200 protein-coding genes, 1 tRNA gene, 2 pseudogenes and 2 riboswitches (2 of these 205 running past the window's edge) are annotated in these 225843 nt (G+C 66.7%); of the genes and pseudogenes, 94 read left to right on the plus strand and 109 right to left on the minus strand.

The annotated features are described in order from the left end of the window. The 6 genes from ACZLIB_RS19955 to ACZLIB_RS19980 all read left to right on the plus strand — a co-directional run. A protein-coding gene (locus ACZLIB_RS19955) for an ABC transporter ATP-binding protein (RefSeq protein WP_032129038.1) crosses the window boundary here: on the plus strand, positions 1 to 85 show its final stretch. It extends 641 nt beyond the left edge of the window; the window shows 85 of its 726 coding nt (coding positions 642-726); its start codon lies off the left edge, out of view; the stop codon is at positions 83 to 85. Between the two features lie 10 nt (positions 86 to 95). Continuing rightward, a complete protein-coding gene (locus tag ACZLIB_RS19960) occupies positions 96 to 1394 on the plus strand; it encodes an ABC transporter permease (RefSeq protein WP_121504340.1) in 1299 nt (432 codons plus the stop codon). A 20-nt stretch (positions 1395 to 1414) separates the two neighbouring features. Further along, positions 1415 to 2632 (plus strand): ABC transporter permease, encoded by a 1218-nt coding sequence (locus tag ACZLIB_RS19965; RefSeq protein ID WP_049399196.1) that lies wholly within the window; start codon positions 1415 to 1417, stop codon positions 2630 to 2632. A gap of 16 nt (positions 2633 to 2648) precedes the next feature. Next, complete coding sequence (locus ACZLIB_RS19970; protein WP_182267888.1) at positions 2649 to 3026, plus strand: PDZ domain-containing protein; 378 nt, start codon at positions 2649 to 2651, stop codon at positions 3024 to 3026. Positions 3027 to 3149: 123 nt separating this feature from the next. Continuing rightward, positions 3150 to 4496 (plus strand): sigma-54-dependent transcriptional regulator, encoded by a 1347-nt coding sequence (locus tag ACZLIB_RS19975; protein WP_478468517.1) that lies wholly within the window; start codon positions 3150 to 3152, stop codon positions 4494 to 4496. Continuing rightward, the gene (locus tag ACZLIB_RS19980) at positions 4493 to 5845 is read left to right on the plus strand and encodes a sensor histidine kinase (protein WP_478468519.1); all 1353 of its coding nucleotides are present in this window, start codon (positions 4493 to 4495) and stop codon (positions 5843 to 5845) included. Before ACZLIB_RS19975 ends, ACZLIB_RS19980 begins: the two co-directional genes overlap by 4 nt. 47 nt (positions 5846 to 5892) lie before the next feature. Here ACZLIB_RS19980 and ACZLIB_RS19985 read toward each other — a convergent pair whose 3' ends face one another. Together ACZLIB_RS19985 and glmU are read right to left on the minus strand one after the other, a co-directional pair. Then, a complete protein-coding gene (locus ACZLIB_RS19985) occupies positions 5893 to 6426 on the minus strand; it encodes a GNAT family N-acetyltransferase (RefSeq protein ID WP_478468520.1) in 534 nt (177 codons plus the stop codon). Next, positions 6395 to 7762, minus strand: coding sequence for a bifunctional UDP-N-acetylglucosamine diphosphorylase/glucosamine-1-phosphate N-acetyltransferase GlmU (gene glmU / locus ACZLIB_RS19990; RefSeq protein ID WP_478468521.1), 1368 nt, complete (start codon positions 7760 to 7762; stop codon positions 6395 to 6397). Before glmU ends, ACZLIB_RS19985 begins: the two co-directional genes overlap by 32 nt. A gap of 83 nt (positions 7763 to 7845) precedes the next feature. Between glmU and ACZLIB_RS19995 the strand changes: the two genes are divergently transcribed. Beyond that, positions 7846 to 8229, plus strand: a complete 384-nt coding sequence (locus ACZLIB_RS19995) for a GtrA family protein (protein WP_478468523.1) — start codon at positions 7846 to 7848, stop codon at positions 8227 to 8229. Between the two features lie 5 nt (positions 8230 to 8234). Here ACZLIB_RS19995 and ACZLIB_RS20000 read toward each other — a convergent pair whose 3' ends face one another. From ACZLIB_RS20000 to ACZLIB_RS20045, 10 genes are all read right to left on the minus strand, one after another. Next, on the minus strand, positions 8235 to 10376 hold the full coding sequence (locus tag ACZLIB_RS20000) for a hypothetical protein (RefSeq protein WP_478468524.1): 2142 nt from the start codon (positions 10374 to 10376) through the stop codon (positions 8235 to 8237). 177 nt (positions 10377 to 10553) lie between these two features. After that, the gene (locus tag ACZLIB_RS20005; RefSeq protein ID WP_005419509.1) at positions 10554 to 10976 is read right to left on the minus strand and encodes a F0F1 ATP synthase subunit epsilon; all 423 of its coding nucleotides are present in this window, start codon (positions 10974 to 10976) and stop codon (positions 10554 to 10556) included. A gap of 113 nt (positions 10977 to 11089) precedes the next feature. Next, the gene (atpD, locus tag ACZLIB_RS20010) at positions 11090 to 12496 is read right to left on the minus strand and encodes a F0F1 ATP synthase subunit beta (protein WP_005411128.1); all 1407 of its coding nucleotides are present in this window, start codon (positions 12494 to 12496) and stop codon (positions 11090 to 11092) included. Positions 12497 to 12533: 37 nt separating this feature from the next. Further along, the gene (gene atpG / locus ACZLIB_RS20015; protein WP_478468526.1) at positions 12534 to 13397 is read right to left on the minus strand and encodes a F0F1 ATP synthase subunit gamma; all 864 of its coding nucleotides are present in this window, start codon (positions 13395 to 13397) and stop codon (positions 12534 to 12536) included. A gap of 97 nt (positions 13398 to 13494) precedes the next feature. After that, on the minus strand, positions 13495 to 15042 hold the full coding sequence (atpA, locus tag ACZLIB_RS20020; RefSeq protein ID WP_005411130.1) for a F0F1 ATP synthase subunit alpha: 1548 nt from the start codon (positions 15040 to 15042) through the stop codon (positions 13495 to 13497). Positions 15043 to 15086: 44 nt separating this feature from the next. Beyond that, positions 15087 to 15614 carry a F0F1 ATP synthase subunit delta gene (locus ACZLIB_RS20025; protein ID WP_005411131.1) on the minus strand — a complete coding sequence of 176 codons (528 nt, stop codon included), beginning with the start codon at positions 15612 to 15614 and terminating at the stop codon, positions 15087 to 15089. A 2-nt stretch (positions 15615 to 15616) separates the two neighbouring features. Beyond that, positions 15617 to 16087 (minus strand): F0F1 ATP synthase subunit B, encoded by a 471-nt coding sequence (locus ACZLIB_RS20030; protein WP_005419512.1) that lies wholly within the window; start codon positions 16085 to 16087, stop codon positions 15617 to 15619. Between the two features lie 106 nt (positions 16088 to 16193). Beyond that, a complete protein-coding gene (atpE, locus tag ACZLIB_RS20035) occupies positions 16194 to 16499 on the minus strand; it encodes a F0F1 ATP synthase subunit C (protein WP_005411133.1) in 306 nt (101 codons plus the stop codon). 73 nt (positions 16500 to 16572) lie between these two features. Continuing rightward, a complete protein-coding gene (gene atpB, locus ACZLIB_RS20040; protein WP_005411134.1) occupies positions 16573 to 17373 on the minus strand; it encodes a F0F1 ATP synthase subunit A in 801 nt (266 codons plus the stop codon). A 31-nt stretch (positions 17374 to 17404) separates the two neighbouring features. Further along, on the minus strand, positions 17405 to 17770 hold the full coding sequence (locus ACZLIB_RS20045; protein WP_006394654.1) for a hypothetical protein: 366 nt from the start codon (positions 17768 to 17770) through the stop codon (positions 17405 to 17407). A gap of 458 nt (positions 17771 to 18228) precedes the next feature. On the opposite strand from ACZLIB_RS20045, the gene ACZLIB_RS20050 reads away from it, so the two are divergent. Then, positions 18229 to 19047 (plus strand): hypothetical protein, encoded by an 819-nt coding sequence (locus ACZLIB_RS20050; protein ID WP_010481314.1) that lies wholly within the window; start codon positions 18229 to 18231, stop codon positions 19045 to 19047. A gap of 432 nt (positions 19048 to 19479) precedes the next feature. Here the strand turns inward: ACZLIB_RS20050 and lpdA are convergent, their stop codons facing one another. From lpdA to ACZLIB_RS20065, 3 genes are all read right to left on the minus strand, one after another. Beyond that, positions 19480 to 21288 (minus strand): dihydrolipoyl dehydrogenase, encoded by a 1809-nt coding sequence (gene lpdA, locus ACZLIB_RS20055; RefSeq protein ID WP_478445074.1) that lies wholly within the window; start codon positions 21286 to 21288, stop codon positions 19480 to 19482. 107 nt (positions 21289 to 21395) lie between these two features. After that, on the minus strand, positions 21396 to 23108 hold the full coding sequence (aceF, locus tag ACZLIB_RS20060; protein ID WP_071229582.1) for a dihydrolipoyllysine-residue acetyltransferase: 1713 nt from the start codon (positions 23106 to 23108) through the stop codon (positions 21396 to 21398). A 167-nt stretch (positions 23109 to 23275) separates the two neighbouring features. Further along, complete coding sequence (locus tag ACZLIB_RS20065; protein WP_049399259.1) at positions 23276 to 23791, minus strand: DNA-deoxyinosine glycosylase; 516 nt, start codon at positions 23789 to 23791, stop codon at positions 23276 to 23278. Positions 23792 to 23977: 186 nt separating this feature from the next. Between ACZLIB_RS20065 and ACZLIB_RS20070 the strand changes: the two genes are divergently transcribed. The 3 genes from ACZLIB_RS20070 (at position 23978) to glpK (ending at position 27885) form a co-directional block, all read left to right on the plus strand. After that, positions 23978 to 24613: an OmpW/AlkL family protein gene (locus ACZLIB_RS20070; protein ID WP_032129052.1), complete on the plus strand. Its 636-nt coding sequence runs from the start codon at positions 23978 to 23980 to the stop codon at positions 24611 to 24613. 214 nt (positions 24614 to 24827) lie between these two features. Continuing rightward, positions 24828 to 26306: a glycerol-3-phosphate dehydrogenase gene (glpD, locus tag ACZLIB_RS20075; protein WP_478468528.1), complete on the plus strand. Its 1479-nt coding sequence runs from the start codon at positions 24828 to 24830 to the stop codon at positions 26304 to 26306. A gap of 79 nt (positions 26307 to 26385) precedes the next feature. Beyond that, positions 26386 to 27885, plus strand: coding sequence for a glycerol kinase GlpK (gene glpK, locus ACZLIB_RS20080; protein WP_478468530.1), 1500 nt, complete (start codon positions 26386 to 26388; stop codon positions 27883 to 27885). A 95-nt stretch (positions 27886 to 27980) separates the two neighbouring features. Here the strand turns inward: glpK and ACZLIB_RS20085 are convergent, their stop codons facing one another. Continuing rightward, positions 27981 to 28775, minus strand: a complete 795-nt coding sequence (locus ACZLIB_RS20085) for a MetQ/NlpA family ABC transporter substrate-binding protein (RefSeq protein WP_049399178.1) — start codon at positions 28773 to 28775, stop codon at positions 27981 to 27983. Between the two features lie 26 nt (positions 28776 to 28801). Beyond that, positions 28802 to 29773: a helix-turn-helix transcriptional regulator gene (locus ACZLIB_RS20090; RefSeq protein WP_010481302.1), complete on the minus strand. Its 972-nt coding sequence runs from the start codon at positions 29771 to 29773 to the stop codon at positions 28802 to 28804. An 81-nt stretch (positions 29774 to 29854) separates the two neighbouring features. Here ACZLIB_RS20090 and ACZLIB_RS20095 point away from each other — a divergent pair, with 81 nt between their 5' ends. Further along, complete coding sequence (locus ACZLIB_RS20095; RefSeq protein ID WP_049399177.1) at positions 29855 to 30457, plus strand: LolA family protein; 603 nt, start codon at positions 29855 to 29857, stop codon at positions 30455 to 30457. A 107-nt stretch (positions 30458 to 30564) separates the two neighbouring features. Next, positions 30565 to 31341, plus strand: a complete 777-nt coding sequence (locus ACZLIB_RS20100) for a DUF481 domain-containing protein (RefSeq protein WP_010481298.1) — start codon at positions 30565 to 30567, stop codon at positions 31339 to 31341. Positions 31342 to 31477: 136 nt separating this feature from the next. Here the strand turns inward: ACZLIB_RS20100 and hemC are convergent, their stop codons facing one another. From hemC to mdoH, 5 genes are all read right to left on the minus strand, one after another. Further along, a complete protein-coding gene (hemC, locus tag ACZLIB_RS20105) occupies positions 31478 to 32389 on the minus strand; it encodes a hydroxymethylbilane synthase (RefSeq protein WP_478468532.1) in 912 nt (303 codons plus the stop codon). 585 nt (positions 32390 to 32974) lie between these two features. Next, positions 32975 to 33706 carry a LytR/AlgR family response regulator transcription factor gene (locus ACZLIB_RS20110; RefSeq protein ID WP_010481294.1) on the minus strand — a complete coding sequence of 244 codons (732 nt, stop codon included), beginning with the start codon at positions 33704 to 33706 and terminating at the stop codon, positions 32975 to 32977. Between the two features lie 10 nt (positions 33707 to 33716). After that, positions 33717 to 34760: a sensor histidine kinase gene (locus ACZLIB_RS20115; protein WP_177179491.1), complete on the minus strand. Its 1044-nt coding sequence runs from the start codon at positions 34758 to 34760 to the stop codon at positions 33717 to 33719. 3 nt (positions 34761 to 34763) lie between these two features. Then, on the minus strand, positions 34764 to 35423 hold the full coding sequence (locus ACZLIB_RS20120; protein WP_080291776.1) for an alpha/beta hydrolase: 660 nt from the start codon (positions 35421 to 35423) through the stop codon (positions 34764 to 34766). Positions 35424 to 35473: 50 nt separating this feature from the next. Then, positions 35474 to 37399 (minus strand): glucans biosynthesis glucosyltransferase MdoH, encoded by a 1926-nt coding sequence (mdoH, locus tag ACZLIB_RS20125; protein ID WP_032128590.1) that lies wholly within the window; start codon positions 37397 to 37399, stop codon positions 35474 to 35476. Positions 37400 to 37892: 493 nt separating this feature from the next. On the opposite strand from mdoH, the gene ACZLIB_RS20130 reads away from it, so the two are divergent. Further along, positions 37893 to 39938 carry a TonB-dependent receptor domain-containing protein gene (locus tag ACZLIB_RS20130; protein WP_164080612.1) on the plus strand — a complete coding sequence of 682 codons (2046 nt, stop codon included), beginning with the start codon at positions 37893 to 37895 and terminating at the stop codon, positions 39936 to 39938. A 60-nt stretch (positions 39939 to 39998) separates the two neighbouring features. Here ACZLIB_RS20130 and ACZLIB_RS20135 read toward each other — a convergent pair whose 3' ends face one another. Next, a complete protein-coding gene (locus ACZLIB_RS20135; protein ID WP_165929944.1) occupies positions 39999 to 40169 on the minus strand; it encodes a hypothetical protein in 171 nt (56 codons plus the stop codon). 217 nt (positions 40170 to 40386) lie between these two features. Here ACZLIB_RS20135 and ACZLIB_RS20140 point away from each other — a divergent pair, with 217 nt between their 5' ends. Further along, positions 40387 to 40773: a DUF2628 domain-containing protein gene (locus ACZLIB_RS20140; RefSeq protein WP_049423770.1), complete on the plus strand. Its 387-nt coding sequence runs from the start codon at positions 40387 to 40389 to the stop codon at positions 40771 to 40773. A 95-nt stretch (positions 40774 to 40868) separates the two neighbouring features. Here the strand turns inward: ACZLIB_RS20140 and ACZLIB_RS20145 are convergent, their stop codons facing one another. The 3 genes from ACZLIB_RS20145 to ACZLIB_RS20155 form a co-directional block, all read right to left on the minus strand. Then, positions 40869 to 43400 carry a methyl-accepting chemotaxis protein gene (locus tag ACZLIB_RS20145; RefSeq protein WP_049401073.1) on the minus strand — a complete coding sequence of 844 codons (2532 nt, stop codon included), beginning with the start codon at positions 43398 to 43400 and terminating at the stop codon, positions 40869 to 40871. Positions 43401 to 43610: 210 nt separating this feature from the next. Beyond that, positions 43611 to 44504: an NAD-dependent epimerase/dehydratase family protein gene (locus ACZLIB_RS20150; protein WP_478468533.1), complete on the minus strand. Its 894-nt coding sequence runs from the start codon at positions 44502 to 44504 to the stop codon at positions 43611 to 43613. Between the two features lie 98 nt (positions 44505 to 44602). Further along, positions 44603 to 45514, minus strand: a complete 912-nt coding sequence (locus ACZLIB_RS20155; protein ID WP_478468534.1) for a S41 family peptidase — start codon at positions 45512 to 45514, stop codon at positions 44603 to 44605. 50 nt (positions 45515 to 45564) lie between these two features. Here ACZLIB_RS20155 and ACZLIB_RS20160 point away from each other — a divergent pair, with 50 nt between their 5' ends. Further along, a complete protein-coding gene (locus ACZLIB_RS20160; protein WP_478468536.1) occupies positions 45565 to 46029 on the plus strand; it encodes a MarR family winged helix-turn-helix transcriptional regulator in 465 nt (154 codons plus the stop codon). A gap of 5 nt (positions 46030 to 46034) precedes the next feature. On the opposite strand, the gene ACZLIB_RS20165 is transcribed toward ACZLIB_RS20160, so the two are convergent. Beyond that, positions 46035 to 47519 carry a DUF4434 domain-containing protein gene (locus tag ACZLIB_RS20165; RefSeq protein WP_478468538.1) on the minus strand — a complete coding sequence of 495 codons (1485 nt, stop codon included), beginning with the start codon at positions 47517 to 47519 and terminating at the stop codon, positions 46035 to 46037. 207 nt (positions 47520 to 47726) lie between these two features. Here ACZLIB_RS20165 and ACZLIB_RS20170 point away from each other — a divergent pair, with 207 nt between their 5' ends. From ACZLIB_RS20170 to ACZLIB_RS20180, 3 genes are all read left to right on the plus strand, one after another. Next, positions 47727 to 48983, plus strand: a complete 1257-nt coding sequence (locus ACZLIB_RS20170; RefSeq protein WP_049401069.1) for a M24 family metallopeptidase — start codon at positions 47727 to 47729, stop codon at positions 48981 to 48983. After that, positions 48976 to 49650, plus strand: a complete 675-nt coding sequence (locus ACZLIB_RS20175; protein WP_049401068.1) for a CerR family C-terminal domain-containing protein — start codon at positions 48976 to 48978, stop codon at positions 49648 to 49650. Before ACZLIB_RS20170 ends, ACZLIB_RS20175 begins: the two co-directional genes overlap by 8 nt. 135 nt (positions 49651 to 49785) lie before the next feature. Next, entirely contained in the window at positions 49786 to 50091 is a 306-nt protein-coding gene (locus ACZLIB_RS20180; RefSeq protein ID WP_032128582.1) for a KGG domain-containing protein, read from the plus strand. A 10-nt stretch (positions 50092 to 50101) separates the two neighbouring features. Here the strand turns inward: ACZLIB_RS20180 and ACZLIB_RS20185 are convergent, their stop codons facing one another. Beyond that, positions 50102 to 51574 (minus strand): MFS transporter, encoded by a 1473-nt coding sequence (locus tag ACZLIB_RS20185; RefSeq protein WP_478468539.1) that lies wholly within the window; start codon positions 51572 to 51574, stop codon positions 50102 to 50104. Between the two features lie 126 nt (positions 51575 to 51700). On the opposite strand from ACZLIB_RS20185, the gene ACZLIB_RS20190 reads away from it, so the two are divergent. Beyond that, positions 51701 to 52321: a TetR/AcrR family transcriptional regulator gene (locus ACZLIB_RS20190; protein WP_478468540.1), complete on the plus strand. Its 621-nt coding sequence runs from the start codon at positions 51701 to 51703 to the stop codon at positions 52319 to 52321. Between the two features lie 15 nt (positions 52322 to 52336). Here the strand turns inward: ACZLIB_RS20190 and ACZLIB_RS20195 are convergent, their stop codons facing one another. After that, the gene (locus tag ACZLIB_RS20195) at positions 52337 to 52687 is read right to left on the minus strand and encodes a VOC family protein (RefSeq protein ID WP_478468542.1); all 351 of its coding nucleotides are present in this window, start codon (positions 52685 to 52687) and stop codon (positions 52337 to 52339) included. A 124-nt stretch (positions 52688 to 52811) separates the two neighbouring features. After that, on the minus strand, positions 52812 to 53012 hold the full coding sequence (locus tag ACZLIB_RS20200) for a hypothetical protein (protein WP_080291777.1): 201 nt from the start codon (positions 53010 to 53012) through the stop codon (positions 52812 to 52814). Positions 53013 to 53200: 188 nt separating this feature from the next. Between ACZLIB_RS20200 and ACZLIB_RS20205 the strand changes: the two genes are divergently transcribed. Further along, positions 53201 to 56596 carry an autotransporter domain-containing protein gene (locus tag ACZLIB_RS20205; protein ID WP_478468543.1) on the plus strand — a complete coding sequence of 1132 codons (3396 nt, stop codon included), beginning with the start codon at positions 53201 to 53203 and terminating at the stop codon, positions 56594 to 56596. A gap of 68 nt (positions 56597 to 56664) precedes the next feature. On the opposite strand, the gene cml is transcribed toward ACZLIB_RS20205, so the two are convergent. Then, complete coding sequence (cml, locus tag ACZLIB_RS20210) at positions 56665 to 57852, minus strand: CmlA/FloR family chloramphenicol efflux MFS transporter (protein WP_478468545.1); 1188 nt, start codon at positions 57850 to 57852, stop codon at positions 56665 to 56667. A gap of 198 nt (positions 57853 to 58050) precedes the next feature. Further along, complete coding sequence (locus ACZLIB_RS20215) at positions 58051 to 58956, minus strand: LysR family transcriptional regulator (protein ID WP_478468547.1); 906 nt, start codon at positions 58954 to 58956, stop codon at positions 58051 to 58053. A 107-nt stretch (positions 58957 to 59063) separates the two neighbouring features. On the opposite strand from ACZLIB_RS20215, the gene ACZLIB_RS20220 reads away from it, so the two are divergent. From ACZLIB_RS20220 to ACZLIB_RS20230, 3 genes are read left to right on the plus strand one after another with little or no spacing between them, the layout of a single operon-like run. Beyond that, positions 59064 to 60599: an MFS transporter gene (locus ACZLIB_RS20220; protein WP_478464501.1), complete on the plus strand. Its 1536-nt coding sequence runs from the start codon at positions 59064 to 59066 to the stop codon at positions 60597 to 60599. Beyond that, the gene (locus ACZLIB_RS20225) at positions 60590 to 61018 is read left to right on the plus strand and encodes a hypothetical protein (protein ID WP_478468548.1); all 429 of its coding nucleotides are present in this window, start codon (positions 60590 to 60592) and stop codon (positions 61016 to 61018) included. Before ACZLIB_RS20220 ends, ACZLIB_RS20225 begins: the two co-directional genes overlap by 10 nt. Positions 61019 to 61041: 23 nt before the next feature. After that, complete coding sequence (locus ACZLIB_RS20230; protein ID WP_478468550.1) at positions 61042 to 62739, plus strand: peptidoglycan D,D-transpeptidase FtsI family protein; 1698 nt, start codon at positions 61042 to 61044, stop codon at positions 62737 to 62739. An 84-nt stretch (positions 62740 to 62823) separates the two neighbouring features. Here the strand turns inward: ACZLIB_RS20230 and ACZLIB_RS20235 are convergent, their stop codons facing one another. Continuing rightward, entirely contained in the window at positions 62824 to 63276 is a 453-nt protein-coding gene (locus ACZLIB_RS20235; RefSeq protein WP_478468551.1) for a PA2169 family four-helix-bundle protein, read from the minus strand. Positions 63277 to 63830: 554 nt separating this feature from the next. Between ACZLIB_RS20235 and ACZLIB_RS20240 the strand changes: the two genes are divergently transcribed. Both ACZLIB_RS20240 and ACZLIB_RS20245 read left to right on the plus strand, forming a co-directional pair. Continuing rightward, positions 63831 to 66665 (plus strand): TonB-dependent receptor, encoded by a 2835-nt coding sequence (locus ACZLIB_RS20240; protein WP_478468553.1) that lies wholly within the window; start codon positions 63831 to 63833, stop codon positions 66663 to 66665. Positions 66666 to 66923: 258 nt separating this feature from the next. Next, complete coding sequence (locus ACZLIB_RS20245; protein WP_458073897.1) at positions 66924 to 67952, plus strand: IclR family transcriptional regulator; 1029 nt, start codon at positions 66924 to 66926, stop codon at positions 67950 to 67952. An 8-nt stretch (positions 67953 to 67960) separates the two neighbouring features. On the opposite strand, the gene ACZLIB_RS20250 is transcribed toward ACZLIB_RS20245, so the two are convergent. Further along, positions 67961 to 68854, minus strand: coding sequence for a DMT family transporter (locus tag ACZLIB_RS20250; RefSeq protein WP_478468554.1), 894 nt, complete (start codon positions 68852 to 68854; stop codon positions 67961 to 67963). Positions 68855 to 68919: 65 nt separating this feature from the next. Between ACZLIB_RS20250 and ACZLIB_RS20255 the strand changes: the two genes are divergently transcribed. Then, a complete protein-coding gene (locus ACZLIB_RS20255) occupies positions 68920 to 69723 on the plus strand; it encodes an AraC family transcriptional regulator (protein ID WP_049401083.1) in 804 nt (267 codons plus the stop codon). Positions 69724 to 69730: 7 nt separating this feature from the next. On the opposite strand, the gene ACZLIB_RS20260 is transcribed toward ACZLIB_RS20255, so the two are convergent. After that, entirely contained in the window at positions 69731 to 70147 is a 417-nt protein-coding gene (locus tag ACZLIB_RS20260) for a hypothetical protein (protein WP_049423734.1), read from the minus strand. A 127-nt stretch (positions 70148 to 70274) separates the two neighbouring features. Here ACZLIB_RS20260 and ACZLIB_RS20265 point away from each other — a divergent pair, with 127 nt between their 5' ends. Beyond that, positions 70275 to 70916: a glutathione S-transferase family protein gene (locus ACZLIB_RS20265; RefSeq protein WP_414576877.1), complete on the plus strand. Its 642-nt coding sequence runs from the start codon at positions 70275 to 70277 to the stop codon at positions 70914 to 70916. 21 nt (positions 70917 to 70937) lie between these two features. On the opposite strand, the gene ACZLIB_RS20270 is transcribed toward ACZLIB_RS20265, so the two are convergent. Continuing rightward, positions 70938 to 71345 (minus strand): hypothetical protein, encoded by a 408-nt coding sequence (locus ACZLIB_RS20270; RefSeq protein WP_180844716.1) that lies wholly within the window; start codon positions 71343 to 71345, stop codon positions 70938 to 70940. A 49-nt stretch (positions 71346 to 71394) separates the two neighbouring features. Further along, complete coding sequence (locus ACZLIB_RS20275; protein WP_012512202.1) at positions 71395 to 71814, minus strand: H-NS histone family protein; 420 nt, start codon at positions 71812 to 71814, stop codon at positions 71395 to 71397. A gap of 118 nt (positions 71815 to 71932) precedes the next feature. On the opposite strand from ACZLIB_RS20275, the gene ACZLIB_RS20280 reads away from it, so the two are divergent. Beyond that, complete coding sequence (locus tag ACZLIB_RS20280; protein WP_032128569.1) at positions 71933 to 72325, plus strand: DoxX family protein; 393 nt, start codon at positions 71933 to 71935, stop codon at positions 72323 to 72325. A gap of 24 nt (positions 72326 to 72349) precedes the next feature. Here ACZLIB_RS20280 and ACZLIB_RS20285 read toward each other — a convergent pair whose 3' ends face one another. The 3 genes from ACZLIB_RS20285 to ACZLIB_RS20295 all read right to left on the minus strand — a co-directional run bounded on the left by ACZLIB_RS20285 (position 72350) and on the right by ACZLIB_RS20295 (position 75769). Beyond that, positions 72350 to 73036, minus strand: coding sequence for a hypothetical protein (locus tag ACZLIB_RS20285; protein ID WP_478468555.1), 687 nt, complete (start codon positions 73034 to 73036; stop codon positions 72350 to 72352). A gap of 60 nt (positions 73037 to 73096) precedes the next feature. Beyond that, a complete protein-coding gene (locus ACZLIB_RS20290) occupies positions 73097 to 73744 on the minus strand; it encodes a hypothetical protein (protein WP_125892317.1) in 648 nt (215 codons plus the stop codon). A gap of 210 nt (positions 73745 to 73954) precedes the next feature. Beyond that, positions 73955 to 75769, minus strand: a complete 1815-nt coding sequence (locus tag ACZLIB_RS20295; protein ID WP_107433268.1) for an ATP-dependent nuclease — start codon at positions 75767 to 75769, stop codon at positions 73955 to 73957. Between the two features lie 182 nt (positions 75770 to 75951). Here ACZLIB_RS20295 and ACZLIB_RS20300 point away from each other — a divergent pair, with 182 nt between their 5' ends. After that, positions 75952 to 76311 carry a site-specific integrase gene (locus ACZLIB_RS20300; RefSeq protein ID WP_107433267.1) on the plus strand — a complete coding sequence of 120 codons (360 nt, stop codon included), beginning with the start codon at positions 75952 to 75954 and terminating at the stop codon, positions 76309 to 76311. A gap of 71 nt (positions 76312 to 76382) precedes the next feature. On the opposite strand, the gene ACZLIB_RS20305 is transcribed toward ACZLIB_RS20300, so the two are convergent. The 3 genes from ACZLIB_RS20305 to ACZLIB_RS20315 form a co-directional block, all read right to left on the minus strand. After that, positions 76383 to 76458 (minus strand) — tRNA-Ile (locus tag ACZLIB_RS20305). A gap of 10 nt (positions 76459 to 76468) precedes the next feature. Continuing rightward, positions 76469 to 77632, minus strand: a complete 1164-nt coding sequence (locus ACZLIB_RS20310; RefSeq protein ID WP_478468556.1) for a tyrosine-type recombinase/integrase — start codon at positions 77630 to 77632, stop codon at positions 76469 to 76471. After that, complete coding sequence (locus ACZLIB_RS20315) at positions 77632 to 77946, minus strand: Arc family DNA-binding protein (protein WP_346602841.1); 315 nt, start codon at positions 77944 to 77946, stop codon at positions 77632 to 77634. The genes ACZLIB_RS20310 and ACZLIB_RS20315 overlap by 1 nt, the downstream gene beginning before the upstream one ends. 98 nt (positions 77947 to 78044) lie before the next feature. Here ACZLIB_RS20315 and ACZLIB_RS20320 point away from each other — a divergent pair, with 98 nt between their 5' ends. The 8 genes from ACZLIB_RS20320 to ACZLIB_RS20355 all read left to right on the plus strand — a co-directional run bounded on the left by ACZLIB_RS20320 (position 78045) and on the right by ACZLIB_RS20355 (position 86122). Next, positions 78045 to 78272: a helix-turn-helix transcriptional regulator gene (locus ACZLIB_RS20320; protein WP_346602840.1), complete on the plus strand. Its 228-nt coding sequence runs from the start codon at positions 78045 to 78047 to the stop codon at positions 78270 to 78272. 76 nt (positions 78273 to 78348) lie between these two features. Further along, positions 78349 to 78708: a S24 family peptidase gene (locus ACZLIB_RS20325; RefSeq protein WP_478468559.1), complete on the plus strand. Its 360-nt coding sequence runs from the start codon at positions 78349 to 78351 to the stop codon at positions 78706 to 78708. Next, positions 78705 to 78920: a hypothetical protein gene (locus tag ACZLIB_RS20330; protein WP_478468560.1), complete on the plus strand. Its 216-nt coding sequence runs from the start codon at positions 78705 to 78707 to the stop codon at positions 78918 to 78920. The genes ACZLIB_RS20325 and ACZLIB_RS20330 overlap by 4 nt, the downstream gene beginning before the upstream one ends. Continuing rightward, positions 78917 to 79207: a hypothetical protein gene (locus ACZLIB_RS20335; protein WP_478468561.1), complete on the plus strand. Its 291-nt coding sequence runs from the start codon at positions 78917 to 78919 to the stop codon at positions 79205 to 79207. Before ACZLIB_RS20330 ends, ACZLIB_RS20335 begins: the two co-directional genes overlap by 4 nt. Next, positions 79204 to 79506 carry a hypothetical protein gene (locus tag ACZLIB_RS20340; protein ID WP_478468562.1) on the plus strand — a complete coding sequence of 101 codons (303 nt, stop codon included), beginning with the start codon at positions 79204 to 79206 and terminating at the stop codon, positions 79504 to 79506. Before ACZLIB_RS20335 ends, ACZLIB_RS20340 begins: the two co-directional genes overlap by 4 nt. Next, positions 79499 to 80002 carry a hypothetical protein gene (locus tag ACZLIB_RS20345; protein ID WP_478468563.1) on the plus strand — a complete coding sequence of 168 codons (504 nt, stop codon included), beginning with the start codon at positions 79499 to 79501 and terminating at the stop codon, positions 80000 to 80002. The genes ACZLIB_RS20340 and ACZLIB_RS20345 overlap by 8 nt, the downstream gene beginning before the upstream one ends. Before the next feature lie 748 nt (positions 80003 to 80750). Then, on the plus strand, positions 80751 to 82214 hold the full coding sequence (locus ACZLIB_RS20350) for a phage major capsid protein (RefSeq protein ID WP_478468564.1): 1464 nt from the start codon (positions 80751 to 80753) through the stop codon (positions 82212 to 82214). 191 nt (positions 82215 to 82405) lie between these two features. Further along, positions 82406 to 86122 (plus strand): phage tail protein, encoded by a 3717-nt coding sequence (locus ACZLIB_RS20355; protein ID WP_478468565.1) that lies wholly within the window; start codon positions 82406 to 82408, stop codon positions 86120 to 86122. A 377-nt stretch (positions 86123 to 86499) separates the two neighbouring features. Here the strand turns inward: ACZLIB_RS20355 and yjjJ are convergent, their stop codons facing one another. From yjjJ to dtd, 3 genes are all read right to left on the minus strand, one after another. Further along, positions 86500 to 87900, minus strand: coding sequence for a type II toxin-antitoxin system HipA family toxin YjjJ (gene yjjJ / locus ACZLIB_RS20360; RefSeq protein ID WP_478468566.1), 1401 nt, complete (start codon positions 87898 to 87900; stop codon positions 86500 to 86502). A 259-nt stretch (positions 87901 to 88159) separates the two neighbouring features. Then, positions 88160 to 90013, minus strand: coding sequence for an RNA polymerase sigma factor RpoD (gene rpoD, locus ACZLIB_RS20365; protein WP_014038623.1), 1854 nt, complete (start codon positions 90011 to 90013; stop codon positions 88160 to 88162). Between the two features lie 90 nt (positions 90014 to 90103). Next, a complete protein-coding gene (gene dtd, locus ACZLIB_RS20370) occupies positions 90104 to 90544 on the minus strand; it encodes a D-aminoacyl-tRNA deacylase (protein ID WP_049401012.1) in 441 nt (146 codons plus the stop codon). 60 nt (positions 90545 to 90604) lie between these two features. Between dtd and ACZLIB_RS20375 the strand changes: the two genes are divergently transcribed. The 4 genes from ACZLIB_RS20375 to ACZLIB_RS20390 all read left to right on the plus strand — a co-directional run bounded on the left by ACZLIB_RS20375 (position 90605) and on the right by ACZLIB_RS20390 (position 94860). After that, entirely contained in the window at positions 90605 to 91525 is a 921-nt protein-coding gene (locus tag ACZLIB_RS20375; RefSeq protein ID WP_032128563.1) for a lauroyl acyltransferase, read from the plus strand. 87 nt (positions 91526 to 91612) lie between these two features. Continuing rightward, a complete protein-coding gene (ribA, locus tag ACZLIB_RS20380) occupies positions 91613 to 92749 on the plus strand; it encodes a GTP cyclohydrolase II RibA (protein ID WP_478468567.1) in 1137 nt (378 codons plus the stop codon). A 75-nt stretch (positions 92750 to 92824) separates the two neighbouring features. After that, entirely contained in the window at positions 92825 to 93325 is a 501-nt protein-coding gene (locus ACZLIB_RS20385; protein WP_478468568.1) for a PH domain-containing protein, read from the plus strand. Continuing rightward, positions 93322 to 94860: a PH domain-containing protein gene (locus ACZLIB_RS20390; RefSeq protein WP_478468569.1), complete on the plus strand. Its 1539-nt coding sequence runs from the start codon at positions 93322 to 93324 to the stop codon at positions 94858 to 94860. Before ACZLIB_RS20385 ends, ACZLIB_RS20390 begins: the two co-directional genes overlap by 4 nt. Before the next feature lie 97 nt (positions 94861 to 94957). On the opposite strand, the gene ACZLIB_RS20395 is transcribed toward ACZLIB_RS20390, so the two are convergent. Next, entirely contained in the window at positions 94958 to 96016 is a 1059-nt protein-coding gene (locus ACZLIB_RS20395; RefSeq protein ID WP_049461970.1) for a CDP-glycerol glycerophosphotransferase family protein, read from the minus strand. On the opposite strand from ACZLIB_RS20395, the gene ACZLIB_RS20400 reads away from it, so the two are divergent. After that, on the plus strand, positions 96015 to 96833 hold the full coding sequence (locus tag ACZLIB_RS20400) for a glycosyltransferase family 2 protein (protein ID WP_478468570.1): 819 nt from the start codon (positions 96015 to 96017) through the stop codon (positions 96831 to 96833). The two genes, ACZLIB_RS20395 and ACZLIB_RS20400, sit on opposite strands and share 2 nt — an antisense overlap. A 43-nt stretch (positions 96834 to 96876) precedes the next feature. Further along, entirely contained in the window at positions 96877 to 97998 is a 1122-nt protein-coding gene (locus ACZLIB_RS20405; protein WP_478468571.1) for a glycosyltransferase family 4 protein, read from the plus strand. An 18-nt stretch (positions 97999 to 98016) separates the two neighbouring features. On the opposite strand, the gene ACZLIB_RS20410 is transcribed toward ACZLIB_RS20405, so the two are convergent. The 4 genes from ACZLIB_RS20410 to def form a co-directional block, all read right to left on the minus strand. Further along, positions 98017 to 99738 carry an ArnT family glycosyltransferase gene (locus ACZLIB_RS20410; protein ID WP_478468572.1) on the minus strand — a complete coding sequence of 574 codons (1722 nt, stop codon included), beginning with the start codon at positions 99736 to 99738 and terminating at the stop codon, positions 98017 to 98019. A gap of 23 nt (positions 99739 to 99761) precedes the next feature. Continuing rightward, positions 99762 to 101093, minus strand: coding sequence for a 16S rRNA (cytosine(967)-C(5))-methyltransferase RsmB (rsmB, locus tag ACZLIB_RS20415; RefSeq protein ID WP_010481181.1), 1332 nt, complete (start codon positions 101091 to 101093; stop codon positions 99762 to 99764). A 3-nt stretch (positions 101094 to 101096) separates the two neighbouring features. Then, positions 101097 to 102020, minus strand: coding sequence for a methionyl-tRNA formyltransferase (gene fmt, locus ACZLIB_RS20420; RefSeq protein WP_032128555.1), 924 nt, complete (start codon positions 102018 to 102020; stop codon positions 101097 to 101099). Between the two features lie 120 nt (positions 102021 to 102140). Continuing rightward, a complete protein-coding gene (gene def / locus ACZLIB_RS20425) occupies positions 102141 to 102653 on the minus strand; it encodes a peptide deformylase (RefSeq protein WP_008267110.1) in 513 nt (170 codons plus the stop codon). Positions 102654 to 102779: 126 nt separating this feature from the next. On the opposite strand from def, the gene ACZLIB_RS20430 reads away from it, so the two are divergent. The 9 genes from ACZLIB_RS20430 to ACZLIB_RS20470 all read left to right on the plus strand — a co-directional run bounded on the left by ACZLIB_RS20430 (position 102780) and on the right by ACZLIB_RS20470 (position 112380). Beyond that, positions 102780 to 103913, plus strand: a complete 1134-nt coding sequence (locus ACZLIB_RS20430; protein WP_032128553.1) for a LysM peptidoglycan-binding domain-containing protein — start codon at positions 102780 to 102782, stop codon at positions 103911 to 103913. Between the two features lie 130 nt (positions 103914 to 104043). Continuing rightward, positions 104044 to 105171: a DNA-processing protein DprA gene (gene dprA / locus ACZLIB_RS20435; RefSeq protein WP_478468573.1), complete on the plus strand. Its 1128-nt coding sequence runs from the start codon at positions 104044 to 104046 to the stop codon at positions 105169 to 105171. A 43-nt stretch (positions 105172 to 105214) separates the two neighbouring features. Beyond that, positions 105215 to 105688, plus strand: a complete 474-nt coding sequence (locus ACZLIB_RS20440) for a DUF494 family protein (protein ID WP_005411195.1) — start codon at positions 105215 to 105217, stop codon at positions 105686 to 105688. 39 nt (positions 105689 to 105727) lie between these two features. Further along, positions 105728 to 106486 (plus strand): pilin, encoded by a 759-nt coding sequence (locus ACZLIB_RS20445; RefSeq protein ID WP_182266763.1) that lies wholly within the window; start codon positions 105728 to 105730, stop codon positions 106484 to 106486. Positions 106487 to 106535: 49 nt separating this feature from the next. Continuing rightward, positions 106536 to 107468 carry an RDD family protein gene (locus ACZLIB_RS20450; protein WP_132810846.1) on the plus strand — a complete coding sequence of 311 codons (933 nt, stop codon included), beginning with the start codon at positions 106536 to 106538 and terminating at the stop codon, positions 107466 to 107468. Positions 107469 to 107660: 192 nt separating this feature from the next. Beyond that, positions 107661 to 110147: a DNA topoisomerase I gene (locus ACZLIB_RS20455; protein ID WP_478468576.1), complete on the plus strand. Its 2487-nt coding sequence runs from the start codon at positions 107661 to 107663 to the stop codon at positions 110145 to 110147. Positions 110148 to 110286: 139 nt separating this feature from the next. Beyond that, on the plus strand, positions 110287 to 110877 hold the full coding sequence (gene tsaC / locus ACZLIB_RS20460; protein WP_019338925.1) for an L-threonylcarbamoyladenylate synthase type 1 TsaC: 591 nt from the start codon (positions 110287 to 110289) through the stop codon (positions 110875 to 110877). 43 nt (positions 110878 to 110920) lie between these two features. Next, the gene (locus tag ACZLIB_RS20465; RefSeq protein ID WP_478468577.1) at positions 110921 to 111598 is read left to right on the plus strand and encodes a DUF4124 domain-containing protein; all 678 of its coding nucleotides are present in this window, start codon (positions 110921 to 110923) and stop codon (positions 111596 to 111598) included. A 35-nt stretch (positions 111599 to 111633) separates the two neighbouring features. Beyond that, positions 111634 to 112380: a hypothetical protein gene (locus tag ACZLIB_RS20470; RefSeq protein ID WP_478468578.1), complete on the plus strand. Its 747-nt coding sequence runs from the start codon at positions 111634 to 111636 to the stop codon at positions 112378 to 112380. Positions 112381 to 112473: 93 nt separating this feature from the next. On the opposite strand, the gene ACZLIB_RS20475 is transcribed toward ACZLIB_RS20470, so the two are convergent. Then, positions 112474 to 113250, minus strand: a complete 777-nt coding sequence (locus ACZLIB_RS20475; RefSeq protein WP_010481164.1) for an SDR family oxidoreductase — start codon at positions 113248 to 113250, stop codon at positions 112474 to 112476. 111 nt (positions 113251 to 113361) lie between these two features. Here ACZLIB_RS20475 and ACZLIB_RS20480 point away from each other — a divergent pair, with 111 nt between their 5' ends. After that, entirely contained in the window at positions 113362 to 113574 is a 213-nt protein-coding gene (locus tag ACZLIB_RS20480; RefSeq protein ID WP_478468580.1) for a hypothetical protein, read from the plus strand. 73 nt (positions 113575 to 113647) lie between these two features. On the opposite strand, the gene sppA is transcribed toward ACZLIB_RS20480, so the two are convergent. The 4 genes from sppA to ACZLIB_RS20500 all read right to left on the minus strand — a co-directional run bounded on the left by sppA (position 113648) and on the right by ACZLIB_RS20500 (position 118865). Next, positions 113648 to 115570, minus strand: a complete 1923-nt coding sequence (gene sppA, locus ACZLIB_RS20485) for a signal peptide peptidase SppA (RefSeq protein WP_049400998.1) — start codon at positions 115568 to 115570, stop codon at positions 113648 to 113650. A gap of 115 nt (positions 115571 to 115685) precedes the next feature. Beyond that, a complete protein-coding gene (locus ACZLIB_RS20490; RefSeq protein WP_032129679.1) occupies positions 115686 to 117050 on the minus strand; it encodes an MATE family efflux transporter in 1365 nt (454 codons plus the stop codon). Between the two features lie 239 nt (positions 117051 to 117289). Then, positions 117290 to 117868: a DUF3106 domain-containing protein gene (locus ACZLIB_RS20495; RefSeq protein ID WP_049423404.1), complete on the minus strand. Its 579-nt coding sequence runs from the start codon at positions 117866 to 117868 to the stop codon at positions 117290 to 117292. After that, complete coding sequence (locus ACZLIB_RS20500; protein WP_032129681.1) at positions 117861 to 118865, minus strand: hypothetical protein; 1005 nt, start codon at positions 118863 to 118865, stop codon at positions 117861 to 117863. The genes ACZLIB_RS20495 and ACZLIB_RS20500 overlap by 8 nt, the downstream gene beginning before the upstream one ends. 412 nt (positions 118866 to 119277) lie before the next feature. On the opposite strand from ACZLIB_RS20500, the gene ACZLIB_RS20505 reads away from it, so the two are divergent. Next, positions 119278 to 121455 carry a primosomal protein N' gene (locus ACZLIB_RS20505; RefSeq protein WP_189720105.1) on the plus strand — a complete coding sequence of 726 codons (2178 nt, stop codon included), beginning with the start codon at positions 119278 to 119280 and terminating at the stop codon, positions 121453 to 121455. 194 nt (positions 121456 to 121649) lie between these two features. Here the strand turns inward: ACZLIB_RS20505 and ACZLIB_RS20510 are convergent, their stop codons facing one another. Then, the gene (locus ACZLIB_RS20510; protein WP_049461958.1) at positions 121650 to 122270 is read right to left on the minus strand and encodes a glutathione S-transferase family protein; all 621 of its coding nucleotides are present in this window, start codon (positions 122268 to 122270) and stop codon (positions 121650 to 121652) included. 144 nt (positions 122271 to 122414) lie between these two features. Continuing rightward, positions 122415 to 123194, minus strand: a complete 780-nt coding sequence (locus ACZLIB_RS20515) for an NYN domain-containing protein (protein WP_010481148.1) — start codon at positions 123192 to 123194, stop codon at positions 122415 to 122417. 123 nt (positions 123195 to 123317) lie between these two features. Between ACZLIB_RS20515 and ACZLIB_RS20520 the strand changes: the two genes are divergently transcribed. Beyond that, positions 123318 to 124598: an NAD(P)/FAD-dependent oxidoreductase gene (locus ACZLIB_RS20520; protein ID WP_478468581.1), complete on the plus strand. Its 1281-nt coding sequence runs from the start codon at positions 123318 to 123320 to the stop codon at positions 124596 to 124598. Positions 124599 to 124815: 217 nt separating this feature from the next. Here ACZLIB_RS20520 and ACZLIB_RS20525 read toward each other — a convergent pair whose 3' ends face one another. The 3 genes from ACZLIB_RS20525 to ACZLIB_RS20535 all read right to left on the minus strand — a co-directional run bounded on the left by ACZLIB_RS20525 (position 124816) and on the right by ACZLIB_RS20535 (position 126069). Then, positions 124816 to 125247: a nuclear transport factor 2 family protein gene (locus ACZLIB_RS20525; protein WP_164080716.1), complete on the minus strand. Its 432-nt coding sequence runs from the start codon at positions 125245 to 125247 to the stop codon at positions 124816 to 124818. 68 nt (positions 125248 to 125315) lie between these two features. Next, a complete protein-coding gene (locus ACZLIB_RS20530) occupies positions 125316 to 125729 on the minus strand; it encodes a hypothetical protein (protein ID WP_049400991.1) in 414 nt (137 codons plus the stop codon). A 73-nt stretch (positions 125730 to 125802) separates the two neighbouring features. Next, complete coding sequence (locus ACZLIB_RS20535) at positions 125803 to 126069, minus strand: GIY-YIG nuclease family protein (RefSeq protein ID WP_049452937.1); 267 nt, start codon at positions 126067 to 126069, stop codon at positions 125803 to 125805. 40 nt (positions 126070 to 126109) lie between these two features. Then, positions 126110 to 126199, plus strand: a riboswitch (glycine riboswitch). Positions 126200 to 126212: 13 nt separating this feature from the next. After that, a riboswitch (glycine riboswitch) is annotated at positions 126213 to 126316 on the plus strand. An 84-nt stretch (positions 126317 to 126400) separates the two neighbouring features. Between ACZLIB_RS20535 and ACZLIB_RS20540 the strand changes: the two genes are divergently transcribed. The 4 genes from ACZLIB_RS20540 (at position 126401) to ACZLIB_RS20555 (ending at position 134606) form a co-directional block, all read left to right on the plus strand. Further along, positions 126401 to 127018, plus strand: coding sequence for a trimeric intracellular cation channel family protein (locus ACZLIB_RS20540; protein ID WP_005411215.1), 618 nt, complete (start codon positions 126401 to 126403; stop codon positions 127016 to 127018). Positions 127019 to 127303: 285 nt separating this feature from the next. After that, positions 127304 to 128470 carry an MdtA/MuxA family multidrug efflux RND transporter periplasmic adaptor subunit gene (locus ACZLIB_RS20545; protein WP_012512239.1) on the plus strand — a complete coding sequence of 389 codons (1167 nt, stop codon included), beginning with the start codon at positions 127304 to 127306 and terminating at the stop codon, positions 128468 to 128470. Continuing rightward, entirely contained in the window at positions 128467 to 131544 is a 3078-nt protein-coding gene (locus ACZLIB_RS20550; RefSeq protein ID WP_478468582.1) for a multidrug efflux RND transporter permease subunit, read from the plus strand. The genes ACZLIB_RS20545 and ACZLIB_RS20550 overlap by 4 nt, the downstream gene beginning before the upstream one ends. Further along, complete coding sequence (locus ACZLIB_RS20555; protein ID WP_478468584.1) at positions 131541 to 134606, plus strand: efflux RND transporter permease subunit; 3066 nt, start codon at positions 131541 to 131543, stop codon at positions 134604 to 134606. The genes ACZLIB_RS20550 and ACZLIB_RS20555 overlap by 4 nt, the downstream gene beginning before the upstream one ends. A gap of 105 nt (positions 134607 to 134711) precedes the next feature. Here the strand turns inward: ACZLIB_RS20555 and ACZLIB_RS20560 are convergent, their stop codons facing one another. The 9 genes from ACZLIB_RS20560 to ACZLIB_RS20600 all read right to left on the minus strand — a co-directional run bounded on the left by ACZLIB_RS20560 (position 134712) and on the right by ACZLIB_RS20600 (position 140968). Beyond that, positions 134712 to 135560, minus strand: a complete 849-nt coding sequence (locus ACZLIB_RS20560) for a hypothetical protein (RefSeq protein ID WP_478468585.1) — start codon at positions 135558 to 135560, stop codon at positions 134712 to 134714. 13 nt (positions 135561 to 135573) lie between these two features. Further along, complete coding sequence (locus tag ACZLIB_RS20565; protein ID WP_422352955.1) at positions 135574 to 135729, minus strand: hypothetical protein; 156 nt, start codon at positions 135727 to 135729, stop codon at positions 135574 to 135576. 126 nt (positions 135730 to 135855) lie between these two features. Next, complete coding sequence (locus tag ACZLIB_RS20570) at positions 135856 to 136929, minus strand: 3-deoxy-7-phosphoheptulonate synthase (RefSeq protein WP_478468586.1); 1074 nt, start codon at positions 136927 to 136929, stop codon at positions 135856 to 135858. A gap of 295 nt (positions 136930 to 137224) precedes the next feature. After that, entirely contained in the window at positions 137225 to 137482 is a 258-nt protein-coding gene (locus ACZLIB_RS20575; RefSeq protein ID WP_478468587.1) for a hypothetical protein, read from the minus strand. A 112-nt stretch (positions 137483 to 137594) separates the two neighbouring features. Further along, on the minus strand, positions 137595 to 137933 hold the full coding sequence (locus ACZLIB_RS20580; RefSeq protein ID WP_478468589.1) for a DUF6616 family protein: 339 nt from the start codon (positions 137931 to 137933) through the stop codon (positions 137595 to 137597). Between the two features lie 64 nt (positions 137934 to 137997). Continuing rightward, positions 137998 to 138738 (minus strand): DNA alkylation repair protein, encoded by a 741-nt coding sequence (locus ACZLIB_RS20585; RefSeq protein WP_478468592.1) that lies wholly within the window; start codon positions 138736 to 138738, stop codon positions 137998 to 138000. Beyond that, positions 138735 to 139235, minus strand: a complete 501-nt coding sequence (locus tag ACZLIB_RS20590) for a MarR family winged helix-turn-helix transcriptional regulator (protein ID WP_478468593.1) — start codon at positions 139233 to 139235, stop codon at positions 138735 to 138737. The genes ACZLIB_RS20585 and ACZLIB_RS20590 overlap by 4 nt, the downstream gene beginning before the upstream one ends. A 55-nt stretch (positions 139236 to 139290) precedes the next feature. Beyond that, on the minus strand, positions 139291 to 140319 hold the full coding sequence (locus ACZLIB_RS20595) for an LLM class oxidoreductase (protein WP_478468594.1): 1029 nt from the start codon (positions 140317 to 140319) through the stop codon (positions 139291 to 139293). Positions 140320 to 140332: 13 nt separating this feature from the next. After that, a complete protein-coding gene (locus ACZLIB_RS20600) occupies positions 140333 to 140968 on the minus strand; it encodes a glutathione S-transferase family protein (protein ID WP_423174162.1) in 636 nt (211 codons plus the stop codon). Between the two features lie 245 nt (positions 140969 to 141213). Here ACZLIB_RS20600 and ACZLIB_RS20605 point away from each other — a divergent pair, with 245 nt between their 5' ends. Next, on the plus strand, positions 141214 to 142137 hold the full coding sequence (locus tag ACZLIB_RS20605) for a LysR substrate-binding domain-containing protein (protein ID WP_478468596.1): 924 nt from the start codon (positions 141214 to 141216) through the stop codon (positions 142135 to 142137). A gap of 88 nt (positions 142138 to 142225) precedes the next feature. On the opposite strand, the gene groL is transcribed toward ACZLIB_RS20605, so the two are convergent. Beyond that, positions 142226 to 143875 carry a chaperonin GroEL gene (gene groL / locus ACZLIB_RS20610; protein ID WP_014038666.1) on the minus strand — a complete coding sequence of 550 codons (1650 nt, stop codon included), beginning with the start codon at positions 143873 to 143875 and terminating at the stop codon, positions 142226 to 142228. 81 nt (positions 143876 to 143956) lie between these two features. Further along, entirely contained in the window at positions 143957 to 144244 is a 288-nt protein-coding gene (locus tag ACZLIB_RS20615) for a co-chaperone GroES (protein ID WP_006396661.1), read from the minus strand. A 357-nt stretch (positions 144245 to 144601) separates the two neighbouring features. Here ACZLIB_RS20615 and ACZLIB_RS20620 point away from each other — a divergent pair, with 357 nt between their 5' ends. The 5 genes and pseudogenes from ACZLIB_RS20620 (at position 144602) to ACZLIB_RS20640 (ending at position 152908) form a co-directional block, all read left to right on the plus strand. After that, positions 144602 to 146392: an endonuclease gene (locus tag ACZLIB_RS20620; RefSeq protein WP_478468597.1), complete on the plus strand. Its 1791-nt coding sequence runs from the start codon at positions 144602 to 144604 to the stop codon at positions 146390 to 146392. Between the two features lie 68 nt (positions 146393 to 146460). Then, positions 146461 to 146799, plus strand: coding sequence for a divalent-cation tolerance protein CutA (gene cutA, locus ACZLIB_RS20625; RefSeq protein ID WP_010481118.1), 339 nt, complete (start codon positions 146461 to 146463; stop codon positions 146797 to 146799). Continuing rightward, a pseudogene (locus tag ACZLIB_RS20630) lies at positions 146796 to 149179 on the plus strand (protein-disulfide reductase DsbD family protein). Before cutA ends, ACZLIB_RS20630 begins: the two are co-directional and overlap by 4 nt. Beyond that, positions 149176 to 149739: a TlpA family protein disulfide reductase gene (locus tag ACZLIB_RS20635; protein WP_107433205.1), complete on the plus strand. Its 564-nt coding sequence runs from the start codon at positions 149176 to 149178 to the stop codon at positions 149737 to 149739. The pseudogene ACZLIB_RS20630 and the gene ACZLIB_RS20635 overlap by 4 nt, the downstream one beginning before the upstream one ends. Before the next feature lie 646 nt (positions 149740 to 150385). Next, the gene (locus ACZLIB_RS20640; protein WP_182266783.1) at positions 150386 to 152908 is read left to right on the plus strand and encodes a PepSY domain-containing protein; all 2523 of its coding nucleotides are present in this window, start codon (positions 150386 to 150388) and stop codon (positions 152906 to 152908) included. Between the two features lie 78 nt (positions 152909 to 152986). Here the strand turns inward: ACZLIB_RS20640 and ACZLIB_RS20645 are convergent, their stop codons facing one another. Next, positions 152987 to 155524 carry a methyl-accepting chemotaxis protein gene (locus ACZLIB_RS20645; protein ID WP_478468599.1) on the minus strand — a complete coding sequence of 846 codons (2538 nt, stop codon included), beginning with the start codon at positions 155522 to 155524 and terminating at the stop codon, positions 152987 to 152989. A gap of 202 nt (positions 155525 to 155726) precedes the next feature. On the opposite strand from ACZLIB_RS20645, the gene ACZLIB_RS20650 reads away from it, so the two are divergent. Further along, positions 155727 to 156566 (plus strand): arylamine N-acetyltransferase family protein, encoded by an 840-nt coding sequence (locus ACZLIB_RS20650; RefSeq protein ID WP_132810871.1) that lies wholly within the window; start codon positions 155727 to 155729, stop codon positions 156564 to 156566. A 91-nt stretch (positions 156567 to 156657) separates the two neighbouring features. Here the strand turns inward: ACZLIB_RS20650 and ACZLIB_RS20655 are convergent, their stop codons facing one another. The 3 genes from ACZLIB_RS20655 to ACZLIB_RS20665 are packed head-to-tail and all read right to left on the minus strand — an operon-like array spanning position 156658 to position 158787. Beyond that, positions 156658 to 157029 (minus strand): VOC family protein, encoded by a 372-nt coding sequence (locus ACZLIB_RS20655; RefSeq protein WP_032129576.1) that lies wholly within the window; start codon positions 157027 to 157029, stop codon positions 156658 to 156660. A 22-nt stretch (positions 157030 to 157051) separates the two neighbouring features. Continuing rightward, entirely contained in the window at positions 157052 to 157690 is a 639-nt protein-coding gene (locus ACZLIB_RS20660) for a response regulator transcription factor (RefSeq protein ID WP_032129575.1), read from the minus strand. Then, the gene (locus ACZLIB_RS20665; RefSeq protein WP_049463270.1) at positions 157687 to 158787 is read right to left on the minus strand and encodes a sensor histidine kinase; all 1101 of its coding nucleotides are present in this window, start codon (positions 158785 to 158787) and stop codon (positions 157687 to 157689) included. Before ACZLIB_RS20665 ends, ACZLIB_RS20660 begins: the two co-directional genes overlap by 4 nt. A 156-nt stretch (positions 158788 to 158943) precedes the next feature. Between ACZLIB_RS20665 and ACZLIB_RS20670 the strand changes: the two genes are divergently transcribed. From ACZLIB_RS20670 to ACZLIB_RS20680, 3 genes are all read left to right on the plus strand, one after another. After that, positions 158944 to 159372 (plus strand): DUF2141 domain-containing protein, encoded by a 429-nt coding sequence (locus ACZLIB_RS20670; protein ID WP_478468600.1) that lies wholly within the window; start codon positions 158944 to 158946, stop codon positions 159370 to 159372. Between the two features lie 26 nt (positions 159373 to 159398). Next, complete coding sequence (locus ACZLIB_RS20675) at positions 159399 to 160922, plus strand: carotenoid oxygenase family protein (RefSeq protein ID WP_478468602.1); 1524 nt, start codon at positions 159399 to 159401, stop codon at positions 160920 to 160922. A 62-nt stretch (positions 160923 to 160984) separates the two neighbouring features. Next, positions 160985 to 161701 carry an ABC transporter substrate-binding protein gene (locus ACZLIB_RS20680; protein ID WP_049401734.1) on the plus strand — a complete coding sequence of 239 codons (717 nt, stop codon included), beginning with the start codon at positions 160985 to 160987 and terminating at the stop codon, positions 161699 to 161701. 77 nt (positions 161702 to 161778) lie between these two features. Here ACZLIB_RS20680 and ACZLIB_RS20685 read toward each other — a convergent pair whose 3' ends face one another. Further along, positions 161779 to 162678, minus strand: a complete 900-nt coding sequence (locus tag ACZLIB_RS20685; RefSeq protein WP_049463274.1) for a LysR substrate-binding domain-containing protein — start codon at positions 162676 to 162678, stop codon at positions 161779 to 161781. Positions 162679 to 162777: 99 nt separating this feature from the next. On the opposite strand from ACZLIB_RS20685, the gene ACZLIB_RS20690 reads away from it, so the two are divergent. Beyond that, a complete protein-coding gene (locus tag ACZLIB_RS20690; RefSeq protein WP_049423457.1) occupies positions 162778 to 162963 on the plus strand; it encodes a hypothetical protein in 186 nt (61 codons plus the stop codon). On the opposite strand, the gene ACZLIB_RS20695 is transcribed toward ACZLIB_RS20690, so the two are convergent. Beyond that, entirely contained in the window at positions 162960 to 164507 is a 1548-nt protein-coding gene (locus ACZLIB_RS20695) for an alkaline phosphatase (protein WP_478468603.1), read from the minus strand. The genes ACZLIB_RS20690 and ACZLIB_RS20695 overlap by 4 nt on opposite strands. A 120-nt stretch (positions 164508 to 164627) precedes the next feature. Between ACZLIB_RS20695 and ACZLIB_RS20700 the strand changes: the two genes are divergently transcribed. Then, positions 164628 to 165422 carry a D-alanyl-D-alanine carboxypeptidase family protein gene (locus ACZLIB_RS20700; RefSeq protein ID WP_478468604.1) on the plus strand — a complete coding sequence of 265 codons (795 nt, stop codon included), beginning with the start codon at positions 164628 to 164630 and terminating at the stop codon, positions 165420 to 165422. A 5-nt stretch (positions 165423 to 165427) separates the two neighbouring features. On the opposite strand, the gene ACZLIB_RS20705 is transcribed toward ACZLIB_RS20700, so the two are convergent. Further along, on the minus strand, positions 165428 to 166021 hold the full coding sequence (locus ACZLIB_RS20705) for a TetR/AcrR family transcriptional regulator (protein ID WP_049401738.1): 594 nt from the start codon (positions 166019 to 166021) through the stop codon (positions 165428 to 165430). Between the two features lie 16 nt (positions 166022 to 166037). Further along, positions 166038 to 166634: an NAD(P)H-dependent oxidoreductase gene (locus ACZLIB_RS20710; protein ID WP_049401739.1), complete on the minus strand. Its 597-nt coding sequence runs from the start codon at positions 166632 to 166634 to the stop codon at positions 166038 to 166040. 126 nt (positions 166635 to 166760) lie between these two features. Between ACZLIB_RS20710 and ACZLIB_RS20715 the strand changes: the two genes are divergently transcribed. After that, on the plus strand, positions 166761 to 167294 hold the full coding sequence (locus tag ACZLIB_RS20715) for a hypothetical protein (RefSeq protein WP_049401740.1): 534 nt from the start codon (positions 166761 to 166763) through the stop codon (positions 167292 to 167294). Between the two features lie 73 nt (positions 167295 to 167367). Here ACZLIB_RS20715 and ACZLIB_RS20720 read toward each other — a convergent pair whose 3' ends face one another. Further along, positions 167368 to 168195, minus strand: coding sequence for an isocitrate lyase/PEP mutase family protein (locus tag ACZLIB_RS20720; protein WP_478468607.1), 828 nt, complete (start codon positions 168193 to 168195; stop codon positions 167368 to 167370). Between the two features lie 165 nt (positions 168196 to 168360). Between ACZLIB_RS20720 and ACZLIB_RS20725 the strand changes: the two genes are divergently transcribed. The 5 genes from ACZLIB_RS20725 to accC all read left to right on the plus strand — a co-directional run bounded on the left by ACZLIB_RS20725 (position 168361) and on the right by accC (position 172222). After that, entirely contained in the window at positions 168361 to 169089 is a 729-nt protein-coding gene (locus tag ACZLIB_RS20725; protein WP_049401742.1) for a DOPA 4,5-dioxygenase family protein, read from the plus strand. Between the two features lie 350 nt (positions 169090 to 169439). Continuing rightward, entirely contained in the window at positions 169440 to 169889 is a 450-nt protein-coding gene (gene aroQ / locus ACZLIB_RS20730) for a type II 3-dehydroquinate dehydratase (RefSeq protein ID WP_049423471.1), read from the plus strand. Beyond that, entirely contained in the window at positions 169886 to 170311 is a 426-nt protein-coding gene (locus ACZLIB_RS20735; RefSeq protein WP_080355197.1) for a lysozyme inhibitor LprI family protein, read from the plus strand. The genes aroQ and ACZLIB_RS20735 overlap by 4 nt, the downstream gene beginning before the upstream one ends. Before the next feature lie 53 nt (positions 170312 to 170364). Beyond that, the gene (gene accB, locus ACZLIB_RS20740) at positions 170365 to 170844 is read left to right on the plus strand and encodes an acetyl-CoA carboxylase biotin carboxyl carrier protein (RefSeq protein WP_478468609.1); all 480 of its coding nucleotides are present in this window, start codon (positions 170365 to 170367) and stop codon (positions 170842 to 170844) included. Between the two features lie 10 nt (positions 170845 to 170854). Next, positions 170855 to 172222 (plus strand): acetyl-CoA carboxylase biotin carboxylase subunit, encoded by a 1368-nt coding sequence (gene accC / locus ACZLIB_RS20745; RefSeq protein ID WP_032129559.1) that lies wholly within the window; start codon positions 170855 to 170857, stop codon positions 172220 to 172222. 129 nt (positions 172223 to 172351) lie between these two features. Here the strand turns inward: accC and ACZLIB_RS20750 are convergent, their stop codons facing one another. Both ACZLIB_RS20750 and ACZLIB_RS20755 read right to left on the minus strand, forming a co-directional pair. Beyond that, positions 172352 to 172726, minus strand: coding sequence for a hypothetical protein (locus tag ACZLIB_RS20750; protein WP_010481078.1), 375 nt, complete (start codon positions 172724 to 172726; stop codon positions 172352 to 172354). Beyond that, positions 172723 to 173689: pseudogene (locus ACZLIB_RS20755) on the minus strand (hypothetical protein). The gene ACZLIB_RS20750 and the pseudogene ACZLIB_RS20755 overlap by 4 nt, the downstream one beginning before the upstream one ends. 163 nt (positions 173690 to 173852) lie before the next feature. Here ACZLIB_RS20755 and prmA point away from each other — a divergent pair. From prmA to fis, 3 genes are all read left to right on the plus strand, one after another. Further along, positions 173853 to 174773 carry a 50S ribosomal protein L11 methyltransferase gene (gene prmA / locus ACZLIB_RS20760; protein WP_049463300.1) on the plus strand — a complete coding sequence of 307 codons (921 nt, stop codon included), beginning with the start codon at positions 173853 to 173855 and terminating at the stop codon, positions 174771 to 174773. A 42-nt stretch (positions 174774 to 174815) separates the two neighbouring features. Beyond that, a complete protein-coding gene (locus ACZLIB_RS20765) occupies positions 174816 to 175586 on the plus strand; it encodes a DUF3426 domain-containing protein (protein WP_132810882.1) in 771 nt (256 codons plus the stop codon). 114 nt (positions 175587 to 175700) lie between these two features. After that, a complete protein-coding gene (gene fis / locus ACZLIB_RS20770) occupies positions 175701 to 175976 on the plus strand; it encodes a DNA-binding transcriptional regulator Fis (RefSeq protein ID WP_005419706.1) in 276 nt (91 codons plus the stop codon). A 160-nt stretch (positions 175977 to 176136) separates the two neighbouring features. Here fis and ACZLIB_RS20775 read toward each other — a convergent pair whose 3' ends face one another. From ACZLIB_RS20775 to ACZLIB_RS20800, 6 genes are read right to left on the minus strand one after another with little or no spacing between them, the layout of a single operon-like run. Beyond that, entirely contained in the window at positions 176137 to 177132 is a 996-nt protein-coding gene (locus tag ACZLIB_RS20775) for a phosphatidate cytidylyltransferase (RefSeq protein WP_032129555.1), read from the minus strand. Beyond that, positions 177129 to 177758 carry a lysophospholipid acyltransferase family protein gene (locus tag ACZLIB_RS20780; RefSeq protein ID WP_005411260.1) on the minus strand — a complete coding sequence of 210 codons (630 nt, stop codon included), beginning with the start codon at positions 177756 to 177758 and terminating at the stop codon, positions 177129 to 177131. Before ACZLIB_RS20780 ends, ACZLIB_RS20775 begins: the two co-directional genes overlap by 4 nt. 13 nt (positions 177759 to 177771) lie before the next feature. Then, complete coding sequence (locus tag ACZLIB_RS20785; protein WP_032129553.1) at positions 177772 to 178209, minus strand: hypothetical protein; 438 nt, start codon at positions 178207 to 178209, stop codon at positions 177772 to 177774. Then, positions 178206 to 179510 (minus strand): phosphatase PAP2/dual specificity phosphatase family protein, encoded by a 1305-nt coding sequence (locus ACZLIB_RS20790; protein WP_329913810.1) that lies wholly within the window; start codon positions 179508 to 179510, stop codon positions 178206 to 178208. The genes ACZLIB_RS20785 and ACZLIB_RS20790 overlap by 4 nt, the downstream gene beginning before the upstream one ends. Positions 179511 to 179533: 23 nt before the next feature. Next, positions 179534 to 181285 carry a bifunctional alpha/beta hydrolase/class I SAM-dependent methyltransferase gene (locus tag ACZLIB_RS20795; RefSeq protein ID WP_049401747.1) on the minus strand — a complete coding sequence of 584 codons (1752 nt, stop codon included), beginning with the start codon at positions 181283 to 181285 and terminating at the stop codon, positions 179534 to 179536. A 34-nt stretch (positions 181286 to 181319) separates the two neighbouring features. After that, positions 181320 to 181937: a CDP-alcohol phosphatidyltransferase family protein gene (locus tag ACZLIB_RS20800; RefSeq protein ID WP_049401748.1), complete on the minus strand. Its 618-nt coding sequence runs from the start codon at positions 181935 to 181937 to the stop codon at positions 181320 to 181322. 223 nt (positions 181938 to 182160) lie between these two features. Here ACZLIB_RS20800 and purH point away from each other — a divergent pair, with 223 nt between their 5' ends. From purH to purD, 3 genes are read left to right on the plus strand one after another with little or no spacing between them, the layout of a single operon-like run. Beyond that, positions 182161 to 183744: a bifunctional phosphoribosylaminoimidazolecarboxamide formyltransferase/IMP cyclohydrolase gene (gene purH / locus ACZLIB_RS20805; RefSeq protein ID WP_478468612.1), complete on the plus strand. Its 1584-nt coding sequence runs from the start codon at positions 182161 to 182163 to the stop codon at positions 183742 to 183744. Positions 183745 to 183760: 16 nt separating this feature from the next. Continuing rightward, positions 183761 to 184630, plus strand: coding sequence for a hypothetical protein (locus tag ACZLIB_RS20810; RefSeq protein WP_180847465.1), 870 nt, complete (start codon positions 183761 to 183763; stop codon positions 184628 to 184630). Between the two features lie 58 nt (positions 184631 to 184688). Beyond that, positions 184689 to 185972, plus strand: a complete 1284-nt coding sequence (purD, locus tag ACZLIB_RS20815; RefSeq protein ID WP_110713938.1) for a phosphoribosylamine--glycine ligase — start codon at positions 184689 to 184691, stop codon at positions 185970 to 185972. Positions 185973 to 186095: 123 nt separating this feature from the next. On the opposite strand, the gene ACZLIB_RS20820 is transcribed toward purD, so the two are convergent. The 9 genes from ACZLIB_RS20820 to rhlB form a co-directional block, all read right to left on the minus strand. Next, positions 186096 to 186428 carry a helix-turn-helix domain-containing protein gene (locus ACZLIB_RS20820; RefSeq protein WP_014038700.1) on the minus strand — a complete coding sequence of 111 codons (333 nt, stop codon included), beginning with the start codon at positions 186426 to 186428 and terminating at the stop codon, positions 186096 to 186098. Beyond that, entirely contained in the window at positions 186412 to 186756 is a 345-nt protein-coding gene (locus ACZLIB_RS20825) for a type II toxin-antitoxin system RelE/ParE family toxin (protein WP_239496504.1), read from the minus strand. The genes ACZLIB_RS20820 and ACZLIB_RS20825 overlap by 17 nt, the downstream gene beginning before the upstream one ends. 215 nt (positions 186757 to 186971) lie before the next feature. Further along, a complete protein-coding gene (gene rpoH, locus ACZLIB_RS20830; protein WP_006473441.1) occupies positions 186972 to 187847 on the minus strand; it encodes an RNA polymerase sigma factor RpoH in 876 nt (291 codons plus the stop codon). 278 nt (positions 187848 to 188125) lie between these two features. After that, positions 188126 to 188839, minus strand: coding sequence for a uracil-DNA glycosylase (ung, locus tag ACZLIB_RS20835; RefSeq protein WP_110713940.1), 714 nt, complete (start codon positions 188837 to 188839; stop codon positions 188126 to 188128). After that, positions 188836 to 189678: a response regulator gene (locus ACZLIB_RS20840; protein ID WP_005411271.1), complete on the minus strand. Its 843-nt coding sequence runs from the start codon at positions 189676 to 189678 to the stop codon at positions 188836 to 188838. Before ACZLIB_RS20840 ends, ung begins: the two co-directional genes overlap by 4 nt. A 7-nt stretch (positions 189679 to 189685) precedes the next feature. Further along, positions 189686 to 190633, minus strand: coding sequence for a permease-like cell division protein FtsX (ftsX, locus tag ACZLIB_RS20845; RefSeq protein ID WP_153854667.1), 948 nt, complete (start codon positions 190631 to 190633; stop codon positions 189686 to 189688). Between the two features lie 3 nt (positions 190634 to 190636). Continuing rightward, entirely contained in the window at positions 190637 to 191323 is a 687-nt protein-coding gene (gene ftsE / locus ACZLIB_RS20850; protein WP_049424090.1) for a cell division ATP-binding protein FtsE, read from the minus strand. A 99-nt stretch (positions 191324 to 191422) separates the two neighbouring features. Further along, entirely contained in the window at positions 191423 to 192166 is a 744-nt protein-coding gene (locus ACZLIB_RS20855; RefSeq protein ID WP_110713942.1) for a class I SAM-dependent methyltransferase, read from the minus strand. A 208-nt stretch (positions 192167 to 192374) separates the two neighbouring features. Next, entirely contained in the window at positions 192375 to 194084 is a 1710-nt protein-coding gene (gene rhlB / locus ACZLIB_RS20860; RefSeq protein ID WP_164160925.1) for an ATP-dependent RNA helicase RhlB, read from the minus strand. 511 nt (positions 194085 to 194595) lie between these two features. On the opposite strand from rhlB, the gene trxA reads away from it, so the two are divergent. The 3 genes from trxA (at position 194596) to ACZLIB_RS20875 (ending at position 198691) form a co-directional block, all read left to right on the plus strand. Then, the gene (gene trxA, locus ACZLIB_RS20865; RefSeq protein WP_088027548.1) at positions 194596 to 194925 is read left to right on the plus strand and encodes a thioredoxin TrxA; all 330 of its coding nucleotides are present in this window, start codon (positions 194596 to 194598) and stop codon (positions 194923 to 194925) included. Between the two features lie 229 nt (positions 194926 to 195154). Continuing rightward, positions 195155 to 196906: a transcription termination factor Rho gene (rho, locus tag ACZLIB_RS20870; protein ID WP_094001169.1), complete on the plus strand. Its 1752-nt coding sequence runs from the start codon at positions 195155 to 195157 to the stop codon at positions 196904 to 196906. A 210-nt stretch (positions 196907 to 197116) separates the two neighbouring features. Then, positions 197117 to 198691 (plus strand): sensor domain-containing diguanylate cyclase, encoded by a 1575-nt coding sequence (locus tag ACZLIB_RS20875; protein ID WP_110713944.1) that lies wholly within the window; start codon positions 197117 to 197119, stop codon positions 198689 to 198691. Positions 198692 to 198725: 34 nt separating this feature from the next. Here the strand turns inward: ACZLIB_RS20875 and ACZLIB_RS20880 are convergent, their stop codons facing one another. From ACZLIB_RS20880 to ACZLIB_RS20930, 11 genes are all read right to left on the minus strand, one after another. Beyond that, positions 198726 to 199616: an energy transducer TonB gene (locus ACZLIB_RS20880; protein WP_153854670.1), complete on the minus strand. Its 891-nt coding sequence runs from the start codon at positions 199614 to 199616 to the stop codon at positions 198726 to 198728. 61 nt (positions 199617 to 199677) lie between these two features. After that, complete coding sequence (gene aceK / locus ACZLIB_RS20885; protein ID WP_478468615.1) at positions 199678 to 201408, minus strand: bifunctional isocitrate dehydrogenase kinase/phosphatase; 1731 nt, start codon at positions 201406 to 201408, stop codon at positions 199678 to 199680. Between the two features lie 146 nt (positions 201409 to 201554). Further along, a complete protein-coding gene (locus tag ACZLIB_RS20890; RefSeq protein ID WP_180847468.1) occupies positions 201555 to 201914 on the minus strand; it encodes a hypothetical protein in 360 nt (119 codons plus the stop codon). Positions 201915 to 201967: 53 nt separating this feature from the next. Then, a complete protein-coding gene (locus ACZLIB_RS20895) occupies positions 201968 to 202384 on the minus strand; it encodes a roadblock/LC7 domain-containing protein (protein WP_164160929.1) in 417 nt (138 codons plus the stop codon). Next, positions 202377 to 202925, minus strand: coding sequence for a GTP-binding protein (locus ACZLIB_RS20900; protein ID WP_110713949.1), 549 nt, complete (start codon positions 202923 to 202925; stop codon positions 202377 to 202379). Before ACZLIB_RS20900 ends, ACZLIB_RS20895 begins: the two co-directional genes overlap by 8 nt. Further along, on the minus strand, positions 202918 to 203889 hold the full coding sequence (locus ACZLIB_RS20905) for a hypothetical protein (protein ID WP_180854034.1): 972 nt from the start codon (positions 203887 to 203889) through the stop codon (positions 202918 to 202920). Before ACZLIB_RS20905 ends, ACZLIB_RS20900 begins: the two co-directional genes overlap by 8 nt. A gap of 304 nt (positions 203890 to 204193) precedes the next feature. Continuing rightward, positions 204194 to 206416, minus strand: coding sequence for an NADP-dependent isocitrate dehydrogenase (locus tag ACZLIB_RS20910; RefSeq protein WP_478468618.1), 2223 nt, complete (start codon positions 206414 to 206416; stop codon positions 204194 to 204196). A 363-nt stretch (positions 206417 to 206779) separates the two neighbouring features. Beyond that, the gene (locus ACZLIB_RS20915) at positions 206780 to 207289 is read right to left on the minus strand and encodes a hypothetical protein (RefSeq protein ID WP_197610989.1); all 510 of its coding nucleotides are present in this window, start codon (positions 207287 to 207289) and stop codon (positions 206780 to 206782) included. A 45-nt stretch (positions 207290 to 207334) separates the two neighbouring features. Beyond that, a complete protein-coding gene (locus ACZLIB_RS20920; protein WP_049401651.1) occupies positions 207335 to 207628 on the minus strand; it encodes a LysM peptidoglycan-binding domain-containing protein in 294 nt (97 codons plus the stop codon). 219 nt (positions 207629 to 207847) lie between these two features. Continuing rightward, a complete protein-coding gene (queF, locus tag ACZLIB_RS20925) occupies positions 207848 to 208666 on the minus strand; it encodes an NADPH-dependent 7-cyano-7-deazaguanine reductase QueF (protein ID WP_478468619.1) in 819 nt (272 codons plus the stop codon). 382 nt (positions 208667 to 209048) lie between these two features. Continuing rightward, a complete protein-coding gene (locus tag ACZLIB_RS20930; protein WP_071229371.1) occupies positions 209049 to 210368 on the minus strand; it encodes a M20 family metallopeptidase in 1320 nt (439 codons plus the stop codon). A 186-nt stretch (positions 210369 to 210554) separates the two neighbouring features. Between ACZLIB_RS20930 and ACZLIB_RS20935 the strand changes: the two genes are divergently transcribed. The 7 genes from ACZLIB_RS20935 to ACZLIB_RS20965 form a co-directional block, all read left to right on the plus strand. Beyond that, positions 210555 to 211796: an efflux RND transporter periplasmic adaptor subunit gene (locus ACZLIB_RS20935; RefSeq protein ID WP_032127184.1), complete on the plus strand. Its 1242-nt coding sequence runs from the start codon at positions 210555 to 210557 to the stop codon at positions 211794 to 211796. A gap of 74 nt (positions 211797 to 211870) precedes the next feature. Further along, complete coding sequence (locus ACZLIB_RS20940) at positions 211871 to 215104, plus strand: efflux RND transporter permease subunit (protein WP_478468621.1); 3234 nt, start codon at positions 211871 to 211873, stop codon at positions 215102 to 215104. Positions 215105 to 215135: 31 nt separating this feature from the next. Continuing rightward, the gene (locus tag ACZLIB_RS20945) at positions 215136 to 218258 is read left to right on the plus strand and encodes an efflux RND transporter permease subunit (protein ID WP_478468623.1); all 3123 of its coding nucleotides are present in this window, start codon (positions 215136 to 215138) and stop codon (positions 218256 to 218258) included. Positions 218259 to 218595: 337 nt separating this feature from the next. Further along, the gene (locus ACZLIB_RS20950; protein ID WP_164162725.1) at positions 218596 to 220653 is read left to right on the plus strand and encodes a TonB-dependent siderophore receptor; all 2058 of its coding nucleotides are present in this window, start codon (positions 218596 to 218598) and stop codon (positions 220651 to 220653) included. Between the two features lie 129 nt (positions 220654 to 220782). Further along, complete coding sequence (gene yccS / locus ACZLIB_RS20955; RefSeq protein ID WP_478468625.1) at positions 220783 to 222960, plus strand: YccS family putative transporter; 2178 nt, start codon at positions 220783 to 220785, stop codon at positions 222958 to 222960. A 141-nt stretch (positions 222961 to 223101) separates the two neighbouring features. Continuing rightward, positions 223102 to 223896: an SDR family NAD(P)-dependent oxidoreductase gene (locus tag ACZLIB_RS20960; protein ID WP_153854680.1), complete on the plus strand. Its 795-nt coding sequence runs from the start codon at positions 223102 to 223104 to the stop codon at positions 223894 to 223896. A gap of 139 nt (positions 223897 to 224035) precedes the next feature. Beyond that, positions 224036 to 225843, plus strand: partial view of an MFS transporter gene (locus tag ACZLIB_RS20965; RefSeq protein WP_478468626.1) — the 5' portion only. The gene runs 82 nt beyond the window's last position; the window shows 1808 of its 1890 coding nt (coding positions 1-1808); the start codon lies at positions 224036 to 224038; its stop codon lies off the right edge, out of view.

Genomic DNA, 225843 nt, shown 5'->3' on the forward strand with positions numbered 1-225843 from the left:
CATCGTCGATGGTCAGGTGACCGACCTGGTGCGCGAGCCGGTGCTGGCCACCCCGCCGCGCCACATCGTCGCCGTCAACGAGTGAGGGCCCGACCATGTTCGCCTACTACGCCCGATTGGCGGTGCGCAGCTTCCGCCGCAACAAGGTACTGACCGCGCTGATGGTGATCGCTATCGCGCTCGGCATCGGCGCCTCGATGACCACGCTGACGGTGTTCCATGTGCTGTCCGGTGACCCGATCCCCGGCAAGAGTGACCGCCTGTTCTATGTGCAGCTTGATGCCGCGACCGGCGCCTATGTCGCTGGCGAGGAACCGGAAACCCAGCTGACCCGCTTCGACGGTGAAGCCCTGCTGCGCGAGGCCAAGGGCGAGCGCCAGGCACTGATGAGCGGCGGCGGCGGCACCATCGAACCGGACAACAGCACTCTCAAGCCCTTCAGCATCGACACCCGCTGGACCTCGGCCGACTTCTTCCCGATGTTCGAGGTGCCCATGCAGTACGGCCGCCCCTGGACGCGCGAGGACGATGAAGGCCGTGCACGCGTGGTGGTCATCTCCAAGGCGCTCAATGACAAGCTGTACCAGGGCGCCAACAGCGTGGGCCGCGACCTGCGCATGGAAGGGCAGAGCTACCGCATTGTCGGCGTGATGAAGGAATGGAGCCCGGAGCCGCACTTCTACGACCTGACCACGGGCAGCTACGGCAAGAACGAGGACCTGCTGCTGCCGATCTCCACCTCCTTCGACCTGAAGCTGGGCAACAACGGCAACATGAACTGCTTCGGCGAGAATCCCGACGGCAACAGCTACTCGCTCAACGCACCGTGCGCGTGGCTGCAGTACTGGGTGGAGATGGACCCGGCCAAGGCCGCCGACTACCGCCGCTACCTGGAGAACTATTCGACCCAGCAGCGCGAGGCCGGCCGCTTCAAGCATCCGCCGAACGTGCGCCTGCGCACCGTGATGGAATGGCTGGACTTCAATGGCGCGGTCCCCAGCGATGTGCGCCTGCAGCTGTGGCTGGCGCTGGGCTTCCTGGGTGTCTGCCTGGTCAACACGGTGGGCCTGCTGCTGGCCAAGTTCCTGCGCCGCAGTGGAGAGATCGGCGTGCGCCGCGCCCTCGGTGCCAGCCGTGGCCAGATCTTCCTGCAGTGCCTGGTGGAAGCCGGTGCGGTCGGCGTTGTCGGTGGCGTGCTGGGTATCGGTCTGGCCCTGCTTGGCCTGTTCGCGGTGCGCCAGCAACCGGTGGAATACGCAAAGCTGGCCCACCTGGACGGCAACATGCTGCTGCTCGCGCTGGGCCTGACCCTGCTCGCCAGTCTTGCCGCCGGGTTCCTGCCCGCCTGGCGCGCCATGCAGGTCACCCCGGCCATCCAGCTCAAGTCGCAGTAAGCACCCGAACGAGGACTCCCATGGACATCCGCCCCATCCTCAGCACGCTGCGCCGGCACAAGACCGCCGCTGCCCTGATCGTGCTGGAAGTCGCACTGACCTGCGCCATCGTCTGCAACGCGCTGTTCCTGGTCAGCCAGCGCGTGGAGAAGATCAGCATGCCCAGCGGCATCGCCGAGAGCGAACTGGTCATGCTGCGCGTCAGCGGCATCGGCAAGCAGACCGACGCCATGGCCCGCACCCGCGAGGACCTGGCATCGCTGCGCGCGATTCCCGGTGTCAGCAACGTCACCATCATCAACCAGGTCCCCTTCCGCAACGGCTCCTCCAGCAGCAGCATTTCGCGTGTGATCGACCAGGAACGGCCGACCACCAACGCCTCGATGTACACCCTGTCCGAGAACGGGCTGGCCACGATGGGCATCAACCTGATCGCAGGCCGCGATTTCCTGCCCGACGAGTACCAGAACTTCGAAGACGCCAGCAAGGGCGGCGCAAAGGAGAACGCGATCCCGGTCATCCTCACCCAGGCCACCGCCGCCAAGATGGAACCCAATGGCAGTGCGCTGGGCAAGACCTACTACATGGGCAAGCAGCCGCTGCATGTGGTCGGCATCGTCGACACGCTCAGCACGCCCAACGGCTGGAATGACAACTGGACCAACTCGATGCTGCTGCCCATGCGGCGCACCTTCGACGAAGGTGGCACGTATGTGCTGCGCACTTCGCCGGAACGCCGCAAGGAAGTACTCGATGCCGGTGCCGCCGCGCTGGAACGCAACGACCCCAACCGGCTGATGCGCGACAAGCTGACCTATGAAGACCAGCGCAAGGACTTCTTCAAGAACGACCGCGCGATGGTCGGCCTGCTGATCACCGTCAGCATCTCGCTGCTGGTGGTCACCGCGCTGGGCATCATCGGCCTGGCCAGCTTCTGGGTGCAGCAGCGCAGCAAGCAGATCGGCATCCGCCGTGCGCTGGGCGCGACCCGCGGGCAGATCCTGCGCTACTTCCAGACCGAGAACTTCCTGCTGGCCACGCTGGGCATCGTGCTGGGCATGCTGGCGGCCTACGCCATCAACCTGGCGCTGATGAACCTGTACGAGCTGCCGCGCATGCCGCTGTACTACCTGCCGCTGGGTGCACTGCTGCTGTGGGTGCTGGGCCAGATCGCCGTGTTCGGGCCGGCGCGGCGTGCGGCAGCGGTGCCGCCTGCGGTCGCCACGCGGGGCGCGTGAGATGCGTGCCCGCGCGATGTGCCTGATGCTGCTCCTGCCATTGCCGGCGCTGGCCGGCGGTGGCAGTGCGCAGACACTGGAGTGGCGCCAGGATGCCGCGCGGTTGTCATTGCGCTCAACGGAGGGCCAGGTGCGCGTGGAGGCCGCCAGCCCGGAAATGCGCTTCGGCGTGCGCAGTGGCGATCGCATCCTGCGCGTGGACGACACGGCGGTGCGCCGGGTCGAACACCTTGCCGAGGCCCTGCGTCATTCCAACGCAGCCACCGCCTATCTGTTGCTGCGCCGCGACAAGCGCGAACTGACGGTGGCGGTCGACGCCGCAGCCTGGCGCCAGGCGCTGGAGGTGCCGCCGCCACCTGCGCCGCCACGGCCCCCGGCGCCTCCCCGGCGCTGAGCGAGGGCCGCTCCTGCACAGCCACGGGTTTGGCTATGCTTGATGGGTGGCGCCGGGCTCTCCCGGTGCGTGGACACGAACGGCTCCAACGGCGCCGCCCATCCCTTTCTGCAGAACCGCTTGATGCCTGCGATCCTGATCATCGACGACAACGCCAGCGTGGGTACCGCGCTGGACGTGCTGTTCTCCCTGCACGACATCGACACCCTGCAGGCGCAGAGCCCGTCCGAAGGGCTGGCCCTGCTGGCGTCGCAGCCGGTCGACCTGGTGATCCAGGACATGAACTTCAGCGAGGACACCACCTCCGGCGAAGAAGGCGAGGCCCTGTTCGCGCAGATCCGCGCGCGCCATCCCGATCTGCCGGTGATCCTGCTGACGGCCTGGACCCACCTCAGCAGCGCGGTGGATCTGGTCAAGGCCGGTGCGGCCGACTACCTGGCCAAGCCCTGGGACGACCGCAAGCTGATGACCACGGTCAACAACCTGCTGGAACTGTCCGAGGCGCGCCGCGAACTGGACCGGCGCCGCAGCCGTGAACTGCGCCAGCGCAATGCGCTGGAAGAGAAGTATGACCTGTGCGGCGCGGTCTTCGCCGACCCTGCCAGCGAGCGCGTCATCGCACTCGCCTGCCAGGTCGCACGCTCGGAACTGCCGGTACTGATCACCGGCGCGAACGGTGCCGGCAAGGAGAAGATCGCACAGATCATCCAGGCCAATTCCCTGGTGGCCAAGGGTCCATTTGTGGCGGTCAACTGTGGCGCGCTGCCTTCGGAACTGATCGAGGCCGAACTGTTCGGTGCCGAGGCCGGTGCGTATACCGGCGCCAACAAGGCGCGCGAAGGCAAGTTCGAGGCCGCCGATGGTGGCACCCTGTTCCTGGATGAGATCGGCAACCTGTCGCTGGGCGGGCAGATGAAGCTGCTGCGTGTGCTGGAAACCGGCCGCTTCGAGCGCCTGGGCTCCAACCGCGAACGCCAGGTCAAGGTCCGCGTGGTCAGCGCGACCAATGCCGACCTGCCGGCGATGATCCGCGACGGTACCTTCCGCGAAGACCTCTATTACCGCCTCAACACGGTGGAACTGGTGCTGCCGCCGCTGGCCGATCGCCCGGGCGACATCGTGCCGCTGGCCGAGCGCTTCCTGACAGCTGGCAAGCCCCTGTCCAGCGCCGCCACCGCCGCCCTGCAGCGGCACCCATGGCCAGGCAACGTGCGCGAACTGCGCAACGTGATCCAGCGCGCCGAACTGCTGGCCACCGGCAACCGCATTGAAGTGGCCGATCTCAATCTGCCGCGCGCAGCCGCAGCACCGCGCCCGGCCCCCAGTGCGGGCAATGACCCCGACCGCGCGCGCATCGAAGAGGTACTGGCGCGCAACCATGGCGTCATCGCCCAGGCCGCCGCCGAACTCGGCCTGAGCCGCCAGGCGCTGTACCGGCGCATGGACCGCCACGGTATCCCGCGCGAATGAAACGGCGCTCGTTCACTTTCCGCCTGTTCCTGCGCCTGCTGCCGGTGCTGGCGCTGGCCGCCGCGTTGCCGTGGCTGCTGGCCTACTGGATGGACCATGGCTGGGTGGTGACCACGGTGTCGGCGTTGATCCTGCTGTCGCTGATGTGGTGGACCCTGCGTCGCGCTACCGCCCCGGTGCGGTCACTGATGCGGGCCCTGGCGGGCACCACCAGCAGCTATCGCGACGGCGAATACAACTTCGGCGTGCACTGGCCCGGCAATGACGAGCTCGGCGACCTGGTGCAGGCACACCGCGAACTGGGCGATGTGCTGCGTGCACAGCGGCAGGGCCTGGTGCAACGCGAACTTCTGCTGGACACGATGGTGCAGAACACGCCGGTGGCGATGCTGCTGATCGCCTCGGGCGGTGATGGCATCGCCCGCGTGGTGTTCTCCAATCTGGCTGCGCGCAAGCTGCTGCATGGCGGCTGGAAGCTGGAAGGCCAGCGCCTGGAGGACGTGCTGGAACAGGTGCCGGTGGAGCTGCGCGATGCCATCGCCCGCGGTGGCGACAGCCTGTTCGCGGTGCATGCCGAGGACGAGGACGGCGATGAGGACGACGAGCAGGTGTACCACCTCTCGCGCCGCGCCTTCCAGCTCAATGGTCGTCCGCACGACCTGCTGCTGGTGCGCCTGCTGACCGCCGAGCTGCGCCGCCAGGAAGTACAGACCTGGAAGAAGGTGATCCGGGTGATCAGCCACGAGCTCAACAACTCGCTGGCACCGATTGCCTCGCTGGCCCACTCCGGCGGTGTACTGGTGCAGCGTGAGCGCTTTGACCGGCTGCCGGAGATCTTCACCACCATCGAGGATCGTGCACGCCACCTGGAAGGCTTCATCCGCGGCTATGCGCGCTTTGCCAAGCTGCCGCAACCGCAGTTGCAGACCGTGCACTGGGCCCCCTTCCTGTCCAGCCTGCGCCAGCAGATCCCGTTCGGCATGGAACGTGAGCCGGACGAGGAACTGAGCAGCCGCATCGACATCGCCCAGTTCGGGCAGGCACTGCTGAACCTGTTGAAGAACGCGCACGAAGCCTGCGCCGAAGCAGAACCGCCCAACGATGACGTACAGGTGCAACTCACGCGGCTGCCGCAGTGGCTGCGCCTGGACGTACTGGATCGCGGCAAGGGCATGAACGAGCAGGTGCTGCAGAATGCGCTGATGCCGTTCTATTCGACCAAGCGCAATGGCACCGGGCTGGGCTTGGCCTTGACCCGCGAGATCGTGGAAGCGCATGGCGGCCGGGTATCACTGCAGAATCGCGGCGATGGCGGGTTGTGCGTGTCGATCCTGTTGCCGGTGGGTTGAGCGGGTAGGTCCACGCCATGCGCGGATGTGCCGACCAAGGTCGGCACCTACCAAACCTGCCGCATCGCCACCCGCAGGTGCATCGGGAACCCGAGCGCAGCCTCTTCGGCCATCACCGCGCGCAGGCCATCGTTCCACTGCGCCTCGGGCACTACGTCGAATCCTTCGCTGGCATAGAAGGCCGCATTCCACGGCACATCGGACAGCGTGGTCAGCACCGCGGCCGCGTAGCCTCCCGCCCCCGCCTGCGCCAAGGCATGGCGCAGCAAAGCGCGGCCGTGGCCACGCCGCGCGTGTGCGGGATCCACGTCCATCTGCAGCACATGGAATTCACCGCAGAGTTCGCCGGCCAGCAGGTAACCCGCGATACCACCGTCAGCCGCATCCACCACCCATAACTGGCCACGTTGAAGGCCATCCTGCAGCGTCGGCAGGTCCAGACCATGCCCGGCAAACACCGGGTAGGCCTGGTGACCCTTCAGCAGTTCACCGGCACGTTGTTCAATTGCCGGCAGCATGCCGAGTTCGTCGGCATGCGGGACGCGTGGCTCAGGACTTCTTGAGCGGGCGCTTCCAGCCATCGATGGTTTCCTGTCGTGCACGTGCCAGTGTCAGCTTGCCATCCGGGGCGTCGCGGGTGATGACCGAACCGGCGGCAATCGTCGCACTGTCGCCAATGGTCACCGGTGCTACCAGCGAACTGTTGGAACCGATGAAGGCGTTGTCGCCGATGGTGGTGGTCGACTTGTTCACGCCGTCGTAGTTGCAGGTGATGGTGCCGGCACCGATGTTTACCCTGCTGCCGATCACCGCATCGCCCAGGTAGGTCAGGTGGTTGGCCTTGCTGCCAACACCGAGGGTGACCTTCTTGGTCTCGACGAAGTTGCCCACGTGCACGCCGTCGGCGAGCACGGTCCCCGGACGCAGCCGCGCGAACGGTCCCACCAGAGCAGCGCCTTCGGTGACCACGCCTTCAAGATCACAATGCGCGCGCACTTCGGTGCCCGGGCCAAGATTGACGTCCTTCAGCCGGTTGAAGGGGCCCACGGTGACGCCGTCGCCGAGCACGATGTGGCCTTCCAGAACGACATCGACATCGATCAGCACATCGCTGCCCACGGTGACGGTGCCACGGATATCCAGTCGTGCCGGGTCACGCACGCGCGCGCCCTGCGCGCACAGGGCCCGTACCGCGCGGCGCTGCCAGGCACGCTCCAGCTGCGAAAGCTGCCAGGGATCGTTTGCCCCTTCGGCTTCCTGCGCGTCGGCCACCAGTGCCATTTCGGCCGGGGTGTACTCGTGCGCGGCAAAGGCGAACACGTCGGTCAGGTAGTACTCGCCCTGCGCGTTGCTGTTGGACAACTGCGACAGCCAGCGCCGCAGCGCGGTCGACTCGGCGGCAATGATGCCGGTGTTGATCGTGCGCACACGCAGCTGGTCATCGGTAGCGTCCTTCTGCTCGACAATAGAGCCCACCTTGCCTTCGGCATCGCGCAGCACGCGCCCGTAACCGGTCGGGTCATCGACATCGGCGACCAGCACCGCCAGGCGACCCGGCTGCGCCAGCAGGTCGCGCAGGGTCTGCGCGCGGATCAGCGGCACGTCGCCGTACAGCACCAGCACCTGCGCGGCGTCGGGCACCTGCGGCATCGCCTGGGCCACCGCATGGCCGGTGCCCAGCTGCCGTGCCTGTTCAGCCCATTGCAGATCGGGCTGGTCGGCGAAGTGCTGGCGCACCGCTTCACCACCATGGCCATAAACCACATGGATCGCCGCCGGTTCCAGTTCGCGGGCGGCCGCGATCACGTGTGCCAGCATCGGCTGGCCGGCGATCGGCTGCAGCACCTTCGGCAGCACCGACTTCATGCGCTTGCCCGCGCCAGCGGCGAGGATGATGACGTGCAGGGGTTGGGTCATGGAAACGGCAGTCCGTGGTTCGTTGCCGATGATTCTAGAGCGTGGGCCGTTAACATGTGCATCCCACCTCCTTCACCGCACTGATGGGCCTCGTCCGCCAGGGAAGCACCTATCTCATCATCGGGCTCGTGCAGCTGCTGCTCGACTGGCTGGTGTTCGTCACCGCGACCGCGCTGGGCCTGCCGGTGGTGCCTGCCAACATTGCCGGTCGCCTGGCCGGGATGCTGCTGGGCTTCTGGCTCAACGGCCGTTACACCTTTGCCAACGAAGGTGATGCGCGCCTTGGCTGGCGTCGATTTTCACGCTTTCTGGGAATCTGGGCCGCACTTACCGCCGCCAGCACGGTGCTGGTCGCTTTGACCAGCCGCCACCTTGGATTGGATTGGGCCTGGCTGGCCAAGCCGCTGATCGAAGGTGGGATCGCCATGATCTCCTTCCTGCTGCTGCGCCATGTGGTCTTCCGCTGAGACCTTCAGCCTGCTCCACCCGCGGCGAATCGCTTCGGCAGCCCATCCCGCCACAGCTGCAGCGGGCTGTACCCAAGTTCCACACGATGCCGCCCCGCGGGCACACACACCGCGTGGAAGAGCCCGTTGGCACGCATCAGCGGCAACGACGCTCCGCCATCCAGCCAGCCCTGCCAGCCCTGGGCGGTCACCTCATTGATCACCAGCCACGCCGGATGCTCGGCGTCCACGTCAAGGGCGATCCTTCCGGGCTGATAGGCCTGCGAGAGCACCTTCAGCCGGCCCGCCTCACGTTCAGGGCAGTCCGTCTGCTGCCCGGTGGGCAGCCAGACCGCCTGGCTGAAGTCCGTCTGGTTGAACTCAGCGGCCGGTGGCAGGCGTTCACTGTGCCGCTGCACCCGTTGCGGGTTGAGCGTGCGCGGCAGCACACTTCCGCGTAGCGCCAGCTGCACGTCGCTGCCTTGGTCATCGGACCCTGCAAACGGCTCCGGTGACAGCAGCCAGCGGACACCCAGCAGGTCGTACACGGGGGCGTCCATGTCGGGAGCCCAAGGGGTCGTCGCCTTCTGCTGGAAAGCAGCCACGGGCTCCGTCGGCATGCCGACCATGTCCTGGTAATCACTGGACAGCAGCGGGTTGTAGCCATTGGCCAGTGGAATCGCATGCACAGCCGCGCCATTGGTCAGCACGCCGATGCCGAAGACGATGGCGCGCTCGGGCAGGCCAGTGCGCCGTTCGGCGGCGAGCAGCGTATAGGCGCGCTGCGTGGCGCCATTGCGCTCGGCCGTCATTACCGGCGGACGGGCCCCCGATGTATTGAAGCGTGTTCCCACGTTGAACAGCAGCATGTCGAACACGACCAGTGCGATCAGCCAGCGCACCGGAGCCGGATGCCGGCGCAGCAGCTGCACCGCGGCAGTGCCGATGCCGGCACTGGCTGCCAGCCACGCAAAGGCTTCCAGATGCCCGTGGCTCGCGGCCAGCCAGGAGGCAACGCACACCAGGACAACGACTACCACCAACGACACCCGGTGCGGGCGCAGTGCGCGCTTTTCCAACGCAACCTGCAACGCCTGTGCACCCAGCCACGCCGCTGCCGGTACCGCAAGGAACAGCGCGTCAGAGGGCCGTCGGAACAGATCAAGACCCGGCAATCCGCTGAAGAGCCATGCGAACAGCGGAGTGACGTCACCCAGCGCGACCAGTGTCGTCAACAGCAGTACACCGAGCGCCAGACAGGTGGCCCGTCGCTGCCTGTGCACAACGCTGCCGCCCCAGGCCAGCCAGAGCGCCAGTGGCACCGCGCCGAAATAGAGGTAGTCCGTGGTGATATCGCCGAAGGACCAGCTCGTCCCACGCACCTGCGAGAACACATTTCCTGAAAGCAGTGTCACCAGTCCCTGCCAGTGCATCGCACCGGCCAGCGCCATCTCCAGGGTCATGCCATCACGATTGGTGTCACCCAGCCAGGCCAACGTGGAAAGCCACTGGGGGGCGCTCACGGCGGCGGCGATCAGGGCGACCGCGGACAGCTGCAATGCGAGGCGGAAGCGCTTGCCTGTTGCCGACAGCACTGCGCCTGCGGCGTACACGGCACACGCCAGGATGATGAAATAGGTCACCTGGGTCAGCTGCAGCGCGCACAGGCCGCCTGCAAGTCCCGCCAGCAGCACGTCACGCGCGCGGCCCCGGTTCCGAACAGTCGACAGGCCCAACCAGATCCAGGGAAGCAGGCTGTAGCTGACGATCATCGGCGTGTGCTGCAGGCGGGAGGCTGCCACCGCACCGAACATCAGCACCATCGCAAAGAACCACTGTGCAGGTGCAGAAAGACCGAATGAACGCGCCAGGCGCAGCGCGCCGAAGCCACCCGCCAGCACATGCAGCAGCACCACCACGGTGAACAGATGCAACGACGCCGGCGCCAGCAGCATCGGCAGGACCATGGTCGGTTGCAGCGTCATCATCTGCGGATCGGCGATCTGCGGATAGCCACCGAACAGGTAGGGATTCCACCAAGGGGCCTGCAGGTTCCGAAGCTGCTCGGCACTGAAACTGACCGCCGGGAAGAACTGCTGCACGGCGTCGTACGGAATGACCTTGGTACCGATCAGCCACGGCAGGCACAGCAGCAGCCAGCTTGCCACCCACAGCGTTTCAGGCCGAGCCCATCGGGAACGGGCTGCATCCGTGGCGCCGATGCTCGGGGCCGATGCGTACTGCATTCCGTGCATGCCTCCCTTCTCCTCAACGAAAATCGCCGGCACTGAGCCGGCGATCTTCCATCACTACCGGCATCGCTGCCGATGGTTCCCGAGCACGTGTCAGTGCTTGAGGTTCTTGCGCAGGCGCTCCAGCGCCTGCAGCTGGACGACGGCTTCGGCCAGCTTCTGCTGGGCTTCAGCCACTTCCATCGCTTCGCCGCGGTTGGCCAGGATGCGCTCGGCTTCTTCCTTGGCCTTGCGGACCGAGGCTTCGTCGATGTCCTGCGCGCGGATCGCGGTGTCGGCCAGCACGGTCACCACCTGCGGCTGCACTTCCAGGATGCCGCCGGAAATGGCGAAATCCAGCTGCTCGCCGTTCGGCGTGGTCACCACCACCTTGCCCGGCTTCAGGCGGGTGATCAGCGGCGCGTGCTTGGGCGCGATGCCCAGTTCGCCCAGCTCACCGGTGGCCACGACCAGGGTCGCTTCGCCACGGAAGATTTCCTGCTCGGCGCTGACGATGTCGCAACGGATCGTGCTCATGCAAATCTCTTCGCTGTTCGCGGCGGCGCAATGCCACCGTGGGAGTCCACCGGCGCGGGCGGTTGCCCGGCGCCGGCGTCAGGTCGGGCAGGATCGCTCCCGCCCGTCCCGGATCAGGCCTTCTCGGCCATCTTCTTGGCCTTCTCGACCGCTTCTTCGATGCCGCCGACCATGTAGAACGCCTGCTCCGGCAGGTGGTCGTACTCGCCATCGACGATGGCCTTGAAGCCACGGATGGTGTCCTTCAGCGGCACGTACTTGCCCGGCGAACCGGTGAACACTTCGGCCACGTGGAACGGCTGGCTGAAGAAGCGCTCGATCTTACGGGCGCGCGACACGGCCTGCTTGTCCTCTTCGGACAGTTCGTCCATGCCCAGGATCGCGATGATGTCCTTCAGTTCCTTGTACTTCTGCAGGGTCTGCTGGACGCGCTGGGCGGTGTCGTAGTGCTCGTGGCCGATGACCAGCGGGTCCATCTGGCGGCTGGTGGAGTCCAGCGGATCGACGGCCGGATAGATACCCAGCGAGGCGATCGAACGCGACAGGGTAACGGTCGAGTCCAGGTGGGCGAAGGTGGTCGCCGGCGACGGGTCGGTCAGGTCGTCCGCGGGAACGTAGACGGCCTGGATCGAGGTGATCGAACCGTTCTTGGTCGAGGTGATGCGTTCCTGCAGGACGCCCATTTCCTCGGCCAGGGTCGGCTGGTAACCCACGGCGGACGGCATGCGGCCCAGCAGTGCCGACACTTCGGTACCGGCCAGGGTGTAGCGGTAGATGTTGTCGACGAACAGCAGGACGTCCTTACCCTTGCCGTTTTCGTCCTTCTCGTCGCGGAAGTACTCGGCCATGGTCAGGCCGGTCAGGGCGACGCGCAGACGGTTGCCCGGCGGCTCGTTCATCTGGCCGTACACCATCGCCACCTTGTCAAGGACGTTGGAGTCCTTCATTTCGTGGTAGAAGTCGTTGCCCTCACGGGTACGCTCACCCACGCCGGCGAACACGGACAGACCGCTGTGCGCCTTGGCGATGTTGTTGATCAGCTCCATCATGTTGACGGTCTTGCCGACGCCGGCGCCGCCGAACAGGCCGACCTTGCCGCCCTTGGCGAACGGGCACATCAGGTCGATGACCTTGATGCCGGTTTCCAGCAGTTCGGTGGCCGGGGACTGGTCTTCGTACGACGGGGCCGCACGGTGGATTTCCCAGCTGTCGCTGGCGGCCACCGGGCCGGCTTCGTCGATCGGACGGCCGAGCACGTCCATGATGCGGCCCAGGGTGCCAGCGCCGACCGGCACCGAGATGCCACGGCCGGTGTTGACGGCAACCAGGTTGCGCTTCAGGCCGTCGGTGGAACCGAGGGCGATGGTACGCACCACGCCGTCGCCCAGCTGCTGCTGGACTTCGAGGGTGATCTCGGTGTTTTCCACCTTCAGTGCGTCGTACACCTTCGGCACCGATTCACGCGGGAATTCGACGTCGACGACCGCGCCGATGATCTGAACGATCTTGCCCTGACTCATTGCTGCATCCTCTAATGTGTGCTTTGAACGAACGCGGTCAGACTGCTGCCGCGCCGCCGACGATTTCGGAGATTTCCTGGGTGATCGCTGCCTGGCGCGCCTTGTTGTAGACGAGCTGCAGGGTGCCGATCAGCTTGTTGGCGTTGTCGCTCGCCGCCTTCATCGCAACCATGCGTGCCGCATGCTCGGAGGCGACGTTTTCCAGCAGTGCCTGGTACACCAGCGACTCGATGTAACGCGTCATCACGTGCTCGAGCACGGTCGCGGCATCGGGTTCGTACAGGTAGTCCCAGTCGTGGTGAGCGACCTGCTTCTCAGCCGGCGGCAGCGGCAGCAGCTGATCGAAGCTGGCCTTCTGCGTCATGGTGTTCACGAAGCGGTTGTAGACCAGGTACACGCGGTCGACCTTGCCTTCGGTGAAGGCGTCGAGCATGACCTTGATCACACCGATCAGCGATTCCAGCTTCGGCACGTCGCCGATGTGAGTCACGCTGCCGACCATGTTGACCTTCACGCGGCGGAAGAAGGTCGATGCCTTCTGGCCGATGGTCACCAGGTCCACTTCCGCACCCTTGTCCTGCCATGCCTTGGCTTCGCCCAGCATCCTGCGGAACAGGTTGTTGTTCAGGCCGCCGGCCAGGCCGCGATCGGAGGAGATCACGATGAAGCCGACCCGCTTGACCTGCTCGCGCTCGACCAGGAACGGATGCTGGTAGTCGGTGCTGGCCTGGGCCAGGTGACCGATCACCTGCTTCATCGCCTGCGCGTACGGACGCGAGGTCTTCATCCGATCCTGCGCCTTGCGGATCTTGGAGGCCGAGACCATTTCCAGGGCGCGCGTCACCTTGCGGGTGTTCTGCACGCTCTTGATCTTGGTTTTGATTTCGCGTCCGCTTGCCATCTCTTGTTTCCCGTGGCGCGGGGCTGCTGCCCCGCGTTGTTCAACCGTTTGTCATCTGGTCCAGCGGAGCCGGAGGCTCCGCTCTACAGGACCGCGATTACCAGCTGCCGGTGGTCTTGAACTCGGCGATGCCCTTCTTGAAGGCACCTTCGATGTCGTTGTCCCAACCGCCGGTGGCGTTGACCTTGCTGACCAGCTCGCCCTGGGTGTTGGCGAAGTGGGCGTGCAGGCCTTCTTCGAACGCCAGCAGCTTGTTGACCGGCACGTCGTCGAGGTAACCCTCGTTGACGGCGTAGATCGACAGCGCCTGGTTGGCGATCGACATCGGCGCGTACTGCTTCTGCTTCATCAGTTCGGTGACGCGCTGGCCACGCTCCAGCTGCTTGCGGGTGGCTTCGTCCAGGTCCGAGGCGAACTGCGCGAACGCAGCCAGCTCGCGGTACTGGGCCAGCGAGATACGGATGCCGCCGGACAGCTTCTTGATGATCTTGGTCTGGGCCGAGCCACCGACGCGCGACACCGAGATACCGGCGTTCACGGCCGGGCGGATGCCGGCGTTGAACAGGTCGGTTTCCAGGAAGATCTGGCCGTCGGTGATCGAGATCACGTTGGTCGGAACGAAGGCGGACACGTCGCCGGCCTGGGTTTCGATGATCGGCAGCGCGGTCAGCGAACCGGTCTTGCCGGTGACCTTGCCTTCGGTGAACTTCTCGACGTATTCCTCGGACACGCGGGCAGCGCGCTCGAGCAGACGGGAGTGTAGGTAGAACACGTCACCCGGGTAGGCTTCACGGCCCGGCGGGCGCTTCAGCAGCAGCGAGATCTGGCGGTAGGCGACGGCCTGCTTGGACAGATCGTCGTACACGATCAGCGCGTCTTCGCCGCGGTCCATGAAGTACTCACCCATGGTGCAGCCCGAGTAGGCGCTGATGTACTGCATGGCAGCCGATTCGGAAGCAGTCGCGGCCACCACGATGGTGTGGGCCAGCGCGCCGTTCTCTTCCAGCTTGCGCACGATGTTGGCGATGGTCGAAGCCTTCTGGCCGATCGCAACGTACACGCACTTGATGCCGGTGCCCTTCTGGTTGATCACGGCATCGATCGCCATCGCGGTCTTGCCGGTCTGGCGGTCACCGATGATCAGCTCGCGCTGGCCACGGCCGATCGGGATCATCGAGTCGACCGACTTGTAGCCGGTCTGCACCGGCTGGTCGACCGACTTGCGCCAGATCACGCCCGGCGCAACACGCTCCACCGGAGCGGTCAGGTCGGTGCCCAGCGGGCCCTTGCCGTCGATCGGCTCGCCCAGCGCGTTCACCACGCGGCCCAGCAGTTCCGGACCGACCGGCACTTCCAGGATGCGGCCGGTGGTCTTGGCGACGTCGCCTTCGCGCAGGTGCTCGTAGTCACCCAGCACCACGGCGCCGACCGAGTCGCGCTCCAGGTTCAGGGCGAGGGCGAAGGTGTTGTTCGGCAGTTCGATCATTTCGCCCTGCATCACGTCGGCCAGACCGAAGATGCGCACGATGCCGTCGGACACGCTGGTCACGGTGCCTTCGTTGCGCGATTCCGCGGCCAGCTTGACCTTCTCGATGCGGTTCTTGATCAGTTCGCTGATTTCGGAGGGGTTGAGCGTGGTTGCCATCGTCAAGTCCTAGTGCCGGCAGCGGGGCCGGACGTTAAATGAATTCAGTTAGCGAGCGCGGTCTGCAGACGGGCCAGCTTGCCCTTCAGCGAACCATCGATGACCACGTCGCCGGCGTCGATCACGGCGCCGCCGATCAGCGAGGCATCGACCGCGGTGGTCACGTCGACCTCGCGGTTGAAGCGCTTGCGCAGCGCGACCTTGATCGCGTCCAGCTCACCGGCCGACAGTTCGGCGGCCGAAGTGACGGTGGCCTTGACCACGTGCTCGGCTTCGGCGCGCAGGGCGTCGAACATGCCGGAAATCTCCGGCAGCAGCGGCAGACGATGCGATTCGGCCAGGATGGCCAGGAAGCGCGAGTAGGTCTCGCCGTGGGACACCGGCGCCAGCAGGGCGACGGCGTCGTCACGACCCAGCTCCGGGTTGGCGAGCAGGGCCGCCACGCGCGGGTCGGCGGCGACGTGGGCGGAGAACGCCAGGGCGTCCGACCACGGCGCGAACGCGCCTTCGTCGCGCGCGGTCGCGAACGCGGCGCGGGCGTACGGGCGGGCAAGCGTGAGGGCCTGGCTCATCCTTAGATCTCCGAGGCCAGCTCGTCGAGCAGCGCCTTGTGGGCGTTGGCGTCGATTTCGCGCTTGAGCAGCTTTTCGGCACCGGTCACGGCCAGCGCGGACACCTGCTTGCGCAGATCTTCACGGGCACGGTTGGCGGCGGCGTCGATTTCAGCCTGGGCCAGTTCCTTCTGACGGGTGGCTTCGGTGATCGCTTCGTTACGGGCAGCATCAACGATCTGGTTGGCACGTGCGTGGGCCTGATCGATGATCTCGTTGGCCTTGGTACGTGCTTCCTTCAGCGCTTCGTTGACCTTCTCCTGCGCCTGGGCCAGATCTTTCTGGCTGCGGTCGGCAGCAGCGAGGCCTTCAGCAATCTTCTGCTGGCGCTCTTCGATCGCGTTCATCAGCGGCGGCCAGATCTTGGTCGCGATGATCCAGATCAGACCAGCGAAGGCCAGCGCCTGCGCAAGAAGGGTGAAATTGATATTCATGGTTAGCTCGATCGCTGGTTTCGGGGTGGACGCGCCGCCGTAGCGGCGCATCCGGCCTTCATCCGAAACCGGGTGCATCAGCACCCGGTCGTCTCAAACCGCTGTATCAGCCGGCCAGAGCCTTGGTGACGGCGCCAGCGAAGGCAGCCGACAGCGGGTTGGCGAAGGCCAGCAGCAGGCCGACGGCGACCGAGATGATGAACGCGGCGTCGATCAGGCCGGCGGTGATGAACATGCGGACCTGCAGGACCGGGATCAGTTCCGGCTGGCGGGCGGCCGACTCCAGGAACTTACCAGCCATGATGGCCAGACCCAGACCGGCGCCCAGCGCGGCCAGGCCGATCATGATGCCGACGGCAAGGGCGGTGGAGCTCTGAATCTGCGCGAAGTTGGTCAGGACGGCGAAGTACATGGTTATCTCCAGGAACTTAAGTTGCTAAGGGTGATGAAACGGATGAAGGTTGAAACGCTTTGAAGCTTGAAACTCAGTGAGCGTCTTCCGACAGGCTCAGGTACACGATCGACAGCATCATGAAGATGAAGGCCTGCAGCGGGATCACCAGCAGGTGGAACAGCATCCAGCCGAGGCCGAACACACCACCGGCAATGGCACCGAAGAAACCGGCACCACCCAGCACCCAGATCAGCAGGAACACGATTTCGCCGCCGAACATGTTGCCGAACAGTCGCATCGCCAGCGAGATCGGCTTGCTCAGCCACTCGACGATGTTGAGGATCAGGTTGAACGGCATCATCCACTTGCCGAACGGCGCCGTCAGGAATTCCTTGATGAAGCCGCCCAGGCCCTTGGACTTGAGCGCGAAGAACAGCATCAGGAAGAACACGCTGATGGCCATGCCCAGGGTGGCATTGACGTCAGCGGTCGGCACCGGCTTCCAGTAGTGCACGCCCGCCCATTCCAGCGGCTTGGCGATGAAATCGGCCGGAATCATCTTCAGCAGATTCATCAGCAGAATCCAGAAGAAGATGGTGATGGCGATCGGCGTGACCAGCTTGCTCTTGCCGTGGTAGGTGTCCTTGGCCTGGCGGTCGACGAACTCCAGGCAGATTTCAACGAAGGCCTGCCACTTGCCCGGCACGCCGGCGGTGGCCTTGCGGGTGCCCAGCCAGAACGCGACAACGATCACCAGGCCCATCAGGACCGCGGTGAGGAAGGTATCGACGTGGATATGCCAGAACATACCCTCACCCTTGCCGACCGGCGCGGTCAGGTTGTGCAGGTGATGCTGGATGTAGCTGGTAGGGGTTAGAGCCTCGCCCGCCATGTGTCCGGAACCTTCAGTTAATTGAATTCTGTCAACGCCTGGCCATCGCCAGGACCTGGAACATCAAGCCGACGGCGATACCGGCCAACAGCGCCAATGCAGGCAGCTTGAAGACCAGGAACCCCACCAGCAGGACGCCGAAAACCACCACCCACTTGGCCACGATCGCAATGATCAGGCGAGCCATCGCCGATCCTGCGGCCAGTGCCCCACCGCCCAGTGCCATCCGTGCCGCCACCCAGCCACCGGCCGAAATGGCCACACCGGACGCCAGCGCGCCGAGGGCATATTTCGGACCTACCAGCAGGAAGGCCAGGGCCAGGACAGCCACTGCGGCCAGCGGGTAGACCGCGGCGCGCAGCATCAGTCGCCGACCCGCATCAACGGAGTTCAGCACAGGACGTCCCGCGTGGTTGCAAGTGGAGGGCTGAGGCGACTACAGCAGGGGGCCTCATCGAGCCGCCAAATTATAGCAATGGGACAATTTGCGAGACAACCGCTCCCTGTTCATCCCGGGAGGCCGCAAGTTGCGGTAACGGTTACATTTTTGCGTGCCACCCAGGGGACAATGACGTCCGTATGATGTTGCAGCGCAGTATTGAACTTTGGTCGCAGGCCGCGGAACTTTCGCCGAATGCGCCGGTCCGATCTTTCGACCTGCCTGCAGCAACCTCGTCGACGCTCCGCCCCGCAGGTCCCACGATGGCCCCGAAGCCCGGCTCCGGGGCCATCTTTTTGCATCGTCGCGACAGTGCTGAACCGTGCACACTTCGTGGACCATACGTTCACGGATGGTGGACGGGCCTGTCCGGCACAGTGGCCTTCATTCTGATGAACCACTGCAAGGACTCTTCGATGCGCCCCGTACCCACCCTGCTCGCCCTCTCCCTGCTCGCCGCTGGTGCTTCGTTCGCCACTGCCGCCCACGCCGCTGAAGGCGACGACCGCTTCGCCCTGCGCCTGGGTGCGATGAACATCGACTCGGACAACACCCTTCGCGGCAAGACCAACGTCGCCGGCCAGGACATCGGCTTCTCCGAGGACTTCAAGCTGGGTGGCAAGGAGTGGGAACCGCGCATCGACGGCATGTTCCGCATCAGCAACCGCCAGCGCCTGCTGTTCAACTACTTCAAGTACGACAAGGACCGCCGCGAGACCCTTGGCCAGGACATCTCCTTCGGAGACGTCAACGTGCCATCCGGCAGCTTCGTCAAGGGCGAACTGAAGTACCAGGTCGCCAGCCTGGTCTATGACTACTCGGTGGTGGACACCGATACCTTCGACCTCGGCCTGCAGCTGGGTGCCGAGTACGCCAAGGTCAGCACCAAGGCCTACGCCGATCTGGGCACCGTCTACGAAGGCCAGTTCCTCAATGAGAAGACGGACGGCGTGGCGCCGGTGGTCGGTGCGCGCCTGAGCTTCACCCCGTCGGAAAAGTGGATGATCACGCTGCAGGGCCAGTATCTCAACACGCGCTGGGGCAGCTTCGATGACTACAAGGGCGACCTGAGCCGCGCCAACGCCATCGTGGATTACCGCTTCACGAAGAACTTCGGTGTGTTCGCTGGCTACGACTGGTTCAAGCTCGACGCGGACAAGAAGGGCAGCGACGGCACCATCGGCCTGAAGCAGGAATTCAAGGGCCCGGTGGCCGGCGTCAGCTTCGTGTTCTGATCCCCCGCCCCTTCCACGGCACTCTCTCTCCTGGCGCGGCCTCCGGAACATCGGGGCCGCGCTTTTTCTTTGCATCGTCGAGCAGAGAAGCAGGTTGGTCGAGCGCTGGGGGAAGAGGGGCTTGCGTGCGAATGTCCCCCGGCACCAGCCTGCGGCCGTCACCTCCTCCTTTACTTCGCACGCAAGCCCCTCTTCCCCCGCGTGTCAGGCATCCAGGCGGGCCAAGCTGTGGCTCTCGACTATCCGCAAGCCGAGCCGCTGCGCGGGTGGCAGGCGTTTGGACAAAGTAAAGGAGGAGGCGACCGCCGCAGGCGGACGACGGGGGACGCCTGCCACCCGCGCAGCGGCCCCACCGCTCGCAAAAATCCGGAGCGGAGAAACAAAAAACCCCAGCAGATGCCGGGGCTTCTCGTTCGCGAAGGCGCGGGCGCCTTACTTCTTCTTCGGCATGTACAGATCGGTGATCGTGCCGTCGTAGATTTCCGAGGCCATCGCCACCGATTCGCTCAGCGTCGGGTGGGCATGGATGGTGTGGCCGATGTCTTCCGCCTCCGCACCCATCTCGATGGCCAGGCCGATCTCGGCCAGCAGGTCACCGGCGTGCACGCCGACGATCGCACCACCGATGATGCGGTGGGTCTCTTCGTCGAAGATCAGCTTGGTGAAGCCCTCGGTGCGGCCGATGCCGATCGCACGGCCACTGGCGGCCCACGGGAACTTGGCCACGCCGACCTTCAGGCCCTTGGCCTTGGCTTCGGTCTCGGTCACGCCGACCCAGGCGATTTCCGGGTTGGTGTAGGCCACCGACGGAATCACGCGGGCGACCCATTCCTTCTTGTGGCCGGCAGCCACTTCGGCGGCCAGCTTGCCCTCATGCGTGGCCTTGTGGGCCAGCATCGGGTTGCCGACGATGTCGCCGATGGCAAAGATGTGCGGCACATTGGTGCGCATCTGGCGGTCGACCGGGATGAAGCCACGGTCGGTGACCTGCACGCCGGCCTTCTCGGCATCGATCTTCTTGCCGTTCGGCGAGCGGCCAACAGCCACCAGCACGCGGTCGAAGGTGCCCTGCGCCAGCGCAGGCGCCTGGCCTTCCTCGGCGGCGTCGAAGGTCACGGTGATGCCCTTGGCATCGGCGGTGACGCCCGAGGCCTTGGTCTTCAGGTGGACTTCGATGCCCTGCTTCTTCAGGCGGTCGGCCAGCGGCTTGACCAGGTCCTTGTCGGCGCCCGGCATCAGCTGGTCCATGAACTCGACCACGGTGACCTTGCTGCCCAGCGCGCTGTACACGGTGGCCATTTCCAGGCCGATGATGCCGCCACCGACAACCAGCAGCGAGCCCGGCACTTCGGCCAGCTCCAGCGCGTCGGTGGAATCCATCACGCGCTTGTCGTCCCACGGGAAGTTCGGCAGCTTCACCGCCTGCGAACCGGCAGCGATGATGCACTTCTGGAAGCGCAGCAGCTGGGTGCTGCCGTCAGCGGCAGTGATTTCCAGCTCGTTGGCCGAAACGAATTTGCCAACGCCCTGCACGCTGCGGACCTTGCGCTGCTTGGCCATGCCGGCCAGGCCCTTGGTCAGCTGGTTGACGACCTTTTCCTTGTACTCGCGCAGCTTGTCCAGGGTAATGGTCGGCTTGCCGAACTCGACGCCGAAATCACCGGCGTGGGCCACTTCGTCGATGACCGCTGCAGCGTGCAGCAGCGCCTTGGACGGAATACAGCCCACGTTGAGGCAGACGCCGCCGAGGCTGGCGTAGCGCTCGACCAGCACCGTATCCAGGCCGACGTCGGCGGCGCGGAAAGCGGCGGTGTAGCCGCCCGGGCCGGAGCCCAGCACGACCATTTCGCATTCGATGTCGGCCGGCTTGCCGCTGGACAGCGCCGGCTTCGGCGCCGCCGGCTCAGCCGGGGCGCGGTGCGACGGGGTCACCGGCGGCTTGCTGGCCGGGGCGGCCGCAGCTGCGGCCGGCGCGGCGGCCTTGGCCGGGGCTTCGGCGGCACCTTCGGCATCCAGCACCACGACCACGGCGCCTTCGGACAGGGTGTCGCCCAGCTTGACCTTGATTTCCTTGACCACGCCGGCAGCCGAGGACGGCACTTCCAGGGTGGCCTTGTCCGATTCCAGGGTCACCAGACCCTGATCCTTCTTCACCGTGTCGCCGACGGCGACCAACACTTCGATCACCGGCACATCGCTGTAATCGCCGATGTCGGGAACCTTGACTTCAATCGTGGCCATGGTGGGTTTTCCTCGTGCCCGCGCGGCGGTGCCGGCGGGCTGTCACTGCATCTGTTCACGCGGCCGCGCCTGGGGCGGCGGCCGCACGGTGGGGGCGAAGCGGTGCCTTACAGCAGCACGCGGCGCATGTCGGCCAGTACCTGCGACAGGTACGTGGTGAAGCGTGCGGCCAGAGCGCCATCGATGACGCGGTGGTCGTAGCTCAGCGACAGCGGCAGCATCAGCTTCGGTGCGAATTCCTTGCCGTTCCAGACCGGCTGGATGGACGACTTGGAGACGCCGAGGATGGCCACTTCCGGTGCATTGACGATCGGGGTGAACGCGGTGCCGCCGATGCCGCCCAGCGAGCTGATCGAGAAACAGCCGCCACTCATGTCGGCCGGGCCGAGCTTGCCGTCGCGCGCCTTCTTGGCCAGTTCGCCGGTTTCCTGCGCGATCTGCACCACGCCCTTCTTGTCCACGTCGCGGATGACCGGCACGACCAGGCCGTTCGGCGTGTCGGCGGCAAAGCCGATGTGGAAGTACTTCTTCAGGGTCAGGTTTTCACCGCTGGCATCGAGCGAGGCGTTGAACTCCGGGAACTTCTTCAGCGCCGCGGCGCTGGCCTTGATCAGGAAGGCGAGCATGGTCAGCTTGATGCCGGCCTTCTCGTTTTCCTTGTTCAGCGCCACGCGCAGGCCTTCCAGGTCGGTAATGTCGGCCTGTTCGAACTGGGTGACGTGCGGGATCATCGCCCAGTTGCGGGCCAGGTTCGCACCCGAGATCTTCTTGATGCGCGACAGCGGCTGGACTTCGGTCTCGCCGAACTTGCTGAAGTCGACCTTCGGCCACGGCAGCAGGTTCAGGCCACCACCGGCAGCAACAGCAGCACCGCCGGCAGCCGGCACGCCACCGCTGAGTGCGGCCTTGACGAACTTCTGCACGTCACCCTTGGTGATGCGGCCACCCTTCTCGGTGCCGTTGATCTGCAGCAGGTCCACGCCCAGTTCGCGGGCGAACACACGCACCGCCGGGGTGGCATACGGCACCTTGGCCGGCAGCACGCCATCGGCGTTGAACTGCACCGGCGGGCTGGACGGGGTACCGGCCGAGGCGACCTCGCGGGCCGCCAGCTTGTCCGGCTGCGCCGGCACAGCGACCGGCTCGACCTTGGTGGCGGTCTCGGCGGCAGCCGGAGCGGCAGCAGCGGCTGCCTTGGTCGGCGCCGGCGCGGCAGCGCCCTCGGCCTCGATGATGGCGACCACATTGCCCTGCGACAGAGTGTCGCCGACCTTGACCTTCAGTTCCTTGACCACGCCAGCCACCGACGACGGCACTTCCATGGTGGCCTTGTCGCTTTCCAGCGTGACCAGGCCCTGGTCCTTCTTGACCGTGTCGCCGACGGCGACCAGCACTTCGATGACCGGAATGCCGGAATAGTCGCCGATATCCGGCACCAGCGCTTCAACCGCACCACCGCTGGCAGCCGGAGCGGCCGGCGCAGCTGCGGCCGGGGCCGGCGCGCTCTGGGTGGCGGCAGCCGGGGCAGCGGCCTTGGCCGGTGCCGGGGCGGCAGCGGCCGGCTTGGCCGCCTCGCCTTCAGCCACTTCGATCAGGGCCACGACCTTGCCCTCGGACAGGGTGTCACCGACCTTGACCTTGATCTCCTTGACCACGCCGGCGACGGCCGACGGCACTTCCATGGTCGCCTTGTCGCTTTCCAGCGTCACCAGGCCCTGGTCCTTCTTGACCGTGTCGCCGACGGCGACAAGCACCTCGATTACCGGGATATCGCTGTAGTCACCGATATCGGGGACAAGTGCTTCCTTGATTTCGGCCATGGGGATAACTCCGGCAATCTGGTGTAGGGAAACGTCTATTGTGCGGCCAGCGGGGGCCAGCGCCAACCGTTACAGGTGTTTTCAGTACTCACGCAGCCGGGACACGCTGTTGCTCATGGGTTGCGGCCGCGACCAGTCGGTAGCGTATTGTCCGGACGATGTCCGCTTCATGTCGCCAGTGCGTCGGCTACCGGCTGCCAGGCCTGGCGCAGCCGCGGCAGTGACCAGGCCGCGTTGGCCGGGCTGGTGGACGGCAGCGCCAGCAGCCTTGGCGGCGCCTCCAGGCCGGGCAGCACCCAACGCTGGAATGCCTTCAGCGATGCCGCACCGTTGCAGCCGATCAGCTCCAGCTCAGGAAGCGAAGCGATCAATGCCGGCAGCGCATTGGGTACTTCCGTGCCACGCACGATGTCGGCATCCAGGCTGCCACGCCGCTCGCACTGACCGATCACATCCCACAGACCCACACCGGCTGCCTGCAGTGCGCGCAGCCGTTGCGGGTACGCCAGGGCCACATCGAAGCCACAGATATCGGCCAGCACAGGCCAGAAGCGATTGCGCGGATGCGCGTAGTAGCGCTGCTCCTGCAATGACGCAACGCCGGGCATCGAACCCAGCAGCAGCACCCTGCACTCCATGTTCACCTGCGCTTGCAGGCCGATGCACACCGTTGCTGCGCTCACATCTTCTCCAACTGCATGAATGTCGCCGAAGGCCGAAAAGCCCATGAAAACAGGCTTTTCGCTCCAGTCGCTGAACAAGGGAAACTATTTTTTAACGTGCGTCGGATTCGATTCATGTTGGGGCGACTACGGTGTGCTCGCCCCGCAACCGGGGGCCCAAAACAAGAAACATTAGGAGATACCCCCATGCGCTCCATCCGTATCCTGAGTCTCGCCCTGCTGACCTCCGCCGCCTTCGCGCCGGCCGCTTTCGCCCAGGACAGCAGCAGCACCGACACCGCTTCGGGCAAGCATTTTGCCGTTGTTGGCGGCATCTCGCTGCTGGAACCGAAGAACGACCCGATCACCGGCGTCAAGAAGACCGATGGTGGCCCGGCGCCGACCGTCAGCTTCAGCTACTACATCAACGACAACTGGGCCGTTGAACTGTGGGGCGCTGCCGACAAGTTCGACAACAAGTTCAAGGGCCCGAACAACGCCCGCCTGGGCTCGGTCGAGCAGCAGCCGATCGCGCTGAGCGGCCAGTACCACTTCGGCCAGGCTGACAACGTGTTCCGTCCGTTCGTGGGCGTGGGCTACTACCAGTCGAGCTTCAGCAACGAGAAGCTGGGCAACGGCGCTGACACCGACATCCGCTTCAAGGATGCCAAGGGCGTGATCGGCACCGTCGGCGTGGACATGAACATCAACTCCACCTGGTTCGCCCGTGCTGACGCCCGCTACATGCGCGCCCGCCCGGACGTGAAGGTTGGCGGCGAGAAGATCGGCGAAGCCAAGATGGATCCGTGGACCGTCGGCTTCGGCATCGGCGCCCGCTTCTGATCCAGGCTGCACCTGCTTCACTGATGCAACGCGACGGGCCCTTCGGGGCCCGTCGTCGTTTCCGTCACCCGCGTTCTGTAGAGTCGAGCTTGCTCGACTGCCTTTCGTAGAGTCGAGCCATGCTCGACTGCCTTTCGTAGAGTCGAGCTTGCTCGACTTTTGCAAGAGCAGTCGACTGACAGTCGACTCTACACACACAGGATGCGGAGGCGCGATGCACGACGTCGACCTGCTGGTGATCGGTGGCGGTATCAACGGTGCCGGCATCGCCCGTGATGCCAGCGGCCGCGGCCTGCGCGTGCTGTTGTGCGAGCAGCACGACCTCGCTGCGCATACCTCCAGCGCCAGCAGCAAGCTGATCCACGGTGGCCTGCGCTACCTGGAACAGCGCGAGTTCGGTCTGGTACGCAAGGCCTTGGGCGAACGCGAGGTGGTACGCCGGCAGGCACCCTATCTGGTCCGCCCGCTGCGTTTCGTGCTGCCGTGGGAACCGCACCTGCGCCCACGCTGGATGCTGCGCGTGGGACTGTGGCTGTACGACCACCTGGGCCCACGCAGCCCGGCATTTCCCGCCTCGCGCGCCCTGGACCTTCAGCATGATCCGCTCGGCCCCTGGCTCTCCCCGGATCTGCGGCAGGCCTTCAGCTACGCCGACGCGCAGGTCGATGACGCGCGTCTGGTACTGCTCAATGCCCTGGATGCTGCCTGGCGTGGCGCACAGGTACATGTGCGCAGCCGCTGCATCGAACTGCGCCCTGTGCAGGGCCGTTGGCAGGCCGTACTGGAATCCGCCGATGGCCAGCAGCATGTGACCGCGCGCGCCGTCGCCAATGCGGCTGGCCCATGGGCCGGTGGCCTGCTGGAGCAGATGGAGGCCCGCAGCGGCGGCCCCGCGCTGCGGCTGGTACAGGGCAGCCACATCGTGCTGCGCCGCCCCTGGCCCGATGACAGTGCCTGCCTGCTGCAGCAGCCCGATGGCCGCGTGGTGTTCCTGCTGCCGTTCACCCACGATCATCTGCTGATTGGCACCACCGACACCGACTACCGCGGTGACCCGGCGCGCTGCAGCGTGCTGCCTTCCGAGGTGAGCTACCTGTGCGCGGCCGCCAACCGCTATCTGCGTGAGCCGATCACTCCGGAAGACGTGGTCTGGCAGTTCGCCGGTGTACGTCCCCTGCTGGCCGACCCGGACCCGCGTGCGGCAACGCTGAGCCGCGACTACCGCCTTCAGCTGCAGTCCAACCCGGCGCCGGCGCTGCATGTGCTGGGCGGCAAGCTGACCACCTACCGCGTGCTGGCCGAGGAAGCGCTGAACCTGCTGCGCCCTGCCCTGCCACAGATGGGACCGGCCTGGACGGCAGGCGGAGACCCGCTGCCGGGCAGCGACTGGGGTGACGCCACACAGGCGCGCTCCCGCCTGCAGGCGCTGGCACCGTGGTTGCCCGTGGAGATCGCACGGCGTTGGGCCGAAGCCTACGGCAGCCGCAGCGCCGCCCTTCTGCAGGGTGCACGGGGCATGGACGATCTTGGAGAGGACTTCGGCGGCGGCCTGCATGCGCGGGAAGTGGCTTTCCTGCGCGACCACGAATGGGCCTGGGACGCCGAGGACGTGCTGTGGCGGCGAAGCAAGCTGGGGTTGCGGCTGGATGCTGCGCAGGTGGCGCGGCTGCAGGCGTGGATCGATAGACGGTAGAGTCGAGCTTGCTCGACTGGCATGAAAAGCAGTCGAGCAGGCTCGACTCTACCAACACCATCGCTACCGGAGACGCTGCATGACGCCCCGCTACGTGCTGGCCATCGACCAGGGCACCACCAGTTCGCGCGCGATCCTGTTCGACCGCACCGGCGACATCGTCGGCAGCGCGCAGCGCGAATTCGCGCAGATCTTCCCGCAGCCGGGTTGGGTCGAGCATGACCCGCGCGAGATTCTCACCAGCGTCTATGCCACGCTGACCGAACTGCTCAGCCGCGGGCAGATCGACCCGCGCCACATCGCCGCACTGGGCATCACCAACCAGCGCGAAACCACCGTGGTCTGGGACCGTGCCACCGGACAGCCGATCCACAACGCCATCGTCTGGCAGTCGCGGCAGAGCCACGCCATCTGCGAGCGGCTGAAGTCCGAAGGGCATGAGGCGCTGATCCGCGAGCGCACCGGCCTGCTGATCGATGCCTATTTCTCCGCCACCAAGGTGCGCTGGATCCTCGACCACGTCGAGGGCGCGCAGCAGCGTGCCGAGCGCGGCGAGCTGCTGTTCGGCACCATCGACAGCTGGCTGGTCTGGAACCTCAGTGGTGGCCAGGCGCATGTGACCGACTACAGCAACGCGGCGCGCACGCTGCTGTTCAACATCCACACGCTGGACTGGGATGACGACCTGCTGGCGCTGCTGGGCATCCCGCGCGCGATGCTGCCGCAGGTGCGCGATTCCAGCGCGGTGTACGCACACACCCGGCCGCAGTTCTTCTTCGATCACCCGATCCCGATCGCCGGCATCGCCGGTGACCAGCAGGCGGCGCTGTTCGGCCAGGCCTGCTTCCAGCCGGGCATGGTCAAGAACACCTATGGCACCGGCTGCTTCATGCTGATGCACACCGGCGCGCAGGCGGTGCGTTCGCGCAATGGACTGCTGACCACCATCGCCTGGGGCCTGGACGGGCGCGTGGAATATGCGCTGGAAGGCTCGATCTTCATTGCCGGCTCGGTGGTGCAGTGGCTGCGCGATGGGTTGCGCATGATCGAACGCGCCAGCGACAGCCAGGCGCTGGCCGCGCAGGTGCCCGACAGCGGCGGTGCTTACCTGGTACCAGCATTTGTCGGCCTCGGTGCGCCCTATTGGCGAAGTGATGTGCGCGGCGCGATGTTCGGCCTGACCCGTGGCACCCGCAAAGCGCACTTCGTGCGTGCCGCGCTGGAGGCGATGGCCTACCAGACCCGCGACGTGCTCGATGCGATGCAGTCCGATGCCGGTATCGCGCTGACCGAGCTGCGCGCCGATGGCGGTGCGATCGGCAACGACTTCCTGGCCGGATTCCAGGCCGACATCCTTGGGGTACCACTGCTGCGGCCGCGGCTGACCGAGACCACCGCACTGGGCGCGGCCTACCTGGCCGGGCTGGCGGTGGGGTTCTGGTCCAGCCGCGAACAGATCGCCGCGCAATGGGGCCTGGACCGGCGCTTCGAGCCACAGATGGAGGTGGCGCGGCGCGAGAAGCTGTATGCTGGATGGCAGCAGGCCGTGGCGGCCACCCTCGCCTTCCACGTCGACTGACGGTAGTGCCGGCCGCTGGCCGGCAACCCCATGATCCTTGGCGGCGTCTGCAGATTGCCGGCCAGCGGCCGGCACTACCACATGGCCAGCGGCCGTCAGAACGCCGGCAGCACCGCGCCCTTGTACTTGGTCTCGATGAAGGCCTTTACCTGCGGGCTGGTCAGGGCCTTGGCCAGCTTCTGCACGCGGGCGTCGTCCTTGTTGTCCGGGCGCGCGACCAGGAAGTTCACGTACGGCGAGTCCTTGCTCTCGATCGCCAGTGCATCCTTGGTCGGGTTGAGGCCCGCGTCCAGTGCGTAGTTGGTGTTGATCAGGGCCAGGTCGACCTGGTCCAGCACGCGCGGCAGCATCGCCGAGTCCAGCTCGCGGAACTTCAGGTTCTTCGGATTGGCGCTGATGTCACGCTGGGTCGACAGCGCGTTGGTCGGATCCTTCAGCTCGATCACACCGGCCTTGTGCAGCAGGATCAGCGCGCGGCTGTTGTTGCTCGGGTCGTTCGGGATCACCACGTCGGCACCTTCGCGCAGCTCGGCCAGTGACTTGATCTTGCGCGAATACGCACCGAACGGCTCGATGTGCACGCCGATCACCTTCACCAGATCGGTCTTGCGATCGCGGTTGTAGGCATCCAGATACGGCTCGGTCTGGAAGTAGTTGGCGTCCACCTGCTTCTGCACCAGCTGGTCGTTGGGCTGCACGTAGTCGTTGAACACGCGCACGTCCAGGTCCACGCCTTCCTGCTTGAGGATGGGCTTGACCACTTCAAGGATCTCGGCATGCGGCACGGCCGTGGCGGCCACCACCAGCTTCTGCGAGGGCTCGCCGGACTTGCCGCAGGCGGTCAGGGCCAGCGCAGCGGCGAGCAGGGGCAGCAACAGGGTCTTCTTCATGGGCGGAAGGGTTCTCGGGGGGAGTGTCAGGAGTTGTCGTAGTTGCTCAGGGCGAGCTCAAGCAGCGCCTTGGCCTGCTCGCGCAGCATCACCGGTTCGACGATCTCGGCATCCGAGCCGTAGTGCAGCACGTCCATCAGCAGCTCGCGCGAGACGCTGTACGGCACCTTCAGTTCATAGCGGCCATCGGCCAGGAAGCGGCCCTGCTGCTTGGAATGCCAGTGCTCGTCGGCCACCCAGCGCGCGGCCTTGGCGCTGAACAGGATGGTCGCCCAGCCCTTCGGCGCACCGGAGAAGATGCCGTAGCTGGCCCCGAGCTGCTCGTCCAGCTCGCTGTCGGCCACGTCGCGGGCGGTGCTGTCGATCACCCGCGCCTTGTGGATGCGATCCACGGCAAAGCTGCGCAGCGCCTCGCGGTCATGGTCCCAGGCATCCAGGTACCAGTTGTCGCGATAGTGGGTCAGGCGCTGCGGCGAAACGGTGCGCTTGGTCGGCTCGTCGGTGGAACGGGCGCGGTACTCGAACGCCAGCTGGCGGCGCTCCAGCACCGCCGAAGCCACGCTGCGGAAGCTGCCTTCATCGAACTTGCGGCCACGGTGCGGAATCACCCGCACCCGGTCCACCGGCCAGCTGGAAACGCCAGCCTGGGCCGCCAGCAGGCTCTCGATGCGCTGCTGCAGCGGTGCCAGCACCGAGGACAGCACGCCGCCTCCGGTCCGCGCCAGCAGGTGCTGCGAGGCCAGCAGGGCATGCAGCTCCTCCGAGCTCAGCCACAGGCCGGGCAGCTCGAAGCGGTCGCTCTCGTCGGCCTGGTAACGGAAGCCGGCTTCGCCGTCGCCCTCGATCGGTGCCATCAGCGCATCGCGCAGGAAGGCCAGATCGCGGTAGACGGTGGCACGGGAGCAACCGAGCTTGTCCTGCAGGGTCGCCACCGTCACCGGATAGCGTGCGGACTTGAGCAGACGATGCAGGGCGGTGATGCGTTCGTATCGGTCCATACCCCCGATTATGTCCGAGTCGCGGGTCTTGTGTGGGACGTTTGGGCTATCGTGGTCGCCCCCACCCCTCTGGAACACCCGATGCGCCGGTTGCCTGCCCTGTCCCTGCTGGCCTGCCTGCTGCTGGCCGCCTGTGATCGCGCGCCCGCCCCGGCCAGCACCGAAGCGCCCGTGCCTGCGGCGGATCCGGCGCAGGCGGTGCTGGGCGCCAGCCAGCGCTTCTCGGCCCTGCGCAGCTTCCACGCCGAACTGGAGGTGCTGGGCGCGCCGCAGCCGGTGCGCAGCGCCATGGACTTCGTCGCCCCCGACCGCTTCCGGGTGCAGACCCCGGCCGGTCCGCAGACGATCATCGGCGACACCATGTTCCTGCAGGCCGACGACGCGATCCGGCAGGTGCCGACCCCGCCGGGCCTGCTCGAGCAATGGCGCAACCCGCTGCCGGCCGATGCCCTGCCCGCCGATCTGCAGGCCGAAGACCTGGGCAGCCAGTCGCTGGACGGGGTCGAGACGCGTCACTACCGCCTGCGCGGTGCGCAGCCCGGCGAACGCCTGGAGTACTGGGTGGACGCGCAGGGCCTGCCGCGGCAGATCGTACGCAGCGGCAGCAGCAATGGCCGCAGCTTCCAGCTGCGCCTGCGCTATTCGCGCTTCAACGACCCGGCATTGCGCGTCGATCTGCCCTGAATAGGCGATCGCGGCAACGTCTGCTGAAGAAACCGTTTGGATCGATTCGGACCGCCATCACGCTTCCAGTATCATCACCGGCTGTCAACCGCTTCGGAGAAGCCCCGATGTCCCTGCGCGTGTCCCTGCTGATCCCCCTGCTGCTGTGCGCACCGCTCGCGTATGCGCAGGATGCCTCCGAACTGGCGGCGATGTCCTCGCCGTGGAGCGGCAGTGGCGGCGAGCTCGGTTTCGCTTCGGCACGCGGCAACAGCAGCACCGAGAGCTTCAACGGCCGCCTGCGCCTGCGCTACACCGATGGTGACTGGGTGCACAGCATGGACCTGGCTGGCCTGCGCTCCAGCTCCAAGGTGATCGAGACCCGCGACGACGGCTCCACCAGCCGCCGCAACAACACCACCGCCAACCGTTATACCGGCAGTGCCGGCAGCGCGCTGCAGCTGGGCGAGCACCGCCAGCTGACGGCCACGGTGCGTACCGAGCGCGATGACTTCGCCACCTACGACCGCCAGAGCTCGTTCGGTCTGGGTTACGGCACCCGCCTGTGGAACACCGAGCGTTTCTCGTTCGACGCGCAGATCGGCCCCGGTGTGCGCCGCACCCACAGCACCGAGGACGACCGCACCCGCACCGGCATGATCGGCCGCGGCCTGTTCGACATGAAGTACTCGCTGACCGACAACACCGACCTGGTCAACACCCTGCTGGTCGAGTCGGGTTCCTACAACACCTTCGGCCAGAACGACTTCGGTGTTTCGGTGAGCATGAACGAACATCTGGCGCTGAAGGCCGGCTGGCAGGCGCGTTACAACAGTGACGTGGCCGAGGACAAGCGCAAGACCGATACGCTGACCACGATGAACGTGGTCTACAAATTCAAATAAGAAACGGGCGCCAAAGGCGCCCGTTCTTCTTTCTGTAGAGTCGAGCCATGCTCGACTGCTGTTGGCCGGCCCATCGCGCAGGCCCGCCTCTGCGAAAAGAGCAGTCGAGCATGGCTCGACTCTACAGATGCATGGTTCAGACGTTCAGCAGTTCGCCGGCACCGGCATCCAGCAGCATCTTCGCCACGCGCTGGCCCAGTGCTTCCGGGTCACTGGCCGGGCCGATCGCCTCGGCGCGCACCGCACGGCCATCACTGGCACTGCCGACCAGGCCCTGCAGGTGCAGGTCGGTCCCCTGCCACTGCGCGATCGCCGCCACCGGCACGTGGCAGCTGCCATGCAACGCACGGTTCATCGCTCGCTCGGCTTCCACGCAGGCACGGGTTTCCCCGTCATCCAAGCCCGCGAACAGCGCCATCAGGCGCGCATTGCCACCGTCGCACTCCACCGCCACCGCGCCCTGCGCCGGGGCCGGCAGCCATTGCGGCGGTTGCAGGCGCGCGACGATGCGCGCGCCCAGGCCCAGACGCTCCAGGCCGGCCACGGCCAGCACGATGGCGTCGTAGCCACCGTTGTCGAGCTTGGCCAGGCGGGTGTTGACGTTGCCGCGCAGGTCCAGCAGTTCCAGGTCCGGGCGCAGCGCGCGCAGCTGGGCCTGGCGGCGCAGCGACGAGGTGCCAACCCGCGCACCGATCGGCAGCGCATCCAGCGAGGCGTACAGGTTGGAGACGAAACCATCGGCCGGATCGTGGCGGGTCAGCATCGCCGGCAGCGCGAAGGGTTCATCCAGTTCCATCGGCACATCCTTCAGCGAATGCACGGCGCAGTCGGCCTCGCCACGCAGCATGGCCAGCTCCAGTTCCTTCAGGAACAGGCCCTTGCCACCGATGGCGGCCAGCGAGCGGTCCAGCACCTCGTCACCGCGGGTGCTCATCGGCACCAGTTGCACATGCAGGCCGGGGTGGGCCTGGCGCAGGCGATCGGCGACGTGTTCGCTCTGCCAGAGGGCGAGCGGGCTCTTGCGGGTGGCGATGCGGACGGTTTCCATCCGGTCATTATCGCGCCTTCGGCGCGGATACGGCCAACGGCGGAGCCCCTCGTGGCTGGTGGAGGGGTCATGAAAGCAACAGCCGCGCGTGGCCGGGCGGGGTGGGCCACGCAGGGGACGCTGCAAGTACGTCCATGTAAGCTCGGTCGCCGCATCCATGCGGCTCACGCCCCTGCGCAGCCCACCCCGCCCGACCTCTGAAAGTTTCCGTGCGCGCCAGCCACGGAAGATCAAAAAAAGGAAAAAGCAGAAGCAAAGGCAACAGCCGATTGCTTCCAGGGTCAGATCCCTTTTCCGCAGGAAAAGGGATCTGACCCTTCTTCCCCCACCCGATAACAACAATGCCTTTGCCGTCCGTCACCGGGAAATTCGCGAGGGTGAGGCGGGAAGGGCGGGCGGGACCGTTGGCGTCATGGATGGCGCCATCGAGCCCCCATGGATGGGTTTACGGCGTGTCCCGCCCGCCCTTCCCGCCTCACCCAACACGCAACAACACAGAGCCGACAATCTGCTGTTGCTGTTGCTGTTGCTGTTGCTTCAGACGTTGCTCGTAAGCAGTCGCGGCCGCAGGCCGCGCGGGACCACTCACAGATGCCGCAATTCCTGCTTCAGCGTCGCCACGCAGCGGCGGCTGACTTCCAGCGGTTGCTTGCCATGGCGCAACATCGCCTGCACCTGCCCACCCGTGCCACGACGCAGCTCCACCAGCTCATGGCGTGCCACCAGGCAGTTGCGATGGATGCGGATGAAGCGGCTGGCGAACTCTTCTTCCAGCGACTTCAGCGACTCTTCGATCAGGTCTTCTCCGCGCGCGTGGTGCACCACCACGTACTTCTCTTCCGCCTGCAGGTAATGGATGTCGTCCAGCGGAATCAAGCGCAGGCTGCCGCGCAGGCGCGCGCACAGCATGCTGCGCGCCTGTTGCCCGCGGTGGTCCTGTGGCTGACCATCGCGGCCGGCCAGGAACGTGCGCGCGCGCGCGATGGCCGCGGCCAGACGCTCGGCACGTACCGGCTTCATCAGGTAATCAATCGCGGCCGCCTCGAACGCCGACAGCGCATGCGCATCGTAAGCGGTGCAGAACACCACCGCCGGCCGCGGCTCGAAGCTGGCCAGGTGGCGGGCGGCTTCCAGGCCATCCAGCCCGGGCATGGCGATATCCAGCAGGACCAGGTCCGGCTGCAGCTCCGCGCACGCGTGCAGGGCCTGCTCGCCGTTGCCGGCCTCGGCCACCACATCCACGCCGTCCTGCGCAGCCAACAGGCTGCGCAGGCGCTCACGCGCCAGCGGTTCGTCATCGGCGATGACTACCCTCACGATCGCTCCCTCACTGGATCGGCACTGTCACCTGGCAGGCATAGTAGCCCTCGCTCCAGCCAGCCGTCATCCGCGCGGCGCTGCCGAAGCGCCAGGCCAGCCGATGGCCGATGCTGTGCTGGGCATGGCCGGCACCGCGCGCCAGGGCCAGCCCGGGGGCCTGCGGGTCGGGCGCCGGATTGCGCACGCAGATCTGCAGTTCATTACCCTCGCGCATCAGCTGCAGCTCGATGGTGCCACCCTCGGGCAGCCGCGAGATGCCATGCAGCACGGCGTTCTCCACCAGCGGCTGCAGTACCAGGCGAGGCAGGGGAAGATCCCAGGGCAGCGGTTCGTCGCGCTGCCAGCGCACCTGCAGGCGCTCGCCCAGGCGCAGTGATTCGATCGACAGGTAGCGCTCGGCCAGCTCGCATTCGTCACGCAGGGTGGAATCACCCTCGCCCGCCCCCAGCGCGGCACGGAACAGATCGGACAGGTCCAGCACCGCACGCTCGGCCACGACCGGGTCGCGATGCAGCAGGCTGGCGATCAGGTTCATGCTGTTGAACAGGAAATGCGGGCGGATCCGCGCCTGCAGGGCATCGGCCTGTGCGCGTGCGTTGGCCTGTACCTGCGCGGCCCAGCGATCACTCACATAGAAGTAGCGCAGGGCCAAGGCAGTGATCAGCGCCGTCGTCGCCGCGCTGCCCAGCGTGAAGCGCCAGAAGCTGATGCCGCGGGCGAAGCTGTCGCCAAGCACCGCGTACAGGGCATGCACGATGCCCGCGCAGACCACCGCGATCAGCGTCGCCAGTGCGATGGCCGAGACCGCCCCCAGAACCTGTGGCAACCTCGACAACGCGTTCCGCAGCAGGCACAGGCTGGCCGTTACGGCCAGCGCCAGCCACAACGCGAAACCACTGGCCGACAGCAGTTCGCCCACAGTCCAATGGCGGCTGCCATCCGGAGCCAGGGCCAGCACCACCACCACCAGTTCGGCCAGGCCGAGCATCGCCGCCAGCCGCGGCAGGCGGCACAGTTCCGGCATCCAGGGCGGGGCGCTGGCCGGCGGCATGGGTCAGGCAGCGCCCAGGCGTTCCTGCAACCAGTCACCCAGCGCCTGGATCTCTTCGGCGCAGACCTGGTGGGCCATCGGGTAACTGTGCCATTCCACCTCCAGGCCCAGCGCCTGCAGTGCCTGCGCACTGTGTGCGGCCACCGCCTGCGGAATCACCGGATCGCTGCTGCCATGGGCCATGAACACCGGCACCTGCACGGCGCCTTCAGCGCGCTTTGCGCCGTCGGCTTCGGGCAGGTAGGTGGACAGCGCGATCAGGCCGGCCAGCGGCGCAGTGCGTGACAGCGCGGCGGTCAGGATGATCGCGCCCCCCTGCGAGAAACCGGCCAGGAAGATCTTCTCCGGCGCGATGCCACGCTCGATCTCGCGCGCGATCAGCGCATCCAGCTGCACCACCGATTCCTGCACGCCCACCATGTCGGCGCGCGATCGGAAATCCATGCCGACGATGTCGTACCAGCCGCGCATCGGCACGCCGTTGTTGATCGTGATCGGCCGCACCGGTGCATGCGGGAACACGAAGCGCAGCGCCGGCCAATGCGGACGCACCAGCTCCGGCACGATCGGCGCGAAGTCGTGGCCATCGGCACCGAGGCCGTGCAGCCAGATCACCGACCACTGCGGCGAGGCGCCGGTCTCCTGTTCCACCGTTTGCAGCATGATGCGGCTCCTTCAAGTTCGAGCCGCATTATGCCGCTGCCGCGGGACGATCAGTACAGCGGCGGTTGTTCGGCCGCTTCCCGGCGCAGCTGCGCGGCGCGTACCAGCACCGGCGGCGGGATGTTCTCCTCGGGGATATCAAGCAGGCCAAGACGGTGCAGGAAGGCGCCGGGGCCACGCGAAGACGTCAGTGCCACCACCGGTACCGCCAGCACCATGCCGATCACCACCGGCGCCATCCACGCGGCCAGCGATGGCGACACCGCCCAGGCCAGCATGCCCATGAAGGCGCCGAACACCCCCAGCCCACCGTAGCCACGGATCAGCGCCAGCCACGAAATGCCACCATCGTCACGCTGCTGCGCGTCCCAGCCCGAATCGCGGCCGGACAGCACTTCGGCCACGCCGCGCGACTGCACGTACATCACCACCGGCGCCATCAGCGCGGCCAATACGGTTTCCACCAGCATCGAGACGAACGCGCGCAGGGCACCGCCACACCCGCGGCGGTCGACCGGGTCCAGCAGCATCGCCAGGTAACCCAGCACCTTGGGCAGCAGCAGCACCGCCATGGTCGCCGCGAACAGGCGCACCACCTGTTCCTCGTCCTGGGCCCGCCAGTACACGCTGGGCGACAGGTGCAGCAGGGCGTTGAAATCGATGCCTTCCTGGAACAGCGGGATGGCGATGCCGATCAGCATCAGCATCGCCCACATCGGCGCGGTGAAGTAATGACCGATGCCGATCAGCATGTGCATGCGGCTGATCCAGTGCAGGCCACGGCTGCCGACCACCTTGCCGTGCTGCAGGTTGCCCTGGCACCAGCGGCGGTCGCGCACCAGCAGGTCGGTCAGGGTCGGCGGACCTTCTTCATAGCTGCCGCCCAGGTACGGCACCATGTGCGCGGCCCAGCCGCCACGACGCATCAGCGCCGCTTCGACGAAGTCATGGCTGAGCACGTGGCCACCGAACGGCTTGCGCCCCGGCAGCGCCGGCAGCCCGGCCTGATCGGCGAAGGCGCGGGTGCGGATGATGGCGTTGTGGCCCCAGTAATTGCTCTCGGCACCGTGCCACCAGGCCACGCCACGGGCGATCACCGGACCGTACACACGGCCGCCGAACTGCTGCATGCGCGCGAACAGGGTGCGCCCGCCGATCACCGACGGCAGGGTCTGGATCAGGCCGACGTCGGCGTTGTGCTCCATGCCCGCGACCAGGCGCACGATGCTGTCGCCGGTCATCAGGCTGTCGGCGTCGAGGATCAGCATCTGCGGGTAGGCACCGCCGAAGCGGCGGACCCAGTCGGCGATGTTGCCGGCCTTGCGCCCGCTGTTGTCGCCACGGCGGCGGTAGAACAGCCGCGCCTGGCCATCGGGCACGCGCTCGCGCAGTTCGGCGAACACCTGCTCCTCGGCCCGTGCGATGTCTTCGCGCCGGGTATCACTGAGCACGAAAAAGTCGAACCGGTCGAGCTGGCCGGTGGCGGCCACCGACTCGTAGATCGCCTGCAGGCCGGCCAGCAGCCGGCGCGGATCTTCGTTGTAGGTCGGCATCAGCAGCGCGGTGCGGCTGTGCACTGTCGGCAGTGGCTTGTCCGGGTCGATGCCGAGGCGATACCCCCGGTCGAACACGGCAGTCAGGAAGCCGGCCACGGCGCTGGCGAAAGACAGCGCGATCCAGGCGAACAGGCCGACAAACAGCACCAGCAGGCAGGCCTCGAGCACGCTGATGCCATTGGCCGACAGCACCCGCCACATCATCCGGGTAGCGATGGCGGTCATCGCCAGCGTGCCGCCGAAGATATAGAACCGGCGCAGGCCGATCAGCCGCGGCGAGGTGCGGTGGCGGCGAACCTTCAGTTGGCCTTCGCGCAGGGTCTGCTCGGGCATCTGCAACGGCGATTCGGCCGGCAGCAGTGTCCAGCCGGCATCAAGCCGGGACGTATCTGCTTCCGCATGGATGGTCTGCACCTCCATTGCCGCCTACTCCGCGCAGTCGGCACGGCCGGCCATCCCGGCCGGGCTGCATGCACCAAGGTTCCCGGCGCGCTTTCCCGGCGCCCGCACTTGTCCTGGCTGCGTCGGCGTCACGCCACGCAGTCGCTGTCTGTCACTACCGGAACCCACACGATCTCCAACGGGGCGGAATCGAAAATGCGGCTCAGTCTAGGGCGCCGGATGTAAGCCGAGTGCGAAGGTCTACGCCGGGATTTATCCCCATTCAGCAAACAGCAGGCGAGTGCCGGGGCAGGGGAACGGATGTCACTTGGTCGCCCCAGGTACTGGATCGTAACAAACGCGAACGGTTATCATTTCATTAACCAGGCAGGTCACCGTCTTCCGCACGGCCGAGACCCACCCAGCTGCGCCGGTTCCAACCCAGCGCCCAACGACCCATGGAAGGGGGCTGCCTGCTGTCTGCGTGCGCCTGCTGCTTCCACCGGGTCCCCCTCCTCCGATGGAAGCCGTCATGTCCCTGTCGTTCCGTACCCCTTCCGCGCGCCTGCCGCGCACCCGCCTGGCCTGCGCTCTGGCCACCGCCTGCCTGCTGGCCCTGCCCGGCCTGGCCGCCGCAGAGGCCAGCGCCGATGCCTCCACCAAGGATCTGGATACCGTGGTGGTCACCGCCTCGGGCAACCAGCAATGGATCAAGGATGCACCGGCCAGCATCAGCGTGATCAGCCGCGAGGACATCGAGCGCCAGCCGGTGCACGACCTGGCCACCCTGCTCAGCCGCGTGCCGGGCGTGACCGGTGGCCTCAGCGCGGTCGGCGAGCAGTCCAAGATCAAGCTGCGTGGCATGCCGTCCAATTACACGCTGGTGCTGGTGGACGGCAAGCGCATGGGCAGCTCGGCCTCGACCAACTACCGTCCCGACCTCGGCCGCCAGGATCTGAACTGGATCTCGCCCGACCAGATCGAACGGATCGAGGTGGTGCGCGGACCAATGTCGTCGCTGTACGGCTCCGACGCCATGGGCGGCGTGATCAACATCATCACCAAGCGCATCGGTGATGACTGGAACGGCAGCGCCACCCACAGCTATACCCGCCCGGGTGATGGCAAGCGCGGTGATACCCAGCAGATCGGTGCGACGTTCTCCGGCCCGCTCGGCGAGCGCTTCGGCCTGCGCATCGGTGCCAACAGCATGCGCCGCGACTCGGACCGCTCCAACGGTGGTGTCTATGGCAATGCCTACGCCGGCGAGAAGGACCGCAATGTCGACGCGCTGCTGCAGTGGAAGCTCAGCGATGCGCAGGAACTGTCGCTGGAAGCCGGCCACGGCGTGCAGCAGGCCTTCATCGACGCGTCGCTGGAAAAGCAGGACGAAGGCGCCTGGGGTGCCAGCGAACTCAAGCGCAGCTCGCTGGCACTCAACCACGATGGCAAGTGGAGCTTCGGCAACTCGAAGCTCAGCGCGTACTGGACCGAGTACAAGAACGACATCGGTGCCACCGGCCGCTCCGAGGCCACCGATACCATCATCGAAGGCAGCCTGACCACGCCGTTCACCCTGGGCGTTGAACACCAGTTCGCCGTCGGTGGCCAGTGGAAGCGCCAGGAACTGACCAATACCGATACCATCGGCCGCGCGCCGATCGACTATGCCGGCAATGCCGTCAGCGGCTCCAACCTGGAAGTGGATACCTGGGCACTGTTCGTTGAGGACGAACTGAAGCTGCACCGCACGTTGGCGCTGACCCTGGGCGCACGCCTGGACCACCATGAGAAGTTCGGCAGCCACGTCAGCCCGCGTGCGTACCTGGTCTGGCACCCGGCCGAACAGTGGACGATCCGCGGTGGCGTCTCCAAGGGCTTCCGCGCGCCCAGCCTGACCGAGAATTCGCCCAGCGCGGCCACCCAGTCCGGCGGCCGCGGCTGCACCTCGCTGATCCCGCTGGGCTATACCCGCGGTGGCTGCTACATGGCCGGCAACCCGGACCTGGACCCGGAAACCAGCACCAACCGCGAGATCGGCATCAGCTTCGACAATGACCTGTTCGATGCCGGCCTGACCTACTTCCATACCGACTTCAAGAACAAGATCGAGTACGCGCCCCTGGGCAAGTTCAACGGCATCTGGTGGACGCGCATGAGCAACGTGCAGCGCGCGCGCACCAGTGGCATGGAAGGCAACTTCAATGTCCGCTTCGGCGAGCAGTGGCGCTGGCGCACCTCGGCCACCTGGATGAAGGAAGCCAAGAACCTGACCACCGGCAGGAATCTGATCGATACGCCGGAGTTTTCCGGCTATTCGTCGCTGGACTGGACGCCCAACACGGTGTTTTCCAGCAGCCTGTCGGCGCAGTACACCGGCAAGCAGACCGGTACCGCAACGACCTTCCTCAAGGCCTACACCCTGTATGACCTGACCGCTGCCTGGAACGTCAACGAGGTACTGACCCTGCGCGGCGGCGTCAGCAACCTGGCCGACAAGAAGCTGTATGCGGAAGGCTCCACCGACTACTTCGTGGCCGGGCGCAGCTACTTCATGAGCATGACCGCGCGGTTCTGACCGGCGGCGCGCGCCGCGATCGCGCTGGCAGCACGCCAGCGCGATCGGCGGTGTTGCGGATTACTCGCTTTCCAGCGCGGCCGCGGCCGCGTTCTGCGTAGCGGCCGTGCGTGCACGGTCCATCGCTACCGCCAGTTGCTGGCGTGCGAGCAGTTGTTGTGCCTGCACCACTTCAGGTGTCGGCAGGAGCACCGGTCCCGGTGCGTTTTCCGGTATAGCAGGTGTGGTCATGCAACCTCCATGGACATCCCGCCGCCGCCCGGGTTCAGCTGGGGCGGCAGCGGAACTGCGCACCCTATCCTAAAAACAAGGCGGATGGGTGACGGTGCGGCGCCCCGCCGCAGGCCTGCACATGCCGGGCGCGTCACATTTTTGACGGTTGAGGGTAGTTTCCTGAACCGTCGGCCCCGTATCATGTAACCGTTTTCCTACAAGGACGTAATCGTCAATGAACACCGTCGACCTCTCCCGCTTCAGCCCGAAGTGGCAGTTCCGCTTCAATTTCTTCCAGCAGCACGGCGCTCCGAAGGAGCCGCGCTTCAAGGAAGCCTGGAAGGCGCTGTCCTTCGGCGACCGCCTCAAGATCAACATCAACTTCTTCGCCTTCTTCTTCGGCTTCATCTACCTGTTCATTCTGGGCATGTGGCGCAAGGCGCTGGTGGTGATCGGCATCGGCCTCGTGCTGGGCATCGTGTCCCTGTTCCTGCCGGACATCATCGCGCGCCCGCTGTTCATCGCCATGAACTTCCTGGTTGCCGCCAGCACCAACTACAGCTACTACCTGGAGCAGGTGAAGGGCAAAGCCAGCTGGAATCCCTTCGAAGGCATGTTCTGACGCGATGCTGCCGCCGCACTCCGGCCTGGCATAGCATCAAGCAGAAATGAAGACGCCCGGCCTTGGCCGGGCGTCTTCATGTGCGCGCAACAGGATCAGGCCGCGCGGCGGACCGTAGCCACCGGCTCGGCCTGCAGGCGGAAGCGCGAGACCGCCACCGCCAGCTGCTCGGCCTGTTCTTCCATCGCACGCGCGGCGGCACTGGCCTCTTCCACCAGTGCGGCGTTCTGCTGGGTGGTCTCGTCCATCTGCACCACGGTCTGGTTGACCTGCTCGATGCCCGCCGACTGCTCGCGCGAGGCTGCCGAGATCTCGGCCATGATCTCGTTCACTCGGCCGACCTGGCCGACGATTTCCTGCATGGTGCGGCCCGCGCCGTGCACCAGCTGCGCACCGGCACCGACCTGCGCCACCGAGGCGTCGATCAGCTCCTTGATCTCCTTGGCCGCGCCTGCCGAGCGCTGGGCCAGCGCACGCACTTCGCTGGCGACCACGGCGAATCCGCGGCCCTGTTCGCCGGCACGCGCCGCTTCCACCGCCGCGTTCAACGCCAGGATGTTGGTCTGGAACGCGATGCCATCGATTACCGAAATGATCTCGGCAATGCGCTGCGAGGAGGCCTCGATCTGTTCCATGGTCTGCACCACCTGGCTGACCACCTGCCCGCCTTCGCTGGCCACGCCCGCTGCGGAGCCGGCCAGGGTGTTGGCCTGCAGCGCGTGGTCGGCATTCTGGCGCACCGTGGAGGTCAGCTCTTCCATCGAGGCCGCGGTCTCTTCCAGGTTCGCCGCCTGCTGCTCGGTGCGGCGCGACAGGTCACTGTTGCCGGCGGCAATCTCACCCGCCGCCAGGCGGATGCTGGCCGCCGACTGCTGGATCTGGCCAACGATCTGGGTCAGCTGCTGCACGGTGCTGTTGGCATCGTCGCGCATCACCGCGAACACGCCGTGGAAGTCGCCCTGCATGCGCGCGCTGAGGTCGCCTGCGGCAATCGCGCGCAGCAGCGTCGACAGCTCGGCCAGGTTGTGGTCGCTGACCTGCATCATGGTGTTGAGGGTTTCCACCATGCGGCGGAAGTCGTGGTCGAAACGCAGCGTGTCGCCGCGCACCGCAAAATCGCCGGCGGCGGCGGCAGCGGCCAGCTGCTGGATCTGATCGTTGATCGCCGCCAGGTTGCTCTTGGTAGTGGCCATTGCAGCGGTGAACACCGCCTTCTCGCCCGGCAGCGCTTCCATGTCCACGCTCAGGTCACCCACCGCATAGCGCTGCATCACGTCGACCAGGCGCTGGGTGACGGCGTTGCTGGAGGCCACCAGCTGGTTGCTGTCAGCCACCATCCGGCCGTACTCACCCGGGAACGCCGAGGCGTCCATGCGGTAGCTGATTTCACCGGCGTCATGGCGACGCGCCATTTCCGCCTGCGCCGCCATCACCGACTGCAGCTGCCCCCGCATGCCCTGCATCGCGTCCAGCAGGCGGCCCACTTCGTCGTTGCTGCGTGCCGGCAGGGTGCTGTCCAGCTTGCCCGCGGCGACGTCGCCGGCCACGCGCACGGCTTCGGCCAGTGGGCGGATCGCCAACCGGCGCAGCAGCACATAGACACCGGCACTCAGCGTCAGCGCGGCCACCACACCAACCAGCAGGGTCAGCCACAGCAGCTGGCGCGCCTCGGCCACGATCACCGCGTGCGGCATCACCACACCCAGTGCAAAGCGCTGCGGCGCATCGCCCACACGCAGCGGCACGTATACGCGCACGTTGCCGGCGGCATCCGGAGTGAAGGCTTCGAACCGGCGGTCGGCGGCGATGTCTGCCAGCATGCTGCGGGTCAATGCGTCGCCACGTGGCTTGCCGATTTCGGCGGCATTGGCCGAGGCCAGCACCACGCCATTGGGCGAGAGCAGTTCGACGCGCCCGGCGCCCATCGGCTTCAGCGTGGCCAGGTGCTTCTGCAGGGCAGCCAGCGAGAAGTCCACAGTGAATACACCGAGGAACCGGCCGTTTTCGATGATCGGCGTGCTCAGCGTGCTCATCAGCACCTGCTGGCCACCGATGTCGTAGGCGTAGGGCTCGCTTACCTTCGCCAGCTTGTCGCGGCTGGGCACCATGTACCAGTCACCGGAGCCACTGGCCGTCTCGGTGTAGTCGGTCATCGTCGACTGCTGCGGCCTGCCGTCGTGCCAGGCCCAGTAGCTCATGTAACGACCGGTGGCATCGTGCGCTTCGGTGTTGACGAACTCGGCATCCTTGCCATCGAAGGCGTCGGCCTCCCACATGGTGCTCTTGCCCAGCCACTCGGGGTGGGTGCGCAGCTGCTCGCCCAGCACGGCAGCCAGGCTGGCACGGTCCGGAACATCGCCGCGCGCGCGCTGGGCGAGCACGGCCTCGACCATGGCGTCGTTGCTGGCAAAGGCGGTGCCCAGATCGGCCGCGACCTGGCGGGCTTCGGCGGTGGCTTCGCTGGCCATGGTCTGGCGCGAGGCGTCGATCAGGCTGGCGCTGGCCTGGCGGTAGATCAGGAACGCAGTCAGGCCGAAGCACAGCAGCGCGATCGCAGCGGTGCCCAGCATCAGCTTGTGGGCGATGCTGCCCGGGCGGCGGGCAGCGGCGGAACGGGGAGAAGGCATGGAAGGGTCCGCAAGGCAGTTCAGGACGACCGGCACCGCGAGGGCACCGCGCAGGTGCGCGATCCGTCGCGCAGGCCACCGGCCGCCGGGACACGCCCGGCGCTGGAAGCGCACCGGGTTAGCGGCCGCCTGCGAACGAGGTTGAGGCGGTCCATCTGCACATTCCTGAACCTGCTCAGGGTCGGGTCAGGAACCCGCCCCGCTGCCGCCCTATTCGGCCACGCGGTCCTTGATCCATTCCGCCCGCGGCAGCACCTCGATACTGCCAACCGCGTACTGCTGCAGCACGTCGTCCGGGCCGAAGCGCGGCTGCCAGCCCAATGTGCGGCGCATCAGTGCACTGTCGTAGACGCGGTCAATGCTCAGCGGCAGCGGCCAGCCACGGCGCTCGAACTCGGCCAGCAACTGCGGGGCGCGGCGGGCCAGCACCCTGCGCGGCTGGGTCGCCAGTTCCAGGCAATCCTCGCGCAGGAACGGCGTCGGTGCGCAGGCAACGTAGCGTGCGAAGGCAGCGCCCTCATCGTGCAGCAGCGCGGCATGTGCGCTGGCCACGTCGCGCGCGTCGATGCCGCGGTGCAGGCGGAACATCGCCATCCGCTCCGGTGGCTCGGGGAAACAGCGGGCCATGCGCAGCACGCGCACGCTGAAGCCCGGCGCCGCAGCGGCTTCAGCCAACGCCTCGGCCTGCAGCTTGCTGCGATGGTAGATGGTGCGTGGCAGCGGCTCGGTATCTTCATCGATCCAGCGGCAACCGCCCGCCACCACCGCATGGCCATACAGCGCCGTGGTGCTGGTCAGCACGAAGCGGCGTGCACCGGCCTCGCGGGCAGCCTGCAACAGGTGTGCGGTCGCCTCCACATTGATCTGCTGGAATACCGCATCCGGCACCAGGCCGACATGGGGTGCGTGCAGGGCGGCGGTATGGATCACCGCGTCGACGCCCTGCACTGCCCGCATCACGGCCTGACGATCGGTGACATCGGCAATGATGCGGGTGGTGGCGAATGGGCTGCGATCCAGCCCCACCACTTCGTGGGCCGCCGCCAGCGCGCCGAAGATCGCACGCCCGATCCGCCCGGAACTGCCGGTCAACAGAATCTTCATTGAGTCCATTCACTCGAAGCGCCCGGGAACTACCGGGATGCATCGATTCTAGGCACGCTGCATGTCGTCTGCGATAGGGCGTGGTTGCAATTGTGCGTTCATTCTGGCGATACCGATCGGGCCAGCAGCTGGCGGGCGACGAACAGCGGATCGTCACCGCCTGCTGCATCAGGCGTGACGCCGGTGCGTTCCCAGTTGGTTCCGGTACGGAGGTTGATCGGCTGCCGGTCGGGAATGCTGATCTGATAGCCATCCGGCAGCAGCACAGGATCATCGAACATATGTGCCGCGCCGCCACTTCGACTACCAACGACACGTGCCCGCCCCTGCGCCTGCAGCGAGTACGCGACGAATTCGGCGGCCGACCCGGTGCGGCGGTCGATCAGCACCACCAGCGGCTTCAGGTACAGCCCCAGGCTCGCCGGTGGCAACGGTACCGGACTGCGCTGGCCACGGCGTTGCAGTGACTGCACCTGGGTGATCTCCGCCGCCAGCAGGGTCCGCACCAGCAGGTCCGCACTGCCGTCATCGCCACCACCGTTCTGGCGCAGGTCCAGCACCAGGCCGTCGGTGTCGGCCAGCAGGGTGAAGGCCGCGGCCAGCTTCGGCCGGGCCAGATCGAGCGGATAGAAGGTGCTCAGGCGCAGGTAACCGATGTTGCCTTCCAGCACCCGCACCTCGCGCACGCCCGCACCATTGCTGCGCGCATCCGCGCGCCAGGCCATCAGCCAGTCATCCTGGCCGGCGCGGGCATCCACCCGCTCGACATGGAAGTGGCCATCGAACACGTCCAGATCCTGGTTCAAGCGTGCGCTGAACGCCTTGGGGTCCGCGCAGCTGTCCACATAGCGCTGCTGGGTGGACCAGCCGCGCACGGCCTCGGCAATGTGCGCGCCTTCGGCCACGTCCAGGTACTGCGCCTGTATCGCCGTGGCCGCCGCCTGCAGCACCGCGTCCTGGGCCGGGCAGGACGCCGCCAGCAGCGCGCCCAGGATCCACGAAACCGCCATGACCGCACCCCATGTTGATGATATGTAAGTGCTTATATATCATCGCCACCATGGATCTCCAACATGCCACCCTGGGAACACTGCTGCGGGCCCTGCTCGACCAGCTGGACCCGGCGGTCGAGCAGGCCTACCGCGACCTGAAACTGGACTACCGGCCGCGCTACACCCCGGTGCTGCGCACGCTGATGGCGCAGGGACCCTGCCGCATCAAGGATCTCGCACTGGCCTGCGGGCTCAGCCATTCGGCGCTCAGCCAGACGGTTTCAGCAATGGTGCGCGACGGCTGGCTGCACGCTGCGGTCGGTGAAGACAGCCGCGAGCGCATCCTGCAGCTGAGCCCGCGCGCGCTGCAGGCGTTGCCGGCGCTGCAGGCGCAGTGGCAGGCCACGGTACGCGCGGCGCGCAGCCTCGATGCCGATCTTGGACAGTCATTGGAGCAGGTGCTGCGCGACGCACTGCAGGCACTTGAACAGCGGCCGTTCGCGCAGCGACTGCGCGGCACGCCCCAACGCTGAGGCGCTTACTGCTCGGCCGCCATCTCGATTTCGCTGAGGAACGTCCAGCTGCCATTGGCCAACCGCAGCTCCAGCGTGCGGCACTGCGCGGCCAGCGGCGCGGCGTTGCCCAGCACGTATTCCTCTTCGGTCGAACCGCTCAGTCCGGCCTGGGTGAATGGCGCCGACAGCACACCGATCTTCACCGCAGCGGCGCCCGGCTCGGCACACATCACCTCCACAGCTGTCGGCGTGACGATGCCCCACGCCGGGCGGGTCATCGTATGCAGGCCGATCCAGTCCACCCGCCGGCGCTGGCCCAGGTCGATGGTGATGCTGGCGTTGCCATGCACGCCTACCCAGCCTGCATCCATCGGGTTGCGCGGATCCCCCACCCGACGATCGAACAGCTCGTGGCCACTGCTGTCCGGATAGTTCGCATCCGGTGCCACGCTGTAGCTGTACGTGGTCTGCACCGGATCGACGAGGTAGGACGCGCCGAGCCCATACAGCCCGCGATAGGTGTTCATCAACCGCGGAGATTCGGCATAGCCCTGGCCGGGGCCGACCACCTCGGACATGTGGTACTGGTTGAGCCAGGCAACGCGCTTGCCGGCCGAACGCGCGCTCCACAACTGCTGGTTGATGCGCTGCACCGACGCGGAGCGATAGGCACCGGACAATCCGTTGCCGGTTTCCAGGAACAAGGGACTGCCATGGTTGAACAGTTCGATGTCGGCCCACAGGCCGCTGGCCCCCAGCGCCGCCGACAGCGCCTCGTAATACGCCTCGGTGGAATGACCCGGGCGATCCCACTGGAACAGGCGTGCATGCGAGGCGGCGCCGATGCCGTCCTGCCAGATCTGCACATCCACGCCGGTGGCCGTACGGAACTGTGCAGCAGCCCGGCCCACGCTGGCCGGATCCACGCTGGATGACGCCAGGTAGGGGGCCACCATCACCGGCCGCGCGGGTGTACTGCCTTTGAGCGCCGTCACGATCGCACGGTAGAACGGCGCGCGATCAGCCGGCACCTGTGCTGGCTCGTCGGTGATGTACCAGCCAGCGAACGCCGGATGCGATCCGTACTGTTGGCCCAGCTGGGCCAGCGACTGCGCCGCATCCTGTGCCACGGCCGTTGCGTTCTGCCCCTGCCAGAAGGTGGCGCACTGCCCCGAGCTGTAGGTGGTGCCGCCCACGACCTTCATGCCGCGCGCGGCCGCCGCATCGAGCACGGTGCCGAGCTTGCCGGGAAAGCCGGCAATCCATTCGAAATCCTGCACGCCGCTGGCGCAGCCGACGCCGGCACGGGTGGCACGCACCTGACCGAGGATGATCGTGTCGTTGCCCAGGTCCTGCAGTTCATCCAGGAACAGCGGCAACTGCGCAGCCGGCAGTTGTTCGTCGCTGCCCGAGTAGCCAACGTGGACGAAGCTGCCGGACAACAGGGGGCTGGCTGCATGGACCGGAGCGGTACAGGCCAGCACTGCGATCAATCCAATCCTGTTCATGTTCTACGTCCCTGTCGTGGCCAGGCGAGTGGCGTTGTTGCGCATCCTATCAACAGCAACGGTGGCCCCATCAAGATCATCGACAACGCTGCGCAATCGCCGACTTCAGCTGCCCCCGCAGCAGCGCACGTGCAATGCCGATTCAAGCGGTTGATTCATTCAACTGCGTGATCGAGCCTGCGCGCTCCTTCCCCTGGAATACTCCTCATGCGCACGCCGCCCGCACCGCTCAGCCTGATGGAACGCGACCGCCGCTGGGCCCTGGCCCGCGACCTAATGGCCAGTGAACGCCTCGATGCCCTGGTTGTGCATGGCGACAGGGAAGCCGCCGCACCGGCCGGGTTCTCGCCGGACTGCTACTTCACCAATGACCGGCCCGGCTCGATCGTGGTGTTCGTCGGCGACCAGCCGCCACGGGTGTTCACCTTTGCCTCGCTGATGATTGCCGACCACCTGCAGGCCTGCCTGCGCGGCGACCTGCAGTGGATCGCACCCGAACAGCTGTGGGTTGGAAAATCCGGTCTGGAGGTTGGCCGCTGGCTGCAGCAATGTGGCCTGCACACGGCACGTATCGGCGTGCTGGGGCTGGAGCCCTATCCACCGTTCTACTTCGACGGCGCGATGCCCGCGCGCACCCTGCAGGGCATGCAGGCGGCGGTGCCGAACGCGGAATTCGTACCGGTATATCGTGCGTTCTTCCAGCGCGCCTCGGTAAAGAGCCAGGAGGAACTGGCGCTGATTGCGCATGCCGCCTGGATCGGTGAATCCATGAGCGAGGCGCTGCGTGCCACTGCTCGCCCCGGTGTTTCGGAAGCCGAACTGGTTGCCGCAGTGACCGCCGCCTGTTTCTCGCTGGGGGGCTATACCGCCGAGGTGTTGCTCGGCTCGGGTCCCGAGTATGTGGGCTGGGGACCACCCGCCTGGCAGTATCGTGCGCAGCCGCCGCGCATTCTGCGCGATGGTGACCTGGTGCTGTCGGAGATCTTCGCACTGTACGGGCTGATGGAAACCCAGCATCAGGCCGCGGTTGCCATTGGCGAGGTGCACGACGACATCCATCGCGCCGCTGCCGTCGCCCGCAGCAGCTACGAAGCAGGCCTGTCCGCACTGCGCGTGGGCAATACCTTCGGCGATGTCGTCGACGCGATGGAAGCGCCCCTGCTGGAGGCGGGCGGCTGGCACGTGCATCCGTTGGTCCACAGCCTCAACCCCTATGGACCGATTGGCTTCGGCCGTGCACCGGGCATCGAAGCGCTGCCGGAGGCCGCGCGCTATGCGCACATCGCGCCGCTGCCGACTGTCGGGCGCGAACTGCCCCTGCAGGCCGGCATGTGCTTCGCCTTCGAACCGAACTGTGCATTCGGCCGGCACATGGCCAACATCGGCGGTACGGTCATCGTCGGCGCGGACGCGGGTACCGCGCTCAATGAAAACTCGACACGGCTGATGCTGGCCGATGCCTGAGTTCATCGCCCATCTGCAGACACCGGCACGGCGGCGCGCGGCCGAGACGCGCAGCGGGCAGACCCGAGCCCGACTGCTGCACGCAGGGCTGCAGCTGTTCAGCGCGTTCGGCGTGGAGGGTGTGCGTACCCGCCAGCTGGTGGACATGGCCGGCTGCAGCCAGTCAGCCATTCCCTATCACTTCGGTGGCAAGCAGGAACTGTATGCCGCCGTGCTGCAGCGCTGCGCTCAAGCCATTGCCGAGCGATTGCCGCTGCCGGCAACGCCACCCAACGGCGCGCGGCAGGCCGCGCAGCAGCTGCAGCAGTTGATGCGGGCATTCGTCCATGCCTTGCTTTCGGCGCCGGATGCGGGTCCACGCACGCTGCTGTTGGCGCGCGAACAGATCCAACCGACGGCGGCGTTCGCCAGTGCCCACCGTACGCTGTTCGAACCCCTGCACTCCACGTTGGCCGCGTGCGTAGCGTGCCTGCGCGGCAGCGAACCATCCAGCGCCGAGACGGTGCTGCGTACCCACGCCCTGCTCGGCCAAGCGATCGTCTTCGCCGTCTCCCACGGAGCTCTGCAGGCGCGACTGAACCAGGGAGCTCCCTTGGCAGACGTAGAGACGATCGGGTCGGTGGTCAGTGGCATGGCACTGGCGGCAGCGAAGGCAGCGCCCGCCTGAACGGCTGCCTGATCAGCCCCGTGCGCAGGGCGCGTGAAAACCAGGGCCAAGATGGCGACCTGGACTTAGCGTGCGATGGCCAAGCATGGATGCCGTCGTCTACGAAGGCGACGCCCATACCGCAGGAGATTTCACATGACTGAGCAGAACCCGCGCAGCTCCAACCGGGGTTTCGCATCAATGGACCAGGAAAAGCAGCGCGCGATCGCGGCCAAGGGCGGGCGCGCCGCACATGCCTCCGGCAACGCGCATGAATTCAGTCCGGCCGAGGCACGTGTCGCAGGCCGCAAGGGCGGCGAGGCGATCAGCCGCAACCGCCAGCACATGGCCGAGATCGGTCGTGAAGGTGGACACGCTCGCCACGCCAATGCGCGCCAGCAGCAACAACAGCCTCAGGAGATCGAACGCACGGCAGCGGGTCCGCAACGCCAGCAGGGCTGAATGCAGCGCGTCAGGCCGGTGCGCGCTGCCGATACAGCCCGAGCGCCGCAAGCAGGGCCAGCGCACCGGCCACAGCCATCGCCCATCCGAAACCACTGGCCATCGCACTGCGATACCACGTCAGCATCTGCGGCGTGGCGTGCATCGAGCCCGGTTGCAGGATCAGTTCGCGCGCCTGTGCCGCCAGCTCCCGCTGCCCGGCCGCCTGCGCGGACGCGGCGAACTGCTGCACGGCGCGCTGGCCCATCAGGCTGCCCAGCAGCGCGATGCCCAGGCTCATGCCTGCCTGACGTAACGCGTTCATCGTGGCTGAGGCAATACCCGCGCGCTCGACCGGCGCGCTGGCCATGACCGCCATGCCGGTCGCCGGCACTGCCAGCCCCATTCCAATGCCAAGCAGCACCAGCACAGCACTGGAACAAGCGTGCGAAGTAGCCGGTTTGAACGTGGCCATCGCGCACAGCGCCGCCCCGGCCAGGGCATAGCCCAACACCAGCGCGGCGTGCAGCCCGAGGTGGGCGACCAGACGACCGAACAACAGCGAGACGGCACCCATCAACAGGAACTGCGGGGCCAACTGGGAACCTGCCAGCGCAGCGTTGTGCCCCTGCGCCTGCTGGAAGAAGAGCGACAGGAAGAACAGGCTGGCATAGGCAGTGAAGCCCAGGACGAACGAGGCCAGGTTGAACATGCCGAAGCGGCGGTCGGCAAACAGGTCCAGCGGCAGCAATGGGCGTGCCACCCGGCGTTCGACGATGCCGAACAGGATCAACCCGGCAGCTGCCACGCCCAGCGCCAGCAGCGTCACCGGGGCAAGCAGGCCATGCGCGCCGATCGCGATCAGGCCATAGCTCAGCGCACCCAGCGCGACGATGCTGAGCAGCTGCCCGGCAGGGTCCAGCGCAGCGTGCTGCGGATGCCGCCGCTCCAGAATTCCCCAGGCGCCCAGCGCCAGCGCGAGCAGGCCCAGCGGCAGGTTGATCAGGAAGATGCTGGGCCATCCGACGCGCTGTACCAGCACGCCGCCCAGAAGCGGGCCAAGCACCAGGGCCAGCGCACTGAACGCCGACCAGCCACCGATCGCACGTGCACGTTGGCGCGCGTCGGGAAACGCGTGGCTGAGGATCGGCATTGCGGCGGGAATCAACAAAGCGCCCGCGATGCCCTGCACTGCACGCCCGGCTACCAGGGTCGCAAGATTGCCGGCACAGGCGCACAGCAGCGACCCCAGCGTGAAGGTGGCGACGCTGAGCAGCCACATCCGCCGATGACCGTAACGGTCCCCAAGCGGCCCCGCCGACAGCATCAACGCCGAAAGCGCGATTGCATACGCATTGATCACCCACTGCAGGCCGGCCATGTCGGTATTCAACGCCTGCTGCAGGGTCGGCAGGGCGACGTTGACGATGCTGATGTCCAGCGAGGCGAGGAATGTGCCGAGGTAGGCCGCCAGCACCAGGGCCGGCCGCTGGAAACGTCGCATGTACGGTTCCCGGGGGAAGGATGTGTGCGCATCCTAGCCACTGACTGACCGTCGGTCAATGACTGACGGTCAGTCGGTGCCACAGGCCAGCTAGAATGGCTCCCGTCGCACCCGGATCCCTCCCACATGCAGACCCCAGCTGTCGCCAGGCCTCGCACCAAACCTGCGGAAACCCGCCAGGAAGAACTGATGGACGCCGCGCAGGCGCTGTTCCTGTCAAAGGGAGTGGATGCCACCACCATCAGCGACATCGTCGCCGCAGCGGACGTTGCCAAGGGCACCTTCTATACCTATTTCGCCTCGCGCACCGAGATTCTGCAGGCGCTGGCGCAGCGCTATACCCAGCGTTTCATGGAAGACGTCGACCACGCCGTGCAGCGCTACCCGCCCAGCGATGGCGTGGCACGCCTGCGCGCCTGGATCCGCGCCAACATCGAGCTCTACGTGCGCACCCATGCGCTGCACGATGTGGTGTACGCCAACCATCATCACCACCAGCGTGGCAACGCCGAACGCAATGCGATCCAGCAGCAACTGCTGGGCATCCTCGAAGCAGGCAATGCCGCAGCTCTGTGGCAGCTTCCAGCGCCCAAAGTCACCGCCTCGTTGATCTATGCCGGCGTGCACGGCGCCACCGACGACCTGATCGCCACACCCGCACAGAATGCCGATGCCTTCATCGCCGCCGTGGTGGATGATTGCCTGCGCATGGTCGGCGTGCCACCGACCAGTGCCAAACGGCGCTGACAGACTTTCTGCCGCTCAGGTGTGGGCGAGGATGTTCAACAACCGCCCGAACGGGTCACGGACGAAGAAGCGGCGCACGCCCCAGGGCTCATCGGCCGGGCCATATTCCAGCGGGATGCCGGCCACGCGCATGCGCTCCAGTACCTGTTGCAGATTGTCGACTTCTATCGACAGATCCGGCACCGCCGTGCCGGATCCCCCTTCAGTGGCAAAGCTGACCTGCGCCAGCGCGCTGCCCTCGCCGCCATGGGTGACGATCCAGCCGTGGTCCATCACCACCGGCATGCCCAGCAGCTCGCCATAGAACGCTGCGGCACGCGCAGGGTCAGGCGTGGCGATGTTGGCGACGACACGTTTGACGGCCATGTGCGGCGGCTCCGATGCGATTCCCCATCCTCGCTGCTGCGTGCATGGCCTGCAAGCGGGCGGCGCTGAAACAGAAGAGCCCCGTCAGGGACGGGGCTCGTCATCAATCCTGCATTGCCACTGCTTACACAGCGCCGCAGCGATCCATGATGCAACGATCGTATTCGTACTGGCATTCCATCGCATCAACGCCACCGGACAGACACGCCTGGTAAGCCTTCCAACAGGGAAGATCGCATGGCGGAATCGGCCCAGCCACAGCAACCGAACCGCTGCAGGCCAAGGCGAACACCGCACCCGCGATCATTTTCCTGAAAGTACGCATCGACATCACTCCTTGATAAGCCTGGTGAGCCCAGGCCGGGCCACGGTAGCGAGGCCTCCGGGAGATGGAGTGAACGCCAGCGTCACGCCCAATTAACGTGTTCATAAAATTCCTGCCACATAGCTGGGGGGTATCGCCGTGCCTTGGCGTTAACGGTTTTGTAGTCCGTCATCCAAGGAAGTTGTCCGATGAATCACCCGCTGCACGGCCGTTCGTCCCACTCCCGTTCCCCGCTGCACAGCCGCCTGGCGCTGGCAGTCGCCAGTTCGCTGCTGCTGGCAAGTGCGCTGCCCGCCATGGCCAACGAATCACTCGACACCTGGCAGCAACAGCGCCAGTTGCAGGCCGCCTGGGCGCAACCGGCCATGTCGGCGATCCCTTCTGCCCCGCCTCAGTTGCCGGTTGCAGCAGCCACGGCGGTTGCCAGCACCACGACGATTCCCGGCAATGCGGGTGACCCGTCCAGTTGGCGCACGGACGAATTCAATGCCGACTGGGGTCTGGGTGCAATGAATGCCCAATTTGCGTACGCGCGGGGGCTGACCGCCACTGGCGTCCGGCTGGGGGTGTTCGACAGCGGCACCGGCTTGGATCACCCGGAATTCGCCGGCAAGAATCATCGCAGCATCACTATTGCTGATCTGTTGAGCGATGGCAGCCGGTGTACGAACAGGACTGCATTGACGGGTCCGGATGCATGCTTCTCCAGTGCTGGCGATGAGGTGCAGGTTCAGCGGTATACGCTTGATCCCAAGATGCCCAAGTTCATTGCCGATCTGATTCTGCGCGACCCGCAGATCAGCGAGCTCCTGCGAAACGCATCCTATGAGGATCATGGCACCCATGTGGGTGGCACCATCGCTGCAAATCGGGATGGCGCAGGCATGCATGGCGTGGGATTCGGTGCAGATCTGACCGTCGCCAGATTGTTCTTTAACAGCGTCACCGAGATCTATCTCAAAGGACTCGGTCTTGATACGCGGGTTAAGTCCACAGGGCCAGAGAATTCGGCGCTTGTCGATCTATACGATCAGATGAATACCCAGGGCGTGCGTGCGATCAATCACAGCTGGGGATTGGCTGAAGAGCCCAAGTCAGCAGCTGAATTTGATAGCCGATACAGCGATCCCGAATGGCTTGAGAGACTCTCCATCTTCGCGGATGGCGCACGCGCCAGGGGCATGATTCAGGTCTGGGCAGCCGGCAACACTGATGTGGAAATTCCCACGCCTGAGGAAAGTCCGATTGCCGGCATATATGCAACCTTGCCGCGAGCCCTTCCCGACATCGAGCGGTACTGGCTCAGCGTGGTCAACGTCCAGGAGGACTTGACGCTGAGCAATCGATCAAACAAATGTGGCCTGAGTGCCAACTGGTGCATTGCGGCGCCTGGGACAGACATCAACTCAACTACCTACGACCCCTCTGCCCCGCCAACGGCAGATATTCGCACCGATGCGAATGGCAACATCTCGCTTGACGTAACTCAGCGCGTGCCGACGCACGGCTATGGAGAGAAGAGCGGAACGTCCATGGCGGCCCCGCACATTACCGGTGCTCTCGGGCTGCTTTTTGAGCGCTTCCCCTATCTCGATAGCGCCCAGGTCCGCGACGTGCTGCTGACCACCGCGCGTGATATCGGCGCACCAGGCATCGATGAGATCTATGGCTGGGGCCTGATGGACCTGCGTAAGGCCATCGAAGGCTACGGCTCGCTGCGCGTGGACACCAACGTGGTGATGAACCAGAAGGCCGGTGGCCTGAAGGTGTGGGAAGGCGATGCCTGGGATGACTGGACCAACGACATCGGCGGCCCCGGCAAGCTGACCAAGTCCGGCATCGGCTGGCTGCGCCTGAGTGGTGGCAACACCTTCAACGGCGCAGTGCTGCAGGACGGCACGCTGGAATTGAACGGCACCAACACACTCACGTCAGCGGTCGAAGTCCAGGGTGGCCAGTTCCTGCTCAACGGCTCGCTGGTCTCCACCGCCCTGAACACCACTGGAGGCGTGAGCACGGTCAGCAGCAGCGGCCTGCTGAAGGACAGCAACCTGACGGTCAACGGTGGCGTGGTGTCCTTCAACGGCACGCAGACCGGCGGCACCACCACGGTCGGTGCCAACGGCCTGCTGAAGGGCATCGGCACGCTGGGCAACACCCGTGTGGACGGCATCATCGCGCCCGGCAATTCGATCGGCACGCTGACCATCAACGGCAACTACGTGCAGGGCGCAACCGGCGTCTATGCCGCCGAACTTGCCCCGGGCGGCCGCAGTGACCAGTTGCACGTAACCGGCACCGCCACTCTCGGCGGCACCCTGGTCGCACTGCCGGAGCCGGGTACCTACTACCTCGGCGAGCAGTTCAATTTCATCCGCGCCGACGGCGGTGTCAGCGGCCAGTTCGCGAAAACCGACTTCAGCGCGTTCTCGCCGTTCCTGCAGTTCAGCCTGGCCTACGGCGCCAATGGCACCCGCATCGACGTGACCCGGGGTGCCTCGCTCGCCAGCGCCGCCACCACGCCGAACCAGCGTGCGGCCGCGGCGGTGGCCGATGGACTGGCGATCAACCAGGGCCTGCCCAAGCCGCTGACCCAACTGTTCCCGCAACAGGTGGGTGGCGTGCTCGATGGCCTCAGCGGCGAGCTGCATCCGGCCACGGCGCTGGCCCTGGTCGAGGGCAGCCGCTATGTGCGCGATGCCGCACTGTCACGTCGTGCCGGTGCCACCGCACCCGGTGCCGATGCGGGTGATGCCACCGGCGCCTGGGTGCAGGCACTGGGCGGCAACAGCAAGCTGGATGGCAACAGCAACACCGCGCGCACCGACGCCAACAGCAACGGCCTGCTGGTCGGCATCGACCGCGAGTTCGGTGGCTGGCAGATCGGCGTGCTGGCCGGTACAGGCCGCACCGACGTGAAGCAGCAGGAGCGTCGTGCCAAGTCGAAGATCGACAACACGCACTTCGGCGCCTATGCCAGCCACACCTGGGGCGGCTTCGGCCTGCGTGGTGGCGTGGCATGGAGCCGCAACGAAGTGAAGAGCACGCGTGATGTTGCCTTCGCCGGCTTCAGCGACAGCCTCAGCGCGCGCTACAACGCACGTACGCGCCAGGCCTTCATCGAAGCGGGCTACCGCTTCGGCAATGCGGAAGGCGGGCTGGAGCCGTACCTGCAGGTCGCCCGCGTGGAAGTGGACCTGAAGCAGGTCAACGAGCGTGGCGGCGCGGCCGCACTGCACGGCAAGGTGGACGACACCGGCACCACCATCGCCACCGCTGGCCTGCGCTTCGACAAGGGCCTGAAGGCATCGTTCCAGCAGGACAGCTGGCTGCACCTGCGCGGTGGCGTGGGCTATCGCCGCGCCTTCGGTGACCGCAGCCAGGTGGCCAACCTGGCCTTCGCCAACAGCAGCACCACCTTTGCAGTCGAGGGCGCACCGATTGCCGACAACGCCGTCGTGGCCGAGCTGGGCCTGGCGGCGTGGCTGACCCCGCGGCAGCAGCTGGAGCTGGGCTACAGCGGCCAGTTCGGCAGTGAAAGCCGCGACCATGGCGCCACCGCACGCTGGTCTGTGCGCTTCTAAACACGTGCTCTCTTGACGGGTTGGGGCGGCCTTGCGGCCGCCCCCCTTTTTTTGCCCGCCACCCAGCGTTATGCGCGATGCCGCAGCGCGGCGGCACCTGCCAGGCTGGCAAGTGGCAACAGCAACCCATAGGCCACCAGCGGCCACACGGTATCGCCGGGCAGCACGAGGGTAACCAGCGTGCCGATGCCTGCCACGATCAGGCTCTGCACGGCGTAGTACAGGGCCACCGCCGTACCTGACGCATCGGCGAAATCACGCAGCGCGCCGCTTGCAGCCACCGAAACCACCATCACCAGCCCCACCGCGATGCCCCACATGGGCAGCACCACTCCGACGAACGAGGGAGGCCACGCTGCGGCCAACGCCATCAGCAGTACCCCGGCCACCATCACCCACAGGCCACGCAGGAAGGTACCGCGCACGTTCCAGCGGGCAATGCACACGTTCGCCATCCGCGCCGTGACGATCATCACCAGCGCCACCGTGGCGAAGGCCAGGCTGAACGACAGCGGCGAGTACTGCGTGCGCCCGACCAGCAGCCGGGGCGCGACCGAGAAGAACACGAAGAACGTGCCCATGCCCGCACTGAAGCCCAGCGTGTAGACCCAGAACGCGCCGCTGCCGAGGATGCGTCGTAGCGCGGGTCGCGACGCGTCCCGGCACTGCGGGCGGGTTTCCTGCCAATGCCGTACCGCGCGCATGCCGGCGATCATGCCCAGTACGCCAAGCAGAACGAAGATCGCGCGCCAGCCGAAGGCGCCTGCCAGCAGGGCGCCGAGGATCGGTCCCAGCGCCGGCACGAAGGCCAGCATCGAGGCAAACAGCCCGTACAGCGACGCGCCTTCGGCTGTATCAGCATACACATCACGCACCGTGGCAAAGGTCGCCACCAGTGCCGCCGACGCTCCCACCGCCTGCACGGCTCGCCAGGCCAGGAATGCTGCGCCGCTGCTGGACATGGCGAGCGCGAACGACGAAAGCGCGAACAGCGACGCCCCCAGCAACAGGACCGGCCGCCGCCCGATGCGGTCGGACAACGGGCCGAACAGCAACTGGCCGAGGCCAAGTACCAGCAGGTAGATGCTCAAGGTGAGCTGCACCAGCGTCGGTGATGTCTGCAATGCCTGCGGCATCACCGGCACCACAGGAAGATAGATGTCCATGGCCAGCGAGGCCAGGAGGTCGAACGGCGCCATCAGCACAATGGCCGATGGCAGCGGGTGGGCCCAACGCGGGGCTTGTCGATTGAACATGGGGAGTCTCCGCCCAGAGTGAATCCGGCGGTGATCCATCCAATTCGCGTGCATCGCAGGGATGATCACCGCAACAACGTCTGCATCGTTGTTGCGGCTCAGCGAACTGTCTGCGGACCGTTCCCGTTGTTCATGGTGTCCATCGAATGCGACTGCAGGTGGCACCAGTGTAGCAATCGTCCACCTGCCGCGCGGCGCTCAGGCCAGGGGCAACATGTCGATGCGCCTGCACGGTGTCTCCTTCACCTGCTCGATCAGCCGCCGCACCACTGGCGAAGTCTCTGCCCGCCGGTACTGCACAGCGATGGTCGAGACGATGGTGGGGCCCGCCAGTGGCAGATAGATCATTCCGGGCAGCACCAGCGTGCGTTGCAGTACCGATGGCACGATCGCCACCGAACCAACGCCGACCGACACCTCGGCCAACACCGCCGCAAGATGCCCGGGCTGGGAACGGATACGCGGAATGAAACCGCCGCGGCGCCCGACTTCCATTGCGCCCACCGGCTGCTCCGGCATGACGAAACCCTCCCGGGCCAATGACGCCGGCTGCACCGGCGCCCGGGCCTGCGCCAGCGGATGGGTTTCCGGCAGGGCCACGCAGAACTGGTCTTCGACCAGGGTGTGTTCGCCGAAACTGTCGGGCACATCCATCGGAGGCCGGCAGAACACCACATCCACCCGTCCTTCCTGCAGGAGCTGCGGGAGCTCGCCCATCGGCCATTCGCTCACCTGCAGTTCCACGCCCGGGTAGCGGCTGCGAAACCGGCTGAGCTGATCCTGCAATGCTCCGGCATACAGCGCCGAGCCGACGTAGCCGATCTCGATCTTGCCGATCTCACCTCGCCCGGCGCGCCGGCCCAGGGTTTCGGCCTGTTCGAACCGGCGCAGCACATCGCGGGCTTCCGCCAGGAACACCTCGCCTGCCGAGGTCAGCAGCACCTCGCGCCGGCCGCGGTCGAACAGGCGCGTGCCGAGCCGACGCTCGATGTCCTGGATCTGCACGCTCAGCGTGGGAGTGGCAATTCCCAGGCGCAGGGCCGCACGACCGAAGTGCAGCTCCTCGGCCAGGGTGACGAAGTACTCCAGGTGACGGCGTTCCATGGGCGGCATTTCGTTAGGTTCAAGCTAACGTAACCAGAAAACACCGAGAATGAAACAAACACCGATCATTGATGGAATGGCCGTCCTCCCCTTCCTGCGAGTGACCGGTGCCGCCCTCTCCTCCCCCTTCGCCTGCACGGCACACGCTGCCTGACGCGGTCCTGCTGGTGGCCTCGCTGGGCTGCACGATGACCGTGCTGGAGACCAATGCCGTCGCGGTCGCATTGCCCAGCATCGCACGTGACCTGCACGCCGGATTCGCGGATATCGAGTGGGTGATCAGTGCCTACATCCTGTCCTTCACCTCACTGCTGCTGCCCGCCGGTGCGGTCGCCGACCGCTACGGCCGCCGCCGGGTGCTGCTGATCGGCATCAGCCTGTTCGCCCTCACCTCCCTGCTCTGCGCACTGGCGCCCGGTGCTGCCCTGCTCTACCTGGCGCGGGCTCTGCAGGGCATTGGTGCAGCCTTTCTGCTGGCACCCTCGCTGTCGATCATCGGCCACACGTACCACGAGGGGGCCGCCAAGGACACTGCATGGGCGTTCTGGGGCACAGCCATGGGCGTGATGATGGTGCTCTCACCGCTGATCGGCGGCGTGCTGTCCGCACTCTGGGGCTGGCGCGCGGTGTTCGTCGCGATCCTGCCGTTCCTGGGCCTGCTCGGCTACGGCACGCTGCGCTGGATACCCGAGTCGTCAGACAGCGTGGTCCGCCCGCTCGATCCGCCCGGCATCATCACGTTCAGCGCTGCCATCTTCGGCATCGTGTTCTTCCTGGTGGAAGGACTGGCAGAAGGATGGACATCGGCCCCGGCGCTGATTGGGCTGGGCCTGGCCATCATCATGGCTGTTGCCTTCGTCATCGTTGAACGGGCACGGTCACATCCCATGGTCGATCTCGGGCTGCTGGCCAGTCCGCGTTTCGTCGGCGCACTCATTGCCATGGTCGGCTATTCGGTCAGCGCACAGGTGATGGCATCGATGCTGCCGCAGTACCTGCAGAACGGCATCGGCCTGAGCGTACTGGCTGCCGGTGCTGGCATGCTTCCGTTCGCTGCGGCGATGCTGCTGTTTCCCAGCGTGGGCCGGCGGCTCGGTCGCCATCTGACCAGTCCGGCGGTGCTGGCGATCGGGCTGTCGGTCACCGCCGCGGGCAATGCCGTGGCCGGACTGGCCGCGTGGCAGCACCTGCCGTGGCTGGCACTCGTCGCAATGGTGGTGATCGGTGCCGGCGGCGGCATCCTCAATGGCGAGACATCCAAAGCCATCATCGGCGCGGCGCCGCGCGAGCGCGCCGGCATGGCCTCCGGCATCAGCGCGACCACGCGCTTTGTCGGCATCCTGCTCGGATTCACCGTACTGTCCAGTGCCTTGAGCCTGGGCATCCGCAGCGCACTGTCCGCGGCGGTTCCCGCGCGCAACGTACTGCCCATGGCCGATGCGATCGCTACCGGCACCTTCGCCGATGCGCGCACCGCCGCCTTCGCACAGGCGATCTACAGCCATGGATTTGCCAGTGCACTGTGGACGTCGGCCATCGCCGCGCTGCTGGCCAGCCTTGCGGTGTTGCTGCTGGGCCGTAGCCGGTCTGCGGCAGAAGCACCATCCCTCCTGCAACGCCCGGAGCCGCGCGCATGCGACTGAACCTCCCGCTGATCCTGTTTCTGTTCGCCATGCCGGTAGCCACCACAGGGGCGGCATCGTCCAGTTCTCCCATCGAACCACCTCGTGCAGCGCTGCTCAGCCAGATCGACCAGGGCATGGCGAACGCCGTGGCATGGGAGTACGCGTTCAACGCCATCGCCTCCTGTGATGTCGCACGGATCGACCGCACCCTGCGCAACCAGCACGACAACCATCCCGTGCAGGTCCAGCCGCTGCTGGATGCCGGCTACACCGCAACCTATCGCACGGCCGAACCCTATCCGGTCCTGCAGGACCGGCTGGCCACGCTGCGCGATGCGGAGATCGCCTGCATGGCTGTTGCCGATGGCCGCAGCCACGCCAATGTCATCGACCGTGCTTCCGCACTGCTGGCCTACATCGCCGGGCAACCGCTGTAACCATTGTCTCGATGCCCCATCGCATGCGCACCCCCACCATGGCGCCACGCCGCGCGCGTGCCCATGACTTCCGACGCCGCTACCGCCTGACCTGCGCCGCACTGGCCGTGCTGGCGGGCCTGCTGCTGGCGCGGGCCGCTGACGTCCAGATCATCCATCACCACTTCTACCGGCACCAGGCCGAAGCACGGATGCTCCGCCACCATCCGCTGCGCGCGCATCGCGGAACGCTGTACGACCGCCACGGCATCGTCATTGCCGGATCGGCTCCTGTGGCATCCCTGTGGATCGATCCGCGCGCCTTCTTCGACGCATCAGGTTCAGTCGAGCAGCTGGCCTCGGTACTGGAGGCCGATGCGACGGTGCTGACCAGACTGCTGGCGCGCAACCGGCAACGACGCTTCGTCTATCTGCCTGGCTTCCGTCGCGGCGATCCAGCCCGCCTTGAAGCACTGCAGGCCAGGGCCCCCATAGGCGTCCACCTGCAGCAGGAGTTCAAACGCTTCTATCCACAGTCGGAGTTGTTCGCGCAGACCGTCGGCGTCACCGATATCGAAGGCCGTGGGCTTGAAGGCCTTGAGCGCCTGTTCGACGCGCGCCTGAGCGGACAGGCCGGCTACCGTGACGTCATCATCGATCGCAAGGGCCGCCCGGTCGAACTGCGCGACCGTGGCTGTCCGGCGCGTCCCGGCGAGGACATCGTGCTATCGCTGGACAGCCGTATGCAGCACATCCTGCAGGCAGGACTCGGACCGGCAGTACAGCGCTACGGCGCGGCTGCCGCCAGCATCGTGGTGCTGGAAGTCGGTACCGGCCAGATCCTGGCGATGGCCAACTGGCCCACCTACAACAGCAATGCGCCCGGTACCGGCGCCGCCGATGCACGCCGCAACCGTGCGGTGACCGATGTGTTCGAGCCCGGCAGCACGGTGAAACCGTTCACCGTGGCTGCAGCGCTCGAGGCCGGCGTGATCACGTCTGCCAGCACGTTCGACACCCACCCAGGCTGGATCCGCAATGGGCGCTTCACCACCCGTGACTATCGGGATCTGGGCGTACTGGATACCAGCGACGTCCTGAAGAAAAGCTCAAACGTGGGCATATCGTTGATTTCGCACCGCCTGAGCCGCGAGCAGCTGCACGCGATGTTTGCCGCACTGGGCGCAGGGCATGTCTCGGGCAGCGGATTTCCCGGCGAGCGCAACGGTGTACTGGCCGCTCCTGCTGCATGGAGCGGCACCAGCAAGCAGACCCTGGCTTATGGGTACGGGCTGTCGATGACCACGCTGCAGCTGGCCAATGCCTACGCGACGCTGGCCAACCATGGCCTGCGCGTGCAACCGACCTTCGAGCATGGTCGCGCAACAGCGGTGAGCCGTGCCATGCCTGCAAACGTGGCCGACCAGGTGATGGACATGATTGCCACCACCACCGAACCCGGCGGCACCGCGACGCGGGCCCGCATCAGCGGCTATGCCATCGCCGGAAAGACCGGAACCGCGCGCAAGGCGGCTGCCGGTGGATACGCGCGCCACTACATGTCCCTGTTTGCGGGGGTCATACCAGCGCGACATCCACGCTATGCGGTCGCCGTGGTAGTGGACGATCCCGATGCACGCCGCGGAGGCTACGGTGGTGGAGCAGTCGCAGCTCCCATCTTCAGCGAGCTGATGGGGCGCGTTCTGCACCTGCAGGACATCGCGCCCGATGCGCCACGCTGAGTCCTGCACGCCGCCTCCAGGTTGGCCGGGGCAGCCACGCTGCCCCGACCGTGGCGGCCCCGGGGAGAAGGCCGCCGATGATCGTCAGGCCGCCTTCATGGCGTGCTTGCGAGCACGCATCACGTTATGGCACTCCTGCACTTCAGGCAGAAGCTGAGTGACTTCCTGGCGCACGGCCGGCGGCAGTTCGTTGTCCTTCAGCACGTCCTTGAACCCGCCAAGCAGCCGGTCTTCGGACTCTTCCAGCTCGGCCACGTAACCATAGTTGGTGTCGCCGAATGCAGCGCGGACCTTGCCATAGAACTGCTGCATCGAACCGACCACGGTGCCGTGCTCGGCCGGCTTGCCACCGCTGGCAGCAACGGAGCCACTCAGTGCGGCGACGATGCGGCCCTTGACGCCGGCAATACGAGTGAACAGGGCCGACAGTTCGGCATCCTTCACCTTGGTCGCAGCTTCCTCGTAGAACGACTTTCCGTCGCGGGCGATCTCGATCAGGTCGTTGAGGCGGTGTTCGATGGTGGACTGGGTGCTCATGGAATCGCTCCTGTGTGCTCGATGGTCTATGGAGAATGACAGCGCGAGTGCGTTGCCTTCGGGACCACTGTGGAGGTTTGAATGTGCCGATTGGGTGAGTACGAATTGATGCATGCATCACCACCCTCAACGCGCCCTGACTCCTTCATCCCGTCGCATTTCCGCGTTCACGGTACCTGAGCAGAACGCCGACGATTCACCATGGCGCGATGACGATGATCAGCGTCACCAACAGTGCGATGGCAAGCACCAGCAACAGCACATGCCACTGCTTCCACGTGGGTCTTGGTTTGCCGGGGGTATTCATCGGATGTCTCCTGGAGTCTGTCATCAGCCCGCAGCCAGACTGAAGCAGAGCACCCTTGGTGCGCGTCGCGGTTTCGTGCATGGCCTGTGCATGAACGCTGTATCCGGCGCGCGACGATAACGCGTCCATAACGTAATCGAGTTGTAAACGGAGTGTTAGGTTCCTTCCGATTCCGCACAGCGGGATTTCAGATCGGTTTCCACGCAGCGATGCGGAAACCCATTCAACTGGATTTGGAGAGAGCCAAATGCACTACAAGTACACCCTGCTTTCCCTGGCAGTGGGCACGGCCTTGGCCGCTGCCTGGTCACCGGCCGCGCATGCGCAGGATGACAGCGATAAAACACCGAAGAACCTCGATCGCATCCAGGTTACCGGTTCGGCCATCCGCAGCGTGGATATCGAAACGCAGCAGCCGATCATCGCCATCACCCGCGCGATGATCGAGCAGCAGGGCTTCACCACCATCGCCGACCTGCTGCAGAACCTGACCTCCACCGGCGCGCCGACCATTTCGCGTGCGCGCGCGTTGGCGTCCGGCGAGAACGTTGGTGGCTACTACGTCAACATCCGCAATCTGGGTGCCACGCGCACCCTGGTTCTGGTCAACGGCAAGCGGCTCGGCGCCACCACCAGCGGCCTGCAGGATCTCAGCCAGATTCCGATGAGCGCGGTGGAACGCATCGACGTGCTGAAGGACGGCGCCTCCTCGCTGTACGGCTCGGATGCAATCGCTGGCGTGGTCAACATCATCACCCGCAAGAACTACGAAGGCCTGGAAGTGTCCATGCAGCACGGGCAGTTCAGCCAGGGCGATGGCAAGGACAGCACGTTCTCGCTGGTCACCGGCGCACGCGGCGAGCGCGGCGGTTACACCCTTGCGCTGGAATACCAGAAGTCCGATCCAGTGTTTGCCCGCGACCGCGAGTTCTCCCGGTACGGCGGCGCCGGCCCCAACTACCCGGGCGCGGACTGGAGCAACATCAGCCAGAACGGTTCGTGGTGCGACCCGGCGCTCTACAAGTGCAATACCGGTGATGCCGTATTCAAGACCCTCAATCGTGGCGGCGATCCGAAGAACCCGAACGACTACCACCCGATCACGCCGGCCGAGTTCGCCAACGGCAACGACCAGATGCACCTGCAGACCGGCATCGAGCGCCGCTCGCTGTTCCTGAGCACGGACTACGCCCTGACCGACCAGATCAAGTTCACTGCCGACATCGGCTACAACGAGCGCACCACCGACCAGCAGATCGCGGGCTACCCGTACCAGTCGACCAAGTTCGGCACGCCCCTGGACGCGGCCAGCGTATTCAACCCGCTCGACCACGGCATCGCGTTCAATCGCCGCCTGTGGGAAGTGCCGCGCACGACCGAAAGCAAGCTGAAGTCGCTGCGGGTTGCACCCAGTCTGTCCGGCTACTTCGAGCTGGGGACCAAGACGTACGACTGGGAAGTCGGCGCGTTGTTCAACCGCAATGAAGTTACAAAAACAGGCCGTGGCGACATGAGCCTGATCGCTTCCCGGCAGGCATTGGGGCCCTCCTACCTCGATGCCAACGGTGTGGCCCGGTGTGGCACGGCGGCATCGCCGGTCTCGGGTTGCCTGGCCTGGAATCCTTTGCTGCCGTTCGGGGTCGCGGGGGCTGGCTCTCTCTCCGATCCCGAACTGCAGCGCTTCTTGTTCCCGACGTTCAACGATACCGGCATCACCAAGACCCGCAGCTACTTCGCCAACATCTCCGGCCCGGTGATCGAACTGCCTGCCGGTGACCTGTCCGTCGCCCTGGGGTATCAGTACCGCAAGGAAGAAGGCCGCTTCGTGCCCGATGCCTTCGCCCAGTCGCGCCAGAGCACTGCACTGGGCGCATCCACCACCGCCGGTGACTACAGCCTCAACGAGTTCTTCGCCGAAGTGAACGTGCCGATCCTGCGCGACCTGCCGTTCGCCAAGGAACTGACCGTGAACCTGGCTACGCGCTACTCCGACTACAGCAACTTCGGCAGCACCACCAACTCCAAGGCGAGCTTCGCCTGGCGTCCGATCGAAGAGCTCATGATCCGTGGCACCTTCGCCGAAGGCTTCCGCGCACCGAGCATCTCCGATCTGTATGGCGGCCTGGGCACCAGCTTCGAAACCTATGTCGACCCGTGCGGCATCGGCGCCACCAACAGCGTCAACGGCAATGCCGCCTGCAACGCCGCCGGCGTCCCGCTGGGCTACCAGCAGCTGAACCAGAGCCTGAAGCCCTGCGCCAGCTATCCGTGCGCCACGCCTGACGAGTTCACCACCGGCTCCGATCCGAAGCTGCGCCCGGAAGAGTCCAAGAGCAAGACCGTGGGCGTTGTCTGGAGCCCGCGCTGGGTGGACGGGCTGGACATCAACCTCGACTGGTACAGCTACAAGATCACCAACATGATCATCCAGGACAGCGTCGACCGCATCCTGCGTGACTGCTACGTGCTCGGCAACGCGTCGCGTTGTGGCAGCGTCAAGCGCGCTGGCGATGGCCACATCACCAGCATGTTCTACGGTCTGGCCAATCTGGGCTCGATGGAAACCGAAGGCTGGGACCTGGGTATCCGCTACCGTCTGCCCGAGTTCTCGTTCGGCCGCTTCACCATCGACCTGCAGAACAGCTATGTCTCCAAGTACGACGAGGAGAACCAGAACTCGGCCGGCGATACGATCATGATGGGCCGGATCGGCCAGCCGGGCATTTCCCGCCTGCGCTCGAACCTGGGTGTGAACTGGCAGCTCGGCAACTTCAGCACGCAGTACACCGTGCGCTACTACTCCGGCATGGTTGAAAGCTGCGTACCAAACCGTCCGTGCACCCTGCCCGACCGCTACGCCTACGGTGAGCCGGATGCCCTGCGCAAGGTCGGTTCCAATGCCTTCCACGATATCCAGGTCAGCTACAAGCTGCCGTGGGACGGCACCGTGGCGCTGGGTTCGAACAACGTGTTCAACCACCAGGGCCCGATCATGTTCTCCAAGCCGTCCAGCTCCTTCCCCTATTACGGCGGCTTCGATATCGGCCGCACCGTGTACGTGAAGTACTCGCAGCGCTTCTGACGGGCAGGTCCGTGCTCGTGGCCGGCGGAAGGGGAGTCCGCCGGCCACGATGCACACCGCCTCCACCCAATCTCCATCGTTTTTCGACGGAATCTCCAAGGTTCCCGGCAACACTTGATGTCATGACGGCTAAGGAGCAGGACCGCATGGATCGCCACGCGCCCCGACACTGCACACCCGTCTCCAGGTTCACCACTGAATGTGACGGTGTGGCCGGGTTCCGATCTTCCGGACATGCCGCCGCAAGGGAAGTACGAGATGACGACGGCAGTTCGCACCGGCCTGACCGACCTGGTCGCTGACGCGCAGCGGTACCTGCGCAGGATTCTCCCCGGGCTCGCCTCGGCAGTGCATCCACTTGCTTCATTGCATGCCATTCCCCACGCGATGGCATCGCGCTACCACCTCGCCGGGCTGATGCTGTACGGGGAAACCCCCGCCATGCTCGCCGTGGCCCGCGAGCCGGGCGAATCCAGCACCCGTGTGATCCAGGATGTGCGCTGCCTGCGCTCTGCAGCGAATGCACTGGTGCTGTACGTCTCGCCCTATCTCACGCCGACCCAGCGCCGCTTCCTGGTCGAGAACCACATCGACTTCGTGGTCCCGCACACCCAGTTGTTCGCGCCGAGCCTGGCCATTGAGTTCCGCGACGACCCCGATCATGAGAAGAAAGCCATCTCGCTGCTGCCTTCGGCGCAGGCCGTACTGATCCACGTGCTGCTGAGTGGCCAGACGCGCTGGTGGTCACCGCGCGAGATCAGCGCCGCCGCCGGCTACACCTCGATGACGGCGTCGCGCCTGTCTGCCGAACTGGTCGGTCGCGGCCTGGTCGAGCGCTCCACCGGTGGCCGCGAGCGCTTCCTGAAGCTGGCCGGCAACCGCGACGAGGTCTGGGCCAGGGCACAGCCGTTCCTGCGTTCCCCCATCCTGAAGGAAGTGGATGTCTGCTGGGGCCCGACCGCCGAGGCACTCCGCGATGCGGGGCATCCGGCGCCGATGGCAGGCCTCGATGCGCTTGCTGAAACGTCACCGCCCCCGATCGGTGGCACCCGCGCACTGCACATCGATGCGTGGCGGTTGCTGGGCGCACTTCCCATGCCCGGCCCGGACTGCCTTCAGAGCGCACGGCTGCAGATCTGGGCCTATCCGCCGGCATTCACCAGTATTGGCGATGTGGTTGACCCGCTTTCGCTGTATCTCAGCCTGCAGGGCAAACGCGGCCATGATGCAGACGCGCTGCAACAGCGGGTGGAACAGGCGCTGAGTGGAGACACGTATCCCGCATGACCGAAGCCCTATGCGGGCTGCTCGCTCGGCACTGCGGCGGCGCGCCTGGCGCTGTACTCAGCGAACACCACGCCGGACACCGCCAGCAGGCCACCACCCAGTACCCAGCCACTGAGCGATTCTCCCAGCAGCAGTACAGCCAGCGCGGCGGTCACGATCGGCACCAGGTTGAAGAAGCTAGAGACGCGCGCAGCGCCCAGGCGTGACAGTCCGGTCATCCAGGTCAGCGGCGCCAGGATCGAAGCGCACACGGCGGCGAAGCCGATGCAGCCGACCGCCGTGAGGTTGTTCACCCCGGTGCCGACCAGCAGCTGTACCGGCAACAGGATCAGCGATGCAGCGGTGGCCTGCAGGAACAGCGACTCCAGCACCGACAGCGGAATTTTCCAGCGCTGCATCAGCACGTTGTAGGCGGCGAACGCCAATGCACCGATCAGCATGATCGCGTCGCCGCGGTTCAGGCCCTGCGCTGCCAACCGCGCCAGGTCGCCCTGCGAGACCACCGCCACCACGCCGACGGTGGAGATCACCGCGCCAAGAATGGAAGTGCCTCGCACCGGATGGCCCATGAACACGCGCGACAGCGCCAGCGCGATCAACGGAATCAGCGCCTGGATCACCCCCATGTTGGTGGCCGAGGTGAAGTGCGCCGCATAGTAGGCCAGGCACTGGTACATCACCCCACCCAGGCAGCCCAGTACCAGGAAGCGCCCGAGATTGGCGCGCACGGTCGGCAGGTTTTCGCGCAGACGTGGCAGCGCCAACGGCAGCAGGACCACCGCCGCGACCAGCCAGCGGAAGAAGCCGATGTCGATGGGACCGACCGAGCCCGAAGCAAGCTTGGTAACGATGGTGTTCGCGCCCCACAGCAGGCAGGCGAGGATCGGGAAAAGATAGTTCACGGAACGCGGGTGTACGTGGGGGATTGCCCAGCGTACGCTTGGCGCATATCGAGGACATCCCGAAAATGCGCCACACCGACCCCGGCTTGCGGCAACCGATGGAGCCAATCCCCACCTTCCGCCAGCTGCCCGGTCCGATCTACTTCCGGCAGGGTGCGATGGAGCCCACGGACTGGGGCACGCACAGCCATCCGTGGGGCCAGTTCAACTTCGTCGCGCAGGGTGTGATGGAGATGAAGATCGACGGCGAATGGATGGTGTCCCCGCCGCACTACGCGATCTGGATTCCACCGGGAATGGCCCACTACTCGCGCAACCGCTCGCAGCTGGCCTACCGCTCGGCCTATCTGTCGCCGGCCTTGTCACGCCGCTTGCCTGATCGCTGCCGTGCACTGGAAGTCAGCCCGCTGCTGCGCGAGCTGCTGCACGAACTGGCACGGCAGGGCGTGACCGATCCGCAGACCCCGGCCCAGCGGCGCATGGCCGCCGTGGTGATCGACCAGATCGTCAATGCGGCCGTACTGCCCAGCTTCCTGCCGATCGCCAGCAGCGATGCACTGAAGCAGGTGATGGCGTACATGGAGAAACACCTGTCGGTGGCCGAATCGGTTGCCGAAATCGCGCAGCGGCACCATATGAGCGTGCGCAAGCTGGAGCGCATGGCACGCAGCGAGCTGGGCATGTCGCTCGGCGACTGGCGTGGACGGGTGAAGTTCGTGCGCGCCACCGAGGCGCTGTGCACCCGCCGGCCGATCAGCCGGATCGCCGAGGAGCTGGGCTATTCCGGCGTCAGCGCCTTCGCTGAGATGTTCAAGCGGCACGCGCAGTGCACGCCGGATCAGTACCGGAAGCTGCATCGGGCGGGGTGAGGGCAGCCTAGAGAGCGATCAGCAGGTCCGCAAGCAGCCTCGGCAGGAACAAGGCGGCCAGAACGCAGGCGAACAGGATGAGAATGACCTTTGCCGTCAATGGGCGACGGCGGGGATTGCTGAAATAGAGGTGCAGATCGCGCAGTTCATCTTCCAGCCCCCTCCGCACGCCTGCGTTCTGTGTACCGGGTTCGAGCAGCTGTCGCTCAAGCGCCTTCAGGCGCTTCATCAGCTCACGCGGCGGTGTAGCCCGCAGGATCAGCTGATTGAGCTCCTGAAGCCGGCGCGCCTGCGGCATCAGCGCTGCCACGAGATCATCCGGCGGAAGCTGTGAGACCCATCGCTGGGCGTCCGCATCCATCTCAGCCTGCAGCACATCGCGTTGCTGCTGCAGTTCGGCCAGGGAAGTGCGGCGCTGCCACATGAGGAGGCACAGGAGTGGTGGGTGGGGGGCAGTGTATCGCCCGCCGTCCCGGGAAGGGTGTCGATTTCCCGCCCCGTCGTTCGTCGGAACAGGAAAGGCAGGCCCTTCGACCTGCAGGAGTGCCACGATGTGCCCGATCCTCACCGCCTTCGCCACTTCCCCGGACCGCGGCCAGGGCCTGGCCCGTGACATGCGCGTGCGCTGGGCGCTGGAGGAGCTGGGCGTGCCCTATGACGTGCAGCTGCTCGGCTTTGCCGAGCTGAAGCAGCCCGCGCACCTGGCCCGCAACCCCTTCGGGCAGATCCCCACCTGGCAGGACGGCGGCCAGGTCCTGTTCGAATCCGGCGCGATCGTGCTGCACCTGGCCGAGCAGCATGCCGGCCTGCTTCCTGCTGATCCAGATGCACGCATGCGCGCGATCATGTGGGTGTTCGCTGCATTGAATACGGTGGAGCCGCCCATCGTCGAGCGCTCGATGGCCTGGGTGCTGGAGCACGAGCAGCCCTGGTATGCGCAGCGTCTGCCAATGCTCGATGAGCGCGTGCGTATGCGGCTGGCGCAGCTGTCCGCCTGGTTGGGATCGGCGTTGTGGCTGGAGGGCGAGTTCAGCGCCGGCGACCTGATGATGGTTTCGGTGCTGCTGCGCCTGAAGAGCAGCGGCCTCCTCGATGAGTACCCGCAGGTGGTGGCCTATGTGGGCCGTGCAACGCAGCGCCCCGCCTACCAGCGTGCGTTTGCTGCGCAGCTGGCGGTGTTCCAGAACGCCTGACGCTACGCCCGTGGGCAGGCTTCAGTGCAGACTACGCCGACATGCGGCCTGCACCAGCATCAGCTGCGCCACCAGGATCAGCATCGCGCAACCTGACAGCAGCCACGGGTCGATATACCACTGCGCGTTGAAGCTGAAATCTCCGGCGGAAATGCGCTTCCAGCCGTTGAAGTGCTGCATCGCCGCGACCACGAACGCGAAGCCGCCTGCGGTGTACGACAACCAGGGCACGATGAGGCCGCCCGGTCGTGCGAACAGCATCAGCACGCCCAGCACGCCGATGACCGTGCGCTGTACGCGGCAGTACGGGCAGACATAGGCCATCCCGCTCCATTCCACCGCCCAGGCCAGCAGGCTGACCAGCACCGCCGCGCCTGCCGCGATGTAGAGGGCTCTGGATGAGATCGTCATGCTGCCATCGTGCGCCATCCCGTGTTCCTTCGTTCAAAGACCCAGGCAGGGTAGCAGCGCGGCAGGTTCAATCCTTCTTGAAAACCGTGCGCTTGCCGATCGGGCTGCTCTTGCGCGCCGTCGGCCGGGCCAGGCCGGGAATCAGGAAGTCGGTCACCTTGTGGCCCTTCTGCACCTTGGACGCCAGCCAGCGCGGCATGCGCCCGCGGCCGGACCAGGTCAGGCGTTTGTACTCCGGGTCACGGTACTTGGCAGCCACTTTCCCGGTTCTGCGCCGTGCCGGTTTCCGGCGCGGTGCGGCCTCTTCGTTCGCCTCTCCGCCGAACAACTCTTCGAGGGTATACCCCGCTTCTGCTGCTGCGGCCTTCAACATCCGCCGTACCGCACTGGCCGGACGGCGGCTGGATATCAGCTGTTTCCGCTGTTCAGCGGCAACCACCAAGGCGCCCAGCTCCCGAAGGCTGAGCGATTCAATATCAATCGTCATGGGAGAAAGGTCTCCTGCGGACGGCCAGCTGTCAAGGCGCCTTGCCCTTGGCGTAGACACGGGCTTCACTGCCCGTGGGCTCCGATCGCCTTCGCCGGCCATCTCCGAGGACACCGACGTGAGCCACTCATCCCATTCGCTCGCTTACCTGCTTGCACGCATCCTGCTGATGGCGCTGTTCCTCATCTCCGGCCTGGGCAAGCTCGGTGATCTCAGCGGCACCCAGGGCTACATGGAAGCGATGGGCGTGCCCGGCATCCTGCTCTGGCCCACCATCGCCTTCGAGATCGGCAGCGGACTGTGCATCCTGTTCGGCTTCCAGACCCGGCTGGTGTCGATCGTGCTGGTGGGTTTCAGCCTGGTCACCGCTTTCATCTTCCATCACAACTTCGCCGACCAGACCCAACAGATCATGTTCCTGAAGAACCTGGGGCTGGCCGGTGGCTTCCTGCTGCTGGCCTGCACCGGGGCCGGGCGGTACAGCATTGATGGCAGGGGGCGGCGCGGGTAAGCGCCGATCGGCGACCCGCACGTGCTAGCGCCGAAGCTCAGCCTCCGGCGCCAATGTGTGGATCACCTTGCCCTGCGCATCGAGGAACTCGATCGCACCGTAGCCTTCCGCAGTGACAGTCAGGCGCAGTCGCGTGCGGTCTGCCTTGTCGTTCAAGGCAATGGCCGGCGTGCCGTCAGGCCCGACCATCAGACCGATGCGGGTCGGTGCTTGCACCCCAGGAATCAGCTTGTTGCCCAATGCAGGCTCACGGATCAGTTTCGGCGCCTGGTTGATCGAAAAACTCACCGCACCATCGGGTGATACCCGCCAGCCGATCGCATCCATCGCCGGATGGTCCAGCGCAAGCACCGCCATGCCGCCGTCGACATCGGCGGTGCCGAAGCCACCGCGTTCGCTGCCTTGGTCGTCGTACAGCACCATGCCGGCCACATTGAAGGCGCGCTTGTACTGCAGGCCATCGATGATCGGTGCCGGTGTCTTTCCGGACAGCGTCATGCGGATCACCCCCGTGTCATCGACGATATCGATGCGCCGTGCGGTGATGCGCTCGTGGTCCGGTGTTGCTACGCGCGTCTGCGGTGCCTTGTCGACGATCAGGCGTTGCAGGGTGTCAACCGACGGGCGCTTGGGTGAGTCGGACGGCTCGGCAGCGGCAGGCAGTGCCGCAAGGGTAGTCAGGGCGACGAACATACGGGCACTGCGCTTCATGCGGGCTCCTTGTCGTACGGATCGGCGGAAGCCGCATCATGCCACCCTTGCAGCGCCCTCTCATGAGGGAGGCGGAGTTTCCGGCAGCTGGAGCCCCTGTGCCAGGGCGAATGCACGTGACGCGCGCCAGTACGCCTCAGGCGGCCTCTGCAGTTCGGGCCGGCTCCAGTAGTCATTGATGTGCAGTACGCTCATCACGTCGACCCATGCAGCGCGCGCATCGTGGACGCACATGCGCCAGCGATGATGCGGCGGAAAGTACGCGTAGTACTCAAGCGCCTGCCGCTGTGCCTGCTCTTCGTCAATCCCTGCCTGATGGATCAACGTCCACGCATGCATATGGCGCGCGTGCGCAAGCGCACCGAGATACTCATCCTCATCCAGCAAGGGAATCGGCTCGCCGCGCGCCAGGCACAGCGCGTCCGATTCGGTGTCGTACTCCAGCGACGGCTGCAACAGTTCCGGGTTCTGGTGCCAGTACCCTTCGCCCAGCACATGCAGCATCGCCCAATGCCAGGGCTCGTCGTGGAAGAGCAGTTCGTGCTCGTATTCGTGGCCGGCGGCCTGGTCCGGATAGCGTTCGCGTGCCTGTTCGATTGCCAGCGCTTCGGGAATCTGGCCGTAGCGCACCAGGCACCAGGCGAACAGATGCCGGCTGTCTTCGATTTCAGTGGTGAAGTCTTCCACCGGGGGGCGGGTGTCGGGCATGTTCGATCCTTGCGTGTGGATCAGATGTTGCCTTGAAGGCAGTGCGCGGGGAAGAAGAGAGCAGCTGTTCCCGCAGGCATAAGTTGTCCGCGCGCAGCAATCATAAAGTGTCCGCAGAACTGCGGCCTCAAGGCGTTCTCCCCCTAAATGGCTCGGTCGAGCACTCCAGACGATACTTGAGGTCGACCGAGCCTACGCGCCCACCGCCAATCAGCCTTCTACAACCTCATCAGCTACAGGCTCGAACTCGGCAACAGCCGCCGATAACGCAGCTTCATCGTCCCACTCCAAAACGCCGGCCGGACAGTCATCCGAGCTCCTGACAAGGAACTCCAGCAGATCAAACACTCTTTTCCGGGCAAGTGCATCCTCTCGAACTCTCAGCCAGGATGCGTAAGGCTTCTCTCCGGATACGAGTTCACCAAACATTGCTACCTCGAATGTGTGCAGAGAGGCAACAAGACGAACATCGGACGGAGAGTTCTTTACCTCTTCGAGAATTTTCCCGTTGGCTACCCATGCACTGTTTGCGACCAGCTGGCCTTTCCTATTCTTTGCTCTCTGCAAATCAGCATCGTGAAGCACGGAATAGGAACACTTGAACTGATTCAAGATCTTACAGAGCGCAACAATGGTGTACTTCCCGCGCGCCCGCACGATGTGCACATCGTGGAATTTCGCCGGATCATCGGCGATAACCTCCCGAAATGCCGCGTACTCAGTATCCCCCTCCACGATCACCGTCCGACCACCGAAGAAGAACTCGGCAACATAGGGGTCATACATATTCAGGAGCTTCAGCCGCTCCTTGTCTTCATCGCCTAGCCTGGCCCGATCAGGACGGAAGATTGTTGTGCCTGAGACGGTTCCGGCCTGAGATCGCTCTACTCTTACAATGGAAGTATTGTTACGCGAGAGATCGATGAAAGCGGGTGAGTGAGTAGTCACCATCACCTGCCATGTTTTTCCGCCGGGAAGCGAGTAGAGCACGTTGCAAGCATCACGCACTGCGGCAGGGTGCAGGCACAGCTCCGGCTCATCCAGTAGCAGCACATGGGGCCTTTCCGTTCCTTTCGCTCCCGCTTTGTGGTCCGCGATGATCCTGAGCGCGTTCCACATAAGTGTTCGCCTGGCTCCACTGCCCTGTCGCTCCAGATCCGATTGGTGCCCATCTGCGGGCCCCATTCTGAGAACTGGCGGGGCCTTGAAGAAGGATATGCTCCTGCTTAGATCGTCCTCTGGACGAGCATCCAACGTAATACTGTAGCCTGGAAAGACATCGGCCATCGCCCTCACCAGTTCTAGACGCACCTCGTTGATCGCCTCCATGGCCTCGGTTGCGACTGCCTTTTGGAGTTCCGCGACTCCTGCAAGGAGCTTTGCGTAAGCACCTTCCTTGCCCTCTTCTTCGATAAGCGCCTTGACCCGCTGCTTCGTCGCCTCCTCCAGAAGGGAAATGATGCTATCGGCTTGCTTCTTGGGATCGTCGAAGGCTTCAATCCGATGCATCTCGGGCCTATTGGACTGAGCAACGGATGCGGTTCCCCAAGGGCCATGGTTAGCATCCCAAGCGTTGAGCTCGACGTTGAAGCCCCTTTTCTTAGGCTTACCAGGGCAACTCCAAGTCCAACGCTCCCTTACATGTCGATCTCCATTGGGTCGAACATCAATCCATTTATCAGCTGGCGGCTTACTATCAGCGAAGAGGACGGTCTCTAGCTCGATACTCGGCATGTCCTCGTCTTTCAACTCTGCACCCGTGACGTAGCCTCCAGGAAAATCCTCTGCCAGCAGGTCCCCCTTCGCGCCCGACTCCATCACAAGCTGGTACGCGCGAAGGATGGAGCTCTTCCCGGTGTTGTTCGCACCTACCAGGACAACAATGTCGTCTAGCTCGATTTCAACAGCCTGCCTGCCTATTGCCCGAAAATTCTTAATTACTAGCTTGTGCATTCGAGCCCGCGGTGCTGCCTGATCCTCGGCCACAAGCTTTTTCTCTGCGACCTTCTTTTTTACAGTTGCCATTGCGCCCCCTGTTTTTCCAACCGCCATATTGCGGTCGCACCAATACTCGCCTCGATAGATGCATCCTGTCTGTCAGATTACCCCTATACGGATAGCTTACCGACGCCCACCGCCTGAACCATGGCGTACATGGTGAACGGCGGAAGGGATCGCGCGCATCAGTCACGGAATGGAACGAGGAGATGATCGAGGCATGGGAGGCGCTGGTCACTCGACGTAACGCGATCTGGAACCGCAAGGGTCGCAACGTCCCTGTGCCCATCAGGGCGGAGCAGCGCGTCCTCTTGGTGGAACAGACAGGCAACCCCATCGCCCGGTCTTCAATGTCCAGTGCCTGGCAACGCTTCATTCGCATGGCAATGAGCGAGGGAGTGATTGAGGAAGACGAGCGGTTCTCGATGCACGGTCTCAAGCACCGGGGCATTACCGACACCGAGGGCAACCGTGGCGACAAGCAGGACGCGGCCGGGCACAAATCACCGACCACGACGGGCCGCTACGATCACGATATGCCAATCGTGAAACCACCGCGCAAGCGCTGAATTTTCCCGACAATTTTCCCGGCGGCACAAAAAAGGCACTTGGGCAGCAGCCTAAGTGCCTGATTTTTTTATGGTGGGCCCACCAGGATTCGAACCTGGAACCAAGGGATTATGAGTCCCCTGCTCTAACCGTTGAGCTATAGGCCCTGTAAGGGTTTCAGGCGGTTTTGCGCGGTCGCCGTTGTAATTTCGGTGTAATCGCGTCGCCGGAAAGCTGTTTCTGTAGGGCCGCCATAGCGTCCTGCATCGAAGCCGCGTGAGTGTACCTTTCGGCCATAGCTCTTGTCTTCCAGCCGCCCATTGCTTGGATGGTCGCCGCATCGAGCCCAGCATGCGCAGCGTTGGTCGCGGCGGTGTGCCGCATCGTGTGCGGGGTCACATGCTTGGCGATGCCCGCGCGCTGCACGCACCGACCGAATACGGCGTTCATCTGATAGGCCCGGCCACTGCCCGCGCGCTGTGATGGGAATAGGTAAGCCTCAGCCTCCATTCCTTTGATGACCTTGCCAAGGTACTGCGCCAGCACTTGCGGCATGGGCTGCTCGCGCCGGCCAGCCTTGTCCTTGCCGATCCACAGAATCCTGCGCTGCACGTCCACGTCGCCAGCCCGCAGGTTGAGCGCTGCGCTGTGCCGCAGGCCGGTGTAGAGCGTCACCATCACAAACCGATGCGCCAATGGCGACACGTCTTCCTGGGCGGCCAGCAGCAGCCGTTGCGACTCTTCCGGCGTCAGGTACACCAGCTTTCCCTGCGGCTCGCGCTGGCGGGCCAGCAGCGGCGCAGCGTTAAGGATCTTCCGGCGCCGCATGGTGTTGAGCATGTGCAGCAGCGCAGAGCGCTCACGGTTGATCGTGCCCGGGCTGGCGCCCTCGCCCTTCCGGGTGGCCACGTAGGCGAGCCAGTCATCGTCGGTCAGCCTGGCAACCGGCCGGCGCCCGAGGTGCGGCTTGATGTGATCACGGAACCGCCGCTCCTTGGAGTCAATGTCCTTGCCGTCATGCCGGCGCAGATAGTCCAGGTAGTCGTCAGCGGCCTGCGCGACGGTCTGCGAGGCGTTGCCCTTGCTGCCCTGCACGCCATGGGACGCGCTGCGCTTGGCGGCCTTGAGCGCTGCCACCACGTCCTCAGCCTGCGTGCGGGTATAGCCCTCTGACTCCAAGCCCACCACTTGGTGATGCCGACGCCTGGCCACCATCACGTTGACCGACCATCGCCCATCGCCGTTCGCGGTGCGGGTGTAGGTGATCCCGTGTTCGCTGATCGACTGGCCGGGCTTCAGCGCGCGCTGTGCCGACCTGGTGAGCTTCAGGAAGGCGGCCACTACTTCCTCTTGTGCGAATCAAGCAGTTCCTGCGCCTCTGCGAGACGAAGTTCCAAGGACGTGCGCAGCTGTTCCAGCGTCGCTATCCCCTCTTCGACCCTCGCCATATTTCGATTCAACAACTCCGCGCCTTCATCGATATGGCGCGAATTCCTCGCCAGCGCACTGTTCGCCTCGTCCATCTTGAAGCTTTGCGAGAGGCGGAACACCACCTCGCCAGATAGCGAGCGCCCAGAAGCCGCAGCAGCTTCTAGCAGGAGGTCTTTTAGCTCGGCAGGTAGCCGGATGTTTGTTTGAACGTCTTCACGGGCCATGACCAAATCTAGCATGTAGCAAGGTGCTTGCACAGGCTAGCAGGGGGTGCTACAAATGGCATGTAGCACATCGCTACATTCACATAGCAAGGATCGAAATGAAGCAACCCGATCACAACTCCCCGCCGGAGGAACGGCTCAAGGGACCGGACGCCGCGCAGTACTTGGGGATCAGCACCAGCTCACTGGAGAAGATGCGCATGCAGGGGAAAGGGCCGCGCTACCTGAAGCTTGGCGCGCGCTGCTTCTACCGCAGAACCGACCTGGACGCGTATTTGGAGGCCGCAGTTGTGGAGACGGCGGACAGCCGTGCGCTGCCCCGCTGAAAGAGAAACGGCCCACCCGGTTGCCGCCGGAGTGAGCCGTGAAAGCCATCGGACCCTTGCGAGGAACGACTTGACCATGAGCCACATCGTACACCAACCATCCCTGCCCGCAATCGGGCAAATACCCGACGCGCATTCAGACTTTTCCGACACCGCGCGCTGGGCCACCGTCGCGCTGACGGACAGCCAGAACGCTCCCAACTACCTGCCCGGCGACGTGCTGGTGATCGACCTGGAAGTGACGGAATACCGTTACGACGCCATGTATGCCGTGGAGATCGACGGCGAGGCGCTGATTCGCTTCGTGCAGCACCGCCCGGGCGGCCTGTACGTCTACGCGCTGTCGGGCATCTACGAGGGGCACACGATCCCCCGCGCTGCGCTGCGGGTGCTGGGCCTCGTCACCTATGCCAACAAGCTGCGGAGGGTCGGATGAGCGCGATCATCATTCCCTTCCCGAATCGCAGCAGGCCAGAGGGTTGGCCAGATGGCGAGCTCGGACTGGCATTGGACGGCCTGGCCGACCTGCTGCTGACCATCGGCAACCGCAGTCCAGGACCCCGGGTGACCTTGGCGAAGGCGCGCGAAGCGGCATTGACCGCCTACCGCGAACACGTAGCCATCCAGAAGCGGAGCACATGCCCATGAGCCGGCGGCCAGTAGTGGAACCCATCGCCTGCGACTGCTGCGGCAAGCCGCTGCTACCAGTGTTCGGCACGTTCCATCGTGTGGAGCGGGAGTTCGGCTGGGCCTCCCTGCCCTACGTGCTGTGCGGCGCCTGCGCCCTGCAGCACCGGGGTAACCCTGCCGAGGCCCGTGTGCATGAGTGGATCCAACGCCGCGCAGATCGTGCCGGCGCTGATTGGGGCCGCAGTGTCGGCCAGCTGTTGCAGAGCGCCGCCCGCGTAGTGGCCGCACGGGAGCGCATGCGATGAATCGTGACTTCTACGTTCAGCTGACGCAGGAAGAGCTGCGATCAACCAGCTTCCGATCATTGGAGCCAGTTGCGTGTGCGCTACTGATCCAGCTGCGCGCGCTGGAAGCCCGCACAGGGAGCGCCCTGGTATCCCTCAGCGTTCGAGAGGCCCGCAAGCACCTGAACGTCTCGCAGCGCCCCGTGGAGAGGGCATTCAAGGCATTGGAGGCGCATGGGTGGATTGAAGCGGCGGCGGCAGCACCTGGGCGTCGTCGTCATTTTCTGCTCAAGAGCCCGGCCAAGGCGCCCCATGGCTAGGCGCAAGAAGGAAAACCGTTGGGAGGATATCGACGGGGGGATGGCCTTCGTCATCCCCTACACGCTGCTTCGGCATCCGAACTACACGCGGCTCAGTCCCTACGCGCACAAGCTGGTGCAGGACCTTGCACGTCAGTACACCGGCTTCAACAACGGATACCTGTGCGCGTCATGGGCGTTGATGCAGGACGCGCATTGGAACTCCGAGAACACCGTCAGGAAGGCAGCGGCGGAGCTTGAGCACTATCGGATCATCGAACGCACCAAGCAGGGCGGCCGGAACGCGGCGACGCTCTACGCATTCACCTGGCGCCGCATCGACTGGAAGAAGGACAGGCCGCTCGACGTGTCGGCCACCGCAAAGCCTTCCGATAGCTGGAAGCACGAGCGCCCTGACTACGTCCGCAGTGCAGGCAAGCGCAAGGGAGCGCGCGCTGGAAAAACGGAATTAGTGCAGCGCCCCGTGCTGCAACGTGAAGAAGCTGAGGCGGTATGAAAAACGCAAACAGTACAGCGCCCCGTGCTGCACCCTACAGCGCCCCGTGCTGTAGTCGCGGACCACGTACAGCGCCCAGTGCGGCAAGAATCCATGACTACAGCGCCCCGTGCTGTAGTCAGGCCCACTTTGAGGCTGTTCGTACAGCGCCCCGTGCTGTCCTTATAAGTATTACCAGGCGGAGCCCGTTTTCTTTTGTTCCGCTCCACCGCTTTGGCGTTGTTGCTCCCGGCTCTTGCTGCACGTCTTTTCAGGGCCTCAGGCCCGAACGGCGCGAACTGCACGGGGCGCACCCCATGCGCCCGCTGCACCCCATGCGCCCGCTGCACCCCATGCGCCCGCTGCACCCCATGCACCAGGTTCACCACCAGCCATACGGTGATCGACATGGACCGTAGGGGGAGGCGGAAAGTTGAAGCGTCTGCCAGCCCGACACGCGCGCCCCCCTTTCTTCGCGCTTCCGCAGAATTTGAATTTCGGTGCGAGGTCTGTGGTGGACCGCTCCGCGACCAGGCGACCGGCCGACCACGGCGCTACTGCTCCGATGCGTGCAGACAGAAGGCGCATCGAATTCGGCGCGCGCTGAATTCCGCGTAACGAAACAGGCATCGCCAAGCAACAACAGCGATAAACTGAGCGCGTCCAAGACAGACTGCCCCACGGGCAAACCTGACACTGGGCCGACACTGCGGCAGAGGCAACGCCAAAGCGCGCTCTGAGACCACTTCACCATGGTCCGGGCGCGCTTGTGCGTTTCTGGACCCCAAATAGGGACTATCCAATGCCTCACCACAACGATTACCAGCAGATGCGAGACCGGCACGCAAACCGCAAGGCCGAGGTCTTGGCCAAGGCGGAGCTGGGCAAGCTCGGCGTCAAAATTGACGAGCCAAGTACAGACAAGCCGCTGAACCAGATCCCGCGCGCTGAGGCCCTGGCCTATCGAAGCAGCCTACGCCGCGCATCCAATGCATTGTCGGCACACATTCGCGAGAAAGATGGGAACCTCAACGACGCCACCGCTGATGCGATGGAATACATCCACAATGCCATCAACATGGTCAGCGCTGCCTTGGACCATCAAGAACAGATGGACCTGACGGCTGCAAACGCGATGGGCACCATGACCGACGGCGAGCGCCTGCGCGACACCGAAGGCCGCCAGATCGGCACGCTGCTCACCGCGTCAGACCTGCAGAACCAGGCAACCATCGCGCGGCGCCTGAATGCGATGCGCCCGGACGGCGGCGGCTTCAACAATGGCGATGACCAGGTGAGCCTGTCGGACTTCATCCGGGGCGTCGCCAACATGCGCACCAGCGACGGCGTGCGCGCTGCGCTCAGCGAGGGCACGAACACCGCAGGCGGCTACACCGTGCCGACCGTGCTGATGCCGGGCATCCTCAACGCCCTGGTGCCCGCCTCGTCCGTTCTCAGCGCAGGCGCCAACGTGGCCGTGCTGGATACCTCGGCCAGCTCCTTCAGCATCGCGGCAGTGGACACCATCCCCACCCCAGCCTGGCGCCAGGAGCACGGCCAGGTGGCTGAGAGCGAGCCGGCGTTCCGCGCGGTCAAGGTCACCCCGCGCAGCCTGGCGTTCCGCTTCAAGATCTCTCGCGAGTTGCTGGCCGATTCGCTGGGCGGCCTGGACGCTGCGCTCCGCACGGCCATTGCCCAAGCGTTCGCCAAGGAGATCGACCGCGCATCCCTGATGGGCAGCGGCAGCGAGCCGGAGATCCGCGGCCTGCGCAACATCCCGGGTATCAACAAGCTGCCGATGGGCACCAACGGCGCGCCGATCACCGACTGGCGCCAGTTCATCCGCGCCCGTCGCCTCATCACCGAGGCCAACGCCCCGGTGCCGGACGTGGCGATCCTGTCGCCGCGCGAGGACGAAACCATGAGCCTGCTGGTGGACACCACTGGCCAGCCGCTGCGTCGGCCGGAAGCCCTGAGCAACTGGAAGTTCCTCACCACCAGCCAGATCCCGACCAACGAGGATGTGGGCACGGCCACCAACGCGGCCGCCATCTACGTGGGCGGTTTCCAGATGTTCACCATCTACATGCGCGAGTCCGTGTCGATCCAGCTGCTGAAGGAGCTGTATGCCGAGACTGGCGAGGTTGGTTTCATCTGCCACACCCGTCTGGACGTGGCATCGGCCTACCCCAAGGCGTTCACCGTCATCGAAGGCGTGACGGACACCGAGTAAAGGGCGGGGCCAGCCGGCGGTGCCCCTGACAACACCGGCAGCCTGGGCGGCGCCAGCGCGGGCAGCGTCCTCAGCGTCGTGACCAGGCAACGGGAGGGGGGAGGTCGAAACTTGAAGGGCCTCCCCCCTCGACACGCGCGCCCCCTTTTCTTCGCGCTTCCACAGAATTCAAATTTCAGGCCGGGATACCCATGAGCCTCTATACCCTCACCGTCGACCTGCTGATGAAGACGGGTTCGTTTGAAACGGGCATGACCAAGGCCGAGCGGCTGGCCAGCCAGAAAGCCACGCAGATCCACGCCTCCATGACTCGCGTCGCTACCGTGGCGGGCGCGGCGCTTGGCACCGCTGCCGCTGCTGCTGGCACGGCTGTGTTCACCTGGACCAAGCAGGTTGGGCAGTTGGCAGTGGAGTACGACCGGCTGGGCAAGCTCTCCGGCACCACGTCGCAGGAGTTCCAGCGCATGGCCGCAGGTGCCCGCACGGTAGGTATCAGCCAGGAGAAGCTGGCCGATATTTTCAAGGACGTGCAGGAGAAAATCGGCGACTACGCCCAAACGGGCGGCGGGGAGATGAAAGACTTCTTCGACAACATCGCCAAGGGCAGCGGCCTCACCGTCGAGAGCTTCCGCAAGCTGTCTGGCCCCGACGCCCTGGGCCTGTACTTCAAGAGCCTGGAGAAGGCGAACCTCTCGCAGTCGGAGCTGACCAGCTACATGGAGGCCATCGCCAGTGATTCGGCGATGCTGATCCCACTGCTGCGCAACAACAGCGCCGAGTTCAACCGCATGGGCAACGCTGCGGAGGCCGCAGGTAGCATCATCGACACGCAGCTGACCCAGGCAATGCTGGGCATGCGTGATGTGACGAACCGTGCGGAGCTGTCCCTGCAAGGCATGAAGGTGCAGGTTGTGGCCGGCATCCTGCCGGCCCTGCAGGACTTCACCGATCAGCTCGACGCCGTGGCAGTCAACGGCAACTTCGCCAAGGAAGCGGCCGACGCTCTCTCCGGTGCCATCCGGGGCGTCACCGACGCGGTGCGGGACGGCGGCGCCGTCGTGGACTTCTTCGACCGCATCCGGGGCGGCTTGGTGGGCGTGGAGAAGCAAGGCCATGCAGCGTTCAAGCTGGCGACCGGTCAATACGCGTTCGGCGGTGGCGGCTGGGAGGGCTTCAAGAACGAGTACGCACAAGGCACTGCCTATGCCGACAACGGCTGGAAGGCGATGCAGCCCAAGACCGCCAAGCGGCCCAGCGTCACTGTGCTGGAAGGATCGGAGCGCATGCCCGAATGGGCGTTGTTGCCAGCCATGCCGGATGCCTACGAGCCACCCAAGCCGCCAGGCAAGGGGAACGCGGCGAAGACCGGGAACGCGGCGTACGACCGCCAGGCGGAGCTGTTGCGACGCTATACCGCCGAGGCGGACCTGGCCGCCGCCACGATGGCCGGCCCGCTGGCCGAGGCCGAGCAGAAGCACAAGCAACGCCTGGCCGAATTGAACAAGGAGCTGGCCGCCGGCAACATCACGCGCGCTGCCTTCAACACGCTGGAGAAGGAATCAGCGGCGCAGCTGGCCACCACCACCGCCGAGCTGGACAAGCGCAAGCGGGCGCCGCAGGCGCTGCTGGACACCATGAGCGGCGAGTTGGACATGATGCGCCTCATCGGGCCGGCACGGGAGCGCGCACGCCGTGAGATGCAGAACCAGCGCGACATGCAGGAGGCCATCAACGAGGCGAACGCGGCCGGCGCGGGTATCACCGCCGACCTCAGCGCCTCACTCATGGCACAGGCGCGCGCTGCGGCACAGGCCAGCATCGACGCGGACAAGTACGCAGCCAGCCTTCAGCAGTGGGCCGACGTGGGCACTTACCTGGTCAGCGACACGGCCGACGCTATGGCCAACTTCGTCGCGGGCGGCCTGCGCGATTGGTCGGGCATGTGGGACGACATGAAGGACATTGCCCGGCAGGGGCTGCGCGACATAGCGCGCCAGCTGCTGGAGCAAAAGCTGGTGCTCCCGATTCAGACCCGCATCATGGACGGCATCAATGGGCTCGGCGGCGGCAACGGGTTGAGCCTCAACAGCATCCTGGGGATCTTCGCCGGCAATGGCACTGCCGCAGGCGGCCAGAACGCCGCCAACATCGCCAGCCTGCTATCGAAGGGTCAGAGCGCTATCGGGTTCACCCCCGGCGCCGCAGCCGCGGCGGGTGGCTTCGGCCCGAACACCATGATGGGCTTCGGCAACAACGTGGCTGCACTGACGGGAGGTGGCACGGCCGCTGCCAGTGGGGCCGGTGCCGCAGGAGCGGCTACCGGTGCGCTCGGCGCCGTGGCCGCGTTTGCTCCCTACGCTGCCTTGATCGCGATGGGGATGCAGATGGCCGGCAGCGCGTACAAGGAGGGCTTCGGACTGGAGAACCAGGACAAGTTCGACCTATTGAAGCGCGGCCACTTCGCATCCGGTGGACTGCTGACGCCGGTCATGCTCGACAGCATGTCGCTGGACGTGATCGGGCGCGCGCTGGGCATGAACCGAAAGACGGCGGCGATCTTCTCCGGCAGCTCGCTGATGGGCAAGGCGTTCGGGCGCAGTGCGCCCAAGATCACCGGTCAGGGCATCACGGGCGATTACGGCTTCGGTGGACTGGACGGCCAGAGCTACGCGGACGTGAAGCAAAAGGGCGGCTGGTTCCGCTCTGACAAGAAGTGGACCCAGTATGGCGCGCTGGATCCGGGCATCGATCGCACGTTCGACATGGCGGCTCGGCAGATCCGTGGCGCAACCACTGACCTGGCCAAGCAGCTGGGCGTGGACCTGAGCAAGCAGCTGGCCGGGGTCAAGGTAAGCCTGGGCAAACTGTCGTTGTCGGCGGATTCGGCCGAGGCCCAGCAGCAGCTGGAGTCCTACCTCGCCGGCATGCAGGATCGGCTCTACACGGAGGCCGTGCGGGCGGCGGGCTTCGGTGGGCAGTTGGATGGCTACTTCGACTCGGCGGACGTGTTCGCGGCGCTGGGAGCATCCATCGAACTGGCGGTGGGCAACGCCGACGAGCTGGGCCGGGCACTCAACGGCCTGGAGATCGACAAGGTGAACAAGGCGGTGGACTATTTCCAGGACTTGGCCGGCGTTGCCGGTACGGACCTGGCCACGCAGATCAGCAAGGTGTCGGGCCTGCTGGGCAACTACTCCACCCTGATGGCCGACGTGTCGACGCAGCTGCTCACTGGGGACCTGACCGCCTACCAGCAGCAGGCACTGAGCATCGAGCGCACCTACCGGCAACAGGTGAAGTCGGCCAACGACTACGCCAAGGCGCTGGGCCTGTCGGGCGCGCGCGCTGAGGACCTGGCCAAGATCGAGGCACTGCGCGCCAGCAACATGGGAAAGCTGCAAGCGCAGATCGACAAGGACAAGAAAGCCATTAGCTACGGGCTATCCGTCAGCGACCTGTCGCCGCTGACCGATCAGGAGAAGCTGCAGAAGACCATGCAGGAGCTGGAGCGGGCGGTGGCGGGCGGCGACAGTAGCGCAGCGCAGGCGGCCGCACAGGCGGCGCTGGGCTTCGGTCGGAACCTCTACGCCAGCGGGCAGGACTACAACGGCCTCTACGGCCAGGTGACCGGCCTGATCGACGGCATGAAGGTGGGCGACCTCGACAAGGGTGGCGTGGGCATGGGCGAGCTGGCCGACACCATCGAGGCGCTGCCGGACAACTTCGCGCGCGCTGTGTTCGACCTGGTGGTGGACAACAAGGCACAGGCCGCGACCACGGCGGCGGTGCAGCAGAGCAATGCTCTACTCGCGCAGGTGGTGGATCGGTTGGACCGGTTGGAGGCCGTCACGACGCAGGGGGTACGCGCATCCGGCAGTAGCGCACTGCGGGCATCGCTCAATCGGTAAATCACCGGGAAGTCGGCGAATTGCCTGCAAACCTCAAAAATGAGGTTTGCAGGCAGCACGGTTGGCCGGTGTAATTCCGGTGTAACTGTGACGGAAAATCGGGCGTATTCGGTGCAATCGGCCGAAACATGGATGCACAAAAAACGCAGGAAATATGCTGATTTCTGAGGGGAAATGAGAAATTCGGCGACCCCGCGAAACGGGATGGGGATGGATTATGAGTCCCCTGCTCTAACCGTTGAGCTATAGGCCCTGCGCAGCTTTACAGTGTAGTGGAGCCTGCGCTCAACCGGCTACCCGCCGGCGCCAAGACACACTGAAAAACCCTCAGCCATCGCTGCGCAACGCCACGCGCCCAGGCTTGCGCAACAGCTGGCTCACCCAAACCGCGCGCTCATCTCCCGCACCCGCTCGGCGTTCGCCCCCGCCAACGACCGCATTGCCGGCGACTGGATCCGCCCGTCAACAGCCACGCACTGCCAGAATGCTTCAGCCACCGGTGCCGCCCAGCGCAGATGCTGCAGATCACCACTGCCCAGCGGTGCGACCGGCGACAGCGGCTCGTCCGCGCGCAACACGCCCAGCTTTGACGGCGCCAGCGACATCGGCAGCATGTCGTAGACCGGCGCCAGCGGCAGCGGGCCGCGATCAATGAAGTGGAAGGCGATGTTGCCGTGGTGCATGTCGCTGTTGCCGATCAGCCGCCCGAACGCATGGCGTCGGCCCATCGCCTGCACGGTGTCGGCCGTCAGCCAGCCTTGATCACGCAGTTCGGCGCCTGCAACCGGCCACGCTGGGGTGACCTCGCCGGTGAACGCAGACGATAGCGACAGCAGCGAGACCAGGCCTCGCCGCCCCAGCAGATCGGGCGTGCGGTCGAAGCGCTCGATTTCCAGAAAGGTGTGCGTGGGCGACTGCAGCAGTTCGCTGGACGCCGCGGCTTGTCCGGACTCGCGCAGGGCCTCAAGCGCCAGATGTTCGCAGACCAGCAGATCGCTCCAGCGCTGGGCGGCGGCGCCTTCATCGGGCTGCGCGAACTTGACCAGGACCGAGCGGCGCCTGCCGTAGGCCTCTACGGTGGCGGTGAACTTGGGTTGCTCGCCACCCGGCGAGCAGCCCACGTCCTCTCCGTCCAGCGCAGCACGCGCACGCTCGCGATACTGTGCAAGACGATCGTCGGCCGCAACCCGATCGATCGGCACCTGCAACGTCTCCATCACCGCCTCCACGGCGGCGGTACCGAGCAGCAGATCGCCCGCTTCAGTCCCGCCAGCGGTTACCAGGGCCATCAACACATCGTCCGGTTGCCAGCTCTTGAGGTCCTTCGGCAGGCCGAGCGCCTGCGCACGGCCATGGGCGAAGCTGCGACCAAGAAATCCCTGCGGTCGCAGGTCATCCAGGTACCACGGCAAGTCAGGAAAGAAGGCGGCAACGTCACCTTCGGGCGCGCGTCGCAGGTTCGGGCAGTCAGGCCCGGCATCGACGTGGAAGCCGCCTCCTACCAGCGCAATTACCCGCCCCAGCTCCTCCAGCGTCGCATCTTCGCGCAGCCGGTACAGCGGCCATTCGCTGCCGGCCCAGGTGGGCCGCCGCAGTGCATAGGCGGTTGCCCGGGTGCTGCCCATGCGCACCACCTGCGGGCCACTGGCGGCCACCAGCCGGCTGAGCGCCATCCGGTCCACCCCCAGACGCTCGGCCAGCGCCGCGGCAGGTAGCGGCTGGCCGGGGGCCAGCTGAGCGATCAGATCCAGTACCTGTGGGCGTTGAGCGCGTGGCATGTGCATTACGTAATACGAAATTTGTTACGTAATTAGCATCAAAAAAGCGGGACTGCAAGCGCGGTCGTGCACCTATGAGTTTGAAAATAATGGACATATTCACGAAGAGCCAGCTTCGACGCGAGCCTTCCGTTACATTACTTGTTACGTAATCCATAAGCCTCAGCCAAGCATAGGCTCGGCTTTACAGGGATATGGTGGGCAAAGAAAAACCCCGCCGAAGCGGGGTTTCTCTCAACGCTTCAACAGCCGCTGGAAATCAATCGATATCCAGGAAGCTGCGCAGCTGCTCCGAGCGGCTCGGGTGACGCAGCTTGCGCAGGGCCTTCGCTTCGATCTGGCGGATGCGCTCGCGGGTCACGTCGAACTGCTTGCCGACTTCCTCAAGGGTGTGGTCGGTGTTCATGTCGATGCCGAAGCGCATGCGCAGCACCTTGGCTTCCCTCGGGGTGAGGCCGGCCAGCACGTCGCGCACGGTTTCAGACAGGTTGATGTTGGTGGTGTTCTCGATCGGGGACTCCACGTTGGTGTCCTCGATGAAGTCGCCCAGATGGGAATCCTCGTCGTCGCCGATCGGGGTTTCCATCGAGATCGGCTCCTTGGCGATCTTCATCACCTTGCGGATCTTGTCTTCCGGCATGTCCATTTCCTTGGCCAGCTCCTCCGGCGTAGCCTCGCGGCCGTACTGCTGGAGCATCTGGCGGGAAATGCGGTTCAACTTGTTGATCGTCTCGATCATGTGCACCGGAATACGGATGGTGCGCGCCTGGTCGGCGATCGAGCGGGTGATCGCCTGGCGGATCCACCAGGTGGCGTAGGTCGAGAACTTGTAACCGCGGCGGTACTCGAACTTGTCCACGGCCTTCATCAGGCCGATGTTGCCTTCCTGGATCAGGTCGAGGAACTGCAGGCCGCGGTTGGTGTACTTCTTGGCGATCGAGATCACCAGGCGCAGGTTGGCCTCGACCATTTCCTTCTTGGCCTTGCGCGCCTTGGCTTCACCGTAGGCCATGGCACGGCTGATTTCCTTCAGCTCTTCCAGGTCCAACTGGGTCAGCTTCTCGATGTCGATCGTCGCCTGCTGTTCGGCGATGATCTGGTCCTTCACTTCGCGCAGGGCCGACGACCACTTCTGCTTGCGCTTCAGCGCATCTTCCACCCATTCCAGATTGGTCTGGTTGCCTTCCCAGGAACGGATGAAGTCCTTGCGCGGCATGCGGGCGGTGACGGTGGCCAGGTTCAGCACGCGGCGCTCATGGGCCTTGATCGACGCCATGGTGTCGCGCAGCTGCTTGGTCAGCACATCGGTCAGCGGCAGCGGCAGCTTCAGGGTGACGAACACCGCCGACATCTCTTCGCGCAGGCGCGGCAGGTTCTTCTTGTCGCCCTTGGTCGCCGCCTTCTTGAAGGCATTGAAGGCATCGCTCAGCGCCTGCATGCGCGCAGCGACTTCCTCCGGATCCGGACCGGTCGGTGCGGCTTCTTCCTCGCCACCCTCGACATCATCGTCCTCGTCCTCGTCGCCTTCGGCGTCGGCATCGCTGCTGTCATCGGCAGCAGCCGCCGGCGGCGCCGGCTCTTCGTCGGCCAGGTCGTTGAAGCCGACGATCACTTCGGCCAGGCGCTTCTTGCCTTCCTTGTGGGCTTCGTAGTCGGTCAGCAGCGACTCGACCGAGACCGGGAACTGGCCCAGGGCGGCCTGGACCTGCGAAAGGCCTTCCTCGATGCGCTTGGCAATGGCGATTTCGCCTTCGCGGGTCAGCAGCTCGACGGTGCCCATTTCGCGCATGTACATGCGCACCGGGTCGGTGGTACGGCCACCTTCGGTGTCGAGCGCGCTCAGCGCGGCGGCAGCTTCTTCGGCCGCGGTGTCATCGACTTCGCGGTTACCGGTGTTGCCATCGTTGAGAAGCAGGGTTTCCACATCCGGCGCAACTTCATGGACATCGATGCCCATGCCGTTGATCATGCCGATGATGTCTTCGATCTGTTCCGGGTCGACCATGTCGTCCGGCAGATGGTCATTGACTTCGGCGTAGGTCAGGTAGCCCTGTTCCAGGCCCTTGCTGATCAGTTGCTTGATTTCGGATTGGGCAGGACGTTCGTTGGCCATGTAGTGCTCGCGCCACCGGCTAGGGAGAAATAGGGAACGTAGCATTATACCAGCCCGGGACCCCGCCTGCCGGGCGGTGGTCCCGCAGGCTCAGGGCCTGAGAAGGAAGGTCACGGGACCGTCATTGACCAGGCTGACGACCATATGGGCACCAAATCGGCCCGTTTCCACCCCTGGCGCGTGATTTTCACGACAGATCTCGACAAATCGATTGAACCCGCGTTCAGCCTCGTCCGGCGGTGCGGCGCTGGTGAAGCTGGGCCGCATGCCCGAACGGGTATCGGCCGCCAGGGTGAACTGGCTGACCAGCAGCAGGCCGCCGCCGGTGTCGCGCAGCGACCGGTTCATCTTCCCGGCCTCGTCGGCGAACACCCGGTAACCCAGCAGGCGCTCGGCCATGCGCCGCAGCTGGGCCTCGGTATCGCCCGGTTCCATGCCCACCAGCGCCAGCAGGCCCGGACCAATCTGGCCGACCGCTTCGTCATCGACGTGGACGGCAGCCTGGCTGACACGCTGGATAAGGACGAGCATCGTGGGCTCCAATGAACGGGGCCGGCCACGATAGCAGCGCCCTTGGCTAAACTGGCGCAGATGAATCCGCAACGCAAAGCCCGGCTGGTCTACCGCGCCACCACCCTGTTCGCCCGCCTGCCCTGGCCGCTGCTGCGGGGAATCGCCCGTGCCCTGTCCTGGACCTGGATCAGTCTCAACGCCCGTGAGAGCCGCGTCACCCGACGCAACCTGGAGCTGGCCTACCCGGACCTGGACCGCGCCACGCGCGACCGCCTGCACCGGGAGCTGCTGCGCTCCACCGCCCTGCAGGCCATCGAGACCCTGCGCCTGTGGAGCCAGGCGCCGGCGGACAACCTGCGCCTGCATCTGAAGCAGCGCCACGGCGAGGCCCTGTACGACGCGGCCCTGGCCAGCGGCAAGGGCGTGATCGTGGCCGCGCCGCACTTCGGCAACTGGGAGCTGCTGAACCAGTGGCTGGCCTCGCGCGGGCAGATCGCCATCGTCTACAAGCCGCCGGAGGACGAAGCCAGCGATGCCTTCCTGCAGCTGGTGCGGGGCGGCCAGAACGTACAGCAGGTGCGCGCCGAAGGCCCGGCCGTGCGCCAGCTGTTCAAGGTGCTCAAGGACGGCGGTGCCACCGGCATCCTGCCCGACCAGCAGCCCAAGGCAGGCGACGGCGTGTTCGTGCCGTTCTTCGGCGTGCAGGCGCTGACCATGACCCTGGTCAACCGGCTGGCCGAGCGCACCGGCGCCACCGTGTTGTATGGCTGGTGCGAGCGCATCGGCCCGGACATGGAATTCGCCCTGCACATCGAACCGACCGACCCCGCCGTGGCCGACCCGGATCCGCAGGTGGCCGCCACCGCGCTCAATGCCGGCATCGAGCGCATTGCCCGCCGCGATCCGGCGCAGTACCAGTGGACCTACAAGCGCTATACGCTGCGGCCACCGGGCAGCGGCGAGGAAGACCCGTACGCGACCGAAGAGCATCCGCACTGACGGCCGCCGCACCCAGGCCCATCCGGCCCCTGCGACCGGCGGCCGCACCACGTTGAATACGACGCCGGCGCCCCCATAGAGACTGCGATGTCCGACTCCCCCGGTCCTGCCATGTCTGCTGCTTCTTCCCTGTTCGGCGATCCGGCCGCGATCCGCTGCGAGCGCGCGGTGGCCGAACTGCGTGCCGGTCGCCCGGTGCTTCTCCACGATGGCCAGGGCCAGCGCCTGGCGGTGATCGCGCTGGACAGCGCCACGGCCAGCAGCTTCGCTGCCTTCGCCAATGCCGCCCGCGAGCGGCACTACCTGTTCCTGACCGCCACCCGCGCCCGTGTGCTTGGCGTGGAGGCCCCGCAAGGTGCGCGCCTGCCGCTGGCCGGTGTTGCCTTCGATGCCCTGCCCTCGCTGGGCTACCTGCGTGAACCGGGCCCGATGCCGGACGGCTGGAGCGCCGGTGACGCCTTCGATGCAGGCGCGGTGGAACTGGCCCGCCTCGGCCTGTTGCTGCCGGCGATGGTGGCGGTGCGCCTGGACGCCGAAGACCGCACCTTCGATGGCGCGGCCGAGGTTGCGCTGTGCGACCTGGCCGAGGGCGCAGCACATGCCGCGCATGACTACGAACTGGTGGCGCGTTCGCCGGTACCGCTGCGCGATATCGGCATGACCACGTTCGCGGTGTTCCGTGGTGGCGTCGCCCAGCGTGACCAGGTCGCGATCATCGTCGGCGAACCGGATCTGTCGGCGGTGGTACCGGTACGCGTGCACTCCTCGTGCCTGACCGGCGACCTGTTCGGTTCGCTCAAGTGCGACTGCGGCGACCAGCTGCGGCGCGGCCTGCGCAAGCTGAAGGAACTGGGCGGCGGCGTGCTGCTGTACCTGGACCAGGAAGGCCGCGGTACCGGCATCGCGGCCAAGATGCGCGCCTATGGCTACCAGCATGACGGCCTGGACACCATCGATGCCGATGCACAGCTCGGCTTCGGCGCCGACGAACGGCGCTACGGCAGCGCGGTGGCGATGCTGCGCGGCCTGGGCATTTCGCGCGTGGCCCTGCTCAGCAACAACCCGACCAAGGCGCAGCGCCTGCGCAACGCTGGCATCGAGGTGCTGGACTGCATTCCGGTCACCGGCGAGATCACCGCCGAGAACGAGCACTACCTGCGCACCAAGGCTGATCGTGCCGGCCACATGCTGGATGTGGACGCGCTGATCCAGGCTGCCCAGTAACGCAGCCGACCTGCTACCGTCTGCGCGGTGCGGCCACGGCCGCCACCCCCCGCCCTGCCACCTGACGGAGCCCGCGTGACCGACGTTCCCCTTACTGCTCCGACCACCGATGCCTGGCAGTCGCTGCCGCGCCGCGCCGCGCGGCTGGCCGCACTGGAAGGTGCCTTCGGCGGCCTGTTTGTGCCGGGCCTGCCGCTGGCCGCAGCCGCGTGGTTCTTCGACCTGCCCGGCGCCCTGTGGACGGCCGCCCTTGGGCTGCTGATCGGCATCGTCTTCGGCGCCTGGCTCGGCCGCCGGCGCCTGGTCCGCACCCGCTGGCGGCTGGATGCCCAAGGGCTGGGCCTGCGCCGCGACCTGATGTGGCAGCTGGAAACGCGCATCCCCATTTCGCGCGTGCAGCACCTGGACCTGCGCCGCGGCCCGCTGGAACGCCGTGCCGGCCTGGCCACGCTGATCGTGCACACCGCCGGCACCCGCATGAGCGCGGTGACCGTCAGCGGCCTGGACGAGGCGGATGCCGAGCGCTTGCGCGATACCCTGTCCCACCAGCTCGACCAGGACGCCGACGCCCTGTGAGCCTGCCACCGCCTCTGCCTGCAGCACTGCCCGCCGGTGGCGAGGACCACCGCCTGCATCCGTGGTCGTGGTTGTTCGTACTGTTGATGCAGTTGCGCCATTACTTCCTGCCGCTGGTCGCACTGCTGGTGTTCGGCCAGCGCGGCGACCGCGACCCGATGTGGGCGCAGATGATTCCGCTGACGGCAATTGCCGCACTGGTACTGGTGTCGGTGCTGCAGTACCTCAGCTACCGCTACCGTATCGGCAGTGATGCGATCACCGTGCGCAGCGGTCTGCTCGCGCGCAACCGGCGCGAGATTCCGTTCGCGCGCATCCACAACGTGGAGGTGCGACAGAACCCGCTGCACCGTCTGTTTGGTGTGGCCGAGCTGCGCCTGGAATCGGCCGGTGGCGTGCGCCCGGAAGCGGAGATGCGGGTGCTGAAGCTGGACCAGGCGCTGGCGCTGGAACGACTGGTGCGCCAGCGTGGACAGGCACCGCTGGCCGCTGACATTGTCGCCGCCCCCTCGCTCACCGAGACCGACGCTGAACAGGTACTGCTGCGCCTGTCGAGCTGGGACGTGGTACGCATGGGCCTGCTCTCCAACCGCGGCTGGGCGCTGGCGATCGCCGCGTTCGGCGTGCTGTTCCAGACCGTGCCACGGCCGGTGATGGACGATGCCCTCCAGCGCGGTGGACGCGAAGCCTTTGGCTACGCCAGCCATCTGCACCCCGGCGTGACCGGTGCGTTTCTGCTGCTGGCTGCCGCGCTGCTGCTGGGCTGGCTTGCGCTGCGCGTGCTGTCGGTGGTGCTGACGCTGCTGCGCTACCACGGCTTCACCCTCAGCGAGCAGGACCGACGCCTGACCGTATCGGCCGGTCTGCTCAGCCGCACCCGCAGCAGCGTGGCGCGCCGGCGCATCCAGGCCTGGACGCTGCGCGAAGGTACTTTGCAGCGCTGGTTCGGGCTGCGTCAGCTGCGCATCGACAGTGCCGCCGGTGGCCCCGCGCGCGATGAGGACCGCGCCCTGCGCGAACTCGCGCCGCTGGCGTCCAGTACACGTTGTGAGCAGCTGGTGCAGCACCTGCTGCCGCAGCTGCAGTGGCCTCCGCTGCAATGGCAGTCCATTCCGCAGCGCGGCTGGTGGCGGCTGTGCCTGGGCGCACTGGTGCTGGTGCCGCTGCTGGCTGCGGCCGCGTACTGGCGCTGGGGCCCATGGGGCCTGCTGGTGCTGGCGTGGCTACCGGTGGCGCTGCTGGTCGCGCACCGGCAGATGGCACGCATGGGCTGGTACCTGGACGAACACTATGTGGCGGTGCGCGGCGGCTGGTGGAAGCGCTGGTGGCGCTGGGCCGAGCTGGACAAGGTGCAGGGCCTGCGCCTGCAACGCTCGCCGCTGGACAAACTGCTGGGCACCAGCAGCCTGCAGCTGGATACCGCCGGCGCGCATGGTGATGTGGCGCTGACGCTGCATCATCTGCCGCAGGCACAGGCCCAACAGGTGATGGATCAACTGGCCGCGGCGCTGGCGCGGCGCAAGCTGCGCTGGTAAGCACTACAGGTCGTGCCGATCGCCGGCCGGCAACTGCCGCCATTCCCGAGGTTGCCGGCCAGCGGCCGGCACTACCGCGAGCGGGGTCAGCGAGGCATCAGCGCTGCGACGGGCCCCAATACCCCAGGTCCTTGCGGATCTGCAGATCGCGCACCCAGCTACCGAATGGCTTGCGCCGCAACGCACCCATTTCACCGGACAGGAAATCCTCGGTGGCCGCGATCACCCGTTCACTGGAGCGGCCATCGCGGTAAGGGTGGATGGCATCGGCGTAGCGCACGATTTCCGCCTGCAGCGCGGCGTCCGGGTGCAGCGCGCGCTGCAGCATCGCCTGCAGCTGCGCAGGATCATCGAAGTCGATCATGTGCGGCTTCGGCACGCGGTTGCGGAAGGTCACCACTGGCTTGTGCTGCACGATGAACTCCGAAACGATCGATGAGGTGTCCGACACCAGCACATCGGCGGCACGCTGCGCGGCCATCACCTGCTCCGGCTCGATGAAGCGGGCATTGGCACCGGCCAGCGCGCGGTAGCGTTCGAACAGTTCCGGTGGGCACTTCGGGTGCAGGGTCAGCAGCCAGTAGTGGTCACCGGCGGCGATATCAGCGGCGATCTGCGCATGCAGGTGCGGGGCCGCGCTGAGCCGCTCGGTGAAGGTGGAACCGAACAGGATCACCGGGCGGTCACCGGCCGGTGCGCGCAGCGCGGAACTCTCGCCTCCGTCATCGCGGAACAGCGGGTCCAGCTTCGGCCAGCCAGTCTCGGCCACGGCGAAGTGGCCCTGCAGGCTGGCGATCTCGCGGAACGGTGCGGTCGTGGCCGGCCCCTGCGTGCAGTACAGGTCGAACATGCCGCGCACCCGGAAGTGGCCGCGCGCACTGTCCCGCTTCTCCACGTTGAAGCCATGGAACAGCTGCACCTTGGCCCCCGAAAGGAAGGTCGGCACCCAGTTGGCCGCGCTGAACACCGCCCGCGGACGCATTGCCAGGGCCTGCTTCAGGCCCACGTTGGGCACCCCCGGCAGGCTGCTGCCGGCCGCGCCGTCCTCGAACCAGGCCGCCACCTCCTGCCCGGACGCGTGCAAGGCCTGCGCCAACGGGGCGAGAATAGGCAGCGCATAGCGCTCCGTCGCAAACAACAGGTACCCGGCCATCATGTCCTCCACGACCGCTCCCATCGAACGGCCTCGCATCTCGGCGTGCATTATCGCGTTCAACGAGGCCGGGCGCATCGGCGACTGCCTGGCCTCGCTGGCCTTCTGCGATGAGATCGTGGTGGTGGACTCGCAGTCCACCGATGCCACCGTAGCCATCGCCGAGTCCGCCGGTGCCCGCGTGCTGCAGCGCCGGTTCGATGGCTTCCGCAGCCAGAAGGCGTTCTGCGTCGAGCAGGCCAGCCACGACTGGGTGCTGTGCCTGGACGCCGACGAGCGCATCAGCCCCGAACTGCGCACGGCCATCGAGCAGGCCCGCGACGGTGGCTTCGGCGGCCAGGCCGGCTACCGCTTCGCCCGCCTCTCGGAGTACTTCGGGAAGTTCCTGCGCCATGGCAATGCCTACCCGGACCGGGTGATGCGCCTGTTCGACCGCCGCCTCGGCGGCTGGCGCGGCAAACGCGAGATCCACGAGGCGGCCAGTGTCGACGGCAGTGTGGGCACCCTGCGCGGCGACCTGATCCACTATCCGTACCGGTCATTGCAGCAGCAGCTGGCCAAGACCGAGAAGTACGCGCGGATGATGGCCGAGCACGAGTTCGCACGCGGCAAGCGGGCCACGCTGGGCAAGCTGGTGCTGGCGCCGGCCTGGCGGTTCTGGCGCGGCTTCCTGTTCCGTGGCGGCTTCCGCGACGGCTGGCACGGCCTGGTCTACGCCTACGTCCGCGCCAACTACGTGCGGCAGAAGACCATCATGCTGTGGATGCTGGGCAATGGACAGGCGGTGGCCGACCCGGCACCTTCCGCGGACCAGCCTTGACCACGCTGTGTCACACTGCGCGGGCGTTGCCTGAAGACCCCCCATGAAAATCCTGTACACCAACTTCCACTACGGCGACGGTGGCGGCCACACCACGTACATCGTCTCGCTGGCGCGTGCGCTGCACGGCCAGCACACGCTCCACGTCGCCGCGCCGGCCGACAGCCGCCTGCTGCGGACCATGGCCGATGAAGGCATTGCCCGCACACTGCCGATTGCGTTCGGCAGCGGCCTGCCAACGCTGCCCCGGCAGCTGGCCGAACAGCGCGCGCTGCGCAGGCTGGTCCACGATGAAGGCATCAACCTGATCCATGTCAACGGTGCACGCGACCACCGCTTCGTGATGCAGGGGCTGCTGGGCATGCGCCGCCCGCCGATCGTGCTGACCAAGCACAACAGCAAACCCACCAATACCTTTGGCAATGCGCTGCGCGCACGCTGGGCCACCGATCGGCTGATCGCGGTCTCGGCCGACACCAAGCGCCTGCTGGAACAGGGCCCGTACCGTCGCTGCCCGATCGACGTCGTCCGCAACGGCGTGGACCTCGAGCGTTACTCGCCACAGCCGGCCGGCACCGGTTGCGCGCTGCGCCAGCAATGGACGCAGGATCCACAGGCGCTGGTGCTGGTCAGCAACGCCGGCACCGACGATTACAAAGGCTGGATCGACCTGGCCAAGGCCATCGCGCGGCTACCCGATGCGGTGCGTCCGCACGTGCACATGGCCGTGGCCGGCCACCTGCCCAGCGCGCAGCAGCGCGAACAGGTGCAGGCGCTGGGCGAGGTGGCCGCGCAGGTGCACTTCACCGGCCTGCTGGCCGATACCCGCGTCCTGATCGCGGCCGGCGATGCTGGTTTCGTACTGTCCCATGACGTCGAGACGATCTCCTTCGCCTGCCGCGAGATGATGGCCAGCGCCAAGCCGATGCTGGTCAGCGACTACGCAGGCCTGCCGGAGAACATCGAACAAGGCGTCGATGGCTGGGTGGTTGCCACACGCGACATCGACGCCATCGCCGCCCAGGTACAGGCGCTGTACGCACAGCGCGATGCGCTGCCGGAACAGGGCCGCGCAGCACGCCGCCATGCACAGCGGGAGTTCGGCCTGCAGACATTCGCCGACGCCACGCTGGCCAGCTACCACGCCGCCCTGGCCAGCACCTGAGCCACGCTCCGCGAACGCTCAATCGGTGATGCCGGGCCCCTGCAGGCGGCGCTCGTGCTCGAGTTCCGCCACTGACGGCCGGCAGTCGCCGGCGACCGCATCGGCAGGCACCAGCCACCAGCGGCGACGATTGGAAATGCCCGCCATCTCGGCCCGCGCACGATCGATGCAGGCCTGCATCGCATCCTCGTTCACCAGCAGCCAGCGTTGCTGCGGAACCAGCCGCTGCCAGCGCACGGCCGCCTGCAGCTGTTGATGCCAACGTGCTTCGAATCCAAAGGTGGCCGCCGGGCGATCGGCCATCAGCAGGTTCTGCTCTTTCCATGCCACCAGTCCCAGCTCGGCCTGCGGGCCGATGCGTGCACTCACTTCACGCATCAGGCCACGGGCCGAGCTGGAGTCGTTCAACACCGGATAACCGACCAGGCTGTACAGCACCCAGACTCCTGCCAGGGTAGAGACCAGGGCAACGTGCCGACGCTGGCGCCCGCACACCCACAGGCTCAACGCCGACCAGACCGCCATCGCCAGCGCCGCCCAGGCCAGCGCATCGGTGGCACCAGGAAGCAACCCGCGGCCATGGGTAAGGCGCACTTCGAAATCCGGGTCACCCAGCAGCGCCAGCGCACCGACCAGCCCCAGCGCCAGTGCCAGCAACGCGGTGAATGCGCCCAGCAGGCGCTGCACATCGCGTCGCCTCAGCAGCCCGGGCAGCAACGGCGCCAACGCCAGGCAGAACATCGGCAATGCCGGCAGGATGTAGACGTCGCGCTTGCCGTGCGGAAGGGAGAAGAACAGCACGACCAGCAGCCACCAGGCCAACGGCAGCAGGTAGCGCGCATCGCGCCGGCGCAGCCGCCGGAACCAGGCCGGAAGCGCCCAGGGCAGCAGCAGGAACGCGGGAATCCACATCGACGGCATGATCGCCAGGAAGTACCACCACGGCTGGTGATGGTCCCAGGACTGCGTATAGCGCCGCGCGGTCTGCCGGAACAGGATGTCGTCCATGTAGGCGCGGTACGGTTCCGAACCGGTGGCGAAGCCTGCCAGCAGCATCGGCGCCAGCCACAACGACACCGCCAGCAGGAAGGCCAACGGTGCCAGCCAGAAACGCAGGTCGCGCACGTGCAGGTGTACCCGCGGCCAGTGCAGCACGGATGCGACTGCCGCCGGCGCGATCATCATCAGCGCCAGCACGCCTACGCCCTTGGTGATCACACCGATGCCGGCAAAGAACCAGCCCAGCCACCACCAGCGCCAGGCCGGACCCAGCAGCAGATGGCGCAGCAGGCCGTAGTTGGCCAGGGTGATGAACAGCACCACCAGCGGATCGATCTGCGCCTTCTTCGCCTGGAAGGTGAAGTGCAGCGCGAACAGCAGTGCCCAGCCCGCGTACAGCCCCACCTGCCGCGTCCACAGGCGGCGGCCGAGATCGACCACGCACCACAGCGTGCCCAGCGCGGCCAGCAGCGAGGGCAGCAGGAACGCCACCCGCCAGTGGCCGACCAGGCTGTACATCGCCGCCTGCAACCACATCAGCATCGGCGGCTTGTCCGAATAGAGCTCGGGGCCGCGATGCGGGAACAACCAGTAGCCACTGTCGACCATCTGCTTGGCCACCAGCGCGAAACGTGGCTCGTCCGAGGGCCACGGATCACGGAGGCCCAGGCCGGCCCCCAGCACCAGCAGGGCCATCACCACCAACAACCACGTCTGGCGCGACGCGTGGGTTTTCAGCATGGGACTCGAAACGGCAGCGGGGGTCAGGCTGCTTTTAACAGACGCGCGTAGAAGAAACCGTCAGCATCGTTTTCACCCGGCAGCCGCTGGCGCGCCACCCCTTCGCAATCCACGCCGAATGCATCGCCCAGCGGCTGCGCCACGGCATCCGGATGCCACTTCAGGAATGCGCGCACCTGATCGATGTTCTCGGCGCGCAGGATCGAACAGGTGGCATACAACAGCACGCCGCCCGGGCGCAGCATCGACCAGCAGGCTTCCAGCAGGCGCGCCTGCACGCCGACCAGTGCATCGATGTCTTCGGCGCGACGGTGGAACATCACATCCGGCTGGCGGCGGATCACGCCGGTCGCCGAGCACGGCGCATCAAGCAGGATCGCGTCGAACGGCACGCCATCCCACCAGGCGCCCGGATCACTGGCATCTGCCGCCAGGGTCTGCGCATGCTCGCCCACGCCGGTACGGGTGTAGGTATCGCGTGCACGGGCCAGGCGGCGCGCGTCGATATCCAGCGCCAGCAGGCGCAGGCTGGGGTCGCGCTCGAGCAGGTGCGCCGACTTGCCGCCGGGGGCCGCACAAGCGTCCAGCACGCGGGCACCTGCCACCGGGGCCAGCGCATCGGCGGCACACTGCGCCGACAGGTCCTGCACCGAGATCGCGCCCTCGGCGAAGCCGGGCAGCTGATTCACGGCAACCGGAGAGGCCAGGCGCAACGCGTCGGCACTGAGCGGACTGGCTTCTGCGGCAATGCCGGCTTCGGCCAGCGCGGCCAGTGCCTTGTCACGACCGCCCTGCTGGCGGTTGGCGCGCAGCCACAGGGGCGCCGGTTGCAGGCTGGCACTGAAGATCGCGTCGGCCTGTGCCGGCCAATCGCGTTCCACCGCATCGGCCAGCCATTCCGGGAAGGCATCGCGCGCTGGCTGCTCCGGGAAACCTTCGCGCTGCGCGCGGCGCAGGATCGCATTGACCAGGCCCGCCTGGCGCTCACGGCCCAGTGCACGCGCGGCATCGACGGTGGCCGACAGCGCCGCGTGCGCCGGCAGCTCCAGCACGTCCAGCTGGGCGAACCCGACCATCAGCAGCGTGCGCAGATCGGCATCACGCGCCGACAGCGGCTTCTGCATCCACGACTGCAGCGCCGCGTCATAGGTGCTGCGGCGGCGCAGGACGGCGAAACACAGGGCTTCCAGCAGCGCGCGGTCGCGGCTGTCGGCCAGCTTCGGCAGCGCCCAGGCCAGTTCGGCCTTCAGCGAACGGCCACGGGTGAACACCTGTGCCAGCACACGTGCGGCCAGCATGCGCGTGGCCGCGCCCGGCGCCGCCTTGGCGACGGAGAAATCGTTCTGCTTCGACACCGCTTATGCCCCCACGCGCAGATCGCGGCGGGCGTTGAGGTAGTCGGCCGCAGTAATCGCCTTGCCACCTTCCCGCTGCAGCACACGCAGGCGCAGTGCGCCCTGGCCACAGGCGATGTCGATGCCATCGCGGCTGGCCGCCAGCACCGTGCCCGGCGCCTGGCCGTGGGCCTCATCCAGCGCCACCGCGCCATGGATGCGCACCCGCTCGCCAGCCAGCGTCGCCTCGGCGATCGGCCACGGATTGAAGGCGCGCACGGTGCGTGCCAGCGCCCCTGCATCCAGCGCCCAGTCCAGACGGGCCTCGGCCTTGTCCAGCTTGTGCGCATAGGTCACGCCCTGCTCCGGCTGCGGCCGCGCGATCGGCTTGATGCCGGCCCGCAGCAGGCCCAGGCCGTCGGACAGCACCTGCGCGCCCAGTTCCGCCAGCTTGTCATGCAGCTGGCCACCGGTATCGGTGGCCGCGATCGGCAGCTCCTGGTGCAGCAGCACCGGGCCGGTATCCAGGCCGGCCTCCATCTGCATCAGGCAGACGCCGGTCTTTGCATCGCCGGCCTGGATCGCGCGCTGGATCGGCGCGGCACCGCGCCAGCGCGGCAGCAGCGAGGCATGCACGTTCCAGCAACCGTGGGTCGGAATGGCCAGCACCGCCTTGGGCAGGATCAGGCCATAGGCCACCACCACCATCAGGTCCGGCTGCAGGTCGCGCAGCTGCTGCTGGGCGGCTTCATCCTTCAGCGATTCGGGCTGGTAGACCGGAATGCCACGGGCCACGGCTTCAAGCTTGACCGGCGACGGCGCCAGGCCACGGCCACGGCCGGCCGGACGATCAGGCTGGGTGTAGACGGCCACGACCTCATGGTGGCGCGCCGCCGCGCGCAGCGACGACACCGCGAATTCCGGCGTACCGGCAAAGACAATCCTCATGGCTACCCCACTTGCAGGATGGATTCGTGCAGGAAAGAAAACGGCGCCGTCGGCCGGCGCCGTACAGCCCGCGCGCGTCGCGCAGGCACGGGCCACCCGAAGGGCGGCCCGGATTGGCGATCACGCCACGTGCTTGCGCTGCTTGGCCAGCTTCTTGCGCACCATCTCGCGCTTGAGCGGCGACAGATAGTCGATGAACAGCTTGCCGTCCAGGTGATCCATCTCGTGCTGGATGCAGGTGGCCAGCACTTCGCCGGCTTCCAGCTGCTGTTCCTGGCCGTTGCGGTCCAGGTACTTCACGGTGATGGTATCGGCGCGGGTCACGTCGGCGAAGATGCCCGGAACCGACAGGCAGCCCTCCTGATACACCCGGCCTCCGTCCTTGGCGACGATTTCCGGGTTGATGAACACATGCGGTTCATTCTTTTCTTCGCTGACGTCGATGACCATGAAGCGCTTGTGCACGTCCACCTGGGTGGCGGCCAGGCCGATGCCCGGGGCGTCGTACATGGTCAGGAACATGTTGTCGATCAGTTCCTGGAAGGCCGGCGTGGTGACTTCGGCGGCTTCGATCAACGCAGCCTTGGTACGCAGGCGCGGATCGGGGAACTCGAGAATGGGGAGAAGGGCCATGGCTGTTTCCGGATAGGGGGCCGGCACGCCGGCATACGTCGCAGATTCTAGCTCCAACGCTTGCCTTGCGCCCCGGTTTCTGGACTATAGTGCGCGGACCTGTTGGGGAATCAGGGCTTCACACCTATGTTGCTTCGTTTTCGTACGGTCGTCGCCGCGGCGATGCTGACCGTGGCTGCCTATGCTACCGCCGTGGAAGTGAATGGCGGGCACCCGGACACCTATGTGGTCCGAAAAGGGGATACGTTGTGGGATATCGCCGCACGTTTCCTGCAGAAGCCGTGGCTGTGGCCGGAGATCTGGCAGGCCAATCCGCAGATCGCCAATCCGCACCTGATCTATCCCGGTGACGTGCTCAGCCTGGCCTATCTGGACCGGGTGACCGTCGCTGCCAAGCCCGGCCCGCGCCAGGAAGCCCCGATCGATGCCATTCCGCTGGCCCAGGTCGAGCCGTTCCTGAAGCAGCTGAGCGTGGTCGACAGCATCGAGCAGCTACCCTACGTGGCCGGCCTGGAAGAAGAACGCCTGCGCGTCACCAGCGGCAGTGCGGTCTACGTGCGCCTGGCCGACGCCCAGCTGGGCCAGCGCTGGGCCGTGGTCCGCCCGACCGTGCGCTACGCCCAGCCCAAGCCGACCGAGGACCTGACCGCCAACGGCGACGTCACCCCCGGCAGCGGCAACCTGTGGCGGGCCTACAACGCCCCCAACCACCGCCGCGGCATACTCGGCTATGAGCTGGCCCAGGTCGCCACCGGCACCATCACCCATGTCGCCGGCGGCAAGGTCGAGGCGTCCACCCTGGTGCTGGACAAGAACGAAGGCGGCCGCGAGGTGCGTGCCGGCGACCGCCTGGTCCCGGTCGAGGCCAAGCCGTACGACCTGCAGTTCGTCCCCCATGTCCCGGCCGCCGGTGTCGAGGGCGTCGATGTGCGCGTGCTGGCCGTCACCGACATGTTCACCGCCGCTGGCCCGCGCGATGTGATCGCGATTTCCGCAGGTCGCGCCCAGGGCGTGGACAACGGCACCGTGTTCTCGCTGTGGCGCCCGGGCCGCCACGTGGCGCACCGCATGAAGTATCCCACCTCGTCGCGCATGGACGATTCGCTCAGCACCGGCGCCGGCCGGGTTTCGCTGCCGGACGAATACGCCGCGCACGCCATGGTGTTCCGTACCTTCGACAACGTCAGCTACGCGCTGGTGATGCAGGGCGTGAAGCCGGTACGTGTGGGGTTCAACGCACTGCACCCGGACGCGAAGTAACCAGTCCCGGGGTGCCCGGCCACTGCAGGTAGTGCCGGCCGCTGGCCGGCAGGCACCTCCGGCAAAACCTGACAGCCACATGCGAAGGCGCCCTAGGGCGCCTTTGTTGTATGCGCTCGATAGTGGGGGGATGACCAACCAAGCTGACGAGGCGCTGCTGCGCCTGTTGATGGCAGGCGGCGCGCTGGCGCCACGGCGGGCCCTGCTGCAGGCCGCAGGCAGCGCGGAGATTGCGATCGCGCAGGGCGCCGCGAACTGGCGCGCGCACGGCTGCACGCCCGAGCAGTGCGCCGCGCTGGAACGCCCGGACACCCGGGCCTGGGCCGCGGCACGGCGCTGGCTGCAAGACGACAACCAGCACCTGCTGGCCTTCACCGATCCGGCATTCCCCCCGCCCCTGCTGGATGTCCCCAACCCACCCCTGGCGCTGTTCATCGCCGGCGACCCCAGCCTGGCCTGGCGCCCGTCGGTGGCGCTGGTCGGCAGCCGCTCGCCGACGCCGGGCGGACGCGCCCTGGCCGCCCGGTTTGCCGGCTGCTTCGTCGAAGCCGGGCTGGCGGTGACCAGCGGCCTGGCGGCAGGCATCGATGCCGCCGCCCACCAGGCCACGCTGGACGCCGGGGGCTGCACCGTGGCGGTGATCGGCACCGGCCCGGACCGGGCCTACCCGGACAGCCACGCCCGGCTGCAGGCCCGCATCGCCGCCGAAGGCGCGGTGCTCAGCGAGTACCTGCCGGGCATACCGGCACGCCCCGGTCACTTTCCAGCCCGCAACCGCCTGGTGGCCGGGCTGGCGCTGGCGACGGTGGTGGTCGAGGCCGCCCAGCGCTCCGGCGCATTGATCACCGCACGCCTGGCCGTCGAGGCCGGCCGCGAGGTCTGTGCCCTGCCCGGTTCGGTACTCAACCCACGCGCCGCGGGCTGCCACCGGTTGATCCGCGAGGGTGCCGCACTGGTCGAGCACCCGGAGGAGGTCCTTGAACTGCTGGCGCCCGCCCTTCGCCAGCAGCTGCCGGGCTTGCAATCACGGCTCGCCACCCCCACTGAACAGGCACCGCCGGTACTCCTGCCGGCGCGCTGGGCCGACGACCCTGACTACCAGTGCTTGTGGCGGGCCCTGGACCACAACCCAAGCGGTATGGATTCACTGATCACGCGCTGTGGATTGACGGCGCCCCAGGTGTCCTCCATGCTGCTGGCCATGGAACTGGCGGGAATCGTGGTGTGCGTACACGGCCGCTACTGTCGAACTCCCTAGTTTCTTCACCTCCACAGCGTCGCGCGACGCAGGCCGAGGGGCAATGAAAGAGAGCATCCTGGACGTACTGCTGTACCTGTTTGAACACTATTTCAGCGAAGATGCGGACCTGATCCGTGACCGCGATTCGCTCCAGAACGGCCTGATCCAGGCCGGTTTCAGCCCAACCGAGATCAACAAGGCATTCGACTGGCTCGATGCCCTGGCCGCGCAGCGGCCGAGCGTGGCCCAGGCACGGGTCGATGGCCCCGTGCGCGTCTACCACGGCCCCGAGCTGGACAAGCTGGACGTGGAATGCCGTGGTTTCCTGCTGTACCTGGAACAGCACGGCATCCTCGACGCCGACCAGCGCGAGCTGGTGCTGGATCGGGCCATGGCCCTGGACCAGGACGAACTGGACCTGGACGACCTGAAGTGGGTCGTGCTGATGGTGCTGTTCAACCAGCCCGGCTCCGAGGCGGCGTACGCCTGGATGGAGACGCAGATGTTCATGGACGAGCCAGAACCCCTGCACTGACCGTACACTTGGGGGCATAGCGCATTCAGGAGCGTCCCCGTGAGCGAGTGGTTCCATGCAGAAGGCAACCGGCAGCAGGGTCCGCTGCCGGCGGAACAGTTGGTCGAGTTGTTCCGCAACAACCAGATCTCCCTGGACACCCTGGTCTGGCGCGACGGCCTGCCGCAATGGCAGCCGTTGCGCACCGTGGTCGACGAACTCGGCCTGATCGTGCCGGCGCTGGACGCTGCCGCACCGCCCGTGGAACCCGAGCCCGAACCGGAACCGGTGGCACCGCCTCCGCCGCAGCCGCCGGTACTGCCGCCGTCCACGCCCTACACCACCAGTGCATCGGCCACCGCCCTGCCGGCGCCGAAGAAGAAGCTGTCCGGCTGCGCCCTGACCGCCATCATCGGCGGCGGCCTGCTGCTGGTGCTGGTCCCGATCGTGGCCATCCTGGCTGCCATCGCGCTGCCCGCCTACAACGACTACACCGTGCGCGCCAAGGTCGCCGGCGCAGTGACCGCGCTGCAGCCGTTGAAGGACCAGGTGCAGCATTTCGCCGATGACGAAGGCCGTTGCCCCGGTGCCAACGACGCCGGCTTCCCGGCCCCGGGTGACTTCGCCCATGCAGGGCTGTCGGCGGTGAACATCGGTCGCTTCAACAATGGCCACTGCGGCATCGAAGCCACCCTGGCGTTGCCCGGCAAGAGCCTCGATGGCGACCTGCTGTGGCTGGAATACGATCGCGACAGCGGCCGCTGGGAATGCAGTGGCGAAAGCAACGACAAGTACCTGCCGCCGACGTGCCGCGGCTGAGCCACGCGCACGCCAGCACCTCCAAGGATGATTCAACAGGGAACATGCAATGACTGAGTGGTACTACGCCGAAGGACAGCAACGCCAGGGCCCGCTGCCGGTCCAGGAGATCCGCCAGCGCTTCCAGCGCGGCCAGCTGAACCTGGACACCCTGGTCTGGCGCGAAGGCATGGCGCAGTGGGCTGCGCTGCGCCAGGTGGTCGACGAACTGGGACTGCAGACACTGGCCGACGCCAGCACGGCCACCGGCAGTGGCGGCTTCGACCTGCGTGGCGACTATGCCGCCATCGACAACGGTACGGCGCCACTGCCTGGCACCGGCGCGCTCAGCAGTTCGCCCTACAGCGCCCCTGCGGCGCTCGGCGGCGGCGGCCATGCCCAGCCGGTGATGGGCGGCGAAGTGGTCTACGCGGGCTTCTGGAAGCGCGTGGCGGCCTACATGATCGACTACTTCGTGCTGGCCATCCCCGGCGGCATCATCGGCGCCATCCTCGGTGTGGTGCTTGGTGCCAGCATGGGTGCGGTGGGCAGCGGCGAATCGGCCATCGAAATCGTGGCCCAGCTGGCCAGTGCCCTGATCAACCTGGCCATCGGCATGGCGTACTACACCTGGTTCCATGCCTCGCAGGGCGGTGCCACGCTGGGCAAGATGGCGGTCGGCATCAAGGTCGTGCGCAGCAATGGCGAGCGCCTGACCAAGGCCCGCGCATTTGGTCGCTACTGGGCCGCGGTGCTCAGCACCTTCACCCTCGGCATCGGTTTCCTGATGGCCGCCTTCACCGAGCGCAAGCAGGGCCTGCACGACATGATCTGCGACACCCTGGTGGTCGACCGCTGGGCCTACACCGACCAGCCGCAGCTGCAGCGCCGGGAGCTGGGCACGGTGACCGTGCTGGTGCTCGTACTGACCGGCCTGCTGTCGCTGGTGGGCCTGGCGCTCATGGTGTTCGCGGTTGGCTTCATCGCCAAGATGGCCTCATGAACGCCATCCTCACGCCTGGCTGCTTGACATGGGCTGGCCGGGCGTGATTCCTCTAATAAGGTGAAACCTGAACGCCCGGCACATTACCGGGCGTTCAGTTTATGGATTTGCCCGTGGCCGCTTCACTAATGCGGCCGTTTGCTCCACCCTAGCGGCCCCTCTCCCCCGGTCCGCCCACAGACCTTTCCTGACATGCCCAAGCACCTGCTCATCGTCGAATCGCCGGCCAAGGCCAAGACGATCAACAAATACCTCGGCAAGGACTACACGGTCCTGGCCTCGTATGGGCACGTGCGCGACCTGATCCCGAAGGAAGGCGCAGTCGACCCGGACAACGGGTTCGCCATGCACTACGACGTGATCGACAAGAACGAAAAGCATGTCGATGCGATCGCCAAGGCCGCCAAGGGCGCCGACGACATCCTGCTGGCGACCGACCCGGATCGCGAGGGTGAAGCGATCAGCTGGCACATCGCCGAGATCCTGAAGGAACGCGGGCTGGTCAAGGACAAGCCGATGCAGCGCGTGGTGTTCACCGAGATCACCCCGCGCGCCATCAAGGAAGCGATCAGCCAGCCGCGCGCGATCGCCAGCGACCTGGTTGACGCCCAGCAGGCGCGCCGCGCGCTGGATTACCTGGTCGGTTTCAACCTGTCGCCGGTGCTGTGGCGCAAGGTCCAGCGCGGCCTGTCCGCCGGCCGCGTGCAGAGCCCGGCGCTGCGCATGATCGTCGAGCGCGAGGAAGAGATCGAAGCCTTCATCGCCCGCGAATACTGGTCGATCGCCGCCGAGTGCGCGCACCCGTCGCAGCACTTCAACGCCAAGCTGATCAAGCTGGACGGGCAGAAGTTCGAACAGTTCACCATCACCGACGGCGACACCGCCGAGGCCGCCCGCCTGCGCATCCAGCAGGCCGCGCAGGGCTCGCTGCATGTCACCGATGTGGCCAGCAAGGAGCGCAAGCGCCGCCCGGCGCCGCCGTTCACCACCTCCACCCTGCAGCAGGAAGCCTCGCGCAAGCTCGGCTTCACCACCCGCAAGACCATGCAGGTGGCGCAGAAGCTGTATGAAGGCGTGGCGATCGGTGACGAAGGCACCGTCGGCCTGATCTCGTACATGCGTACCGACTCGGTGAACCTGTCGCAGGACGCGCTGGCCGAGATCCGCGACGTGATCGCCCGCGACTACGGCATCGCCTCGCTGCCGGACCAGCCGAACACCTACCAGACCAAGTCGAAGAACGCCCAGGAAGCGCACGAAGCGGTGCGCCCGACCTCGGCGCTGCGCACGCCTGCGCAGGTGGCGCGCTACCTGACCGATGACGAGCGCAAGCTGTACGAGCTGATCTGGAAGCGTGCGGTGGCCTGCCAGATGATTCCGGCCACCCTCAACACCGTCAGCGTCGATCTGTCCGCCGGCAGCGAACATGTGTTCCGCGCCAGCGGCACCACCGTGGTGGTGCCCGGCTTCCTGGCCGTGTACGAAGAAGGCAAGGACAACAAGAGCGCCGAGGACGAGGACGAAGGCCGCAAGCTGCCGGCGATGAAGCCCGGCGACCGCGTGCCGCTGGAACGCATCCAGGCCGAACAGCATTTCACCCAGCCGCCGCCGCGCTACACCGAAGCGGCGCTGGTGAAGGCGCTGGAAGAGTACGGCATCGGCCGTCCCTCGACCTACGCCTCGATCATCCAGACCCTGCTGTTCCGCAAGTACGTGGAAATGGAAGGCCGCAGCTTCCGCCCATCCGATGTGGGCCGTGCGGTGTCCAAGTTCCTGTCCAGCCATTTCACCCGGTACGTGGACTACGACTTCACCGCCAAGCTGGAAGACGAGCTCGACGCCGTCTCGCGTGGCGAAGAAGAGTGGATCCCGCTGATGGCCCGCTTCTGGGAGCCGTTCAAGGAGCTGGTGGAAGACAAGAAGGAATCGGTCGACCGTGCCGAGGCCAGTGGCGCGCGCGAGCTCGGCACCGACCCGAAGACCGGCAAGCCGGTCAGCGTGCGCCTGGGCCGCTTCGGGCCCTATGCGGCCATCGGCAGCACCGCCGAGGACGCCGAGGAGAAGCCGAAGTTCGCCTCGCTGCGCCCCGGCCAGTCGATGCACACCATCTCCCTGGAAGACGCGCTGGAACTGTTCCTGATGCCGCGCGCGCTGGGTGAGGACAAGGGCGAGCCGGTCAGCGTCGGCATCGGCCGTTTCGGCCCGTTCGCCAAGCGCGGCAGCACCTATGCCTCGCTGAAGAAGGAAGACGACCCGTACACCATCGACCTGGCCCGTGCCGTGTTCCTGGTCGAAGAGAAGGAAGAGATCGCGCGCAACCGGATCATCAAGGAGTTCGAGGGCAGCGACATCCAGGTGCTGAACGGCCGTTTCGGCCCGTATATCAGCGACGGCAAGATGAACGGCAAGATCCCCAAGGATCGCGAGCCGGCCGCGCTGACCCTGGCCGAAGTGCAGCAGCTGATGGAAGAAACCGGCAAGCCGGTGCGCAAGGGCTTCGGCGCCAAGAAGGCTGCCGCGAAGAAGGCCCCGGCAAAGAAGGCCGCGGTGAAGAAGGAAGCGGCGCCGAAGAAGGCCGCTGCAAAGAAAGCGCCTGCCAAGAAGGCCCCGGCAAAGAAAGCGGTGAAGAAGGCTGCTGCGAAGAAAGCCCCGGCGAAGAAGGCCGCTGCAAAGAAGTAGATCCACGCCATGCGTGGATGAGGGGGCGGACCAACGGTTCGCACCCACCATCAGCAGTCTGTACCTACCGCTGATGCCGGCCAGCGGCCGGCACTACCGGGTGCCAGGGTCCACCCCTTCTGCACGCGGCAGGGGGATAATGAAGGCCCACGCCGGGCCGGTCGCCGCCATGAAAGAACTCACCCTGGACTCTGCTGTCGCCACGCTCCGCGCGGGCGGCGTGATCGCCTACCCGACCGAAGCGGTCTGGGGCCTGGGCTGTGATCCCTCGCACGAAGCTGCGGTGCACATGGTGCTGCGGCTGAAGCAGCGCCCGATCGAGAAAGGCATGATCCTGGTCGCGGCCGAACTGGCGCAGCTGGAAGGCTGGGTGCGGCTGCAGGCGCTGCCCGACGCCCGCCAGCGCGCGGTGCTGGCCAGCTGGCCCGGTGCCAACACCTGGATCCTGCCTGCCGGCCCGCGCGCGCAGCCCTGGGTCACCGGCGAACACAGCGGTATCGCGGTGCGCATCAGCGCGCACCCGCTGGTGGCCGAACTCTGCCGCGCCTGGGGCGGCCCGCTGGTCTCCACCAGCGCCAATCTGGCCGGCGAACCACCGGCACGCAGCCGCGAAGAACTGGACCCGCGCCTGCTGCGCCTGCTCGACGGCATCCTCGATGGGCAGACCGGCGGCCTGGCCCAGCCCACCCCGATCCGCGACGCGCTCAGCGGCAACGTGCTGCGCTCCTGAGCCGGCGATTGCGCTGCTGCGGACAATCACGCACCCTGCCGCCATGACCCTGCTGCGCACCACCTTGAGCCTGTGCCTGCTGCTGCCGTGGACGGCACCCGCGGCCGAGGACGTGCGTGTCTACCGCTGCGTTGCCAGCAACGGTGCCGTCGCCCTGCAGGACAGGCCGTGCAACAGCGGCCGCCAGCAGGTGCGCGACCTGCAGCGCCCGCGCGATCCCGCTCCACGGGTGGTGCGCAGTGATGCCACGCCTCCGCCGCCCAGCGAACCCCCGGTCATCCGCGAGCGCGAAGTCCGCCACGTCTACATCCAGCCGCCGCAGCCGATGTACGAGTGCGTGAGCGAGGACGGACGGCGCTATACCAGCGACAACAACGAAGGCAATCCGCGCTGGGTGCCGCTGTGGACCAGTGTCTGGCTGCCGCACGGCCATCGTGGTCCAGCCTATCCCGGACCACGCCCGGCCATCGGCACGCCGATCGGCGACGGCACGGGTTATCGCCGCCCCTCGATCGGCATGGACGTGCAGGTGCCGGCCGGCAGCGTGCTGGTCCGCGACAGCTGCCATGCGTTGCCACCACAGGAAGTCTGCGCACGGCTGAGTGACCGCCGCTGGGAGCTGGATCGCCGTTACAACAGCGCGCTGCAGAGTGAACGCACCGCCATCAGCAACGAACAGCGCGGTATCGATGCGCGCCTGTCGCGCGATTGCGAACGCTGAGCGCAGCACGCCGTCGCAGCCTGTACGCTGTGCGCATGAACCGAGTGATCTGGCTGCTCCTGGTGCTGCTGCCCGGAAGCGCGTTGGCCGAAGAGGGCGTGATCTACCGCTGTACCTCCAGCAGCAGTGACGTCCCTACCCTGCAGCGCACGCCGTGCGCCACCGGCAGCAAGCAGCAGGTGCTGCGCATCCCCGACCCGGCCAACTCGCAGGCGGCCGCCGCTGCGCCTGTAGTCGCCGAACCTGCATCCGCGCCCGTTGAAACACCCGCGCCGGTGCCGGCCGGACCGGCTGTTGCCCCTGCGGCCCCAGCAAAACCACGACGCGCGGACGAAGGACGCACGATCATGGAAGCAGGCATGGTCGAACACGCAGGAGACGACCAGATCCTCGACAGCGCGACGCTGCGCCGCGATGCCCAGGCCCGCGCCGCGGCAGGTGACGGTCCACCGAAGCCGCCGCTTCCTCCGATCTTCCAGTGCACCGACAGCCAGGGCGGCGGCTACCTGTACGAGTACGAAGCCGCGCCCGGCCGCTGCGAGCTGATGACGGTACAGGGCCTTGGCGGAGTGACGCCGGTGAATGCCGCCAGCTGTGAAGTGGTGCGCGACCACTGCGAAGCGCTTCCCGAAGCGCAGCGCTGCGGTGGTTGGCAGCAGCGCTTCCGCGATACCCGCGGCCGTGAGCGCTTCGCCGCGCCGGAGAACCGCGATACCGCGCGCGGTGAACGCGAGCGGCTGCAGGGTGTGCTGGAGGCCAGCAACTGCCCGGTACCGGGGTGACAGCCACCGGTAGTGCCGGCCGCTGGCCGGCAACCACAGGATCTGCAGATGATTGCAGTTGCCGGCCAGCGGCCAGCACTACCTGCTGAAAGATCAGAACCCGTAGCGCAGGAAACCGCCGTCCACCGCGATGCACTCGCCGGTCACATAGCTGGCCGCCGGCAGGCACAGGAAGCCCACGGCTGCGGCCACTTCCTCCGGCTCGCCGATACGACGCATCGGCGTGCGGTTGATCACTTCCTCGTAGTAGTCCGGGTCCGCCAACGGACCGGACGTGCGCCGCGTGCGGATGTACCACGGCGCCACCGCGTTGACCCGGATGCCATCCTCGGCCCACTCGACGGCCAGGTTGCGGGTCATCTGATGCATCGCCGCCTTGGTCATGCCGTAGACCACGCCGCTGCGCACATGGGTCAGGCCGGACACGCTGCCAACGTTGACGATGGATGACGACGCGTGGCGTGCCAGCAACGGATGTGCATAGCGCGACAGCTCGAAGGCCGAGAACAGGTTGGTCTCGAAGATCTTCCGCCATTCGTCCTCGGAATACTCCGTGGCCGCCTTGGTGACATTGCCGCCGGCGTTGTTGACCAGGATGTGCAGGCCATCACTATGATCCTCCACCCAGTCCAGGATCTGGCGGCGGTCCTCGTCGTCTGAGACATCGGCGGCCAGCGCATGCACCTGCATCTGTGGATACACGTCCAGCAGTTCGTCGCGCGCGGTCTCCAGCATGTCGATATCACGGCCGACGATCATCAGATCGGCGCCGAAGCCAGCCAGTTCATGCGCGATGGCCAGGCCGATGCCGGCGCTGGCGCCGGTGATCAGGGCGGTCTGGCCGTCCAGGCGCCACCGTTGCTGGGTCATGTGTTCTCCCGGGCCGCGCCCGCTGTGTTTCGATGCGGCAAGGATACGCGCTCACGGCCGCCCCCTGCCGAGGATGCGACACTGCCCGCACGCCCATCACGGAGTGCCGCCATGCGCATCCTGATCCTGCCCACGTCCCTGCTGGCCACCGCGCTGCTGGCGGGCTGTCAGCGCCCACCGGCGCCGAACCCGGAAAAGCCACCGGTGCCCCGGGCGATGTCGCGCGCAATCAACGAACCGCTGGACCGCGCCAAGGGCGTGCAGAAGACCGTGGACGATGCCGCCGCGCGTGAGCGCAAGGCCGAGGCCGACGCGACGCAGTAACCCCGCAGACGAAAACGCCCGGCCGAGGCCGGGCGCTTCCAGTAGATCCACGCCGTGCGTGGATGGCTTCCGATCAGAACCCGCAGAAGCAGTACGCCAGCGCCTTCACCGGCGTGCCGTTGCCCTTCTCGCGGGCCGCGTTCTCGACAAAGCGCAGCTGCGTATCCACTTCGGGCATCGTGCGCGCCAGCACCATCCGCGCCATGCCCGAGTCGGACAGCATCCAGGCACCTGCACGGCTGCCGGCGAAACCGCTGACGAACTGCGCAAACGGCGTTGCCGCCTTCTCGATGTAACGCACGCGGTAGGCGTCAGCCTTGCCCAGCTTGGCGCGGCTGGCGGCATCGGCCACCGCATCCTTCAGGCCACCGAAGGCATCGACCAGGCCACGTTCCTTGGCCTGCGCACCGCTCCACACGCGTCCACGGGCCACTTCGTCGACGGCCTCGACCGGCTTCTTGCGGGCGTCGGCGACGCGGCCGGTGAAGTCGGCGTAACCCTTGTTGATCACCGACTGGATGACCTGGCCCACGGCCGGATCCATCGGGCGGGTGACATCGAACGCACCGGCGAAACGGGTGGTGCCGACACCGTCGGTGTGCACGCCGATCTTGTCCAGCGCGCGGCTGAAGTTCGGCACCATGCCGAAGATGCCGATCGAACCGGTGATGGTCGACGGATCGGCATAGATGCGATCGGCATTCATGCTGATCCAGTAGCCACCGGAGGCGGCCAGGTCGCCCATCGACACCACCACCGGCTTGCCGGCGGCCTGCAGGGCCACCACTTCGCGGCGGATCTGCTCGGAGGCGAACACTTCACCACCCGGCGAATCCACGCGCAGCACCACGGCCTTCACGTTCTCGTCGTCACGCGCGGCACGCAGCAGCGCCGAGGTCGATTCGCCACCGATGCGGCCGGCCGGCAGGTCGCCACCGCTGATTTCGCCGGCAGCCACCACCACCGCCACCTGCGGACGGCTGTCGACCGGGTTGCGGCGCGCATCGAGCTGGCCCAGGTAGGAGCCGAAGTCGATGTTGCGGAAACCACCGTCGGCATCGTCGTCAGCCACGCCGCGCTCGATCATCAGATCCTCGAATTCCTCGCGGGTCTTCAGCGACGTCACCAGCTTCTGCTGCAGGGCGAACTTGGCCAGGTCACCACCGGCAGCGGCGATGCCTTCCGGCAGCGTGTCGATGCCGGCGGCCAGCTGTGCCGGATCCAGGCGGCGGGCCTTGGCGATGTCGCCCAGGTAGCGCTGCCACACGTCGTTCATCCAGAACAGGTCGGCTTCCTTGGAGGCCGGCGAAGCGGCGTCGAGCACGTAGGGTTCGGCGGCGGACTTGTACTCGCCCACCTTGAACAGGTGCACGTCCACACCCAGCTTGTCCTGCAGGCCGGTGCGGAAGTACTGGCGATAGCGGCCCAGGCCCTCGAGCACCACCGACCCCATCGGGTCCAGGTAGACCTCGTCGGCCTGTGCGGCCAGCAGGTACTGCGACTGGCCCATGCTCTCGCTGTAGGCCACCAGCTGCTTGCCGGACGCACGCAGGTCCTGCAGAGCCGCGGCCACTTCACGCAGCGAAGCGAAGCCCGACGGCTGCAGCTTGTCCAGCTCCAGCACCACGCGCTCGATCTTCTTGTCTTCCTTGGCCGACTCGATCACCCGCAGCAGGTCGCGCAGCTGGATCTCTTCGGCACCGTTGTCGCCCACCGCCTTGGCCAGCGCGCGGCTGACCGGGTCAGCGCTGAACTGCTCGACCAGGCGGCCTTCCGGCGCGATCACCAGGGTGGTGCGGTCCTGCAGCGATTTGCTGGCACCGGCGCCCATGCCGGCGGCGATGACGAACATCACCAGCAGCAGGAACAGCAGGCCGAAGAACACCAGGTTGAGGATCAACCGGCGGGTGAAGTTCATGACGTCCCACAGCCCGATGAAGAAACTGGCGACGGGGTTGCGACGCGCCGGGGGCAGCGGGGGCACGGGTTGATTCATGGAACGCTCCGGATGGCTTCTTGCCGTGGTGCCAGCATAGCCGGTGCCGTGTGATGCGGCATCGGACACAAGTCAGGGGATCGCCCGCCATGGGTCGGCAGGGCGGGCGGGACGATCAGGACAACATCGATTGGCCGATGCGCAGGCTGCTGCGACGCAGGCGCCAGCCCATCAGGATGGCGGCGGCGGTCAGGCCGACGATCAGGCCGATCCACATGCCCTGCGGGCCCATGCCCAGGCCCAGGCCGAGCCCGGCGCCGAGCGGCATGCCCAGGCCCCAGTACGCGAACATGGCGATGAACATCGGCACGCGGGTGTCCTTCAGCCCGCGCAGCGCGCCCGCCGACAGCACCTGGATGCCATCCGGGAACTGGAAGGTGGCCGCGTACAGCAGCAGGGTGGAGGCCAGGCCGGCCACCGCCAGGTCGTTGGTGTAGACACCGACGATGGCGTCATGGCCGAACAGCAGCACCGCTGCCGACAACGTCTGCGTACCCATGATGATCGCGTAGCCGGCCCAGGCCGCGCGCCGCACGCCGAAGCCATCGCCACGACCGACCGCATGGCCGACGCGCACGGTGGTGGCCTCGGCCACGCCCATCGGGATCATGAAGCACAGCTGGGCGACGTTGATCGCGATCTGGTGCGCGGCCGCTTCATTGGCACCAAGGCGGCCGATCAGCAGCGCGGTGACGATGAACAGGCCGCCCTCCATCAGCACGGTGATGCCGATCGGCAGGCCGGTGCGCAGCAGGTCCCAGATCGCCTTCCAGCGCGGTCCTTCGAAGTGCGAGAACAGCTGCAGGTGGGCAAAGCGCTTGGTGAACCACAGGTAGGTGGCGAAGGCGATCGCCTGCAGCCACATCATCACCGCCGAGGCGATGCCCAGGCCCTCGGCGCCCATTTCCGGGAAGCCGAGCTTGCCGTTGGCCAGCACGTAGCCCATCGGTGCCAGCACCAGCAGGCCACCGAAGCCGAGCAGCATGGTCGGCAGCGTCCAGTGCATGCCCTCGCTGAGATAGCGCATGCAGAAGTACAGGGTCAGCGCAGGTCCGCCCCAGCGCACCGCATGCAGGAACGCGGTGGCCCCCGGCACGATGTCCGGTGCGATGCCGAACGCAGGCAGCAGCGGCGGCACCACGGTGAGGAAGGTGAACATGATCAGGCCCAGGCCCAGCGCCAGCCACAGTGCCTGGCGGAACAGCGGGCCGATCTCGCGCTCGCGGCCGGCGCCATGCAGCTGCGACACCGAGGCGGTGAGCGAGATCAGGGTGCCGATCGGGATCAGCATCGGCAGCCACAGCAGGGCGGTGCCGATGGTCACCGCGGCCAGGGTCGCCGTGGCGTGGTGGCCGGCAATGACGTTGTCGACGAAGGAGATCAGACCGGTGGACACATGCCCGAGCACAAGCGGCAGGGCGAGCAGACCGGTAGCGCCGACTTCCTTGCTGAAGCGCGGCGTGGAGGTTGCAGTAGACATAAGGTGCTTGACGCGAACTACGGTTGCGCGCGAAGGGCACAGGCACCGGGTTGCGGGCCGCCATCTTACGCGTGCAGCGCGCGCATTCCCATGACATGGCGTGAATGCTGGGTTCCGGCAGGCCCCGGCATCACGCGTTGCGATCACGTTACGAACAGAAAAAGGGGACGGAGGGGATTAAGTCGTTTCAAGCCCGACTGTGCCGAATACGACTTAATCCCCTCCGTCCCCTTTTCTTTCTACTGCCCGGCCTGGCGCTTGAGCCAGGTATCGCGCTCGGCCGGCGGCACCGCGAGGAACGCGCCGCGGACCTTGTCGCGCTCCTGCGGTGGCGTGCGCTGTGCCACCAGGGTCAGTTGGGCCAGCTGCGCCGGGCTGAGCTGGCGCAGCACGGCCAGCGCGGCCTCGCGCTGTTCCGGCGGCACGAAGCCGAACAGGCCGTGCAGCTTGGGGAACTCCAGGCCCAGCTGCGGGCCCAGCCGCCAGCCTTCGCGGAAGGCCTGGTCCTGCGCCTGGAACTGCTGGCGCAGGCGCTGCTGCTGGTCGGCCGGCAACGCATTGAATCGCGCAGCGGCCTGACGGATCCGCTCACGCTCGCCCTCCGGCAATGCCCGCCATGCGGCGTAGTCGGCGCGGCGCTGGCGCTGCTGCTGGGCATCGAGCTGGGCGAACGCAGCGGGCGTCGTACCTGTGGTGGCCGGGGCCGCCGGTGAACTGCCCGGCACTGGCGGCGGCAGCGGCACGTTCAAGGTCTGCGGCGCGGCGGACAGCGACAACGGCAGGGCCAGCAGCAGGCTGGCGAATACGGTCTTATTCATCGGCAGCAGCGGTTTCCAGCGTGGCGCTGGCCGGCTCCGGCCGGCTCGGCTTGGATTGCGACTCGTCCACCGGCAGCGGGCCGCCCGCGGCGGTCCATGCATACAGATCGGCATCGGCCACCAGCGGATAGTCGCGGTCGGCCAGCATCGTGGCGTCGTCCGTCGCCTGCGCAGGGGTCGCGTCCGGCGTGGCATTGACCTTGCTCGGCGGCAGTGCTTCCACCGTGACGGGACCCGCCTCACCAACCACGCCTTCCGGCAGCGGTGCGTCGCTGCCGAACGAATGTCCCTGCCAATGGCGCCAGCCCAGCGCGGCGGCCAGCAGTACCACCACGGTTATCAGCAGGATCAACGGACCGCGCCAGCGCGGCTTGGCATTGGCGCGGCGGCGCTTGCCAGTGGCTGCAGCCCGCTCGTCGCGCTGCGGGGTGCGCCAGCTGGAGGTCGGCGCTTCACTGCTGTTCGTCGGTGCGGCCGGCTGTTGCAGCTGCTGCAGGCGTTTGACGGGCAGATCGCGGATGCGCAGCTGCACCTGTTCGGCCAGCTGGCGCCAGGCCGAGGCGTCGGGCTGGCCGTGCGCGTCACGCGGGCAGGCATCGGCCAGCAACTGCTGGTAGCCGGCTTCGTCCTGGTCGAGCACGCGCGTGGCGATACCTTCATCCAGGCTGCCGCCCACCCGCAGCAACAGCGCCAGGCGCGGCAACGGTCCCATCTGGCCCAAGGCGGCAAGCGGCGGCTCCCACTGGCCGCCCACCGGCTCACGCAGCGCTTGGCGCTGGCCCAGCAGGGTCCAGAAGCGGGTTGGCCACTGCGCCATCGGCAGGTCACTGGCGACCGCCGCAAACGCGCGCATCACCGCCACCAGGGTCTGTTCGGCCCGGGCAGCATCGCCGCACTGCAGTTCAGCCACCACCAGGGCGCGGCGTTCAACACCTCGCAGGAACGCCGACAGCGCGCCGGCCGCGGTCGAGGAAACAGGGGCGGGCACAGCCGTCATCGATCACTCCAAAGGTCTGCCCGCATGATAGCGGCAGGCCATCGGCGCCCGTAGGACTTGCGCCCACAGGCACTTCGTGCTGCAGGTTGTGCACAGCACCACGCTGCCTGCGCAGGAAACTGTGGCATCCAGCTGAATTCACTCTGTTTCAGCATTGCTTCACACTTAAATCATTGATTTTGATGGATTTTAAAGTATGGCGATTTTTTGACCAACCCGAGCGTGAGGCCGTCGCCATCGGCCTCCTGCGCGCCCGCCGACCGGTAACGCACAGCGTTATCCACAGAACATGTGGATAAGACTGAATCTCCAATGGACACCGATATTTAGGTGACATTTATGATTCAACGGGCCCCGCCCCGCCGCCGCCCACTCCGCCATTCGCGCGCGCATGGCCCGGTACACTGGCCCGATGCTTTCACCGATTCCGACCCTGCAGGTCGCCCTGCCCGTCCCCCTGCCCCGCCTGTTCGACTACCTGTCGCCGGAGGGCGTGGCCCCCACGGTTGCGGTCGGCTGCCGCCTGAAGGTGCCGTTCGGCAACCGTGAGCTGGTCGGTGTGGTGGTGGGACACGGCCAGACCGACGACGGCCAGGGACTCCGCCAGGCGTTGGCCTGGTGCGACCCGCAGCCGCTGCTGCAGGGTGAGCTGTGGCAGAGCCTGCAGTGGCTGGCGCGCTACACCCACGCGCCGTTGGGCGAAGTACTCAGCACCGCCCTGCCCGGCCCGCTGCGCCACGGCGAGGCCCTGCCCGACACCCATCACTGGGGCTGGCAACTGACACCCGAAGGCCATGCCCAGCGCGGGAAGCTGCGCGCCGGCAGCCGCCCGCGGCAGCTGGCCGAACTGCTGGCCGAGGCCGTGGTGGATGAAGACGTACTGGGCGAACGCATGGAGGACTGGCGCACCGCCGCACGCAGTCTGGCCAAGCGTGCACTGGCCGAGCGCGTGGCGATGACGGTGGCACCGCAGCATGCGCAGCCGCTGCCCGGGCCCACGCTCAACCCGGACCAGGCCGAGGCCGTGACTGCGATCAACGCCGCCGACGGCTTCCAGCCTTTCCTGCTGGATGGCGTGACCGGCAGCGGCAAGACCGAGGTCTACCTGCAGGCGATCATCCATTGCCTGGCACAGGGCAGGCAGGCGCTGGTGCTGGTGCCGGAAATCGGCCTGACTCCGCAGACCCTGGCACGCTTCCGCGGCCGCCTCGGCATCGCCGTGCATGCGCTGCATTCGGGCTTGAACGATAATGAGCGCGCTCGCGTCTGGGCAGCCGCCTCACGTGGTGAAGCACGCGTCATTGTCGGCACCCGCTCGGCAGTGTTCACGCCGCTGCCGCAGGCCGGTCTGCTGATCATCGACGAGGAACATGACGGCAGCTACAAGCAGCAGGACGGCATCCGCTACCACGCGCGCGATTTCGCCCTGGTGCGGGCCAAGGCCCTGGGCATCCCGGTGCTGCTGGGCAGTGCCACGCCCTCGCTGGAAACCCTGCACAACGCCTATGCCGGGCGCTACACCCACCTGCGCCTGAAGCAGCGTGCCGGCGATGCACGACCACCGCGCGTGCGCATCCTTGATGTGCGCAAACGGCCATTGCACGATGGCCTCTCGGCCGATGTTCTGGCCGGCATCGGCGAGCACCTGCAGCGTGGCCAGCAGGTGCTGGTGTTCAAGAACCGCCGTGGCTATGCGCCGGTGCTGCTGTGCCACGACTGCGGCTGGACCGCACCGTGCAACCGCTGCGATGCACCGATGACCGTGCATGGTGGCGGCCGCCGGCTGCAGTGCCACCACTGCGGTGCGCGGCAACCGGCGCCGCTGGCATGCCCGGCCTGCGGCAGCCTGGCGCTGCAGCCGCAGGGCATCGGCACCGAACGCCTGGAAGAGCACCTCACCGCCGCCTTCGCCGATTTTCCGGTGGTGCGCATCGACCGCGGCACCACCTCACGACGCGACGCACTGGAACAGCAGCTGGCGAGGCTGGGCGACCAACCCGGCATCCTGGTCGGCACGCAGATCCTGGCCAAGGGCCACGACCTGCCGAAGCTGACACTGGTGGTGGTGGTGGGCATCGACGAAGGGCTGTTCTCGGCCGACTTCCGTGCCAGTGAAAAACTGGCACAGCAGCTGATCCAGGTCGCTGGCCGCGCCGGCCGTGCACGCGATCCCGGCGAGGTCTGGCTGCAGACCCATCACCCCGGGCATCCGCTGCTGGAAACCCTGGTGAGCGGTGGCTACCACCCGTTCGCGCAGGCCGAGTTGAACCAGCGCCAGGCCGCCGGATTCCCGCCGTTCGCGCATCTGGCACTGATGCGCGCCGAGGCACAGCAGGTCGAGCATGCCAATGCGTTCCTGCTGGCGGCGCGGCAGTTGCTGGGCGAACAGAACGTGGTCGAGGCCTATGGGCCCATGCCGGCGCCGATGCCGCGGCGTGCCGGTTACCAGCGCACGCAGCTGTTGCTGTCCGCGCTTCAGCGGCCACCGCTGCATGGCGTGCTGGCCCAACTGGTGCCGCAGCTGTATGCGCTGCCGGAGGCACGCAAGGTGCGCTGGTCCCTGGATGTGGATCCGACGGATCTGTATTGAGGGCGCTGCCCAATGCTGCGTAGCGTCGAGCTTGCTCGACTGCCGTGCGCCAGAAACAGTCAAGCAAGCTCGACTCTACCGTCGGTCCGTATGGACCCGACGGATCTGTATTGAGGCAGACGAACGCTAGCGCCGGGCCATGCCCGGCGGTCCTCCGCATACCACGCTCGCCGGGCATGGCCCGGCGCTACCCCTCAGGTCAGCGGCGACATCACGCCGCGCTGGTAGGCCGGGCGTTCGCGCAGGCGGGCGTACCAGTCGGCCAGGTGCGGCAGGTCCGGGCGCTGGATGGGCAGTTCGAACCAGGCATAGATCAGCGAGCCCAGCGGGATGTCACCCATCGCGAACGTCTCGCCCGACAGCCACGGCTGTCTGGCCAACGTGGCATCGGCCATCGCCAGGTAGTCACCGGCACGCACGATGGCGGCATTGATGCGCGCTTCGTCGCGGTCAGCTGGGGCGGTGCGCATGATGCCCCAGATCAGGTCGGTGTACAGCGGCGCCATGCGCGAGGTGCTCCAGTCCATCCACTTCTCGGCCTGGGCGCGTTCCATCGGGTCTTCGGCGTACAGCGTGCCCAGCGCGTAGCGCGCACTCAGATAGCGCACGATGGCATTCGATTCCCACAGCGGCAGGCCATGGTCTTCGATCACCGGCACCAGGCTGTTGGGATTCATCGCCAGGTACTCCGGCGTCTGCGTGCCGCCGTGGCTGCCACCGACTTCGATGGATTCATACGGCAGGCCGATCTCCTCGGCGCACCACAGCACCTTGCGGACGTTGCTGGAATTGCGGCGGCCCCAGATCTTCAACATGCGGGTTTTTCCTTGCTGGCAATGCGAGCGGCAACGATACGCCTGATCGGAGTGGGTGTGTGGGTGGCGGATGTGGAATCGGGCATCTGCGCGCTGCCGGCCAGCGGCCGGCACTACCGGTTCCTTTCCGGCCAGCGGCCGGCACTACCGGTTTTTCTTCGGCAGCGCGCGCACGTAGGAGGACTTGCCGTCCTTCTTCAGCTCGAACAGCCCGATCGCTGCCAGCAGGTCACTGAGCTTGCCGTAACCGTAGTTGCGCGGGTCGAACGAGGCCTGGTTGCCGATCTGGCTGCCGACCGGGCCAAGGTGCGACCAGCCATCCTCGCCCTCGGCCGAGGACACCGCACGGCGCAGCATCTTCACCAGCCGCGTATCGCTGCGCATTTCCGCACCGCTCTTGCGTGGCCGGGCATCGTCGTTGGCAACAGGCTCGTTCGATGCCTGTTCGCTGGACGCCTGTTCGGTATCCGGCACGCTGGCATGGGTCTGGCCCAGCGCTTCCAGATAGGTGAACTTCGAGCACGCGTTGACGAACGGCTCCGGGGTTTTCTTCTCGCCGAAGCCATACACCTTCACGCCATCGGTCAGCAGGCGCATCACCATCGGGGTGAAATCGGCATCGCTGGACACGATGGCGAAGCCATCGAGATTGCGCGCGTACAGCAGGTCCATGGCATCGATCACCATCGCCATGTCCGAGGCATTCTTGCCCTTGCTGTAGGCGAACTGCTGGATCGGGCGGATCGCATATTCGTGCAGCACGGCCTCCCAACCCTTCAACCGCGGGCTCTTCCAGTTGCCATAGGCGCGGCGCACGTTGGCCACGCCGTAGCGGGCGACTTCGGCCAGGACCTCGTCGATCTTCGAGGCCGGCGCGTTGTCGGCGTCGATCAACAGGGCGATGCGCTTTTCCGGTTCGCTCATGGGCTCCTCACGGGCGGTTGCCTGAACCCGAGTATCGCCGATCCATGCGGGCGCTGACGTGACAGGGCGCCATCGTGCGAAGATGCCAGGCGCTTCCCCCAATGCCCCCACTGGAGTGAGTCGATGAGTCGCGAGCGCGTTCCCCACCTGGTTGTTGTCGGCGGCGGTTTTGCCGGTCTCTGGGCCACCCGTGCCCTGGCCCGCGAGCGCATACGCATCACCCTGGTCGACCGCCGCAACCACCATCTGTTCCAGCCACTGCTGTACCAGGTGGCCACCGCCGGCCTGTCCGCGCCGGACATCGCCGCGCCGCTGCGCCACATCCTCGGCCACCAGCGCAATGTGGAAGTCCGCCTGGGCGAAGTGGTGACCATCGACAAGCAGGCCCGGCAGATCCGCATGGCCGATGGCAGCACGCTGGACTACGACAGCCTGCTGCTGGCTACCGGCGCCACCCACGCCTACTTCGGCAACGACCAATGGGCCGATGATGCGCCCGGGCTGAAGACGCTGGACGATGCCATCGCACTGCGCCGCAAGCTGCTGCTGGCGTTCGAGCGCGCCGAGGCCGAACCGGACCCCGCGAAGAAGGCGGCGTGGCTGAGCTTCGCCGTGGTCGGCGGTGGACCTACCGGTGTTGAGCTGGCCGGCACCCTGGCAGAAATCGCGCGGCATACGCTGCGCAACGAGTTCCGCCACATCGATCCTGCCAGCGCCAAGGTGCGGCTGGTCGAGGCCGGCCCACGCGTGTTGTCTTCGTTCCCGGAAGTGCTTTCGCTGAAGGCGCGCCGTCAGCTGGAAAAGCTGGGCGTGGAAGTGCTGACCGGCACCCCGGTGAGCGACATCGACAGCCAGGGCTTCAAGCTCGGTGATCAGTTCGTGCCGGCCCGCACTGTGGTGTGGGCCGCCGGTGTGGCCGCTTCACCGCTGGCGCGCACCCTGGATGTGCCGCTGGATCGCGCCGGCCGCGTGCAGGTGCAGCCGGACCTGACCCTGCCCGACCACCCCGAGCTGTTCGTGGCCGGCGATCTGGCCGCACTGAATCAAGCCAATGGCAAGCCGGTGCCCGGCGTCGCGCCCGCCGCCAAGCAGATGGGCAAGTACGTGGCCGAAGTGATCCGCGCGCGCCTGGACGACAAGCCGGCACCAGGTCCCTTCAAGTACGCCGACTTCGGCAACCTGGCCACCATCGGCCGCATGGCCGCGATCGTGCACCTGGGCAGGCTGCAACTCTCGGGCGTCCTCGCCTGGTGGTTCTGGCTGGCCGCACACGTGTTCTTCCTGATCGGCTTCCGCAACCGCATCGTGGTGCTGCTGAACTGGGCCGTGGCGTACTGGAGCTACCAGCGCAGCGCGCGCATCATCTTCGGTGATGACCAGGAAGACCGGCGACCAGGGCGCTAGGGCCGAAGACGGACACGGGTTCTCTGCCTGGGAGTAGATCCACGCCATGCGTGGATGAATGTCTGTGCAGGCCGCATGGAGCTCAGCCACGCATGGCGTGGCTCTACTGCCTCATCAGGCCGCCGGGCACTCGCCGTTTCGACCAAACCCGGCAGAGGTCTTCCTTTCTCGCAGTACCGGCAATTGAAAGCCAAGCTCTACCTGCGGCGCCCATCGCTCACTGCGCCTTTGGTTTCGGGTACCACAGCGCGTTGACGATGACCCAGCGCTGGTCGAAGCGGCCCATGTGGAAGTAGTCGACGAACCACGGGGTTTCCAGCCGCACCGAGGCCGCGTTGCCGGTCACGTCCAGCACCGTGCAGCGGCGGTTCCATTGATCCTTCGGGGTCTTCAACGCGCCCTGCTTCGTCAGTGAGACCAGCTCTTCCTTCGACATGCGGCGCAGGCCCAGTCGCTCGTCGGGTGTCTCGCCGAGCACCGCGCGCTTGGCCAGGTCCGGGTGCAGGGAGCGGGCGACGCGCTGCGGGTCGGCCTCCAGCTGGCCGTCGACGTAATCGTGGCAGGTGGCTTCGATGGCCGCGATGGTGGCCGGGTCGGCGGCAGGGCTCGTTGCTGCGGAAAGAGCGAACAGCAGGGCAATCGTGGACATCCGGGTCTCCGGCTCTGGGCGCGGGGCGATCATCGCATGGGCAAGCCGCATCCACGCATGGCGTGGATCTACTGCATCAGGCCCATTTCGTCGACGCTCAGCTGCATGTACAGGAACGCGGCCGCTTCGTCGGTCATCGGCTGGCCCTGCGGGAAACTGTCGAGCCAGGCGGAGATGCGCGCATGCCGATGCTTCAGCGCATCAGCTATCGCGCGCTTTTCCGCGTCGGTGGCATGTTCCTGCATCTCATCGCGCAGCAGGTCATCGCCGATGCCCCATTTTTCGGCCAGCGGGATCAGGTCGACCAGATCGGGCGGCACCTGGTCGCGGCGCAGGTGGATGGGCTCGGGCGTGTCCGGGCCGCGCTGTGCGGCCAGTTCGGCGGCGCTGCCGATCTGCCCGTGCTGCAGCGGTGGCGGAGTCTGGGCGCAGGCCGACAGGGGGATACAGAACGTCAACATCAGCATCCAGCAGGATTTCATCGGACCGCTTCCTGTGTCGATGGATGTGGCGATGATGGCATGGCCCAGCACACCATCCACGCATGGCGTGGATCTACAGGACCGGGGCCTGCAGCCAGGCCAGCTTGCGTTCGCGCGGCTGCTGCTTGAGCTGCCACTCGGCCCGCGAGGCGGCGGCCCGGTCCGGGTACTCGCGCACGGCCAGCACGCGCAGTGGCGGCCGTGCCCGGGTGTAGCGCGCGCCCTTGCCGGCCTGGTGGGCGGCGAAACGCGCCTCCACATCGGTGCTGATGCCGGCGTAGTAGCTGCCATCGCGGCATTCGAGCAGGTACAGGAACCACGGGCGGAGGGACGGGGCCATGCCCGGATTATGCCGTGCTGCACTGCAGCGGATATACTGGCGCCCGAATGCAGGAGAGAGGCGCCGCGCTGGCGCCCGCCGAAGGCGCAGGCTCCCATGATCGCTCAGGCCGGTGGGCTGGAATCCCACCAACCATGCATTCGACTCGCCGAGCTGGAGAGAGGTCACCGGGCACGCCCGGGACGATCCGCCGAAGGGGCACGCGGCCAACGCCGCTGAACTCTCAGGCAAAAGGACAGCGGGAGCGGCACCGGTCATCGTCATCCCGTCATTGCGCAGGCAGTGGCGGTAGTCGCGCATGGCCGGCCCCACCGCGCCCGGAGCCTGTCCCATGCTGCTGTCCATCATCTACCTGATCGCCATTTCCGCCGAAGCCATGACCGGCGCGCTGTCCGCCGGCCGTCGCCGCATGGACCTGTTCGGGGTGGTCATGATCGCCTGCGTCACCGCCCTCGGGGGCGGTTCGCTGCGCGACATCCTGCTCGGCCACTACCCGCTGGGCTGGGTGAAGCATCCCGAGTACCTGGGCTTCACCGTGTGCGCGGCGCTGATCGCCACCTGGGTGGCGCGCTGGATGCACCACTTCCGCCGCACCTTCCTGGTGCTCGATGGCCTGGGCCTGATCGCCTTCACCCTGATCGGCTGCTCGATCGCGCGCGAGGCCGGCCATGCCATGCCGATCGTGCTGATCGCCGGCATGCTGACCGGCGCCTTCGGCGGCGTGCTGCGCGACATTCTCTGCAACGAGGTGCCGCTGATCTTCCAGAAGGAGCTGTACGCGATCATCGCGCTGCTGACCGGCGCGGCCTACCTGTTGCTGCTGCACTGGGGCGTGGCCGACGCCACCGCGATCCTGTGCTGCCTCGGCGGCGGCTTCGCGCTGCGCCTGCTGGCGATCCACTACCGCTGGGAAATGCCGAAGTTCGTCTATCACGACGAAGTGCATTGATTGTTTGACGGTAGTGCCGGCCGCTGGCCGGCAACACGGCACGCGCCCGCAGATTCCGGCAGGTTGCCGGCCAGCGGCCGGCACTACCGAATGCGTTGCATGACCATGGTCATGCGGCATTGACCGGGGTGATTGGCTACCATTGTCACCCCGTCGCTGCCGCGACGGCATCCAGCCACGCCGCGCCCGCGGCCCCGCCAGACAACTCCCTCCCCGCTGCCCGTGGTGCCGTGAACGCGCCGACGGGCCCGCATGTCCCTGCGCGCGCAGGGCGCAGGATGCCCCATGTCTGTCGCCGAAAATTCCCGCTTCCGTCGTGCCCGCCTGTTGTGGGCGGTGCTGGCCATCGCCCTCGTCGCCGTTCTGGCGTGGTGGCTGTGGCCCCGGAACGGCGCCGGCAGCAGCGACGATGCGCCGGGCAAGACGGTGCCGGTACGCGTGGCACGCGCCAGCGCCGAGCCGCTGGTGCTGCGCCTGAAGGCGGTCGGTACGGTCACCCCGCTGCACAGCGTGGTGGTACGCAGCCGCGTGGATGGCGAACTGCTGCGGCTGCATTTCCAGGAAGGCCAGCAGGTGAAGGCCGGCGATCTGCTGGCGCAGATCGACCCGCGCCCGTATGAAGTGAAGCTGGCACAGGCTCAGGGTACCCAGCAGCAGAATCTGGCCGAGCTGGAAAACGCCGAGCGCCAGCTGCAGCGCTACCGCGAACTGCAGAAGCAGAACTACGTGTCCGGGCAGGAACTGAGCGACCAGCAGAGCAAGGTGCGCCAGCTGCAGGGCCGCCGCCTCAGCGATCAGGCGTCTGTTGATGAAGCGCGCCTGCAGCTGCAGTACACCCGCATCACCGCGCCGGTCAGTGGCCGCGTCGGGCTGCGCCGGTTGGACGTGGGCAACCTGGTGCGCGCCAGCGATGCCGAAGGCCTGGTGACGCTGGCGCAGACCGCGCCGATCAGCGTGCTGTTCACCGTGCCCGAACCCGAGCTGCCTGCGCTGCTCGATGCCGTGCAGGCGCAACCGGCACTGGCGGTGGAAACCTGGGACCGCGAAGAACGCCGGCAGCTGGCCCGCGGCTCGCTGTCCAGCGTCGACAACCGCATCGATACCACCACCGGCACGTTGAAACTGCGTGCGCACTTCGACAACCACGATCTGGCGCTGTTCCCCAACCAGTTCGTCAACGTCCGCCTGCAGCTGGGCGAGCAGCCCGCGCTGCTGATTCCCGATGCCGCCGTGCAGTTCGGCAGCCAGGGCAACTACGTGCATATCGTCGACAAGGACAGCAAGGCACAACGCCGCACCGTGGTGCTCGGTCCAGCCGATGATGGACGCGTGGCCGTGCGCTCCGGGCTGGCCGCAGGGGACAAGGTGGTGATTGAAGGCATCGACGGGCTGGAAGACGGCACGGCGGTGGAGATCATCACCGAGGAGGCCGCGACCAAGGCCGGCGCATGAACCTCTCGCGCCCGTTCATCCTGCGCCCGGTCGCAACGACTCTCCTGATGGTGGCGCTGCTGCTGTCCGGCGTGCTGGCCTATCGCCTGCTGCCGGTGGCCGCGCTGCCGCAGGTCGATTACCCGATCATCCAGATCACCACGCTGTATCCGGGGGCCAGCCCCGAACTGACCACACGCACCATCACCGCACCGCTGGAGCGCCAACTCGGGCAGATTCCCGGCCTGAAACAACTGTCGTCGACCAGTTCCGGTGGCGCCTCGGTCATTACCCTGCAGTTCGGGCTGGAGGTGTCGCTGGGTGTGGCCGAGCAGGACGTGCAGGCCGCCATCAACGCGGCGGGCAGCTTCCTGCCCGGGGACCTGCCTGTGCCGCCGGTGTACCGCAAGGTCAACCCGGCCGACACCCCCATCCTGACCTTGGCGGTGACCTCGCAAGGCCTGTCGCTGCCGCAGGTGCACGATCTGGTGGATACGCGCATCGCCCAGCGCCTGGCGCAGTTGCCCGGCGTCGGCCTGGTCAGCCTGGCCGGTGGCCAGCGCCCGGCGGTGCGCATCCAGGTCAATCCAGCGGCGCTGGCCGCCAACAACCTGGGCATGGACCACATCCGCACCGCCATCGCCGCCGCCAACGTCAACCTGCCCAAGGGCAGTTTCGATGGCCCGATCCGCGCGGTGATGCTCGATGCCAACGATCAGATGCGCAGCGTGGATGAGTACCGTGCCCTGATACTGGCCTGGCGCGACGGCGCGCCGCTGCGGCTGGGCGATGTAGCCACCATTACCGATGGCGCCGAGAACCGGCAGCTGGCCGCCTGGAGCGGTACCACGCCGGCAGTGCTGGTGAACATCCAGCGCCAGCCCGGCGCCAACGTGATCGCCGTGGTCGAGCAGGTGCGTACGCTGCTGCCGCAGCTGCAGGCCACGCTGCCCGCCGGCGTGCAGATGAATGTACTGAGCGACCGCACCGAATCGATCCGCGCGTCGGTGCGCGGCGTGCAGAAAGAACTGGTACTGGCCATCGGCCTGGTGGTGCTGGTCACCTGGGTGTTCCTGCGCAATCTGCCGGCCACGCTCATTCCCAGCGTCGCGGTGCCGCTGTCGCTCATCGGCACCTTCGCGGTGATGCTGCTGGCCGGCTATTCGCTCAACAACCTCACCCTGATGGCGCTGACCATCGCCACCGGCTTCGTGGTGGACGATGCCATCGTGATGCTGGAGAACATCGCCCGCCATCTGGAGGAAGGCGAAAGCCCCCGCGATGCAGCGCTGAAAGGCGCAGCCGAGATCGGCTTCACCCTGGTGTCGCTGACTGTTTCGCTGATCGCGGTGCTGATCCCGCTGCTGTTCATGGCCGACCTGGTGGGTGCACTGTTCCATGAGTTCGCAGTGACACTGGCTGTAGCCATCGGCATTTCGCTGGTGGTCTCGCTGACGCTGACGCCGATGCTGTGCGCACGGTTCCTGAAGCCGCACGCGAAGACTGCACATGCGCCCGATGTCTTCGACCGCGTCATCAGCCTCTACGACCGCCAGCTGCGCTGGGTGCTGCAGCGCCAGCCGCTGATGTTGCTGGCCACCGTTGCCACCCTCGCACTGACCGTGGCGCTGTACTTCGCCGTGCCCAAGGGTTTCTTCCCGGTGCAGGATGCCGGCCTGGTGCAGGGCATCAGCGAAGCGCCGCAGGCGATCTCGTTCCAGGCCATGCGCGAGCGCCAGCAGGCGCTGGCGGCGGCCATCGAAGCCGACGAGGCGGTGGCCAGCGTCTCGTCCTACATCGGCGTGGACGGCAACAATGCCACGCTCAATACCGGCCGCCTGCTGATCGAGCTGAAACCGCACGGCGACCGCGATGGCGCCGCCGTGGTGATGGCGCGCCTGCAACAGCGCGTGTCGAAGATCCCCGGCATCACCCTGTACCTGCAGCCGGTACAGGAGCTGGGCATCGAAGACCGCATCAGCCGCACCCAGTACCAGTTCACCCTGACCACGCCGGATCTTGAAACACTGGAACGCTGGACCCCGAAGCTGCTGCAGGCGCTACGCCAGCAACCTGCACTGCGCGATGTCGCCAGCGATCTGCAGATGCAGGGCCGGCAGGCGCGCGTGGCGATCGACCGCGATGCGGCGGCGCGCCTGGGCGTGAGCGTGGAAGCAGTAGCCGATGCGCTGTACGACGCCTATGGGCAGCGCCAGATTTCGACCATCTTCACCCAGGCCAGCCAGTACCGGGTGGTGCTGGAGGCCGATCCTTCACGACAGCCCGGGCCGGAGGCGATCACGGGCCTGCGTGTGCGCAGCAGCAGTGGGCAGACCGTGCCGCTGGGTGCGGTGGCACGCGTGGATCTGGGCCCGACCGCTCTGCTGCGCAACCATGTCGGCCAGTTCCCGGCGGCCACGCTGTCGTTCAACCTTGCCCCGGGCGCATCACTGGGCGAAGCGGTGGAGGCTGTGCACGCCGCGCGCGCACAGGTGAACCTGCCGCAGAGCATCGAACTTCGCCTGCAGGGTGCCGCAGCGGCCTTCAGCAGCTCGCTGTCGTCCACACTGTGGCTGATCCTGGCCGCGGTGGTGGTGATGTACATCGTGCTGGGCGTGCTCTACGAGAGCTTCATCCACCCCATCACCATCCTCTCCACCCTGCCCTCGGCCACCGTCGGTGCGTTGGCGGTACTGTGGGTAAGCGGACGCAGCCTGGACCTGATCGCGGTGATCGGCATCGTGCTGCTGATCGGCCTGGTGAAGAAGAACGCGATCATGATGATCGACTTCGCGCTGGACGCGCAGCGCACACGCGGCATGTCACCGCGCGAGGCGATCCATCAGGCCGCGCTGCTGCGCTTCCGGCCGATCCTGATGACCACGCTGGCCGCGCTGTTCGGCGCAATCCCGCTGATGCTGGCCAGTGGTTCCGGCGCAGAGCTGCGGCAGCCACTGGGCTGGGTGATGGTGGGGGGGCTGCTGGTCAGCCAGGTACTGACCCTGTTCACCACGCCGGTGATCTACCTGGCCTTTGATCGCCTGCAGCGTGGCCGTGCGACGTCCCCGGTGGCCGTTGACGAGGCGCGCGCGTGACCCCCAGCGCGCGCCTGGCGCAGGCCTGCGTGCAGCGCCCGGTAGCGACGATCCTGCTGGCGGTGGCGCTGGTGCTGGCCGGCCTGCTGGCATTGCGCCTGTTGCCGGTGGCGCCGCTGCCACAGGTCGATTACCCGGCCATTGAAGTCAGTGCCAGCCTGCCCGGCGCCTCGCCCGAGTCGATGGCAGCCACCGTCGCCACGCCGCTGGAGCGCGCACTGGGCAGCCTGCCCGGCATCTCACGCATCGACTCGGCCAGCACCCAGGGCCAGACCCAGATCGAACTGAAGTTCGTACTCGGCCGCGACATCGATGAGGCAGCGCGTGAAGTGCAGGCCGCCATCAATCTTGCACGCGGGCAGTTGCCCAGTGGCATGCCCGGCATGCCGCAGTACCGCAAGGTCAATCCCTCACAGGCACCGATCCTGGCGCTGGCACTGACCTCGGACACGCGTTCGCCAGGCCAGCTGTATGACCTGGCCTCCACCGTGCTGGCGCAGAAGCTGTCGCAGGTACCGGGCGTGGGCGAAGTGCAGGTGGGCGGCAGCGCCTTGCCCGCCGTGCGTGTATCGCTGGACCCGAATGCACTGAACCATGCAGGCCTGGCGCTGGAGGACGTGGCCCAGGCCATCGGCCGCGCCAACGCCATGCGCCCGCTGGGTGCCGTGGGCGATGACCGCCAGCAGTGGCAGCTGGAAGCGCCGCTGCAGCTGCGCCAGGCCGCGCAGTACCGCGAACTGGCATTGAAGGTCAGCGACGACCGCACGCTGCGGCTGGGCGATGTCGCCGCCGTTGCCGATGGCGTGGAAGACCGTTACGCCAGCGGCTTCCACAACGAACGCCCCGCCGTGCTGCTGATCGTCAGCCGCCAACCCGGCGCCAACATCATCGCCACCGTTGATGCCATCCAGGCGCAGCTACCGCAACTGCATGCGCTGTTGCCCTCCAGCGTGGACATGCGGCTGGTGATGGACCGCTCGCCGGTGATCCGCGCCACCCTGCACGAAGCAGAGCTCACGCTGGTGCTGGCGATCGTGCTGGTGGTGCTGGTGGTGCTCGGCTTCCTCGGCCACTGGCGTGCAGCGTTGGTGCCCAGCGTGGCCATTCCGGTGGTGCTGTTCGGCACGCTGGCGCTGATCGCGCTGATGGGCTTCTCGCTCAATACACTTTCATTGATGGCGCTGATCGTCGCCGCCGTGCTGGTGGTGGACGATGCCATCGTGGTGCTGGAGAACATCGCCCGCCATCGCGAACTGGGCGCCGACCGCTGGCAGGCGGCAGTACGGGGTGCATCGGAAGTCGGTGCCACGCTGCTGTCGATGAACGTTGCACTGGCCGTGGTGTTCGTCTCCATCCTGTTCCTGGACGACTTCGTCGAACGCCTGTTCCGCGAATTCTCGTTGACCCTGGTGGCGGCCATGACGGTCTCCGTGCTGGTCGCGCTGAGCCTGGTGCCGATGCTGTGTGCACGATTGTTCGTGGATGCCGCGCAGCAACCCTCGCGCTGGCAGCGCGGCAGCAATGCACTGTTCGAGCGCGTGCGCGGCGCCTACCTGCGCACGCTACAGGCCAGCCTGCGCCGGCTGCGCTGGCCGTTGCTGGCTTTCGTTGCAGTCATCGCGCTCAACACGTGGCTGTTCCAGCAGGTGCCCAAGGGCATCGTTCCCAAGCAGGACACCGCGCAGCTGCGCGGCTTCGCGCGCGGCGATGACGGCCTGTCCTTCCAGGCCATGCAACCGAAGATCGATGCGTACAGGAAGCTGTTGCTGTCCGATCCGGCCATCGAGGACATCATCGGCTACATCGGTGGCAGCAACGGGGTCAACAACGCCTTCATCATGATCAAGATGAAGCCGCTGGCCGAGCGCAAGGTGTCCAGCCAGCAGGTGATCGACCGCCTGCGCGCGCGGCTGCCCAAGCTGCCCGGCGGCAATCTCTATCTGTGGGTGGACCAGGACATCCGCCTGGAGGGCGCCGGCAGCAGCGGCAAGTACGAGTTCCAGCTGCTTTCAGCCGATACAGCGCCCCTGCGCGAATGGGCACCGAAGGTGGCTGCCGCCCTGCGTGGCCTGCCCGAACTGGTGGACGTGGAAGCACAGGGTGAAGCGGGCATGCGCCAGGTCGTGCTGGATATCGACCGCGAAGCAGCCGCGCGCCACGGCGTGGACCTGCGCACCGTCGCCAACATGCTCAACAACTCCTTCAGCCAGCGCCAGGTCGCCACGCTGTACGACAGCCTCAACCAGTACCGCGTGGTGATGGAGCTGGACCCGAAGCACACCCAGGACCCGGGCACGCTGTCACGCCTGCAGGTGATCGATGGCAACGGCCAGCGCATTCCGCTGTCGAGCATCGCCAGCTGGCGCTATGGCATGGCACCGGACCGGGTGTACCACAGCGAGCAGTTCGCCTCGATCTGGATCGAGTTCGCGCTGGCACCGGGCGTAGGATTGGAACAGGCCACACAGGCGATCGATGGTGCGATGTCGAAACTGATGCTGCCACGTTCGGTCCAGGGAAAACTGTCCGGCGAAGCCGGCGGCCTGGATCAGCTGCGCGCGCGCCAGCTATGGCTGGTGCTGGGCGCCACACTGGCGGTCTACCTGGTGCTGGGCATCCTCTACGAGAGCTTCCTGCAGCCGCTGGTGATCCTGTCCACCCTGCCTTCGGCCGGTGTCGGCGCGCTGCTGGCGCTGTGGCTGTTCGGCAACGAACTGAACCTGATCGCCCTGCTCGGCCTGTTCCTGCTGGTGGGCGTGGTGATGAAGAACACCATCCTGCTGGTGGATTTCGCACTGGCCGGCGAGCGGCGCGGGCTGAGCGCGCAGGATTCAGTGATGGAAGCCGCACGGTTGCGCCTGCGGCCGATCCTGATGACCTCGCTGGCAGCGCTGCTGGGCACGCTGCCGCTGATGCTGGCCAATGGCGAAGGCTGGGAGCTGCGGCAACCGCTGGGCATTGCGATTGTCGGCGGCTTGCTGGTCAGCCAGTGGCTGACGCTGTACACGACCCCGGCGATGTATCTGGCGTTGGCGAGGTTGCGCGCGAAGAAGGCCATGTAGCCCGGCGATGTATCTGGCGTTGGCGAGGTTGCGCGCGAAGAAGGCCATGTAGCGTCGAGCCATGCTCGACTCCACAGAAGATCGATATCCACGCATAGCGTGGTTCTAGAGCTTGGACTTCATAGGGCTGCCCCCTGCGCGTATCCGCTCTGGATAATCAACTGAAGGATACAGCTCGGGTTCGCCCCCCAAATCGCCGTCGGAATCGTCGACTTCCAGCAACGCAGGATCGATCCATTCGCAGAGGTAGTCGCTATCAGATCGCCTTTCGAAGCCCGGGCAGTTCACTTCACCTTCCACTTCAATGCAGTTGTGAGTGCTGCCGACGCAGCTCGCAGTCAGGCGCCCCGCCACCTGTGTGTAGGTGCCGGTCTCGAGGAAGGTCTGAACAGTCATGTTGCCACCTACGGACAGAATCCCATCATTGAGTGAGCACGCGTACAGATGATCGCCTTCGAGCTCATCACGCACGAACACCCAACCACCACAGTCGAGATTCCGGGCCCTGAGGCTCCCCAGTACGATCACGCAGAGCGTCTCGCTCAAGTCGTTCAGTATCAGCGTGCCGTCTACGATCAGGTCACCATCGACAATCACGCAGTCGGTCTCGCAGTTGGATCTCCAGTCGCCACCTAGCGTCGTCGCAGGCACTACTTTGAATGAAGGCTCGTAGTCATCGGGCGCGGGCTCGGGAGATGCCGCGATCACCGCCCGGGCCTTCAGCGCGGGCCGCAGCAGCCCCTGGTCCCCTTCGCTGCTGTGGATCCTGATTCTTTCATCAAGATCCGCCAGCAGGCGCGCTTTCTTGAGGGACGGCTCAAACCAGTCTTCGATGACAGATACGGCATCTTCTGCGATTCGCCCGCCTTTCAAGCTCACGAGCGCCTTGGCAGCTTCACCAGAGATCGACCGACAAGCGGAATCCAGAAAGTTGTCATCCGGGAAAACATGCATCGGCGGGGTCCAGTCAGGCGAGGAACCCCATCCTCGGCCGAAGTTGCAGGAGGACTCCATACAACTCTTCCGAAATCCTGTCGTCTGGCTCGCCGATATCCACGCATGGCGTGGATCTACCGGAGAGCCGCATCACCACCCCGGCGATGTACCTGGCGCTGTCGCTCATGCGCAGCGCCAGGCGCATCGCCGGTGCAGATGGGCCGGTCTCCAACTCCGACCGGCCCTGATCGCGGCCGCACCCCCGCAGGCGCTGGCCGCCATCCACACACGTGCCGCACTCAGGCGGCTTCCATCAAGCTGCTTCGGACACCTTCACGTCGCGACGGGCGCGCACGGCCGCAGCCAGTCGCTCCAGCACCGTCACGGTGGTGTCCCAGTCGATGCAGCCATCGGTGATGCTCTGCCCGTAGATCAGCGGCTGGCCTTCCACCAGTTCCTGGCGGCCACCGACCAGATGGCTCTCGATCATCACGCCAACGATGCGCTGTTCGCCGTCTTCCAGCTGAACGGCGATGTCCTCGATCACCTTCGGCTGGTTCTCCGGGTTCTTCAGGCTGTTGGCATGGCTGGCGTCGATCATCAGACGCGTCGGCAACTTGGCCTTGGCCAGCACCTGGCAGGCCTCGGCAACACTGCCTGCGTCGTAGTTCGGCTGCTTGCCGCCGCGCAGGATCACATGGCAGTCCGGGTTGCCGGTGGTCGACACGATGGCGGTGCCACCCTGCTTGGTGACCGACAGGAAGTGATGCGGGTTGGATGCCGCACCCACGGCATCGGCCGCAATCTTCACGTTGCCATCGGTGCCGTTCTTGAAGCCGACCGGGCACGACAGCCCCGAGGCGAGTTCGCGATGCACCTGGCTTTCGGTGGTGCGTGCGCCGATCGCGCCCCATGCCACCAGGTCGGCGATGTACTGCGGCGAGATCACGTCGAGGAATTCGACACCGGCCGGCAGGCCGAGTTTGTTGATGTCGCGCAGCAGGCCGCGGGCGATGCGCAGGCCCTTGTCGATCCTGAAGCTGCCGTCCAGGTCCGGGTCGTTGATCAGGCCCTTCCAGCCCACCGTGGTGCGCGGCTTCTCGAAGTACACGCGCATGACGATTTCAAGTTCTCCGGCCAGCGCGTCACGCAGCGGCTTCAGGCGCTGGGCGTACTCAATGGCGGCCTTCGGGTCGTGGATCGAGCACGGGCCAACCACCACCGCCAGGCGGTCGTCACGGCCATGCAGGATCTGGTGCAGGGCCGCGCGCGAGGCGCTGACGGTGTCGGAGGCTTCATCGTCACAGGGCAGCATCGCCAGCAGCTGGGCAGGCGGTGTCAGCGGTTCGATGGTGCGGATACGCAGGTCGTCGGTGTGCGGGGGCATTGCAGGAGATCTCCGGAACGTTGGGGGTCCCCAGCGTGGCGGCATGAAAAAAGCCGCCAGGTTCGCTGGCGGCTTTCGGGAATGCGTCTGAAGCTTTCTTCAGGGTGAGCGCAGTCCTTCCTCCGCCAGTGGCTTCGGAAAGTAATACCAGTAAAAGCTGGTGGGGGCTGCGTTCATGGGATCTATTGATAGCACAGCTTTTGCGCAGTGCAAAATGTTTCATCCGCAACTGGGGACGCGGTTCAGCGAGGTGCGCACCAGCCATGCCTACGCGGCGGCAGCCACGCGAAGTTGCTCATTTGCCATGCACTTCCACATCCAGCAGCAGGCCCTCATGGATGTCGGCCCAGCGATCCAGCACGCGGTCCAGCTCCTGCCTGGCTTCGTCCAGCTGCTCGGTGTTGAGCAGGGAACGCGCGGTGTAGAGGTCGGAAACCAACCGCCGCAGGGCCGATTCCGGGATGGCCACCGACGGCCCCTCCAGGCCCGGCAACTGCAACGCCGGGCTGTCGCCAAGAGGGCCGAACAGCGTGACCTGGAGCGTGCTCTGCATGATCGACTTCCCTGCGGATGGACATGGGCAATGCACTGTTTACCGTGTCTGGGTGACAGGCGCATGTGCCATCCATGCCGTGCGCTGCGCTATGCGAGCGCTCTTCGCGCCGCTACAACGCAGCCAGATCAGCCAGATGCTGGGCCATGTCGTCCACCGCGCCTACCGCATGGGTGGTGGTGAAGTAGTCGTGCCAGCCGGTGGCGGCGATGCCGGCCACCAGCGCATCGACCTCCTCGCGGCTTGCACAGCGCCAGACCGCATAGAACTGCTCATCGCTGCCGTGCGGTACGTCCGTGGCAATGCGGCCCATCGCCAGCGGCGTGATGCGGGCTGGATCGAACTGCTGCATGCCGGCGCCAATACGGGCGAAGAAGGCATTCCGCTGCTCGGGCGGGAGTGCGGTCCAGGCAGGTGTGGCGGTGTAGAGCTCGATGAAGGTGTGCGACATGGTGGTTCTTCCTTGAGGTTTACGAGGTTTACGAGGTTGCGGGGTTGCCGGCCAGCGGCCGGCACTACCGGAACGAGCGCAGTGCGCGTTTGTGGATGTAGGCGTTGGCGTCGCTGTGGCGCTCGTGCTGCCAACGCGTGCACAGCTCGCGCAGCCACTGCGGCTGAGTCTTGCCGGCGTCATTGAGCCAGTTGCCGACCGAGTCCTGCACGTAGCGTTCCGGGTCGTCAGCCAGTGCTTCCAACATGGGTAACGCAAGTTCCGGATGCTGCTTGAACAGTGCGATATGCGTGGCCCAGACACCGCGTGGGCGCAGCGCTTCACAGGCAAAGCGGCGCAGGCACGGCGATGTTTCCTGTGTCCAGGGTTGCAGGTACTCAAGCGCCTGCATCGGCGCGGCAACGATGTCCGTGCGTAGCGCCAGCCACGCCCATTCGCGCACACCGAAGTGTGGGTCATCGGCCAGCGTGCGCATCTGCTGCAGCTTCTCTGCCAACGTTGCGCGGGCATCGCTGCCGACCAGATAGCAGGCCCAGCCACGCACGGTATCGGAGCTGTGATCCTGCCAGAACTCAGGCGCACCCTGCCCCGCCTCACGCAGCAGTTGCGCGGCCAAGACCATGCGCAGCGTGATGCCCTTGCCTGAGGCATCCCGCATGCGTTGCAGCGCTTCCGGTGCAAGCTCAGGCGCCACCACCTGCAGCAACGCGGCGAAATCCACTGCCAGGCATTCGGCCAGATGGGTGGTGGCAACGCGACCGGTGTTGAGTTCATGCAGACGTTGCGCCGCAATCGCCGGGCTCATGCTGCAGACTCTCGTCCAGCATCGGTATGCTGCCAGACCTTGTGCAGCAACCGCGACAGCTGCTGCTGTTCATCGGTATCCAGACCATTGAACAGGCCACCGATCCACTGTGTGTGCTGGTCAAACAGTGTCTCGGCCAAGCGTTTTCCCCGTGCGGTCAATACGATCTGCAGGCGACGGCCATCCTCAGCATCGCTGCGACGCTGCAGCAGTTCTTCGCGCTGCAGGCCATCGAGCAGGCCGCTGATGGTGGCGCGGGTGACGCCTGCGCGTTCGGCCAGCTCGTGGGGCGACAACGTGCCACCGGCCCCATGCAGCAGGAACAGCACGATGAAGCGACCCTCACTGAGCCCGTGTGGCGCCAGCCGGGTGGCGCAATCGTGGTCGATGCACGACGACAACGAGAGCAGCTGGAAGCACAGGCGCAGCTGCGCGACGTTGGCGTGGCCGCGTCGCTGCGCCTCATCCATCAGGGCATGGTGCTTGGCTTCGATCATCTCGTGATGAGCATATGATTAGGCGCCTAATCATATGCCATCTCCTTGGGCGTGGCTACCAGTCCATCACCTTCGCCGCCGGCCCGGGATGCGACGGGAACAATGGCAGTACCTCCTCGGCCAGCTCCTGCAGCACCTCGCCGGCAGGCCGCTCGGCGAACTGGATCCCCAGTGCGGCATGGTTGACGCCGGCCCGCTGCCAGGCCTGCAGCAGATCGATCAGGCCCTTGCGGCCGGTGCGCAGGGTGAAGCCACCCCGCAGCGGCATGCGTGGATGATCCGGATCGTCCACCAGGTCGATCCATTCGTTGGTCATGTGCGGACGGAAGCCGCCGTCCGGAATCAGCGCGCGCCAGGCGCCGATCTTCGCGGCCAGCCGCTGCGGACCAGCGTTGTCATGGGTGGCCTCTGGGTAGGTCAGCCACCCATCGGCATGCTGGCCGATCCATTCCAGTGGCTGGCGCGCGCCACCGGTGACAACCAGCGGAACGCGGCCACTGACCGTGGGCGGCAGCAACTGCACGCCCTGCCCGGCACCGGCATGTGTCATCCGCCCATCCGTGCCCGGCTGCAGCCAACGGCGCATCTCGTTCATTGCGGTGGCGAAACGCTCTCCGCGCGCCGCGTGCTCCAGTCCATAGGCCGGGAACTCCAGCGGTCGATCACCGGACGCCACACCCATCACCAGCCGCCCACCGGACAGCTGATCGAGCGACGCCGCGGCCTTGGCCAGATCGATCGGATGGCGCAGTGGCAGCACCACGCTGCCGGTGGCCAGGGCCACGCGCTGCGTGCGCGCTGCCAGCCACGCAAGGTAGGTGAATGGATCGAACAGCTGGCCTGCATCACCGAACAGCGGATCGAACAGCGGCACGTCGCGCACCCATACCGCGGCAAAGTTGTGGCGGTCGATCTCCTCCACCAGCCGCGCCTGGCCCTGCAGCACGGCCATGTCGCCCTGGTAGAAGCGCAGCGGCAGGTAGATGCCCAGCGTCAGCGCATCGGCGCGGAACATGCGCTGGTAGCCCGGGTGCGCGGCAAAGACCGGCGCCGACGCGCCCGGCATCGCAATGGAATCATTCATCAGCATGGCCTCCTTACGGACCGGTGGCCGGCTCGGGCAGCTGCACGCCGCGCTGTACCGCAGGGCGTGCTGCAACCCGCGCGTACCACGCATCCAGATGGCGATGCCGCGACAAATCGATGCCGATGATGCGGGCGATGTGCAGCCAGCCGAAGTGGGCGATGTCGGCAATCGAGTAGTGATCGCCAGCCAACCACTCGCGTCCCTGCAGGCGCTGGTCGAGTACGCCGAACAGCTCGTCGCTCAGGCGGCGGTAGCGTTCGATTGCCGCGGAATCGGGCTGTTGTGCGAAGTGCTCGAAATGCACGCGCTGGCCGAGGATCGGGCCGACGCTGGCGGCATGGAACATCAGCCAGGTCAGCGTCTCCCAGCGTGCAGCCGGTTCGGAAGGCAGCAACGCATTGCCCTGTTCGGCCAGGTACATCAGGATCGCCGCCGATTCGAAGACAACGATGCCGCGCGCGCGATCTTCCAGCACGGGAATGCGGCCATGCGGGTTGAGCCGCAGGAAGTCGGGATGGCGATGTTCGCCATCGGCGATGTGGACGTGGTGAAGGCGATAGGGAAGACCCAGTTCTTCCAGTGCGATGGTGGCCTTGAAGCCATTGGGAGAACTGTCGGAGTACAGGTGCAGCGAAGGTTCGTTCATGGGAATCCTGGACGCAGGGAGCGACGGCATGCACCGGCCGTTGAAGGTGGCCGGGCGATGCGGGAACGGGCGCTGCAGCAGCCGTGCAGGCAGTCTAGGAAGGGCCTGAGTAGCGGGGAAACGATGTCTTCTGCACGGGGAGTTGAGCGGGGCTCAACGTGCGCGACGCGCGCGCGACAGCCTGCAGTGCGGTCGATATGCTGTCGCAGCGCGGCGCGTGCCGACGCGGTTACAGGAGAGTTGAGATGGGTGCGGTGCTGCCGCTGCTGGGCCTGCGGGCCTTCGTTGAAACTGGCCGACATGGCAGCCTGACCGCCGCCGCCGATGCGATGGGGGTGACACCTGGTGCAATCAGCCAGCAGCTTCGACAGCTGCAGGAGCGGCTGGGCGTGAGCCTGTTCGACCGCACCCGGCATGGCGTGGTGCTCAGTGCAGCCGGCGCGCGTGTGTATCCGGAGCTGCTGCAGGCCTTCGACCAGATCGCACAGAGCCTGCAGACACTCGAACGCTGGGAAACGCGGTGCACGCTACGCATCAGCGCGGCACCGAGCTTCGCCGCACAGTGGTTGGCGCCGCGACTGGGCGGGTTCAGTGCGTTGCATCCGCAGGTGGACGTTCAGCTGGACTCGAGCGCGGCGTTGGTCGACCTGCGCCGCGACGGCGTGGACATCGCGATCCGTCATGGACTGGGCCGCTACCCTGGCCTGCATGCCGAGCATCTTCTGGCGCCGGTACTGCTGCCGGTTGCCAGCCCTGCGCTGCTGGCCAGCGCGCCTGCCGTGGGTACAGTGCAGGATTGCCTGCAGCTGCCGCTGCTGCAGGACGCCGACCGCAGCGACTGGCGGCTGTGGTTCCAGGCACTGGATCTGCCCGGCGATGAACGACTGGAGCGCGGCCCTGCGTTCGATGACGACCTGTTGCTGATCCGCGCGGCGGTGGCCGGGCAAGGCATCGCCCTGGTGCGCGACATCCACGCGGCCGAAGAACTCGCCAATGGCCGGCTGCAGGTGGTGATCGACCAGCCCTGGCCACAGGCCTTCGCCTACTACGCGGTGACGCGTGCGGACGGCGAGGCCAACGCGGCGATACCTGCTTTCATGACCTGGTTGCATGCAGCACTGATGACGCCGCAGGCAGCAGGCACACACACCCTGCAGGACGCAGGATGAGCCGCTCGGAAAGCGATGCCGTTGCGGCCGGCCACAAAAAAACCCCGCCTTGCGGCGGGGTTTTTCATTGCGGGGCGAACGTGGGGACTTAGAAGTCCATGCCGCCCATGCCACCCATGCCGCCCATGCCACCGGCGCCACCCATGGCCGGCTCGTCCTTCTTCGGAGCTTCGGCAACCATGGCTTCGGTGGTGATCATCAGGCCAGCGATCGAGGCCGCGTTCTGCAGCGCCGAACGGGTCACCTTGGTCGGGTCCAGGATGCCGAACTGCAGCATGTCGCCGAACTCGCCGGTGGCGGCGTTGTAGCCGAAGCTGCCGGTGCCTTCCTTGACCTTGTTGATGATGACCGACGGTTCTTCACCGGCGTTGGCCACGATTTCGCGCAGCGGGGCTTCCATCGCGCGCAGGGCGATCTGGATGCCGTGGTTCTGGTCTTCGTTGGCACCCTTCAGGCCGGCCAGTGCGGTGACCGCACGGACCAGGGCCACGCCGCCGCCCGGGACCACGCCTTCTTCAACGGCTGCACGGGTAGCGTGCAGGGCGTCGTCGACGCGATCCTTCTTTTCCTTCATTTCGATTTCGGTCGAAGCACCGACCTTGATCACGGCAACGCCACCGGCCAGCTTGGCCACGCGTTCCTGCAGCTTCTCGCGGTCGTAATCCGAGGAGGTGTCCTGGATCTGGGTCTTGATCTGGCCGACGCGTGCGTCGACGGCAGCCTTGTCACCCACGCCATCGATGATGGTGGTGTTTTCCTTGGAGACCTGCACCTTCTTGGCGCGGCCCAGGTCCTTGATGGTGGCCTTTTCCAGCGACAGGCCCACTTCTTCGGAGATCACGGTGCCACCGGTCAGCACGGCCATGTCTTCCAGCATCGCCTTGCGACGGTCGCCGAAGCCCGGCGCCTTGACGGCCACGACCTTGACGATGCCACGGATGGTGTTGACCACCAGGGTCGCCAGCGCTTCGCCTTCAACTTCTTCGGCAACGATCAGCAGCGGCTTGCCGGCCTTGGCGACGCCTTCCAGCACCGGCAGCAGGTCACGGACGTTGGAGATCTTCTTGTCGTGCAGCAGGATGAACGGGTCATCCAGGTCAGCGGTCTGCGACTGCTGGTTGTTGATGAAGTACGGGGACAGGTAGCCGCGGTCGAACTGCATGCCCTTGACCACGTCCAGCTCGTTGTCCAGGCCCGAGCCTTCTTCAACGGTGATCACGCCTTCCTTGCCGACTTCCTTCATCGCGTCAGCGATGATCTGGCCGATCGACTCGTCCGAGTTGGCCGAGATGGTACCGACCTGGGCAATCGCCTTGTCGTCGGCGGTCGGCTTGGAGATGGTCTTCAGCTCGGCAACGGCGGCCACGACGGCCTTGTCGATACCACGCTTGAGGTCCATCGGGTTCATGCCGGCGGCCACGGCCTTGGCGCCTTCGCGGATCAGGGCCTGGGCCAGCACGGTGGCGGTGGTGGTGCCGTCGCCAGCGTCGTCGTTGGTGCGGGAAGCAACTTCCTTCACCATCTGCGCACCCATGTTCTCGAACTTGTCAGCCAGTTCGATTTCCTTGGCGACGGAGACGCCGTCCTTGGTGATGGTCGGTGCGCCGAAGCTCTTTTCCAGCACGACGTTGCGGCCCTTCGGGCCCAGGGTGGCCTTGACGGCATTGGCGAGAACGTTGACGCCGCGCACCATGCGCGAACGGGCGTCTTCACCGAAACGAATATCCTTGGCAGCCATTGCAATTACCTCATTGGTAGCGCCGGACGATGCCCGGCGGCTGGGATTTGGGAATCAGGTTGAAACAGGTCGCGCCGAGGCTCAGCCGATGACGGCGAGCACGTCGTCTTCGCGCAGGACCTTGTACTCGACGCCTTCGCTCTTGTACGAGCTGCCGGCGTACTGGCCGTAGATGACCTTGTCGCCGACCTTCAGCGACGGCGCGCGCACGCTGCCGTTGTCCAGCGGCTTGCCCGGGCCGACGGCCACGACTTCACCCTTGGTGGACTTTTCCTTGGCCGAATCCGGAATGACGATGCCACCGGCGGAGATTTCGTCGGCTTCGATCGGCTTGACCACAACGCGGTCGTGCAGCGGCTTGATGCTCATGAGAGACCTCTTAAGTTATTGATTGGTCTGAAAAAGTCTGGCGATGTTAGCACTCACCCCAGGTGACTGCCAGCATTGCTCGCGAAAAAGCCCGATGAATCGGGAGCAGGACAGAGATGGAGCTGGCCCCGGACCTTTCAAGGCCGCTCGCGGAAAAAATTTCACTGCCCCGGGCCCACTCGATCTGCGCCCATGTGAAGGCCTGGATGCCGGTGCAACGCGGCAACCCTGTCTCTGGAATCCTCGACTTTTGGTGACTCGCGTCGCACTGTCAGATATCTGACGTTCATTTACGACAAAGTGTCACTGGATCGGCCTTAGGCTCGGCCGCGCATTCCCAATCACAAGGAGTAGTCGATGCGATTGCTGTCCCCGCTTGCCGCCGCCTGCCTGCTGGCGCTGGCCGCCGCGCCGGCCCAGGCCGAGGTCTTCATCAACGAACTGCACTACGACGACAGCACCGCCGCCGGTGACGTCGGCGAAGCCATCGAAGTGGTCGCTACCGCGGGCGAGGACCTGTCCGGCTACCGCCTCTATCTCTACAACGGCAGCAATCCTTCAGCCGCCACGGTCTACGCCAACAATCCGGTCCCGGCCGGCACCGCCGCGGGTTGCGGCAGCGCCACCCTGGCCGTGGTCAGCTACCCGACCAACGGCCTGCAGAACGGTCCGAACGACGGCATCGCCCTGGTCGATGCCAGCGGCAAGGTGGTCCAGTTCCTCAGCTACGAGGGCGCCATCACCGCCTCCGGTGGCCCTGCCGCCGGCATGACCAGCCAGAACATTCCGGTGGCCGAGACCAACAGCACGGCTCCGGGCACCTCGCTTCAGCTTACCGGCAGCGGCAGCCAGTACGCCCACTTCACCTGGGCCGAATCGGCCAAGCAGACGTTTGGCAGCTGCAACAACGGCCAGACCTTCAGCGGGGGTGGCACCCCGGGCCCGAACACGCCGCCGTCGGTCTCCACCACCACCCCGGCGCAGGGCAGCAGCACCTTCCCGGCCGCCGCCGACCTGGAAGTGGTGTTCAGCGAGACGGTGAACCTGGCCAGCGGCGCCTTCGCCCTGAGCTGCGGCACTTCCGGCAGCGTGCCGCTGACCTACCCGGCCAGCGGCCGCAGCGTGAAGCTGTCCACCAACACCGCGCTGGTGGCCGGTGAAGCCTGCCGCTTCGACATCCGCGCCGCGCGCATCTCCGACCTGCAGGGGGCGCACCCCGCCGCCGACAGCCGCATCGCCTTCACCGTGGCCAGCACCGGCGGCAATCCGGACCCGGGCAACCCGGGCGTGCCGGCCGGTTACTACTCCAAGGTCAATACCAGCAGCCCCAGCCAGCTGCGCTGCTCGCTGCACGCCACCATCAAGGGCCACACCGCCTACCCGTACAGCGGCTCGGGCACCAGCACCTGGACCATCCTGGAAATCGCCGACGAGGATCCGAACAACAGCGGCAGGATCCTGGATGCGTACCGCAACCGCAGCTACGCCAAGGTGACCGACCGCGCCGGCAGCGGCGGCGGCCTGAAGTACAACCGCGAGCACACCTGGCCGAACTCGCTGGGCTTTGCCAGCACCACCGGCGACAAGGGCCTGCCGTACGCGCCGTACACCGACACCCACATGCTGTACCTGACCGACGCGCAGTGGAACGCCGACCGTGGCAACAAGCCGTTCGGCAAATGCGACGCCAACTGCGGCGAACGCGCCACCGAGGCCAACAACGGCCAGGGCGGCGGCAGCGGCGGCTACCCGGGCAACTCCAACTGGGTGCGCACGCCGGACGGCAACACCGGCACCTTCGAGGTGTGGGGCAAGCGCAAGGGCGACATGGCGCGTGCGGTGATGTACATGGCGATCCGCTACGAGGGCGGCAAGGATGCGGCCACCGGCCAGTCCGAGCCGGACCTGGAGCTGACCGACGACCGCAGCAGGATCGTCAAGACCAGCAGTTCGCCGGCCTACATGGGCCTGCTCTCGACGCTGATCGACTGGCACCTGTCCGATCCGCCGGATGAAGCCGAGCGTGCCCGCAACGACGTGATCTACAGCTTCCAGGGCAACCGCAACCCGTTCATCGACCACCCCGAGTGGGCGACCCCGGGCCTGTTCACCTCGGCCAAGCCGGCCTCCTGCCAGCTGGCCAACTGACCGCGCAACGCAGCGGTCCACTGCCGCCGCCGGGCCCTGACCCGGCGGCGGCCCTATACTCGACGGTCATGTCGACCGTCGATCCCGTCCTGCTGCTGTTGACCACCTGCCCGGACCGGGCCAGTGCCGAGCGCATCGCGCACGCGCTGGTCGGCGAGCGCCTGGCCGCGTGCGTGACCCGCCTCGATGGCGCGCAGTCGACCTACCGCTGGCAGGGCGAGGTGACCACCGACGCCGAGCTGCAGCTGCTGGTGAAAACCACCGCGAGCCGCGTCGATGACGCGATTGCCCGGATCGTCGAACTGCATCCGTATGAACTCCCGGAGTGCATTGCGGTCGAAACCCGGGCCGGCCTGCCGGCGTATCTGGACTGGATCCGGGCACAGACCCGGGAGGACACTGATTGAAGACTCTGTTTGCGCGTGGCGCCGCCTTGTGCGCCCTGTTGTGGCTCTCGCTGCCGGCGTTCGCCCTGGATGAGAAAGACCTGCTGCCGGTGGACCAGGCGTTCGCACTGACCGCGACCGCCGCCGAGCGTGGCCAGGTGCAACTGCAGTTCAAGATCGCGCCGGGCTACTACCTGTATCGCCACCGCACCAGCGTCAAGGCCGACCCGGCCTTCAATGCCGGCGCGCTGCAGATGCCCAAGGGCGACAAGCACCACGACGATTTCTTCGGCGAAGTCGAAACCTATCGCGAACGCCTGCAGGCCACCCTGCCCGGCACGCCGACCGACGCCGCCGGCACCATCAGCCTGGAAGTGCGTTACCAGGGCTGCGCCGATGCCGGTGTCTGCTACCCGCCGCAGAAGCGCGTGGTGCAGGTCACGCTGCCGGGCGCCGGTGCGGCGGCCGCGGTGCCTGCCGCGCGTGCCGGTGCGGCAAGCCCGTGTTCAACAACCCGCTGGCCGGTGCCGGCAACAGCGGTGGCCTGCGCCTGCCGGGCGCGGCCAGCAACAGCCAGGCGCTGCCGCTGCCGTCGGAGCAGGCGTTCGGCTTCGACGCCATCGCCAGCGACGGCAATACCCTGCTGCTGCGCTTCAGCCCGGCACCGGGCTACTACCTGTATCGCGACCGCACTTCGGTGAAGCTGGACGGCAGCACCGGGGTGCTGGCCGACAAGCTGCGCTGGCCTGCCGCACAGTCGCATCGCGACGAACACTTCGGCGATGTCTCGGTGTACTTCAACCAGGTGGAAGTGCCGCTGCCGCTGCGCCGCTCCATCGCCGATGCGGTCGACAGCACTCTGGTGGTGACCTTCCAGGGTTGCCAGACCGATGGCATCTGCTACCCGCCGATGACCCGCCGGGTGAAGCTGTCCATTCCGGCCGGCAAGGTCAGCAGCAGTGCCGACCAGGCGCCACCGCGCAATGAGGTGATCAGCCCGCTGCCCGCTGCCAACGGCGCACCACGCGAAGCCGCCAACGGCGCACCGCTGCGCCTGCTGCCAACCGTGCCCAATACGGATGCAACGACCCCTGCTGCAGGTGACGGCACCGCCAGCCGTGAGTTCGCCGCCGATGCACAGGGTGACAACGCGCTGCGCACGCGACCGCCGGTGACCACGCCGAATCCGGACCGTTCGTTCGTATGGGTCCTGCTGCTGGCGCTGGCCGGTGGCCTGGTACTGAACCTGATGCCCTGCGTGCTGCCGATCCTGTCGCTGAAGGTCCTGAGCCTGGCGCAGAGCGGCGAAAGCCCGCAGCGCGCGCGCAGCCATGCCCTCTGGTACACGCTGGGCGTCTTGGTCGCGTTCGCAGTGATCGGTGCGTTGATGGTTGGCCTGCGCGCGATCGGCAACGCCGTCGGCATCGGCTTCCAGCTGCAGCACCCGGGCGTGGTGGCGGCGCTGGCCTACATCATGTTCGCGGTGGGCCTGAGCCTGTCCGGCGTGTTCACACTGGGCGGCGGCATCGGCAACCTCGGCCAGTCGCTGGCCAGCCGCAGTGGCCCGGCCGGTGATTTCTTCACCGGTGCGCTGGCCTGCGTGGTCGGCAGTGCCTGCGTCGGCCCGTTCATGGGCGGCGCGATTGCCTACGCGTTCATTGCCCCGCCGCTGAAGGCGATGACCGTGTTCCTGTTCCTCGGCCTGGGCCTGGCCCTGCCGTTCCTGCTGATCGGCTTCGTGCCGGCGCTGGCGCGCCGCCTGCCCAAGCCGGGCCCGTGGATGGAAACGCTCAAGCACGTGCTGGCCTTCCCGATGTATGCCACCGTGCTGTGGCTGCTGTGGGTGCTGGGCAAGCAGCGCGGCGTGGACGGCATGGCGCTGGTGCTGGGTGGCCTGCTGCTGCTGGCCTTCGGTCTGTGGCTGTTTGAACGCAACCGCTGGACCGGCTCGCGCGCCGTCACCCTGCTCGGCGTGCTGCTGGCGATCGGTGCACTGGTTCCGGCCTGGGGCGTGACCCAGCTGGCAGCGCCGGCGCGTGCCGCACAGGCGGCCACTGACAACGTGGTCGAATACTCGCCGCAGCTGCTGGATCGCCTGCGCGCCGACAACCGCGTGGTGTTCGTGAACATGACCGCCGACTGGTGCGTGAGCTGCAAGGCCAACGAGCGCGCGGTGCTGTCGCGGCCGGAGTTCAAGGAACTGCTCAAGCGCACCAACGCGGTGTACATGCGCGGTGACTACACCAACGTCGATCCGCAGATCACCACGTTCCTGGAAGAGCACAAGGCCGTGGGCGTGCCGCTGTACGTGGTGTACGGCCCCGGCGCACCGCCGACCGTGCTGCCGACCCTGCTGACCCAGGCGGTGGTCGAGGAAGCGCTGCTGCGCACCGCACGATGAAATGGCAACGGCCAGCGCTGCTGTGGACAGCGGTGCTGGCCGCCGGCCTCGGCCTGTGGGCCGGGCATCGATTGGCTCCCGCGCCGGCTGCGCCTGAGGCCATGCCAGCGGCGCCTGCGGTGGCGGCGGTGGCACCCGCCCTGCAGGTCGGCGACAGCCTGCCCGCGCTGTCGCTGCCCGATCTTGAAGGCCGACCGCTGGACCTGCGCCAGCACGCTACCGGCCGCCCGCTGTTGATCAATGTCTGGGCCAGCTGGTGCGCGCCCTGCGTTGAAGAAATGCCTGAACTGGCGCGCTTTGCCCACACCCAGGGCGACAACGGTGTGCAGGTTCTTGGCCTGGCGCTGGATACGCCGGAAGACGTGCGCGGTTTCCTGCAGCGGGTACCGGTGGATTACCCGATCGTGATCGAGACACCCGGGCCACGCGATGCCAGCGTGCAGCTGGGCAATACGCAGGGCCTGCTGCCCTACAGCGTGCTGTTCGATGCACAGGGCCGGCTGGTGAAGGCGAAGCTGGGGCCGTTCGCCCACGGCGAGATCGACAGCTGGGTGAAGTGAGGGTGTTTTTTGCAGGGCTTGCAGCCCTGCACCCTGCTCAATGCAACGCAACGGCAACGGCAACAGCCAAAGCGGGCATTCCGTGGGTTGGCGGGACGGTATCGGAGTGCGGGGACGCTGCAAGTACATCCCTGTAAGCTTGGCAGCCGCATCCATGCGGCTGACACCCCGCACTCCGACACCGCCCCACCTCTGACAGATCTTCGCGGCTGTTGGTAGGTGTCGACCTTGGTCGACACATCTGTCAGATATCGAATGAAATTCCGGGGTCAGATCCGTTTTCCTGCGGAAAACGGATCTGACCCCAAAAGTATTTCCGACAGATCGCAGGAAACTGTCGAAGGCGGGGTGGGTCCGGTTGAGGGGGCGTGAGCGCCATGGATGGCGCGACCGAGGCTACATGGACGTATTCACGCCGTCCCCCGCAACCGGACCCACCCCGCCTCCTCACAGGAAACCCGCTGTTGCTTCGGCTGTTGCTTCTGAGGTTGCCGGCCAGCGGCCGGCACTACCACGGGTGCCGGGCGCAGCCCGGCCGATATCCCCTGCTTGACCGCAGCCGGGGCGCCACGGAGAATTCCGCGACTAATTCTCATTTGCTGTTGCGCAGGATGCGGGCGGCAGCCTTCCAGGCCCTCCTCCTTCGATGTTCAAGAACGTCCTGTTCCAACTGCACTGGCTGCTGGGCATCACCGCCGGTGCCGTGCTGGCCGTGATGGGCCTCAGCGGCGCCGTGCTGTCTTTCGAGGATGAACTGCTGCGGGCGGCCAATCCCGGCTTCGCCGAGATCGCCGAGCACCATGCCGACGGCCAGCTTCCGCTTGAACTCAGCGAACTGGTGCCGCTGCTGCAGGCCGGCAGTGATCGCCCCCTGCAACGCCTGCGCGTGGATGCCACCGGGCAACGGCCCTCGGTGGCGCGCTTCGCCGGCGGCAAGGAACACTGGGTCTACTTCGATCCGTACACCGGCGAGCGCTTCAGCGCCCTGCGCGGGCAGGCGTTCTTCGATTTCGTCGAGGATCTGCATCGCCACCTCGCCGCCGGCGAGCGCGGCAAATGGATCACCGGCAGTTGTGCCATCGCACTGCTGTTCTTCACCCTGTCCGGGCTCTACCTGCGCTGGCCGCGGCGCTGGTGGCACTGGCGCAGCTGGCTGGCGGTGGAATGGAAACGCAGCGGCCGTGGCTTCCTGTGGAGCCTGCACTCGGTGGTCGGCACCTGGGTGCTGCTGATCTACCTGATGAGTGCGCTGACCGGCCTGTGGTGGTCGTTCGACTGGTATCGCAGTGCCGCCAACACCCTGCTGGGCGTCGCACCGGCCGCCAAGCACAAGGTCGCCACCGACGCCGCCCTGAACCTGGAACGCATCGAAGCCACGCTGTACGCACTGCCCGGCGTGCGCACCGGCTACATCGACCTGCGCCTGCCGGAGAAGCCGGGGCAGGCACTGAACGTGCGGGTGATGGCCGGTGATCCGTCGCAGCGCGGCGGCCAGCATGACCGCGCGCATGATCTGCTGCAGCTGGACCCAGGCACGGGGGCCACGCTCGATGCCCGCCCCTATGCGCGCCAGGGCGCCGGCGCGCAGCTGGCCACCAGCGTGTTCGCGCTGCACTCGGGCAGCTACTTCGGCGTGCCCGGGCGCGTGGTGGTGATGCTCAGCAGCCTGGGCATGAGCCTGTTCTTCATCACCGGCTGGATGCTCTACCTGGACCGCCGCCGCAGCCAGCGCGCCGCGCGTGACCTGCGCCAGTCGCTGCCAGCAACGCCTGCCGATGGCGGTGGTACGCCGTGGCTGGTGGTGCATGCCAGCCAGAGTGGACTGGGAGAACAACTGGCATGGCGCGCCGCCGCGCAGCTGCAGGCGTCCGGTCATGCGGTGCAGGTGCTGCCACTGGCCCGCGTCGATGCCGCGCAGCTGGCACGCACCGCGCAGGTGCTGTGGGTACTGAGCACCTTCGGCGACGGCGAGCCACCGGATGCGGCGCGAGGCGCTGCACGACGGCTGATGGCACAGACACTCGACCTGTCAGGCCTGCAGTTTGGACTGCTGGCGCTGGGTGACCGACAGTACCCGCACTACTGCGGCTTCGGTCGCCAGGTTGATGGCTGGCTGCTCGGCAACGGCGCGCGCCCGTTGTTCGACCGCATCGAAGTCGATGCCGCCTCGGTAGCGGCCTTGCGCCAATGGCAGCTGCAGCTGGGCGCGCTGACCGGCATCGTCACCGATGACAGCGTGCTGCCGGCGGCCACGCAGATGCATGAGTGGCGGCTGCTCGGCCGCGACCGGCTCAATCCGGGCAGCATCGGTGGTGCCATCTGGCGCATCCGTCTTGCGCCACCGGCCGCCGTGCAGTGGCAGGCGGGCGACATCCTGCATATCGCGCCCCGGCACAACGCACGGCACGCCAGCGCCGTGTTGAAGGCACAGGGGTTGGATCCGCTGCAGCCGCTGCTGGTGGACGGCCACCCACGCACCCTGCTGGCGCTGGCCAGTGAACGCGAGCTGCCCGAGGCCGACGCCGCGCTGGCGGTGCAGGATGCCTGCCTGTGGCTGTCCGGATTGCCAACGCTGCCCGGACGCGAATACTCCATCGCCTCCTCCACGAGTGATGAAGTGGTGGAACTGGTGGTGCGCCTGGTGCATGACCTGTCGGGTCGAGCCGGGCTGGGCTCGGGCTGGCTGGCGCTGCATGCCCCGGTCGGTGCCAGCATCGTGGCCCGTGTGCATCGCAACCCCGGTTTCCATCGCATTGGCGGTGTGCCGATGGTGCTGATCGGCAATGGCACCGGCATCGCGGGTCTGCGCAGCTTGTTGCGCGAAGCTGCCCATGCAGGCGAGCACGGGCACTGGCTGCTGTTCGGTGAGCGCCAGCGCGCGCACGACTTCCTGTTCGCCGACGAGATCGAAGCGTGGCAGGCCGATGGCCATCTCGCGCGGGTGGACCTAGCGTTCTCGCGCGATGGCGAAGGTGGTTACGTGCAGGAGTGCCTGCATGCCGCCACCGATGCGCTGCGCGAATGGATGCAGCGTGGCGCGGTGATTCATGTCTGCGGCTCGCTGCAGGGCATGGCCGAAGGCGTGGACCAGGTGCTGCGCGCTGCGCTGGGCGATGAGGTTGTGGAAATGCTGCTGGAGACCGGGCGCTACCGGCGCGACGTGTACTGAGCCACAAGGGTAGTGCCGGCCGCTGGCCGGCAGGATCATCGACGGTGCCGGCCAGCGGCCGGCACTACCGGAGCGGGATCAGGCCGCAGCGCGCGCCTGTGGCATCGACTGCAGACGGAACGCGCCCACGGCTTCTGCCAGGGCATGCACCTGCGCCTGCATCTGCGCGGTCGAGGCCCCCGCCTCTTCCACCAGACTGGCGTTGCGCTGGGTACTGGCCTCCATCTGCACGATGGTCTGGTTCACCTGGGCGATGCCGGCATGCTGGTCCTGCGACGCGCTGCGGATCCCGGCCAGCAGATCCGCCAGCTGCTGCACGCTGCCGACAATCTCGCCCATCGTGGTGCCGGCCTGTTCGGCCTGCTGGTTGCCCTGGCCCACACGCGCCACCGAATCCTCGATCAATCCCTTGATCTGCTTGGCCGCCTCCGCGCTGCGCTGAGCCAGCAGGCGCACTTCGGCAGCCACGACGGCGAAGCTGCGGCCCTGCTCTCCGGCGCGCGCCGCTTCCACCGCCGCGTTGAGCGCGAGGATGTTGGTCTGGAAGGCGATGCCATCAATCAGCTGGGTGATGTCACCGATCCGCCGTGAGGCTTCGCTGATGCCATGCATGGTTGCCACCACCTGGCCGACCGCCTCGCCGCCGCGCTGGGCCACTGCCGCCGCGCCCTTGACCAGCGCATCCGCACGGCCCGCGGCATCGGCATTGCGGCCAACAGTGTCGGTCAACTCGTGCATCGACGCTGCCGTCTCTTCCAGGTTGGCCGCCTGCTGTTCGGTACGCTGCGACAGATCATGGTGACCGGCGACGATCTCACCAACACCGGTATCGAGGCTGGACGTGGCCTGCTGGATGCGGGTGACGATGCGGCCCAGTTGCGCGACGGTGGCGTTGGCATCGTCGCGCATGCGCGCGAACACGCCCTGCAGTTCACCTTCCATGCGCACGCTGAGGTCACCGCGGGCCAGCGCGGCCAGAAGCGCCTGCAGATCGCCAAGATTGGTCTCGAAGGTGGTCAACAGACGATTGATGCTGGTCGACAACGTACGCACAAAGCCCTGCTTCCCCTCCAGCGCGATGCGACCGTGCAGGTCACCGTGCGCGGCCGCGTCGACCAGGGCTGCCACTTCGGTTTCCAGCAGGGTTTCCAGCGCGCGACTGCGCCATTCCACCGCCACGCCGAGGAAATGCCCCTCGTCGACAATGGGATTGACGACCAGCTGATAGCGCACACCGGAATGGCCGATCTCGCGTTCTTCGCGTTGTCGCACGCCAGCCAGGCTGGCCAGCGCCGGATGCAGGCGTACCGCATCGCTCCCCACCAGCTCATCGCCCTGACGTTCCAGCTGCTCCAGCAGCGCCGGATTGGCATACGCCACCAGGCCTTCGGCATCGACCACCATCAGCCCGGTCTGCGCACTGTCCAGCGCCTGGCGCACACGGGTGTTGCCGCGCGCCACAGCACGTTCGGTCTCGATGCGCGCGCGCAGGCGCTGCTGCATGTCGACCAGGCGTCGGGCCAGCTGGCCGATCTCATCGTTGGCGTTGTAGACGCGCAGGGTGGTGTCGAGGCGGTCGTCGGCGATGTCGCTGGCGAAACGCAGGGTGTCCTGGATCGGCTGGCGCACCGCACGCAGCACCAGCACCAGGCTGGTGATCAGCACACCGGCCACCAGCAGCAGGGTCAATGCGAACAGCACGCTCATCGTGCGCGCGCCGACCTGCTGGCGCGCCTGCGCCCTGGCCAGCGCTGCCACCTGCACCTGCTGGAAAGCGGCAAGCGCCGGCGCTACGCCCGCGGCGGTATCCAGCAGCGACTGCGCTTCCACATCCAGGCCGACGCGGGCCGCGGTATACCCCAGCAGGGCGCCTTGATAGCCCTCCATCCCGGTGCGCAGAGCGTCCTGCGCATCCGCGGGCAGGCCCGCCAGCGCGAGGTCGAACGGCAGCTTTTCCTCGCTGGCGCGGTCGGCGTGGGTGGAATCACCGTCGAGCAGCAGCAGGGCCTCCTGCCTTCGCATCTTCTGCAGGGACAGCGCCAGCGACGGCCGCTGCAGCGCATCCACCTGCGCCTGCAGGGTTTCGGCGGCCTGCTGCAGCTGTGCAGCGAGGCCGGCCTCACCGCGGCCCATCTCGTCGACCCGTTCGAACAGGGCGGCCACACCCTGCGAGAACGCGTCGGCCGATTCGGTCAGCACCTGCAGCGCCATGCGCCGGCCGGCGTCCATCGGCATCGCGCGAAGCGCCTGCAGGTCAGCCTGCAGGGCCTTCTGTGTTGCCAGCAACTGGCTGCGGTCAGCATCATCGAAACTGCGTGCATACTGGGTCTGCAGGCGGCGCGCTTCGGCCACCCGCGTGGACAGGCTGGCAGCCAGATCGCTGCCGCGCTGGTAGCTGGCCTGGCTGCGCGCGGCCAGGGCGTTGGCATGGCCAGTCCAGGCGTAGACAGCGGCGATCGCCACCAGCCCCAGGCCACAGACCCACAGGGTCGCCTTGAGCTTGTTGGCCACGCTGAGCCGGTGTGGTTGCAGCCACAGCAGCAGGCCGGGGGACGCCGAGCGCAACGTGGCAAGACGCGTGCGCAGGGACCGGAGGTGGGGGACAACGGCCGACATGACAGACTCCAGGCGGAAGGACGCACCTGTATCGGCCGGATTCAGGGCAACTTTAGGCCCTTCTTCGTCTGCGTCCCCCGTCACTGGCGGACGCGGTCTTTGTACCGGGTGCAGGCGACGGGGGCATGACACGGCCGCCGTGCTTGACCTCAACCCCGGTTGGGGGAGCACAGTGGACCTCCCTTCCCCGCCCGGTGCCCCCATGACGACGCTCGATGTCCCCCGCTACCTGCAGCGCCTGCAGCTGGATGCGCCGCCACCACGGACCCTGGCCGGCCTGACCCTGCTGCAGCAGCGCCACAACGCACTGCTGCCCTTCGAAACCCTCAGCTGCCTGCTGCGCGATGCGGTGCCGATCGACCTGGACAGCGTGCAGCGCAAGCTGCTTGACGAGCGCCGCGGTGGCTACTGCTTCGAGCTCAATGGTGGGTTGCTGGCGCTGCTGCAGGCCTTGGGCTTCGATGCCCAGCCGTTGAGCGCGCGCGTACTGCTGGCCGCCCAGGACGGCGAACTGACCGCGCGCACCCATCTGCTGCTGCGCGTGCACGTGGACGGCGATGACTGGCTGGTGGATGCCGGTTTTGGCAGCCTGACCCCGACCGTACCGCTGCGCCTGCATGACCCGCAGCCGCAGGCCACCCCGCACGAACGCTATCTGTTGCAGCGGTTGGAAGACGGCGGTGATTTCATGCTGTCGGCCGAATCCAGCGACGGCTGGCGGGTGATGTACCGCTTCGATCTGCAGGCGCCGGCGCCGATCGACAACGTGGTGGGCAACTGGTACGTATGTACCCATCCCGATTCCAGTTTCCCCGGCCAGTTGCGCGCGTCGCTGACCGGGCCGGACTGGCGCCGCACCATCGGCAGCGGCAACTACACCGAGTACCGCCCCGGACAGGCACCGGACAAGCGCCCGCTGCATGATGTGGGTGATGTGCGCGACGTGCTGGAGCAGCGCTTCGGCATCCAGCTTCCGGACGACCCGCGGCTGGATCCCGCGATCAACGACTGGCTGCAGCGCTCACGCGCCGCGACGCTGTAGAGTCGAGCTTGCTCGACTGATGCATCTACGGCGACGTCAAAATCAGTCGAGCAAGCTCGACTCTACAGATGCGCGCACCGCAGCGTTGACGTTACGGCGCTGTGCGCGCCTGCAATGCGATACGGTTGCCTTCGCTGTCGCGGATCTCGGCCACGCGCCAATCGCCGGCATCGGCCGGGCCGAAGCGCAGCTCGGCTCCGGCCTGCAGCGCACGGTCGAGGCTGGCATCCAGGTCACCGACGCCGATGTAGATGCGCGCGCCCTGCTCGGAAGGCAGATAGTCCGCGCCGTGCACCAGCGCAATGCTGGCACCGGCGGCCTCATCGGAAAACGGTAGATAGGCCATCCGGCAGTCGTGCAGCACGATAGGTTCGTCCACCGCAACCTGCAGCCATCGCTGGTAGAACGTGATGGCCCGGTCCAGGTCACTGGCCGGGATTTCCACATGCAGGATCGGGTTCACTGACATTCCTTGCCACGTCCACTCAGATGATGCGCAGGGTAATCGCCTTCAGCACTGCACGGGTGCGATCGCGGGTGCCCAGCTTGTCGAGTATGGCGGACACGTAGTTCTTCACCGTGCCCTCGGCCAGGAACAGGCTGCGCGCGATCTCCTTGTTGCTGTAGCCCCCGGCCAGCAGGCGCAGGATTGCCACTTCACGTTCGCCGAAGGTATCGGTGGGCGGCGCTTCATCGTGGAAGCGGTAACGCGCGCGCACCGGATCGGTACTGACCGGCAGCAGCAGGGTCTCGCCAGCGGCAACGCGTTCGATGGCCTCGCGCAGGTCGGCCGGCGCGGCATCCTTGAGCAGGAAGCCCTGTGCGCCGGCCTCGCTGGCGCGCAGCAGCAGATCACTTTCATCGAAGGTGGTCAGCAGCAGCCACGGCGTGGCATCGCCGCGCGCGCGCAGCTGGCGCAGTGCCTCGATCCCATCCAGCCCTGGCATGCGGATGTCACTGAGCACCACGTCCACGCGCTGCGTATCCAGCGCATCCAGCAGGGCCTGGCCATCCTCGGCCTCCAGCACCACGTCCACCCCCAGGCCCTGCAGCAGCGCACGCAGGCCTGCACGCACCAATGCCTGGTCGTCGGCCAGCGCTACGCGGATTGCGGCCGGGCTCATGCCGGCAACCGCGCGGTCAGATGCATGCCGCCCTGCGCGGTTCGGGCCAACTCCAGCCGCCCCTGTACGGCCGCCAGGCGCTCGCGCATGCCGGCGATGCCATTGCCCTCGCGGATGCGTTCGGCGCGCTGGCCATCATCGCGGATATCGATACGCAACTGGGATTCCTCTTCACTGATCGTCAACCACACGGTGTCTGCATTGCCGTGCCGGGCGGCATTGGTCAGGGCCTCCTGTACCAGCCGCAGCACGGTCTCGGCCATCAACGGGTCAGCCACGCGCACCCCGTCGCCGATCTGCAGCTGCAGCTTCGGTCGTGGGAAGGGTGCGGCCAGCGCATGCAGCGCGGTGGCCAGATCGAGGCCGCGATCATCGCGCATCGACTGCACCACCTGGCGGATGTCGGCCAGCAACTCGCCGGACAACTGTTCGGCCAGCACCAGCCCTTCGCGACCGGCCAGCGCAGGGTCAGCGGCCAGGGCGCGCAGGTTGAGCCGCATCGCGGTGAGCTTGTGCCCGGCCACATCGTGCAGCTCGCGCGCAAGGCGAAGGCGCTCGGCATCGCGTGCGCTGTCGGCCAGCAGCGCGCGGGTGGCCAGCAGGTCGGCATTGACCCGTGCCAGATCATCGCGGGCCAGCGCCGTGCTGCGGGCATAGTGCGCGGTCAGCGCGGCGAAGGCCTGGAAACCGCCATACAGCAGCACCACCAGCAGCGGCTGGCTGAAGCCGCTGTGGCGCAGCACGGCATACACCGCCAGGTTGGCCAGCAGCGCAACGCCCAGCACGAAGCGCGGCGGCCAGTGTTCGGCCAGCTGTGCAACCAGCACCACCAGCAGCACCGGGGCGGTACCGGTACGCGGCTGCAGCGCAACCAGCACAACCGCCAGCAGCGCCTGCAACACCGCAGCAGCGGCGCGCACGCGGGATGGCATCGACGCCCAGCCGTGCACCACGAACAGCAGCAGGAACACAGCAAGCAACAGCAGGCTCAGCCCGGCGCCACTGCGCTGCACTGCGAACGACAGGCCGACCACCAGCACGGTGATCAGGCCGGCAAGGCTGAGCGGACGCAACAGATGGCGGAACAGGCTGGGCATGGCCAGATGCTGACGGCCGCGCACGCCGGCGGCAATGGGTCCGGCGCAGAAAGTGACTTCTGGCACGTCGAATCGATGACCACTGGCCCTGAACCCGGTGCAGCGCCCCACGCAGACTGGCTCCACACCGCCACACACACTTCCGGAGCCACTGCCATGATCCGCACCGCCCTGCTCAGCACTGCCTTGACTGCCCTGGCCCTGGCCCTGGCCGGCAGTGCCCACGCCGCCGACCTGGCCGTGACCGTGCACGACGTCCGCGCGCAGACCGGCACCCTGCGCGTTGCGCTGGTCGACAACGCCGCCGCCTGGGACGGCAAGGCCAAGCCCGTGCAGGCCCAGCAGGCGGCGCCCAGCGGCGACAGTGCCCACTTCACGTTCAAGGGCGTGCCGGCCGGCAGCTATGCCGTGCTGCTCACCCACGACGAGAACGACAACGGCAAGCTCGACACCAACCTGGTCGGGATGCCGGTGGAAGGCTACGGCTTCAGCAACAACCCGCAGGTGATGCGCAAGCCGACCTTCGACGAGGCGCGCGTCGACGTGCCGGCCGCTGGCACCGCCATCGACATCACCCTGCGCTGATACCCGCATCCAGACCCGAGGCCACCATGGACCGTCGCCGCTTCCTTCGTACCCTGCTCAGCAGCAGTGCCTGCCTGGCCCTGGGCGCCACCGCGCTGCGCAGCGCTCCCGCCTTCGCCGGCGACCCGGCGCGGTTCGCGCAGAGCATGCAGGAACACCCGTGGCTGCTTGGCTGGCGCAGCGTCGGCAGCGAAAGCCTCGGCCCGGCCACCGTGCAGTTGCAGGGAAAGCTGCCGTCAGGCCTGGCCGGTACGCTGTACCGCAACGGCCCGGCGTGGACCGAGCGCGATGGCTTCCGCTATGACCACTGGTTCGACGGCGACGGCATGGTGCATGGCTGGCGCTTCAATGGTGATGGCAGCCTGACCCATCACGGGCGCATGGTCGCCACGCCGAAATTCACCCGTGAACAGAAGGCCGGCCGCTTCCAGTATCCGGCTGCCGGCACCAGCGTTCCCGGTGCGCTGGCAGTTCGAAACAACGACGATGCCAACGTGGCGAACACTTCGGTAACCATGATCAATGGCCGCCTGTTCGCGCTGTGCGAGTCCGGTTCGGCGTTCGAAGTAGATCCCGATTCGCTGCAGACACTGGGTCCGGTGACCTGGCGTCCGGACCTCGCTGCACTGCCGTTCTCGGCGCACCCGCTGCGCGACCGCGACGGCAGCCTCTGGAACTTCGGCTCGATCAGCCTGATGGGGGGCCATGGCCTGCTGGTCTGGCACATCGGTGCGAACGGCCAGCTGCGCAGCGCCAATGTGATCGAAACACCCGAGCATGGCTACCTGCATGCCTTCGCGATGACCGACCAGCACCTGGTGTTCGTGATGATGCCGTTCGATTTCACCGGCGCAGGCGGCAGCTTCTTCGAGCGCATGCAGTTCGCACCGCAGCGTCCCGTACGCATCGCGGTGGTCGCCAAGGATGCGCCGGACAAGGCGCAGTGGTTCGAAGCCCCGTTCGCGGCGATCTACCACTTCGGCGACGCGTTCACCCGCGATGGCGGCATCGTGCTGCGCGCAGTGCGCCACGACGACATCAATGAGGCGCGCTCGCCGATGAAGGAAGCGATGGCCGGTGATGGCGCACACGCTGCCAACAGTGGCGCCAGCCTGGTCGAGCTGCATCTGGACCTGCGTCGTGGCCAGGCCCGCTGGCAGATGTTGGGCATCAGCGCAGTGGAGTTCCCGTTGTTCGACCCGCGCTCGGCGAACACACGTGGCGCACGGCTGTATGCGCCGACCATCGACGGCACGGCCAATGCGCCGTACTTCAACGCCGTGGCCGCGTTCGACATCGAGCACGGGCACCGCCAGCTGTGGAACTATGGCCCGGACATCATGGCCGAAGAGCATGTGTTCGTACCGCGCCCGGGCAGCCGCAACGCCGATGATGGCTGGCTGATCGGCACCCTGCTTGACCCGGTGAACAAGCGCAGCGGCCTGGCGGTGCTCGATGCCCGCCACCTGGACGACGGTCCGCTGGCACAGGCCTGGCTGCCCTATGCGGTACCACTGGGCTTCCACGGCACCTTCGCCGCGCGCGGCTGATTCCACGCCACGCGGACGCCGTTGTTGGCATGCTGGGTCTCCCCTGCCCCGTGAAGTCCCGCATGTCCCTGGCCGACCACCGAAGTACGCTGGCACCGCACGGTTTCCTGCGCGTGGCGATCAACCTGGGCAACCCGGTGCTGGCACAGGGCGATGCGCGCTCACCGCGCGGCCCCTCACTGGAACTGGCTACCGCATTGGCGCAACGGATGGGGGTGCAGGCTCGCTTCACCTGCCACGATGCCGCAGCCTCGGTGGTCGAGGCAGCAGGCGAAGACGGCTGGGATCTGGCCTTCCTGGCCATCGATCCGGCACGTGCCGACCGCATTGCCTTCAGTGCCCCGTACCTGGAGATCGAAGGTACCTATCTGGTGCGCGCGGACAGCCCTGCGCAGCAGGTAGCCGACCTGGATCGCGAGGGGCTGCGCATCGCGGTGGGGCGTGGCGCGGCCTATGACCTGTTCCTCAGTCGCGAACTGCGCCATGCCACGATCGAGCGGGCGGAGACCTCGGCGGCGGCCATCACCCTGTTCGATCAGCAGCGCCTGGATGCCGCCGCCGGTGTACGCCAGCCGCTGGAAGCATGGGCGCAGGCGCATCCCGGCCACCGTGTGCTGGCCGACCGCTTCACCGCGATCCAGCAGGCAGTGGCGGCGCCGGCCTCACGCCCGGCCGATGCATTGCGGGCGTTGTTCGAGGAAGTGGAGGCGATCAAGGCCGGCCCGTTGCTTGAGGAAGCGTTCGCGCGTGCCGGGCAGGCGGTCACGCTGGTGCGATGACTGTAGAGTCGAGCACCAGCAGTCGAGCATGGCTCGACGCTACAGATCCAGATGCAATGGTCGAGCATGGCTCGACGCTATAGATGTGCGTCTGCCATGTGCCGCACGTGCTCGGCGGCCTGCGCGTGCAGCCAGTCGCGGAACGCAAGGAAACCGCGATGGCTGGCCGAGCGCTGCGGGTACACCAGCCAATGCGGCCAGTCGGTCTTCAGGCGCTGGCTGGACAGTGCGACCAGCTGGCCCGAATCCAGCAGCAGCCGCGCCCGCGTCACCCGCCCGAGCGCTACGCCCACGCCATCCAGAGCGGCGCGATGGTGCGCCTCCGAATCATCCAGCACCGCCACGAAACGCGACGGCGGGCTCTGCCCGCTCAACGCGAACCAGGCGCCCCACGCGCCGTCCGGATCACCGAGCAGCGGCCACCGGGTCAACGGCACACGGTCAATGCCGCCCATGCGTTCGATCAGCGCCGGGCTCGCCATCGGCACCAGCCACTCGTCGAACAGCGGTTCCACCACCAGGCCCGGCCATTGCCCGCTGCCCAGACGCAGCGCGGCGTCGAACTGGCGCTGCCGCTCGAAATCAATCAGGCGTTCACTCGACTGCAGGTTGATCTCGATCTGTGGATGCTCGGCCACGAAGTGACCCAGGCGCGGCACCAGCCAGGCCGACGCCATCGACGGCACCGCGCTGATCGTCAGCACGTGCTCGGCACGTGCGGCATAGGGCTGGAAGGCTTCGTTGATCGCATCCAGATGCGGTCCGACCTGGTCGAGCAGGCGCTGCCCCTCAAGGGTGAGGGTGACACCGCGCGGCTGGCGGATCAGCAGCGGCTGCCCGAGCCGTTCTTCCAGCTGCCGCATCTGATGGCTGAGCGCACTGACGGTCACATTCATCGACGCGGCGGCACGCGACAGGTTGCCGAGCCGGGCAGCAGCCACGAAGCCCTGCAGGGCATGGAGCGGAGGGCGGGACATCAGGCTTGAATTCCTCTCAAGGCATGCTTGCGGAAATGTCGCTTTTTTGCCCGTCCATGCTGCCCGTATCGTGCAATCCACTCAAGTGGAGGCACGCTCATGAACATCTTCAGCGGCTTGTTGTTCCTGCACGGCCACGTGGCCAGTGCCGAGCTGGCACGCCAGCTGGCCAGCCCGTCGCCGACGCCGCCGCCCAGCACCGCCCCCGGTAGTGCCGGCCGCTGGCCGGCAACCTCGCCGACCGGGAAACCTGCAGCTGCCAGCCAGCGGCCGGCACACCCCTAACGCTGCAGCGCTTCCTGCACCGCCGCAGCCACATCGGTGTTGTCGATGTAGCTGCCGTCGTTCCAGCGCACATGCTGGCGGTAACCGGCATCGACGCCCCGCACGCGCTGGCCCAGCAGTTCCGCGCCCGCACCCTTGGCCCACAACGGCACCAGTGCATTGGAATGGTTGCCGGTGGGACGGAAGCTGATCCCGGGCATGCGTCCACGGCCGTTGTTGCGCACCGGCTCGAAGGCGACGTTCTGTGCATCCGGGCCCATCGGCATGCTGTTGTCGTGGTCGGTGGTGACGATCAGCAGGTTGCGCTCCCAGCCACCGTTGCGTTCGATCCACTCGATCACTGCTGTCACCGCGTCGTTGAACTCCACGGTTTCCTCGATCAGCCGGCCGTACTGCGGCTGGTCGCTGCACTGGCCGTAGTGCCATTCAGTGCCGCAGGCACTGGTATGGGCGGCCCAGTCGGTGGCGCCACCTTCCACCATCAGGAACAGGCCGTTGGACGAACGCTGCTGCAGGAATTGCAGCGCGCCACGGGTCATGGTCGCAAGTTCCGGCACGCTGTCGATCTTCCTCACACCGGAAGGCGTGGCCGCATCCTTGCCCAGCACCTGCAGCTGGCGCGCCTGCTGCAGCGTGTTGGCCACGCGCGGCACGCCGATCAGCGGCCGGTCGGCCGGCAACCGTCCCTGCGCCAGCGCGGCGAACGCTTCCTTGCTGCGGATCAGGCGCCACGGCCCCGACGGATTGCCGCCGATGGTGCTGCCCGCTTCCAGCTGCTGCCAATCCTGCTGCGACACCCATTCCCACGGGTTCGCACAGCCCTCGGCCTTGGCCGTGCCGGCACTCTCGTCACAGGCGCGACCATCAACGCTGTAGCCAGGGCCTCCGGTGCCCATCACCAGATCCATATGCCCCTGCGCCAGCATCTGATGGGCGATGGCGTGATAGTTGTTGCGCGATTCGTTCTGCGCCGCGAACGCGGCCGGCGTGGCATGCGCGAACGGTACCGAAGTCACCACGCCGGTGGCCATGCCCAGCCGCTTGGCGCGCAGCGTATTGAACTCGATCGGCTGGCCATCGTTGTTGAAGTTGATGGCGTTGTTATAGGTCTTGATGCCCGAGGACAACGCGGTACCCGCCGCCGCACTGTCGGTAGCCACCGCAGCCAGGTACTGGTAGCCCGCAAACGGCAGGTCCTGCGCAGGAACCGGTGTGTCATCCCAGGCCTTGCCCGCGTCGTAACCCAAGGTCTGTGCGTTGTCGCGGGTCGGCTGGCTGCTGGCATTCAACGGGAAGGTGGTTACCGCCAGGCGCTGCGGGAAATCCGCATACGGGGCCCCTTCGCGGCCGCCGTATTGCCAGTAGGCGGCGGCGTCCCAGGTGCCCCAACCGGCGCCGTCGTTGATCATCACGATCACGTTGTGCGGGCGCGCTGGGCCGGAAGCAACAGCCTCGGCGCGCAGATTGGGCTGGCAGCCGCCAAGTGCGGCCAGCGCGAGCAGCAACGAAGAATGAAGCCAGCGGCGTGGAATGCGTGCAGTCATCGGGTGTCCCGTCGGGCCATCGGCGGCCCACAATTACGATACGTTATATCGTTTCAATATTGCAGCTTCGTGCAGCCACGGCACACTATCCTGCAGGGCCCCACTGCCATCCTCGTTTCCATGCCGTCTCCTGCTCCTGCGCGTGCACCGCTGTCCTCCATCACCCTCGATGCGGCAACGTTCGCGGTGATTCAGCAGCACAACGCGGACATCGCCAGGCAACCGGCCTCGCTGACCAAGCTGATGACCGCCTATGCGGCGTACGAATGCGTCGAAGAGAACGGAGGCGCGTGGGACGAAGCGGTCACCATCGCCGCCGGGGATGTGCACGCGGTGGCCGATGATGAAACGCGCATGGGCCTGGTGCCCGGTGAAACAGTCACCCTCGCGCGCCTGCTGGAAGGACTGATGATCGTCTCCGGCAATGACGCGGCGCTGGCCATCGCGCGCCATCTGGACGGATCACAGCCTGCGTTCCTGGAGCGCATGAACCGGCACGCACGCCAGCTCGGCCTGCGCAGCAGCTGGTTCGCCAGCGTGTCCGGCATCACCACCCCGCACCATGCGTCCAGCGCGCGCGACATGGCGGTGCTGGCCGCCTGCCTGTTGAACGATCATCCGCAGATCCTGGCGATCACCGCGCAGCGCGTGTTCGCGCACGGCAGCTTCAGCCGCAGCAACCAGAACGCCCTGCTTGGCGATGACGGCGTGGATGGCTTGAAGACCGGCTACACCCAGGCCGCAGGCTTCTGCCTGGCCGCCACCGCCTGCCGGGCAGTGCCCGGGCGGGATCAGCCGGTGCGCCTGATCACCGTGGTGCTGGGTTCTGAAAGCCGCGACGCACGCGATGCCCTTGTGCGCGAGCGGCTGGCCGCCGGGTTCGCGGCGCTGGCCGACAGCACCGCCGACGCCTGAGCGGCTCAGCGCCGCTTGACCGTTGCCACGATCAGCCGCTGCAGCTCGGCTTCGGCTGCGGCCTTGTCCAGCGCGCCTGCTGCCACGGCTTCGGACAGGGCTTCGGCCGCACCGAGAATCGCCCAGCGCCCGGCCAGTGGCACCGTGCCGTCGGCAGCAAACGGGCCCAGCCAGGTATCGCAGTTGTCGATGAAATCCTGCTGGTAGCGCCGCCGCACCTCGTGCAGTTCCGGCGCGCCCACCAGCGCGGCGAGGATGCCCTGCACTTCACTGCCCTGGCTGAGGATGCAGTCGATGTAGCCGGAGGCGATGGCCGCCGCACGATCGGCCAACTGCGCCCGTGCGCGGCCGATGCGCTCGTTGAAGACCACCGTCTGGCGACCGTCGTAGTCATCGTAGAGCGCGGCCAGCAGGCCGTTGCGGGTCACGAAGTGATCGTAGGCCACCGGCTTGGTCACGCCCGCGGCCTCGGCCAGCCGACCCAGGGTCAACGCGTCGGTGCCTTCTTCGCCAACCAGCGCCCAGGCCACGTCCAGCAACTGGCGGGCGCGTTGCTCGCGGGTCAATCGGCGGCGCGTGGGAGCGGCGTTGGCAGGCATCGGCGGAACACGGCGATCAGTGCATCGGAGTTCCGATTTTACGGCCGATCGCCAGCGCGGTCTGCAGATGCGTTTCGGCCGCACCGGTATCGGCATCCAGCAGCAGTTCTGACGTCAGCACGCGCGCGCCGCAGTAGTCGAAGATGCCCATGTCGATCTGCGTCTTCATCGCCGCGCCGTAGCCACGACGTTCGACCATGTCCGCGCCGGCTCCACCGATGCCGACCAGGTGCACGCGCAACCGCTGCAGCTTCTTCTGCACCTTGCCGTCTGCACCGTCCTGGTAGGCCCAGCCCTGGGTGAACACGCGATCGATCCAGCCCTTCAGCAGCGCGGGGAACGACCACCAGTACAGCGGGTAGACCAGTACCAGCGTGTCGGCAGCATCCAGCCGCGCCTGCTCGGCGGCGACGTCGGCTGGAGGTGCGCCGGTGCCACGGAACAGCGCCTGGTCGTGCGTGTTGAAGCGCGGATCGAAGCCTTCGGCCATCAGATCGGCATGGGTCACGGTATTGGCGGCATCCGTTGCGGTGATGGCTTCGCCGATGCGTCTGGCGATGGCATGGGTCAACGCGGCGGATTCAGGATGGGCGGTAACGATGAGGGTGTGCATGGGGGATGTCCGGAATTCACTACCTACCAATAGTAGGTAATGTCGCCCGGGACACCAGCGCCATGCGTGGGACGCTGTTTCCGCATCCGCCGTATAGTGCGGCGGTTCCCGCTGAGATACCCGACGATGCACCGATACCTGCTCGCCCTTCTGCTGGCCCTGCCGATGGCAATGGCCGTTGCGCCAGCGCTGGCCGGTGAGCTCAGTCCGGAAGACTCGGCCGCATTGCGCCAGGACGTGCAGGCGATGATGGGCGCATTCGCCCGCGGCGATGCCGAGTTGATCATCGCCCGAACCCATCCCAGCCTGAAGCGCCTGGCCGGGGGCGATGAGGCCTATGCGCGTATGACTCGCGACACCCTGAAAGAGCTGCGCAAGGCCGGGGTCACCATCATCAGCGACGAGGCCGGCGTGCCGGGCCACACCTATGCAGCCGGTGATGAGGAAGTCTGCTTCGTGCCACGCCAGTCGCTGCTGCGCGTGCGCGAGGCGCCGATGCGCAGCACCTCGTTCATGCTCGCCGTGCGCCGCGTCGGCACAGCCCAATGGAGTTTCATTGACGGTGCTGCGTTGCTGGACAATCCCGCGCTGCTTCGGCAACTGCTGCCAGCGTTGGAGCCTGGGGTGACGCTGCCCAAGGGTGGGATGGAAGCGCTGTAATCGCAGGCGCATCCATCCACGCATGGCGTGGATCTACTATCCCTGCTGGTCTGGGACTGCACCGGGATTTCGCTCAACGGAACAGCGCGTTCAACGCGGCCCCGGAAGCCGCCTGCTGCAGGCCGTCGAAGCGTCCGGCCTGCACGATCGGCTGTGTCGCCTGCATCAGTCCGCCCCATGCAGCACGGGCCAATGCGCCGCCCAGGCTGACGCGGCGGACGCCGAGTGCAGCAATGTCCTGCAGGCTCAGCGGTGTCGGCCCACCGACCAGCAGGTTCACCGGCTTCGACCCTACGGCGGCAATCACCGCGCTGATCTGCTCGCGCGTGCTGATGCCCGGTGCATACAGCACGTCTGCACCGGCCTCGGCATAGGCGCGCAGGCGTTGCAGGGTGTCCGCCAGATCCGGCACGCCGACGAAGAAGTTCTCGGCACGGCCAACCAGCAGCACGTCGCCGCCCGCGCGGTCGATGGCTGCACGGGCAGCGCGCAGACGCTCCACCGCCTGATCGATCGGACGCAGCGGTGCATCGGCGACGCCGCTGGCATCCTCGATCGACAACGCCGCGATGCCGGTGTCGATCGCCGCGGCCACCGCCTCCTGCACCTTCTGCGGCGTATCACCGAAGCCATCGCCGAAATCGGCGTTCAACGGCAGCGGCGTCGCTGCCGCCATCAGGCGCAGATGCTCCAGCGTGGCCTGCAGCGAAACCGCTCCGTCCGGCCGCCCTTCGCTCCAGGCACAGCCGGCACTGGTCGTGGCCAGTGCCTGGAAGCCCTGCCGCTGCAGGTAGCGCGCACTGCCCACGTCCCATGGATTGGGCAGTACGAAGCACCCTGCTGAATGCAGCTGGCGGAAGGCCGCGCGCTTGCGTTGGGTATCGGCATCGGGCGAGGTCATGGCGGGCTCCGGGGCGGCAGACCTGCACCCTAGCCCGCCCTGCAGCCGGGCTCAACGACGACGGCGCAAACCTGCATGAGCTGATGCCACCTGCTTATTGGACGCTGTGGATGCAGGTGCCCGAGCGTGCTTGCCTGCCCACACGATGCCGCCACGGAGCCCTTCATGCACCCGGACCCGCTGACCTTGATCGACGCCGGCGACGATGACGCCCACTGGGCCGACCTGCTTTCTCCCACACGCCGCCGCCTGATCGCATCGGCCGGTCTGGCCGCCGGCGGCCTGGCCAGTGCGTCGACCGCCGCCGCAGCCCCGCGCGGCGAAAGCACGGTGAACACCACCGAACCCGGGCGCCCAGGCTTCCGTGCCATCGTCCCGCCGCCGGTGAAGGGCAGCAGCCCCTGGGGCCAGGTCACCGCCAGCGAACCGACCCCGCGCCCGGCCAGCGTGCGTCCCGGGGAGGCCACCCTGCCCGCGACCCCACGTGCCTACACCGACATCAAGAGCTATCACGCGCACATCTACTTCGACGAGGACAGCTTCGAGAAAGCTGCGCTGCTGCGGCGCTGGGCGGCCGAGCGCTTCCCGGTGGAGCTGGGCAACTGGAACCTGGAACCACGCGGACCGCACGTCACCCCGTCGTTCTATTTCGGCTTCACCAACGACCTGCTGCCGGTGCTGGTGCCCTGGCTGCAGCTCAACAGCCTGGGCCTGACCATCCTGATCCACCCCAATACCGGTGATGGCCGCGCCGACCATCTGTATTACGCGTTGTGGGTGAACCGCGCGCAGCCGGTGAACGCCTACAACTGGCCGGCACCGAAGCCGGGGGAACGGGAGCCCTTGGAGGAGGTGTTCCCGAACGTGGTGCCGACGGTGCCGCTGGAGACGTGAGCGGGTGCGTGGCGGCGGCGGTGGGTGGCGTGCAGCGCACCATGGGCTGCCCCTCGGTGGGTGCGTAGCCTGCTGCGCACCGAACTTCCTTCATCCACGCATGGCGTGGATCTACCGCATCACAGCCCGTTGCGGCATCGGTCATCGCCCGGCCTGCCGCCATCGTCGGCCTACGTGCACGCATCCCCCAGCTGCACGGCGTTCAGCGCGCCTTGATCCAGCGCCCGCCATACGGCCGCAAGCCCTCCGGGGAATTTCAAACAATCGATTGAAACGCTGCAAACTTCGCCGAACTGGACAGCATCCGCCGGTTCCGCCAGACTGCCGCCCTTTCCCGTCTTCCGGATCCCATGGCGAAGCTGCTGGTCCTGCACGGCCCCAACCTCAACCTGCTCGGCACCCGCGAGCCGGAGGTCTACGGCCACACCACGCTGGCCGACATCGACCAGGCGCTGGCCGCCCAGGCCTCGGCTGCCGGGCACGCGGTGGAGAGCCTGCAGTCCAATGCCGAGCACGTGCTGGTGGACCGCGTGCAGGCCGCACGCGACGACGGAACCGCTTTCATCCTGATCAACCCCGCCGCCTTCACCCACACCTCGGTCGCCCTGCGCGATGCGCTGGCGGCGGTGGCGGTGCCGTTCATCGAGATCCACCTGTCCAACCCGCATACCCGCGAACCGTTCCGCCAGCACAGCTACTTCAGTGACAAGGCCGTGGGCGTGGTCTGCGGTTTCGGCGCCGACAGCTACCGCTACGCGATGGACGCGGCGCTGCTGCGCGTGCAGGCGGCCCGCGCGTGAAGATGCTCCCAAGAGTGCTTGCCTGCATCGTGCTGTGGGCCGGCGTGTGCGGCGCCAGCATCGCCGCCGAGCGCGCGGCCGCTGGCATTGACTGCGCGCAGGCGACCGGCGGCTACGAGCGCGACATGTGCGATTCCGATCGCCTGGATGACGCCGACAGCGCATTGAACGCCGTTTATGTCCAGGCGCGCGGCGAACTGAAGGCGCAGGCCGCCGATGGCAGCTGCAGCCGATGCGCAGCGGCCGAACAGCAGCTGGTGAAGGCCCAGCGCATCTGGATAACCCTGCGCGATGCAGACTGCGAGGCAGTCTACGCCTTCAATGCAGACGGCACCTCGCGCAACCCTGCGAAGATGCAGTGCCTGATCACCCAGACGCGCGACCGTACGCGGCAGCTGCGCGAGTTCTACGAACTGCTTTGACCCGAGCGCGATGCGCTTCCCACCACACTGACATCAAGAGCAAAGAGGCCACCATGGATCTCCGCAAAATCAAGAAGCTGATCGACCTGCTGGAAGAGTCGAACCTGGCTGAAATCGAAATCAAGGAAGGCGAAGAGTCGGTGCGCCTGTCGCGCGCCCCGGTGGCCGGCTATGCCGCCCCGGTCGCCGCCCCGGTGTACGCCGCTCCGGCCGCTCCGGCGCCGCAGGCGATGCCGATGCAGTCGCCGACCGAAGCCTCCACCGGTGGCACCGCCAAGCCGGGCCCGGCGCTGCCGGAAGGCCACGTGCTGCGCTCGCCGATGGTCGGCACCTTCTACGCGTCGTCCGCCCCGGACAAGCCGTCGTTCGTCAGCGTTGGCCAGCAGGTCAAGGAAGGCGAGACCCTGGCCATCATCGAAGCGATGAAGATGTTCAACCCGATCGAAGCCGACAAGTCCGGCACCATCGTCGCCATCCTCGGCGAGAACGGCCAGCCGGTCGAATTCGACCAGCCGCTGTTCGTGATCGGCTGAGGGGCACGCCATGCTCGACAAAGTCGTCATCGCCAACCGAGGGGAAATCGCGCTGCGCATCCTGCGCGCGTGCCACACCCTCGGCATCCGCACGGTGGCCGTGCATTCCACGGTCGACCGCAACCTCAAGCACGTGGCCATGGCCGACGAGTCGGTCTGCATCGGTCCGGCGCCGTCGCCGCAGAGCTACCTCAACATCCCGGCACTGATCGCCGCGGCGGAAGTCACCGACGCCCAGGCCATCCACCCGGGCTACGGCTTCCTGTCGGAGAACGCCGACTTCGCCGAGCGCGTGGAAGAGTCCGGTTTCATCTTCATCGGCCCCAAGGCCGACACCATCCGCATGATGGGTGACAAGGTCGAAGCCATCCGCGCGATGAAGTCCGCCGGCGTGCCGTGCGTGCCCGGCTCGGGCGGCCCGCTGGGCGAAGACATCGTCGCCAACACCAAGATCGCCCGTGAGATCGGCTACCCGGTCATCATCAAGGCGGCCGGTGGTGGCGGTGGCCGCGGCATGCGCGTAGTGCACGCCGAAGCCTCGCTGAAGACCTCGATCGAAACCACCAAGAGCGAGGCCAAGGCCGCGTTCGGCAATGGCGAGGTCTACATGGAGAAGTTCCTGGAGAACCCGCGCCACGTGGAAATCCAGGTACTGGCCGACGGCCAGGGCAACGCCATCCACCTGGGCGAGCGTGACTGCTCGATGCAGCGCCGCCACCAGAAGGTGGTGGAAGAAGCGCCGGCACCGGGCATCACTGCCGAGCAGCGCGAGCAGATCGGCAAGGTCTGCACCGAAGCCTGCGTACGCATCGGCTACCGTGGTGCCGGCACGTTCGAGTTCCTGTACGAGGACGGCCGCTTCTACTTCATCGAAATGAACACCCGCATCCAGGTGGAACATCCGGTCACCGAAATGGTCACCGGCATCGACCTGGTGGCCGAGCAGCTGAAGATCGCCGCCGGCCAGAAGCTGTCGATCAAGCAGAGCGACGTGGTGCTGACCGGCCATGCCATCGAGTGCCGCATCAACGCCGAAGATGCTGAAACCTTCGTGCCGAGCCCGGGCACCATCACCGGCTTCCATCCGCCGGGCGGCCCCGGCGTGCGCGTGGACACCCACATCTACAGTGGCTACCGCGTGCCGTCGAACTACGACTCGATGATCGGCAAGCTGATCGTGCACGGCCCGGACCGCGAAACCGCCATTGCCCGCATGCGCGTGGCACTGAGCGAAATGGTGGTCGATGGCATCAAGACCAACGTCGCCCTGCAGCAGCGGATCATGCGCGACAAGGGCTTCCAGGCCGGTGGCCAGAACATCCACTACCTGGAAAAGCGCCTGGCCGAACGCAAGAACAAGCCGATCGCGCTGACCTGATCGGCGCCACGTGCTGGACACGAAAAGGGCGGGGATATCCCCGCCCTTTTCTGTTGCTGCAGCGCCGAGCCCATGCTCGGCTTGCCGGAAAGCTCAGCCGAGCGTGGGCTCGGCGCTACAGCAGGCGCATCAGCGCTTGTCGGCAGCTTCGGCCGGAATCTGCGAGTTCGCCAGCGGACGCACGCCATTGGGCGACGTCGGGTCGACGATCACCATGGTCTCGGTCGAACCATCCGGCCACACCACCTGGAAGGTGCTGCCCGCCGGCAGCGACGCGAACGGCATGCCGCTCTGCGCGCGATAGACCGCGGCCACCTGGCTGGCACCGGCACGGCGCACGTCTTCCTGCGCCTTCACCGTGGTCAGTTCCACCTTCGACAGATGCCGGTAGCGATCTTCATAGGTATCGATCATCAACAGGCCGACCGCGCCGGCCGAGTAGGCCACGAACAGGGCCACCCAGAACCAGAACTTGGCCCCGTGCAGGAATCGGCGGTAGTTCATTGCTCGTTCCTCTTTCCAACCAATCGCTTGATCCATTCCTTCATCTTCCCAGCGCCCTGCCGCGATACCGCAGCGTCATACACGAAATCCCGGAAATCCTGCGTACCATCCTGCGAACAGATCCCTCCGTTCGCACAAAAACTGTTGACCAGCACACTGTCTGCCCCACACGGTAGACCGAGTTCGCAGGCCGCAAGCCGCCATGCGAGTTCACTGAGCTGCTCGCCCGCCACCAGGCCGTTGAGCGCGCGGTCACCCGAGGCGCGCACGCCCATGCCCGGTGCGATCGCCATGAAGGCCTCCGGGTCGCGCGAGGTGCGCACCCGTTCAACCAGGTCACGGCGGTACTCGGGGCTGTCCTGCAGCGGTTCGCCCTCGGCGAACAACGCAGCCTCAGCAGCCAGATTGCCTTGTGCGGCCGCCTTGCGACGTTCGGACAGCACCAAGGCCGTGCCCAGCTTGTCGCCCGGCACGAAACCACCACAACGCTGCGCGACGCGTTCGCGCGCCTGCACCATCGCCGGTGCGGCGGTCAGGCCCAGCCCGGCCAGCACGTTGTTGTCCAAGCGGTAGCCACCCGGATCGACCGCGTACTGCGCGCAGTAGTCATAGACACGGCTGAGCATCCAGCGCGCCTCGTGGTTGCCTTCGTCCGCCTGGGCACGCAACCGCTGAGCATAGGCATACAGGTCGGTGGCGTCTTCGATATCGGCGCGGAGATCCAGGGGGCAGCCCGGACGGCAACGCGTTGCCACGCTCGAAGGGTGCCAGGCGGCGCGCGAGCGCCTCCGGCATCACCGGCAGCGGCGCCGCACTGTCAGCGGCCGCGACCGCACCTGCCAGATCCGCCGACGCTACCGAAGACGTCGCAGCATGGCCGCTGGCCCGATAACCGGCCACGCCCAGCACGGCCACAGCCGGCAGTACGAGCAACCAGGTTTTCAGGGTCGGAGCGAAGGCCATCGGCGGCGGTAGGCGATGCGGCGCATAGGAAAGCACGAAGTTTAGCAAGGCCCGACGGGCCTGTCTGAACGGGCTTCGTTCATCTCCGAGCGGCATCTCAGGCAATACGGAGACGCCCCGATGGTCTAGCATGGCCCCCTTTCCCGCGATTGCCCCCACCACCATGCCGTTCCTGGAACTGACCCTGCGCTGCACCGAAGCCACCCAGCCCCGCTATGAAAATGCACTGGAGGACGTTGGTGCACTGGCCGTGACCCTGCTCGATGCCGAGGCCGATACCAGCAACGAACAGGCCATTCTCGAACCGGGCGTGGGCGAGACCCCGCTGTGGGACACGCTGGTGCTGAGCGCGCTGTTCCCCGCCGACAGCAACGCGCTGTTGCTGCTGGCCGCACTGGAATCCTTCGATCCGGAGCTGGACTGGAGCAGCGGCAGCTTCCGCGCGGTCGAGGATGAAGACTGGGAACGTGCCTGGCTCGACCAGTTCCAGCCGATGGACTTCGGCAGCCGTACCTGGATCGTGCCGTGGAACCATGAACTGCCCGATGCCGCACAGGCCGCCGATGCCGCCGTGGTGCGGTTGGACCCGGGCCTGGCGTTCGGTTCGGGCACCCACCCGACCACCGCACTGTGCCTGCGCTGGCTGGACCAGTTGGCGGTCGATGGCCTGCTGCAGGGCCAGCGCGTACTCGACTTCGGTTGCGGCTCGGGCATCCTCGCACTGGCCGCGCTGAAGCTGGGCGCCGCCGAAGCCATCGGCGTGGACAACGATCCGCAGGCCCTGGTCGCCACCGCCGACAATGCCGAGCGCAACGGCGAACAGGCCCGCATGCATGTGTACCTGCCGCAGGACGAACCGGTCGCGACCTATCCGATCGTGGTCGCCAACATCCTCGCCTCGGCGCTGGATGCGCTGGCCGAACTGCTGGCTGCGCGCGTTGCTGCCGGTGGCCGCATCGCCCTGTCCGGCATCCTGCATGGCCAGGAAGGCGAACTGCTGCAGCGCTATGCAGCATGGTTCGACGATCTGCAGGCCACCCAGGATGGCGACTGGATGCGCATCACCGGCGTGCGCCGCGCCTGATCGTGGTTGAATGACCGCTGGATCCGAGCCCGCGCCCTGAGCATGTCCGAGCCGAACCCACCGCGCCGTCCCCTGGCCACCTTCCTGCGCACGACGCCGGAGGGTGAGCCTGCGCCTGCGACCGATGCGCGCATGCAGGACGAAGCCGGGCACGCAACGCCCGTGGAGCAGATGCAGGCCGAGCCCATCGACCTGGCACGCCCACCGGCGACAGAGATGCGACACGACGATGACGTTGTCATCGTTGATGAGGCAGCGGCCATCGAGCCGGCGCCGGTCGCGGTGCAGGCAACGGCGGTCGCCAGTGATGCCCCCAGCTTCCTCGGCAGCGCGCGCACGCGCACGCTGCCAACACCCCGCTGGCACTGGCTGCTGGTCGCCGGGCTGGCATTGCTGCTGGTACTGCAGAGCGTGCTGGCCGACCGCGCGCGGCTGGCCGCCGACGCCGGCAACCGCGCATGGCTGGGCACGCTGTGCGGCGTGCTGCGCTGCAGCCTGCCTGCCTGGCACGAGCCCACTGCGTTCACCATGACCAGCCGCGAGATCCGCCCCCTGCCGGGCCAGGCCGGTGTGCTGCAGGTGCAGGCCAGCATCCGCAATGATGCGCGCTGGGCACAGGCGTGGCCGGACCTGCGGTTGTCATTGTCCGATGCCGATGGCCGGGTGATCGGCAGCGGCGTGTTCACGCCCGCGCAGTACCTGGGCGAGAACCCCGGTGCAGCCCTGCTGGAACCGGGCCAGAGCGCGCGCGTCGCCTTCCGGTTGCAGGAGCCCGCTGCGTCCACCGTCGCATTCACCTTCGACTTCCTCTGACCGGGGAGAGGCGACCAGCCGTGGCAGGCCGGGCACGCTCGCGCTAGACTGGCCGCCACCACCTCGTCCGGCCGCGCGCTCCGCGCGCACGGGCCAACCGAATCGGGAACCCCCTTGAACGCTGTCCTTTCTCGTCCTGACAACAGTCGTGGCGCTCCCCGGCCACCGCTGCGTGAACACGTCGCCCAGTCCGTGCGCCGCTACCTGCGTGACCTTGATGGCTGCGATGCGGACGATGTCTACGAGATCGTGCTGCGCGAGATGGAGATTCCGCTGTTCGTGGAAGTGCTCAACCACTGCGAAGGCAACCAGAGCCGCGCCGCCGCGATGCTGGGCATCCACCGTGCCACCCTGCGCAAGAAGCTGAAGGAATACGGCATCAGCGCGTAAGCGCCGATACCCCCTTTGTAGAGTCGAGCCATGCTCGACTGCTTCTGCGCCAGGCAAACCGTGAACGGCAGTCGAGCATGGCTCGACTCTACAGAAGCCGGTCGCCCGTCGCCGCGGCTCCAGTAGATCCACGCCATGCGTGGATGAAGCCCCCGCGGAATCAACCGCCGCCGCCCGCCTTCCAGTAATACCGCACCACATGGAAGAACACCGGCGCGGCGAAGCACACCGAATCCAGTCGGTCGAGCATGCCGCCATGGCCCTCGATCATGTGGCCCCAGTCCTTGATGCCACGATCACGCTTGATCGCCGACATCACCAGGCCGCCCCAGAACCCCATCAGGTTGATCAGCAGCGACAGGCCGAACGCCTGCAGCGGCGTGAACGGGGTGATCCACCACAGCGCCGCCCCCAGCGCGCTGGCACTCAGCACACCGCCCACGAAGCCCTCCACCGTCTTCGACGGCGACAGCTTCGGCGCAATCAGATGCCTGCCCAGCAACTTGCCCCAGATGTACTGCAGCACGTCCGAAGACTGCACCACGATCACCAGGAAGGCGAACAGCAGCACGTTGCGCGACGGGTCATGGCCGGGCACGTGCAGGTTCAGCAGCAGCGGCACATGCGAGATGCAGAACACGCAGATCATCAACCCCCACTGTACCTTCGCGGTCCGCTCCAGGTAGTGCGTGGTGTCACCGCCAATGGTCGACAGGATCGGCAGGAACAGGAACGCATAGACCGGAATCAACAGCGTGTACATGCCGTACCAGTCGATCCAGACCAGGTAGTACTGCCACGGCAGCACGATGTAGAACGCGGCCAGCAGCGCGTAGTAGTCGCCCGAGCGGGTCGGCGCCAGGGTGATGAACTCGCGCAGTGCGAACAGCGAGATGATCGCGAACAGCACGATCACCCCGGCACGACCGAAGAACAGCGCCAGCCCGACCACGATCGCCATCACCCACCACGCGCGGATGCGCGAGACCAGGTTGGCGATCACCGCGCTGGGCTGCCCACGCTGGCGCCAGCGCAATGTCTCGGCCACCAGCGTGGCCAGCACCAGCACGGCACCCACGCCAGCAAACAGCAGGCCGGTCTGCTGGCCGACACTCTGCGTGGCCAGGTCGCCGGACACATCGATCAGGAAGCTCATGCCCTGCCCCCGTTCGGCGCCAGGTCCAGCAGCGCCTGCCGGCTGCGGGCCAGGAAGGCGGCCTTGTCCTCGTCGGCCTGCAGGCGCAGCGGCGTACCGAAGGTGGCCGTGCACAGCAGCGGCAGCGGCAGGAACCGGCCCTTGGGCATCACCCGCTTCAGGTTGTCGATCCACACCGGTACGAATTCCAGCTCCGGGCGTTGCCGTGCCAGGTGATAGATGCCGCTCTTGAACGGCAGCAGCGGCTCATCGCCCACGTTGCGGGTACCTTCCGGAAACAGAATCAGCGAGCAGTCTTCGTCCACCGCATCACGCAGGGCCTGCAGTGGATCCTGCTGGCGATGGCCGGCCTCGCGCTCGACCAGCACGCCGTTGAACACCGCATCGATCAGGTAGCGGCGCAGGCCATCGCGCTGCCAGTATTCGGCCGCGGCCACCGGGCGCACCTGGCGCCGCAGTGCCGGTGGCATCGACGACCAGATCAGCACGAAGTCACCATGGCTGGCGTGGTTGCCGTAATACACGCGCCGCTCGCTGGACGGCGCACAGCCGATCCACAGCGCGCGGGCGCCGGTCACTACATGGATCGCGCCACTGCAGGCGCGCGCAATCAATTCAGCGAACATCGGTCCCTCCCGTTCACGTCTGCGGCCACAACACGGCCAGCACCAGCAGTGCGAACTGCACTGCGGTCAGCAGGTACTGGCGCAGCAGCAGGCGACGCATGCCGGCCCAGCGCGCATCCCAGCCGCGCAGCGGCGCGTCGGGCTGCATGCGGCGCAGGCCACTGGCGTGCAGCAGCTGGTCGGTGCGGCGCGCGGCGGCGTCACCCTCCAGGCCTTCATCGCGCAGCAGCTGCAGCAGGCTGGCATCCAGCGCCACCCGCCACGCGTGGTAGATCTGTGCGATGCCCGCGGCAACACTGAGCAGCAACACGCCGGCGGCAATCATCGCCAGGCCAGGTTCGGTGCCGAGCAGCAGCAGCGCCACCAGCAGCAGGCCCAGCGACAGGCCCGCCGGCCAACGGCCCTGCCGCAGCAGCAGCTGCATGGTCGCCAGATCGGGAACCGTACTCACGTGCGTACTCCCGCTGCAGCAGTGATGGCATGCAGATGCGCCGCGCCCAGCACGACGCCCGGACGTGCCGTGCGCACGATCGCCACCGCGGCATCGGTATCGGTGGCACGACCACTGCGCAACAGCCAGGCCGCCACACTGGCAGCACTGCGCGAATAGCCCAGCGCGCAGCACACCAGCAACGGTCCATGCGCACGCAGCCGCTCGATGACCTCGGCCGCCTCGCGCAACTGGTGCGGCGTGGGCACCACCAGGTCCAGCATCGGCACGCTGGCATACGCCGCGCCCGGTGCACGACAGGACAGTTCGGCACAGGCATCGACCACGCCGACCAAGGGTGCCGGCAATGCAGCGCAGGGAACACGCCCCAGCCATACACCGTCCATCACCGGCACCGGCTGCGGCGCGCGGCGCGTCCACAGCCGCGAATTGATCCAGGCCGCACCCAGGTACGGCGCCAGCAACCAGCGTGCCGCCATGGTCAGGCGACCATCGGCACGCTTCTGGAACACCGCCGTACCGAGCCCCGCATACGCCAACGCCACCAGCAGCAGCGATACCACCGGCCACAGCAGCCACAACGCCGCGCCACGCAGAAGCACCACCGGCACCAGCAATGCAGCGGCCCCCAGCAGGTACAGCGCTGCCAGGCGCCAACGTCTGGCGTCACGCGCGGTGCGCCAGGCACGCAAGGGTGGCGTGCCCTGCTCCGGCCACAGCCAGACACACAGCCAACCGGCCAGCAGGCCGGTCGGGATATCGATGAAATGATGCTGGAATGTGGTCAGCACCGAGACGCCGATCAGCAGCGCCCACACATGCAGTACCCAACGCCACACCCCATGCAGGTACTGCGCGAATTTCACCCACAGCACGATCAGCAACACGATGTGCAGTGATGGCGCCTGGTTGAACGGCTTGTCGAAGCCCAGCAGCACATCGAACAACCAACCGAACACACCGCCGATCTCCGGCCGCTCGAAACTGAAGCGCAGTGGCCACAGCAGGAAGCAGGTCACCGCGATCAACTGTGCACTGAACAACCGCAACGCATGCCGGTCCAGCTCCAACCGTTGCCGGCACAGGAAGAAGGAAACCGCATAGAACAGATCGATCGACCAGTACGGCACGATCGTCCACGGTACGAACGGAATCTGCGTTTCCCATCCGAACGCCATCACCGGCAGTTCGGCATGGCGGCCGGCCATCCAGTTGGCGAAGCCGTAGCTGGCGAAGAAGAACGGACCCAGCAGGGCCAGCCACAGCAGGGCGCGCCGCCAGGGGCGCCCTTCCGCGGCCAGCGGGGATTCGGCGAGCGTCGCCATCACGCGGTCCGGCGCGCCAGCGACACCGTGAAGATGCCGAAGTCGTCGATACGCTGCGCCACCTTCTCGAACCCGGCCAGGCGCACCAGCTCGTCCATTTCCTGCTGGGTACGGCGGCGCATCACCCACGCGGCGCCGCCACGGTGGCTGGTCAGTGCGCGTGCGATGAACTCCAGCTGCGGGTGCCACGGCTGGCCGGTATAGGCCAGGTAGCCGCCCGCCGGCACCGTCGCAGCAATGCCCTGCAGCGAGCGCAGCACCGCATCGTTGTCGGGGAACAGTTCGTACAGGCCCGATACCACGGCCAGCGTCGGTGCTGGATCGACCTTGGCCAGCTGTGCCGGGTCGAACGCATCACCCTGCTCGAAGCGCGCGATGTCGGCCGCCCCCAGGCGCTCGATCAAGGCCTGACCCTGGGTGACGTTCAGATCACTGAAGTCGCGCAGCACGATGCGCTCGGCGCGCTGTTCGCCCTGGCCCAGCGCTTCCAGCACGTAGCGGCCATGGCCGGCGGCCACGTCCAGCACGCGCACCGGCGTGCCCTGCCCGCGCAGGCGCTGGGCAGCGTCGCGCAGCAGTTCCTGCAGGTGCTGGCCGCGAATGCGGATGCCGCGCCAGCCGATCGCATCCAGATAGTTGCGATCGACCATGCGCCCCAACGGGCCCTTGCCGCGCGCCTCATCGCGATAGATGTAGTCGAGCGTGCTGCCCGAATCGAATCCGGTCTGCAGGCCCAGCGCGATGCCTTCGGACAACGTTCCGCCGAAGCGCAGGCCGCCACGTACCACGCGCCAGCGCAGGTCGGCCAGGCTGTTGCGTTCCGGTGGCCAGGCCAGGATCTCCGATTCTTCGAAAGTCGGCCCATGGCGGTGCGCATCGCGCCGCGACAGTTCGCGCAGCGGCTCGGCGAAACGTGCCTGGATGAAACTGCGGATACGCGCCAGCGCCGGCGCCCGATCGCGCTCGCCCAGCGTGTCGTGGAAGAAGCCCGGCAGATGCACGCGCTCCTTGATCGGGCTGGACAGGCGCTCGTAGAAGCGGTCCTGCGGGCCACGGTGCACCACGAAATCCGAGCCGGACACCAGCAGCTGCACCGGCACGCTGATCGCCTGCGCATCGGCAACGATGCGGTCAGCCGCTTCGTACAGGCCCAGCAACACGCGCACCGAGATCGGCCGGGTGATCAGCGGATCGGTGCGGTAGCTTTCCACCCGCGCCGGATCGTGGGTCAGCCACTGCGGCTTGACGTAGCTGTTGACGAAGAAATTGCCGCGCAGCTTCTGCATCAAGGCCAGGCCCGGGCGTGCGAACGGCACGTACAGCTTCACCTTGAACGCCGGCGAAGCCATCACCAGCGCGCGCAGGCGCGGCGCGTAGTCGTGCACCCAGGTGGCGGCGACCACCGCCCCCACGCTCTGTGCGATCACCACGATGTCTTCCACCGCGATGCCATGCTCGGCGCCGATGTGGGCGATGAAGCTGTCCAGATCACGCACCAGCGCCGGGAAGCCCGGGGCATCGCCACGTGCGCCGGGCGAACGGCCATTACCGCGTGCATCCCAGGCGAAGAAGGCGGTGTCGGGCAGGTCCAGCTCATCGACCAGGTGGGTGACCCGGCCAGAATGTTCATGGCCGCGATGCAGCAGCACGACAGCCTTGGTGGCTGGGGTCGCGGTGGTGCTCGCCCAGTACCGGTAGAACAGCGGTACCTGGTCGAAGCTGTGGAATTCCCGTTCCTGCGCCTGACGCATGCAATCTCCTGATTGTCTTTTTGTATCTGCTTGATTAATTCGGCGAAACCGCCGCTTCCCGCAGTCCGCGACGGACGCGATTGATCATCGTCAGCACGCACAGCACCGCCATGGCCGCGGCCACGCCAGTGACAGTCATCGCAGCCCCCCAGCCGAACGCCAGCAGCAGGCCCAGCACGCCGATGACGAACGCGCGGTCGCTCTTGCCCATCGGGCCGTCATAGCGGCGGTTGGCACCGACCATCAGCCCCAGCACGCCGGCGTACTCGCTCAGGGCCGCCGTCCAGGCCAGCAGCCACAGCGCTTCCGGGCGCACGCCCGGCACGCTGAGCAGGCTCAGGTACAGCGCCGCGTCGGCGATCACATCGCACAGCTCGTTCAGATAGGCGCCCAGCCTCGACTGCTGGCCGAACTCGCGGGCCAGCATGCCGTCCACCGCGTTGAGTGCCATGCGCAGCAGCATCCACAGCGGCAGCAGCAGGTACAGCAGGGGCTGGGCCGGCGCGCAGCACCACACGGCGGCAGCCACCAGCAGCGAGACCACGGCGGCGGCCACGGTCACCGTATTGGCGGTGATCCCCATGCGGTACAGACCGCGTACGGCTGGACGCAACAGGTCCTGGAAACGTCCTTTCAATGCATAGATCGACATGATCCGTACCCGCTGATCCTTGGCAGTGCGGGCACAGCCTACCCCATCGTCGGCAGATTCCGACAACCCGGCTCCGGTCCACAGCCCAGCCCCCGGACCGGTCCGGATCGATGTGCCCGACCCGGCCTTACGTCGATTGCCATGGCAAATTGCCCCTTCCAGCGCCCGCCACCGGCCCCCACCGCCTACAATATCGGCCCCGCTCCGCTGCCGATTCTGTCCCATGACTGCTGATCTGTTGCCCGTCCGCCGGGCCCTCCTCTCCGTTTCCGACAAGACCGGCCTGGCCGAGCTGGCCACCGCGCTGGCTGCACGCGGCGTGGAGCTGCTGTCCACCGGCGGCACCGCCAAGGCCATTCGCGACATGGGCCTGGCCGTGAAGGACGTGGCCGACGTCACCGGCTTCCCGGAAATGATGGATGGCCGGGTCAAGACCCTGCACCCGATGGTGCACGGCGGCCTGCTGGGCCGTTCGGGCCTGGATGATGCGGTGATGGCCGAGCACGGCATCGGCGCCATCGACCTGCTGGTGCTGAACCTGTACCCGTTCGAGTCGGTCACCGCCAAGGCCGATTGCACCCTGGCCGACGCGGTCGAGAACATCGACATCGGCGGCCCGGCCATGCTGCGCTCGGCGGCCAAGAACTTCGCCCGCGTGGCGGTGTCCACCGATCCGTCGCAGTACGCCGAGCTGCTGGCCTCGCTGGACGCCAACGACGGCCAGCTGTCGGCCGCCACCCGCTTCGCGTTCTCGGTGGCCGCGTTCAACCGCGTCGCCCAGTACGATGCCGCGATCAGCAACTACCTGTCGGCGGTCACCGCCACCGACGCCGCCGTACCGGCACGTGCCGAGTACCCGGCGCAGATGAACTCCACCTTCGTGAAGGTGATGGACCTGCGCTACGGCGAGAACCCGCACCAGAGCGGCGCGTTCTACCGCGACCTGTACCCGGTGCCGGGCACGCTGGCGACCTTCCAGCAGCTGCAGGGCAAGGAACTGAGCTACAACAACCTGGCCGATGCCGACGCGGCGTGGGAATGCGTGCGCCAGTTCGATGCACCGGCCTGCGTCATCGTCAAGCACGCCAACCCGTGCGGCGTGGCCGTCGGTGCCGGCAACGGCGACGCCTACGAGCTGGCCTACGCCACCGACCCGACCAGCGCCTTCGGCGGCATCATCGCCTTCAACAAGCCGCTGGACGCCGCCACTGCCAAGGTGATCCTGGACCGCCAGTTCGTGGAAGTGCTGATTGCCCCGGACTACGAGCCGGCCGCGCTGGAATACGCACAGAAGAAAGCCAACGTGCGCGTGCTGCGCATCCCGCACGGCGATGGCCTGAACAACTTCGACAGCAAGCGCGTCGGCTCGGGTCTGCTGCTGCAGTCCTCGGACAACCGCGGCATGACCCGCGACGAACTGAAGGTGGTCAGCAAGCTGGCGCCGACCGACAAGCAGTTCACCGACCTGCTGTTCGCCTGGAAGGTGGCCAAGTTCGTAAAGTCCAACGCGATCGTCTATGCCAAGGACAACCGCACCATCGGTGTCGGTGCCGGCCAGATGAGCCGCGTTTACTCGGCCCGCATCGCCGGCATCAAGGCCGCCGACGCGAACCTGGTGGTCGAAGGTTCGGTGATGGCCTCCGATGCGTTCTTCCCGTTCCGCGACGGCATCGATGCCGCTGCCGCCGCCGGCATCAAGGCGGTCATCCAGCCGGGCGGTTCGATGCGCGATGCCGAAGTGATCGCCGCCGCCGACGAACATGGCGTGGCCATGGTGTTCACCGGCGTGCGCCACTTCCGCCATTGATCCTGGAGCGACACGGATGTCCACAGTTTCAATGAAATCGCTGGCCGCCCTCGCCCTCGCGGGTGCGGCCATGCTGGCGGGCTGCAAGCCTGCCGGCGAGCCCAGCGTGGCGCCGAAGGTGGATGCGCCTGCAGTGACCCCCGCCTCACCGGCGCAGCATGTCAGCCGCACCGCACGACTGCAGGCTTTCCTGGTCCAGCGCTACGGCAGCAACGCCAAGCTCTCCGCTGAATGGCGCGGCAGCTGGACCGACGATGGCGACACCCATGCGGTGGACTGGCAGGTCTGCGCGGAACAACCGGTGGTGAGCGGAGACAGCTGGCAGCAGTTGTTGGCCGTGTGCGGTGCGCTGGTCGATGGCGCGCACATCGACCCGGGAACGATCGAGTTCTTCGTGCTGCGCCCCAAGGGCGATGGCTTCGAGGTGACCAGCGAACTGACCGGCGAGCGCTTCGGTAGCGGCGGCCAGCCCGGCACCGCCAGCATCATCCGCGCCGGCAGTGACTTCTATGGTTTCCGCGTCGAGGACGGCTGGTTCGGGCAGGGTTTCTCGCTGCTCTCGCAGTCGCTGATCCTGCCGGGCCCGAACGGCCTGGTGGCCAGTGGCAGCGTGCGCAGCCATATCGACAATGACGCCCAGTACGAGTGCGACGCCAGCACCGACCCCGACACGGCCAACGACTGCCGCACCCGCCGTTTCAGCATCGATTTCGCACTGCGTTTCGACGACAGCGACCGCAGCGCGCGGGTCTGGCCGCTGCTGATCGAAGAAACCGGAACCACCTGTGGCGGCAAGCAGGTCCGGCAGCAGCACCGCTTCACCCTGGACCCGAAGACCTGGGCCTATTCCTTCCCCGAATCGCTGCGACGCGAAGGCTGCGAGTGAAGCACGCGCGCCGCCGGGGATATCGATCTTCCCTTCCCACGCAATCTGGAATCTCGTGATGAACGTACTTGTCATCGGCTCTGGCGGCCGCGAACACGCCCTGGCATGGAAGCTGGCCCAGTCCTCCCGTGTCACCGAAGTGATCGTGGCGCCCGGCAACGCCGGCACCGCCAGCGAAGACAAGTGCCGCAACGTGGCGGTCAAGGTTACCGATATCGACGGCCTGCTGGCGCTGGCACAGGCCGAAGGCGTGGCGCTGACCGTGGTCGGCCCGGAAGTACCGCTGGTGGCCGGCGTGGTCGACCGCTTCCGCGCCGCCGGCCTGCGCATCTTCGGGCCGACCGCCGCTGCCGCGCAGCTGGAAGGCAGCAAGGCCTACGCCAAGGACTTCCTGGCCCGCCACAACATCCCCACCGCGTTCTACGCCGTGCACACCGACGTGGACGCCGCCCTGGCCTACATCCGCGAGAAGGGCGCACCGATCGTGGTCAAGGCCGATGGCCTGGCCGCCGGCAAGGGCGTGATCGTCGCAATGACCCTGGCCGAAGCCGAAGACGCGGTGCGTGACATGCTCTCCGGCAACGCGTTCGGCGATGCCGGTGCACGTGTGGTGATCGAGGAATTCCTCGACGGCGAGGAAGCCAGCTTCATTTCGATGGTGGACGGCGTGCATGCGCTGCCGATGGCCACCTCGCAGGACCACAAGCGCGTCGGCGACGGCGATACCGGCCCCAACACCGGCGGCATGGGCGCCTATTCGCCGGCCCCGGTGGTGACGCCGGAGGTGCATGCCCGCGTGATGCGCGAGGTGGTGAACCCGACCGTGCAGGGCATGATCGCCGACGGCATCCCGTTCACCGGCTTCCTCTACGCCGGCCTGATGATCGATGCCAGCGGCGCGCCGAAGGTGATCGAATTCAACGTGCGCTTCGGCGATCCGGAAACCCAGCCAGTGATGCTGCGGCTGCAGTCAGACCTGGTGGAGCTGGTGGAAGCCGCCATCGACGGCCGCCTGGACCAGGTGGAAGCGCACTGGGATGCACGCCCGTCGCTGGGCGTGGTGCTGGCCGCCAGGCCGTACCCGGAATCGCCGATCACCGGCGACGTGATTTCCGGCCTGGACGACGTGCCGGCCAGTGCCAAGGTGTTCCATGCCGGCACCACGCTGGACGCACAGGGCCAGGTGGTCAGTGCCGGCGGCCGCGTGCTGTGCGTGGCGGCGCTGGGCGACAGCGTGCGCGACGCGCAGGCCAATGCCTATGCCGGCGTGGCCAAGGTCAGCTGGGCCAACGAATTCCACCGCAACGACATCGGCTGGCGCGCGATCGCACGCGAAGGCTGAGGCCCACGCGATAGCAGAGCAGCCACGCATGGCGTGGCTCTACTGGAATCAGCAGTAGATCCACGCCGTGCGTGGATTGAACACCTCGGAAAAGCAAAGGCCCGGCAGAACCGGGCCTTTGCTTTACAGGACTGCTTCGAGTCCCTTCCGATCAATCAGGTTCAGCAACTTCAGTGATGGTCCGCTGGGCTTCTTCTCGCCCTGTTCCCAGCTGCGTACGGTGGAAACGCTGGTATTGAGAACTCCAGCAAAGACCGGCTGACTGAGCTGTAATGACGCACGCAGGGCACGGATCTGGGCACTGCTGTATTCAGGGACCGGCTCAAGGCAAAGCGCTTCGTAGCTGCTCAACCGACGCTTATCGATGAAGCCATGTGCGTGCAGACTCACAGCCGCATCATGCACCGCCTCAAGAAGCGCACTTTTCGCGCGCCGTCGCTCAGGGGTCTTCGTCATGGCTGATCTCCTGTAGATCCCCGTACTGCACGGCACGATTCAGCTGCGCCGTACTCATTTTCAAGAACTCCGATGCGTACAGCTGCAGCGCATCGCGTTCCGCATTCGTGATTGCAGCACGTTCATTCTTCTCGTAGCCGAAAAGGAAGAACCAATGCCCGCCTCGCTGTGTGGCGACGATGGTTCGGACGCTCCCACGCTTTCCTCGCCCCGGCAAGGCAACGCGCTTCTTGAAGATTCCGCCGCCAAGATCAGCATCCACCAGACCCCCTTCCATTTCACGTACCGACCGGTACAGCGCAGCGTCGGACAGGGTGGTCCTGCGCATGCTGCGATTGAAACTTCGTGTGCGGAAGACGCGTGGCATGATCATACCGTGCCACTGCGTGGTACGGCGTGAACATCAGCATCCAGCACATGATCCGGTCGGCGCAATCACCGCTTTGGCGTCAGACTAGAGCCACGCCATGCGTGGATGAGAACGCCACCAAAAAGAAAAAGCCCGGCATTGCCGGGCCCTTCTTCAATCCAGCGCCACCCCGCTTACGCGGTGAACAGCGCCTTCATCTTCTTCAGCGCATTCGCTTCAACCTGGCGGATGCGCTCGGCCGACACGCCGTATTCGTCAGCCAGTTCCTGCAGCGTCACCTTGCTGTCCGCATCCAGCCAGCGACGGCGGATGATGTCGCGCGAGCGGGCGTCCAGCTCGGCCAGGCCTTCGCGCAGCAGCTGCATCTGGTTGTCTTCGCTGTCAGCACGTTCGTAGGCCATCGACGGGTCTTCGTCGTTGGCGACCAGGAACGCGGCCGGCGACGGCGGCGCGTGCTCGTTGTCCTCATCGGTCGGCGCATCGAAACCGATATCGCGACCTGACAGGCGCGACTCCATTTCCATGACCTCGCGCTCGGACACGTTCAGGTCCTTGGCCACCGCGCTCACTTCAGCCGCGTTCATCCAGCCCAGGCGCGTCTTCGACTTGCGCAGGTTGAAGAACAGCTTGCGCTGCGCCTTGGTGGTGGCGACCTTCACGATGCGCCAGTTCTTCAGGATGAACTCGTGCATCTCGGCACGGATCCAGTGCACGGCGAAGGAGACCAGGCGCACGCCCATGTCCGGGTCGAAGCGCTTGACCGCCTTCATCAGGCCGATGTTGCCTTCCTGGATCAGGTCACCCAGGGCAAGGCCGTAGCCGTTGTAACCGCGGGCCACGTGCACCACGAAGCGCAGGTGCGAATGCACCAGCTCGCGGGCGGCGTCCAGATCGTTGCCGTCGCGGAAGCGACGGGCCAGGTCCTGTTCGTCATCGACCGACAGCACCGGAATCTGGTGCACGGCACCGATGTAGGCGTCCAGCGAACCGAGCGCACTGGGAATCGGGAGATTGTTTGCCACAAGGGCAGTAGAGGTGTTCTGGCTCATAGGCACCCATCTTAGCAGTCCGGCATTTGGACTGCTAAAGGAGGAAAAAGTTCCAGCATCCCATTGATGCAACACTGGTCCCAAACAGAGCCCTACCGTAGCGCGATTTGATGACAGTGGCGAGCACGCTTTTCGGGATTCACAATCCCTTGGAATTCAAGCAATTACCTACTGGAAACCGGCCGATTCCGGTCAAGCGGAGCTGAACGGGCCTTCCGCAGGACCCATTCAGGCCCGGAAACGTTGCTCGGCGTTCAGCCCCGATCACCCGCCGGCGGTCAGAGCGCCGAGCGTGGCGGCAGCGACCAGTCGATCGGGGCCTGGCTGCGGCGCTGCAGGTACTCGTTGGCCATCGAGAAATGCCGGCAGCCGAGGAAGCCACGATGGGCCGACAGCGGCGACGGATGCGGCGACTTCAGCACGCGATGGCGGCGGGTATCAATGACCTTGCCCTTCTGCTGCGCATACGCGCCCCAGAGCATGAACACCAGGCCTTCGCGTTCGCGGTTGAGCACATCCACCACGTGGTCGGTGAAGCCTTCCCAGCCCCGGCCCTGGTGCGCACCGGCCTTGCCCTCCTCCACCGTCAGCACCGCATTGAGCAGCAGCACGCCCCGCTGCGCCCACGGGATCAGGCAGCCGTGGTCCGGACGCGGGATACCGAGATCGCTCTCGATCTCCTTGTAGATATTCAGCAGCGACGGCGGCACCGGCACGCCCGGCGCCACCGAGAAGCTCAGGCCATGCGCCTGGCCGCGGCCGTGGTACGGGTCCTGGCCGAGGATCACCACCTTCACCTGCTCGAACGGCGTGGCATCGAACGCAGCGAAGATCTGCGGCCCAGGCGGGAACACCGCCGCGCCACTGGCCTTGCGCTGGCGCAGGAAGCTGGACAGCTCGCGCATCTGCGGCTGCAACAGGTAATCGCCGACATGCTGCTTCCAGCTCGGTTCCAGCTGGATCGTCGGGGTGTCGGCTGCTTCATCCATCATCGAATCAGGGGTCCATCGTTCAATCGGGCCAGCCGCAGCTGGAACAGCACCTTGGTGACCAGCAGCCGTTCTTCGATCGGCTTCAGCACCAGGTCGTTGGCACCGGACTGCAGCAGCCCGGTCTGGTTGTGCGGATTGCCGTCGCCAGTCATCACCAGCACCGGCAGGCGGCGCTTGCCGTAGCCGAAGTCCACGCGCACCCGCTGCACCACGTCGCGGCCGCTCAGTTCGCCCTTCAGGGTAACGTCGGTCAGCACCAGGTCGATGCGGTGGCGGCTGCGGCCCAGCGACTCGGCGGTGAGCAGGGTGAACGCTTCTTCGGCGCTGACCACGTGCAGCACGTTCAACTGCTGGCGTTCCAGCATGCGCTTGGTGGCCTCGGCGACCACGCGACTGTCCTCGATATAGAGGATGGTGGCGCCGGGAATGGTCTGCGGCTGCACATAGCCGCGGATGAAGGTCGCCAGTGCCTCGTGGCCCAGCGCCTTGTCGAAATAGTCGGTGACGTACTCGGTGAAGCGGCGCTGCTCCAGGTGCTGCTGGGCATCGCCGGAGACCACGATCACCGGCACATAGGCCTGGCCTGCGGCTTCGCGGACCATCCGCGCCAGCGCCAGGCCGTCGCCATCACGCAGGGTCAGCGAGGTGGTCACCAGATCCACCGGCCCCTGTGCCAGCGCCTGCTGTGCGTCCTCGATGCTGTCGCAGCCGATCACCTCCACGCCCGGCAGGTCACGCTGCAGGACGTCGGCGATCAGCTTGCGCACCAGCTTTGACCCATCGACCACCATCACCCGCGTCGCGGGCCCTTCAAGGTGCTTCAGCGCTTGCGGTTGCATGCCGGTCTCAGGTGTCGGTCGGGCGGGTCTGGCGAAGGAAATGGCCGGTCACCAGCCATGCGCCCAGCCAGCCCAGCAGCAGTGTGCCGAGCAGGACCAGGCTGCCATGCAGCAGGTCCAGGCCGTGCAGCACGAACGGGCTGCCGTAGCTGCGGGAGAGTTCGGCCAGCGGCACGCGCAGCGCGGCACCGGCGCCGCCGATCAGGGCCAGCGCCACCGCGCCGGCACCCAGGCCGTACCACGCGCCCAGGTACAGGAACGGGCGGCGGATGAAGCCATCGCTGGCCCCCAGCAGCTGCAGCACGCCGATTTCCTCGCGACGGGCCTGGATGTCCAGACGCACGGTGTTGCCGACCACCAGCGCGGCGCCCACGCCGAGCAGCACCGACAGCACCTGCACCAGCCGCGCACCGAACGCCAGCCAGGCATCCAGGCGCTGGCGCCACAGTGCATCGTGTTGCACCAGGTCGGCCTCGGGCAGGCTTTCCAGCGCGCGCGCCAGGCGCGCGTCGTCCTTGCCCTGGCCGGGGGTGATCACCAGCAGCGAGGGCAGTGGATTGTCGTTGAGTGCGTCGATCGCCTCACCGAGGCCGGCATCGCGCAGTTCCTGCAGGCCCTGCTCGGGCGTGCGCACGTTCACTTCGGCCACGTCGTCGCGGTCGCGCAGCTGGCCCGCCAGGCGCAGCGCGCCGGGACCATCGACGTTGCCCTTCAGGAACACGTTGATGTCGCGCGACTGCTGCACGCTGCCGGCGAACTGCTTGAGGTTGTCCAGCGCGATCGACAAGCCCAGCGGCAGGGCCAGTGCCAGCGCCATGACCATCACCGTCAGCAGGGTCGCCCATGGCTTGCGGCAGGCGCGGCCCAGGCTGAACACCACGCTGTGCACGTGGTGCTGGAACCAGACGCCCACGCGCGACGGGGCGGCGGCTTCGCTGTTTTCGTTCTTCGCCATCGGTTACTCCGCCAGGTCCTGCGGCGAGATGTCATCCACCAGCCGGCCGTGGTCGAGGATCAGCACGCGCTTGCGCATGCGGCGCAGCAGCGGCAGGTCGTGGCTGACCACCAGCACGCTGGTGCCGCGCGAGGGCAGCTCGGCGAACAGGGCCATGATCTCTGCCGCCAGGGTCGGGTCGAGGTTGCCGGTTGGTTCATCGGCCACCAGCAGCTTGGGCTCGCCGACGATCGCGCGGGCGATGCCGACGCGCTGCTGCTCGCCGGCCGACAGCTGCGAGGGCAGCGCCTTCTCGCGGTGGCCCAGGCCCATCCGTTCCAGCACCGAGCGCACGCGCTTGCTGATGTCGCCACGGCGGGTGCCGCGCAGGATCAGCGGCAGCGCCACGTTCTCGGCGATCGAGCGGTCCATCAGCAGGCGATGGTCCTGGTAGACCGCCCCCACTGCGCGCCGATGGCGCGGCACATCGCCGCCACGCACCTTCAGCAGGTTGCGCTCGTCGAACACCACCGCGCCGCGGCTGGGCCGCTCGTCCAGGTGGATCAACTTGAGCAGGGTGCTCTTGCCCGCACCGGAATGGCCGGTGACGAACAGCATCTCGCCCGGCGCGACCTCGAAGCTGACATCGGTCAGTGCCTCGTGGCCACCGGCGTACTGTTTGCTGACATTATCGAAGCGCAGGACACTCATGCCCCGATTATGCAGGAGCGGCGCCACCGATCGGTAGCGCCGGGCGCTGCCCGGCGGAATCTTCGATCTGCCGCTGCGCCCGCCGGACCTGCCAGGGCGCTACCCTTCCCTGCGGGCGTGCAGGACCACCAGCGCGTTGTTGTCGCGGTATTCATCCCAGAAGCCGGGAGGCCGGTCCTTGCATTCCGCCGCTGTCGGCACCGGCGCCTGCCACTGCAGCCCGGGCAGCCCGGCGCGGGCGGCCGCCTGCTCGTGCTGGTCCGCGCGCCATTGATGGTCGGTGACGCGGGCCACGGCCGCATCGGCGAACGCGACCTCGACCAGGTGATGATCATCCAGCGCCTGCTGCCGGACGATACGCGCGCCGTAACGCGAAAAGTCGCCCTTGGCCAACCGGAAGGCAGGATGGGTGACGATGCCCAGCAGCCGTCCGCCCGGTTTGAGGACGCTGGCTGCTGCCCGGTACATGCGCTCCAGTTCCTGCAGCGTATCGGCGTGGTTGAACAGCCAGACCGCCACGGCAACATCGAAGCGGGCCGGCATGTCCAGGCGGGTCGCGTCGCCGTGCAGGAACTGCATGGCGTCACCGCCCTGCGCGGAAAGCCGGCGCGCCTGTTCGATCATCGCGGCGGACAGATCGACGCCGAGGGCGCTACGGGCCCCGTGCAGCAGGAGGTGGCGGCCGAAATCACCGGAACCGCAGGCCAGATCGATGACATCCCGCCCCTGCAGTGGACCGGCCAGCTCCAGCAGTGTCCGGCGTTCCAGCGGACGGGATGCAGAGGCCGCCACATGCTGCGCGTAATGCAGATCGAATGCGTCGTAACAGGGTACGGATGCCATCGCGTGACGCCTCCGGATGCGGGAGGCATCAGCTTGGATGGAAGCCGGCGGGCGCGGCCAGAGTCAGATGCGACAAGGTTGCGTGGCCGGCGCCTGCGCGGCATGCCGGTCCCGGCCAGCGGCCGGCACTACCATGCCTCGTGAGGCTGTAGAGCCGAGCATGGGCTCGGCTCGGTGCGGACCAAGGTCCGCACCCACCCGCGGTGGCTTAGTTGCCCGACAGCATCCGGCGGATCTTGCGGCCGATGCGGGTCAGGAACGAATCACCGGTATCGGCCGCGGTGCGCACCGGCTTGGCCACCACCTGCACCGGGGTGACCGGGCTGACGCCATTGCCGGCCGTGGCCTGCACGCCTTCGGCACCTTCGACCGGACGGCCGTGGCGACGACGACGACGCTTGCGCGGCTTGCGCTCGCCATCCACCGCACCTTCGGCACGCGGCGGACGCGGCGGGCGCGGAGCCTGGGCGACAGCGGCTTCAGCACCTTCCACCGGAGCGGCCGCAGCCTGCTCGCCTTCCACGCGCGGCTTGCGCGGGCCACGCGAACGGCGCTCGCCGCTGCGCTCACCGTCGCGACGCTCACCGCGGCCACCGCTGGAGCGGCCACCACTGCGGCCACCGCCACGACGCTCTTCCTCGGCGGCGCGGGCTTCGCGCGCTTCCCGGAAGATCTGGCCAACGCTCTCGTTCTCTTCGCCGTCCTCGCCTGCGGCCGGGGCCGGGCGTTCCGGGCGCGGCAGCGCGGTCAGCAGCTCCTTGGTGACCGGCTCGGACGGAATCTTCTGCTCGATGTAGGCCTCGATGTCCGGCAGGCTCATCGCATAGCGTTCGCAGGCAAAGCTGATCGCATCGCCTTCCTCGCCCAGGCGGGCGGTACGGCCGATGCGGTGCACGTAGTCTTCGGCGTCGAACGGCAGGTCGTAGTTGTAGACGTACTTGATGCCGTCGATGTGCAGGCCGCGCGCGGCCACGTCGGTGGCCACCAGGATTTCCAGCTGGCCCTTCTGGAAGCGGTTGAGCAGGCTCTCACGCTTCTTCTGCGGCACGTCGCCGGACAGCACGCCGACGCGGTAGCCGGCCTTTTCCAGCGAACGGGCGACGCGCTCGACGAACACCTTGGTGTTGACGAACACCATGGTGCGGGCGCCTTCGCTGCGCGACAGCAGGCCCAGCAGCAGCGGGATCTTCTCTTCGTCGGCCGGGAAGTACAGCTTCTGGCGCACGCGTGCGGCAGTGACCGTCTCGGCTTCGACCACCAGCTTCTGCGGCTCGTTCATGTGCTCGTAGGCCAGCTCCAGCACGCGGTGGCTGAGGGTGGCGCTGAACAGCAGGGTCTGGCGGGTGGTGCGCTCCGGCATGCGGCGCAGCAGGAAGCGGATGTCCTTGATGAAGCCGAGGTCGAACATGCGGTCGGCTTCGTCCAGCACGCAGATCTCGCAGGCATGCAGCGAAACCACCTTGTGCTGCTTCACGTAATCGATCAGGCGGCCCGGGGTGGCGATGATCACGTCCACGCCCTGCTGCAGGATCTCGCGCTGCTTGTCGTAGTCGACACCGCCATAGACCAGCGCGAAGCGCAGGCCCAGGTCGGAACCGAACTTCACCGCGTCCTTGTGGATCTGGATGGCCAGTTCGCGGGTCGGGGCGAGGATCAGCGCGCGCGGGTCTTCCGGCTTGCGGTCGGCCAGCGCCGGCTTGCTCAGCAGGCGGTTCACGACCGCGACCAGGAAGGCCAGGGTCTTGCCGGTGCCGGTCTGGGCCTGGCCGGCAACATCACCGCCGGCCAGCGCGACCGGCAGGGTCAGCGCCTGGATCGGGGTGCAGCGGGTGAATCCGGCTCCTTCAAGGCCGGCCTGCAGGGCCGGATGCAGCTCGAAGGAGGAGAAGGTCAAATCGGTCAGCGGTTTGTCGCTCATGAGTCCGTCTTGGTATGGCCGCCGGCCCGTAAGGCGGCTGGCACTTCATCGTCTAGGGGCACCGTCGCAAACTGCGGCCCCTGCGGCGGGTTGGCAGGCTGGGACCACCGGGTCCGCGCGCCGCACAATGCCCCAGTTTAACGCACTCGGGCGGGCAAACCGGAATGAGCCGTCTCAAAGATACGAGAGACGCTCGACCTTCACCCAGCAACACCGGACTTGAACGGTCCTTCCAGAGGCGCTGGTGTCGCCCGCTGCCAGCCCCATGTACAGGAAGACAGTGAAATCCGACACATACCGGCCATCGAAGCGATCACGATACGCTGGGTTCCAGCCGGCGCCTGTCCGTGCCCTGCGATAGGGGTACACTGCCGGCCGTGAGCGTCCAGGCATCCCGCCGAACGCACCGCGGCAGTGCGCCGCGAGGCAACGACGAGGGTCGCGCCACCGGGCATGGCCCAGTTCACCCACCTCCGGCATGACCGGGTGCAATCCAAGACGAGAAACCAAGATGAGCGACAAGGTTGTACATGTCGGCGACGCCGACTTTGATAGCGCAGTGCTGAATTCCAAGGAACCGGTGCTGGTCGATTTCTGGGCCGAGTGGTGTGGCCCGTGCAAGATGATCGCCCCGGCGCTGGACGAGCTGGCCGATGCCTACCAGGGCCGCGCCAAGATCGCCAAGGTCAACGTCGACCACAACCGTGCGCTGGCCGCCAAGTACCACGTGCGTTCGATTCCGTACCTGGTCGTGTTCAAGGATGGCGAGAAGGTCGCCGAGCAGATCGGTGCGGTGGGCAAGGCCCAGCTGGCCGGCCTGCTGGACAAGGCCCTGGCCTGATCCCGCTGCTCCCCGGCAGCCGTCGACCGCGGCTGCCGGTGGGGCGCCCCGCGCCCGTGATGAATGCTGTTCCCGGTGACCCTTGCATGGCGCCGCGGGCCGATGATAGTGTCGGCATATCCGGCCGCGTTCGCGTGCCGCACCCTCTGGACGCAGTTTCTTCCAGACCCATTCCCAACGTTCGCCGCCCCAGCCGGGCGCTCGCACCTTCAAGCGAGGAATAACGCTCTTGTCCGATAACACTTCCGAAACCGGCAGCGCCGATGCGCCCGCCGAAAAGCGCGTGCGCAAGCCCCGCGTGAGCAAGGCCGCCGCTCCGGCAGCCGCCGAAACCAGCGCCGCTCCGGCGCAGCCGACCCTGCCGCTGGCCGCCGCGCCCGAAGCGCCGGCACCGGCCGCCGCCGCCCCCGCACCGAGCGCGCCCGCCGCCGAGGCCCCTGCCAGCAGTGGCGGCGGCGAAGGTGGTGAGGGTCGCGAATCCGGCCAGCCGCGCCAGCAGAACCACCAGGGGGGCGGCCAGAACCAGGGCCAGAACCCGTACAACCAGAACGGCCAGCAGGGCCAGGGGCAAGGTCAGGGCAATCGCCGCGACCGCTTCCGCAACCGCCGCGACCGTGACCGCAACAATCGCTTCCGCGACGATGGCCTGCCCAACGACGGCGGCGAGCAGCAGCCGTTCGTGCCGCGCCCGCACGCCAACGTGCCCGAGGGCTTCCCGGTCTACTCGCTGAGCGACCTCAAGCGGATGCCGGCGCAGAAGCTGCTGGAAATCGCCGAGCAGCTGCAGATCTCCGAAGGCGTGGCACGCGCCCGCAAGCAGGATGTGATCTTCGCCCTGCTGAAGGTACTGACCCGCCACGGTGACGGCGTCGCCGCCGACGGCGTGCTGGAAATCCTGCCGGACGGCTTCGGCTTCCTGCGCGCGGCCGAAGCCAGCTACCTGGCCGGCCCGGACGATACCTACATCTCGCCCAGCCAGATCCGCCGCTTCAACCTGCGCACCGGCGACCATATCTCCGGCCGCATCCGCTTCCCGAAGGACGGCGAGCGCTACTTCGCGCTGAACATCGTCGACACCATCAACGGCGAGCCGATCGAAGCGTCGAAGAACAAGGTGCTGTTCGAGAACCTGACCGCCCTGTTCCCGCGCCGCCGCTTCACCCTGGAGCGCGGCAACGGTTCGTCGGAAGACATCACCGGCCGCATCCTCGACCTGATGGCGCCGCAGGGCAAGGGCCAGCGCTCGCTCATCGTGTCGCAGCCGAAGGCCGGCAAGACGATGATGATGCAGCAGGTCGCCACCGCCATCACCACCAACCACCCGGACGTGCACCTGATCGTGCTGCTGATCGACGAGCGCCCGGAAGAAGTGACCGAAATGCAGCGCACCGTGCGCGGCGAGGTCATCAGCTCGACCTTCGACGAACCGGCCGCGCGCCACGTGCAGGTGGCCGAAATGGTCATCGAGCGCGCCAAGCGCCTGGTCGAGCACAAGAAGGACGTGGTCATCCTGCTCGACTCGATCACCCGCCTGGCCCGTGCCTACAACAACGTGGTGCCGAGCTCGGGCAAGGTGCTGACCGGTGGTGTGGACGCCAACGCCCTGCATCGCCCGAAGCGCTTCTTCGGTGCCGCGCGCAACGTGGAAGAAGGCGGCAGCCTGACCATCATCGCCACCGCACTGGTCGACACCGGTTCGAAGATGGACGAGGTGATCTACGAAGAGTTCAAGGGCACCGGCAACAGCGAAGTGCACCTGAGCCGCCGCATCGCTGAAAAGCGTGTGTTCCCGGCCATCGACATCAACCGTTCCGGCACCCGCCGCGAAGACCTGCTGATCGAACCGGAACTGCTGCAGAAGATCTGGATCCTGCGCAAGCTGCTGCATCCGATGGATGAAATGGCCGCGATGGAGTTCCTGCTGGACAAGATGAAGAACACCAAGTCCAACGACGAGTTCTTCGGTTCGATGAAGCGCTGAGCCCCGGCGCTGCATCGGAAGAAACCTGCCGCTCGCTGCGGCAGGTTTTTTTTTGCCTGCAGGGCGACGCACTTCACTTCGCTGGCGCCCGCTTTTGGCGATAATCCGCGCGATACCCTGCCCGGCCCCCGTGGGCCCGGCCACCGATTCCCGCTGTCGCCCCTTCCGGAGAACCGGTCGGGTCCAGCCTCCTGCCGGATCCGTCGACGCATGCGAACGCTGTCCCCCCGCCTCAACCTGGGCAAGCTGATCCTCGCCCTGGCCCTGCTCAGCGCCATCATCGCGCTGGCCAACACCCTGCTGGCCAGCTACCGGGTGCAGCGCGACCAGCTGGTCGGCAATACCCTGGAAGCCAACCGCGTCTACGCCACCAAGCTGGCCGAGACCACCCAGAACTTCCTGCTGGCCGCGCAGCAGCAGCTGGCCTATGCAGCCACCCGGCTCGGCCAGGGCGACCTTGATCCGAAGCAGGCCCAGGACGAAGCCAGCCGCCTGCAGTTGCAGTCCAGCAGCTTCAACTCCTCGCTGGTGGTGGATGCCGATGGCCTGGTGATCGCCACCTCGCCGCAGACCCTGCAGCTGCAGGGTGAGGTGCTGCACAGTGTCGGCAACAATGCGGCACTGGCCGCGCGCCAGCCGATGATCAGCGATCCGTACCAATCGGCCACCGGCAAGCTGCTGGTCTCGCTGTCGCACCCGATCTTCGACCGCCAGGGCCGCTATCGCGGCTATGTCAGCGGCACCCTGTACCTGCGCCAGCGCAGCGCCCTGCATACGCTGCTGGGCAAGCACTACTACCGCGACGGCTCCTACCTGTACGTGGTCGACCGCCATGGCCGCCTGCTGTACCACGCCGACGGCAAGCGGGTTGGCGACTACGTGGTTGGCAACCCGGCGGTGAAGGCCGTTGTGCGGGGCGAGCGCGGCGCGCAGCAGGTGCGCAACAACCGCGGCGTGTCGATGCTGGCTGGCTACGCACCTGTCGCAGCCACCGGCTGGGGCATCATCGCCCAGCGCCCGACCGAGGCCACGCTGCAGCCGCTGTCGCGGCTGATGACGGCGGTGATCTGGAACGCGATTCCGCTCGGCCTGCTGTCGCTGCTGGTCACCTGGTGGTTCGCGCGCCGCATCTCGATGCCACTGTGGCAGCTGGCACGCAATGTTCAGGGCGGCGAGGACACCGGCAACGCCATCAACCATGTCAGCGGCATCCGCGCCTGGTACTTCGAGGTCGCCCAGCTCAAGCAGGCGGTGCTGCACAGCTTCAATGCCCTGCAGGATCGCATCGGCACGCTCAACCGTGCCAGCCGTACCGACCCGCTGACCGGTCTGTTCAACCGCCGCGGACTGCAGCAGGCGCTGGACGCGCTGCAGGTGCAGGGCATCCCGTTCGCGATCCTGGCGCTGGACATCGATCGCTTCAAGTCGATCAACGACAGCCATGGGCATGACGTCGGCGACAACGCCATCGTCCATATCGCCGACCAGATGCGCCGCTACTCGCGCGACAGCGACATCCTCTGCCGCGCCGGTGGCGAGGAATTCCTGCTGCTGCTGCCGGGCATCAGTACTGAATCGGCGCGCCAGGCCGGCGAACGCCTGCGCCAGCACATCGCCGACCATCCGTTCGAACCGGTCGGCACCATCACCGTATCGCTGGGCGTGGCCCACTTCCCCAGCTTCCATGTCGACGCAGAACAGGCGCTGCGGCTGGCCGACAAGGCGCTGTACATGGCCAAGGAACAGGGCCGCAACCGGGTGGTGGTCTACCCGTATGCGGACTGACGCGGAGCCGGATTGCCCGGCTCCGCTCCCACAATCAGCCCTGTTCCAGCGGGGTCAACAGGCGCACGCCGCGCTTGGCGCCATCGACCATGTACACCCCACCCTCCGGCAGCAGGTCGCTGCCGGCCTGTTCGATCGACCGGCGTTCGCGCCACGGCGCAGCCTGGCGGGGCCCGGGGATGAAGGCGCGCCAGCGGCCATAGCGTTCCTGCCCTGCGTTGCGGTCATTGCCCAGGGCGAAGCTCACCGGGATGCGTACCGTCCAGCTGTCGTGTGTGCTGCTTTCGCCGGTGGTCGGTGGGTTGAAGGTCCAGCTGCGGGCGCTGCTGATACTGGCCTTGGCCAGGATGTCGCGCATCTTGGCCATGGCCCGTTCCGGGCCGACCACGGCCATGTTCACCTGCTCGGCGATGACATCGGCCACCGTGCCGTCACGCGCCACCTTGACCATCAGCAGCACTTCACCCTGCGCACCATTCCGATAGGCGTCTTCCGGATAGCGCGGCGGGGCCATCTGCTTCCGGGTCACCGAATCGGTAGCCTTCGGATCATATTCACTGAAATCGACACTGGTCATGCTGACCTGGTAGCCACCATCGGCCATCTGCGTCCCCCTCAGCCGCACCCGCATCGGGGCGCGTGCAGCCACTGCCTTGCCATCGCGCAGCGTGGGTTCGAAGCGCCAGCCGCCGATCGTGCCTTCCACGAAGGAGGCGATGCTCGGAGTCAAGGCCGATTTCTGGTCCAGTACCAGCGAGCTGACCTCACCCTCAGGCGTGATCTCGATATGGCCGGACAGCACCATGCTCATTTCCGCGGTGGCACGCACCGCACGCGCGGTCTGTGCACTGGCCTCGCCAGCAAGCAACGGGGTGCCGGCACCTACGGCCAGCGCGAGAGCGAGAAACAAAGGGGAACGCATCATTGCCGGATCCTTGGTGATGAACGGCGAGCGTACCCCAGTCCCAGCCGCCATGACAGCCGCCTCAGGCCAACCGGTGCACACCCGCATAAGGGGGCGTATCCGGATAGTCACCGCGGGCGAAGCGTTCCTGCAGGCCCTGCCACCAACCCGGGTCGAACAGGTGCCGGTAGTGCTCGCGCACTGCGGCCAGTTCACCTGCCGGCAGGCCCATGAACGGGCCGAAGCGCTCCGGGAACACATCACGCGGGCCGACATGGAACCAGGGCTCGTCGGCCATCGCTTCCTCAGGCGTGCGTGGCTGCGGCCACGCGCGGAACACGCAGTCGCTGACCAGGCACAGCTCGTCATAGTCGTAGAACACGGCCCGGCCATGCCGCGATACGCCGAAGTTCTTCGGCAGCATGTCGCCAGGGAAGATGTTGTTGCGCGCCATGTCGGTGATGGCCTGCGCGTAGTCGAGCACCGCCGCGCGCACGGCCTCGCCTCCCTGCTCGCGCAGGTACAGGTTCAAGGGGCGGAAGCGGCGCTGCACATAGCACAGTGCGACTTCAACCTCATCGCCATCGATGCGTACGCTCTGCGCGCATTGCTGCAGCAGCTCTTCCAGCAAGGCCGGTGCGAAGCGGTCGCTTGGAAAGCGCAGATGACGATAGGGCTGTGCATCGAGCAGGCGGCCGACACGGTCCAGGTTGAACACCAGCGCGTACTTCTCTTCCACCTGCTGGCGCGACATCGACTTCGGCCACGCGAAGCGGTCGCGGATCAGCTTGAACACCAGCGGGTAACTGGGCAGGGTGAACACCGCCATGACCATGCCCGGTGTGCCCTCTGCATGCACCAGCCGCTCCTGCGGGTGCTCGTTGAAATGACGGAAGAAGGTGCGGTAGCGCTCGGTCTTGCCCTGCTTGGCACGGCCCAGCACCGTGTAGATCTCGTCGATGGGCTTGCCCGGCAGCAGGCTGCGCAGGAACACCACTGCGTCGCCCACCGTGCCCAGGTCAGCCTGGAAGTAGCTGCGGGAGACGCCGAACAGGTGAGCAACATCACGGCGCCGGGTCAGCACTGCATCGGCACGCAGGCCGCGCTCGTCGTTGACCAGGGCGATCACGCACGGCGAGAAGCGGTGCTCGCCGAACACGCGTCCGACCAGGTAGGCGCGACGCTCGCGGTAGAACACGGTGTCGAGCAGCTCGATGCTGCGTACCGGCGTGTCACCCCAATGGGCGAGGTCGTCCTGCAGGCGCACGGCAATGGTCGCCGCGCAGCGCAGCTGGTGCGCATAGGGGATGTCGAAGCGATAGTCGGCCAGCACCCGCTGCAACGCCTCCACCGGCCGCGTCGGCGAGACGGCATAGGTATGCCGTGCCACGGGATGGGTGATTGCATCGGAGGGTTCGACATCGAAGGCGATGAACTCCAGCGCCGGGTCCACGCCCCGGGTGGCGAACAGGCGCCGCGACAGCGTGTTGTAGAAGGTCTTGTACAGCTCGGCGTCGATCAGGCCCTGCAGCAGCGCGCTGTACTGCGCGTGCACCTGCAGCCACAGCGCGCGCTCGCCGATCGCGTCATCGGCGAGGCGGCGCAACGCATCCATCTGCTCGGCGATGCACAGGTCGTACAGGGCGATGCGCTCGACCGCATCCTGGCGTGCCGCTGCCCAGTCGCGCTGCTCGAAACGCAACCGCGCACGGGCGGTGATTGCCGCAAAGCGGGCATGGTACTGCTCGAAACCATCGCGGATGGCACCGGCGATACGCGGCGCCAGCTCGGCAACGATGTCAGGCGTGGACATGCAGGGCTCATCCGGGAGGACCGGCTTCACCATACGCTGGCGTGTGTGATGCCGTCGAGCGCAGAGGTAGTGCCGGCCGCTGGCCGGCAGCCCCTGGACCGCCGATGGATCCATGCAGATGCCGGCCAGTGGCCGGCACTACCGGCTCAGATCGCCAGTTCGGCCTCTACGTCCTGCACCTTGCGCCGGGCCAGCGCCAGGTTGGACTTGGTACGGTCCAGCACGAGGTAGAAGAACAGGCCCTTCTTCTTCGCCACCGGGCGCATGATGTGGTAGGCCTTGCCCAGCGAGATCAGGATGTCCTCGATGCTGTCGTTGAGGTTCAGCGACGCGGCGGTCTTCATCTTGGCGCGGATCACTTCGGTGTTGCCGGCGGCGGCCACTTCCATGTCCATGCCGGCACCGGCTTCGCCCAGCAGCATGCCGCTTTCGTAGTCGACCAGCGCCACTGCCTGCGCGCCGTCGATGCCCATCAGTGCATTCAACGATTCATTCAATCCAGCCACGTCGCACCCCTTGTCGATGTTGGTTCGAGCCCCTCGTTCCCCTGCGGCCGGGCTCACGATCCGCCGAGTTCGGCCAGGATCGCCTGGCCACATTCCCTGCTCTGCCACAGCACCTGGCCGATCACGCTGCGCTGGTCGCAGGCCGCCATCAGCAGCAGCGGTGCGCGCCCTTCAGCCAGGATCGCCAGCATCAGCACCTTGCCGCCCACAGCCTCCAGCATCAGCGTCTGCAGATCGCCCAGCACCAGTTCGCGGCCCACCGCCGCGGCCAGTGCCAGCATCGCGCTGGTCATCGCTGCCAGTCGTTCGCCACGCCCATCGGCGCCGGCACTGACCAGGGCAAAGCCATCGACGCTGGCCAGCACTACCGTACGCACGCCTTCGACGCGCTGCTGCAGGTCCTGCAGCAAGGGCTGCAGGCGCTCACGCTGGCCGGCATCGGGCAGGACTGCCGCCTGCCCGTCAGCCATGTGCCGCCACCAGCGCGTGCGCTTCCATTTCGCTCATCAACACATCCATCAGCAGCAGCCCCTGTTCGCGGTCGCGGGCGTCCACCGCCAGCAGCGGTAGTGGTTGGTCGTCGAGGCAGGCGCGCGTGGCCCAGTCATCCAGCGCGGCGCGTGGCGCCTGGTCGAGATGGGTCACCGCCACCACCAGCGCCAATGACGATGCGAACGGCTGCAGCACCTGCAGGTAGTCCTCCAGCTCGCTGGCCAGCCCGGCACGACGCGCATCCAGCAGCAGCACCGCACCACGTGCCCCCTGCAGCAGGATCGGCCACAGGAAATCGAAGCGCTGCTGGCCAGGTGTGCCGTAGAGACGCAGGCGTTCGCCGTTGGGCAGGTCGATGTCTGCGTAGTCCAGCGCCACGGTGGTGGACGCCTTGTCGGCGCCGAGGCGGTCACTGTTGGCCACATCGGTGTCGATCACCGCGCCCGCTGCGATGCTGCGTACCAGGGTCGACTTGCCGCTGCCCATGCCACCCAGCACCACCACCTTGTGCTCACGCATTGCGTTCGCTCCCGCGCAGGTGCCGCCACAGGCGGGCAAGCAGGCCGTTGTCGGTGCCCGTGCCGCTGCCACGTCCTGCCGCCATCGGGGCCACCGGGGCGCTCTGCAACTGCGCGTAGCCGCACAGGTAGGCGGCATGGATGAAATCGCGCACCGCCGCAGCCGGCAACTCAAGCAGCATCGCGCACTCGTCAACCGTACACGCGCGCTTGAGCAGCAGCGAACACAGGCGGAAGCCATCATGGTCGTGGCCCAGTACGCGGAAGTCGGGCCAGCGCAGCAGCTTCACTGAGGCGCCACGCAGGCGTTCGTCCAATGCCTGCCAATGGCGGCTGCGCTGTGCCCACTGCCACAGCAGCGGTCGCAGTGGTTGGCGGGGCCGCTCGCCGGCCAGCGCCTGCAGGCGTGCCGGCGTCAGCGCATCCAGTTGCAGGCGTTCGAAGGCATCGGCCAAACGCTCCACCAGCGCCGCAGCCGGTTCCTGCAGCAGCACGGCCTGGTCGTGCTCCAGATCCATCAGCAGCAGAGGCTCGCCCGCATCACTCAACAGTGCCTGGCCCTGTCGCAGCGGCAGCCGCTCGCGCAGCAGACGGGTGATGGCATGCGCACCATCAGCCAGGCGGATCGGTGCGGCTGCGTGCATGGCCAGGGGCTCCACTGCCAACTGCATGCCGCGCAATGCACGGCCGATGGCACTGTCATCAAGTACATCCTGGTGCCCATCACCGTCGCGCAGCTGGCCTCCCAGGTCCTCGATCCAGCACTGCAGTCGCGGACGCTGCTGGCGCATGCGCAGGGCCGCGTTGCGCAGCGCCGGCGTATCGCGGATGACCAGCAGATCGCAATCATCCAGGTCCTGGCTGCGGCGGATCTGGCCGTCCGGCAGGGCCGATGCCACGCGCAGCCGCTGCAGCAGGGCCTGCTCGCCCTGGATGTCGGTTCCCACTACCAGCACGCGTGCCATCCGTGTTCCCCGTGCGGCCACCTCCCCGGTGGCCTCGCGTCGCCAAGGCTAGGGCATCGCCAGCGGCAGCCGTCGTGATCGACTGCTCAGATCGAGGGCGGCTGCAGATCCGCTCATATCGGTTCTGCGACGGCCATCGCGGGCAAGTTTCATGCCCCTTTGACGGCATTCCGACAGCCGACGGAAGTCGCGGTTTCATCGCCTGGGGTCAGATCCCTTTTGCATGGCAAAAGGGATCTGACCCAACAAAAAAGAAACCCGCGCCGAAGCGCGGGTTCCGGTGTCACGGCCGAACGGCAGTGGATCAGCCGCGCAGCTGCTCCAGCGCGGCGTTGAAGGTCGCGCTCGGGCGCATCGCCTTGCTGGCCTTGGCCACGTCCGGGCGGTAGTAGCCGCCGATGTCCACGGCCTTGCGCTGCACCGCGATCAGTTCTTCAACGATCTTCTGCTCGTTGTCGGTCAGCGCCTTGGCCAGCGGCGCGAAGCGTGCCTTCAGTGCAGCATCTTCATTCTGCGCGGCCAGGGCCTGGGCCCAGTACAGCGCGATGTAGAAGTGGCTGCCGCGGTTGTCGATGCCACCCAGCTTGCGCGACGGCGACTTGTCGTTGTCCAGGAACTGGCCGTTGGCTTCGTCCAGCGCCTTGGCCAACACGCGGGCTGCGGCGTTGTCGTAGCGGTTGCCCAGGTGTTCCAGCGACGCTGCCAGGGCCAGGAACTCACCCAGCGAATCCCAACGCAGGTAGTCCTCTTCAACGAACTGCTGCACGTGCTTCGGAGCCGAACCACCAGCACCGGTCTCGAACAGGCCGCCACCGGCCATCAGCGGCACGATCGACAGCATCTTGGCGCTGGTGCCCAGCTCCATGATCGGGAACAGGTCGGTCAGGTAGTCGCGCAGCACGTTGCCGGTCACCGAGATGGTGTCCTCGCCCTTGCGGATGCGGTCCAGCGAGAACGCGGTGGCTTCCACCGGCGGCAGGATGCGGATGTCCAGGCCGTTGGTGTCGTGGTCCTTCAGGTACTGCTCGACCTTGGCGATGACCTGCGCGTCGTGGGCGCGGGCGGCATCCAGCCAGAACACGGCCGGGGTGCTGCTCAGGCGGGCGCGTTCGACGGCCAGCTTGACCCAGTCCTGGATCGGCGCGTCCTTGGTCTGGCACATGCGCCAGATGTCACCGGCCTCCACGGCGTGCTCGAACACCACGGTGCCGGCGTCGTCGGTGACCTTGACCACGCCATCGGCAGCGATCTGGAAAGTCTTGTCGTGCGAGCCGTACTCTTCGGCCTTCTGCGCCATCAGGCCGACGTTCGGCACCGAACCCATGGTGGCCGGATCGAAGGCGCCGTGCGCCTTGCAGTCGTCGATGACGGCCTGGTACACGCCGGCGTAGCAGCGGTCCGGAATGACCGCCTTGGTGTCCTGCAGCTTGCCTTCGGCGTTCCACATCTTGCCGGAGTCGCGGATCATCGCCGGCATCGAGGCGTCGACGATCACGTCGCTCGGCACGTGCAGGTTGGTGATGCCCTTGTCCGAGTTGACCATGGCCACGCCCGGGCGCTGCGCGTACTCGGCAGCCAGGTCGGCTTCGATCGCCGCACGGGTGGCTTCAGGCAGCGACGGCAGGCGCGCAGCCAGGTCACCGATGCCGTTGTTGGCATCGAAACCCGCCTGCTTGAGCACGTCGGCATGCTTGGCCAGCACGTCCTTGTAGAACTCGTTGACCGCCACGCCGAACATGATCGGATCGGAGACCTTCATCATGGTCGCCTTCAGGTGCAGCGAGAACAGCACGCCCTGGGCCTTGGCATCGGCGATCTGCTCGCCGATGAAGGCGGCCAGTGCCTTGCGGCTCATGACGGCGGCGTCGACGATCTCGCCCGCCTTCACTGCGGTCTTTTCCTTCAGCACGACGGTGCTGCCGTCCTTGCCGTGGAAGGTGATCTTCAGTGAACCGGCGTTGGCCAGGGTGGCCGACTTTTCGCTGCCGTAGAAATCACCGGCGGCCATGTGCGCGACGTGCGACTTCGAATCCGACGCCCAGGCGCCCATGCGGTGCGGATGCTTGCGCGCATAGTTCTTCACCGACAGCGGTGCGCGGCGGTCGGAGTTGCCTTCGCGCAGCACCGGGTTCACCGCGCTGCCCTTGACCTTGTCATAGCGCGCCTTGTAGTCGCGCTGCTGGTCGTCAGCCGGGGTTTCCGGGTAATCCGGCAGCGGATAGCCCTGGTCCTGCAGTTCCTTGATGGCCGCCTTCAGCTGCGGCACCGAGGCGGAGATGTTCGGCAGCTTGATGATGTTGGCGTCCGGGGTGGTCGCCAGCTGGCCCAGCTCGGCCAGGTCGTCGCTGACCTTCTGCGCGTCGCTGAGCAGTTCCGGGAACAGCGACAGGATGCGGCCGGACAGCGAGATGTCACGGGTTTCCACCACGATGCCGGCAGTGGCGGTGTAGGCACCAACGATCGGCAGCAGCGACTGGGTGGCCAGGAACGGTGCTTCGTCGGTCAGCGTGTAGAGGATCTTGGACATGGGGGACTTGGACTCTGTAGCAATGCTCAGGGGAAGGCCGGCGCCAGCGCCGGGCCACGTGCAACCGTGTCGCGCGCGGGGCCGGGCCCCACGCTTTCCCCCGTCGCCGTCAGGGTGGGCGCGCGGCGGGGAAACCCCTGCATTGTCGCGTTTTCAGCCGCGCGGGGCAAAGCCACGCCATACGCGGCGGTACTGCATGCCGGCAACGCTGTGATCCATCCACGCTTGGTGTGGATGAAGCGCGGCCCGGTTGTCAGTAGATCCACGCCATGCGTGGATGGGGCCAACCGCCGCTCAATGAAAAAGGACGCAGCCTCGCGGCTGCGTCCATCGTGAGCCCTGCCGGGAGAGAGTCGGCAGGACTTACTTGACCTCGAACTCCTGCGGCGTTCCGGCCGCCTTGCCATCGACGGTGACTTCGGCGCGGTACTTGCCGGCCGGCCAGCCCTTTGCATTCTTGAACGTGACGTTGGTGGTTTCCGCGCCACTGGTGTTCAGGGTGGCGTTCTGTTCGCCGGCCACCTGGCCGTCCTGGTAGGTCAGCTTCGCGCCAACGGTGACGTTGTTGGCAGCGCCGTCGGTCTTGACCGAGACGATGACGTCATCCTTCGGTGCGAACAATGCCGTCGTCGCAACCGACTTGTCGGCGGCGGCGGTCTTGCCGACGGTGACGGCCGAGACGCTGACTGCAGCGGCTTCTGCCATCGGCGGCGGTGCGCCGGTCATCGGCGCCGGGGCCGGCTCAGCCGGCGCGGTCGCTGCCGGAGCGGCATTGCTGTCGGTCGACTCTTCCTTCTTCTTGCAACCGACCAGGGCAACGCTGCCCAGCAGGGCGGCGATCAGGGCGGTCTGGAGCGGGGTGGTCTTGATCATTCGGGGTTCCTCCCAGGGATTGTCGGACGGCGTTCGATCGCCGGCTTACTTCGGCGGCAGTTTCAGGGTCTGGCCCGGGAAGATCTTGTCCGGGTCATCAAGCACATCGCGGTTGGCTTCGAAGATCTTCTTCCAGGCGTTGGCATCGCCCAGGTGCTGCTTGGCGATCTTCGACAGCGAGTCACCCTTCTGCACGGTGTAGGTGCCGCCGCTCACAACGTCGGCGGTGCTGTCCACCGAAGCGCTCACGCCGGAGAAGTCCGCCTTCGGCACCTGTTCGGCGGTACTGTCGACGCTGGCACTGACGCCGGAGAAATCGGCTTTCTTCTCGGTACTCATCCACAACTCCCGTCTGCATGACTACGTGGTTCGCACGGTGCCATGGAGGTTGTTAAATGGGGATGGTGCAGATGTGAAGCCGCCCCCGGGGGCGGCTGAACAATCGGGAGAGCCGGTGCCCGGTAGTGCCGGCCGCTGGCCGGCTTGCCCTGGCTCGGGACGCGGGTTCCTTGCGGTTGCCGGCCAGCGGCCGGCAGTACCCGTAACCGCCTGCGGCGGTTATTGCCGCAGTTCGCGGTAGGTCGCGGCCGGGGCAGCGATGCCGGGGCTGGCGCGCCAGGGATTGATGTCCAGGCCACCACGGCGGGTATAGCGGGCCTCCACTTCCAGCCACTGCGGCTGGCAGCGGGCGGACACTTCGCTGAAGATCCGCTCAACGCACTGCTCGTGGAACTCGGCGTGCTCGCGGTAGCTGACCAGGTAGCGCAGCAGGCCCGCGCGGTCGATCTTCGGCCCACGGTAACGCAGGCTGACCGTTGCCCAGTCCGGCTGGCCGGTGACCGGGCAGTTGGACTTCAGCAGCGACGAGACCAGGGTCTCCTCCACCTCTTCGCTCGCGTTGGCGCCGAGAAAGTCCGCCTGCGGCGGACCGTAGCAGTCGATCTCCACGTCCAGCCCGTCGATGGATTCACCGAGCGGCGTCTCGCGCAGGCCCGGCAGGCCGAACGCGACCTGGACCGGCGCGCCCGCACAGGCCGACAGATCGGTCACCAGGCGTTCGCGCAGTGCCTCGGCGCTGTCGATGCGGGTGCTGTTGAGGGAGTTGAGGTACAGCTTGAACGACTTCGATTCGATCAGCCGCGGCGAGGTGCACGGCACCTGCACGGTGGCGACGGCGACCTGCGGCTTGCCACGCCGGTCGAGCCAGCTCAGCTCGAAGGCATGCCAGCGGTCATGGCCGACGAACGGCAGCGCGGCGTCATCGAGGCCGATCTCGGCGCGGGCACCGCTGCGGGGGATGGGAAACAGCAGGCGGGGATCGTACTGCGACGGGTAACTGACCTCGCGACCGAGGCTGGAATCCTGTGGGGTGTTCATGGGGGTCATTGTATCGCGCGGAGGGCGGGCCTTCGGCCCGGCCGGCCAACGGCGGAGCCCCTCCGTGGTGGTTTTGTTGGTTGGTGGTGGAAGGCGGTCTATCGGCTTGGCCGGGTGGGTAGGCGGGTCGGGGGACGCCGTAAACCCGTCCTTGGGGGCTTGGCCGCGGCATCCATGCCGCGGACACCCCCGCCCCGCCTACCCACCCGGCCCCTGACAGTTCCCTGCACGCGGCCACCACCACGGGAAAGATCAGAAAAATCAAAATCAAAAGCCAATCCTTCAGACATTCCGGATGTCTGCCCGTGTCGACCAAGGTCGACACCCACCAACAGCCGCGTGAACCTGTCGGGGGCGGGGCTGCAAGCCCTGCCGGAAACCCTCAGCCCGCAGGAGTGCCGGCACCGTTCAAGTAATCCAGGCTCACCTGCAGCAGCGCACGCAGGCCCACATCCAGTGCCTTTTCATCCAGCAGGAACTTCGGTGAATGATTCGCCGGTGCCGTCGCCGGGTCGATGCCCACGCTGGTCGAACCGACGAAGAAGAACATCCCCGGCACTTCCTTCGCGTACAGCGAGAAATCCTCCGCACCCATCTGCAGCGGTGGCTCGTACACGTTGTCCTTGCCCACCACTGCCTGCAGGCTCGGCAGCATCTTCGCGGTCAGCGCCGGGTCGTTCACCGTGGCCGGATTGCCCTCCGACTCGTAGATGTCCGTCACCGCCTTGGCACCGTGCGCGGCGGCGGTGTGCTCGGCCACATTGCGCAGGTCGGCGAAGATCTGCTGCCGCATGCCTTCGTCGAAGGTACGGATGGTGCCGACCATTTCCACTTCATCCGGAATGATGTTGTAGCGGATGCCCCCGTTGATCGCGCCGAAGGTCAGCACCGCCGGCTGCTTGGACAGGTTCGCGCGGCGGCTGACGATGGTCTGCGCGGTGCCGACCAAGTCAGCGGTGGCCACGATCGGATCAACACCGTTCCACGGCGCCGAGCCATGCGTCTGGCGACCGATCACCTTGATCCCGAAACGATCCGAGGCGGCCATCAGCGGGCCACCGCGCACCGCGATCTGCCCAGCCTGCACGCTGGAGAACACATGCAGGCCAAACACGGCTTCCGGCTTGAAGTCGGCGAACAGGCCTTCCTTCAGCATCAGGGCAGCACCACCCTCTTCCGGCGGCGGTGCACCCTCTTCGGCCGGCTGGAAGATCAGCATCACCTGGCCCGGCAGATCCTTCTTCATCGACACCAGTGCCTCGGCCACGCCGAGCAGGGTGGCGGTGTGCGCGTCATGGCCGCAGGCATGCATCACGCCCACGGTCTGCCCGCGGTACTGGTCGGTGGCCTTGGAGGCGAACGGCAGGCCGGTCTGTTCGGTCACCGGCAGCGCGTCCATGTCCGCGCGCAGGGCGATCTTCGGCCCGGGCTTGCCGCCTTCGATGATCGCCACCACGCCGTGGTGGGCGATGCCGGTCTTCGGCTTCAGGCCCATCGCACGCAGGCGCTTGGCGACCTCGGCCGAGGTGCGCACCTCACGGTTGGACAGTTCCGGGTGCTGGTGGAAATCGCGCCGCCATTCCACCACCTTGGCCTGCAGCCGCTGGGCGGCAGCGGTCACCTCCGGGCGCTGCCCGTCCTGGGCGTGGGCAAGAGCCGGCAAGGCCAGCAGCAGGGCGGACAGCAGCAACGAACGGCGCATCACGATCTCCACGGCAGGGGGTTCCAGCTGAATGTAGGGCAACACCGCCGCTACGGGAACCTCCGCGGCCGGATCCGGTCTTAGCGCCCGTCCCATCCGTCATGCAGGAAACGTGATGTGGCGCAGGTATGCTTTGCGCATTGCCAACCGGGGCCGTGCCCCGTCCAGCCCTCTTGGAGTCCTTGAATGTCACGTGTTTGGAAGATCGTGCTGCTGGTCGTGGCGGTACTGGTGCTGGCCGTGGTCGGCCTGCGCGTACTCGGCGGGGGCAAGGACAAGGCCGGTGGCCCGGCGGCAGCTGCGCGCCAGGGCGGTGAAGACCCGGATGCCGGCCCGGTGCCGGTGACCGTGGTGGATGCGGCACGCCAGGACGTGCCGGTCTATGCCAGTGCGCTGGGTACGGTGACCGCAATGAACACCGTCACCGTCAGCCCGCAGGTTGGCGGCCAGCTGATGAGCCTGAATTTCCGCGAAGGCCAGGAAGTGAAGAAGGGCGATGTGCTGGCGGTGATCGACCCGCGCACCGCCCAGGCCAGCTACGACCAGGCGGTGGCATCCAAGCGCCAGAACGAGGCGCTGCTGGCCACCGCGCGTTCCAACTACCAGCGCTCGAACGCGCCGGAGTATCGCCAGTTCGTCGCCAAGACCGATCTGGATACACAGCGAAATCAAGTGGCACAGTACGAAAGCGCTGTCGCGGCGAACGAGGCCAGCATGCGCTCGGCGCAGGTGCAGCTGCAGTACACCAAGGTCACCGCGCCGATCACCGGCATCGCCGGCATCCGCGCGGTCGACGCCGGCAACGTGGTCAACGCCGGCACCGCGCTGGTCACGCTGACCCAGATCCATCCGATCCACGTGCTGTTCAACCTGCCCGAGCGCCAGCTCGGCGATGTGCGCCAGGCGCAGGCCGCCGGTGCGGTACCCGTCGCGGCACTGGACCGCGCCGATTCGCACGTGCTGTCCGGCGACGGCAAGCTTGACGTGGTCGACAACCTGATCAGTGCCGACAGCGGCACGTTCAAGGCGCGCGCGATCTTCGACAACACCGACAACGGCCTGTGGCCGGGCCAGTTCGTCAACGTGCGCATGCAGCTGCGCACGATTGCCGGTGGCGTGGTCATTCCGACCCAGGCGGTGCTGCGTGGCCCGGACGGCGAGTACGTCTATGTGGTGCAGGGCGACAACACGGTGAAGATGCAGACCGTGCGCAGCGGCGTGGAAGTGGGTGACAGCCAGGTGCAGATCGCCGAGGGCCTGAAGGGCGGCGAGCGGGTGGTCAGTGAAGGCCAGTTCCGCTTGAAGCCGGGCAGCAAGGTCACCGCGCTGAAGCCGGGCGAAACCCCGGCGGTGCCGACCGAAGCCGAGCTGAAGGCCGCCGAGCAGAAGAACGGCGGCGGTGGCCGTCGTGGCGGCGGCCCGCGCTGAGCGCAGGCTACCGACCTCCCTCGCGCCGGCAAGCCTGCCGGCGCCGACATTGAAGTGCCAGCAAGGATCAGTCCGTGGGCTTTTCGACGATCTTCATCCGCCGCCCCATCGCCACCTCGCTGCTGATGGCGGGCCTGTTGCTGCTGGGCATCCTCGGTTACCGCAAGCTGCCGGTGTCGGCGCTGCCGGAAATCGATGCGCCCAGCCTGGTGGTCACCACCCAGTACCCCGGCGCCAACGCCACCACCATGGCCTCGCTGGTCACCACACCGCTGGAGCGTCAGTTCGGGCAGATCTCCGGGCTGGAGCTGATGACCTCCGACTCGTCGGCCGGGTTGTCCACGATCATCCTGCAGTTCTCGATGGACCGGAACATCGACATTGCCGCGCAGGACGTGCAGGCGGCGATCCGCCAGGCCACCCTGCCCTCGTCGCTGCCCTACCAGCCGGTCTACAACCGGGTGAATCCGGCCGACGCGGCCATCGTCACCCTGAAACTGACCTCTGACACGCGCCCGCTGCGCGACGTCAACAACTACGCCGACTCGATCCTGGCCCAGCGACTGTCGCAGGTGCAGGGCGTGGGCCTGGTCTCGATCGCCGGCAACGTGCGCCCGGCCGTGCGCATCCAGGTCAATCCGGCGCAGCTGTCGAACATGGGCCTGACCCTGGAACAGCTGCGCAGCGCGCTGACCCAGGCCAACGTCAACGCGCCGAAGGGTTCGCTGAACGGCAAGACCCAGTCCTACAGCATTGGTACCAACGACCAGCTCACCAGTGCCGCCGAGTACCGCGACACCATCATCAGCTACAAGAACGGACGTCCCGTGCGTTTGTCCGACGTGGCCGAAGTGGTTGATGGCGTGGAGAACGACCAGCTGGCCGCCTGGGCCGATGGCAAGCCGGCGGTGCTGCTGGAAGTGCGCCGCCAGCCCGGCGCCAACATCGTGCAGACCGTCGAGCGCATCCGCGCGATCCTGCCGCAGCTGCAAGGCGTGCTGCCAGCCGACGTGCACCTGGAGATCTTCAACGACCGTACCGAGACCATCCGCGCCTCGGTGCATGAGGTGCAGTTCACCCTGATCCTGACCATCGGCCTGGTGGTGGCGGTGATCTTCGTGTTCCTGCGCCGCCTGTGGGCCACGATCATTCCCTCGGTGGCGGTGCCGTTGTCGCTGGCCGGCACCTTCGCGGTGATGGCCTTTGCCGGCATGTCGCTGGACAACCTCTCGCTGATGGCGCTGGTGGTGGCCACCGGCTTCGTGGTCGACGATGCGATCGTGATGATCGAGAACATCGTGCGTTACATCGAGCAGGGCAAGAGTGGCAAGGAAGCGGCCGAAATCGGTGCGCGACAGATCGGCTTCACCGTGCTGTCGCTGACCGTTTCGCTGGTGGCGGTGTTCCTGCCGCTGCTGCTGATGCCCGGCGTCACCGGCCGCCTGTTCCACGAGTTCGCGTGGGTGCTGAGCATCGCCGTCGTGCTGTCGATGCTGATCTCGCTGACGCTGACCCCGATGATGTGCGCCTACCTGCTCAAGCCCGACGCCTTGCCCGAAGGCGAGGACGCACATGAGCGTGCGGCGGCGGCCGGCAAGCAGAATCTGTGGACGCGCACCGTCGGCCTGTACGAGCGCAGCCTGGACTGGGTGCTGGACCACCAGCGCCTGACCCTGGCCGTGGCCGGCGGCGCACTGGTGCTGACCGTGCTGCTGTACGTGCTGATTCCCAAGGGCCTGCTGCCCGAACAGGACACCGGCCTGATCACCGGCGTGGTCCAGGCTGACCAGAACATCGCCTTCCCGCAGATGGAGCAGCGCACCAAGCAGGTGGCCGAAGCGCTGCGCCAGGACCCGGACGTGACCGGCGTGTCAGCCTTCATCGGCGCGGGCAGCATGAACCCCACGCTCAACCAGGGCCAGCTGTCGATCGTGCTGAAGGAACGCGGCGAGCGCGACGGCCTGGACAAGATCCTGCCGCGCCTGCAGAAGGCCGTCGCCGGTATTCCGGGCGTGGCCCTGTACCTGAAGCCGGTCCAGGACGTGACCCTGGATACCCGCGTGGCCGCCACCGAGTACCAGTACTCGCTGTCGGACGTCGATCCGGCGACCGTGGCCACCCAGGCCACACGCCTGACCGAAGCGCTGCGCAAGCGCCCGGAACTGGCCGACGTCGACAACAACCTGTCCAACCAGGGCCGCGCGCTTGAACTGAACATCGACCGCGACAAGGCCAGCGTGCTGGGCGTGCCGATGCAGACCATCGACGACACCCTCTACGATGCGTTCGGCCAGCGCCAGATCTCGACCATCTTCACCGAACTCAACCAGTATCGGGTTGTGCTGGAAGTGGCGCCGGAGTTCCGCACCAGCACCGCGCTGATGGAACAGCTGGCCGTTGCCTCCAATGGTGCCGGTGCACTGACCGGCACCAATGCCACCAGTTTCGGCCAGGTCACCTCGTCGAACTCATCGACGGCTACCGGCATCGGCGCGCAGAACACCGGCATCACCGTCGGCGCCGGCAACATCATCCCGCTGTCGGCACTGGCCGAAGGCAAGGTCAGCAGTGCGCCGCTGGTGGTCAGCCACCAGCAGCAGCTGCCGGCAGTGACGGTCTCGTTCAACGTGGCGCCGGGCTATTCGCTGTCCGAAGCCGTGCGTGCGATCCAGGAGACCAAGGACAGCCTGGACATGCCCACCCACCTGCATGCCGAATTCATCGGCAAGGCCGCCGAATTCACCGGCAGCCAGACCGATGTGGTGTGGCTGCTGCTGGCCTCGCTGGTGGTGATCTACATCGTGCTGGGCGTGCTCTACGAGAGCTACATTCACCCGATCACGATCATCTCCACGCTGCCGCCAGCCGGTGTTGGCGCGCTGCTGGCACTGATGCTGTGCGGGCTGAGCCTGTCGGTGGATGGCATCGTCGGCATCGTGCTGCTGATCGGCATCGTCAAGAAGAACGGCATCATGATGGTGGACTTCGCGATCGAGGCACGCCGCGCCGGCGCCAACGCGCACGAAGCGATCCGCCGCGCCTGCCTGCTGCGTTTCCGCCCGATCATGATGACCACCGCCGCGGCCATGCTCGGCGCGCTGCCGCTGGCGCTGGGTACCGGCATCGGTTCGGAGCTGCGCCGCCCGCTGGGTATCGCCATCGTCGGCGGCCTGCTGCTGTCGCAGCTGGTGACGCTGTACACCACGCCGGTGATCTACCTGTATATGGAGCGCTTCTCCGAGTGGCTGGCACGCCGCCGTGAACAGCGCGCACTGCGCGACGGTTCGCTGCAGGAGCCGCAGGCATGATCCACACCCCGCTGCTGCGGGGGGCCGCACGATGAACCTGTCCGGCCCCTTCATCCGCCGCCCGATCGGTACCGCGCTGCTGGCCATCGGCCTGTTCATGGTCGGCCTGATCTGCTACCTGCGGCTGGGCGTGTCGGCACTGCCGAACATCGAGATCCCGGTGATCTTCGTGCACGCCAGCCAGTCCGGCGCGGACGCAGCGACCATGGCCTCCACGGTCACCGCGCCGCTGGAACGCCATCTCGGCCAGCTGCCGGGCATCGACCGCATGCGCTCGTCGAGCTCGGAAGGCAGCTCGCTGGTGTTCATGATCTTCCAGAGCGGCCACAACATCGATTCGGCGGCACTGGACGTACAGACCGCGATCAACTCGGCACAGGCCGACCTGCCCTCGGGCATGGGCTCGCCGATGTACCAGAAGGCGAACCCGAACGACGACCCGGTGATCGCCATCGCGTTGACCTCGCAGACGCAGTCGGCCGACGAGCTGTACAACGTCGCCGACTCGCTGCTGGCGCAGCGCATCCGCCAGATCAGCGGCGTCGCCTCGGTCGATATCGCCGGTGCGTCGACGCCAGCGGTGCGCGTGGACGTCAACCTGCGCCTGATGAACGCGCTGGGCCTGACCGCCGATGACCTGCGCAACGCCGTGCGCGCGGCCAACGTGACCTCGCCCACCGGCTTCCTCAGCGATGGCAACACCACCACTGCGATCATCGCCAACGACTCGGTCGCGCGTGCCGCTGACTTCGCCGACCTGGTGGTCAAGACCCAGGGCGATGGTCGGGTGATCCGCCTGAAGGACATCGCCAATGTCTACGACGGCCAGCAGGACGCCTACCAGGCGGCGTGGTTCGACCACAAACCGGCGGTGGTGATGTACGTGTTCACCCGCGCCGGCGCCAACATCGTGGAGACCGTGGACCGGGTCAAGGCGCAGATTCCGACCCTGCGTGACTACCTGCAGCCGGGCACCACGATGACGCCGTACTTCGACCGTACGCCGACCATCCGTTCGTCGCTGCATGAAGTGCAGATCACCCTGCTGATCAGCCTGGCGATGGTGGTGCTGACCATGGCGCTGTTCCTGCGCCGGCTGGCACCGACGCTGATCGCCGCGGTGACCGTGCCGCTGTCGCTGGCCGGTGCCGCGCTGGTGATGTACGTGATGGGCTTCACCCTGAACAACCTGAGCCTGCTGGCGCTGGTGATCGCGATCGGCTTCGTGGTCGACGATGCGATCGTGGTGATCGAGAACATCATGCGTCACCTCGACGAGGGCATGCCGCGCATGCAGGCGGCGCTGACCGGCGCCCGCGAGATCGGCTTCACCATCGTCTCGATCACCGCCTCGCTGGTGGCGGTGTTCATCCCGCTGCTGTTCGCCAGCGGCATGATGGGTGCGTTCTTCCGCGAATTCACCGTCACCCTGGTCGCGGCCATCGTGGTCTCGATGATCGTCTCGCTGACGCTGACCCCGGCGCTGTGCAGCCGCTTCCTCAGTGCGCACGACCACAGCGCGCCGCCGTCGCGCTTCGGTCGCTGGCTGGATGCAGGCCACGAGCGCATGCTGCGCATCTACACCGTGTTCCTGGATTTCTCGCTGCGCCATGCGCTGCTGCTGTCGCTGACGCCGCTGCTGCTGATCGGTGCCACCGTCTTCCTGTTCGGTGCGGTGAAGAAGGGTGCGTTCCCGCCGCAGGACACCGGCCTGATCTGGGGCCGCGCCAACTCCAGCGCCACCGTATCCTTCGAGGACATGGTCGCCCGCCAGCGCCGCATCACCGACATGCTGATGGCCGACCCGGTAGTGAAGACCGTGGGCGTGCGCCTGGGCAGCGGCCGCCAGGGCTCCAGCGCGCAGTTCAACATCGAGCTGAAGTCGCGCAGCGACGGCCGCCGCGAAACCACTGCGCATGCGCTGGCGCGGTTGAGCGCCAAGGCCGACCGTTACCCGGACCTGCAGCTGCGCCTGCGCGCGATCCAGGACCTGCCCAGCAACGATGGCGGTGGTTCCAGCCAGGGCGCGCAGTACCGCATTTCCCTGCAGGGCAACGACCTGGCCGCACTGCAGGAATGGCTGCCAAAGCTGCAGGCGGAGCTGAAGAAGAACCCGAAGCTGCGCGACGTCGGCACCGATGTGGACAATGCCGGGCTGCGCCAGAACATCGAGATCGACCGTGCCAAGGCCGCCCGCCTGGGTGTTTCGGTCGGCGCCATCGACGGCGCCCTGTACGGTGCGTTCGGCCAGCGCCAGATCTCGACCATCTATTCGGACATCAACCAGTACAGCGTGGTGGTCAACGCCCTGCCCTCGCAGACCGCTACGCCGGCGGCGCTGGACGAGGTGCATGTGCGTGCGCGCAACGGCGACATGGTGCCGCTCACGGCGGTGGCCAAGCAGGTGCCGGGGCTGGCGCCTTCGCAGATCACCCATGAGAACCAGTACACGACGATGGACCTCAGCTACAACCTGGCGCCGAACGTGAGCATGGGTGAGGCCAAGGCGATCATCGACGCGACCGTGGCCGGCATGCGCATGCCCGGCGACATCCGCCTGGCTGATGACGCCGGCTTCGGCTTCAACTCCGACCCCAGCGACATGCTGATCCTGGTGTTTGCCGCGATCCTGACCGTGTACCTGGTGCTGGGCATGCTGTACGAGAGCCTGATCCACCCGGTCACCATCCTGTCCACGCTGCCGGCGGCGGGCGTGGGTGCGCTGCTGGCGTTGTTCGGCACCAATACCGAACTGTCGGTGATCTCGATGATCGCGCTGGTGCTGCTGATCGGCATCGTCAAGAAGAACGCGATCATGATGATCGACTTCGCGCTGGTGGCGCAGCGCGAACATGGGCTGGCACCGCGCGAAGCGGCACGCGAGGCCAGCATCGTGCGCTTCCGCCCGATCATGATGACCACGATGGTGGCGATCCTGGCTGCTGTGCCGCTGGCGATCGGCCTCGGCGAAGGGTCCGAGCTGCGTCGTCCGCTGGGTATCGCGATGATCGGCGGCCTGCTGTTCTCGCAGAGCCTGACCCTGCTCAGCACGCCGGCGCTGTACGTGATCTTCTCCTGCCTGGCCGAGCGCTGGCGCGCACGTCGCGCACGCAGGCGCGAAGCGAAGCTGCTCAAGCGCGCGCAACGGGCGTAGAAGGGCCCATCCACGCAGGGCGTGGATCTACTGGTAGCGCCGGCCGCTGGCCGGCGTTCTCCGTACAGCCAATCTGCCAGCCAGCGGCCGGCACTACCGTGGGAGCGGATGGTGGGTACGAACCGTGGGCACGGATGGTGGGTGCGGACCGTTGGTCCGCATACCTCCGGGTTTGACGCACGGTAACGAAAAGAGAACAATTCTCATCCAGCCATGGTCCTGCGCCCCTTCGCGGCGCCCCGCTGCCATCTCCGGCCAGCCTGCGTGATCCCAGCCACTGCCCCTTCCCCCACCCGTGGGCGGATGGCCTGTGGCCGTCCGTCGAGGACCACCATCGATGCTGCCTTCCCGTTCTCCCCGCCTGGCCCTGCTGGCCATCGCCCTGTCAGCCGCCTGCGCTGCCCATGCCGAAGCGCCGGCCGGCAGCCGTAACGCCACCGATCTGGATGCGGTGAAGGTCACCGCCGAACGCACCCATACCGACGCTGGCGCACTGGGCGACCGCGCCCTGCGCGACACTCCGTTCGCGATCACCGCTGTTGGCCGCGAGCAGATCGAGCAGCGCCAGGTGGTCTCGCTGGGCGAAGCCTTCCTGCTCGACCCTTCGGTCAGCACCCAGGTCAGCGCCTATGCCAGTGGCTGGAGCTCGCCCATCCGCAACCGCGGTCTGGAGCTGAACTACGACAGCTACCGGGTCAATGGCCTGCAGGTCTCTTCCTGGGGCACCGAATGGCCGCTGGAAGTGATGGAACAGGTCGATCTGCTGAAAGGCCCGGGCGGATTCCTGTATGGCTTCGGCACCCCCGGTGGCATCGTCAATTACATCACCAAGAAGCCGACGGACACGCCCACCTTCTCCGCCCAGCTGGGCTGGCGCGAACAGGGCATCGTCAGCGGCGGCATCGACGTTGGCGGCCGCTTCGGCAACGAGCAGATGTTCGGCTACCGCTTCAACGCCTTCCAGGAAACAGGCGAGACCTTCAATGGCGGACACGTCGATCGCAAGGTGGGCGCACTGTCGCTGGACGCGCGCCTGAGCGATGCGCTCACCTGGACCTTCGACGGAGTGTTCCAGTCGCGCGACCTGCGCGAGGAATCACCGCAGTACTACTTCCGTGGCCTGACCTCGTTGCCGCGGCCGATCGCCGGAGATACCGACAACAGCGTGCCCGGCACCTACTACGACACACGCTCCAGCCTGCTGTCGACCGGCTTGAACTGGCAGATCAACAGCGACTGGAAAGCCAGCCTGAGTTACGGCGTCACCACCTCGTGGAATGACGTCAACAAGATCTTCGCCTACATCGACGATCTCAACGGCGACTACGACGTCAACGTCTACGAACTGGGTGGCAAGAGCGAGTGGAAGCTGGCCCAGGCGATGCTGCAGGGCAGCTTCCGCACCGGCCCCCTTCAGCATCAGGTGGTGGCGGGCATCAGCCACCAGACCGGACTGGGGTGGGACCGCCCCTACGAGTGGAACCTGATTGGCCGCGCCAACCTGTACCAGCGCCATGCCATCCGCCACGACGCCGTTGGTTCGCGGGTGATGACCCGCGGCGACGAGACGGTGCAGCAGGCGGTGTTCGCAAGCGATACGGTGAACCTCGGCAGCGGCTGGTCGGTGCTGGCGGGCTGGCGCTACAACGACTTCGAAACCAAGGGGCGGTACCACACCTACCCGGTCACCCCGACCTACGCCGTGATGTTCAAGCCCAGCGAGGCGGTCACCCTCTACGCCAGCTACATCGAGTCGCTCGAAGCGGGCAGCCGCGTAGGCAACAGCTACATCAACGCCGGTGACGTGCTCGATCCCACCATCAGCAAGCAGTACGAGATCGGGGCCAAGGTCGAAGCGGCGCGTTGGAATGCGAACGTGGCCGCGTTCCGGCTGGAACGTGGTGCCAACATCGATGAGCTCACGCCGGCCGGCAAGCGCCTGGTGCAGGACGGCATCACGCTGTACGAAGGCATTGAAGCCAGTGCCGACCTGCACCTCAACGATGCACTGACCGTCGGCGGCGGCGTGACCTGGCTGGATCCGACCTACGACAAGCTGTCCCCGGGCAGTGCCGCACAGGAAGGCAACCGCACCGCCGGTGCTGCGCGCTGGAGCGGCGTACTGCACGCCACCTACCAACTGCCGTGGGTAGACGGCTTGGAAACCTATGCCGCCGTGCGCTATTACGGCGATGTCTGGTACGACGCCGACAACACCCTGAAGCTGCCTGACTACACGCTGGTGAATGCAGGCATCGGCTATCGCCTGCTGGCGTCCGGCCATCCGGTGACTCTGCGTGCCAGCGTCGAGAACCTGGCCAACCGGAAGTACTGGTCCAACGCCGGCGCCGGCCTGCCGCGCACGTTCGCGGTGAGCGTGCGCTGGGAGATGTAAGGTGCCGGTCCCCGCCGTCCATGCGGACGACGGGCCCGCACATGGACGGTGGGTGCGGACCGTTGGTCCGCACTCCATATTTCACCCCGCACCCGCAATAATGGTGGGAGACCCTTCCACCGAGCCTGCATGCCCGCCCGCGAATCCCGCCTCAGCCGCCTGTGGGCCCACGAAAAGGCCAGTTATGGCCTTCGGGTGTTCATCGCCCTGACCGCAGCGCTTGCCGTGTGCTGGCAGCTGGACGCGCTCACTGCCCTGCCCGGCGTGTTCCTCGGCATCATTGCCAGCGCCATCGCCGAGACCGATGACAACTGGTGGGGCCGTACCAAGGCGGTACTGCTGTCGCTGCTGTGCTTCTGCCTCGCCGCCGCTTCGGTGATCTGGCTGTTCCCCTGGCCATGGATCTTCATCGGCGCGCTGGCGCTGTCCACCTTCGGGTTGACCCTGCTGGGTGCGCTCGGCGAGCGCTATGCGTCCATCGCCCAGGCCACGGTAACGCTGGCGATCTACACCATGATCGGGCTGGAGCAGCATGGCGCCAGCGACCTGCACAGCGCGCTGGACGCGGTCAGCCATCTGCTGGCCGGTGCGGTCTGGTACGGCCTGCTGTCGATCCTGTGGACCGCACTGTTCGCCAACCGTCCGGTACGCGAACGCGTGGCGCGACTGTACGTTGAACTGGGCCGCTACCTGCAGTTGAAGGCAACACTGTTCGAGCCGGTGCGCGAGGCCGACCTGCAGCGTCGCCAGCTCGACCTGGCCGAACAGAACCGGCGCGTAGTCGGTGCATTGAATGAAGCCAAGACCGCGATCCTGGCCCGCTTCGGCCGTTCCGGGCGGCCCGGCGTGAACTCCGGCCTGTACCTGCGCCTCTACTACATGGCACAGGATTTCCACGAGCGCGCCAGCTCCTCGCACTACCCGTACGGTGCGCTGGTCGATGCCTTCTTCCACAGCGATGTGCTGTACCGCTGCCAGCGCCTGCTCGACCTGCAGGGGCTGGCCTGCGCACGGCTGGGCGAGGCGATCCGCCTGCGCCGTCCGTTCGTGTATGGCGAAAGCAACCAGCAGGCCGGGCGCGACCTGGCCGATGCGCTGGCCTATCTGCGCGACCAGCAGCGTCCGCAATGGCAGCGCCTGCTCGGATCGCTGGATCTGCTGGTGCACAACCTGCGCAGCATCGAGCGCCGCCTGCTGGATGCGGAGCGCTCCGAGGCCAGCCTGGACAACGTCGATACCCGCCTGCGCGACAGCAACCCGCACACCCTGCGCGAGATGGGCGTGCGCGTGCGCCAGCAGCTCACGCCCGGCTCGGTCCTGTTCCGCCACGGCCTGCGCATGTCATTGGCCCTGATCGCCGGCTTCGCGGCAATCCGCTTGTTCAATGCACAGAACGGCTCGTGGGTGCTGCTGACCATCGTGTTCGTGTGCCGCCCCAACTTCGGCGCGACCCGCCAGCGCCTTGCACAACGCATCGTCGGCACCGTGGCCGGCCTGGTGCTCACGTGGGCACTGCTGCAGCTGTTCCCGCAACTGCACGTGCAGCTGCTGATCGCGCTGCTGTCGGCGCTGCTGTTCTTCTTCACCCGCACCGACCGCTATCTGGTGGCCTCGGCGGCGATCACGGTGATGGCCCTGACCTGCTTCAACCTGATCGGCGACGGCTTCGTGCTGATCGTGCCGCGCATGGTCGATACGCTGCTGGGTTGTGCAATCGCGGCGGCGGCCGCGTTCCTGATCCTGCCCGACTGGCAGGGCCGCCAGCTGCACCTTGTGCTGGCGCGCGTGCTGGACACCGCCGCGCGCTACCTGGATTCGGTGCTGGGCCAGTACCGCAGCGGCATGCGTGACGATCTGGCCTACCGCATCGCCCGCCGCGACATGCACAACGCCGACGCCGCGCTGTCCACCGCGCTGTCGAACATGCTTCGTGAACCCGGCCATGTGCGCCGCAATCTGGATGCCGGCTTCCACTTCCTGGCGCTGTCCAACACACTGCTCGGGCACCTGTCGGCCCTGGGTGCGCACCGCGACCAGGTGGACAGCTACGCCGGCGATCCGCTGGCGCTGGCTGCCGGTGAGCGCGTGCGCAAGGCGCTGCAGCAACTGGCGACGGCCCTGACCGCTCGGCAGCCGGTCAGCGAGGACGACAACGACGCTGATCGCGCGGTGGCGGCCGAACTGGAACAGATCGACGAGGCGATGCCGCCGAAGCTGCAGCTGATCCGCACGCAGATGGCGCTGGTGCTGCGGATGCTGCCGAAGGTGCGGGCGGCGGCGAATGAGGCGGTGACCAGCCTGACCTGATCCCTCATCGCTGGTCGGACATTCCATCCACGCATGGCGTGGATCTACTGCACCGCGTGCAACCGTGTGTTGCGTATGGCGATGCGCCCCGATCACGTTCCCGCGCGGATACTGGGCGATCCCTGCTCCCCCGGATTCCCCATGAAGATTGAACTCTCCGGCCGTACCGCGCTGGTCACCGCCTCCACCGCCGGCATCGGCCTGGCGATTGCCCAGGGCCTGGCCAACGCGGGCGCGCGGATCATTCTCAACGGCCGCAGCACCGACAGCGTCGAACGCGCCCGCCAGCGCCTGCTCGCCGCCGTTCCGGGTGCCGACGTGCTCGGCGTGGCCGCCGACCTCTCCGATGCGGCCGGCGTCGACACGCTGCTGGCAGGCCTGCCCAAGGTCGACATCCTGGTCAACAACGCCGGCATTTTCGGCCCCGAGGACTTCTTCGAGACCGAAGACGCGACCTGGGAACGCTACTGGCAGACCAACGTGATGTCCGGCGTGCGCTTGTCGCGGGCACTGTTGCCGGCCATGGTCGATGCCGGCTGGGGTCGCGTACTGTTCATCTCATCCGAATCGGCACGCAACATTCCGGCCGACATGATCCACTACGGTGTCAGCAAGACCGCGCAGCTGTCGCTGTCGCGCGGCCTGGCCAAGCGCGTGGCCGGCAGCGGCGTCACCGTCAACGCGGTGTTGCCCGGCCCGACCATGTCCGACGGTTTCGCGGCGATGTTCGAAGATGAACGCCAGCGCAGCGGCAAGCCACTGGAGCAGATCGGCCGCGAGTTCGTGATGGCACACCGGCCGTCTTCGGTGATCCAGCGCACCGCCACGGTCGAGGAAGTGGCCAACATGGTGGTGTACCTGGCCTCGCCGCAGGCCTCGGCGACCTCCGGCGCAGCGCTGCGCGTGGATGGCGGCGTGGTCGACGATATCGTCTGAGACCTATCAAGGTGTGCGGACCAACGGTCCGCACCCACAGTTGTGGGGCTTCAGTAGATCCACGCCATGCGTGGATGCATCCCGCCATGGTCCCGGCGGATAGGCAGGAATGCTAGGCTGCGCCGGTCAAGGAGGCTCCATGTCCGGTCACAACCAGTTCGCCCTGCTGCGCCAGCGCCGTTTCCTGCCGTTCTTCGTCGTCCAGGCACTCGGTGCGTTCAACGACAACGTATACCGGCAGGCGATCATCAGCATGTTGCTGTTCATGGCCGTGCCGGAAGAAGAACTGGGGCTGTATGCCACGCTGGCGCCGGCCATCTTCATCCTGCCGTATTTCCTGTTCTCGGCGCTGGCCGGGCAGATCGCCGACAAACTGGAAAAATCGCGGCTGATCGTGATCACCACCACCATGGAGATCGTGATCATGTCGCTTGCGGCCACCGGCTTCCTTACACAGAGCCTGCCGGTGCTGCTGGTCGCCCTGTTCTGCACCGGCATGCAGTCGACCCTGTTCGGCCCGGTGAAGTACTCGGTGCTGCCGTCGGTGCTCAAACCCGAAGAGCTGACCGGTGGCAACGGTCTGGTTGAAATGGGCACCTCGATGTCGATCCTGTCCGGCATGATCGTCGGCGGCCTGGTGTTCACCGTGGCCGGCAGCCACGGTACGGTGGTGGCGGCCTGCGCGATCATCGGCCTGGCAATCTGCGGCAACATCGCCGCGCGCCTGATTCCCAAGGTCGATGCCGGCGACCCGAACCTGAAGATCAACTGGAACCCGCTGCCCGAATCACTGGCGGTGCTGCGCATGGCGCGCCAGCAGAAGGCGGTGCGCAATTCAATCCTGGGCGTGTCCTGGTTCTGGTTCGTCGGCACCGTGCTGACCTCGCAGCTGCCGGCCTATGCCGTGACCAACCTCGGCGGTGAGCCGACCCTGTATATCTTTGCGCTGGCCCTGTTCTCGGTCGGCACCGGCATCGGTTCGCTGCTGTGCGAGAAGCTGTCGGCACGCACGGTGGAAATCGGCCTGGTGCCGCTGGGTGCGTTCGGCATGACCGCGTTCCTGCTCGACCTGTATTTCGCCCGCAGTGGCGAAGCGACCGTGCACGGACTGACCATCGGGACGTTCCTGCAGCAGCCGGGCAGCATCCGCATCGTCATCGACCTGGTCGGCATCGGCCTGTTCACCGGCATCTTCGTGGTGCCGCTGTTCGCGCTGATCCAGAGCCGCACGCCGAAGGCGCAGATGTCGCGCGTGTTTGCCGCGCTGAACATCCAGAACTCCGGTTTCATCGTCGGCGCAGCCCTGCTGTCGCTGGCCGCGCACAAGCTGCTGCACTGGACCATCCCGCAGCAGTTCCTGGCGCTGGCCATCGCCAACGCGCTGGTGGCGATCTACATCTTCACCATCGTCCCCGAATTCCTGATGCGCTTCCTCAGCTGGCTGATGGTGCGCACCCTGTACCGGCTGCGCCCACACGGCATCGAGGCCAATGTGCCCGACGAGGGCGCCGCGCTGCTGGTCTGCAACCATGTCAGCTACATGGACGCACTGATCCTGTCGGCGACGATTCCACGCCCGGTGCGCTTCGTCATGTACTACCGGATCTTCAACATCCCGGTGATGCGCTGGATCTTCCGCACCGCCAAGGCGATCCCGATCGCCGGCGCGCGTGAAGACCCGGCACTGATGCAGCGCGCGTTCGACGAGATCGACGCTGCGCTGGCCGAAGGCGAGCTGGTCTGCATCTTCCCGGAAGGCGCGCTGACCAAGGATGGCGCGATGGCACCGTTCAAGTCCGGCGTCGAGAAGATCCTCGAACGGCGGCCGGTGCCGGTGGTGCCGATGGCGCTGCGCGGCATGTGGTCGAGCATGTGGAGCCGGCGCGACAGCCGCCTGGGCCGCATGCGCGTGCCGCGCCGTTTCCGCGCCACCGTCGAGGTGGTGGC

It is taken from the genome of Stenotrophomonas sp. 220_Sma (assembly GCF_056487375.1).

What these genes read in the sequence shown, in the direction of transcription:
- ACZLIB_RS19960 (WP_121504340.1), top strand. Translation starts at nt 96, where the DNA reads ATGTTCGCCTACTACGCCCGATTGGCGGTGCGCAGCTTCCGCCGCAAC.
- ACZLIB_RS19965 (WP_049399196.1), top strand. Translation starts at nt 1,415, where the DNA reads ATGGACATCCGCCCCATCCTCAGCACGCTGCGCCGGCACAAGACCGCC.
- ACZLIB_RS19970 (WP_182267888.1), top strand. Translation starts at nt 2,649, where the DNA reads ATGTGCCTGATGCTGCTCCTGCCATTGCCGGCGCTGGCCGGCGGTGGC.
- ACZLIB_RS19975 (WP_478468517.1), top strand. Translation starts at nt 3,150, where the DNA reads ATGCCTGCGATCCTGATCATCGACGACAACGCCAGCGTGGGTACCGCG.
- ACZLIB_RS19980 (WP_478468519.1), top strand. Translation starts at nt 4,493, where the DNA reads ATGAAACGGCGCTCGTTCACTTTCCGCCTGTTCCTGCGCCTGCTGCCG.
- ACZLIB_RS19985 (WP_478468520.1), bottom strand. Translation starts at nt 6,426, where the DNA reads ATGGCTGGAAGCGCCCGCTCAAGAAGTCCTGAGCCACGCGTCCCGCAT.
- glmU (WP_478468521.1), bottom strand. Translation starts at nt 7,762, where the DNA reads ATGACCCAACCCCTGCACGTCATCATCCTCGCCGCTGGCGCGGGCAAG.
- ACZLIB_RS19995 (WP_478468523.1), top strand. Translation starts at nt 7,846, where the DNA reads ATGGGCCTCGTCCGCCAGGGAAGCACCTATCTCATCATCGGGCTCGTG.
- ACZLIB_RS20005 (WP_005419509.1), bottom strand. Translation starts at nt 10,976, where the DNA reads ATGAGCACGATCCGTTGCGACATCGTCAGCGCCGAGCAGGAAATCTTC.
- atpD (WP_005411128.1), bottom strand. Translation starts at nt 12,496, where the DNA reads ATGAGTCAGGGCAAGATCGTTCAGATCATCGGCGCGGTCGTCGACGTC.
- atpG (WP_478468526.1), bottom strand. Translation starts at nt 13,397, where the DNA reads ATGGCAAGCGGACGCGAAATCAAAACCAAGATCAAGAGCGTGCAGAAC.
- atpA (WP_005411130.1), bottom strand. Translation starts at nt 15,042, where the DNA reads ATGGCAACCACGCTCAACCCCTCCGAAATCAGCGAACTGATCAAGAAC.
- ACZLIB_RS20025 (WP_005411131.1), bottom strand. Translation starts at nt 15,614, where the DNA reads ATGAGCCAGGCCCTCACGCTTGCCCGCCCGTACGCCCGCGCCGCGTTC.
- ACZLIB_RS20030 (WP_005419512.1), bottom strand. Translation starts at nt 16,087, where the DNA reads ATGAATATCAATTTCACCCTTCTTGCGCAGGCGCTGGCCTTCGCTGGT.
- atpE (WP_005411133.1), bottom strand. Translation starts at nt 16,499, where the DNA reads ATGTACTTCGCCGTCCTGACCAACTTCGCGCAGATTCAGAGCTCCACC.
- atpB (WP_005411134.1), bottom strand. Translation starts at nt 17,373, where the DNA reads ATGGCGGGCGAGGCTCTAACCCCTACCAGCTACATCCAGCATCACCTG.
- ACZLIB_RS20050 (WP_010481314.1), top strand. Translation starts at nt 18,229, where the DNA reads ATGCGCCCCGTACCCACCCTGCTCGCCCTCTCCCTGCTCGCCGCTGGT.
- lpdA (WP_478445074.1), bottom strand. Translation starts at nt 21,288, where the DNA reads ATGGCCACGATTGAAGTCAAGGTTCCCGACATCGGCGATTACAGCGAT.
- aceF (WP_071229582.1), bottom strand. Translation starts at nt 23,108, where the DNA reads ATGGCCGAAATCAAGGAAGCACTTGTCCCCGATATCGGTGACTACAGC.
- ACZLIB_RS20070 (WP_032129052.1), top strand. Translation starts at nt 23,978, where the DNA reads ATGCGCTCCATCCGTATCCTGAGTCTCGCCCTGCTGACCTCCGCCGCC.
- glpD (WP_478468528.1), top strand. Translation starts at nt 24,828, where the DNA reads ATGCACGACGTCGACCTGCTGGTGATCGGTGGCGGTATCAACGGTGCC.
- glpK (WP_478468530.1), top strand. Translation starts at nt 26,386, where the DNA reads ATGACGCCCCGCTACGTGCTGGCCATCGACCAGGGCACCACCAGTTCG.
- ACZLIB_RS20085 (WP_049399178.1), bottom strand. Translation starts at nt 28,775, where the DNA reads ATGAAGAAGACCCTGTTGCTGCCCCTGCTCGCCGCTGCGCTGGCCCTG.
- ACZLIB_RS20090 (WP_010481302.1), bottom strand. Translation starts at nt 29,773, where the DNA reads ATGGACCGATACGAACGCATCACCGCCCTGCATCGTCTGCTCAAGTCC.
- ACZLIB_RS20095 (WP_049399177.1), top strand. Translation starts at nt 29,855, where the DNA reads ATGCGCCGGTTGCCTGCCCTGTCCCTGCTGGCCTGCCTGCTGCTGGCC.
- ACZLIB_RS20100 (WP_010481298.1), top strand. Translation starts at nt 30,565, where the DNA reads ATGTCCCTGCGCGTGTCCCTGCTGATCCCCCTGCTGCTGTGCGCACCG.
- hemC (WP_478468532.1), bottom strand. Translation starts at nt 32,389, where the DNA reads ATGGAAACCGTCCGCATCGCCACCCGCAAGAGCCCGCTCGCCCTCTGG.
- ACZLIB_RS20115 (WP_177179491.1), bottom strand. Translation starts at nt 34,760, where the DNA reads ATGCCGCCGGCCAGCGCCCCGCCCTGGATGCCGGAACTGTGCCGCCTG.
- ACZLIB_RS20120 (WP_080291776.1), bottom strand. Translation starts at nt 35,423, where the DNA reads ATGCTGCAAACGGTGGAACAGGAGACCGGCGCCTCGCCGCAGTGGTCG.
- mdoH (WP_032128590.1), bottom strand. Translation starts at nt 37,399, where the DNA reads ATGGAGGTGCAGACCATCCATGCGGAAGCAGATACGTCCCGGCTTGAT.
- ACZLIB_RS20130 (WP_164080612.1), top strand. Translation starts at nt 37,893, where the DNA reads ATGTCCCTGTCGTTCCGTACCCCTTCCGCGCGCCTGCCGCGCACCCGC.
- ACZLIB_RS20135 (WP_165929944.1), bottom strand. Translation starts at nt 40,169, where the DNA reads ATGACCACACCTGCTATACCGGAAAACGCACCGGGACCGGTGCTCCTG.
- ACZLIB_RS20140 (WP_049423770.1), top strand. Translation starts at nt 40,387, where the DNA reads ATGAACACCGTCGACCTCTCCCGCTTCAGCCCGAAGTGGCAGTTCCGC.
- ACZLIB_RS20145 (WP_049401073.1), bottom strand. Translation starts at nt 43,400, where the DNA reads ATGCCTTCTCCCCGTTCCGCCGCTGCCCGCCGCCCGGGCAGCATCGCC.
- ACZLIB_RS20150 (WP_478468533.1), bottom strand. Translation starts at nt 44,504, where the DNA reads ATGAAGATTCTGTTGACCGGCAGTTCCGGGCGGATCGGGCGTGCGATC.
- ACZLIB_RS20155 (WP_478468534.1), bottom strand. Translation starts at nt 45,514, where the DNA reads ATGGCGGTTTCGTGGATCCTGGGCGCGCTGCTGGCGGCGTCCTGCCCG.
- ACZLIB_RS20160 (WP_478468536.1), top strand. Translation starts at nt 45,565, where the DNA reads ATGGATCTCCAACATGCCACCCTGGGAACACTGCTGCGGGCCCTGCTC.
- ACZLIB_RS20165 (WP_478468538.1), bottom strand. Translation starts at nt 47,519, where the DNA reads ATGAACAGGATTGGATTGATCGCAGTGCTGGCCTGTACCGCTCCGGTC.
- ACZLIB_RS20170 (WP_049401069.1), top strand. Translation starts at nt 47,727, where the DNA reads ATGCGCACGCCGCCCGCACCGCTCAGCCTGATGGAACGCGACCGCCGC.
- ACZLIB_RS20175 (WP_049401068.1), top strand. Translation starts at nt 48,976, where the DNA reads ATGCCTGAGTTCATCGCCCATCTGCAGACACCGGCACGGCGGCGCGCG.
- ACZLIB_RS20180 (WP_032128582.1), top strand. Translation starts at nt 49,786, where the DNA reads ATGACTGAGCAGAACCCGCGCAGCTCCAACCGGGGTTTCGCATCAATG.
- ACZLIB_RS20185 (WP_478468539.1), bottom strand. Translation starts at nt 51,574, where the DNA reads ATGCGACGTTTCCAGCGGCCGGCCCTGGTGCTGGCGGCCTACCTCGGC.
- ACZLIB_RS20190 (WP_478468540.1), top strand. Translation starts at nt 51,701, where the DNA reads ATGCAGACCCCAGCTGTCGCCAGGCCTCGCACCAAACCTGCGGAAACC.
- ACZLIB_RS20195 (WP_478468542.1), bottom strand. Translation starts at nt 52,687, where the DNA reads ATGGCCGTCAAACGTGTCGTCGCCAACATCGCCACGCCTGACCCTGCG.
- ACZLIB_RS20200 (WP_080291777.1), bottom strand. Translation starts at nt 53,012, where the DNA reads ATGCGTACTTTCAGGAAAATGATCGCGGGTGCGGTGTTCGCCTTGGCC.
- ACZLIB_RS20205 (WP_478468543.1), top strand. Translation starts at nt 53,201, where the DNA reads ATGAATCACCCGCTGCACGGCCGTTCGTCCCACTCCCGTTCCCCGCTG.
- cml (WP_478468545.1), bottom strand. Translation starts at nt 57,852, where the DNA reads ATGTTCAATCGACAAGCCCCGCGTTGGGCCCACCCGCTGCCATCGGCC.
- ACZLIB_RS20215 (WP_478468547.1), bottom strand. Translation starts at nt 58,956, where the DNA reads ATGGAACGCCGTCACCTGGAGTACTTCGTCACCCTGGCCGAGGAGCTG.
- ACZLIB_RS20225 (WP_478468548.1), top strand. Translation starts at nt 60,590, where the DNA reads ATGCGACTGAACCTCCCGCTGATCCTGTTTCTGTTCGCCATGCCGGTA.
- ACZLIB_RS20230 (WP_478468550.1), top strand. Translation starts at nt 61,042, where the DNA reads ATGCGCACCCCCACCATGGCGCCACGCCGCGCGCGTGCCCATGACTTC.
- ACZLIB_RS20235 (WP_478468551.1), bottom strand. Translation starts at nt 63,276, where the DNA reads ATGAGCACCCAGTCCACCATCGAACACCGCCTCAACGACCTGATCGAG.
- ACZLIB_RS20240 (WP_478468553.1), top strand. Translation starts at nt 63,831, where the DNA reads ATGCACTACAAGTACACCCTGCTTTCCCTGGCAGTGGGCACGGCCTTG.
- ACZLIB_RS20245 (WP_458073897.1), top strand. Translation starts at nt 66,924, where the DNA reads ATGACGACGGCAGTTCGCACCGGCCTGACCGACCTGGTCGCTGACGCG.
- ACZLIB_RS20255 (WP_049401083.1), top strand. Translation starts at nt 68,920, where the DNA reads ATGCGCCACACCGACCCCGGCTTGCGGCAACCGATGGAGCCAATCCCC.
- ACZLIB_RS20260 (WP_049423734.1), bottom strand. Translation starts at nt 70,147, where the DNA reads ATGTGGCAGCGCCGCACTTCCCTGGCCGAACTGCAGCAGCAACGCGAT.
- ACZLIB_RS20265 (WP_414576877.1), top strand. Translation starts at nt 70,275, where the DNA reads ATGTGCCCGATCCTCACCGCCTTCGCCACTTCCCCGGACCGCGGCCAG.
- ACZLIB_RS20270 (WP_180844716.1), bottom strand. Translation starts at nt 71,345, where the DNA reads ATGGCGCACGATGGCAGCATGACGATCTCATCCAGAGCCCTCTACATC.
- ACZLIB_RS20275 (WP_012512202.1), bottom strand. Translation starts at nt 71,814, where the DNA reads ATGACGATTGATATTGAATCGCTCAGCCTTCGGGAGCTGGGCGCCTTG.
- ACZLIB_RS20285 (WP_478468555.1), bottom strand. Translation starts at nt 73,036, where the DNA reads ATGAAGCGCAGTGCCCGTATGTTCGTCGCCCTGACTACCCTTGCGGCA.
- ACZLIB_RS20290 (WP_125892317.1), bottom strand. Translation starts at nt 73,744, where the DNA reads ATGCCCGACACCCGCCCCCCGGTGGAAGACTTCACCACTGAAATCGAA.
- ACZLIB_RS20295 (WP_107433268.1), bottom strand. Translation starts at nt 75,769, where the DNA reads ATGGCAACTGTAAAAAAGAAGGTCGCAGAGAAAAAGCTTGTGGCCGAG.
- ACZLIB_RS20300 (WP_107433267.1), top strand. Translation starts at nt 75,952, where the DNA reads ATGATCGAGGCATGGGAGGCGCTGGTCACTCGACGTAACGCGATCTGG.
- ACZLIB_RS20315 (WP_346602841.1), bottom strand. Translation starts at nt 77,946, where the DNA reads ATGGCCCGTGAAGACGTTCAAACAAACATCCGGCTACCTGCCGAGCTA.
- ACZLIB_RS20320 (WP_346602840.1), top strand. Translation starts at nt 78,045, where the DNA reads ATGAAGCAACCCGATCACAACTCCCCGCCGGAGGAACGGCTCAAGGGA.
- ACZLIB_RS20325 (WP_478468559.1), top strand. Translation starts at nt 78,349, where the DNA reads ATGAGCCACATCGTACACCAACCATCCCTGCCCGCAATCGGGCAAATA.
- ACZLIB_RS20330 (WP_478468560.1), top strand. Translation starts at nt 78,705, where the DNA reads ATGAGCGCGATCATCATTCCCTTCCCGAATCGCAGCAGGCCAGAGGGT.
- ACZLIB_RS20335 (WP_478468561.1), top strand. Translation starts at nt 78,917, where the DNA reads ATGAGCCGGCGGCCAGTAGTGGAACCCATCGCCTGCGACTGCTGCGGC.
- ACZLIB_RS20340 (WP_478468562.1), top strand. Translation starts at nt 79,204, where the DNA reads ATGAATCGTGACTTCTACGTTCAGCTGACGCAGGAAGAGCTGCGATCA.
- ACZLIB_RS20345 (WP_478468563.1), top strand. Translation starts at nt 79,499, where the DNA reads ATGGCTAGGCGCAAGAAGGAAAACCGTTGGGAGGATATCGACGGGGGG.
- ACZLIB_RS20355 (WP_478468565.1), top strand. Translation starts at nt 82,406, where the DNA reads ATGAGCCTCTATACCCTCACCGTCGACCTGCTGATGAAGACGGGTTCG.
- yjjJ (WP_478468566.1), bottom strand. Translation starts at nt 87,900, where the DNA reads ATGCCACGCGCTCAACGCCCACAGGTACTGGATCTGATCGCTCAGCTG.
- rpoD (WP_014038623.1), bottom strand. Translation starts at nt 90,013, where the DNA reads ATGGCCAACGAACGTCCTGCCCAATCCGAAATCAAGCAACTGATCAGC.
- dtd (WP_049401012.1), bottom strand. Translation starts at nt 90,544, where the DNA reads ATGCTCGTCCTTATCCAGCGTGTCAGCCAGGCTGCCGTCCACGTCGAT.
- ACZLIB_RS20375 (WP_032128563.1), top strand. Translation starts at nt 90,605, where the DNA reads ATGAATCCGCAACGCAAAGCCCGGCTGGTCTACCGCGCCACCACCCTG.
- ribA (WP_478468567.1), top strand. Translation starts at nt 91,613, where the DNA reads ATGTCCGACTCCCCCGGTCCTGCCATGTCTGCTGCTTCTTCCCTGTTC.
- ACZLIB_RS20400 (WP_478468570.1), top strand. Translation starts at nt 96,015, where the DNA reads ATGTCCTCCACGACCGCTCCCATCGAACGGCCTCGCATCTCGGCGTGC.
- ACZLIB_RS20395 (WP_049461970.1), bottom strand. Translation starts at nt 96,016, where the DNA reads ATGATGGCCGGGTACCTGTTGTTTGCGACGGAGCGCTATGCGCTGCCT.
- ACZLIB_RS20405 (WP_478468571.1), top strand. Translation starts at nt 96,877, where the DNA reads ATGAAAATCCTGTACACCAACTTCCACTACGGCGACGGTGGCGGCCAC.
- ACZLIB_RS20410 (WP_478468572.1), bottom strand. Translation starts at nt 99,738, where the DNA reads ATGCTGAAAACCCACGCGTCGCGCCAGACGTGGTTGTTGGTGGTGATG.
- fmt (WP_032128555.1), bottom strand. Translation starts at nt 102,020, where the DNA reads ATGAGGATTGTCTTTGCCGGTACGCCGGAATTCGCGGTGTCGTCGCTG.
- def (WP_008267110.1), bottom strand. Translation starts at nt 102,653, where the DNA reads ATGGCCCTTCTCCCCATTCTCGAGTTCCCCGATCCGCGCCTGCGTACC.
- ACZLIB_RS20430 (WP_032128553.1), top strand. Translation starts at nt 102,780, where the DNA reads ATGTTGCTTCGTTTTCGTACGGTCGTCGCCGCGGCGATGCTGACCGTG.
- dprA (WP_478468573.1), top strand. Translation starts at nt 104,044, where the DNA reads ATGACCAACCAAGCTGACGAGGCGCTGCTGCGCCTGTTGATGGCAGGC.
- ACZLIB_RS20440 (WP_005411195.1), top strand. Translation starts at nt 105,215, where the DNA reads ATGAAAGAGAGCATCCTGGACGTACTGCTGTACCTGTTTGAACACTAT.
- ACZLIB_RS20450 (WP_132810846.1), top strand. Translation starts at nt 106,536, where the DNA reads ATGACTGAGTGGTACTACGCCGAAGGACAGCAACGCCAGGGCCCGCTG.
- ACZLIB_RS20455 (WP_478468576.1), top strand. Translation starts at nt 107,661, where the DNA reads ATGCCCAAGCACCTGCTCATCGTCGAATCGCCGGCCAAGGCCAAGACG.
- tsaC (WP_019338925.1), top strand. Translation starts at nt 110,287, where the DNA reads ATGAAGGCCCACGCCGGGCCGGTCGCCGCCATGAAAGAACTCACCCTG.
- ACZLIB_RS20465 (WP_478468577.1), top strand. Translation starts at nt 110,921, where the DNA reads ATGACCCTGCTGCGCACCACCTTGAGCCTGTGCCTGCTGCTGCCGTGG.
- ACZLIB_RS20470 (WP_478468578.1), top strand. Translation starts at nt 111,634, where the DNA reads ATGAACCGAGTGATCTGGCTGCTCCTGGTGCTGCTGCCCGGAAGCGCG.
- ACZLIB_RS20475 (WP_010481164.1), bottom strand. Translation starts at nt 113,250, where the DNA reads ATGACCCAGCAACGGTGGCGCCTGGACGGCCAGACCGCCCTGATCACC.
- ACZLIB_RS20480 (WP_478468580.1), top strand. Translation starts at nt 113,362, where the DNA reads ATGCGCATCCTGATCCTGCCCACGTCCCTGCTGGCCACCGCGCTGCTG.
- sppA (WP_049400998.1), bottom strand. Translation starts at nt 115,570, where the DNA reads ATGAATCAACCCGTGCCCCCGCTGCCCCCGGCGCGTCGCAACCCCGTC.
- ACZLIB_RS20490 (WP_032129679.1), bottom strand. Translation starts at nt 117,050, where the DNA reads ATGTCTACTGCAACCTCCACGCCGCGCTTCAGCAAGGAAGTCGGCGCT.
- ACZLIB_RS20495 (WP_049423404.1), bottom strand. Translation starts at nt 117,868, where the DNA reads ATGAATAAGACCGTATTCGCCAGCCTGCTGCTGGCCCTGCCGTTGTCG.
- ACZLIB_RS20500 (WP_032129681.1), bottom strand. Translation starts at nt 118,865, where the DNA reads ATGACGGCTGTGCCCGCCCCTGTTTCCTCGACCGCGGCCGGCGCGCTG.
- ACZLIB_RS20505 (WP_189720105.1), top strand. Translation starts at nt 119,278, where the DNA reads ATGCTTTCACCGATTCCGACCCTGCAGGTCGCCCTGCCCGTCCCCCTG.
- ACZLIB_RS20510 (WP_049461958.1), bottom strand. Translation starts at nt 122,270, where the DNA reads ATGTTGAAGATCTGGGGCCGCCGCAATTCCAGCAACGTCCGCAAGGTG.
- ACZLIB_RS20515 (WP_010481148.1), bottom strand. Translation starts at nt 123,194, where the DNA reads ATGAGCGAACCGGAAAAGCGCATCGCCCTGTTGATCGACGCCGACAAC.
- ACZLIB_RS20520 (WP_478468581.1), top strand. Translation starts at nt 123,318, where the DNA reads ATGAGTCGCGAGCGCGTTCCCCACCTGGTTGTTGTCGGCGGCGGTTTT.
- ACZLIB_RS20525 (WP_164080716.1), bottom strand. Translation starts at nt 125,247, where the DNA reads ATGTCCACGATTGCCCTGCTGTTCGCTCTTTCCGCAGCAACGAGCCCT.
- ACZLIB_RS20530 (WP_049400991.1), bottom strand. Translation starts at nt 125,729, where the DNA reads ATGAAATCCTGCTGGATGCTGATGTTGACGTTCTGTATCCCCCTGTCG.
- ACZLIB_RS20535 (WP_049452937.1), bottom strand. Translation starts at nt 126,069, where the DNA reads ATGGCCCCGTCCCTCCGCCCGTGGTTCCTGTACCTGCTCGAATGCCGC.
- ACZLIB_RS20540 (WP_005411215.1), top strand. Translation starts at nt 126,401, where the DNA reads ATGCTGCTGTCCATCATCTACCTGATCGCCATTTCCGCCGAAGCCATG.
- ACZLIB_RS20545 (WP_012512239.1), top strand. Translation starts at nt 127,304, where the DNA reads ATGTCTGTCGCCGAAAATTCCCGCTTCCGTCGTGCCCGCCTGTTGTGG.
- ACZLIB_RS20550 (WP_478468582.1), top strand. Translation starts at nt 128,467, where the DNA reads ATGAACCTCTCGCGCCCGTTCATCCTGCGCCCGGTCGCAACGACTCTC.
- ACZLIB_RS20560 (WP_478468585.1), bottom strand. Translation starts at nt 135,560, where the DNA reads ATGCATGTTTTCCCGGATGACAACTTTCTGGATTCCGCTTGTCGGTCG.
- ACZLIB_RS20565 (WP_422352955.1), bottom strand. Translation starts at nt 135,729, where the DNA reads ATGAGCGACAGCGCCAGGTACATCGCCGGGGTGGTGATGCGGCTCTCC.
- ACZLIB_RS20570 (WP_478468586.1), bottom strand. Translation starts at nt 136,929, where the DNA reads ATGCCCCCGCACACCGACGACCTGCGTATCCGCACCATCGAACCGCTG.
- ACZLIB_RS20575 (WP_478468587.1), bottom strand. Translation starts at nt 137,482, where the DNA reads ATGCAGAGCACGCTCCAGGTCACGCTGTTCGGCCCTCTTGGCGACAGC.
- ACZLIB_RS20580 (WP_478468589.1), bottom strand. Translation starts at nt 137,933, where the DNA reads ATGTCGCACACCTTCATCGAGCTCTACACCGCCACACCTGCCTGGACC.
- ACZLIB_RS20585 (WP_478468592.1), bottom strand. Translation starts at nt 138,738, where the DNA reads ATGAGCCCGGCGATTGCGGCGCAACGTCTGCATGAACTCAACACCGGT.
- ACZLIB_RS20590 (WP_478468593.1), bottom strand. Translation starts at nt 139,235, where the DNA reads ATGATCGAAGCCAAGCACCATGCCCTGATGGATGAGGCGCAGCGACGC.
- ACZLIB_RS20595 (WP_478468594.1), bottom strand. Translation starts at nt 140,319, where the DNA reads ATGAATGATTCCATTGCGATGCCGGGCGCGTCGGCGCCGGTCTTTGCC.
- ACZLIB_RS20600 (WP_423174162.1), bottom strand. Translation starts at nt 140,968, where the DNA reads ATGAACGAACCTTCGCTGCACCTGTACTCCGACAGTTCTCCCAATGGC.
- ACZLIB_RS20605 (WP_478468596.1), top strand. Translation starts at nt 141,214, where the DNA reads ATGGGTGCGGTGCTGCCGCTGCTGGGCCTGCGGGCCTTCGTTGAAACT.
- groL (WP_014038666.1), bottom strand. Translation starts at nt 143,875, where the DNA reads ATGGCTGCCAAGGATATTCGTTTCGGTGAAGACGCCCGTTCGCGCATG.
- ACZLIB_RS20615 (WP_006396661.1), bottom strand. Translation starts at nt 144,244, where the DNA reads ATGAGCATCAAGCCGCTGCACGACCGCGTTGTGGTCAAGCCGATCGAA.
- ACZLIB_RS20620 (WP_478468597.1), top strand. Translation starts at nt 144,602, where the DNA reads ATGCGATTGCTGTCCCCGCTTGCCGCCGCCTGCCTGCTGGCGCTGGCC.
- cutA (WP_010481118.1), top strand. Translation starts at nt 146,461, where the DNA reads ATGTCGACCGTCGATCCCGTCCTGCTGCTGTTGACCACCTGCCCGGAC.
- ACZLIB_RS20635 (WP_107433205.1), top strand. Translation starts at nt 149,176, where the DNA reads ATGAAATGGCAACGGCCAGCGCTGCTGTGGACAGCGGTGCTGGCCGCC.
- ACZLIB_RS20640 (WP_182266783.1), top strand. Translation starts at nt 150,386, where the DNA reads ATGTTCAAGAACGTCCTGTTCCAACTGCACTGGCTGCTGGGCATCACC.
- ACZLIB_RS20645 (WP_478468599.1), bottom strand. Translation starts at nt 155,524, where the DNA reads ATGTCGGCCGTTGTCCCCCACCTCCGGTCCCTGCGCACGCGTCTTGCC.
- ACZLIB_RS20650 (WP_132810871.1), top strand. Translation starts at nt 155,727, where the DNA reads ATGACGACGCTCGATGTCCCCCGCTACCTGCAGCGCCTGCAGCTGGAT.
- ACZLIB_RS20660 (WP_032129575.1), bottom strand. Translation starts at nt 157,690, where the DNA reads ATGAGCCCGGCCGCAATCCGCGTAGCGCTGGCCGACGACCAGGCATTG.
- ACZLIB_RS20665 (WP_049463270.1), bottom strand. Translation starts at nt 158,787, where the DNA reads ATGCCCAGCCTGTTCCGCCATCTGTTGCGTCCGCTCAGCCTTGCCGGC.
- ACZLIB_RS20670 (WP_478468600.1), top strand. Translation starts at nt 158,944, where the DNA reads ATGATCCGCACCGCCCTGCTCAGCACTGCCTTGACTGCCCTGGCCCTG.
- ACZLIB_RS20675 (WP_478468602.1), top strand. Translation starts at nt 159,399, where the DNA reads ATGGACCGTCGCCGCTTCCTTCGTACCCTGCTCAGCAGCAGTGCCTGC.
- ACZLIB_RS20680 (WP_049401734.1), top strand. Translation starts at nt 160,985, where the DNA reads ATGTCCCTGGCCGACCACCGAAGTACGCTGGCACCGCACGGTTTCCTG.
- ACZLIB_RS20685 (WP_049463274.1), bottom strand. Translation starts at nt 162,678, where the DNA reads ATGTCCCGCCCTCCGCTCCATGCCCTGCAGGGCTTCGTGGCTGCTGCC.
- ACZLIB_RS20690 (WP_049423457.1), top strand. Translation starts at nt 162,778, where the DNA reads ATGAACATCTTCAGCGGCTTGTTGTTCCTGCACGGCCACGTGGCCAGT.
- ACZLIB_RS20695 (WP_478468603.1), bottom strand. Translation starts at nt 164,507, where the DNA reads ATGACTGCACGCATTCCACGCCGCTGGCTTCATTCTTCGTTGCTGCTC.
- ACZLIB_RS20700 (WP_478468604.1), top strand. Translation starts at nt 164,628, where the DNA reads ATGCCGTCTCCTGCTCCTGCGCGTGCACCGCTGTCCTCCATCACCCTC.
- ACZLIB_RS20705 (WP_049401738.1), bottom strand. Translation starts at nt 166,021, where the DNA reads ATGCCTGCCAACGCCGCTCCCACGCGCCGCCGATTGACCCGCGAGCAA.
- ACZLIB_RS20710 (WP_049401739.1), bottom strand. Translation starts at nt 166,634, where the DNA reads ATGCACACCCTCATCGTTACCGCCCATCCTGAATCCGCCGCGTTGACC.
- ACZLIB_RS20715 (WP_049401740.1), top strand. Translation starts at nt 166,761, where the DNA reads ATGCACCGATACCTGCTCGCCCTTCTGCTGGCCCTGCCGATGGCAATG.
- ACZLIB_RS20720 (WP_478468607.1), bottom strand. Translation starts at nt 168,195, where the DNA reads ATGACCTCGCCCGATGCCGATACCCAACGCAAGCGCGCGGCCTTCCGC.
- ACZLIB_RS20725 (WP_049401742.1), top strand. Translation starts at nt 168,361, where the DNA reads ATGCACCCGGACCCGCTGACCTTGATCGACGCCGGCGACGATGACGCC.
- aroQ (WP_049423471.1), top strand. Translation starts at nt 169,440, where the DNA reads ATGGCGAAGCTGCTGGTCCTGCACGGCCCCAACCTCAACCTGCTCGGC.
- accB (WP_478468609.1), top strand. Translation starts at nt 170,365, where the DNA reads ATGGATCTCCGCAAAATCAAGAAGCTGATCGACCTGCTGGAAGAGTCG.
- accC (WP_032129559.1), top strand. Translation starts at nt 170,855, where the DNA reads ATGCTCGACAAAGTCGTCATCGCCAACCGAGGGGAAATCGCGCTGCGC.
- ACZLIB_RS20750 (WP_010481078.1), bottom strand. Translation starts at nt 172,726, where the DNA reads ATGAACTACCGCCGATTCCTGCACGGGGCCAAGTTCTGGTTCTGGGTG.
- prmA (WP_049463300.1), top strand. Translation starts at nt 173,853, where the DNA reads ATGCCGTTCCTGGAACTGACCCTGCGCTGCACCGAAGCCACCCAGCCC.
- ACZLIB_RS20765 (WP_132810882.1), top strand. Translation starts at nt 174,816, where the DNA reads ATGTCCGAGCCGAACCCACCGCGCCGTCCCCTGGCCACCTTCCTGCGC.
- ACZLIB_RS20775 (WP_032129555.1), bottom strand. Translation starts at nt 177,132, where the DNA reads ATGAGCTTCCTGATCGATGTGTCCGGCGACCTGGCCACGCAGAGTGTC.
- ACZLIB_RS20780 (WP_005411260.1), bottom strand. Translation starts at nt 177,758, where the DNA reads ATGTTCGCTGAATTGATTGCGCGCGCCTGCAGTGGCGCGATCCATGTA.
- ACZLIB_RS20795 (WP_049401747.1), bottom strand. Translation starts at nt 181,285, where the DNA reads ATGCGTCAGGCGCAGGAACGGGAATTCCACAGCTTCGACCAGGTACCG.
- ACZLIB_RS20800 (WP_049401748.1), bottom strand. Translation starts at nt 181,937, where the DNA reads ATGTCGATCTATGCATTGAAAGGACGTTTCCAGGACCTGTTGCGTCCA.
- purH (WP_478468612.1), top strand. Translation starts at nt 182,161, where the DNA reads ATGACTGCTGATCTGTTGCCCGTCCGCCGGGCCCTCCTCTCCGTTTCC.
- ACZLIB_RS20810 (WP_180847465.1), top strand. Translation starts at nt 183,761, where the DNA reads ATGTCCACAGTTTCAATGAAATCGCTGGCCGCCCTCGCCCTCGCGGGT.
- purD (WP_110713938.1), top strand. Translation starts at nt 184,689, where the DNA reads ATGAACGTACTTGTCATCGGCTCTGGCGGCCGCGAACACGCCCTGGCA.
- ACZLIB_RS20820 (WP_014038700.1), bottom strand. Translation starts at nt 186,428, where the DNA reads ATGACGAAGACCCCTGAGCGACGGCGCGCGAAAAGTGCGCTTCTTGAG.
- ACZLIB_RS20825 (WP_239496504.1), bottom strand. Translation starts at nt 186,756, where the DNA reads ATGCGCAGGACCACCCTGTCCGACGCTGCGCTGTACCGGTCGGTACGT.
- rpoH (WP_006473441.1), bottom strand. Translation starts at nt 187,847, where the DNA reads ATGAGCCAGAACACCTCTACTGCCCTTGTGGCAAACAATCTCCCGATT.
- ung (WP_110713940.1), bottom strand. Translation starts at nt 188,839, where the DNA reads ATGATGGATGAAGCAGCCGACACCCCGACGATCCAGCTGGAACCGAGC.
- ACZLIB_RS20840 (WP_005411271.1), bottom strand. Translation starts at nt 189,678, where the DNA reads ATGCAACCGCAAGCGCTGAAGCACCTTGAAGGGCCCGCGACGCGGGTG.
- ftsX (WP_153854667.1), bottom strand. Translation starts at nt 190,633, where the DNA reads ATGGCGAAGAACGAAAACAGCGAAGCCGCCGCCCCGTCGCGCGTGGGC.
- ftsE (WP_049424090.1), bottom strand. Translation starts at nt 191,323, where the DNA reads ATGAGTGTCCTGCGCTTCGATAATGTCAGCAAACAGTACGCCGGTGGC.
- ACZLIB_RS20855 (WP_110713942.1), bottom strand. Translation starts at nt 192,166, where the DNA reads ATGGCATCCGTACCCTGTTACGACGCATTCGATCTGCATTACGCGCAG.
- rhlB (WP_164160925.1), bottom strand. Translation starts at nt 194,084, where the DNA reads ATGAGCGACAAACCGCTGACCGATTTGACCTTCTCCTCCTTCGAGCTG.
- trxA (WP_088027548.1), top strand. Translation starts at nt 194,596, where the DNA reads ATGAGCGACAAGGTTGTACATGTCGGCGACGCCGACTTTGATAGCGCA.
- ACZLIB_RS20875 (WP_110713944.1), top strand. Translation starts at nt 197,117, where the DNA reads ATGCGAACGCTGTCCCCCCGCCTCAACCTGGGCAAGCTGATCCTCGCC.
- ACZLIB_RS20880 (WP_153854670.1), bottom strand. Translation starts at nt 199,616, where the DNA reads ATGATGCGTTCCCCTTTGTTTCTCGCTCTCGCGCTGGCCGTAGGTGCC.
- aceK (WP_478468615.1), bottom strand. Translation starts at nt 201,408, where the DNA reads ATGTCCACGCCTGACATCGTTGCCGAGCTGGCGCCGCGTATCGCCGGT.
- ACZLIB_RS20895 (WP_164160929.1), bottom strand. Translation starts at nt 202,384, where the DNA reads ATGGCTGACGGGCAGGCGGCAGTCCTGCCCGATGCCGGCCAGCGTGAG.
- ACZLIB_RS20900 (WP_110713949.1), bottom strand. Translation starts at nt 202,925, where the DNA reads ATGCGTGAGCACAAGGTGGTGGTGCTGGGTGGCATGGGCAGCGGCAAG.
- ACZLIB_RS20905 (WP_180854034.1), bottom strand. Translation starts at nt 203,889, where the DNA reads ATGGCACGCGTGCTGGTAGTGGGAACCGACATCCAGGGCGAGCAGGCC.
- ACZLIB_RS20910 (WP_478468618.1), bottom strand. Translation starts at nt 206,416, where the DNA reads ATGTCCAAGATCCTCTACACGCTGACCGACGAAGCACCGTTCCTGGCC.
- ACZLIB_RS20915 (WP_197610989.1), bottom strand. Translation starts at nt 207,289, where the DNA reads ATGATCAAGACCACCCCGCTCCAGACCGCCCTGATCGCCGCCCTGCTG.
- ACZLIB_RS20920 (WP_049401651.1), bottom strand. Translation starts at nt 207,628, where the DNA reads ATGAGTACCGAGAAGAAAGCCGATTTCTCCGGCGTCAGTGCCAGCGTC.
- queF (WP_478468619.1), bottom strand. Translation starts at nt 208,666, where the DNA reads ATGAACACCCCACAGGATTCCAGCCTCGGTCGCGAGGTCAGTTACCCG.
- ACZLIB_RS20930 (WP_071229371.1), bottom strand. Translation starts at nt 210,368, where the DNA reads ATGCGCCGTTCGTTGCTGCTGTCCGCCCTGCTGCTGGCCTTGCCGGCT.
- ACZLIB_RS20935 (WP_032127184.1), top strand. Translation starts at nt 210,555, where the DNA reads ATGTCACGTGTTTGGAAGATCGTGCTGCTGGTCGTGGCGGTACTGGTG.
- ACZLIB_RS20945 (WP_478468623.1), top strand. Translation starts at nt 215,136, where the DNA reads ATGAACCTGTCCGGCCCCTTCATCCGCCGCCCGATCGGTACCGCGCTG.
- ACZLIB_RS20950 (WP_164162725.1), top strand. Translation starts at nt 218,596, where the DNA reads ATGCTGCCTTCCCGTTCTCCCCGCCTGGCCCTGCTGGCCATCGCCCTG.
- yccS (WP_478468625.1), top strand. Translation starts at nt 220,783, where the DNA reads ATGCCCGCCCGCGAATCCCGCCTCAGCCGCCTGTGGGCCCACGAAAAG.
- ACZLIB_RS20960 (WP_153854680.1), top strand. Translation starts at nt 223,102, where the DNA reads ATGAAGATTGAACTCTCCGGCCGTACCGCGCTGGTCACCGCCTCCACC.